186 protein-coding genes, 5 tRNA genes, 3 rRNA genes, 1 pseudogene, 1 riboswitch and 2 other annotated features (1 of these 198 running past the window's edge) are annotated in these 230,686 nt (G+C 34.2%); of the genes and pseudogenes, 27 read left to right on the top strand and 168 right to left on the bottom strand.

The window, feature by feature from the left end; translation table 11 throughout:
• The 3 genes from H1220_03570 to H1220_03560 form a co-directional block, all read right to left on the bottom strand.
• Nucleotides 1-442 carry the start of a DUF853 domain-containing protein gene (locus H1220_03570; protein QMI86437.1) on the bottom strand. It extends 1,079 nt beyond the left edge of the window, so the window shows 442 of its 1,521 coding nt (coding positions 1-442); its start codon is at nucleotides 440-442; its stop codon lies off the left edge, out of view.
• Between the two features lie 84 nt (nucleotides 443-526).
• Complete coding sequence (locus tag H1220_03565) at nucleotides 527-2,221, bottom strand: arginine--tRNA ligase (protein ID QMI86436.1); 1,695 nt, start codon at nucleotides 2,219-2,221, stop codon at nucleotides 527-529.
• A gap of 64 nt (nucleotides 2,222-2,285) precedes the next feature.
• Nucleotides 2,286-2,481, bottom strand: a binding site (T-box leader).
• Nucleotides 2,482-2,590: 109 nt separating this feature from the next.
• Complete coding sequence (locus H1220_03560) at nucleotides 2,591-7,600, bottom strand: S8 family serine peptidase (GenBank protein ID QMI86435.1); 5,010 nt, start codon at nucleotides 7,598-7,600, stop codon at nucleotides 2,591-2,593.
• Nucleotides 7,601-7,936: 336 nt separating this feature from the next.
• Here H1220_03560 and H1220_03555 point away from each other — a divergent pair, with 336 nt between their 5' ends.
• Complete coding sequence (locus H1220_03555; protein ID QMI86434.1) at nucleotides 7,937-9,241, top strand: ISL3 family transposase; 1,305 nt, start codon at nucleotides 7,937-7,939, stop codon at nucleotides 9,239-9,241.
• Between the two features lie 323 nt (nucleotides 9,242-9,564).
• Here H1220_03555 and H1220_03550 read toward each other — a convergent pair whose 3' ends face one another.
• Nucleotides 9,565-12,003: a hypothetical protein gene (locus H1220_03550; protein QMI86433.1), complete on the bottom strand. Its 2,439-nt coding sequence runs from the start codon at nucleotides 12,001-12,003 to the stop codon at nucleotides 9,565-9,567.
• 194 nt (nucleotides 12,004-12,197) lie between these two features.
• Here H1220_03550 and H1220_03545 point away from each other — a divergent pair, with 194 nt between their 5' ends.
• Nucleotides 12,198-13,238, top strand: a complete 1,041-nt coding sequence (locus H1220_03545) for an IS30 family transposase (protein ID QMI86432.1) — start codon at nucleotides 12,198-12,200, stop codon at nucleotides 13,236-13,238.
• Between the two features lie 132 nt (nucleotides 13,239-13,370).
• Here the strand turns inward: H1220_03545 and H1220_03540 are convergent, their stop codons facing one another.
• From H1220_03540 to H1220_03530, 3 genes are all read right to left on the bottom strand, one after another.
• Nucleotides 13,371-17,696: a hypothetical protein gene (locus H1220_03540; GenBank protein QMI86431.1), complete on the bottom strand. Its 4,326-nt coding sequence runs from the start codon at nucleotides 17,694-17,696 to the stop codon at nucleotides 13,371-13,373.
• The gene (locus tag H1220_03535; protein ID QMI86430.1) at nucleotides 17,666-18,910 is read right to left on the bottom strand and encodes a YSIRK-type signal peptide-containing protein; all 1,245 of its coding nucleotides are present in this window, start codon (nucleotides 18,908-18,910) and stop codon (nucleotides 17,666-17,668) included. Before H1220_03535 ends, H1220_03540 begins: the two co-directional genes overlap by 31 nt.
• A gap of 752 nt (nucleotides 18,911-19,662) precedes the next feature.
• The gene (locus H1220_03530) at nucleotides 19,663-21,495 is read right to left on the bottom strand and encodes a heavy metal translocating P-type ATPase (GenBank protein ID QMI86429.1); all 1,833 of its coding nucleotides are present in this window, start codon (nucleotides 21,493-21,495) and stop codon (nucleotides 19,663-19,665) included.
• 408 nt (nucleotides 21,496-21,903) lie between these two features.
• On the opposite strand from H1220_03530, the gene H1220_03525 reads away from it, so the two are divergent.
• The 3 genes from H1220_03525 to H1220_03515 are packed head-to-tail and all read left to right on the top strand — an operon-like array spanning nucleotide 21,904 to nucleotide 22,952.
• Nucleotides 21,904-22,110: a helix-turn-helix domain-containing protein gene (locus H1220_03525; protein QMI86428.1), complete on the top strand. Its 207-nt coding sequence runs from the start codon at nucleotides 21,904-21,906 to the stop codon at nucleotides 22,108-22,110.
• Nucleotides 22,111-22,113: 3 nt separating this feature from the next.
• On the top strand, nucleotides 22,114-22,626 hold the full coding sequence (locus H1220_03520; GenBank protein ID QMI86642.1) for an IS30 family transposase: 513 nt from the start codon (nucleotides 22,114-22,116) through the stop codon (nucleotides 22,624-22,626).
• Nucleotides 22,563-22,952 carry an IS30 family transposase gene (locus H1220_03515; GenBank protein ID QMI86427.1) on the top strand — a complete coding sequence of 130 codons (390 nt, stop codon included), beginning with the start codon at nucleotides 22,563-22,565 and terminating at the stop codon, nucleotides 22,950-22,952. The genes H1220_03520 and H1220_03515 overlap by 64 nt, the downstream gene beginning before the upstream one ends.
• A gap of 114 nt (nucleotides 22,953-23,066) precedes the next feature.
• Here H1220_03515 and H1220_03510 read toward each other — a convergent pair whose 3' ends face one another.
• The 6 genes from H1220_03510 to H1220_03485 form a co-directional block, all read right to left on the bottom strand.
• On the bottom strand, nucleotides 23,067-23,495 hold the full coding sequence (locus H1220_03510; GenBank protein ID QMI86641.1) for a transposase: 429 nt from the start codon (nucleotides 23,493-23,495) through the stop codon (nucleotides 23,067-23,069).
• A gap of 258 nt (nucleotides 23,496-23,753) precedes the next feature.
• The gene (locus tag H1220_03505; protein ID QMI86426.1) at nucleotides 23,754-24,278 is read right to left on the bottom strand and encodes a transposase; all 525 of its coding nucleotides are present in this window, start codon (nucleotides 24,276-24,278) and stop codon (nucleotides 23,754-23,756) included.
• Between the two features lie 46 nt (nucleotides 24,279-24,324).
• Entirely contained in the window at nucleotides 24,325-24,465 is a 141-nt protein-coding gene (locus H1220_03500) for a hypothetical protein (protein ID QMI86425.1), read from the bottom strand.
• A 231-nt stretch (nucleotides 24,466-24,696) separates the two neighbouring features.
• Nucleotides 24,697-25,074 (bottom strand): RidA family protein, encoded by a 378-nt coding sequence (locus H1220_03495; protein ID QMI86424.1) that lies wholly within the window; start codon nucleotides 25,072-25,074, stop codon nucleotides 24,697-24,699.
• A 72-nt stretch (nucleotides 25,075-25,146) separates the two neighbouring features.
• Nucleotides 25,147-25,566: an Rrf2 family transcriptional regulator gene (locus H1220_03490; protein ID QMI86423.1), complete on the bottom strand. Its 420-nt coding sequence runs from the start codon at nucleotides 25,564-25,566 to the stop codon at nucleotides 25,147-25,149.
• A gap of 3 nt (nucleotides 25,567-25,569) precedes the next feature.
• Nucleotides 25,570-25,911: a MoaF N-terminal domain-containing protein gene (locus tag H1220_03485; protein QMI86422.1), complete on the bottom strand. Its 342-nt coding sequence runs from the start codon at nucleotides 25,909-25,911 to the stop codon at nucleotides 25,570-25,572.
• A gap of 117 nt (nucleotides 25,912-26,028) precedes the next feature.
• Here H1220_03485 and H1220_03480 point away from each other — a divergent pair, with 117 nt between their 5' ends.
• The gene (locus H1220_03480) at nucleotides 26,029-27,432 is read left to right on the top strand and encodes an ISL3 family transposase (GenBank protein ID QMI86421.1); all 1,404 of its coding nucleotides are present in this window, start codon (nucleotides 26,029-26,031) and stop codon (nucleotides 27,430-27,432) included.
• Between the two features lie 165 nt (nucleotides 27,433-27,597).
• Here the strand turns inward: H1220_03480 and H1220_03475 are convergent, their stop codons facing one another.
• From H1220_03475 to H1220_03430, 10 genes and pseudogenes are all read right to left on the bottom strand, one after another.
• Nucleotides 27,598-32,838, bottom strand: a complete 5,241-nt coding sequence (locus H1220_03475) for a Cna B-type domain-containing protein (GenBank protein QMI86420.1) — start codon at nucleotides 32,836-32,838, stop codon at nucleotides 27,598-27,600.
• 415 nt (nucleotides 32,839-33,253) lie between these two features.
• Complete coding sequence (locus tag H1220_03470; GenBank protein QMI86419.1) at nucleotides 33,254-34,030, bottom strand: hypothetical protein; 777 nt, start codon at nucleotides 34,028-34,030, stop codon at nucleotides 33,254-33,256.
• A 453-nt stretch (nucleotides 34,031-34,483) separates the two neighbouring features.
• On the bottom strand, nucleotides 34,484-35,218 hold the full coding sequence (locus tag H1220_03465; GenBank protein QMI86418.1) for a hypothetical protein: 735 nt from the start codon (nucleotides 35,216-35,218) through the stop codon (nucleotides 34,484-34,486).
• Nucleotides 35,215-36,525: an McrC family protein gene (locus H1220_03460; protein QMI86417.1), complete on the bottom strand. Its 1,311-nt coding sequence runs from the start codon at nucleotides 36,523-36,525 to the stop codon at nucleotides 35,215-35,217. Before H1220_03460 ends, H1220_03465 begins: the two co-directional genes overlap by 4 nt.
• Nucleotides 36,526-36,540: 15 nt before the next feature.
• Nucleotides 36,541-39,162, bottom strand: coding sequence for an AAA family ATPase (locus tag H1220_03455; protein ID QMI86640.1), 2,622 nt, complete (start codon nucleotides 39,160-39,162; stop codon nucleotides 36,541-36,543).
• 783 nt (nucleotides 39,163-39,945) lie between these two features.
• Nucleotides 39,946-40,877, bottom strand: a pseudogene (locus H1220_03450) (nitronate monooxygenase).
• Between the two features lie 71 nt (nucleotides 40,878-40,948).
• On the bottom strand, nucleotides 40,949-41,296 hold the full coding sequence (locus tag H1220_03445) for a TetR/AcrR family transcriptional regulator C-terminal domain-containing protein (protein QMI86416.1): 348 nt from the start codon (nucleotides 41,294-41,296) through the stop codon (nucleotides 40,949-40,951).
• A gap of 660 nt (nucleotides 41,297-41,956) precedes the next feature.
• Complete coding sequence (locus tag H1220_03440; protein QMI86415.1) at nucleotides 41,957-42,271, bottom strand: hypothetical protein; 315 nt, start codon at nucleotides 42,269-42,271, stop codon at nucleotides 41,957-41,959.
• Nucleotides 42,272-42,791: 520 nt separating this feature from the next.
• Nucleotides 42,792-43,478 carry a hypothetical protein gene (locus H1220_03435; protein QMI86639.1) on the bottom strand — a complete coding sequence of 229 codons (687 nt, stop codon included), beginning with the start codon at nucleotides 43,476-43,478 and terminating at the stop codon, nucleotides 42,792-42,794.
• 1,015 nt (nucleotides 43,479-44,493) lie between these two features.
• Nucleotides 44,494-45,486 carry a beta-lactamase family protein gene (locus tag H1220_03430; protein ID QMI86414.1) on the bottom strand — a complete coding sequence of 331 codons (993 nt, stop codon included), beginning with the start codon at nucleotides 45,484-45,486 and terminating at the stop codon, nucleotides 44,494-44,496.
• 121 nt (nucleotides 45,487-45,607) lie between these two features.
• Here H1220_03430 and H1220_03425 point away from each other — a divergent pair, with 121 nt between their 5' ends.
• Nucleotides 45,608-46,594, top strand: coding sequence for an aspartate-semialdehyde dehydrogenase (locus tag H1220_03425; GenBank protein ID QMI86413.1), 987 nt, complete (start codon nucleotides 45,608-45,610; stop codon nucleotides 46,592-46,594).
• A 129-nt stretch (nucleotides 46,595-46,723) separates the two neighbouring features.
• On the opposite strand, the gene H1220_03420 is transcribed toward H1220_03425, so the two are convergent.
• From H1220_03420 to H1220_03410, 3 genes are read right to left on the bottom strand one after another with little or no spacing between them, the layout of a single operon-like run.
• Entirely contained in the window at nucleotides 46,724-48,475 is a 1,752-nt protein-coding gene (locus H1220_03420; GenBank protein ID QMI86412.1) for an ABC transporter ATP-binding protein, read from the bottom strand.
• The gene (locus H1220_03415) at nucleotides 48,465-50,231 is read right to left on the bottom strand and encodes an ABC transporter ATP-binding protein (GenBank protein QMI86411.1); all 1,767 of its coding nucleotides are present in this window, start codon (nucleotides 50,229-50,231) and stop codon (nucleotides 48,465-48,467) included. The genes H1220_03420 and H1220_03415 overlap by 11 nt, the downstream gene beginning before the upstream one ends.
• Before the next feature lie 29 nt (nucleotides 50,232-50,260).
• Nucleotides 50,261-50,701 carry a MarR family transcriptional regulator gene (locus H1220_03410; GenBank protein QMI86410.1) on the bottom strand — a complete coding sequence of 147 codons (441 nt, stop codon included), beginning with the start codon at nucleotides 50,699-50,701 and terminating at the stop codon, nucleotides 50,261-50,263.
• A 139-nt stretch (nucleotides 50,702-50,840) separates the two neighbouring features.
• On the opposite strand from H1220_03410, the gene H1220_03405 reads away from it, so the two are divergent.
• Together H1220_03405 and H1220_03400 are read left to right on the top strand one after the other, a co-directional pair.
• Nucleotides 50,841-51,482: a CBS domain-containing protein gene (locus H1220_03405; GenBank protein ID QMI86409.1), complete on the top strand. Its 642-nt coding sequence runs from the start codon at nucleotides 50,841-50,843 to the stop codon at nucleotides 51,480-51,482.
• A gap of 264 nt (nucleotides 51,483-51,746) precedes the next feature.
• Nucleotides 51,747-51,929 (top strand): DUF1829 domain-containing protein, encoded by a 183-nt coding sequence (locus H1220_03400; protein QMI86408.1) that lies wholly within the window; start codon nucleotides 51,747-51,749, stop codon nucleotides 51,927-51,929.
• A 212-nt stretch (nucleotides 51,930-52,141) separates the two neighbouring features.
• Here H1220_03400 and H1220_03395 read toward each other — a convergent pair whose 3' ends face one another.
• The 7 genes from H1220_03395 to H1220_03365 form a co-directional block, all read right to left on the bottom strand.
• Nucleotides 52,142-57,160, bottom strand: coding sequence for a S8 family serine peptidase (locus tag H1220_03395; protein ID QMI86407.1), 5,019 nt, complete (start codon nucleotides 57,158-57,160; stop codon nucleotides 52,142-52,144).
• A 222-nt stretch (nucleotides 57,161-57,382) separates the two neighbouring features.
• Nucleotides 57,383-58,615 (bottom strand): peptidase T, encoded by a 1,233-nt coding sequence (gene pepT, locus H1220_03390; protein QMI86406.1) that lies wholly within the window; start codon nucleotides 58,613-58,615, stop codon nucleotides 57,383-57,385.
• A 15-nt stretch (nucleotides 58,616-58,630) separates the two neighbouring features.
• Nucleotides 58,631-59,434: a Nif3-like dinuclear metal center hexameric protein gene (locus tag H1220_03385; GenBank protein ID QMI86405.1), complete on the bottom strand. Its 804-nt coding sequence runs from the start codon at nucleotides 59,432-59,434 to the stop codon at nucleotides 58,631-58,633.
• Complete coding sequence (locus H1220_03380; protein QMI86404.1) at nucleotides 59,418-60,134, bottom strand: tRNA (adenine(22)-N(1))-methyltransferase TrmK; 717 nt, start codon at nucleotides 60,132-60,134, stop codon at nucleotides 59,418-59,420. The genes H1220_03385 and H1220_03380 overlap by 17 nt, the downstream gene beginning before the upstream one ends.
• A gap of 117 nt (nucleotides 60,135-60,251) precedes the next feature.
• Nucleotides 60,252-61,178 carry a manganese-dependent inorganic pyrophosphatase gene (locus tag H1220_03375; protein QMI86403.1) on the bottom strand — a complete coding sequence of 309 codons (927 nt, stop codon included), beginning with the start codon at nucleotides 61,176-61,178 and terminating at the stop codon, nucleotides 60,252-60,254.
• 86 nt (nucleotides 61,179-61,264) lie between these two features.
• Entirely contained in the window at nucleotides 61,265-62,233 is a 969-nt protein-coding gene (locus H1220_03370; GenBank protein QMI86402.1) for a hypothetical protein, read from the bottom strand.
• A gap of 72 nt (nucleotides 62,234-62,305) precedes the next feature.
• The gene (locus H1220_03365; protein ID QMI86401.1) at nucleotides 62,306-63,394 is read right to left on the bottom strand and encodes a hypothetical protein; all 1,089 of its coding nucleotides are present in this window, start codon (nucleotides 63,392-63,394) and stop codon (nucleotides 62,306-62,308) included.
• 322 nt (nucleotides 63,395-63,716) lie between these two features.
• Here H1220_03365 and H1220_03360 point away from each other — a divergent pair, with 322 nt between their 5' ends.
• Together H1220_03360 and H1220_03355 are read left to right on the top strand one after the other, a co-directional pair.
• Nucleotides 63,717-64,193, top strand: a complete 477-nt coding sequence (locus H1220_03360; protein ID QMI86400.1) for a nucleoside 2-deoxyribosyltransferase — start codon at nucleotides 63,717-63,719, stop codon at nucleotides 64,191-64,193.
• Nucleotides 64,194-64,252: 59 nt separating this feature from the next.
• Nucleotides 64,253-65,875: an ATP-binding cassette domain-containing protein gene (locus H1220_03355; protein ID QMI86399.1), complete on the top strand. Its 1,623-nt coding sequence runs from the start codon at nucleotides 64,253-64,255 to the stop codon at nucleotides 65,873-65,875.
• Nucleotides 65,876-65,944: 69 nt separating this feature from the next.
• On the opposite strand, the gene H1220_03350 is transcribed toward H1220_03355, so the two are convergent.
• On the bottom strand, nucleotides 65,945-66,559 hold the full coding sequence (locus H1220_03350; GenBank protein ID QMI86398.1) for an NUDIX hydrolase: 615 nt from the start codon (nucleotides 66,557-66,559) through the stop codon (nucleotides 65,945-65,947).
• 107 nt (nucleotides 66,560-66,666) lie between these two features.
• On the bottom strand, nucleotides 66,667-67,521 hold the full coding sequence (locus H1220_03345; protein QMI86397.1) for a methionine ABC transporter substrate-binding protein: 855 nt from the start codon (nucleotides 67,519-67,521) through the stop codon (nucleotides 66,667-66,669).
• Nucleotides 67,522-67,626: 105 nt separating this feature from the next.
• Between H1220_03345 and clpP the strand changes: the two genes are divergently transcribed.
• Nucleotides 67,627-68,220: an ATP-dependent Clp endopeptidase proteolytic subunit ClpP gene (gene clpP, locus H1220_03340; protein ID QMI86396.1), complete on the top strand. Its 594-nt coding sequence runs from the start codon at nucleotides 67,627-67,629 to the stop codon at nucleotides 68,218-68,220.
• 143 nt (nucleotides 68,221-68,363) lie between these two features.
• Nucleotides 68,364-68,592 (bottom strand) — a binding site (T-box leader).
• A gap of 67 nt (nucleotides 68,593-68,659) precedes the next feature.
• On the opposite strand, the gene polA is transcribed toward clpP, so the two are convergent.
• The 6 genes from polA to tpx all read right to left on the bottom strand — a co-directional run bounded on the left by polA (nucleotide 68,660) and on the right by tpx (nucleotide 75,517).
• On the bottom strand, nucleotides 68,660-71,287 hold the full coding sequence (polA, locus tag H1220_03335; protein QMI86395.1) for a DNA polymerase I: 2,628 nt from the start codon (nucleotides 71,285-71,287) through the stop codon (nucleotides 68,660-68,662).
• A gap of 65 nt (nucleotides 71,288-71,352) precedes the next feature.
• On the bottom strand, nucleotides 71,353-72,684 hold the full coding sequence (locus tag H1220_03330; protein QMI86394.1) for a UDP-N-acetylmuramate--L-alanine ligase: 1,332 nt from the start codon (nucleotides 72,682-72,684) through the stop codon (nucleotides 71,353-71,355).
• On the bottom strand, nucleotides 72,677-73,183 hold the full coding sequence (locus H1220_03325; GenBank protein ID QMI86393.1) for a hypothetical protein: 507 nt from the start codon (nucleotides 73,181-73,183) through the stop codon (nucleotides 72,677-72,679). Before H1220_03325 ends, H1220_03330 begins: the two co-directional genes overlap by 8 nt.
• A gap of 9 nt (nucleotides 73,184-73,192) precedes the next feature.
• A complete protein-coding gene (locus tag H1220_03320) occupies nucleotides 73,193-73,801 on the bottom strand; it encodes a DUF4479 and tRNA-binding domain-containing protein (protein ID QMI86392.1) in 609 nt (202 codons plus the stop codon).
• A 7-nt stretch (nucleotides 73,802-73,808) separates the two neighbouring features.
• Nucleotides 73,809-74,891, bottom strand: coding sequence for a glutamyl aminopeptidase (gene pepA / locus H1220_03315; protein QMI86391.1), 1,083 nt, complete (start codon nucleotides 74,889-74,891; stop codon nucleotides 73,809-73,811).
• A 131-nt stretch (nucleotides 74,892-75,022) separates the two neighbouring features.
• Complete coding sequence (tpx, locus tag H1220_03310) at nucleotides 75,023-75,517, bottom strand: thiol peroxidase (protein QMI86390.1); 495 nt, start codon at nucleotides 75,515-75,517, stop codon at nucleotides 75,023-75,025.
• Between the two features lie 115 nt (nucleotides 75,518-75,632).
• Here tpx and H1220_03305 point away from each other — a divergent pair, with 115 nt between their 5' ends.
• Nucleotides 75,633-76,475 carry a pyridoxamine kinase gene (locus H1220_03305; protein ID QMI86389.1) on the top strand — a complete coding sequence of 281 codons (843 nt, stop codon included), beginning with the start codon at nucleotides 75,633-75,635 and terminating at the stop codon, nucleotides 76,473-76,475.
• Complete coding sequence (locus H1220_03300) at nucleotides 76,465-76,998, top strand: ECF transporter S component (protein QMI86388.1); 534 nt, start codon at nucleotides 76,465-76,467, stop codon at nucleotides 76,996-76,998. The genes H1220_03305 and H1220_03300 overlap by 11 nt, the downstream gene beginning before the upstream one ends.
• A gap of 446 nt (nucleotides 76,999-77,444) precedes the next feature.
• On the opposite strand, the gene pepF is transcribed toward H1220_03300, so the two are convergent.
• From pepF to H1220_03210, 18 genes are all read right to left on the bottom strand, one after another.
• Nucleotides 77,445-79,238 carry an oligoendopeptidase F gene (pepF, locus tag H1220_03295; GenBank protein ID QMI86387.1) on the bottom strand — a complete coding sequence of 598 codons (1,794 nt, stop codon included), beginning with the start codon at nucleotides 79,236-79,238 and terminating at the stop codon, nucleotides 77,445-77,447.
• 149 nt (nucleotides 79,239-79,387) lie between these two features.
• Nucleotides 79,388-81,133, bottom strand: coding sequence for an alpha-glycosidase (locus H1220_03290; GenBank protein ID QMI86386.1), 1,746 nt, complete (start codon nucleotides 81,131-81,133; stop codon nucleotides 79,388-79,390).
• Nucleotides 81,134-81,151: 18 nt separating this feature from the next.
• Nucleotides 81,152-81,811, bottom strand: a complete 660-nt coding sequence (pgmB, locus tag H1220_03285) for a beta-phosphoglucomutase (protein QMI86385.1) — start codon at nucleotides 81,809-81,811, stop codon at nucleotides 81,152-81,154.
• A 23-nt stretch (nucleotides 81,812-81,834) separates the two neighbouring features.
• A complete protein-coding gene (locus tag H1220_03280) occupies nucleotides 81,835-84,099 on the bottom strand; it encodes a glycoside hydrolase family 65 protein (GenBank protein QMI86384.1) in 2,265 nt (754 codons plus the stop codon).
• 428 nt (nucleotides 84,100-84,527) lie between these two features.
• The gene (locus H1220_03275) at nucleotides 84,528-85,460 is read right to left on the bottom strand and encodes an HD domain-containing protein (GenBank protein ID QMI86383.1); all 933 of its coding nucleotides are present in this window, start codon (nucleotides 85,458-85,460) and stop codon (nucleotides 84,528-84,530) included.
• Between the two features lie 16 nt (nucleotides 85,461-85,476).
• The gene (locus tag H1220_03270; protein ID QMI86382.1) at nucleotides 85,477-88,209 is read right to left on the bottom strand and encodes an AAA family ATPase; all 2,733 of its coding nucleotides are present in this window, start codon (nucleotides 88,207-88,209) and stop codon (nucleotides 85,477-85,479) included.
• Between the two features lie 18 nt (nucleotides 88,210-88,227).
• The gene (locus H1220_03265) at nucleotides 88,228-89,433 is read right to left on the bottom strand and encodes a DNA repair exonuclease (GenBank protein ID QMI86381.1); all 1,206 of its coding nucleotides are present in this window, start codon (nucleotides 89,431-89,433) and stop codon (nucleotides 88,228-88,230) included.
• Between the two features lie 39 nt (nucleotides 89,434-89,472).
• Nucleotides 89,473-89,826, bottom strand: a complete 354-nt coding sequence (locus H1220_03260; protein QMI86380.1) for a YlbF family regulator — start codon at nucleotides 89,824-89,826, stop codon at nucleotides 89,473-89,475.
• Nucleotides 89,827-89,889: 63 nt separating this feature from the next.
• Nucleotides 89,890-90,702, bottom strand: a complete 813-nt coding sequence (locus H1220_03255) for a DNA-protecting protein DprA (GenBank protein ID QMI86379.1) — start codon at nucleotides 90,700-90,702, stop codon at nucleotides 89,890-89,892.
• 57 nt (nucleotides 90,703-90,759) lie between these two features.
• A complete protein-coding gene (locus tag H1220_03250) occupies nucleotides 90,760-91,542 on the bottom strand; it encodes a ribonuclease HII (protein ID QMI86378.1) in 783 nt (260 codons plus the stop codon).
• The gene (gene ylqF, locus H1220_03245; protein QMI86377.1) at nucleotides 91,542-92,408 is read right to left on the bottom strand and encodes a ribosome biogenesis GTPase YlqF; all 867 of its coding nucleotides are present in this window, start codon (nucleotides 92,406-92,408) and stop codon (nucleotides 91,542-91,544) included. Before ylqF ends, H1220_03250 begins: the two co-directional genes overlap by 1 nt.
• A gap of 398 nt (nucleotides 92,409-92,806) precedes the next feature.
• Entirely contained in the window at nucleotides 92,807-93,547 is a 741-nt protein-coding gene (locus tag H1220_03240) for a GntR family transcriptional regulator (GenBank protein ID QMI86376.1), read from the bottom strand.
• A 20-nt stretch (nucleotides 93,548-93,567) separates the two neighbouring features.
• Nucleotides 93,568-94,341 carry a nucleoside phosphorylase gene (locus H1220_03235; GenBank protein QMI86375.1) on the bottom strand — a complete coding sequence of 258 codons (774 nt, stop codon included), beginning with the start codon at nucleotides 94,339-94,341 and terminating at the stop codon, nucleotides 93,568-93,570.
• A gap of 10 nt (nucleotides 94,342-94,351) precedes the next feature.
• Nucleotides 94,352-94,885, bottom strand: a complete 534-nt coding sequence (locus H1220_03230; protein ID QMI86374.1) for a YitT family protein — start codon at nucleotides 94,883-94,885, stop codon at nucleotides 94,352-94,354.
• A 51-nt stretch (nucleotides 94,886-94,936) separates the two neighbouring features.
• The gene (locus tag H1220_03225) at nucleotides 94,937-95,860 is read right to left on the bottom strand and encodes an ABC transporter permease (GenBank protein ID QMI86373.1); all 924 of its coding nucleotides are present in this window, start codon (nucleotides 95,858-95,860) and stop codon (nucleotides 94,937-94,939) included.
• Entirely contained in the window at nucleotides 95,857-96,912 is a 1,056-nt protein-coding gene (locus H1220_03220) for an ABC transporter permease (protein QMI86372.1), read from the bottom strand. The genes H1220_03225 and H1220_03220 overlap by 4 nt, the downstream gene beginning before the upstream one ends.
• Nucleotides 96,909-98,417 carry an ABC transporter ATP-binding protein gene (locus H1220_03215; protein QMI86371.1) on the bottom strand — a complete coding sequence of 503 codons (1,509 nt, stop codon included), beginning with the start codon at nucleotides 98,415-98,417 and terminating at the stop codon, nucleotides 96,909-96,911. Before H1220_03215 ends, H1220_03220 begins: the two co-directional genes overlap by 4 nt.
• 30 nt (nucleotides 98,418-98,447) lie before the next feature.
• Nucleotides 98,448-99,542 (bottom strand): BMP family ABC transporter substrate-binding protein, encoded by a 1,095-nt coding sequence (locus tag H1220_03210; GenBank protein QMI86370.1) that lies wholly within the window; start codon nucleotides 99,540-99,542, stop codon nucleotides 98,448-98,450.
• Nucleotides 99,543-99,934: 392 nt separating this feature from the next.
• Between H1220_03210 and H1220_03205 the strand changes: the two genes are divergently transcribed.
• Complete coding sequence (locus H1220_03205; GenBank protein QMI86369.1) at nucleotides 99,935-101,239, top strand: ISL3 family transposase; 1,305 nt, start codon at nucleotides 99,935-99,937, stop codon at nucleotides 101,237-101,239.
• Between the two features lie 266 nt (nucleotides 101,240-101,505).
• On the opposite strand, the gene pduA is transcribed toward H1220_03205, so the two are convergent.
• From pduA to H1220_03170, 7 genes are all read right to left on the bottom strand, one after another.
• Nucleotides 101,506-101,790: a propanediol utilization microcompartment protein PduA gene (gene pduA, locus H1220_03200; GenBank protein QMI86368.1), complete on the bottom strand. Its 285-nt coding sequence runs from the start codon at nucleotides 101,788-101,790 to the stop codon at nucleotides 101,506-101,508.
• Nucleotides 101,791-102,053: 263 nt separating this feature from the next.
• On the bottom strand, nucleotides 102,054-102,728 hold the full coding sequence (lepB, locus tag H1220_03195; protein QMI86367.1) for a signal peptidase I: 675 nt from the start codon (nucleotides 102,726-102,728) through the stop codon (nucleotides 102,054-102,056).
• A gap of 8 nt (nucleotides 102,729-102,736) precedes the next feature.
• Complete coding sequence (locus tag H1220_03190) at nucleotides 102,737-104,224, bottom strand: S41 family peptidase (protein ID QMI86366.1); 1,488 nt, start codon at nucleotides 104,222-104,224, stop codon at nucleotides 102,737-102,739.
• 8 nt (nucleotides 104,225-104,232) lie between these two features.
• Nucleotides 104,233-104,940: a purine-nucleoside phosphorylase gene (gene deoD, locus H1220_03185; GenBank protein ID QMI86365.1), complete on the bottom strand. Its 708-nt coding sequence runs from the start codon at nucleotides 104,938-104,940 to the stop codon at nucleotides 104,233-104,235.
• A 17-nt stretch (nucleotides 104,941-104,957) separates the two neighbouring features.
• On the bottom strand, nucleotides 104,958-105,185 hold the full coding sequence (locus H1220_03180) for a YozE family protein (protein QMI86364.1): 228 nt from the start codon (nucleotides 105,183-105,185) through the stop codon (nucleotides 104,958-104,960).
• Nucleotide 105,186: 1 nt separating this feature from the next.
• A complete protein-coding gene (locus H1220_03175) occupies nucleotides 105,187-105,816 on the bottom strand; it encodes a YpmS family protein (GenBank protein QMI86363.1) in 630 nt (209 codons plus the stop codon).
• Nucleotides 105,809-106,651, bottom strand: coding sequence for a DegV family protein (locus H1220_03170; GenBank protein QMI86362.1), 843 nt, complete (start codon nucleotides 106,649-106,651; stop codon nucleotides 105,809-105,811). Before H1220_03170 ends, H1220_03175 begins: the two co-directional genes overlap by 8 nt.
• A gap of 135 nt (nucleotides 106,652-106,786) precedes the next feature.
• Between H1220_03170 and H1220_03165 the strand changes: the two genes are divergently transcribed.
• Nucleotides 106,787-107,419 carry a hemolysin III family protein gene (locus H1220_03165; GenBank protein ID QMI86361.1) on the top strand — a complete coding sequence of 211 codons (633 nt, stop codon included), beginning with the start codon at nucleotides 106,787-106,789 and terminating at the stop codon, nucleotides 107,417-107,419.
• A gap of 51 nt (nucleotides 107,420-107,470) precedes the next feature.
• On the opposite strand, the gene H1220_03160 is transcribed toward H1220_03165, so the two are convergent.
• The 5 genes from H1220_03160 to pyrF form a co-directional block, all read right to left on the bottom strand.
• Nucleotides 107,471-108,616, bottom strand: a complete 1,146-nt coding sequence (locus tag H1220_03160) for a hypothetical protein (GenBank protein QMI86360.1) — start codon at nucleotides 108,614-108,616, stop codon at nucleotides 107,471-107,473.
• 27 nt (nucleotides 108,617-108,643) lie between these two features.
• A complete protein-coding gene (nadE, locus tag H1220_03155; protein QMI86359.1) occupies nucleotides 108,644-109,462 on the bottom strand; it encodes an ammonia-dependent NAD(+) synthetase in 819 nt (272 codons plus the stop codon).
• On the bottom strand, nucleotides 109,462-110,940 hold the full coding sequence (locus H1220_03150; protein QMI86638.1) for a nicotinate phosphoribosyltransferase: 1,479 nt from the start codon (nucleotides 110,938-110,940) through the stop codon (nucleotides 109,462-109,464). The genes nadE and H1220_03150 overlap by 1 nt, the downstream gene beginning before the upstream one ends.
• 169 nt (nucleotides 110,941-111,109) lie before the next feature.
• Entirely contained in the window at nucleotides 111,110-111,736 is a 627-nt protein-coding gene (locus H1220_03145; GenBank protein QMI86358.1) for an orotate phosphoribosyltransferase, read from the bottom strand.
• Complete coding sequence (gene pyrF / locus H1220_03140; GenBank protein QMI86357.1) at nucleotides 111,729-112,421, bottom strand: orotidine-5'-phosphate decarboxylase; 693 nt, start codon at nucleotides 112,419-112,421, stop codon at nucleotides 111,729-111,731. The genes H1220_03145 and pyrF overlap by 8 nt, the downstream gene beginning before the upstream one ends.
• A 284-nt stretch (nucleotides 112,422-112,705) precedes the next feature.
• On the opposite strand from pyrF, the gene H1220_03135 reads away from it, so the two are divergent.
• Complete coding sequence (locus H1220_03135) at nucleotides 112,706-112,894, top strand: 50S ribosomal protein L28 (GenBank protein QMI86356.1); 189 nt, start codon at nucleotides 112,706-112,708, stop codon at nucleotides 112,892-112,894.
• Nucleotides 112,895-113,032: 138 nt separating this feature from the next.
• Here the strand turns inward: H1220_03135 and H1220_03130 are convergent, their stop codons facing one another.
• Genes H1220_03130 through H1220_03120 form a run of 3 tightly spaced genes read right to left on the bottom strand, consistent with a single transcriptional unit; the run spans nucleotide 113,033 to nucleotide 117,523 of the window.
• A complete protein-coding gene (locus tag H1220_03130) occupies nucleotides 113,033-115,078 on the bottom strand; it encodes a PBP1A family penicillin-binding protein (GenBank protein ID QMI86355.1) in 2,046 nt (681 codons plus the stop codon).
• 21 nt (nucleotides 115,079-115,099) lie between these two features.
• Complete coding sequence (locus H1220_03125; protein ID QMI86354.1) at nucleotides 115,100-116,296, bottom strand: CCA tRNA nucleotidyltransferase; 1,197 nt, start codon at nucleotides 116,294-116,296, stop codon at nucleotides 115,100-115,102.
• A gap of 9 nt (nucleotides 116,297-116,305) precedes the next feature.
• Nucleotides 116,306-117,523 carry a tetratricopeptide repeat protein gene (locus H1220_03120; GenBank protein QMI86353.1) on the bottom strand — a complete coding sequence of 406 codons (1,218 nt, stop codon included), beginning with the start codon at nucleotides 117,521-117,523 and terminating at the stop codon, nucleotides 116,306-116,308.
• Nucleotides 117,524-117,670: 147 nt separating this feature from the next.
• On the opposite strand from H1220_03120, the gene H1220_03115 reads away from it, so the two are divergent.
• Nucleotides 117,671-118,195 carry an excalibur calcium-binding domain-containing protein gene (locus tag H1220_03115; protein ID QMI86352.1) on the top strand — a complete coding sequence of 175 codons (525 nt, stop codon included), beginning with the start codon at nucleotides 117,671-117,673 and terminating at the stop codon, nucleotides 118,193-118,195.
• Between the two features lie 126 nt (nucleotides 118,196-118,321).
• Complete coding sequence (locus tag H1220_03110) at nucleotides 118,322-119,017, top strand: immunity protein (protein QMI86351.1); 696 nt, start codon at nucleotides 118,322-118,324, stop codon at nucleotides 119,015-119,017.
• 120 nt (nucleotides 119,018-119,137) lie between these two features.
• Here the strand turns inward: H1220_03110 and H1220_03105 are convergent, their stop codons facing one another.
• The 5 genes from H1220_03105 to H1220_03085 form a co-directional block, all read right to left on the bottom strand.
• Nucleotides 119,138-119,413: an HU family DNA-binding protein gene (locus H1220_03105; GenBank protein ID QMI86350.1), complete on the bottom strand. Its 276-nt coding sequence runs from the start codon at nucleotides 119,411-119,413 to the stop codon at nucleotides 119,138-119,140.
• A 155-nt stretch (nucleotides 119,414-119,568) separates the two neighbouring features.
• On the bottom strand, nucleotides 119,569-120,882 hold the full coding sequence (gene der, locus H1220_03100; protein QMI86349.1) for a ribosome biogenesis GTPase Der: 1,314 nt from the start codon (nucleotides 120,880-120,882) through the stop codon (nucleotides 119,569-119,571).
• 97 nt (nucleotides 120,883-120,979) lie between these two features.
• Nucleotides 120,980-122,179 carry a 30S ribosomal protein S1 gene (rpsA, locus tag H1220_03095; protein ID QMI86348.1) on the bottom strand — a complete coding sequence of 400 codons (1,200 nt, stop codon included), beginning with the start codon at nucleotides 122,177-122,179 and terminating at the stop codon, nucleotides 120,980-120,982.
• A gap of 147 nt (nucleotides 122,180-122,326) precedes the next feature.
• Nucleotides 122,327-123,004 carry a (d)CMP kinase gene (locus tag H1220_03090; GenBank protein ID QMI86347.1) on the bottom strand — a complete coding sequence of 226 codons (678 nt, stop codon included), beginning with the start codon at nucleotides 123,002-123,004 and terminating at the stop codon, nucleotides 122,327-122,329.
• A 51-nt stretch (nucleotides 123,005-123,055) separates the two neighbouring features.
• Nucleotides 123,056-123,658 carry a LysM peptidoglycan-binding domain-containing protein gene (locus tag H1220_03085; protein QMI86346.1) on the bottom strand — a complete coding sequence of 201 codons (603 nt, stop codon included), beginning with the start codon at nucleotides 123,656-123,658 and terminating at the stop codon, nucleotides 123,056-123,058.
• Nucleotides 123,659-123,737: 79 nt separating this feature from the next.
• Here H1220_03085 and H1220_03080 point away from each other — a divergent pair, with 79 nt between their 5' ends.
• Nucleotides 123,738-123,941: a ferredoxin gene (locus tag H1220_03080; GenBank protein QMI86345.1), complete on the top strand. Its 204-nt coding sequence runs from the start codon at nucleotides 123,738-123,740 to the stop codon at nucleotides 123,939-123,941.
• 4 nt (nucleotides 123,942-123,945) lie between these two features.
• Here the strand turns inward: H1220_03080 and H1220_03075 are convergent, their stop codons facing one another.
• The 8 genes from H1220_03075 to pflB all read right to left on the bottom strand — a co-directional run bounded on the left by H1220_03075 (nucleotide 123,946) and on the right by pflB (nucleotide 133,207).
• Nucleotides 123,946-124,464 (bottom strand): ECF transporter S component, encoded by a 519-nt coding sequence (locus H1220_03075; protein ID QMI86344.1) that lies wholly within the window; start codon nucleotides 124,462-124,464, stop codon nucleotides 123,946-123,948.
• A gap of 40 nt (nucleotides 124,465-124,504) precedes the next feature.
• Nucleotides 124,505-124,617, bottom strand: a riboswitch (FMN riboswitch).
• Nucleotides 124,618-124,629: 12 nt separating this feature from the next.
• Nucleotides 124,630-125,631: a catabolite control protein A gene (ccpA, locus tag H1220_03070; GenBank protein QMI86343.1), complete on the bottom strand. Its 1,002-nt coding sequence runs from the start codon at nucleotides 125,629-125,631 to the stop codon at nucleotides 124,630-124,632.
• A 135-nt stretch (nucleotides 125,632-125,766) separates the two neighbouring features.
• Nucleotides 125,767-126,423 carry a histidine phosphatase family protein gene (locus tag H1220_03065; protein ID QMI86342.1) on the bottom strand — a complete coding sequence of 219 codons (657 nt, stop codon included), beginning with the start codon at nucleotides 126,421-126,423 and terminating at the stop codon, nucleotides 125,767-125,769.
• A gap of 3 nt (nucleotides 126,424-126,426) precedes the next feature.
• Nucleotides 126,427-126,885: an SsrA-binding protein SmpB gene (smpB, locus tag H1220_03060; protein ID QMI86341.1), complete on the bottom strand. Its 459-nt coding sequence runs from the start codon at nucleotides 126,883-126,885 to the stop codon at nucleotides 126,427-126,429.
• 8 nt (nucleotides 126,886-126,893) lie between these two features.
• On the bottom strand, nucleotides 126,894-129,089 hold the full coding sequence (gene rnr, locus H1220_03055; protein ID QMI86637.1) for a ribonuclease R: 2,196 nt from the start codon (nucleotides 129,087-129,089) through the stop codon (nucleotides 126,894-126,896).
• Between the two features lie 39 nt (nucleotides 129,090-129,128).
• The gene (locus tag H1220_03050) at nucleotides 129,129-129,869 is read right to left on the bottom strand and encodes an alpha/beta hydrolase (GenBank protein ID QMI86340.1); all 741 of its coding nucleotides are present in this window, start codon (nucleotides 129,867-129,869) and stop codon (nucleotides 129,129-129,131) included.
• 172 nt (nucleotides 129,870-130,041) lie between these two features.
• A complete protein-coding gene (gene pflA / locus H1220_03045) occupies nucleotides 130,042-130,800 on the bottom strand; it encodes a pyruvate formate lyase-activating protein (protein ID QMI86339.1) in 759 nt (252 codons plus the stop codon).
• 97 nt (nucleotides 130,801-130,897) lie between these two features.
• Entirely contained in the window at nucleotides 130,898-133,207 is a 2,310-nt protein-coding gene (pflB, locus tag H1220_03040; GenBank protein QMI86338.1) for a formate C-acetyltransferase, read from the bottom strand.
• 270 nt (nucleotides 133,208-133,477) lie between these two features.
• On the opposite strand from pflB, the gene H1220_03035 reads away from it, so the two are divergent.
• Nucleotides 133,478-133,549 (top strand) — tRNA-Arg (locus H1220_03035).
• A 192-nt stretch (nucleotides 133,550-133,741) separates the two neighbouring features.
• Here H1220_03035 and H1220_03030 read toward each other — a convergent pair.
• The gene (locus H1220_03030; protein ID QMI86337.1) at nucleotides 133,742-137,497 is read right to left on the bottom strand and encodes a G5 domain-containing protein; all 3,756 of its coding nucleotides are present in this window, start codon (nucleotides 137,495-137,497) and stop codon (nucleotides 133,742-133,744) included.
• A gap of 203 nt (nucleotides 137,498-137,700) precedes the next feature.
• On the opposite strand from H1220_03030, the gene H1220_03025 reads away from it, so the two are divergent.
• Nucleotides 137,701-139,005 carry an ISL3 family transposase gene (locus H1220_03025; protein QMI86336.1) on the top strand — a complete coding sequence of 435 codons (1,305 nt, stop codon included), beginning with the start codon at nucleotides 137,701-137,703 and terminating at the stop codon, nucleotides 139,003-139,005.
• Nucleotides 139,006-139,337: 332 nt separating this feature from the next.
• Here H1220_03025 and H1220_03020 read toward each other — a convergent pair.
• The 11 genes from H1220_03020 to trmL form a co-directional block, all read right to left on the bottom strand.
• Nucleotides 139,338-139,410: transfer RNA gene (locus H1220_03020), tRNA-Thr, on the bottom strand.
• A 4-nt stretch (nucleotides 139,411-139,414) separates the two neighbouring features.
• Nucleotides 139,415-139,487, bottom strand: a tRNA-Thr gene (locus H1220_03015).
• Nucleotides 139,488-139,548: 61 nt separating this feature from the next.
• Nucleotides 139,549-139,622: transfer RNA gene (locus H1220_03010), tRNA-Asn, on the bottom strand.
• 10 nt (nucleotides 139,623-139,632) lie between these two features.
• Nucleotides 139,633-139,748, bottom strand: a 5S ribosomal RNA gene (rrf, locus tag H1220_03005).
• A gap of 84 nt (nucleotides 139,749-139,832) precedes the next feature.
• Nucleotides 139,833-142,753 (bottom strand): 23S ribosomal RNA (locus H1220_03000).
• Nucleotides 142,754-142,874: 121 nt separating this feature from the next.
• A tRNA-Ala gene (locus tag H1220_02995) sits at nucleotides 142,875-142,947 on the bottom strand.
• Between the two features lie 68 nt (nucleotides 142,948-143,015).
• Nucleotides 143,016-144,576 (bottom strand): 16S ribosomal RNA (locus tag H1220_02990).
• Together the 16S, 23S and 5S rRNA genes with 4 tRNA genes alongside form the textbook arrangement of a ribosomal RNA operon.
• Before the next feature lie 365 nt (nucleotides 144,577-144,941).
• Nucleotides 144,942-146,042 carry a DEAD/DEAH box helicase gene (locus H1220_02985; protein ID QMI86335.1) on the bottom strand — a complete coding sequence of 367 codons (1,101 nt, stop codon included), beginning with the start codon at nucleotides 146,040-146,042 and terminating at the stop codon, nucleotides 144,942-144,944.
• A gap of 2 nt (nucleotides 146,043-146,044) precedes the next feature.
• Entirely contained in the window at nucleotides 146,045-147,043 is a 999-nt protein-coding gene (locus tag H1220_02980) for a Gfo/Idh/MocA family oxidoreductase (GenBank protein ID QMI86334.1), read from the bottom strand.
• A gap of 9 nt (nucleotides 147,044-147,052) precedes the next feature.
• A complete protein-coding gene (locus H1220_02975) occupies nucleotides 147,053-147,901 on the bottom strand; it encodes a metallophosphoesterase (GenBank protein ID QMI86333.1) in 849 nt (282 codons plus the stop codon).
• Nucleotides 147,902-147,903: 2 nt separating this feature from the next.
• The gene (gene trmL, locus H1220_02970) at nucleotides 147,904-148,422 is read right to left on the bottom strand and encodes a tRNA (uridine(34)/cytosine(34)/5-carboxymethylaminomethyluridine(34)-2'-O)-methyltransferase TrmL (protein ID QMI86332.1); all 519 of its coding nucleotides are present in this window, start codon (nucleotides 148,420-148,422) and stop codon (nucleotides 147,904-147,906) included.
• A gap of 80 nt (nucleotides 148,423-148,502) precedes the next feature.
• Here trmL and H1220_02965 point away from each other — a divergent pair, with 80 nt between their 5' ends.
• Nucleotides 148,503-149,171 (top strand): YigZ family protein, encoded by a 669-nt coding sequence (locus tag H1220_02965; GenBank protein ID QMI86331.1) that lies wholly within the window; start codon nucleotides 148,503-148,505, stop codon nucleotides 149,169-149,171.
• A gap of 104 nt (nucleotides 149,172-149,275) precedes the next feature.
• On the opposite strand, the gene H1220_02960 is transcribed toward H1220_02965, so the two are convergent.
• Together H1220_02960 and H1220_02955 are read right to left on the bottom strand one after the other, a co-directional pair.
• Nucleotides 149,276-150,607 carry an NtaA/DmoA family FMN-dependent monooxygenase gene (locus H1220_02960; GenBank protein ID QMI86330.1) on the bottom strand — a complete coding sequence of 444 codons (1,332 nt, stop codon included), beginning with the start codon at nucleotides 150,605-150,607 and terminating at the stop codon, nucleotides 149,276-149,278.
• 1 nt (nucleotide 150,608) lies between these two features.
• Nucleotides 150,609-151,589, bottom strand: a complete 981-nt coding sequence (locus H1220_02955) for a nitronate monooxygenase (protein ID QMI86329.1) — start codon at nucleotides 151,587-151,589, stop codon at nucleotides 150,609-150,611.
• A 117-nt stretch (nucleotides 151,590-151,706) separates the two neighbouring features.
• Between H1220_02955 and H1220_02950 the strand changes: the two genes are divergently transcribed.
• Complete coding sequence (locus H1220_02950) at nucleotides 151,707-152,264, top strand: TetR/AcrR family transcriptional regulator (protein QMI86328.1); 558 nt, start codon at nucleotides 151,707-151,709, stop codon at nucleotides 152,262-152,264.
• 307 nt (nucleotides 152,265-152,571) lie between these two features.
• On the opposite strand, the gene H1220_02945 is transcribed toward H1220_02950, so the two are convergent.
• The 17 genes from H1220_02945 to H1220_02865 form a co-directional block, all read right to left on the bottom strand.
• Nucleotides 152,572-154,359, bottom strand: coding sequence for an oligopeptide ABC transporter substrate-binding protein (locus H1220_02945; protein ID QMI86327.1), 1,788 nt, complete (start codon nucleotides 154,357-154,359; stop codon nucleotides 152,572-152,574).
• A gap of 144 nt (nucleotides 154,360-154,503) precedes the next feature.
• A complete protein-coding gene (locus H1220_02940) occupies nucleotides 154,504-156,078 on the bottom strand; it encodes an ABC transporter ATP-binding protein (protein ID QMI86326.1) in 1,575 nt (524 codons plus the stop codon).
• Nucleotides 156,079-156,381: 303 nt separating this feature from the next.
• On the bottom strand, nucleotides 156,382-157,677 hold the full coding sequence (locus H1220_02935; protein QMI86325.1) for a radical SAM protein: 1,296 nt from the start codon (nucleotides 157,675-157,677) through the stop codon (nucleotides 156,382-156,384).
• A 646-nt stretch (nucleotides 157,678-158,323) separates the two neighbouring features.
• Nucleotides 158,324-158,473, bottom strand: a complete 150-nt coding sequence (rpmG, locus tag H1220_02930) for a 50S ribosomal protein L33 (GenBank protein QMI86324.1) — start codon at nucleotides 158,471-158,473, stop codon at nucleotides 158,324-158,326.
• Nucleotides 158,474-158,996: 523 nt separating this feature from the next.
• Nucleotides 158,997-159,347 carry a 30S ribosome-binding factor RbfA gene (rbfA, locus tag H1220_02925; GenBank protein ID QMI86323.1) on the bottom strand — a complete coding sequence of 117 codons (351 nt, stop codon included), beginning with the start codon at nucleotides 159,345-159,347 and terminating at the stop codon, nucleotides 158,997-158,999.
• A 50-nt stretch (nucleotides 159,348-159,397) separates the two neighbouring features.
• The gene (infB, locus tag H1220_02920) at nucleotides 159,398-161,782 is read right to left on the bottom strand and encodes a translation initiation factor IF-2 (protein ID QMI86322.1); all 2,385 of its coding nucleotides are present in this window, start codon (nucleotides 161,780-161,782) and stop codon (nucleotides 159,398-159,400) included.
• 20 nt (nucleotides 161,783-161,802) lie between these two features.
• A complete protein-coding gene (locus H1220_02915; protein QMI86321.1) occupies nucleotides 161,803-162,108 on the bottom strand; it encodes a ribosomal L7Ae/L30e/S12e/Gadd45 family protein in 306 nt (101 codons plus the stop codon).
• Nucleotides 162,098-162,394, bottom strand: coding sequence for a YlxR family protein (locus H1220_02910; protein QMI86320.1), 297 nt, complete (start codon nucleotides 162,392-162,394; stop codon nucleotides 162,098-162,100). The genes H1220_02915 and H1220_02910 overlap by 11 nt, the downstream gene beginning before the upstream one ends.
• Before the next feature lie 2 nt (nucleotides 162,395-162,396).
• On the bottom strand, nucleotides 162,397-163,497 hold the full coding sequence (gene nusA / locus H1220_02905) for a transcription termination/antitermination protein NusA (protein QMI86319.1): 1,101 nt from the start codon (nucleotides 163,495-163,497) through the stop codon (nucleotides 162,397-162,399).
• 31 nt (nucleotides 163,498-163,528) lie between these two features.
• The gene (gene rimP / locus H1220_02900) at nucleotides 163,529-164,002 is read right to left on the bottom strand and encodes a ribosome maturation factor RimP (GenBank protein ID QMI86318.1); all 474 of its coding nucleotides are present in this window, start codon (nucleotides 164,000-164,002) and stop codon (nucleotides 163,529-163,531) included.
• 156 nt (nucleotides 164,003-164,158) lie between these two features.
• Nucleotides 164,159-164,716: a ribosome recycling factor gene (gene frr, locus H1220_02895; GenBank protein ID QMI86317.1), complete on the bottom strand. Its 558-nt coding sequence runs from the start codon at nucleotides 164,714-164,716 to the stop codon at nucleotides 164,159-164,161.
• A gap of 11 nt (nucleotides 164,717-164,727) precedes the next feature.
• Nucleotides 164,728-165,450 carry a UMP kinase gene (locus H1220_02890; protein QMI86316.1) on the bottom strand — a complete coding sequence of 241 codons (723 nt, stop codon included), beginning with the start codon at nucleotides 165,448-165,450 and terminating at the stop codon, nucleotides 164,728-164,730.
• A gap of 75 nt (nucleotides 165,451-165,525) precedes the next feature.
• A complete protein-coding gene (locus H1220_02885) occupies nucleotides 165,526-166,407 on the bottom strand; it encodes an elongation factor Ts (protein QMI86315.1) in 882 nt (293 codons plus the stop codon).
• A 100-nt stretch (nucleotides 166,408-166,507) separates the two neighbouring features.
• The gene (gene rpsB / locus H1220_02880) at nucleotides 166,508-167,284 is read right to left on the bottom strand and encodes a 30S ribosomal protein S2 (protein QMI86314.1); all 777 of its coding nucleotides are present in this window, start codon (nucleotides 167,282-167,284) and stop codon (nucleotides 166,508-166,510) included.
• A gap of 423 nt (nucleotides 167,285-167,707) precedes the next feature.
• The gene (locus tag H1220_02875) at nucleotides 167,708-168,460 is read right to left on the bottom strand and encodes an ATP-binding cassette domain-containing protein (protein QMI86313.1); all 753 of its coding nucleotides are present in this window, start codon (nucleotides 168,458-168,460) and stop codon (nucleotides 167,708-167,710) included.
• Nucleotides 168,461-169,336 (bottom strand): ABC transporter permease, encoded by an 876-nt coding sequence (locus tag H1220_02870; GenBank protein ID QMI86312.1) that lies wholly within the window; start codon nucleotides 169,334-169,336, stop codon nucleotides 168,461-168,463.
• A gap of 10 nt (nucleotides 169,337-169,346) precedes the next feature.
• Nucleotides 169,347-170,348, bottom strand: a complete 1,002-nt coding sequence (locus tag H1220_02865) for an ABC transporter substrate-binding protein (GenBank protein ID QMI86311.1) — start codon at nucleotides 170,346-170,348, stop codon at nucleotides 169,347-169,349.
• A gap of 441 nt (nucleotides 170,349-170,789) precedes the next feature.
• On the opposite strand from H1220_02865, the gene H1220_02860 reads away from it, so the two are divergent.
• Complete coding sequence (locus tag H1220_02860) at nucleotides 170,790-171,638, top strand: hypothetical protein (GenBank protein ID QMI86310.1); 849 nt, start codon at nucleotides 170,790-170,792, stop codon at nucleotides 171,636-171,638.
• A gap of 485 nt (nucleotides 171,639-172,123) precedes the next feature.
• Here H1220_02860 and H1220_02855 read toward each other — a convergent pair whose 3' ends face one another.
• From H1220_02855 to H1220_02645, 43 genes are all read right to left on the bottom strand, one after another.
• A complete protein-coding gene (locus H1220_02855; GenBank protein ID QMI86309.1) occupies nucleotides 172,124-173,725 on the bottom strand; it encodes a CTP synthase in 1,602 nt (533 codons plus the stop codon).
• Between the two features lie 147 nt (nucleotides 173,726-173,872).
• On the bottom strand, nucleotides 173,873-174,874 hold the full coding sequence (locus H1220_02850; protein QMI86308.1) for a hypothetical protein: 1,002 nt from the start codon (nucleotides 174,872-174,874) through the stop codon (nucleotides 173,873-173,875).
• Nucleotides 174,871-176,091, bottom strand: coding sequence for a phosphopentomutase (locus H1220_02845; GenBank protein QMI86307.1), 1,221 nt, complete (start codon nucleotides 176,089-176,091; stop codon nucleotides 174,871-174,873). The genes H1220_02850 and H1220_02845 overlap by 4 nt, the downstream gene beginning before the upstream one ends.
• A 5-nt stretch (nucleotides 176,092-176,096) precedes the next feature.
• Nucleotides 176,097-177,251, bottom strand: a complete 1,155-nt coding sequence (locus H1220_02840; GenBank protein QMI86306.1) for an alanine racemase — start codon at nucleotides 177,249-177,251, stop codon at nucleotides 176,097-176,099.
• Between the two features lies 1 nt (nucleotide 177,252).
• Complete coding sequence (locus tag H1220_02835) at nucleotides 177,253-177,600, bottom strand: PRD domain-containing protein (protein QMI86305.1); 348 nt, start codon at nucleotides 177,598-177,600, stop codon at nucleotides 177,253-177,255.
• Between the two features lie 10 nt (nucleotides 177,601-177,610).
• Entirely contained in the window at nucleotides 177,611-178,534 is a 924-nt protein-coding gene (locus H1220_02830) for a GntR family transcriptional regulator (protein QMI86304.1), read from the bottom strand.
• A gap of 14 nt (nucleotides 178,535-178,548) precedes the next feature.
• Nucleotides 178,549-179,637, bottom strand: coding sequence for an aminotransferase class V-fold PLP-dependent enzyme (locus H1220_02825; protein ID QMI86636.1), 1,089 nt, complete (start codon nucleotides 179,635-179,637; stop codon nucleotides 178,549-178,551).
• Nucleotides 179,631-180,518, bottom strand: coding sequence for a phosphotriesterase-related protein (locus H1220_02820; protein QMI86303.1), 888 nt, complete (start codon nucleotides 180,516-180,518; stop codon nucleotides 179,631-179,633). The genes H1220_02825 and H1220_02820 overlap by 7 nt, the downstream gene beginning before the upstream one ends.
• 12 nt (nucleotides 180,519-180,530) lie before the next feature.
• Complete coding sequence (locus tag H1220_02815; protein ID QMI86302.1) at nucleotides 180,531-181,847, bottom strand: YhfT family protein; 1,317 nt, start codon at nucleotides 181,845-181,847, stop codon at nucleotides 180,531-180,533.
• Between the two features lie 15 nt (nucleotides 181,848-181,862).
• Nucleotides 181,863-182,225, bottom strand: a complete 363-nt coding sequence (locus tag H1220_02810; GenBank protein ID QMI86301.1) for a DUF2620 domain-containing protein — start codon at nucleotides 182,223-182,225, stop codon at nucleotides 181,863-181,865.
• Between the two features lies 1 nt (nucleotide 182,226).
• The gene (locus H1220_02805) at nucleotides 182,227-183,477 is read right to left on the bottom strand and encodes a serine hydrolase (GenBank protein ID QMI86635.1); all 1,251 of its coding nucleotides are present in this window, start codon (nucleotides 183,475-183,477) and stop codon (nucleotides 182,227-182,229) included.
• Between the two features lie 385 nt (nucleotides 183,478-183,862).
• Complete coding sequence (gene murQ, locus H1220_02800) at nucleotides 183,863-184,747, bottom strand: N-acetylmuramic acid 6-phosphate etherase (protein QMI86300.1); 885 nt, start codon at nucleotides 184,745-184,747, stop codon at nucleotides 183,863-183,865.
• Nucleotides 184,748-185,144: 397 nt separating this feature from the next.
• A complete protein-coding gene (locus tag H1220_02795) occupies nucleotides 185,145-185,840 on the bottom strand; it encodes an L-ribulose-5-phosphate 4-epimerase (protein QMI86299.1) in 696 nt (231 codons plus the stop codon).
• On the bottom strand, nucleotides 185,840-186,703 hold the full coding sequence (locus H1220_02790; GenBank protein QMI86298.1) for an L-ribulose-5-phosphate 3-epimerase: 864 nt from the start codon (nucleotides 186,701-186,703) through the stop codon (nucleotides 185,840-185,842). The genes H1220_02795 and H1220_02790 overlap by 1 nt, the downstream gene beginning before the upstream one ends.
• 1 nt (nucleotide 186,704) lies before the next feature.
• Complete coding sequence (locus H1220_02785) at nucleotides 186,705-187,373, bottom strand: 3-keto-L-gulonate-6-phosphate decarboxylase UlaD (GenBank protein ID QMI86297.1); 669 nt, start codon at nucleotides 187,371-187,373, stop codon at nucleotides 186,705-186,707.
• Nucleotides 187,374-187,384: 11 nt separating this feature from the next.
• Complete coding sequence (locus tag H1220_02780) at nucleotides 187,385-187,870, bottom strand: PTS sugar transporter subunit IIA (protein QMI86296.1); 486 nt, start codon at nucleotides 187,868-187,870, stop codon at nucleotides 187,385-187,387.
• Nucleotides 187,871-187,951: 81 nt separating this feature from the next.
• Nucleotides 187,952-188,236 carry a PTS sugar transporter subunit IIB gene (locus H1220_02775; GenBank protein ID QMI86295.1) on the bottom strand — a complete coding sequence of 95 codons (285 nt, stop codon included), beginning with the start codon at nucleotides 188,234-188,236 and terminating at the stop codon, nucleotides 187,952-187,954.
• A 14-nt stretch (nucleotides 188,237-188,250) separates the two neighbouring features.
• On the bottom strand, nucleotides 188,251-189,690 hold the full coding sequence (locus H1220_02770; protein QMI86294.1) for a PTS ascorbate transporter subunit IIC: 1,440 nt from the start codon (nucleotides 189,688-189,690) through the stop codon (nucleotides 188,251-188,253).
• Between the two features lie 29 nt (nucleotides 189,691-189,719).
• Entirely contained in the window at nucleotides 189,720-190,811 is a 1,092-nt protein-coding gene (ulaG, locus tag H1220_02765; GenBank protein QMI86293.1) for an L-ascorbate 6-phosphate lactonase, read from the bottom strand.
• Between the two features lie 125 nt (nucleotides 190,812-190,936).
• Complete coding sequence (locus H1220_02760; GenBank protein ID QMI86292.1) at nucleotides 190,937-192,589, bottom strand: transcription antiterminator; 1,653 nt, start codon at nucleotides 192,587-192,589, stop codon at nucleotides 190,937-190,939.
• 33 nt (nucleotides 192,590-192,622) lie between these two features.
• Nucleotides 192,623-193,078: a transcriptional repressor gene (locus H1220_02755; GenBank protein ID QMI86291.1), complete on the bottom strand. Its 456-nt coding sequence runs from the start codon at nucleotides 193,076-193,078 to the stop codon at nucleotides 192,623-192,625.
• Nucleotides 193,079-193,088: 10 nt separating this feature from the next.
• The gene (locus H1220_02750) at nucleotides 193,089-193,985 is read right to left on the bottom strand and encodes a deoxyribonuclease IV (protein ID QMI86290.1); all 897 of its coding nucleotides are present in this window, start codon (nucleotides 193,983-193,985) and stop codon (nucleotides 193,089-193,091) included.
• A gap of 180 nt (nucleotides 193,986-194,165) precedes the next feature.
• A complete protein-coding gene (locus H1220_02745) occupies nucleotides 194,166-194,348 on the bottom strand; it encodes a hypothetical protein (GenBank protein ID QMI86289.1) in 183 nt (60 codons plus the stop codon).
• The gene (locus H1220_02740; GenBank protein QMI86288.1) at nucleotides 194,335-203,463 is read right to left on the bottom strand and encodes a YSIRK-type signal peptide-containing protein; all 9,129 of its coding nucleotides are present in this window, start codon (nucleotides 203,461-203,463) and stop codon (nucleotides 194,335-194,337) included. Before H1220_02740 ends, H1220_02745 begins: the two co-directional genes overlap by 14 nt.
• A gap of 353 nt (nucleotides 203,464-203,816) precedes the next feature.
• Nucleotides 203,817-205,556 (bottom strand): M3 family oligoendopeptidase, encoded by a 1,740-nt coding sequence (locus tag H1220_02735; protein ID QMI86287.1) that lies wholly within the window; start codon nucleotides 205,554-205,556, stop codon nucleotides 203,817-203,819.
• A 183-nt stretch (nucleotides 205,557-205,739) separates the two neighbouring features.
• Nucleotides 205,740-206,918, bottom strand: coding sequence for an MFS transporter (locus tag H1220_02730; protein ID QMI86286.1), 1,179 nt, complete (start codon nucleotides 206,916-206,918; stop codon nucleotides 205,740-205,742).
• A gap of 624 nt (nucleotides 206,919-207,542) precedes the next feature.
• A complete protein-coding gene (locus H1220_02725) occupies nucleotides 207,543-208,442 on the bottom strand; it encodes a glycerophosphodiester phosphodiesterase (GenBank protein QMI86285.1) in 900 nt (299 codons plus the stop codon).
• A complete protein-coding gene (gene crcB, locus H1220_02720) occupies nucleotides 208,439-208,804 on the bottom strand; it encodes a fluoride efflux transporter CrcB (GenBank protein ID QMI86634.1) in 366 nt (121 codons plus the stop codon). The genes H1220_02725 and crcB overlap by 4 nt, the downstream gene beginning before the upstream one ends.
• 1 nt (nucleotide 208,805) lies before the next feature.
• On the bottom strand, nucleotides 208,806-210,011 hold the full coding sequence (locus tag H1220_02715) for a peptidoglycan bridge formation glycyltransferase FemA/FemB family protein (GenBank protein QMI86284.1): 1,206 nt from the start codon (nucleotides 210,009-210,011) through the stop codon (nucleotides 208,806-208,808).
• Nucleotides 210,012-210,017: 6 nt separating this feature from the next.
• On the bottom strand, nucleotides 210,018-210,911 hold the full coding sequence (locus H1220_02710) for an RluA family pseudouridine synthase (GenBank protein QMI86283.1): 894 nt from the start codon (nucleotides 210,909-210,911) through the stop codon (nucleotides 210,018-210,020).
• Nucleotides 210,912-210,914: 3 nt separating this feature from the next.
• The gene (locus tag H1220_02705; protein ID QMI86282.1) at nucleotides 210,915-211,361 is read right to left on the bottom strand and encodes a signal peptidase II; all 447 of its coding nucleotides are present in this window, start codon (nucleotides 211,359-211,361) and stop codon (nucleotides 210,915-210,917) included.
• 13 nt (nucleotides 211,362-211,374) lie between these two features.
• Nucleotides 211,375-212,301, bottom strand: coding sequence for a hypothetical protein (locus tag H1220_02700; GenBank protein QMI86281.1), 927 nt, complete (start codon nucleotides 212,299-212,301; stop codon nucleotides 211,375-211,377).
• A complete protein-coding gene (locus tag H1220_02695) occupies nucleotides 212,298-212,933 on the bottom strand; it encodes an MBL fold metallo-hydrolase (GenBank protein ID QMI86280.1) in 636 nt (211 codons plus the stop codon). Before H1220_02695 ends, H1220_02700 begins: the two co-directional genes overlap by 4 nt.
• Nucleotides 212,934-212,948: 15 nt before the next feature.
• Nucleotides 212,949-213,347: a cytidine deaminase gene (locus H1220_02690; protein QMI86633.1), complete on the bottom strand. Its 399-nt coding sequence runs from the start codon at nucleotides 213,345-213,347 to the stop codon at nucleotides 212,949-212,951.
• A 196-nt stretch (nucleotides 213,348-213,543) separates the two neighbouring features.
• The gene (locus H1220_02685; GenBank protein ID QMI86279.1) at nucleotides 213,544-213,849 is read right to left on the bottom strand and encodes a hypothetical protein; all 306 of its coding nucleotides are present in this window, start codon (nucleotides 213,847-213,849) and stop codon (nucleotides 213,544-213,546) included.
• 21 nt (nucleotides 213,850-213,870) lie between these two features.
• Complete coding sequence (locus H1220_02680) at nucleotides 213,871-214,575, bottom strand: Bax inhibitor-1/YccA family protein (protein QMI86278.1); 705 nt, start codon at nucleotides 214,573-214,575, stop codon at nucleotides 213,871-213,873.
• Between the two features lie 205 nt (nucleotides 214,576-214,780).
• The gene (gene trmB, locus H1220_02675) at nucleotides 214,781-215,428 is read right to left on the bottom strand and encodes a tRNA (guanosine(46)-N7)-methyltransferase TrmB (protein QMI86277.1); all 648 of its coding nucleotides are present in this window, start codon (nucleotides 215,426-215,428) and stop codon (nucleotides 214,781-214,783) included.
• Between the two features lie 63 nt (nucleotides 215,429-215,491).
• The gene (locus H1220_02670) at nucleotides 215,492-216,283 is read right to left on the bottom strand and encodes a phosphotransferase family protein (GenBank protein ID QMI86276.1); all 792 of its coding nucleotides are present in this window, start codon (nucleotides 216,281-216,283) and stop codon (nucleotides 215,492-215,494) included.
• Between the two features lie 29 nt (nucleotides 216,284-216,312).
• Nucleotides 216,313-217,509 (bottom strand): ABC transporter permease, encoded by a 1,197-nt coding sequence (locus H1220_02665; protein QMI86275.1) that lies wholly within the window; start codon nucleotides 217,507-217,509, stop codon nucleotides 216,313-216,315.
• On the bottom strand, nucleotides 217,506-218,237 hold the full coding sequence (locus H1220_02660) for an ABC transporter ATP-binding protein (GenBank protein ID QMI86274.1): 732 nt from the start codon (nucleotides 218,235-218,237) through the stop codon (nucleotides 217,506-217,508). The genes H1220_02665 and H1220_02660 overlap by 4 nt, the downstream gene beginning before the upstream one ends.
• Nucleotides 218,238-218,321: 84 nt before the next feature.
• Nucleotides 218,322-218,495: a preprotein translocase subunit SecE gene (gene secE, locus H1220_02655; GenBank protein QMI86273.1), complete on the bottom strand. Its 174-nt coding sequence runs from the start codon at nucleotides 218,493-218,495 to the stop codon at nucleotides 218,322-218,324.
• A 38-nt stretch (nucleotides 218,496-218,533) separates the two neighbouring features.
• On the bottom strand, nucleotides 218,534-218,686 hold the full coding sequence (rpmG, locus tag H1220_02650) for a 50S ribosomal protein L33 (protein ID QMI86272.1): 153 nt from the start codon (nucleotides 218,684-218,686) through the stop codon (nucleotides 218,534-218,536).
• A 385-nt stretch (nucleotides 218,687-219,071) separates the two neighbouring features.
• Nucleotides 219,072-220,184 (bottom strand): PTS sugar transporter subunit IIC, encoded by a 1,113-nt coding sequence (locus tag H1220_02645; GenBank protein QMI86271.1) that lies wholly within the window; start codon nucleotides 220,182-220,184, stop codon nucleotides 219,072-219,074.
• Nucleotides 220,185-220,321: 137 nt separating this feature from the next.
• Between H1220_02645 and H1220_02640 the strand changes: the two genes are divergently transcribed.
• Both H1220_02640 and H1220_02635 read left to right on the top strand, forming a co-directional pair.
• The gene (locus H1220_02640) at nucleotides 220,322-221,626 is read left to right on the top strand and encodes an ISL3 family transposase (GenBank protein ID QMI86270.1); all 1,305 of its coding nucleotides are present in this window, start codon (nucleotides 220,322-220,324) and stop codon (nucleotides 221,624-221,626) included.
• Between the two features lie 603 nt (nucleotides 221,627-222,229).
• Nucleotides 222,230-223,270 carry an IS30 family transposase gene (locus tag H1220_02635; GenBank protein QMI86269.1) on the top strand — a complete coding sequence of 347 codons (1,041 nt, stop codon included), beginning with the start codon at nucleotides 222,230-222,232 and terminating at the stop codon, nucleotides 223,268-223,270.
• 249 nt (nucleotides 223,271-223,519) lie between these two features.
• Here H1220_02635 and H1220_02630 read toward each other — a convergent pair whose 3' ends face one another.
• The 7 genes from H1220_02630 to H1220_02600 form a co-directional block, all read right to left on the bottom strand.
• A complete protein-coding gene (locus tag H1220_02630) occupies nucleotides 223,520-225,952 on the bottom strand; it encodes a phenylalanine--tRNA ligase subunit beta (protein QMI86268.1) in 2,433 nt (810 codons plus the stop codon).
• The gene (pheS, locus tag H1220_02625) at nucleotides 225,952-227,007 is read right to left on the bottom strand and encodes a phenylalanine--tRNA ligase subunit alpha (GenBank protein QMI86632.1); all 1,056 of its coding nucleotides are present in this window, start codon (nucleotides 227,005-227,007) and stop codon (nucleotides 225,952-225,954) included. The genes H1220_02630 and pheS overlap by 1 nt, the downstream gene beginning before the upstream one ends.
• A 279-nt stretch (nucleotides 227,008-227,286) precedes the next feature.
• A complete protein-coding gene (locus H1220_02620; GenBank protein ID QMI86267.1) occupies nucleotides 227,287-227,667 on the bottom strand; it encodes a helix-turn-helix transcriptional regulator in 381 nt (126 codons plus the stop codon).
• 3 nt (nucleotides 227,668-227,670) lie between these two features.
• Nucleotides 227,671-228,219 carry a transcription termination/antitermination protein NusG gene (gene nusG / locus H1220_02615; protein ID QMI86266.1) on the bottom strand — a complete coding sequence of 183 codons (549 nt, stop codon included), beginning with the start codon at nucleotides 228,217-228,219 and terminating at the stop codon, nucleotides 227,671-227,673.
• Between the two features lie 82 nt (nucleotides 228,220-228,301).
• Nucleotides 228,302-228,775, bottom strand: coding sequence for a tRNA (adenosine(37)-N6)-threonylcarbamoyltransferase complex ATPase subunit type 1 TsaE (gene tsaE, locus H1220_02610; protein QMI86265.1), 474 nt, complete (start codon nucleotides 228,773-228,775; stop codon nucleotides 228,302-228,304).
• A gap of 12 nt (nucleotides 228,776-228,787) precedes the next feature.
• The gene (locus H1220_02605; GenBank protein QMI86264.1) at nucleotides 228,788-229,234 is read right to left on the bottom strand and encodes a hypothetical protein; all 447 of its coding nucleotides are present in this window, start codon (nucleotides 229,232-229,234) and stop codon (nucleotides 228,788-228,790) included.
• Nucleotides 229,235-229,294: 60 nt separating this feature from the next.
• Nucleotides 229,295-230,659, bottom strand: coding sequence for an MATE family efflux transporter (locus H1220_02600; GenBank protein QMI86263.1), 1,365 nt, complete (start codon nucleotides 230,657-230,659; stop codon nucleotides 229,295-229,297).
• Nucleotides 230,660-230,686 lie beyond the last annotated feature (27 nt).

Here is a 230,686-nt window from a genome sequence, read left to right as displayed (position 1 = left end):
CAACTAATAATAAACCATTATCATCAGCAATTTTAAAAACGATATTTAAAATACCTGTTTGTGTATCATTTAAACTTAACAAACGAGCAAGCATCAATGGTCCCATTTCAGAAATGGTAGCACGTACTGGATGTCCTTGTTCGCCAAATACATCCCATAATCGTACTGGAAATGCAGATGGTTCATAATCTGTAATGCCTAATAATTCTAATCGTTTTTGTAATTTTTCTGTGACTTCTCCTGCTTGTGCTAAGCTAGATAAATCACCTTTTATATCTGCTAAAAAGACTGGAACACCTGATAAACTAAGTTGTTCTGCCAACACTTTTAATGTAACCGTTTTCCCTGTACCTGTCGCTCCTGCAATTAGTCCATGACGATTTAACATAGATAAATTCATCAATGGCGCTTGTTTTCCATTTGCAATTTGAATTGTTGTCATTTTTTATCTCCTTTTCCGTTATATCATCAAACAAAATATCACACGCTTATCATAACGATTTGCGTGTGATATAGCAAGTAAAAATTACATTTCATCAGGAGATTCAATACCTAATAGTCTTAAACCTTCTTTTAAAACATCTGCAACAGCTTGTACTAAAACTAATCTTGAATATTTTTGTGCATCATTAGCTAATACAGTACTATTTGCATAGTATTTATTAAAGCTTTGCGCTAAATGAATGACATATTTTGAAATGACAGATGGTTCGAATACTTTTGCAGCACGCTCGATAACATTTGGAAATTCTCTTAATATTTTAATGACATCCCATGCATAATCGTCTGTTAGTGAAATATCTGTTTTATCCACAGTTTCCATTTTCGATTTTCTCAAAATACTTAATGCACGTACACGAGAATATTGTACATAAGGACCTGTTTCACCTTCAAATTGAACAATTTCATCAAGATTAAAATTAAAACTATTCATACGGTCAGCTTTCAAGTCATGGAATACAACTGCACCCACACCTACTTGAGTAGAAACTTTTTCTTTATTTTCTAAGTTTGGATTTTTTAATTTAATTTGTTCTAAAGCTAATGCTGAAGCATCTTTTAATACATCTTCTAATAAGATAATTTCACCTTTACGCGTTGACATTTTACGTCCATTTATCGTAATCAATCCAAATGCAACGTGAATCATATCATCAGACCACTCATTACCCATTTTTTTCAAAACAGCTTTTAATTGTTTGAAGTGATTTGATTGTTCATTTCCTACAACATAAATATTTTTTACAAAATCAAATGTGCGTTTACGGTAGTATGCTGTGGCAATATCACGTGTTAAGTACAATGTTGCACCGTCTGATTTTTTGATTAAAGCTGGCGGCAGCTCTTCATCATCTAAACGAACGATTGTTGCGCCATTATCTGTTTCAGAAATACCATTATTTTCTAAAAATGCAATATGTTCATCCATTTTATCATTATAAAAAGCCTCACCCATATAATGATCAAAATGAACACCTAACATATCGTATACTTTTTCAAATTCTTTAATGGACTCATCTTTGAACCATTGCCATAATGCAATCATTTCTGCATCGCCATCTTCAAGTTTTTTAAAGACCGCACGTGCTTCATCTTCTAATTCAGGATGCTCCTCTGCTTGAGTGTGAAACTCTACATATAATTTCACTAATTCATTTACAGGATCTTTTTTAACTGTTTCTTCGTTCCCCCATAATTTATAGGCTACAATCAATTTTCCAAATTGTGTTCCCCAGTCACCTAAGTGATTGATATTAATAACATTATAACCAATTTTTTTATAAATATTGGATAAAGATGCTCCAATTACCGTAGAACGTAAATGTCCCATAGACATTGGTTTTGCAATATTTGGCGAAGACATATCTACTATAACATTTTCTTTGTGTCCTAAATTCAAATCTCCAAAGTGTTCTTTCTTTTCTTGAATATCACTTAAAATTTCTTTAGACACTAAACTTTTCGATAAGAAGATATTAACATAAGGCCCCACTGCTTCACATTTTTCAATGTAATCATTTTTTACATTTCCTGCAATATCTTGTGCAATTTGTTGAGGTGCTTTTCTTAATACTTTTGCCAAAGTAAAACACGGAAAAGCAATATCTCCTAAATGTGCATATTTAGGGGTTTCTAATAATTGATAAATATCATCTTGAGATAATTGTTCATTTAATGCTGTTTGTAATACTTGTGCAATAATTAATTTATAATCTAACATATTTTTCTCCTTTACTGTTAAACTGAGTACATAAACAAAAAATCTCTATTAAACATTACTGTTTAATAGAGACGAATTAAATCCGTGGTACCACTCTAGTTGGAATATATATTCCCACTCTTTTATCATGTAACGTTTGATAAACGGACATTTACGTCTTCTCCAAAGTGCGCTTCCACATTGCGTTTACGTCGGCTTTCACCCTCCCGACTCGCTAGATTAAATCTTGCAATATGTACTCTCTTTTTCATTGAATATACATCATCATATCAAAAAAAAAAAGATACGTCTACTATTTTATAAATATTTTTAAATTCTAATTCAAAAAACAAGCACCCTTAATATCTAGAGTGCTTGTTTAAACATCATTTATTTACGTTCTCTTCTCTTGTATACAAATATTGCCATTCCGCAAAATAAAATTCCGAAATAAATAAAGAGATGTATTTCTTGTGTTCCCGTATTTGGTAATGTATTTGATACCTCAACATCTACACCTAAAACAAAATGACTAAAATGATTTGTTTCAAAAATAAGTTTACCATTTTCAACTTTCGTCTGTATTTTTTCTAATTGCCCATTCGATAGTACATGGTATAGTACAGCATTTTTTTCATGTTTATGTAAATCAATAGACACAATGCGGTTTTCTTTAATGTCAACTTTTTGTCCATTTTTTGTTAAATAAATATCGTAAACTGTTGCATGTTTTGGTTTTAATTTTTCTGCTATAACAGAATGATCTACTTTTTCAACATGGAGCATATCAGCATCAACATGCTCTTTAAACATAACACTAAACAAACGATTATCTGTATGTGCTTCAAAAATTTGTGATACCGTTGTTGTCGTATCTGTGGCACTGTGTGTCGGTGTTGGTAAGGTAGTCAATGTACTTGTTGTGACATCAGGTATCGGTGTTGGTTCTGCTGGTTTTTCATCATCTTTACCAATTCTAAAAGTTATTTTTTTCTTAGTAATATTTCCAGCAATATCCTCTACTTCAATATCTAATACGTGTCTACCTTTATCAGAAATTTCTGTATTTAGTGTATATGGTTTACCGTCCAATGTTATAGTGGTACGTGTCACTTTTATATTATCTGTTGTGTTAATCATTGGTGTGACTGAATGCTCAAAGACATCACCTGATTGGACAGTTGACTCAATCACAGGTGCTTGGTCATCTAGTTTCACTAAATAATTCAAGCCATGTTCATCGTTTGAATTATTGTTTACATCGACAGCTTTAATGTTTACAATATCTCCGTCTTGAACAGGTACTTGATAAGAGAAAGTACTTTTATTATTTCCTAATTCTCCTTCAATAGACGTTGATGCAACTGAATGTCCGTTTACATATAAACTCCACCCTGTACCATTGTCTTGTATTGTTCCTTGTAATTTTAAAATAGGTTCTTTGACGTATAACACACCTTCAATATCTTTTTCTGAATCTTTTTCTTCGACAAAATGCAAGTCTTTAAAAATAACATTTGGTGCAGCTTTATCAATGAACATTGAATAACCTCTGTCAAAAATGAGATTACCTTCTGCATCATACCCTTTGATATTAATAGTATTATATCCGTCTTTTACAATAGCTTTTGCCAAAATATCTGATCCTTTTGCATAAACACGTTCACCACCATTGATACTTGCGGAAAAACCTTCATTTGTTTTGATAGGAATTTCATATGTATATGTACCGTCTGATAAGCTGTATAATTTTGCATGGACAATAGATTCAACATTTAAAATCAAATAGTCGTGCATGGACACATAGAATAATTTTTCATCATCATCTGCATCTGTTAAAGAAGTATAGAAAAATTGCTGCGCTTTTCTTCCGGCTTTATCGACAGCTTCCACATAAATATCTTCTGGGAAATCACGTTTGTTTGCTGTAATTGTAAAATTCCCTTTTTCATCAACTTTTGCTTCTTTTTTATTTTCAGGTTTACTAAAGTTATCGCCTGTATAGTAATACACTTTAATATCTTTAGCAGCTGTTAAATTATCACTCACTTTTCCTGAAAGTGTAATGGTACCATCTTCAGCTGTTTTAATTAGTTGTTCATCTTCATCTTCCCATTCTGGTCGGATGTCTAAAGTTGGTTTTTCAAAGTCACGCAAAATTGATAATGTTGATGTACGTTGTTTACCGTCAGTCATAGTAATCGTGACTTTCAATGTATTTTCTCCGTCTTTTAACTGTTCTTTTAATTCAGCAGAAAATTGTTTGTCATTTTTTGTTAATTCTACTGCTTGTTCATTTAAAGTCATACTAATGTCTTTCACATGTTCAGAGATGCGACCCGTTAATGTTGTATTTCCTTTTTTCAATGATAAATCTTTAATATTATCTAAGTGAACGTCTTTAACGTGCAATTCTTTTTCATAATCTGCCGCATTTCCTGCTGTATCTGTGGCATGTATTTGCAATAAATTCACTGTTTCTAAATTCATGGATATATCTTTAATCATATATTCCGCTTCACTTATTTTTGTAACATCTACATCTGCATAATCAATACTTGCTTTTATTTTTCCAATAGCCACATTGTCTTTTAGACGAATCACAATATCTTTTTTATCATCTTCTTTATCAACAATATCAACGTCCATCGTTGGTTTTGTATTGTCAATTTTTACTGGTAAATATGTCGTTTGCCAATTTCCGTTTTCTTTATTTCTAGCTCTTAGGCGATAATAATATTGTCCCTCTGGAGCACGTTCAAATTCACCTGTTTTAGTATTATAAATTTTTCCGTCCCATTTAAATTGAAGCAACGGTGACTGCATTTCTTTTTTATACCAATCTTCAAATAAATAATCTGCATAAATAAGTCTTTGTAAATATTTCCCAACTTTTATTTGTCTTAAAGGCTCTGCTTGATCATCTTTACTTGTCACGATAGCTACTTCATAATCTAAAATATCACGCAAAACAGCAACACGTGGTGCGATTTGTTTCACTGTATCTGCATCTGAATTTGTTGTGAAAGCAATATTTTTAGGATTGATACCTTCTTCAAAATCAGATTTGCCAATTTCTTCATATTCTTCTGAATTCAAATTAGTATTTCCCATAACAGTGGTTAATTTTACTTTTGAATTGGCTTCCCAAGCAGGAGCATCAATTAAAGGCTCTTTCCCCCAATCACCAACAAATCCCATATAAGGAATACTTAATGATGGTTGTCCTTCAGTTTCAGAGATGAAATATAAATACCCTTCAACAAATTGATCTTTTGCATTTCCTGTATTTAATGTCGCTGTAATTTCTTTTGTTTCTCCTGGTTGTAAAGTAATGCTCTGTACACTTGTTTGAATAGATGCTCCGTCTACTTTTTTAGCATGTACTTCATTGATTTTAACTGGTGTTTCTTCTTGCATTTTATCAACTGATACAGTTCCACTTGTTAAGACATTTCCTTTTTGAACATGGAATGTTTGAGGTGTTTTCCCTATATTTTCTAGTTTAACCGTAAAAGTTGTCGTTTTTCCTATTTCTTTTAGTGCTGCTGCCCCTTTACCATTTGATGATACAATGACATTTGTTTCTAAAGCATTTTGAATTTGAATAATGCCTGCACCTTGTTGTCTAGGTGAAAACTCTAATCGTTCACCAATAGCATTATCGTCCATTAAGACACGTGCTGTATTCATGAACAATACTTTTACCAAATCCATTTTAGACCAGTTTTCTGGTAATGTTTTTTCTTTTAAGTACTGTAGTAACAATGTTGTCGCACCCGCAACATGAGGTGCTGCCATTGATGTCCCCGACATTAGCATATAGCTATTTTTATTTGCTGTGGAATAAATATCTTCTCCCGGTGCAAGTACATCTGGTTTTAATTCTAAATCAACTGTTGGTCCCCAACTTGAAAATCCTGAAGGAATTGAAACATCACGATATTTTTTATGAAAGACATCCATTGATAGTTTTAATGCCATATTAGGTGATGTTTTAATACGTTCTTGTAAATCAGCACCGTCTGAACCAGATACCCCAATCGCCCAACAGCCACTTGCTAATTCAAATGGTGCTAACTCTACTGGCACTTTATCCATATAATTATCTCGATTATGCCCAACATTATAACTAATTAAAATAATACCTGCTGGTTTTTTGCTAGATAATAAACTCATTTTTTCACGAATGGAATATTTTCCTCTTCTTACAATAACTATTTTATTCTCTAGTTCCTTTCCTCTTAATTCTTCCTCTGTCGCAAATCCAACATCAACAAAATCATAGGTATTATCAACAACTTTTGTTTTACCAATTTGTATATATGGATATGGTTTATCACCAATCGTCATTGCACTATATGTTAAATGTGTATTTTTGCTAGATCCAACACCTATCACATCTATATTAGCAGCAACTGATACAGTGGATGCTGTATCTACTGCATTTAAATCATTATTTGTTTTCTCGTCATAAGTCGTTGTTGCTGCTGAAGCACCAGAATTTCCTAATGCTGCTACAACAATGACGCCATGTTTTTTAGCATTTTCAATTGCTGTATAAAACGTATCTCCTTTTTTTCCAGTTCCTCTCAAACCAATACTTAAACTAATCACATCTGCACCTTTGTCTATGGCATCTTCCATAGCCGCATACGCAGCATCTTCACGAACAGCTCTATGTTTTCCTGTAAATACTTTATAAACAAGTAATTGAGCATTTGGTGCAATCCCGTCAATCCCTCTTTTAGCTTTCACATCTTCATCTGTTGCATTTGCCGCCAATATTCCGGCAATATGCATACCATGTGGTTCATCAACATCATCTAATAAATTATCATTTCCGTCCACATAATTATATCCATAAGGAATTTTTGCAGAATATTCATTATTATCAGATTTTTTTATATCTAAAATTTTAGGGACAACCCCCTCATCTAATCGCATATCTTTATGTTTTGTGTCGATACCCGAATCAATCGTTGCAATAACCATTCCCCTACCATCCACACGATATCGTGCATTGGCTTGTAATGCTTGTGTAAGTTGTCCTGCTGTTATCATATTTGGAATAACCGGTGCACAATCTTCGATTTTGTGAATATCAGCTATTTCTGATAATAATGTGATTTTATCTTTTGGAATATCTAATGATAAACCACTAAATATTTTTTTATATTGATACTTTATCTCAGCACCAGATATGGCATGAATCTGTTCGATAATTTTCTTTCTATTTTCTTCATCGAAAGAAACAATCACTCTAGATAAATGATTGACGGCATCACTTGATATCATTGATGTACCAAATGGCTCTTCTGCGTGTAATATATGATCACTCGAACATATACATAATATGGCACTTAATGCCATTGCTCCTAAGAAATGTTTTTTTCTCATATCTCTCTCCTTTTTAAAAAGTTATGTTTACGATTTATTGTATCAGGATATTTTCAATAAATCAAGTCAACTTACATAAAAAGTTAGGCGTGATTAACTTTGTGTTAGTTAGTAAAATCATAAGAATAAAATTTATTTTTTATTCAATCCATAAAAATAAATGTCACTTTTAAACCGACAAATAAAAAACGAAGTAACCGTATTGCGTTACTTCGTTTTTTGGCTGTATAATTTTTAGGGTTGATGGCATAAGCCAGCAACCCTAATTTTATGTAGACAAAAAGGCAATTTTCTCTTAAATTAAAAGTACGACCAAATAATAAGGAGAAATTGCCTATGTCTAATATAACAGAAATCTTACTACAATTAAAGGATAAAAACATCACATTTGATCATGAAAACATATCAGAATATGTCATTCGACATAAAAAATCATTAGTCTTATACGGTAAATTAACCTATACACCAGATTGTTGCCCAAATTGTCACGCAACCAATGGCATTGTAAAAAATGGAACACGTCAATCACGACTGTCTTTATGCCAAATTTCAGGACTAAACGCCTATTTATCACTCACTAAACAACGTTTTTATTGTAAATCCTGTCAATCATCATTTACAGCGGAAACACCTATTGTGGATAAGCATTGTTTTATCACAAACCGTTTAAAACAAAAGATAATGGATACTTTAACAGAAACCATTTCAGAAACCTACATCGCTAAACAACACAATGTATCTGTACATACGGTCAGACGTATTGTTGATAAGGTCGCCTCTACTTTAAAAGTAAATCACAACACGCAATTACCTCAACACCTATGTTTTGATGAATTCAAGTCAGTAAAATCTTCTGATAGTGCCATGAGTTTTATCTATTGTGATGCACTGACTCATCAACTGATTGACGTTGTACACGACCGTAAATCCAGCACGCTATTAGACTACTTTGCTAGATACGATACCCAGACAAGAAAAGCTGTTAAAACAATTACGATTGATATGTTTCGCCCCTATATTCAGATAGCCAAGCAAGTATTTCCTAACGCACATATCATTATCGACCCTTTTCATATTGTACAAGCATTAAATCGTGAGTTAACAAAACACAGAGTGCATGTAATGAAAGCTTTACATCAGAATAATCGCCGTTTATACAACAAAATGAAACGTTATTGGAAGTTGTTTTTAAGTAACACAGATACACTAAGTAGTTATCCTTATCACCGTTTTCCACTGTTTGATTGGATGACACATACACAAGGGATAGTCGATTATTTATTGGAACAAGTCCCCGAACTACGAGCCACATACGATGTCGTTCATCAATTAAGAGATGCTTTACATAATAGAGATTTTGACCGATTTGAAGAAATACTCATATGGGCTAAACAGGAAGCTATTTCTCCTGGTTTACGTAGAGTATTAAGAACGTTCAAAGGGTATTTACCCTATATTAAAAACACCTTTATCTACCATCATTTGACTAATGGTGCACTTGAAGGAATCAATCATAAAATTAAAGTACTTAAGAGAAATGCCTATGGTTATCGTAACTTTTCACATTTTAGAAATCGTATTTTATTCATGTGTAAGTTATATGTACCGTATACCGTACCATCTACTTCACTAGTTGCTTAATAGTTTAAGTCAAAAGTGATGTACGAATAGCTCCTTCCCCGCACAACGTAGGGGAAAAGACATGTATCGTGTACATGTCGGTGAGCCGTACATCACTTTGTGACTTAAAAAAAGATAGTGACGTAACATTTGTTACATCACTACCTTTTATGAGTCATCAACCCTATTTGACATAGAGCCGAAAAATATAAAAAGATGGTGAATGCTTTAACCATTCATCACCTTTTCATTACATCAATATCATTCGGTATAGAGTTACAGAACACCAAAAACACCCTAAGATGATGTCTTAGGGTGTTTTCCAGACAAATGATAAAACACTGTTATTCTGTTTCTTCTTCCAATCGTTTTCTCAATGCCGCAATCATCATACCTAATCCAAAGACAGTCGCTCCGTAGAACATTGTATCTTGTCCTTGTTCACCTGTATGTGGCAAGTTTTGACTTGCTGGTTTATTAGGACTTGGATTTTCTGATGTTGGTTTGTTTGGTTTTGGCATATCTGATTTTGGTTTTTCCGGAGTTGGTCTATCCGGTTTTGGCATATCTGGTTTTGGTTTTTCCGGAGCTGGTTTATCCGGTTTTGGCATATTTGGTTTTTCTTCTTCTGAATTTGGTCTATAAGGAATTTCAATATTTTCACTTGGATTCATTGGCAATTTCGGTGGAATATATCCTTTAGACGGATTTTCTGGATCTACTGGTTTCAACGGATTACCTTCTGGATCTTCAGGTGTATATCCAGGAACATATGGAATCGGTTCTTCACTATTCTCTGGAGTACCTGGAATAGTTGGATCTCCATTTGGATCATTTGGATATGGGATTGGATCTTTTGGTGTTTCTCCGTCTGGTAATTTTGGAATCCAGCTACCTAGTTTTTTGTAGGTAACAACTACTGTTTTATCAGCAGTATTTTCCGTTGGTGTTTCTTCTTCCACAACAGCTTTATCAGCAACATATCCTTTAATTAGTTTTGATGCTTCCTCATTCCATTTACCATCTTTATTCTTATCAGAATCAACTTCATGGCTAACTTTCCACTCACCGTAAACAATCTCGCCAGTTACATGATTAACAGTCGCTTCACGTGTAAAGGTTACTGTCTCTGTACGAGTAGCATCCGCTTCTCTTCCATCTTCTTCATACACATATTTAATCATACGTGTCACTTGTTTTACCAAGTCTTTTTCAGTAACACCTGCTGGCCATTTTGGTCCATTTGGCTGTTTTGGATCAATTGGTTGACCTGGTTCAATTGGTGTTGTCGGTTCATTTGGATTTGGAAGTGGATTTGTTGGATCCTCTGGTTTTGGTGTAATTGTAGAGAATTTAGGTCTAACAACTACTTCAAATGTTTGACTTGGGTCTTTTCCAACAACATCTTCGACTCCATCAAAAACTCTTCCTCCAGGTATTGTAAAGCCGTCTTTTACAATTTCATAGCCTTTATCGATAAGTTCCTGTTTCTTAGCATCTGTTGTGTACTTAATTGGTTCGTCCTCTTTACCAACAACAGTATCAACTGAATTCTTAATCTCTTTTACAAGTGTTCCTGTTTCATCCACATACTTGATAATCGCCAACTGAGATGCCTTTTCAGCTGGTGCTGTATTAGGTGTGTAGATAACAACTTCAGTAATATTCGTTGCATTCTCATCAACAACTACATCTTCTTGAGTGGATTCTGGATGAACCACTGTACTATTATGTATTGCTGTTGTTGCTTGATGACCTGCTACTACTGGTAATGTTTGACCTTCAAGAGTACTATCACTATTTTTAGCTTTCCAGTCACCATAAGTAATTTTACCATCAACTAAATTCACTTTCGCTTCACGCTCAAATGTAACCGTAGTTGAGAATGTCTTAGCTACTTCTTGTCCCTTGTTATCAATGTATGAAATCGTACGTGTCACTTCTTTAGTTAACACTAAATCTTTCACTGTATCTGGCCATTTTGGTCCGTCTGGTTTATTTGGATCAACCGGTGTATTTGGTACAGGTTTCTCACCATTTGGTGTAACTGGCTCAATACGTGGTGTTAATACAAACACAAAGTCTTGTGAATTATCCGGAATATTATCAAAAGTATCCTCTTTATCATAACTATCACGGTTCGTTACTGTGTAACCTTGTTGTTCGTATTCTTTAATTTTCTCAGTAGGATCATAGCCGAATTTTTTGCCTTCTTTACCTGTTAATGGTTCATTATGTTTTTCTTCATTTGTACCCGTAACAATAAATTTAACACTACCTTTTTGATCCACTGTTTCTTTATCTTTCACATAAGGAATATTTGTATCTTGCTTTGGATTTGCTGGTACTGGTGGAGGATTATAACCTTTCGTTGGATCCGTTGGATCTTTCGGTGTTAATGGATTTCCACTTGGATCTTGTGGTGTATAACCTGGCACATACGGAATTGTTTCGTCTGTTGGGTCACCTGGTTTTGTTGGATCTGTTGGATTATTTGGATAATCTACTGGATCTTTTGGATCTTTATCATCCGTTGGATTTGGATCAACTGGTTCTACACCCTGTGGGATTTCTGGAATCCATTTTCCAATTGGTGTATAAACAACTTTCTCAACAATATTTGATGAATCTCCTGTTACTTGTACATATTTTTCAGTTGTATTTGGTTCAACATCTTTGTCACCATTTGTAGCTGATGTAACAATATATCCATTCACAACTGGTAATTTTTGCCCATCAAGAACAGAATCATTATTTTCCGCTTTCCAGTCACCATAAGTCACATTACCCGTTACAAGATTAACTTTTATTTCACGTACAAATGTTACTCCGTCAACAAATTTTTCATGAACTTCTTCATCTTTATCATTCGCCGAGTTGTAAAATAAAGTGCAAAAGCAAAATAGTGTTATAAAAACAAAAAAAGACAGATAATTAACTTACTAAGATTCACCACAAAATTAGAAAGGTCATTATCATGTCTAAAACAAATTATAACACAAAAAAACAATATAAACAGCTATCATTGGTTGAACGTACAAAAATTGAAACGTTATTAAACGAAAAAAAGCCAATACGATATATCGCTGAACGACTCGGAAGAAATGTATCCACAATTTATAGAGAAATTAAACGAGGAAGCGTTAATCAAATTGTTAATCGAAATGGTATCCAACGTGACGAATTAAAATATTACGCTGAAACAAGCCATTACATCTATAAAGCTAAGCAACAAAATAAATATCATCATGATTTAACTGAAAAATTTAGTCAACAATTTTTCAAAGACTTACAACAGGTAGTTACTGAAAAATATAGAACCCATAGTATTGATACCTTTGTACATTGGTATCGGCAAAATCATCCTAATGAAAAAGTCCCTTGTACGAAAACGGTTTATACGTTTGTTCATCAAGGTATTATCCCTATCAAACCAATTGATTTACCCAAAATGGTAAGCATTAGAAACGACCGAAAAAAGAGAACACCAAAACATACAAAGAAAAATATGGGTACATCTATCGAAAATCGACCAGACGTAGCGAATAATCGTACAGAATTTGGACATTGGGAAATTGATTTAGTCTTATTTAAGAAGACAAAAAATGAAGCACTATTATTAACGTTAGTAGAACGACAAACACGTTATACAATTATACGTAAAATGAATGATAAAACAGCACAATGTGTCTTACGGACATTAAAGAATATTTTTAAACAATATAGGAAATCAACCTTCAAGAGTATTACATCTGATAATGGGTCAGAATTCGCCTCGTTATCTGAATTAGAATCGACATATTTAAGCATTTACTATGCACACCCTTATTCATCTTATGAGCGTGGTACTAACGAAAATCATAACGGACAGATACGGGAGTTTTTACCTAAGGGTAAATCTATCAATACCGTTAAAAAGTCAACTATTCGTAAAATAGAATCCTGCTTAAATCAGAAAATACGGCGTAAATTAGGTTATCGTACACCTGCAGAGTTATTTTTATTGCGGGTAGATTAATAGTTTAATAAAAACAGGTTTCCCGTCAAGGCACACTTTGTTTTTCGCCTTGACTAGAAAACCTTTGTTTTTATTGTTTGGTTATTAACCCCGCAAAAGAGAAAGTAATTATCTGTTTTTTTGCACTTTACTTTACAATTGGAGATCTTTATCATTCACATAACTAATTTCACGAGTAACTACTTTAATAGTTGAAAGATCTTTATCTTTTAAATCTTCTGGCCAGTTTGGTGAATTTGGATCATCCGGATTAACTGGTTGACCTGGTTTTGGTGTTTCACCTTCTGGTGTATTAGGTGTTATTGTCTTAATAATTGGTCTTACCACAACAGTAAAGACTTGGCTTGGATATTCTCTTACATTATCTTTTATACTATCGTATACTTTTTCTCCACCATTTGTGAAGTCATCAGACACAAATTCATACCCTTGTTTTTCTAACTTAGTAATTTTTTCAGCTGTACTATATTCAATTTTATCTCCTGCAAACCCTGTTTTCGTATCTGGATCTGCAACAGCTTTTTCTGTATTCTCTTCAATATAGCGAATAACTGCTACTTGTGTGTCTTTTTCTTCTGGTGCTTTTGGTGCGTATACAACAACTTCAACAATATCTTTTGTATCAATAGTTGTTTCAACTGGTTTTGTTGTTGTGTCTGATTCAACAACCGTTCCATTATTTGTTGTTACAACAATATCATGATTTTCAACCGTTGGTAACGGATTTCCTTCTAATATTGAATCTCCATTTTTGGCTGTCCAGTCACCATAAGTGACTTTACCAGTAACTAAGTTCACCATAGCTGTACGTTCATACGTCACAGTATTTGTATTTGTATCAGCAACTTTTTTACCTGTTACATCCACATAAGATACCGTACGTGTAATTGTTTTCGTTAAATCTAATTGACTAACTGTTTCAGGCCATTTTGGTCCGTCTGGTTTTTCTGGATTAACTGGTTGACCTGGTACAGGTGGATTATCATTTGGTTTAACTGGTTCTACACGTGGTTCCAATTCATAAACAAAGTCTTGTGAATTGTCTGGAATACCGTCAAATGTTCCTTCTGGAGAATATGGATTTTTATCTTTATCTCCAATATTCGTTACTGTATAACCTTGTTGCTCATATTCTTTGATTTTTCCAGCAGGATCATAGCCAAATTGGTCACCTTCTTTACCAGAAATGTTTTCTGTGTGTTTCACTTCTCCAGTATCTTTTACTTTAAAAGTTACTGTCCCTACTTGTGTTGGAGCCACTGGTGTATATAAAACTTTCTTATCTGAAAGACCAGTAATGACACCATCTTGAGAAATTGTTGCTGTTTCAGCTTCAACACTTGCTTTATCAAATGTATAACCGTCTTTTTCTTTTGAGGTAACTTCAGGAGCTTCTGATTTAACAGCAGTCCATTCACCATACGTTACTTCACCAGTCACATTATCAATCGTCATTGAACGTGTAAACACAACTTCTTGAACAACATCTTCAAATACTTTTTCTGCATTATCATCCGGTGTTGCTGCATAACGGTAGCGAATTGTACGTGTTGCTTTCTTAACAAGTTCTTTTACTTCATTTGGCCATTTTGGTCCATCTGGATTATTTGGATTTACTGGTTGACCTGGTTCAACCGGTGTATTTCCTTCTGGATCATTTGGATTTGGAATTGGACTATCCGGATTATTTGGATCAGGCATAATTGGTGTTAATTTATGTCTTAATGTTACTTCAAATTTTTGTGTTGGATTTGCATCAGACTCATCTTTCTCATTATCAAACACAAGTTTTGTTGGTACACCATCCTGAACTAATTCGTATCCTTGATTCACATATTCATCAATACGTGATTTCGTTGAGTAATCACTTGTTGCACCAGTAGCACCATTTCTTTTATCAACATCACCTAAAATAATTGGTTTATTCGGATCATTTACATCTTTATACGTAATGGTTGCATGTTGTACTACTTCATTTGGAACATAGATAACTTGAACATCTTGTGGATCAGAATCACCAGTCAAGTTTGTTAATGCATCGACACTTGGTAAATGTGGTGTATACCCTGTAATTTCAGGTGAATCAACTTTATCCATTGTATCTGTTGTTACTGGTGTCCATTCACCATAAATCACTTCACCTGTTACATGATTTACTTCTGCTGTTCTTGTGAATGTCAATGTTTGTGTTACAGTTGGTGCTTTATCTTGTTCAACTGGTTTACCATTATTGTATACATAAGTAATATTACGTGTAATAGTACGTACTAAATCTTTTTCAGCTACACCTGCTGGCCATTTTGGTCCGTCTGGTTGTGTTGGATCAATTGGTTGACCTGGTTCAACTGGTGTTGTTGGATCATTCGGATTTGGTACTTTATTTGTTGGATCTTCTGGTTTTGGTGTGATTGTGGATGTTTTCTTTTTCACAACTACTGTAAAGACTTGAGTAGGATCTTGTCCAACTGTATCTTTTTGATCATCAAATGTTTGCCCAGCATCAGTTGTAAAATCATCAGATACAAAATCATATCCTTGTTTTTTCAACTCTTTAATTTTTGATGCTGTACTATAGTCAATTTTATCTCCTGCAAACCCTGTTTTTGTATCTGGATCAGCAACTGTTTTATTGGTACCCTCTTCAATATAACGAATAACCGCTACTTGAGTTTCTTTGACTTCTGGTGTTTTTGGTGCATATACAACAACTTCAACAATATCTTTTGAATTTTCAGTTGTCTCAACAGGTTGTGTTGTTGTATTCGCGTCAACAATCGTACCATTATTTGTTGTTGTAACAATATCATGATCTTCAACTACTGGCAGCACTTGTCCCTCTAATGTTTTATCAGCATTTTTTGGCATCCAAGGTGTATACTCTATTTCGCCAGTAACAATATTTACGGTTGCACTACGTTCATACGTCACCGTATTTGTTTTTGTTTCAGCAACTGGTTTACCTGTTGTATCGACATAAGATACTGTACGTGTAATTGTTTTTGTTAAGTCTAATTGATCTACTGTTGCAGGCCATTGAGGTCCGTTTGGTTCATTTGGTTCAACTGGTGTATTTGGTTCTGGCTTAGGCTCTGCGGGTGTTACTGGTTTTTTCAATGCTTTTACAACTACTGTGAAGACTTGGCTTGGATCTTCAGCTAATTTATCTTCTGTTGTATCGTATACTTGACCATCATCTTTTGTGAAGCCATCTGAGACAAGTACATATCCTTGTTTTTTCAATTCTTCAATTTTCGGAGCTGTATCGTAATTGATTTTTTCATTTGCTTTACCTTTTACCGAATCTGAGGCAGCAACTATTTTATTTGTTGTTTCTTCAACATAATTAATTTTTGCTGCTTGATCTGGAAGCTTTTTATAAATAACCGTCACGTCTTGTGGATCTGACTCACCGTTTAAGTTTGTTTCTGCTTTTACCGTTACTTGATCTGGGGTATAACCGTCAATCGTAGGGCTTGTCACTTCCGGCATTTCGTTTGTTGTAACAGGTTGCCATTCTCCATAAGTAATCGCACCTGTCACATGATTTACTGTAGCCGTACGTTTAAACGTTAATGATTGAATTACTGTTTTTGGTTCTCCATTTTCCATAACTGGTGTACCGTCATCGTATACATAATTAATTACACGATCGACTGTACTAATTAAATCAGATTCATCTAAACCTGTTACTGGCCATATTGATTCATCCGGATTTTCTCGAGTTGGTGTAATCACAATAGATTCTCCAGGTTTAACCGGTGTATTACCCGTTGGATCATGAGGATTTGGTACTTTATTCGTTTCACTATCCGGGTTAGGTGTAATAGTCGTTTCTTTAGGTCTTACAACAACCTTAAAGACTTGTCCTTCCTCTCCTAATTTATCTGGAATTTTATCATAATTTGTGTCTTCTGTTGGACGATCTTTAAAACCATCTGTTACCAATTCATATCCTTTTTGTTTTAAAACATTAATCATTGGTGTTGTGTCATACATAATCTCAGCACCTGTATTTCCAACAACAGATGATTGTGGTGCTACAACATTATCTAATTCATCAACATATTTAATTGTTGCAATTTGTGGTGTATCAATCGTTTCATCTAGCACATATTGATATTTAATCACTTGGTCAGTTTTTGTGACATTACCAGATTCTGGTGCTGATCCATCTTTTAATTTAGGCACACCATTTTCTCTCACTAAGCGATATACTTTACCTTCTACTGAACGAATAAATTCTGGAACATCTGTTGATGTATATGGAGTATAAAGTAATTCATTTGTTACAACATCCTCTCTACCCATAGTCACTTGTGCAGGTAGAATAGCGATAAATTCATTATTAACAACCGTTCCAATATCTCCAGCTAATTTTTCTTCTGTATTAGCAATATAATATTCACGATATACATTTCCTTTTACCGTTAATATTGGAATAGACGCACCATCCCCCAATACGGATCTGTGCTATGATTATAGAAATATTCACCTGCTGCATTATCCGGATTCACAACAGCAACTTGACGTCCACTATTGGCAAAAATTTTACCATCAGATGTTAAACCAATACCTCCGATTGCCCACGTTGCATCATTTGCACCTGTACTATCACCAGATGTTGCATCTACAATACGTACTCGTTTAGATAAGTAGCTTTCTAATTTTGTGTAATTATCTTGTGTAGCTGCACCTTTTTCCACTTGATCAGCTTTTACTGTTAAAATGTAATAATCTGGTGTATTGAATTGATTCAATAATAAACTCATATTCCCTTCACTATCAAAGGAAATATCACTACCTACAGCCCAACTTCCAGCTCTGAAAAAGCGTTCAAAAGTGTCAAATAAGTTACTTTTAAAAAGCGTTGAATCAACATATCCAACTGGTTCTACTTTTTGTGTTGCTGGATCATAAGACCAGAAACGGAAATAAATATCAAATGTATGGTCTCTTGTTGCTTTTTTAAATTCATCTTCTGTTCCAGGTTGTACTTTATTAAAAGATGGATCATAATCACGTGTGTGCATCCCAAAATAATATTTACCATCTACTGGATTGACAGCACCGGCTGTCCATGAATTTGTTCGCATAATCGCTTTATCTGCCCATGTAGACGCATCGCTGACAAATTCCCAATAGTGTTTAGTAATATCATAGCGATATACCCCAACAATATTTGTTCTATTTGGATTTGCCTGCCCATTGATCATTGTATTGATATCACCCATAAATCCGATCATATAAGCATATCGTCCATCTTGAGAAATACCTAAACCATTAAAACGTAAATTATCTGTTCCAGCTGAAAAACCTTGTTTAGCAGTTTGTTCTTTTAAATGGTCGTAAACATTTTGACCATTTGACATTTTATCTTGTGAAATTTGTGTCACAGATTTATTTTTTACATCTACTTCATAGATAAGACCACTGTATTTTGGATTAGCATCTGCACGTCCCGATGCTTGTACATAGTAATAATCACCATTATTACTAAAACGTCCAATAGTTAATGCACCTCCTGTATCAAGCGTTGGCGTTTCTGCATGTGCAACAAGCACATTATTGTTGATTGAATCTCCTACTGCAAATAACGATGTCCCTAATAAAACAGAACACGTTCCAACTGTTAATTTACGAATAGAAAATCTTTGTCGCTTATTAAAAATCATATAACCTCCTAATAATTATCATATTTTATGTTTTTCTTTTTGTTATAACACTTCTTTATGAATATATTGTTTCTGTGTTTCTTTTTTGATGAGTATCTCCAATACCGTCTTGAACATTGACGACTATAAAGAATAATCCGTCTAATCAATCTATCTTTCAGTGTTACAACCAGTGTTTCTCATTTCTACAAATTAATATTCAGCCTTTATAAAAAATAAATTTTGTTATTCATTTGCACATAAAATCTTTTTTCATCATTATTCTCATACTTTTTTACAAATACTTTATATAGTGTATTTATAAGTCCAACAGTCAGTTTAAGAAACATCAAAAACTGTACACTCCTTTCTTTAGTGAATAATATGTGTTTGTCCATTTAAGTAGACTTTTACGGACAAGCAAAATGAGAAAATATGAAAAATAGATATATTATTTTCATGTGTTTATTTTCATAAAACTCTTTTTATTTTGTGAATTAGAAAGGCTAACGGTATACGTACCCACCCCCATTATTCCATTATAAACATTTGTACAAAAATGTCTAGTTTTTTAGGATTTTTTTAATATTATTTCACTTACTTTTTCAAATAAAAATAAGTTTTAAACAAAAGTATCCGACGTAAACAAATGTTTACGTCGGATACTTTCTTAGATTTATATACTTTTTTATAAGTTTATCAAAAATCAATTTAGTCTATCTTTCCATTTTATAAATATACGTTTTCATACACTTGAAAAAACCATATCTATCTTATTTTTTCTGAAAACCTAGTAGACGTAATCCATTTAAAATGACGAGTATCGTTGACATTTCATGGAAAAAAACACCTTTCGTTAAATCTAGAATACCAAGCATATTTAATAAAATAAGTACTAAAATCACACTAATTGCAAAAGCAATATTGACTCTTGTAATACGCCCATACTTTTGACTCAGTTCATACAATAAAGCAATTTTTGATAAGTGATTTTGTGTAATGATAACATCACTAACATCCATGGCAATATCGGTACCACTCCCCATTGCAATGCTAACATCTGCATGAGCTAAAATTGGAGCATCGTTGATTCCGTCTCCAATCATACCTACAACTTTCTCATCATGTTTATATTGTTGCATATATGTTACTTTATCCTCCGGCAAACACTCTGCATAAAACTTAGGTAATCCTAGTGTATTCGCAACACTTTTTGCAGCGTGCTCTCTATCTCCAGTAAGCATAACAACATCTACAAGATGTGTTTTAAATACCTCTACCATTTCTTGAGCATCTTTTCGTACTGCATCAACCAACTCAAAATAACCAATGACTTCGTTATTTTCTGAAACAAATAATAATGTTCCTTGACTTTCTTTTTCTAAATAATGATTTGTATCTGTACAATCACGCATAAAACGCTTATTACCAATAGATAGTTGATTCATTTGTAACCCACAACCTGCAATCTCTTGAATGACTATATCTTGTGGTAATGTCGGATAAGACACATCTTTAAAATAAGTCATAATAGATTTTGCCAATGGATGTGATGACTGACTTTCCATAGACAGCACAAGTGGTAAAACTTCTGGTTTATCCAAATGATACTGATGTACACGAAATTGACCTGTTGTTAACGTTCCCGTTTTATCACTAAATAAAGTCGTCATACGCATCATTTTTTCCAATGCATTCCCATTTTTGATTAAAATACCATTTTTAGCACCAAAACTCATCGCACTGAGCATAGCTGGAGTCATTGATGCAATAAGCGCACATGGACTTGCAACAGTCAATAAAATCATACCTCGATAAAAAGCGTCTGTAAAACTCAATCCTTGGATACACATTAAATAAGTAATAAAGAATACAACTGTTATCAATACACCTAGCACATACGTTTTTTGTATTTGATGAATACGTTTATCTAAATGACTTTTACTATTATTAGCTGTTTTAACTAAGGATACAATATGTGAAAATACACTATCATGACTTGTTTTTGTTGCGACGTAAACGCTCGTATCTCCAATATTGATTGTTCCAGCAAATACATCATCACCAATTTCTTTATATACAGGAATGCTCTCTCCCGTTAATACACTTTCATTCACGAGCATCACTTTAGAAGCTGTTCCATCCAAAGCAATTTGCTCTCCTTTTTTAACAATCAATGTTTGTCCAATATCAATCTGATCAATATCTACAATTTCTGTCGTATCATCTTCCTTTAAAACCATTGCTTGTTTTGGAATATGTGTCATTAACGATTCCATTGTTTTCATTGATTTTTGATACACATAATCCTCTAACATTTCTGAACCAGAAAAAATAAATAATAAAATAGCCGCTTCGCTAAAATACCCAATAGAGATGGCACCACATGCCGATAATATCATTAGAAAATCAACATTTAATCTATGCTCTTCAACAATATCAGAAATAACATCTTTGACAATTTCATACCCTAATAATACACTAGCAAGACATAACCACAACGGACTTCCTGATAGCTGTATCTGCTCACATAATAAACCGATACCTAGACTAATACTCCCTGCCACAAATAGTTTTCCTTCCTTTGTTTTTAGTAAATCAAACATATTTTTCCTCTCCTTTTTATTTGATAATACAAAAAAGAGCATACCCGTGGACAGTTCGTACTGTCTCACAGATATGCTCAGTTCATTTACTAAACATTTTTCTGCTGTCTAAACACTTATAGACCCGGCTACGTAAAGAGCCATTACTGCTCTTTACTGCTTGTTCAAAAAATAATTTATTTCTATACATATATAATAAAAGAAATGACATATTTTGTCAAGAAAAGTTTGAGAAAAAATTCACTTTTTTAGCAAGCCGAGTTGTAAAATAAAGTGCAAAAGCAAAATAGTGTTATAAAAACAAAAAAAGACAGATAATTAACTTACTAAAATCCTCTACAACATTAGAAAGGTCATTATCATGTCTGAAATAATCATAACACAAAAAAACAATATAAACAGCTATTATTGGTTGAACGTACAAAAATTGAAACGTTATTAAACGAAAAAAAGCCAATACGATATATCGCTGAACGACTCGGAAGAAATGTATCCACAATCTATAGAGAAATCAAACGCGGAAGCGTTAATCAAATGGTTCATCGAAATGGTATTCAACGTGACGAACTAAAATATTACGTTGAAACAAGCCATCATATTTATAAAGCTAAGTAACAAATTAAATATCATACTGATTTAACTGAAAAATTTAGTCAACAATTTTTCAAAGACTTACAACAAGCAGTCACTGAAACATACAGAATACACAGTATTGATACCTTTGTACATTGGTATCGCCTAAATCACCCTAATGAAAAAGTCCCTTGTACGAAAACGGTTTATACGTTTGTCCATCAAGGCATTATCCCTATCAAACCAATTGATTTACCCAAAATGGTAAGCATTAGAAAACGACCGGAAAAAGAGAACACCAAAACATACAAGAAAAACATGGGAACCTCTATCGAAAATCGACCAGATGTAGCGAATAATCGTACAGAATTTGTACATTGGGAAATTGACTTAGTCTTATTTAAGAAAACGAAAAATGAAGCTCTATTATTAACGTTAGTAGAACGACAAACACGTTATACAATTATGCGTAAAATGAATGGTAAAACAGCACAATGTGTCTTACGGACATTAAAGAATATTTTAAACAATATAGGAAATCAACCTTCAAGAGTATAACATCTGATAATGGTTCAGAATTCGCCTCATTATCTGAATTAGAATCGACATATTTAAGCATTTACTACGCACACCCTTATTCATCTTATGAGCGTGGTACTAACGAAAATCATAACGGACAGATACGGGAGTTTTTACCTAATGGTAAATCTATCAACACCGCTAAAAAATCAACTATTCGTAAAATAGAACCCTACTTAAATCATAAAATACGACGTAAATTAGGTTATCGTACACCTGCAGAGTTATTTTTATTGCGGGTAGGTTCATCGTTTAATAAAAACAGGTTTCCCGTCAAGGCACACTTTGTTTTTCGCCTTGACTAGAAACCTTGGTTTTTATTATTTGGTTATCAACCCCGCAAAAGAGAAAGTGATTATCTGTTTTTTGCACTTTACAATTGGAGTTAAATCAAGGATAAACCAACATTGGTTTATCCCTCAGACTGTTGACAATAGCGATAAAAAATCCAACGTATTTTTCCAGTTTTGAAAAATACGTTGGATTTTGCATTTAAAAATGATAAATAAAGAACTATATTGTAAAAAATGGCTATCTCTCGTGAGTAGAATTGCCATTTTTTTCATATTTTGGGCAGCACAAGATAACCAAGTGTACTGCTGCATCTTGGCTACTCCTCTATATTGTGCAAACCGATACCCATGATTTTGTTTAGAGTCTGCAAAGCTACGCTCAATCGTTTCTTTCCGTCGTTTATATAGTGCTTTCCCAAACGTAGATAATCGACGCTCACGACATCTATCGTATACATCAGCATCTATCGCTCGACGTAGTATCCGTTTATTACTGTTATCGCTTATACGATACTGTTTATATCCTTGTCTATCAATGTTTCTGTAGGTGTAAATTTCTCCCGTACGTGTATCCGTAAAACAATCTCTAGATGAATGATAGCGAAAAAATTATGGTCAGGATTGCGATGAAAACGTCTATACCCAATCACAGAAAATATCTTTTTCTCTTCTAAAAATTTTAAAATGTCTTTTTTATAATACCCGCTATCTAACGCGACACAATTGACATCAAATTTAAATTTTCCATCACATACGTTAATCGTGACATATACGGTACACTATCATGAACATTTCCTGGCGTAATAAAGCAGTCTACAATAAATTGTGTTTACCATCTACACTACGATGGTCTAAGTACATAAATCCTTTTTCTTTATTATCCCGATGGTAATAGCCACTTTCTTTATCAGTCGTACTTTCTTTAATAGTTTTAGAGATGGTTTTATCGGTGTAATGAAACGGCTTTTTTCCAATAGCTTCTCGTTCGGCGTTGATTTCGTTTTCTAAATCTCGTTTACGTTCTTGAACCACTTCAATAACAGCGTTTCTAAATTTATTTTTATTGGCGTTTGCTTTAATGTGTGTGGAATCTGTGAATAATGCTGTGCCGCTAATTAAATGATGTGAGATAGCTTGGTGTACAATAGTGTTGAATATATCTTCAAACACAGAAGTCCCTTGAAAACGGCGACTATAATTTTGAGAGAAAGTAGAATAATGTGGGGTAGGTTTAGAGAAAGGGAGGTTTAAAAACCATCTAAACGCTACATCCGTTTCGACACGTTTAATGGTTTCTCGCATGGATTTAATGCCATAAATATCTTTTAAAAAGACCAATTTAAATAAAACAACAGGGTCTAAACTATTGCGACCGTTGGTATGACTATAATAGGGAGATAATATCATAAATAAAGTTGAAATCAATTGATTTATCAATTTTACGTAGTAAATGGTCTTTTGGTACTAATTCGGACAACGTGTTTAATATGATTTCATCATTTGGGTGAGTTTCTTTATAAAACATAGATTTTTCCCTCCTTTTTCTTATCTCTATTATACCACTTTTAAGTATCATTATCGTATCAGACGTTGTGGTACGAATGGCTTCGTTCTCGCACGTAGTAGAGAACGAGAGATGTATCGTGTACATCGTGGTAAGCCGTACAACTTAACGTCTGATACGAAAAAAGACTGTTGACGCTCTTAATTTGTCAACAGTCTGAAGGATAAACCAACATTGGTTTATCCCTGATGTCTATCCCACAACAGCAATGACTTCTATTTCTATTAGAGCATCCTTTGGTAAAGCTGCCACTTGATAAGCGGCTCTTGCAGGAAACGGTGCGGAAAAATAACTTGCATATACATCATTCATTTTTGTAAAATCAGCAATATTTTTTAATAAAACAGTTGTTTTCACAACATTTTTCATCGTTAATCCTGCCTCACTTAAAATAAACTGGATATTTTCTAATGATTGTTTTGTTTGTTCCTCAATCGTACTACCTGCAAATTCACCTGTTTCAACACAAATTGGTAGTTGACCAGAAACATAGACAGTGTTTCCTACTTGTATTGCTTGAGAATAAGGACCAATAGCTGCCGGTGCTTTAGCACTTTCTATTTTTTTCATATAATACCTCCATCATCAGTTTTGTTCATTTAATATATCATCAACACATGATGATAGCAACTTTACGAATAATTATATCAATTTATCTATCGCATTTTTTAAGTCAATTAAAAAAATCTCTTTCATCTTATTGAAGGCACTATTTTCTATTTCTCTATAAGTACTCGTAAGGACTGTTTGAATTGTATTACCCAACGGACACTCTTTATTCGTATTTTTATCAATTTCAAGTAATGATTCTTCATGAATTGCTTGAAAAATATCAAATAATGTGATGTCTTTAGAAGATTTTAAAAGTCTCGGTTTAGCACTACCTTGTTTTGTTTCAATCAAATTTGCTTTTTTTAATTGAGACATAATTTGTCTTACTAATGCGGGATTTGTATTGATACTTTCAGCAATATCTGTACTTGTGATACGTTTATCTTCACAAAATACTTCTATATACAAAAGTATGTGAATAGCATCAGATAATTTATGTGAATGTTTCATATTTTAACCTACAATCGTCACATAACCTTTTTGCAGAAGTGTATCTCTACCTCCACGAACACTATTGTCTTCCCACGTTAGAAATGCAATCACTTCGTTATTATTCAAATCTAATAATTGAGATATTGTCATACCACTTTCTTCAATCCAGTTAATAAAATATTTCCCACTTTCCAATTCAATGACTTCATAAGGATCTACTTCCTCTGAAGGACCACCGTCCTCAACCTCACCCACAGATGTCCATTTTAACTTACCTTCTTCTACGTATTCCATAATGAAGTGAAACCCTGTCTCGTACTGCACATCTAATTTCTTTCCTTTTAACATTTCAAATAGTGTCATTATATTCTCCTTTTGTTATTTTATAACTTACATGTATTTTAACATGTTATTTTTAAAATAACAATAAAAAGAATTATTTTTCATAAATTTCTTTTTTATTTAGCTCTATAATAAATCGTGTTGGTGAGAATAATCCACCAACACGATTTTGTATATAAAAGTGGACAAAAAAAGAGAAATACCTGTATGATTAAATCACCACAATTAAACAAGGAGGTATTTCTCATGGATTATTATACAAAAAAATTATTGACATTAACAGATAAATCTTTCATAGCTGATGAACATTGGTTAGAAGAAAAAACAATAAATGGTATTCCACACCACTTTATTAAAGGCACTTGGACAAAGCCTTGCCACACCTGTCCACATTGTCATGCTAAAACACTCATCAAACATGGTACATATCAAACGAAAACATTATTACCAAAGTTTAGACAAATCAAAACGGTTTTACTTCTTAAAAGAACCCGTTATCGCTGTAAAACGTGTCTAAAAACCTGTTCTTCTTCGTGTTCTTTAGTCGATAAACATTGTTGTATTTCTAAAGAATTAAAACAACTTATCGCACTTGATTTAACGAAAAATATTTCAAGAAAACATATCTGCCAAGACCACTTTGTATCTGATGTGACCGTACAACGTGTCTTAGATAAATATACAAAACAAGTTAAACCGTCTTTTCATTATCTACCTAAGGTACTATGTATCGACGAATTTAAGTCTGTGACATCTCATTTAGGGAAGATGAGTTTCATCTGTGTAGACGGATTGACACACCGTATTATTGATGTGTTACCTAGTCGCCAATTAGACCATTTAATCACTTATTTTAAACAATTTTCTAAAAAAGCAAGACATAGCGTTCGCTATCTTGTTATGGATATGAATGCCAATTATGGCAAACTTATTCAGAAGGGTTTTCCTAATGCCGTTATTGTAACAGATAGATTTCATATCATACAACATATACATCGGAATTTAAATACACTACGTATAAAAGAAATGAACACCTTTAAAAAAGAAGAAGAAAAGGCTTATAAACACTTAAAGAAATACTGGAAATTATTATTAAAAGATGCCTTTGATGTAAATGATACAGACTATCACTATCACCAATCCTTTAAAACATATCTGACACACACACAAATCCTTGATAGATTATTAGACTATAGTCCTGTTTTAAAACAAGCATATGAGTTTGTACAAGAGCTGAGATATGCTTATAGACAGCGAGATTTTGATTTATTTATGGAGGTTATTCATCATATTGACCCGTCATTACCAGAGTGGTTTAGAAAGAAATTTGATATTTTTAAAACCTATCAGAATGGTATTTATCAAGCTTTTACCACACCTTATTCAAACGGTATCACAGAAGCTATCAACAATCATATTAAAGTTATCAAACGCATTGCCTATGGCTATAGACGTTTTTCCTATTTTAGATTACGTATTTTAATCATACAACACCATTCCCAATGGCAGAAAAAGAATGGGAAAAAGGTAGTGAATGGTTAATGCCATTCACTACCAACATACTCACTATTTCTCTCCACCAACACAATTTGACGAAGAGCCTTTTATTTTTGATTAAATCACACAAATAAAATTATGTTATACTAAAATTTAAAAATAAAAAACCGATAACGAAGAACATTCCTCATTATCGGCTGATAAAATCACTTATTCTTTTTTATTTCTAAATGAGTATACTACTCCAGCAATAACAAATAGAACTAATGAGTAAATAGAAGAATCTATAGTTCCTGTTTTTGGCAAAATAGAATTTTTATTTTCTTCTATCAATACTTTACTTAAATTAGAAGAATTAGTAGGTACTATTGGTTCAACATATGTATTGGTTATTGTATAACCATTTTTTTGAGTTCCTTCGACATTAACGGTATATGTGTTGGCTCCTTTTGTTACTCGATTGTTCGCTTCCCCGACTTCTTTCACGGTATAGATATTCGGTGTTGGTTGTTCTGGAGTATCTACGACTAATAAATTTGTAAAATCATGTTTCCATTGATTAGATTCGTTTAATGTAACAGGAGCACCTATTGCTTCTCCATTTTTATATAACTGTACTTGTACACTATTTTCGCTGACGTTTCCACGCCATACTTTTGTAACACTGACACTTGTTGTTCCTGGTTGTAGTGGTGTCGGTTTGATTGGCTCAACATAGGTATTTGTTATCGTATAGCCATTTGCTTGCGTTCCTTCTGTATTAACCGTATATGTGTGGTCTCCTACTGTCACTCGATTGTTCGCTTCCCCAACTTCTTTCACGGTATAGATATTCGGTATTGCTTGTTCCATAGTGTCTACAACGAACAAATCTGTAAACTCATGTTTCCATTGATTAGATTCGTTTAAGGTGACAGGAGCACCCATTACTTCTCCATTTTTATATAACTGTACTTGTACACTATTTTCGCTTACGTTTCCACGCCATACTTTTGTGACACTTACAGTTGTTTTACCTGGTTGTAGTGGTGTTGGTTTGATTGGCTCAACATAGGTATTTGTTATCGTATAGCCATTTGCTTGCGTTCCTTCAACATTAACAGTATATGTATGGTCTCCTACTGTTACTCGATTGTTCGCTTCCCCGACTTCTTTCACGGTATAGATATTCGGTGTTGGTTGTTCTGGAGTATCTACGACTAATAAATCTGTAAACTCATATTTCCATTGATTAGATTCGTTTAAGGTAACAGGAGCACCCATTACTTCTCCATTTTTATATAACTGTACTTGTACACTATTTTCGCTTACGTTTCCACGCCATACTTTTGTGACACTTACAGTTGTTTTACCTGGTTGTAGTGGTGTTGGTTTGATTGGCTCAACATAGGTATTTGTTATCGTATAGCCATTTGCTTGCGTTCCTTCAACATTAACAGTATATGTATGGTCACCTACTGTTACTCGATTGTTAGCTTCACCAATTTCTTTCGCTGTGTATACATTTGGTGTTGGTTGTTCTGGAGTATCTACGACTAATAAATCTGTAAACTCATATTTCCATTGATTAGATTCGTTTAAGGTAACAGGAGCACCCATTACTTCTCCATTTTTATATAACTGTACTTGTACACTATTTTCGCTGACGTTTCCACGCCATACTTTTGTAACACTGACTCTTGTTTTCTCTGGTACATACGTATTCGTGATGGTATTATCTACAACTGCTTTTTCATACCCTGCAGGAACGTTCACTTCATCTACTGTATATGTGTAAGCCACTCCAGTATTGTCTGTTGCTGGTAAATCACGCCATGTATGGCTTGTTGTACCTGAAGTCAATTCTACGGCTTTATCATAAACTGCTCCATTTTGATACAACTGTACTGAAATTGTTGGTTTTTCTGTTGGTCCATTCACCCAGACTTTGTTTACAGTGTACTCCGTTTTTCCTGGTACATACGTATTCGTGATAGTATTATCTACAACTGCTTTTTCATACCCTGCAGGAACGTTGACTTCATCTACTGTATAGGTGTAAGCTACTCCACTATTATCTGTTGCTGGTAAGTCTCGCCATGTATGGTTTGTTGTACCTGAAGTCAATTCTACGACTTCACCATAAACGGCTCCATTTTGATACAACTGTACTGAAATCGTTGGTTTTTCCGTTGGTCCATTCACCCAAACTTTGTTTACTGTGTACTCTGTTTTTCCTGGTACATACGTATTCGTGATGGTATTATCTACAACTGCTTTTTCATACCCTGCAGGAACGTTCACTTCATCTACTGTATAGGTGTAAGCCACTCCAGTATTGTCTGTTGCTGGTAAATCACGCCATGTATGGCTTGTTGTACCTAAAGTCAATTCTACGGCTTCGCCATAAACTGCTCCATTTTGATACAACTGTACTGAAATCGTTGGTTTTTCTGTTGGTCCATTCACCCAGACTTTGTTTACAGTGTATTCCGTTTTTCCTGGTACATACGTATTCGTGATAGTATTATCTACAACTGCTTTTTCATACCCTGCAGGAACGTTGACTTCATCTACTGTATAGGTGTAAGCCACTCCAGTATTGTCTGTTGCTGGTAAATCACGCCATGTATGGCTTATTGTACCTGAAGTCAATTCTACGGCTTCGCCATAAACTGCTTCATTTTGATACAACTGTACTGAAATCGTTGGTTTTTCTGTTGGTCCATTCACCCAGACTTTGTTTACAGTGTATTCCGTTTTTCCTGGTACATACGTATTGGTTATCGTATAGCCATTTTCTTGATTTCCTTCCACATCAACAGTATATGTATGGTCACCTACTGTTACTCGATTGTTCGCTTCACCAACTTCTTTCACTGTGTATACATTTTCTACATTTTCCGATCTATATTTTGGAAGCTTCATAAATGTATATGTCCAATTTCCATTTTCTGTTAATTGAACAGGGTTTCCTTCTGGATTACCATTTTTATACAATTGAACAGTAACACTCGTTTCTTTAACACGACTAGCCCATTGTTTTGTAACTTGAACTTGTATCTGTTTTTCCCATCCTGCATACGCATGCAATACATTTGGAGTGACAATATTGGTAATCGGTGTTGTTCCAGATGCAAATCGTAATGAAAAATCGAATGGATTGGCATCTCTATTTGCTACTATTTCTGCATCTGTTATTGGATTATTATCTTCTGTGCCATCTGCATGATGATTATACCAACCGACTAAAGCATACGTCGGACGTGTCGGTTGAGAAGCGTCATCCAATAATTTTAATTGTGGAATATCTGTCCAAGGATCAGTTGAACTATATATTGTATATAAAAACTCTTTTTCCGTTCCGGAATCAAAAGTTCCGCCATTTGCATGATAAATCATCTTAGCACGTTGTCCTAAAACAACTTGCTTAGTCATTGGATTTAATACAAAATCCCACATTCCAACACTTATATGATCTGAAAGTGGTGCAATCGGTTGAGTAGTGTCTTTACTTACATAATGTAATAACTTAGCATCTTCACTAGTCGCTTCATAAGCATTTGTCTTTAATTTTTCATTTGCAAATTCATTATTATTCGCCCCTCTAGCAACAACATAACCAACGTGACGATTGGCATTTTCAATATATCCCATAGCGATACCGGTAGCTATCAATTTAGGTGTTTCACTAATAGAAACATTAATTGGTTTCGTCAATGCTCCCGTTAAAATAATGGAAGATTGTCCTTCTAAAACACGCACATCCCCATTTTGAATGGTGGCATTTGGCGTGATAATGACATCTTTTGCGGCGTAAATATTTTCACCACTATATTCGCCTTTTTTCAACTGGTGATCATAGCCGGTAGCCCAATCCCCTTTTGAATTGTTTTGTATAGTCGCATTATCAACTTTTAAATACCCAGCATTATAGATACCACCAACCATTTGATAAGCGTTATTACCGGATATATTAGCACCGCCTGTTAATGTTAAATTACCTTGATTATAAATAGCACCCGCATTATTGGAATATGTAGGACCAGTTATAATACCTGAATCCATAAGCACGGTATTACCTGGTCCTATAAACATGCCGCCACCATACGACCAGTTTCCATATGTATATGCCGCATTATTTATTAATCTAGTATTTTTCAAAGTTAAATCAACACCAGATACTTCATCACGTTGATTTGAAATCGCAATAGCAGCACCTGATACATCTGCCATAAAATTACGAATAGTTGTATTTTCTATTTTAGCAGTAACGGTACTACCTGTATAAAATGAAATAGCTCCACCATATTTAGCAGTATATTTTCCTGCATTCCAAAATGCTCCACGACCTTCTAAAGTAGAATCGATTAAATTAAATGTTCCACTTCCAACAACTTGGATTAACCCACCTGCTTCTTTAACACGTGTGCCATCTCCTACAGACATAGTTGTATTGGAAATTGTCAAATGTGATCCTTCTGAAGTAATTGCTCCACCTGCAACACCAATTTCCCCTTTTCCCTCTAATAAAGTAAAATTAGAATGATGAACTTCAGCATGAGATACATTTTCAAATTTAATAGCTCCTCCAGTATTAAATGGACCAGCAACTTTAAATGTTGTTCCATAAATAACAACTTCACTATCAGTTGCTTCAATAGCTCCACCTTGATATCCACCTTTTGTTTGCCAATCATCATTGCTATTTTCTTCAAATACCGTAGTAGTTTTATCAGTTGAAGCTGCATCTTTATTAATATAAAGTTTAGATCCACCTTCTAGTTTGATCGCTCCACCTTCTCCATTTGAACCATTTGGTGAAGATCCTGATCTGTTATGACTAAAGCGTCCACCTACAATATTAATCGTACTCGTTCCAGCATAAATCGCTCCACCGTGAGGGGCTAAAATAGGATCACCCGGTTTTTCAACGACAGGGGTATCTTTTTTAGTTGTATTTTCTATAAATTCAACATTTTCTAAATTTAATGTTGCATGCTCCGAAAAAATAGCTCCACCACTATAACGTTGTTTATTTACAGTATCTATTATGTTCTTTTCAAATAATTGAGTCGTTCCTTTTTTTACAATGGTATTTTTTAGCGTTAATGTTGCACCATTAGTAACAAGAAATAAACGAGATTGATTATTCCCATTAAGACGAATATTTTCAAAAGTAACTTGTCCACCAGAAGCGATAAACATATTCTCTATCAAACCGTTTGTTGTTAATTCAACACCATCAGATGCTGTTATTTCAACTGTTTTTTGGGATAAATCAATAGAACGAGATATTTCGAAAGAAGAATTAATTAGAATATTATCGCTATTTGATTCCAATGCTTGAATAAGTTCATCTTGAGTATTAACAGTAACTGTTGTAGCATAAATCGTTTTCAAATTCATACAAAACAAGCAAGTGAAAAAAATCACAAATACTGAATGCCATTTTAAACTTTTTGTACTCATATTGTGCATACTCCTTTTATACTTTATTTTTTGATAAAAATTTGAATATATTATTACACATATTATACGACCAATCATCCGTAATTTGTCAAGGATTTATTCGGAAAAACTTTACAATTTATTGTCTAATTCATCATTTTGACATTTTTTTGAAATGTATCAACAATAAAAGTTATTCAGGGAATATGTTAATGTAGTAGAACGAATATTTTATTCTGTATTTTTTGTTTGTTTTAAAAATATCAGGTCTTAATAATATAAGTCTTAAAATTTATGAAAAAGGCAGCAAATACTGTATATTGTTAAAAGATTATAGAAATTTTATCTTATTGTGATTGTAGTGAGTATTCAAAAAAAGAAGTTCTATAATAAATATATGAATAAAGACTTGAAACTATAACTCAAGTATTTGATTTTAACTATTCAATTTTTCTATTTTGCTATTCCAAACTGGAATAGCAAGTAACACAATTACTAATATATAAACTATCTTATCTACTATAGTATTATTAAGTAATTGAATATGATCTGTTGCCTTAATATTCGAATTAAACATATTAATAACTGCTGTAGAAAAACTAATCGCTAATGGTATAACTACAGATAAACCAATAACAGAAATAACATAATTTAACATCTTACTTACGTGATAACCAAAATCCTGATCTGGCTCGTTTAAGAGAATTCCCATAAAGAAATGATCTCCAAGACCGATAATTCTCGTCCAGCAACCTTCTGGCTGATTGCCCTCCTTACACAGATACACAAGGATATCGTCAATATAATTCTCATGTCTACAACTATCTAGGAAAGACATTTCTCTTGTTTTTTCAACTTCTTCATCAGCATCATAATAATGAAGCATCTCGATTTTATCCTCATAACGATTCGCTAAGCTTCTATCCTCATCTGCAAAGAAAAGGAAATCATCTTCAGCGACGGCTCCTACTCTAATAAAGGATCTTGTTTCTTTAGATGTTTCCCAAAAGCTTGCATTTCCGTCCTTTATTTGTGCTGCTGCAATTACTTCTAATGTCAATTCATCTTCACTATCATAGTAGCCGTAGGTAAGTACACCATTTGCTTTCTTTGCACCAGGGAAATCAACAAGAGCAGCCTTCGTTGTCTTTGTTATTGGTAATACACAAAAGTGTTGATAAAACGGTCTAAAACCTGTCTCTTTATAATTCATCTATTAGTCCTCCTTACTTGATATGTATACGCATATTAAATAGTCATTGTAAGAAGTCTCCTACTAAACGACCTTACTTTAAACCTAACCTCATTATCTCTTCGCAAACCTGGAGGAACTTTTCATATAATTCTCCATAATCTACATAAGTTTTATGTACTGCATAGAACACCGCAGTGTTCACCTTCTTATTACCAATCAAACTATATCGTAATGGTTTGATCTGAATTTTCTTTAAATGAGCATATCTTTCTTCCTCAATACACATGATGATATTTCCATTCTCAAAAAGGCAGTATATCGATACCACCCACCAATTCATATAAGGTGTCACACTTGAAGTACCTTGGCCATACTGTCCTTTAAAATCTGCCCATCACAAATCGGTCTTTCCTTAAAAACATAAGGAATCTTTAAACCTTGTGCTTTTTTTGATTCAGCATTTCTATCTGCCTACTCAACAAAATGTGTATATGTATTTTCAAAGGTCGTAGGAGAAACCATCTGACTTACTTCACTTGTATGGTTAGCCTGTCCAGATTTCTGAATTTCAAATGATACAAGGCGTTTCACTTCACCAATACACTCATCGATTGTTTCCAGATAATAGAACCACGTGCCATCTTTAGCTTCATCGCAGTGATAAGAGGTCTTTTGTGCCCAGTCAGAAGTAACATTGAATATCTTATACACTTCTTTCTCGACACTAATTCCGTATACCAACAATTCTAGAATGCCTACTGAAACGATATTCTTTTCTGCTGATACAGTTACCGGAATTAACTTAAGTGTATTTTTAATCCCATCAAACAGGTCATTAAGGCGAAGTGCTATCGTATCTACAACGGCAGCACCTTCTTCAAATGAGCCATTAGTCCATACTCCTCGTATACTATCTTCCTTTTCACCTCTACATCTGTAATATACAGGTCCAGAATAAAGATAGTCTTCACCTAAAACAAGATAGTTTCCGTCATCAGTTCTTTCAAAAAGATGTGAGTGTTTTTCAAAATCGATACCTTCATTAGTTCTGTTATAGCAATAATCTGCCGGCAAAAAGCTGTTCCTGTTCATAGGATATGTAGCTGTCACAAGACTGTACAATTGATCCGGCGTCATCTTTGATGTAGTTCCATTTGAGCTGACATAGTCATTGATGACTTCTATTACTTTTTCCTCGATTGTCATGACTCAATCACCTCCAGCTTATCTCTTAATTCTTCCAGCGTTTCTGGCATACGTGTCAGATCAACAAAATGCAGTCTGACTGTTGTTCCATCGCCAGATTCAAATTCTATATCAGAATAATCACGCACCTCATCATTTAATGGGTAGAGAAGCCAGATTTCTGATGTTTCATATTTCTTAGAGTAAGCATACATTTGATACATATCACTTTGAGAAATACCATAATTGGCGTGTTCACTATTGATGAGGCTTTTCCATTTGGTATCCATTATGACGATTCTATCACCACGCTTACAAACGATATCTGGTCTCAGCGCAAACTGGCGTCTTGGATCCATGAACAAATAATATCCTTTGTCCTGACTTGACACTTCCCAGCCTGCCGGTCCTAGCACCTTCTTTATTTGCTGCACTACATAACTTTCGTATACACTCTCCATTGGAAATAACAATGCCCTTGATGTATTCTTACCAGAGAATGTTGTAAATGATTTATTCATAAGAAATACCTTAGACCACTGCATAAGCATTTCATAGTCTTTCGTATTTCTATCAATTTTCACCTGTGAAAAATCCTTCGTATAATTCGTTGAAGGTTCCACCATTTCAAATGTTGTCAACAACTGTTTAATCTCTTTTGAGTTTTCAGTACTCGTTGTCAACTTCTGTAATTTAAGTAATGTCGCTTTGACAAGTTTATTCTCTGATCTATTTGGATGGAATTCATCATAGGCAACATAGAATCTTTCCCTATGCGCCATGTTTGTTTTTATGTGCTGGCTTGTAAGAAGTTTCCCTTTATAGAATTTGAGATTATCTTCTTGTCCAACATATGCAGATTTAATGCCACGCTTAACCAGCTGTCGTACTTCTTGCAGATACATATTTATAAAAATCTCATAGAGATTCATGCGATCCACTTTTAAACTAGAATCATTAAATACCTTACTAGGAAAATCCTTCATGCTTTTTAGCATCTTCAGGAATATTCTTTTTGTTTCCTTATTACCAGTGTCTTCTCCAGAATCAAAGCTAATCTTAGGAAGTATCTGTATCTGATAACCGCTATTCATCTGGATCAAACCTACATAATTCTTGATAGTTACGATATCACCAACATTACGTTTATAAGAAATGTGCATAAAATCCAATGCATCAGCATTTTTTTCATCTCCTGAGAATTCATGGATAAATTCCACAAGATTATGGAAAGTCGCTGTATCAAGATATTTATATTTTTCATCATTTTCGAAATCAACATTTCCGGTAATAGTATCAAACTCTCTCACCTCTAGCAATTTATCCATTTATCTCACCACGCTTTATATAATCTGTTTGTAACTTTCAAGGTTATCAAATGCCTCACTGTTGATGGTGTATTTCTTGTCAGGAAGATCAACAACATCATCTGCATTGCCCTTGAATATACTTTTGACTTTAACCTCTTCGTCAAGAATGAACTTCGTTGAAGGATCTGTCTTTCCATTATCACCAAGGACCAACTGGATCTTCTGATAATCTTCATAGAAGTATTCCTGAAGAAGCGGAATAACAGAATTTTCGAAGATTGCCCTTAGGGTTTCTATTGTTGGATCTTTTGCAAGTTTTGTAAAGAACGCATGACCAATTGTATGTTCTCTGTCATAGAGGAAAGTAATACGTTCATTAATCTTTTCAAGCATTTCTACAACATCAAGATCATCTACCTTGTCAGCACTAATATCTCTGAGTACATTCGCATCTGGCATCATCTCAACAAACTGAAATCTTCTACGAAGGGCAGTATCCATTAAAGCAATCGAACGATCTGCAGTATTCATTGTTCCAAGAATATATACATTAGACGGAACACTAAACAGATCTCCTGAATAAGACAGAACTGCCGCAGCCTGCTCATCCATTCCTTCTCTCTTAGTGTCTTCGATCAACGTAATCAATTCACCAAAAATCTTTGAGATATTTCCTCTATTGATCTCGTCGATAATAAACACATAATTCTTATTTGATGACACCTTATTATTTTGAACTAAATCACCAGATTCAAGCACAACTTTCGACACTTTAGCATTACGATCAATTTCATTACTCTCTGGCATAGTTACACCTTTACAAAATGCTTTAAAAACTCCATCTTGAATCGTATATCCTATGTCATCTCCAAAATTCAATACTGGTTTGATGCCTTCGATAAATTCCTCATATCCATAAGACTGATGGAAAGTAGTAAACGCCACTCTACCTGTATCCAGCAGTTCACGATAACGAATCATCACTTCGTCATAATCCATAGCTTTTACACTATCCAGATCAAGCTGATCACAAATAGCCACAGCGTAAATTGCAGTGCTGTATGTTTTACCTGTTCCTGGAGGGCCATACAGGATCATATTTTTATCGTATGCAATTACTGATTCTTCCTCCGTTGTAAGATCAATATGAGATAAATCCATTCCCTTTAATGCCTCCCCCAATTCGTTTCTAAGTTTCCAAGAGTATCTACGTTTACCCTTTTCTACTACATATCTCCCAACAAACGGAACTGTGTAATAGCGCTGACGACCTCCATCAACACAAAGTGGACAATTCGTCTTTCTATGTACTCTCTCACCAAAGATACGTCCCCAGTTATTATATGAACCAGCTGAACCTCCATAGATTTCAGCAAGATTAGCACATGTAGATTTCCCACCCAGTTCAAGTATCATCTTGAACATTTTTAGGCTATCTTTATTTGTAACATCCGGATCATTAAGCAATTCGGTCCACTTCTCTTTTGTGATTCCCGGATCATATTCTTCTAAACTTGGCCAGTATGTAACGTCGTCAGCTTTCTTGCCAATTAGTTCTAACCACATCTTTTTCAATTCTGGTAAAACACTTGATTTAATCTCGATACCAGATCCCATTGGACTCCACTGCTGGTCAGGAAGTGTAGTTTTAAGGTCATCCTGCATCAACATTGATTCTGTATCATAATCTTGAATCCAGTCATATTCTGTATCTATGTGATTAGATTTAACTCCTGCTTCAGCTTTTTCAGGATCGTAGTGATCTGCTTCATAAGCGCCTTTCACTACATATCCATGAGCAAGAATTCCTCTAGGTTTAGAACCTGTCTTAATCAAGAAAATCTCATCACCAACAGTAGGTTGCTTACTTGCACAAGTCCAAGACTCAACAAATTTGTTTCCAAGCTTTGTATCTTTACACCATGTTTTGTAGTTTGTCCAATTCCAGCTTGCAGGATTCCATGTTAACAGCCATGCACGGCCAGTTGATTGTGTAGAGAATTTTCCAATGACATACTCGTAATATGGAATGATCTTCTTTACTGCGGCCATTACATCAGCGTCATATTGTTCGTTTGTTTTACCCTCTGCTGACTCAACATAAACACAAAGTTGAACCTTTCGAATTTCACCTAAATCAATCTTTGCTTTGATCTGATCTACCGAGTCTGTAATGATTGCTGGATTTCCCCACTCGTCACTTCCAGACACATAAACCATTCCATCTTCTTTCGGAATATCTAAATGAGAATGGTATAATGCCATCGTTTTCTTATCAGTGCCATCATTCTTTATTTCCAAACTAATGCGGTATCTTGTCATACCATTGTCTTTCTCAACAAACAAAGAAATACTAGTAGGATTAGCTGCGTAATCCTTATATTTTATCTGCGCCCAGAGATATTTTCTAGTCTTCGTGTTTGAGCCATCCAGCCAAGAAATAGGCAAACATTTATCCAAGCCGAACAATTGCTCGCAACTCGCTGCCATCTTTTTCATTTCAGCAACCGCTGCCTGTCCTTTTTCTTTAACCTTAAGTAGTCTATCCTTTTCTACTGGATCAACGCCGACTGCCTCTGGATTTGAATATGGAACTTCCTGGTTATTCCCCAAGTAATCCAATACTCCTTTGTAATCGATATCAATTGCTACCATTTTCTTTATCACCTCTTGGTACTGCTTCTCAACAAAGAAAAATAATTCTTCCATTGTCATTTGGAGACCGTTTATATCAAACTTATCTGACATACTTAATACCGTAGGATACATTTTATCAGGAAACTCATCCATCATTGAAAGTCGTCTTGAAGTAGAATCAACCGTTGAATCCGCTCTCAAATAATTCTGTATATGCTTTTCATTATCGGAATTAACCCACCATAGCACTCTAACAGAATCAACTTTATTTATTATCAATGATTGAGCTTTCTTTACTATATCCGACTTCTTAAAGAATATATCTTCACGTGTCGCACTCGATTTCATCGTATACTGTTCCGCTGCTAATAACGCTGCCACAATCCAGACCGCATCATTAACACTGTATTTATTCTCAGTATCATTATTAGTTACCTGAATACACACTAACACTAAATTATATTATAAACCAAATGAGTAATATTTCCAATTCGTTTTGAATATGTCCCCAAGTAGTTGATAAGATCGATAAAAACTAAGGCTTTTCCAGATTCATTTCTTTCGTTTAGCGATAGAACTCAGAAAAGCCTTTGATTTCAAAAGTTTTTCTTACTTAGATGTGCTTATTTTTGACAGTAATACGACCGCCTCCACATGTGCCTAGCAAACTCCTATACTAGAGAACGAAAGTGGCAGCTTGGCTTTGAAATTATATTATTGAATGAAATACAGTTACAAATACATCGAACACCAGTATACACTAAAAGCCTAGTCAGATTCTGAATAGGCTTAATTTTTTTATTAAAATTTAAATTGACTAGCTCTTACAAGTTCAACCTTAGCACCCTCAATCACTTCACTAAGAATAGATTCGACAGATTTAATTTCAGTGATAAGTGGTACAATTTGTCCTGCCATACTGCACCTTCCACCATATCTCCATCAATCATAGCCTTTTTAAGAGAACTTTCAGCTACTGTACGAAGAAGTTCCGCAGCAACTTCCTTAGTATTATTTGCTTCAATTTCAATCATTTCATCTGAAAGTTTATTTTTAATTTGGCGACAAGGCTCATCTGTGGAATAACCTGTAATAACCGTTGACATATCACCTGCATTAATTAAAGCTTTTTTAACATTTGGATGAACTGAAGCTTCTTCCGCAGCCATAAAGATTGTTCCCATTTCAATACCTTCTGCTCCAAGAGCAATCGCAGCCGCGAAACCACGTCCATCCGCAATACCACCTGATGCAACAACTGGCACACTCAATACATCCGTAGCTTGTGGAACAAGAATAGTGATGGCTTCAACTGTAGTATGACCTCCACCTTTTTCAGCAGCAATTGCATCAGCAATAGTTGAAGCCTTCAAAATTATTTTACATCCCGCATCATGCCAAAGTTTAAAATAATGAAGACAAATTTGTTCATCTACATTAATCAGTGTATCTGCATATATAACTGGTGGTTTTATTTCAGAAATCAACTTAGTTAAACGATCAAGGTTCTCAGGTATAAGAACTGTATTGATACCAAACGGTTTATCTGTCAATTTTCGAGTTTCCTCAACCTGTTCTTTAACAAACTCATCTGGAGCAAAACCTACGCCTAGAACTCCTAGGCCTCCAGCATTAGAAACCGCAGCAACCAATGGTGCTGTTGAAATCCAAGCCATAGGCCCTTGAATAATAGGCTTTTCAATATTAAGTACTTCACAAACACGATTAGACATATAAAGTCTCCTTTATTTTTATTTGTGATTAGTCTAACAAAATAAAAAAAGTGATTAAAGACAAAACCTCTTTATTTGTCGACCAAAATCCGCTCAAAACCATTACTCATAGATGTAGCTATCATCTCAACCACCTCTTCTGCTGTATGACTCTCATAATTTTCAATCCACCAACTGACTGTAGATAATACACTAGAAGCATAGAGTTTGCAAAAAAGTGACATTTTTTCTTTATTAACTTTAGGATATTTTTGAGAAAAAGTGAGCGCAATCTCTTCTTCAATTTGTACTTGCATCATACGATAAGGAGAATAGCCCTCTAAATTCAACTGAAAAATAACTTTAATTAATTTAGATTGCTTAGCCATTTCATCAAAATAAGTTACTGTCTTATCAATATCAAAATATTTTGGACTCACTGTTTGATGTAAGATAGCTATATACTGAAAAATAAACTCATCACAGATAGATTGAATAGGTTACACTAAACTAGACAAAAATTATAAAGTGTTCTACACTGAACTAAAGAAAAGAGGAATCCCTTATGTCTAGAAAACCATACCTTAAACTGAATAAAGAAAATGCCAAGAACAATCGGAACCACTACTATCTATTCAGCGTTGAGCCTATCGAGAACAACAAACTCATCAGAAAATATGTCTACCTAAAGACTGTTTGCTCTACAAACTAAAAAAACGATTCTTTTGGTATCAATATTGAAAAATATGAGTTTTTTAATGATTTGTCAAGATACCTTATTTTTCATTTTATTTAGTCTATAAGCATACTTTTTCAGCGAGTTCCTAAAATGCTTCTCTCCCAAACTTCTTATTACTTTTCATCTACCACTCCTAACAAATGTAAATATTTAACTTTCAGATAATGTGTTTTCATTTTGAACACTGCTTTTCTAATCATTTTCTATATTATAATGTCTTAGAAGACGAGATATTATCATTGTTTAATTGTGATTCTTATGAAAATATTTTAAAACCGCATGTAGCTAAAAATAGTTACATGCGGTTACTTCATACGTAAAGTATTTTCTAACTATCCACTATAGTTGAAAATAACCTACTTTACACTTTCTTGGCCGGAGTGGATAATTTTGAACCATTTTCATTATAGATTCTTTTTTCATTGACTACAATTTTTTCAATGATTGCAGTTTCAAGATCTACATTGAGAATTTCAGAAATACCAAGTAAAAAAATAGCTACATCTGCTAATTCCTCTGCAATATTTGAAACATCATCCTTCAAATATGCCTGAAATAATTCATTAACCTCTCCATATAAACATAGTAACTCAAATTTAATATCTGTAGTATTAAAGCCTTTCATTTTTTTATTTTCTAAAATCTTCTTTTGGCAATCTTTTAATGACGTAATCATATTATACAATCCTTTCAACTTTTATAAATTTATCATACAATATTTTGTCCTCTTTGGAAACTTTATGTGCTACCTCTATAAAACCTACGTTTCGTTGTGATAGATATCCCCTTATATCCCTAGTTGTTTGTTCGTCAATCATTGAATTAACCTCATCCACTAACAAAAATTTAGAAGACAATAGCACCCCTCGAGCAAGTGCTACTCTTTGCTTTTCTTCCCTAGATATATTGAATATATTAACATATTTAAAAATTGTATCAAAAACAGTTCTCACACTTCTCTAGACCAAACCTTTCTAGAGTTTCATTTATAAAAACAGGGGGGTACATTTATTCCCATAAGCCCCTTGTCTATGGAAACAAACCCGTACCCACTAGGGTTTATGGGAATAAATAATTCTACCATCAAGCTTTCAATCCCACCACTTCAACTTCAACTCTCACTCTGATACTTACCCACCATACGACAAAACACCTTGATGTCAAGGCGTTTTACTATCCCTTTCGTTCAAAGGATTCTAAGATTTTACGAGCAGAGCTACGCACTCCACATGACTCGTCCCAGGGAACATGTCCACCGGCTGAACATATTGCACAACATACCCGTACTCACCATACAAAGCAACATCTCGTGCCATTGTGGCTGGATTACAGCTCACATAAACAATACGGCTAAGATTTAACTTAGCAGAGGTATGAATGAAACTACTATCTAATCCTTTACGAGGGGGGTCAACAATAAGAACTGTTGGTCTTAACGCACTTTGTTTTATTTGAGTAACTTCTCCTAAGATTATCATACCTGTATTTTCTATCTCTCCCCCGTCGTTTACTCTACTCTCATTGTCTATCCCTTCTCCATCATTTACCCTACTCTCGTTGTCTATCTCTCCCCCATCGTTTAATTCACTTTTAATTTCTGAACCTCCCCCACTATTCAACTTACCTTCATTCTCCATCTCTTCCCGACCGATTAATCTACCCCTATTTTCTAAACCTCCCTCTCCATTTAACCTACTTTTATCGTCTAAACTTTCCCTATGAACTACAGTTCCTCCATTATTCGTTTCTCTCTCACCTACCATATTATCTCCACTATCTACTCTCTCCCACATTTTCACCCATTTAGATAGCACTGTTTCGGCAGAACCGACTTCAAACGTCATATTGTGCACATGATTAGCTAGAGCATTTTGTTTTGCCATAACAATAGCATCCTCAACAATTTCCATAGCATAAACGTGTTTAACTTTATCGGCTAGGCAAATGCCAATCGTTCCGATACCGCAATACGCATCAATCACACAATCTTCTTGTGTTAAATGAGCTGCTTTTATAGCTTCTTGGTATAGTTTTTCTGTTTGTTCCGGATTTACTTGATAAAAGGATTTTGAACTAATTGCAAATGTTTTATCCAGTAAAGTATCTAAAATAAAGTCTTTTCCATACCATATTTTCTGTTCGTTACCCATAATAACATTGGTACGTTTTGTATTGATATTTTGAACAATGCTCTTGACGTCTGGTGCTCTATCTACAATATCTGCAACTAATTCATTTGTCACACCTTTTTTCCCATTTGTTATCAAAACAACTTGTACCTCTCCTGTATGTATTCCACGTCTAATCATAATATGGCGTACAATACCTTTGTGTGCTTGTTCATCATAAGCTCTGATGCTGTGCTCTCTCAAACAGTTACGTACAATTAAAATAATATCGTCAATGCGTTGGTCTTGAATAACAAAATCTTCCATGGGTACAAATTCATGACTATTTTTTCTGAAAAAACCTGTTGTTAATACACCATTGATGTTTCTAACTGGAATTTGTGCTTTGTTGCGATATTTTGTCGTATGTATTGCACCAATCGTTTGACGAACATCTATATCTGACATCTTAGCAATTTTGTACATAACATTTTTCACTTGTTTTTGTTTAAATAATAATTGGTGTTCATAAGCCATATGTTGTAAGGGCATTGTTCCCGTCCATGTTCCTTTTTTGTCTAAAATAGGTACACGGTATATCGCCTCTTTTTTCAATTCGACTAATTTACCAATACCATAGGCTTTGTTTACTTTAATAACTTTAATAATCGCTTCTTCTTCTGGCAATAAATTATCAACGAAGATTGGGTATCCATCTATTTTGCATACTCCCATTCCTTCATGTGTCAAATCTTGACATATTACCGTGTAAACTTGATTTTTTTCTATTTTATTCATGATTTCCTACTTCCTCTAAATAACACTCTATCAGTAAATCTCTTAACTCATTATATAGGGGTGTATCTTGCAATGTTAAAATCCGATTGGATAAAAAAATCATAGCTTTTTGTGTTTCCAATTCAAACATGACTAATGTTCCTGTGAAACCCGTATGTTTTATCCATGTTTTTCCCTGATACACTTGTAACTGCCACCCTAAAGAGCGGGTATGACATTTTGTTTCTGTCCAATCTTTTGCTAAATGCTCTACTGAATGCTCTGATAATACTCCAACACCATTGTATGCTCCTTTATTCAAATATAACCTTACTAAAGCAATTACCGTTTCTAAACTTGCAAATAATCCAGCACTACCACATTGTCTTTTCAACTGGCGCGCTTTGGGATCATGCACAATCCCTCGCTCAGACAATACTTCAGTTGGCACACATCGGCACGCTTCAAAAGGACCGTATCCTATATTTTTTAATGCTAGTTTTTGAATACATTGCTCATCAAACACATCAGCAATGGGCTTTTTATAGACAGCCTCCACCAGTTTTCCAGCTAAGACAAAATTGGTATCCGTATAAAATACTTTTCCAAATGTATCACTTTTTTGATACCGACATAGCGCTTCAACAAGTGAATCACCTGTTAATAAATGTCGATTTTTAATATAACCTGTTAATCCTGATGTATGCGTCACTAAATGACGAATGGTCAATTCTTTTTCAACCATATTCGGTAAATACATGGATACTTTATCATCAATATCTATTTGATTTTTTTCTAATAATTGAAGTAATAAAAAACTAGTGACAAACACTTTCGTTAAAGAGGCTAAATCATACATCAAACTGTCTTTTAGGGGCTCTTTATCATGTGTATATCCCTGGACAAACGTTTGTACCTTTTCTTTATCCAAAAAAGCGACACTATATCCAGGAAAAATATCATTTTTTCTATAATTTTCTAATAATTTGATTGTTCTTGAATACATAAATGACCTCACTTACTTACCTTATCATAAACATTCGTCTTAAACAACTTGTATACCTATTTGACAGGCTTTTTTTTAATGTTATAATGCTAAAGTAAATGAAAATTTAAGGAGAGAATATATGGCAAATTTTGCAATTGTAGGTGCAACTGGCGTTGTGGGAACAAAAATGATTGAACGTCTTGCACAAAGCAACTTACAAGTGGATCATTTATATTTAATGGCATCAAAACGATCTGCTGGAAAAACATTACAATTCCGTGGGAAAGATATTGTGGTCGAAGAATTAACAGAACAATCTTTTAAAAAAGATATTGACTATGCCTTATTTTCAGCAGGTGGAGGAACTTCTCTAAAATATGCTCCTATTGCTGAAGCAGACGGTGTTATTGTCATTGATAACTCAAGTGCATGGCGCATGGATCCAAGCATTGATTTAGTTGTTCCTGAATGCAATACCCCAACATTAAACCGCAAAATCATTGCAAACCCAAACTGCTCAACAATTCAATCTGTTGTCCCATTAAAACCATTACACGACGCTTTTGGTATAAAACGTGTTGCTTACACAACTTATCAAGCTGTATCTGGTTCTGGACAAGCTGGTATTAATGATTTAGTAAATGGAGAAAAAGGCATTGCACCAACAAACTATCCACATCCTATTTATAATAATGTACTACCTCATATTGATGTATTCACAGAAAACGGCTATACAAAAGAAGAAATTAAAATGATGAATGAAACGAAAAAAATTCTAGGATTATCAGACGATGTAGCCATCACGGCAACATGCGTACGTGTTCCTGTATTAAACTCACATTCTGTTGACATCAATGTGACATTTGAAAAAGACACAACTCCAGAGGATATTCGTCGTATCTTAGAAACAGCACCTGGCGTTATCGTAATAGATAACACCACACAAAATGAATACCCAACACCTCTACAAGCTACTGGAAAAGATGACGTACTTGTTGGACGTATTCGCCGTGATATTTCTCAACCAAACAGTTTCCACATTTGGTGTGTAGCAGATAATATCCGAAAAGGTGCCGCAAGTAATGCTGTACAAATCGCAGAATTATTAGAAAGCAAAAAAGCCTAAATAAAATATATCAAGAAACAGCTTAGTATCATTATTGATACCAAGCTGTTTTAATACCATTTATTGAATTTTAAAGAATGCAAATAGGGGAGTGAACGATGAAACGTTCACTCCCCTTTCCATACTTTCTTACTCATTTTCAAACTGGCTATTGTATAGGTCAGCATAGAACCCACCTTGAGCCATTAGAACATCATGATTGCCTTGTTCAATAATATTGCCATCTTTCATAACTAAAATTAAATCTGCATTTTTAATGGTTGATAATCGATGAGCAATAACAAAGGATGTACGTCCTTCCATTAGTTTATCCATTGCTTTTTGGATAAGTTCCTCGGTACGTGTATCTACAGAACTTGTTGCTTCGTCTAGGATTAACAATGGAGCATTTTTTAGTAATGCTCTAGCAATCGTTAATAATTGTTTTTGACCGACTGACAAAGAAATGGAATCATCTAAATATGTATCATAACCTTTCGGCAATGTTTTAATAAAATGATGTACACCAACTGCTTGACAGGCTTGTTTCACTTGTTCATCTGTAATGTTTTCTTGATTGTAGATTAAATTTTCTTTAATGGTTCCTTCAAACAACCACGTATCTTGTAAAACCATACTAAATAAGTCATGAACAGCTTCTCTTGTCATATCTTTTATATCGACACCGTCAATCTGAATAGAACCACTGTCAATTTCATAAAACTTCATTAATAAATTGACAATAGTTGTTTTTCCGGCACCTGTTGGCCCAACAATTGCGACTTTTTGCCCCACTGTAGCAATAGCTGAAAAGTCATGGATTATCGTTTTTTCTTTATCGTATCCAAATGATACGTGTTCAAACACAACATGCCCTTTCACATTGTCTAATTGATTGATTTTATCTGTTTCATCCGCCATTTCTGGTTCTGATAAAAATTCAAAGACACGTGACATGGCTGCTCGCCCAGATTGTAGAACATTTAAAGATTGTGCAATTTGTGATAAAGGCTGTGAAAAAATACGAACGTACAACATAAATGCGACTACTACACCAAAGGTGATGTCACCATTTAATGTTAAAATTGCACCAACCACACAAACCATAACATATCCAAAATTTCCTAAGAAAATCATCAATGGCATCATAATTCCAGATAGAAATTGTGACTTCCAAATAGATTGATATAAAGCATCATTCAATGACTCGAATGTTTCTTTTGTTTGGGATAATCCATTATAACTTGTCACGACATGGTGCCCAGAGTACATTTCTTCAGCATAACCACTGACGGCAGCTAAGTTCTTTTGTTGTTGATAAAAGAGCCCTCTTGATTTACTCATTAAAAAGATAACACCGACAAGTCCTAATACAACAGTAAAAATAGCAGTCAACGCCATCAATACATTTGTTTTCATCATCATAAAAATACTACCAAATAGTAAGACAACAGATGATAATAATCCACCTAAACTTTGACTTAGTGATTGTCCCAAAGTATCCACATCATTTGTCACACGAGATAAAGTATCTCCTTGTACATGGCTATCAAAATATTTTAGTGGTACTTTATCCAATTTTACACTAATAGCACGTCTTAAACGATTGGTTAATTTTTGTGTCATCGTCGCCACAATAACCCCTTGCATATAAGACAATACCGCACTAATCACATATAAAATACCTAATGACATGGCAATAGAACTAACTTTATCCATATCAATCCCTGTGACAATCCCTTTAGCAATTTCATTCGTAATCTCACTTACTCTATCTGGTCCAATAACAGTAATCGTACTCGCAATGACTGCACCAATTACTGCCACAATAAAAGGAATTTTAAAACCTTTAACATAAGGTGCCATTTGTACAAATAAACGTTCTTTTTCTTTATTTTCCATGTGCTAATTCCTCCTTCGATAATTGTGAGTAAGCAATTTCTTGATACACTTCGTTTGATTGCAATAATTCTTCATGCGTTCCTTTTCCAACGACTTGTCCTTTATCCAATACAATAATTTGGTCGGCATCCATAATGGTTGAAATACGTTGTGCGACAATCAATTTGGTCATTGAAGCTGTTTGTTTTGCCAATGTTTCTCTTAACATACGATCTGTTTTGTAATCTAAAGCAGAAAATGAATCATCAAAAATTAAAATTTCAGGCTTTCTAGCCAATGCTCTGGCAATTGCTAAACGCTGACGTTGCCCACCAGAAAAATTCGTTCCTCCCTGCGAAACAGAGGCAAACAAAGCATTTTCTTTCTCTTCTACAAAATGTTTTGATTGTGTTAATTCTAAAGCTTCCCACATTGCTTCTTGACTTAATGGCGTTTCTTGACTAGACCCAAAATCTAAATTTTGGTTAATTGTACCACTAAATAAAACAGCTTTTTGTGGAATGTATCCTACTTTTTGATACAAATCATTACGAGAATACTCACGAATATCCACACCGTCAATTTCAATAGCACCACTTGTCACATCGTAAAAGCGAGGAATTAAATTGACTAGTGTACTTTTTCCACTACCCGTAGAACCAATAAACGCTACGGTTTCTCCCGCTTTAGCTGAAAACGAAATATGCTCAATAACCGGTTCAGCCTCTGGAGAATATTTAAAACTAACATCACGAAATACAATATCTCCTACTTGTCCATTTGTTTCTTTAGAGTGTGTAGGATACTGAATACTAGAGGATAACTCTAACACAGCATTGATACGTTTAGCAGAAACTAAGACACGCGGTAAAATCATAAATACGATTGTCATTAACATAAACCCAATAACAACTTGCATAGCGTATGAAGAAAATACAACCATGTCACTAAAAATAGTTACTTTATCTGGCATAGCTGCGTCATTGATTAAACGTGCACCAATAAAATAAACCGCTAATGTCAATCCACTAGAAATCAATGTCATCACGGGCTGCATCAATGACATAATAGAGCTAACAAAAATATTTGTACGTGTCACATTATCATTTGCTTTTTCAAATTTTTTATTTTCGTATGTTTGTGCATTGTACGCTCGTACAACTCTTAGTCCCATCAATTTTTCACGTGTCAATCCATTTAATTTATCGGTTAACTGTTGGATAAGCGATTGTTTTGGAAATGCCAGTGTAATCAACGCTAGCAACATTAAAATTAATACAAAGACAGCTACAACTGTAGCAAGCATCCACTCTGTACTTTTACCAATAATTTTTGTAACTGCCCAAATGGCCATGATAGGTCCCTTTGTCGTCACTTGTAATCCTAATGCAATGATGATTTGCATTTGTGTCACATCATTCGTCGTACGTGTTAATAGACTTGGAATAGAAAACTGCTGAATTTCGGCTTGTGAATAGTCCATAACACGATTAAAAATATCACGTCTTAATGATGCGGTAAAACTAGCGGCAACTCTAGCAGCTAAAAATCCTACAGTAACAGATGCAAGTAAACTAACAAGCGATAAACCTATCATTTTACTACCGGGATTGAAAATATCGGCAGTTGTTGTCCCTTTTGTTTGTAGTAATTTTGTAATATCAGACATATATTCTGGTATTTTTAATTCAAGAAATACTTGAAAAGCCACTAAACAGGTACTTAGTAATATCATAAGTATTTCTTTTTTTGTTAAACGTTTAAATAGTTTAATCATTGTAACCTCCTCATATTAGAACATCATGTTTAAAATTTATCTTTGGCACATTCTAAATTATATTCAATTTGCTTTAATGTTTCTAAAACGATATGAATATTTTCTTTAGAAATTCCTTGGAGTAAGGTACTGTGAAATTCATCAAAGAATTGTTTCACATAATCTGCTTTTTCCTCGCCAATGTCTGTTAACACAATATATTTATAGCGTTTATCTGTTTCATCTTGCTCCACACGAATAAAACCATTTTTTTCCATACGCTTAATCAAATTGCTCGCAACTGATTTTTGTATATGTAAAAGTTCTTGAATATCTTTGATATTGGTTTTTTCATCTTTTCTTTCTTTTAAAAAGAAAACAACATGTCCTTGCGGGCCACCTAAATGTTCAATATTGTGTTTTTTCGCAACAGACTGACAAAAAACATCTATTTGTTGCCCTAATTTTTTTAAATCAATCTTCTCTTTCATAATACCTCCTCCTAACTAATGTTTTTTAGTTCTCATGAGAACAAATAATACACGTGTTTGTGAAAGAAGTCAATTATTTTTTGTGGTTTCAATAGAAAAAATCTGTTATGATGAAGATACGACATTTAAGGAGATATTTATGATTATTCAATCTATTATGATACCAAAAGAAGCTGTACATACAGTGACTACAAAAGATACCATTGCCATTGCCTTAGATATTATGGAAGATCATAATCAACGGTGTATACCTATTCTTGATCCATCGAGTACCTTATATCGTGGCAACATTTATAAGTACCATATTTATAGACATCTTGTCCAAGGGGGTTCCCTTGACGAACCTGTTACAACACTCTTGAAAAACGCTACAAAATTCGTTAAAAATACAGATGCTTTTTTTAAACTTTTTTTCACATTGGGTGATTTACCCTATATTAGCGTCTTAAATGATAAACATCATTTCTTAGGTATTATTCGACATACAGATATGTACGAACTATTGTCACAATCTTGGAAAATGACGGAATCTAGCTACGCTTTAACAATTAGCGTACCAGATAATGTAACTGGACTAGATAAAATTTTAAAAATCATTTATAAATTTACAACTATTACCGGACTAATTACACTCGACCGTGAAGAATTTACACTTAGAAAACGTATTATGGTAATGTTCCCACCAAATTTTACAAAGCAACAACTTCAAAAATTAACAAACAAACTCACAGCAAAATCATTTGATGTACTTGAAGTCGAAGACTTAACACATGGTATTTAATTAAAATCAAAGTGGTGAATTGACATTTTAAACTGTCAATTCACCACTTTTAATAATTGAGTACCATATCTCTCACAACGAAATCATAAGCGTAGGAGGACTGTTCAAATTATTTATTAAGAAGTAAAATCAACATGTACTCACAAATACTCATTTACTCTTACCTATATAGACTACTCTTGTCTAACTTTTTATTCCAATAAATATATGACTATGTAAATATCATAGTTTGTTAAAATCCATAATAAACGCAACTCTCAACAAGTGACTAATATTCTTGTGAGTTGGCTAGATACAATCGAAAAGCGTCAATTAAATTATCAAGGACAAGAAAATTTATTTATTATTTTAAGTAATGATGGCTATAAAGAAGACTCTGAACAACATATTTTATCTCTAAAACAGTACAATATTGAAGTTCTTGATTTTAATAATAAACAACATTAGAAAAACTATTTTCATCGTCATGTTGATAACGTGTTTTTCTATATCTATCAACATCATCAACGATACATTTTATCCTATGATGATATATCTTATCTAATTTAATAAAAGTATCTCCAACATTAAAAGACTTAGCATCAACTGATAAAAACCCTTGATGCTAAGTCTTTTTGATTTCTTGTCAAACTGTTATGTGAATAGCTTCTTTTCTATGTCTAATCTTTTCTTACTTTCCATACAATAGGTAATAGCACAAAAATAATGATTATCATTCCGACATTTATATCAGCTTGTCCTGTTTTTGGTAAAACACGTTGTTGTTTTGCTTTATCATCTATTTGTGTTTGATTTCTATTCTCTTTTACATTTTCAATAATTGGAGCAAATTCAACACCACCAGTATGCTGTTTAAGAATTGTTACGGTAACTGTTTTAATTTCTACTTTTCCGTTTGCGTATATTACCTCAACTTCTATCACTCGTTTGTCTTTTTCTTGTTTAATAGACAGTACACGATACTGTGCTGCTGATTCTTCTCCGAAACTATCTACAACAGGAATTAAGTCATGATAATTAATAGCTGACGTATCATATACTGCAGCATTCTCTTTAACGATTGCGTGATAGTCGACTTCCACGTCTACTTTCACCGTTGTTTTCACTATTTTTCCATTTGGTAGAGTAGCTTCAATTTCTAATAGATTTTCACCAGCTTTTAGCGGTTGCGTTGATAAGACACGGATATGACTTAATAATTTTGAATTTCCTAGACTATCCGTTACGTTAATCACACTAGTTAAATCAATGTCTTTATTAAATGGTTTATAAACGGTATAACTATCGTTAAAACTGTAATGAACAATCACTTTAAATGGATATGTTTTTTCTGTTACATTCCCTGCTCTATCTGTGGCTCTCACCGTCAATGTATACTCTCCCGGAGTATTTAAAGATTCACCGTGATATGCTTGCCCATCAATACTCATTTCAATGATTGCCTCTTCATTTGCATTTGCTTGTAGAGTACCAGATACTTGTACTTCTTGGTTTTCATCTAATCCTGTTACACTGACTTCTGGTTTAATATTATCATATACAAACTGATAGCGTTTTGTGAAATGATTGCCGAAATTATCTGCCATTTCAATAAATAGTGTATTGCCATTTGTTGAATCAACAGCATATTCTTTAGACTGCTCATTATCGAGTACACCGTTACTTGCTATGTGATCATAATTTAATACCTCATTCCCATTGATAAACAAACGGTAACCATGTCCATTATCACTAGCTGTCGCCTTTAAGGGATAAGGATTTTTATTTGTATAAATTGTCTCGTTATCAATCGTTCCCGGACCGTTTAATGTGATATTTGGCATTGTTTTATCGTAATAAACGGCATAACTACCTTCATAAATCGTTTGACCATCCAATCCAATCGCTTGAATCGAAATATGATTGTTGATTTCTTTTAATGGATAGCGATGACTAAATCTCAATCCTTTATCAACCGGAACAACTTGTCCACCAATCACTAAGTGACTAATTTTTTTATTTACATGTCCCTCTAAAACGAGTAAATCATTTGGCTCCACAAGTTTACTATCAGCATTGATATAGTTAAATGCACTGACACCAGATGTCATATAAACATTGAAAGGAGCATTATCCTCATCTTCAAAAACAGTATTTAAAGAAAGAGATGTCTCATTTCCTGCACTATCTCTAGCCACAATTTTTAAAACTCTCGTCCAGTCGACCGTCGCCTCTCCTGTAAATGTTCCGTCTGGATTTACTGTAAAATTCGTAAATCCTGCTCTTACAGAAATTGGATTGTTTGTATTATCGGTAACTTTTCCTGTAATTGTTATTTTATTCGATGTTAATGTCTGTAACACATTCACATCATGGGACGTAATCGCTAAAGTTGGTGGTTCAGTATCCTTTGTTAACGTAAACTGTGTATCCTCATTTGATGAAACAATAACTTCACCTTTTGCATTTTTACCAACAAAAGTCACCATATTTTCTCCCTCATGTAAAGGCAAATCAACTGTAAAGGTATCCTCATCAATGACTGCTTTATGCCCATTGATAAATAACTCGGCAACTTGTTTACCAACATGCCCTTTCAAGCTATAGGTCGCTTTATCTTCTGATAAAAATTTATGTTTCGCACCAATTACTTCATTCGTTGCATTGTAAAAAACAACAGATGTTTCATCTAAAACAATCACTTCTGTTTTTACATTAAATACTTCATCAATCGCTCCGACTGTAATCGTATGAGGTTTTCCATCTTGTAAAGACGTACGTGGCACACGATATGTATAAACACCATCTTCTTCTCCATCATCGTCGTCATACAGTGTTGTTTTCTCTTCATTATCAACATACGCACCCACACCGTCCTCGGCAAGTCCTATACCACCGTCATTATCTACCGCTTTAAATTTAATAACAAAATCGTCTCCTTCATATTCTTTTGAAAGAATTTCTAATGTCGGTTTTGTTGTATCAATTTTAAATGGTAAATATGTATATTGCTGTTTTGTAAGATTAGATCCAACACTTGCCGCAATACGCATATAATATTGCCCGTCTTTTAAGGCTTCATACTTACCAGTTTTCTCATTGAAAACTTTGCCGTCCCAGTATCCATTCGTAAAAGCAACCAAACTTTTATCCTTATACAATGGTTTTTTTACATCTTTTGCCGTAGTCAGATGTATTAAACTCTCGGCTTTTTCACTTTGTCGATCCACAACATCCACATCCAATGTTTTTGCCGAACGAAGTAAACCCAATATTAAATTTATACTATCATAATTATCGTCATCATTTGGTGAAAAGCCAACTTTATCCCAATTTATTTTTTCTGAGAATGTCATGACATCAAATGCAGAGCCTAAATAAGAACCCCCACTAACAAGTCCTAATGTGTCATATACGCTACCCGTTTCTGATTTTGGCTTATCTAAAATCGGTTCTGCACCCCAATCACCAACAAATCCCATATATGGGAAAACTAAATCTACACCTTGTTGATCTGATTTAAAATACACATATCCTTGTGCAAACTGATTACCAGATACTTGTGACACATCTAATGTCACTTGGACTGTTGTCGCATTATTAGCAGGTACCGTCACTATTTGTTTATCCGTTGACACACTTGCTTGTGTCAGTGGTATCGCTCTAAGTTGTTTTGTATCCTCTGCTGTTGTTTCTGTCAAAACAGGACTAGCATCCAGTGTATATGTTCTATCTTGATTGCTATAGTTGGTTAATGTCAACGTAAATGATACAACACCACTAATTTCTTTTAACGATTTTGTAGCTTTTCCTGTTTCCTCTGTTATTAACACTTTATTTTTAAGAGCATTATCAACGTCAGCTAATCCAGCTCCTTGTCGTCTTGGACTTACTGGTAATCCCGTATTTCCTGCTGTATCAATTAATGGTGTTGCTGTGTTTATAAGTGATAATGTTGAAAAACGTTGCACATCATCAACAGTAATACCTTCTTGTTTTAAAGCACCTAACATCAACGCTAGTAATCCTGATATATGTGGCGCTGCCATTGATGTACCAGACATATTACCGTATGTATTATGATTTAAAGTTGAATAAATATGCCCTCCTGGTGCCATAACTTCTGGCTTAAAAGTTAATTCAGGACTTGGCCCATAAGACGTAAAACTAGATACTTCATTAGATCCTGTATAATCATTTTTATGGAAATCAATTTTAACTTTCGATGTTGTGTCATTGATTTTTTGTTTTAACAATTCTCCAGTTGCTTTATCAACAATGACAGACGGAATAGCATAATTATCTACTCCCGCCATACCAAATTCACCCTCAACATTATTCGCCATAATAATACCAATAGCACCATGGTTGATAGCTTCACTAAATTTTTCACTAAAAGTAATATCTCCTCTTGTGATAAAAGCAACTTTACCTGTTACATCTTTATCTGTATAATCATCAGCACTTCCTAATCCAACATCAACAATAGCATACTCTCTTGCTTTATCCCATGCTTTAGCATTTGTTGCCACTGTATACACAAATTCCGTATCATTTAACATACCATAATAGCCTGTTTCAGTCGCATTATTAGAGGAAGCAACACTCAATGCATGCTCTGCTGTTGACGGAGAACCTACGGCTGCATTATCTGTTAAACCTAAAGTATTTAACGGTATTCGACTATGATCGTCTTCCGTAGTACTCAATGCTGCATTCCCAGCAGAAACTACCACAAGTACACCTGATTCTCTTGCTTTTTTTATTGCAATATGCTCTGGATCATCTTCTGAAGCAAATCCATTATCTGTTCCTAAACTCATATTGATAATATCTGCACCATGCTTAACAGAATCTTCAATAGCAGATACAATCGCATCTTCATAAGCAGTACCTACATCACTATTATTTGAGAAAACTTTCATCGCTAAAAGCTGTGCTTCTGGAGCTACACCTCGTACACCATTTCCAGATGCCATATCTTCATCTGTGGCATTGGCTGCAACAATCCCTGCAACGTGCATGCCGTGCATCGATTTTCCAACCGCATCATTATCAATGACAATATCATTGCCATCAGCATAGTTATAACCATACGGTACTTTTATCGTAAAACCAGATTTTACCGTTTGGATTTTTGCACGATTAGGATCGCTTAAACGCATATCTTTATGCGTAATATCAATCCCAGAATCGATAATAGACACAACCATGCCTTCACCTTTATAATGTCTGTCTTGCCATATTTGTTGAGCATGTGTCAATCCTACAGCATTCGACATCATTTGATAATAAGTTCTAGCGATTGACACTTTTTTGACACCTTTGATTGATGATAAAGATGCTACATATTTTTCAGAAACATCTAAACTAAACCCTGATACTAAATAAGAAAAATCATTTTGAAACACAATGTCATTATTTGTTATTTTCTTAATATCTGACTTAATCGTCTCGTACCGTTCTTTTGTACCACCATCTATTTCAGCAACAGTATCTGTTTGAATGATGACACGTACACGTTTATCGCCTCCTTTTATGCTCAGTCTATTTTTTTCTTTAATGTTTCTTAAAGCAGTAATAAATTTTTCATCTTGTTGTAAAACTGGTTGTGTTTCTTGTCCATAAATTATTTTCCCAAAACAAGACAAAAAAAGAATCACTATCAAACATACACGACTCATTTTTTTGAAAATCATCATATCCCTCCCAATTTTTATTTAATATTTATAATATGTCAAAAAGATTAAGAAAATAAAATAAACATTAAAATTTGATTTCATTTCAACACATTAAATTTTCATAATCAACAATACTCTTTCCTATTCAACGATAAAATTACTTCAATAAGAAAATGCTCGACATCAACGTATAAAAAACGTTGATGCCGAGCTTTTGTGAATACTATTAAATTTACTATATTATAAATCAACACTTAAGCGTACGATTTCAACAATGACATCGACCGCTTTTTGCATAGATTCCACCGCAACAAATTCGTAGCGACCGTGGAAGTTTTCTCCACCGGCAAAAATATTTGGTGTTGGTAATCCCATAAAGGACAATTTTGAACCGTCTGTTCCACCACGAATAGCATTCATGATAACTGGAATATCTAAGTTTTCCATTGCCTTTTGAGCTAAATGAACTGGTGTCATATCTTTTTGTAAAATTTCACCCATATTATAATATTGGTCTTCTAGTAAAACAGATACATTATCTAATCCTAATTCGGCATTCATTTCTTTTGCCAATGTATCAAATAATTGTTTTTTTGCTTCAAATTTTTCTCTATCGTGGTCACGAATGATATAAAGTAATGTGGCATCTTCAATAGTACCAGACATACCCATTAAATGATGAAATCCTTCACGTTTTTCTGTTAATTCAGGTACTTCTTTATTCGGCAAACGTCTATCAAATTCTGTTGCCAATGTCATTGCGTTAATCATAACACCTTTTGCTGTACCAGGATGCACATTTTTTCCTTTAAATTTTACTGTTGCTTGTGCAGCGTTAAAACTTTCCCATTCCAATTCACCAACACGACTACCGTCCATTGTATAGGCAAAATCGGCTGCAAAGTCAGCTACATCAAACAAATCAGCACCACGACCAATTTCTTCATCTGGACCAAATGCAATTTTAATATCTCCATGCTCAATTTCAGGATGTTGTAATAAATAATCAACCGCTGTGACAATTTCAGCAATACCTGCTTTATCATCAGCACCTAATAATGTTGTACCGTCTGTTGTAATCAATGTTTGTCCTTTATAGTTTGCCAAGTTTGGAAACTCTGATACACGCAAAACAATATTTTCTTCTGCATTTAATACAATATCTTCTCCATGATAGTTTGGATGAAATTGTGGATTGATATTTTTTCCATTAAAGTCTGCTGTATCAACATGGGCTAAAAAGCCGATTGTTGACACTTTTTTAGTTGTATTGCTTGGTAATAAAGCCGTCACAAATCCATTACTTTCATGATATTTAACATCTGACAAGCCTAATGCTTCTAGTTCTGGCATTAACACTGTTTTTGAAAACTCTACTTGATTTTGTGTAGACGGAACTGTTTGACTATATGCATCTGATTGCGTATCAAACTTAATATATGTTACAAAACGTTCAACTAATTTTTCTGTCATCTTTTTTCCTTCTTTCTAAAATACAAATGGGTCTGTATTCACTTGTGAAATATATAATGGTATATCATACTCATTCATTTTAACCCATTCTTTATAGATAGCAAATAATTTATCTTTACAAATACTTTCAATATAATGCCCAGCATCAATCGCTACAAGTCCCTCTGCTAATAAATCTTGGGCTTGATGATATTTAATATCACCTGTAATATATACATCTGCTTTATGTTTAAGGGCACTTTCATAATAATCCATGGCTGAGCCTCCACATAATGCAACTTTTTGAATACGTGTTTTTTTGTCACCGACAAAACGTACACCATGTGTGATATACACATCATTTACAAGATTGCCTAATTCTTCCAATGTCATTGGATTTTCGAACATTCCGACACGACCAGTACCATACTCTTGTCCATTTTCCAATGTGCCAATGACATCCATCACACAAATATTCTGCAATCCTAATGACTGTGCTAACCAATCATTCATGCCTCCATTGGCATTATCTAAATTGGTATGTGCAACATAAACATTGATACCCTGCTCTATCAATTTTAAATAGAGCATCCCTTTATCGTTATCCGAACAAATAGATTTGACACCTTTAAAAATAATCGGATGATGTGCAATTATTAAATTGGCACCTTTACCTATGGCTTCCTCCACAACTTCAATTGTGACATCTAAAGTAAATAAAATCCCTTTTACCTTTACATCTCTTCTTCCGATTTGTAGCCCCACATTATCCCAACTCTCAGCTAAATAACGTGGTGCTAATGTTTCAATAACCTCTATCACTTCACTTACTGTGGGCATTACCTAACATCTCCTTAATGACACGTTGCTTTTCTCTAAACAATAAAATTTTCTCTGACTCATCTGTTTTTGCTTGCTTTAATTGTTTTATAACTGATTCATATTTATCCAATTCTAACATCCACTTTTGTACAAAAGCTGTTTCTTTACGATCTGGTAAAAATACCCCAAATTGTAATTGCTCTAACGAGTACTCTATATCATCTTTTGATACCGTCGCCACAATAACTTCATAAATTTTTTTGTTTTCTTCTATAATATATTCTTCAATAATTTTGTATTGATGTGCCATTAACCATTTTCTGACATGCTGTTCCCCTATATTTGGCTGTAAAATAAGAGTATTTACTGTTTTTAATTGCCCTTTTATATAACCACGTTCTAAAATTTTAGAAATCAAATCGCCACCCATACCACAAATAGTTACTGTATCAATCTTGTCGAGTTCTTCAATAGCATCTAAACCGTCTGCTAAACGAACAAATACTTTCTCTTCTAAACCTTGTTCTTTCACATGTAGACACGCTGATTGAAAAGGTCCGTCAACAACTTCTCCAGCCACAGCATACGTAATCTGCTCATTTAACGCTAAATAACAAGGTAAATAAGCATGATCGGAACCTATATCTGCTACTCTTGCATCTTTTGGCACAGCGTTGGCAACTAACTCTAATCTCTTTGATAATTTTTCAACGTTCAAACCCGTTCTCCTTTGTTATACCATTTTTATAATATGGGGAGTGAGCATTTTTTGCTCACTCCCCAACACACGATATTATCTCTATCGATAACGAGTATCAATAAAACATCAAACCTATTATCCTAAAACTTCTGTTAAAGCTGGGACAACTTGTTTTTTACGTGATACGACACCTTCTAATACAGCAGTATGGTTTGCTAATGTTACATTGAACGCTTTTTCAACAGCTTCCTGTGGTTCTCCTGAAACAACAACAACTGAATTACTTGTTAAAATATTTGTGATTACTAAAACAAATAAATCATAGTCATTTTCTTTATTTTCTTTATCCATTGCTGCTTCTAATACATCTTGTTTCACTAATAATTCATTTTCATCAACTGTGTTCACTTGTGCAATACGTACTGTTGTACTTCCCATAGGGAATGATTTTGCATCTAAGTTTAATAATTCTTCAATGGTTTTGCTTGATAAATTTGTTCCTGCTTTTAATAAATTTAAACCATATACATTAACATCTACTTTTGATAATGCCGCTAATTCATGTGCAACATCAATATCTTCTTGTGTGCATGTTGGTGATTTAAATAATAATGTATCTGAAATAATTGCCGACAACATCAATCCAGCAATGTGAGATGGAATCTCAATACCATCTTCTTTAAATAATTTATACAAAATAGTAGCTGTACAGCCTACTGGTTCAGCACGGTAATACAATGGATTTGCTGTTTCAAAATTGGCAATACGATGATGATCCACAACAGAAAATACTGTTACATCTTTTAAGTCTTTGACACTTTGTTGTGCTTCATTGTGGTCAACCAAGGCAACCGTATCCACTTCATTAGATACTGTTTCTACCACACGTGGCGCTTTCACACCAAAATATTCTAAAGCAAATTGTGTTTCTTCATTTGGGTTTCCTAAAGCAACTGGTTCTGCTTCATGATTTTTTTGTGTTAATAAATATGCATAGGCAATCGCAGATGAAATTGTATCTGTATCTGGATTTTGGTGCCCAAAAACAAGTAATTTTGTCATAAAATGACCTCCAAAATATATGATAACTCTATCATAGTAGATTTTCATCATAATGGCAATTATTAAATTTAAACAAAGAAAATTTTTCACTGTTTTTTGATAAAGACACTATCTTGCATACAAGTAATACAATTTATTTTTTCCAATACAAATAATGCATCATACATAAACTGATAAATAAATGTATGTTTATCAATTAAAGGCATTTCTTTTAAACGAATAATATCATGCTTAACAAGCCACACTAAATATTGAAAAAGAATATAAAATGTTACTTTTTTATCTTTTTGAATTTTACAAAAAACATAAATAAGAACCTCGATAAAAGAAGTAGCCAATCCTAAATAATGCTTTTTTTGTATGAATAATACCGACGGTAAATAGCATACAGCAATACGCCTCTCATATAAATAACGTAAACATGCTTTTGACAGACATCTTTTACTATACTGATTTGGTGTTTGTCGAACATTTAATTGATACCGTTTTGACTGATTACTTAATAAATCAACAAGAGTAATAGCATGTGTATAGCCTACTGTTTTTTGATATAATTTTTTTGTTTGAGTATTTAAATGAAATAAACTTAATACAGGTGTGGTTTGAGCGAAAAAAAGATTATGAGATAAAAACAATTTTCTCCCTACAATCCAAATAACATGATATCCCTCTTTAACATATCCTTCTGTTCGTTGACGTATTTTTTCACTTGAGATAAAACTACATTGAAATTCAATCACATATTGTTGATGCTTATAAAAAAATAAAATATCTGGTCTTTGTTTTAAGGTTTTGATATACGGCTCTAGTACTGGACAACAACTATGCTTAGACAACAAATCGTATAAATACTGCTTACCTTGTACATGCTCTATCGTTTCCCCTTCACTAAACAAGTTTTGTGAGCATACTTTTTTATGTGCAAAATAGGGTGTTTTTACTTTACCAATTTTTAATACTACTTCTTGTAAACAACTTGGACAATAATAGTCCTCTTCTTTAGTTGCCAGTTTTGCTTGGCAATAGTGATGTCGATGATTTTTCGCAATAAGCATTTTCCCCTCCTACTAATTATATATGCAAAAAAACCACATTTTTGACAAATGTGGTTTTCAATCATCAGTTTCTTAAGGTTTATCTTTTAAAATAGTCACAGTTATATTTTGTCTGCCAAATTTTATAGCATCCTCAACACTGACCATATGAATATCGATTTTATTTCCTTTAATTGCACTTCCAACGTCGGCTGCTAAATAAACACCAAAGTTTGGAATATAAACATAAGATCCTAATGGAATAACACTTGGATCAACAGCAATTACTTTAGGATTGATACGTAAATCAATTCCCATTTTCGTATGATGTGTTAATCCTGGTTCATTATAAGAATAAGCCGTTGCATGTACTGTCAACGTTCGACCGACAAAGGTATTTTCTGCTGTCGATACTTGTGTTGTTTGTTGCGTTTGTGTCGTTGTTTCTGCTGGTTTTTCTTTATTCTCCTGTACAGATTGTGTTGTCACTTGTGCAACAGTCACTTGTTTTTGTTCTTGCATCATTTTTTCAAACATTTCAGTTAATTCAAGTTGTTTACGATATTTTTCTTCTGCCAATTTATCTAAATAATCGCTATTACTAGCAATTTTTTCTGACAGAACTTCTTTTTGTTCGCTTAAGCGTACCGTTTCTTCTTCCAACTCTTTCTTTTGAGCATTTAATTGAATAATTTGATCTTTATGCTCCGCTTTTAAACGTTGTAAGTCTTTAAAAGATTGTTGTGCAGACGTCAAACGACTATTCGCCGCATCTTGTAACTGTGCCATTAAATGATACCGTTCAAAAAAATCAGTAATACTCTCAGAAGATAACAAAATATACAAAATATCATTGACTTCATCTCGAATTTGTATTTCTCTTAGTCTATCTTTCGCTTGTAACCTTCTTGATTCAACGATTTTTTCCTGATCAATAATTTTTCTTTCCGTTTCTCGATATAGTTTTTTACTTGTTTCAATGTCTTCAGTTAACTGAGAAACTTTATTTTGCTTTTCTTGTAGTGAAGTCACAAGCGATTCAATTTGTATTTCTATATCTTTTGATTGCTTTTCAATCTGCTCTTTTGAAGCATCTTCTTGAGCATAAGCTATATAAAGACTGCTTACAAAAAAAGAAAATCCAATGAACAAGAAAAATCGTCTTGATTTTCTTTTTAACATAGGTCACTCCTTTACTTAATCTCATTCTATCAAAGCAAGAATACATTTATGTTACTAAAAAATTACATTTAAACTCATTCTGTCTTTAAAATGTATTATTTTTATATCTTTCTGTTATTTTTGTAACAAAATCGTAATATAAAGAGCTGTTTTTTGTTCTTCTATATTGATTAACAAAAATCCAGTTATTATCTACTCTAATTAGTTGATAATAAAGACTTTTTACATTATGCTATACGTAATACATCATCAATGAGAGATGGAAATAGACTTTTTGATGACTTTAAAATATCTATAAATGATAACACTGGAGGAAACAAATATGACAAAAATTTATTTTGCTAGTCCTTTATTTTCAGAAATGGAACAACAATACAATCGCTATGTGGTAAGTTTAATTCGCCAACAATTTCCAACACTAGATATTTATTTACCACAAGAACAAGCAGACATTAACGATAAAAGTGCGTACGCCGATTCTAAGCTAATTGCTAAAGTTGATACAGAACAATTATTAAGCAGCAATATTATGGTTGCTGTTTTAGACGGTGCAAGCATTGATGTTGGTGTGGCAAGTGAAATCGGTGTTGCTTATCAAGCAGGCATTCCAATTATTGCCTTATACACAGATAGCCGTCAGCAAGGGGCAATAAATCAACAAAAATTAGATGCATTACAAGATATTGCTGAATCGCAATTTTCATACATCAATCTATATACAGTAGGTCTTGTGAAATTAAATGGAAAAGTCGTTGATACAACAGAAAAATTATTGAATACTTTAAAGGACTATATTTAACTTTTGAGTCTATATATGATAAAATAGGCAAGAATTTATAATGAAATGAGGTAAAAAATTTGCTTACAGTATCAAACGTTAGTTTACTATTTTCAGATCGCAAATTATTTGATAACGTAAATATCACTTTTACACCTGGTAACTGTTATGGGGTTATTGGTGCGAATGGTGCAGGAAAATCAACATTCTTAAAAATTTTATCAGGAGAAATTCAAGCAACAACAGGTGATGTCTTTTTAGACCCACATGAGCGACTATCAGTTTTAAGCCAAAATCACTACGGCTTTGAAGAATACGATGTTTTAGAAACCGTCATTATGGGAAATAAACGTCTATATGATATTATGAAAGAAAAAGATGCCTTATATGCAAAGGAAGATTTTTCAGAAGAAGACGGTGTTCGTGCTGGTGAATTAGAAGGCGAATTTGCTGAATTAAATGGATGGGAAGCTGAAAGTGATGCGTCTATTCTCCTACAAGGATTAGGTATTACAGAAGATTTACACAATAAAAAAATGGCTGAGTTAATTGAACCTCAGAAAGTAAAAGTCTTATTGGCACAAGCATTATTTGGTCAACCTGATGTCTTATTACTAGACGAGCCAACCAATGGTTTGGATAAAGCATCTATTGACTGGTTGTCCGACTTTTTATTAGACTTTCCCAATACTGTTATTGTCGTTTCTCATGACCGTCACTTTTTAAATGTCGTATGCACACATATGGCTGACGTTGATTTCGGCAAAATCCAACTATATGTCGGAAACTATGATTTCTGGTTAAAATCAAGTCAATTAGCCGCAAAATTAGCTGCTGATGCGAATGCGAAAAAAGAAGAAAAAATTAAAGAATTACAAGACTTTATTGCACGCTTTAGTGCAAATGCCTCTAAATCCAAGCAAGCAACTTCTCGTAAAAAAATGTTGGAAAAAATTACACTGGACGATATTCAACCGTCTTCTCGTAAGTATCCTTTTGTTGGCTTTACGATTGATCGTGAAATCGGAAATGACTTATTGATTGTTGAAAACTTATCAAAAACGATTGATGGCGAAAAAGTATTGGATAATATTTCATTCACCTTATCAAAAGACGATAAAGTTGCCTTTTTAAGTAGAAAAGATATTACGACAACAACATTATTTAAAATTTTAACGGGTGAAATGGAAGCAGATAGTGGTACATTCAAATGGGGTGTCACAACAAGCCGCGCTTACTTACCAAAAGATACAACGGAAGAATTTAGCTCAAACTTATCTATTTTAGAGTGGCTACGTCAATACGCTCCACAAGAAGAAAGCGATAATACATTCCTACGTAGTTTCTTAGGTCGCATGCTCTTCTCTGGTGAGGACGTAATGAAGGAAGTAAACGTCTTATCCGGGGGAGAAAAAGTACGTTGTATGTTATCAAAAATGATGCTATCAAAATCAAATGTATTGATTTTAGATGACCCAACAAATCACTTAGACTTAGAATCTATTACTGCTTTAAATGACGGTATGATTGCCTTTAAAGGTTCTCTTCTATTTACATCACATGACTACGAATTTATCAATACAATTGCAAATCGTATTATTGAAGTTTCTCCAAATGGTGTTGTCGATAGATTATCTACCACTTATGAAGAATATTTAAGTGATGAGGCTGTACAAGCACGTGTCAATGCACTATACGAATAAAACAAAAGGACCTCGAAGTAAATGCTTCGAGGTCCTTTATATTATACTCTTTAAATCAATATGTGATAATCAATCAACAACTACTTTCCAATCACTATTTTGATAAGCATCAAAACACATCTCAATTTCTTTAACTGTCGTCTTTGACTCAGCCAGTTCTGGTAATTCTGTTAACTTAAAATAGCGACTAGCTAATGTTTCACTGTTACTTATAAACTCCCCTCCTAATACCTCACACGTAAAAAAGAATTTATAAACACTAAAAATATTCTTCTTTTGATGATGTTTTGCCATGTCTAAAACGGCAACCAACTTATCTATCTTCACATCCAATCCTGCCTCTTCTTTTACTTCTTTTATGGCATTTTCAGTAGGCGTTAATAAAATATCGCACCACCCGCCCGGTAAAGACCACAGACCTGTTTTCTCTTGAACTAATAAAATAGTATCCTCTTGAAAAACAGCTGAACGCACATCTACTTTAGGTGTTTGATAACCTTTTTCTGTTAAAAATAAATCACTTACTCTTTCTAAAGAATAAGACGTTTTATTTGATAAAATTTCTAGAGAAATATCTTTAATACGCTCATATCTTTCTAAATCAAAAATATCTTTTCCATAAAATAAGCCTGCTTGTGCTAAACTTTGTAATTCAAGTGCTAATGAAAATAATTTTTCTGCCATAAATAATCCACCTTTCTTACACTAAGCATAGCACATTTTAAAAATAAGCACCACTTGAGTATTCAAGACACTCAAGTGGTGTTTCACATATTTTTTATACTTTAAAACTATTTATTTGTTTTCCAAACGGGATAATATTGACCTGGTGCTACTTCATTCATTTTCTCAACAACATCATCAGATTGGAATAATTCCACAATTTTTTTATAAACAGGATTATCTGCATTTTTTTCTTTTGCTGCAATAATATTGTAACGGTCTGCTGGAATTGTATCTAAATAATCTGCATCTGTGAAAATATTGTCTTTAATAGATAGACCTGCATCTGTTGCAAAAGAACCTCCAATTGTTGCTGCGTGTACATCATCTAATGTACGCACTGCTTGGGCAGATTCAACTTCTAAAAACTCAATATTTTTTGGATTACTTTCAATATCTGTTAAAGAAGATTTTGTACTACCACCATCTTTTAATTTAATAACACCTGCTGTTTGTAAGGCAACTAACGCACGACCTTGAATAGCTACTTCTTTTGGAATAGCAACTTTAGCACCCTCAGGTAAATCACTTAATGATTTTACTTTATTAGAGAAGAAATATAGTGGTGTAATAATGGTTAAACCTATTTCTTTTAAATCGTCTTTATGCTCTGTATTCCATTGTTTTAAATATGCACGATGTTGATATGCATTCAAATCAATAGACCCTTCTGATAGTGCCACATTTGGTTGAACATAATCATTCATTTCAATAACTTCTAAATCAATATTTTCTTTTTTAGCTTTTTCAGCGACAAAATTCCAAATATCGTGTGATGGACTACCGACAACTGCAATTTTTACTTTTGTCGGTTCTTTTGTTGTTGATTCTTGATTACTTTGTATTTGTGGAGCTTGTCCACAAGCTCCTAATAAACATGCTGCTAAAGCAACTGTGAAACTTTTTTTAATTTGTTTTATCATAATATATTCTCCTTTTTCTATTCTAATAATTTATAAAAGACATTTTACTTTACTAACCCGCAAGATACTTTTATACTAAGTAAAAACAATCTTTGGAGGAAAGAAATGAATTTAGTGCCTACTGTTATTGAACAATCATCACGTGGCGAGCGTGCTTACGATATTTATTCAAGACTTTTGAAAGACCGTATTATTATGTTGAGTGGCCCTATTGATGATGATGTAGCAAACTCTGTTATTGCACAATTACTATTTTTAGAAGCACAAGACCCTGAAAAAGATATTTATTTATATATCAACTCACCAGGAGGAAGCGTATCAGCCGGTTTAGCCATTTATGATACAATGAACTTTATTAAAGCAGATGTGCAAACCATTGTCATTGGTTTAGCAGCTTCTATGGGAAGTTTTTTATCTTCATCTGGTGCAAAAGGTAAACGTTATGCATTACCAAATGCAGAAATTATGATTCACCAGCCATTAGGTGGTGCTCAAGGTCAAGCAACAGAAATCGAAATTGCTGCAAAACATATTTTATTTACACGTGAACGTTTAAATAAAATTTTAGCAAAAAATACAGGTCAAAAAATAACAAAAATCGCAAAAGACACTGATCGTGATAATTGGTTAACCGCACAAGAAGCAAAAGAGTACGGTTTAATTGACGACATTATGGTTAGCTCAAAAGATATGAAATAAATACAAGAGGTCAGCTTTGGCCTCTTTTTTATAACAAGTCTTTTTCCCATGTTTCAATCTCTTCTAATGTATCAGACTATCATCACCTCTTACATACACTTATTTCATGTCAGATAAACAAAAAGCCTCTAGTATTTTAAAATACTAGAGGCGGATTATCGCGTTACCACTCTACGTTCATGTATGCTTTACAACACACACCTTTACCAGTACAATCATACTGTTGTGTTATATCGTACACATGACGGATATACCTATTAGATATATCTTACTCCAAGACCATTTTCGAAGCACTATCATTGCTTTTTTTCATCAACCAAAAGCTCTCTTTAATATGCATCATGCTTTTACTTATCTTTTCAACGTTTATCTATGAAATTAACATCACTATAACGTATACAATGAGAAATGTCAATATGTTTTATCATTTTTTTCTCATTTATTTCGCATCATACCATGTGTCCCCTATTTCACAATCCACTTTCAACGGAACAGATAATGACACAGCGTTCTCCATGACCTCTTTCACAAGTTTTTGCATGATTTCAATTTCCTCTTCAGGCACTTCAAAAATCAACTCATCATGTACTTGTAACAGCATTCTTGACTGAACATGTCGTTTCTCCATTTCATGTGCCATTCGTATCATCGCTATTTTAATAATATCGGCAGCACTTCCTTGAATAGGCGTATTCATTGCTGTACGTTCAGCAAATGAACGAATATTAAAATTACTAGACGATAAATCCGGTAAATAACGACGTCTATGATTTAATGTTTCTACATACCCTTGTTTTTTTGCCAAAGCAACAATATCATGCATATATTTTTGTATATTTGGATATTTTTCAAAATAACGATCTATAAATTCTTTAGCTGCTTTTCTTGTAATATTTAAATTTTGAGATAATCCATAATCGCTTATCCCATAAACAATACCAAAATTAACTGCTTTTGCTTGACGCCTCATGGCATCGTCAACCTCTTCTCTTGCAACCCCAAACACTCTCATCGCCGTACTTGTATGAATATCCTCATCAGATACAAAAGCCTCTTTCATATGTTCATCATCAGCAATATGTGCGAGCACACGCAATTCAATTTGTGAATAATCTGCCGATAATAATTTCCAGTTTGGATGGCTAGGTACAAAAGCTTTACGAATACGTCGTCCCTCTTCCATACGGACGGGAATATTTTGTAAATTAGGGTCGGTTGAACTTAAGCGTCCTGTTTGTGTTAAGGTTTGAACAAAACGTGTATGAACTTTTTGATCCACATCCGAAATATATTTCAATAAGCCTTCCACATACGTTGATTTCAATTTTGTAATTTGACGATAATCCAAAATTTTCTCAACAATTGGTACGTACAATAATTTTTCTAATACATCAACCGCTGTTGAATAACCAGTTTTTGTTTTTTTGCTAGCTGGTAGACCAAGTTTTTCAAAAAGGATTTCACCAAGTTTTTTAGGTGAATTAATATTAAATACTTCTCCCGCCAAGTCATAAATTTCTTGTTCTAAAGTAACGATACGTTCTTCTAATATATCTTTCATATCCAACAAAGTCGTATCATTCACTTTAATCCCTAAACATTCCATCTGAGCCAGTACATGTGCTAAAGGCATTTCCATATCATAATATAACGCATCCAATGATTGTTCTTTTAATAATGTATCAAAAATTGGATACAATGCTTGTAGTGCATCTACTTTTTGAGCCAAATGCTGTTGCCAAATTATTGGTTCTGGAATAGCTAATTTAACACCTTTTCCATAAACAACTTCATCACTTTTAACACTTGTATGGTAATATTCCGATGCAACTTGAGAAATATCCGAATTTGTTAAATTTGTATTTAATAAATAAGCTGCTAATAAAATATCAAAAGCCATACAATCAATGTTTAATCCATATCTTCTTAACATTACTTCTGTTTTTTTACGATCAAATACGATTTTTGGATGTGAACTCATTAACCAGTTTTGTAGTAAAGAGGACGCTAATAATGTTTCCCATCGCGACACATAAATACGACCTTGATTTGACCAAGCAATTCCTACTGGTGTACCGGTATGATAATTTTCCTCCAGTAGCTCAATATAAAAAACACCGTCTTGTGAAACCATATCCGATGTAACTTCTTCTACAAATTCATAAGCACTATCAACAATATCAATTTTTTCTTCTTGCACATCTAATTGACTTAAAAATTGTTTAAATTCCATTTCTTTATAAAACTTTTCTAAAGCAGGAATATTTTTCCCACGATATAAAGTGTCGTCTAACGTAACATCAATCGGTGCATCAGTTAAAATACGTGCTAAATTTTTACTTAAAAAAGCATTTTCTTTATCTGTAATCAAGTTTTCTTTTAACTTACTGGTCTTCATGTCCTGTACATGATCATATACACCTTCAACACTACCATATTCTTGAATGAGTTTTAATGCTGTTTTTTCACCAACTTTTGTAACACCCGGATAATTATCCGAAGAATCACCCATTAAGCCCTTTACATCAATCAACTGTTTCGGTGTAATTCCCATATCATTCATCACAACTTGAGGCGTATAGGCATATACTTCCGAACCTTTTTTAGTAATATCCACACGAATATGCTCACTTGTTAGTTGGATTAAATCTCTATCTCCAGAAACGACAACAACTTCAAAATTTTCCTGTTCACCCATTGACGCAAGTGTTCCAATAATATCGTCTGCTTCATAATTCAATAACTCATAATGTTTGATACCCAAGGCATCGAGCATTACACGAAAATATGGCCATTGTTCAGCCATTTCTTCAGGCATTTTATCACGCCCACCTTTATATTCTGTGAACATCTCTGTTCTAAATGTTGTTTTACCTGCATCAAATGCAACCAATATATGTGTGGCTTCTTCTCTTTTCATCATACTATCGAGCATCGTATGAAAAGCATATAGAGCATTTGTATGTAGTCCTGTTTTTGTTTTAAATTTATCTAAATAAGATAGTCCATAAAATGCACGAAAAGCTAAACTACTTCCATCAATTAACAGTAATTTATTCTTTGACATTGTTGTCTCCCTTCTATAAAGAAACAGTACCGTATACATATAACGGTACCGTATATTTTAAATGTTTAATTTTTATTTAATTGTAATTGACCTAATAAATTCGTATAATCATTCGCAATTTTGTTAATATCGCCTGCTCCCATAAAAACAATAACTGCATCTTTATAATCTAATAACAAAGATAAATTGTTTTTATGCAAAATTTGGACATCTTTTGTAATTTTATCTGCTAAATCTTGAACAGTAACATCGCCAACTGTTTCTCGTGCAGAGGCAAAAATATCACATAAATAAACTTTATCTGCTGTTGATAAAACATGAGCGAATTGTTCTAAAAGTGCAACGGTACGTGTAAACGTATGTGGCTGAAATACCGCAATCACTTCTTTATCTGGATATTTTTGATGCACAGCATCTAGTGTCGCGGCAATTTCAGATGGATGATGTGCATAGTCGTCAATAATAGTCATACTACCCACAATTTTTTCTGAAAAACGACGTTTTACACCAGAAAATGTTAATAAAGCTTTTGCCACATCTTCTGCTTTAAAACCTTCTAAATAACATAATGAAATCACACCTAATGCATTTAAAACATTGTGCAATCCATACGTTGGAATGTGGAACGTTCCATAAAATTGCTCTTTGACATACACATCAAACTTTGACCCGTCTTGTGCACGTTCAATATTTCTCGCTATAAAATCATTAGTTTCTTTAAATCCATAGTACATGACATTACCTAATGATTTTAAACGTGGTAAATAAGCATCATCGCCACATGCAACGACTATTTTTTTTACTTGCTTGGCAAATGCTTCAAATGCAGAAAATACATCATCAATATTTTTATAATAATCAGGATGATCGAAATCCACATTTGTCATAATGGCATAATCTGGATGATATGCCAAAAAATGACGACGATATTCACATGCTTCTAACACAAAATATTCTGCATCATTTGCTCCAAAACCTGTACCATCTCCAATTAAATAACTTGTTGGTTTCAATGTTTTTAAAACATGAGATAATAATCCAGTTGTAGTTGTTTTTCCATGAGAACCAGTTATCGCAACACTCGTATATTGGTTAATCAAATCTCCCAAAAATGTATGATAACGAATGACTTCCGCTCCATTTTCTCTTGCTTGTACCAATTCTTCATGATCATCCGTATACGCATTTCCAGCAATAACTATATGTTGATTGTCTAAGGTTGCCTGTAAAAAATCATATAACGGAATACGTTGGTCTTCCAATCCTTTTTGTGTGAAGAAATATTCTGTTTTATCACTACCTTGAACTTTTTTCCCTTTTCCATTTAAAACGAGTGCAAGAGCACTCATTCCAGATCCTTTTATCCCCGTGAAATGATAAATTTTCTCTTCAGTCATATATATTCTCTCTTTCTACACGGTTCGATAAATACGCTATATCACGATTTTCTTGCTCTAAAATACCATTTATAGAACGATTTAAACCACGTTTTTGTACTTTTTTTGCTTTTTTATTCACGTCTGGATGACTCTGTGTTTCTTCTTCTAATAATTGTGATAACTTCGACAAATCATGATATAACTGTCGACTATTTTCTGCAAAGAGCAACAAATCTTCCTCTGAAACAGATAAACGCCCATAAAGACTTCTATAATCAACTGGCGTTTTTTTCTCCATACCTTTTAACAAAGACGGCACTTCACTTCTCACAAATGGACGTGATTGACGTTTTTCTAATTGCTTTAATTCGTCGTCACGCTTCTTTTCATATCGTTGTTTTGCTTGTTCATCTCGCACATGCTGAAATGGTTTTGATAGAACGATTTCAGATTTCATTTGACGCTTTTCTAATCTAGGATACCCATTATGGATTAAATAATTTGGAAAATCAATCATTTTCTCCTCCTACACCAAAGGAAAAGGCTGTCCAACTATTCCCTCGTCTAACACTAAAATACCTCTTTTATCAGGTGCATTTGGTAACTGTAATTCCCTAGCAGAACATAACATACCTTGACTGGCAATACCACGTAGTTCTCCGTCCCAAATAATCATGCCACTTGGCATCACTGCTCCAACTTTTGCGACAACTACACGTTGTCCTACTTCTACATTAGGTGCTCCACATACAATTTGTAATGGTTTATCTTGCCCAACAGACACAGTTGTTACATGTAGATGATCTGAATCAGTATGATCAACACATGTATCCACATGTCCTATCACAAATTTAGGTGTATTATCTACGGTAATAGTTTCCCATTGATATTTAGATAATAGCTCATTCAACATCACAACTTGATCATCTCTTAGTAAGACTTGTCCATGCCCTTCAAGTGTCATTTTCTCAGATATATTGAAAATATTATAAGCTACTGTTTCATTTGTTTCTTTGATAAACACACGTGTCACATCGTCTACACGTTCAAAGTCTACTGGTTCATCTGTTTCCTTACGAACTAATAAAAGCGTATCTCCAACATGTTCTTTATTATAAAATGCTAAAAACATCATATTCTCCTTACCCATTCATTCGTTTAATTGTATCAAGTGTACTGCTATCAAATGTTCTCATAATGTGTACGATCATTTCTTTAGCAGCCTCATAATCTTCAATAGCGAAAATTGTTTGATGTGTATGAATATATCTTGCACAAACACCAATCACAGCGCTTGGTATCCCTGTATTCATTTGATGAGCTGCACCAGCATCTGTTCCACCTTTAGAAACAAAGTATTGATATGGAATACCATGTGTTTCAGCCGTATCCAATAAATACTCTTTCATTCCTTTTAACAAAATAAAACCGGGATCTAAAATACGTAATAACGTTCCTTTTCCAAGATGCCCAAATGTACCATTTGTTGTTTGTAAATCATCTGCTGGTGAACAATCTACCGCAAAAAAAACATCCGGTTGGCATAAAACAGTAGACCCTTTTGCACCTCTTAAGCCAACTTCTTCTTGCACATTTGCTCCAGCAATAATGGTACTTTTTAATGTATCATCTTTTACTGTTTGAAGAGCATCTAATAATACAGCACATCCATAACGATTATCCCATGCTTTTGATACAATCCGTTTTTTATTCGCCAATAATTCTGTTTCAACTTTTGGCACAATCGTATCTCCCGGTCTTACACCATAAGCAATTGCTTCATCTTTAGACTCAAATCCGGCATCAAATAAAATATTGTCAATAGAGATATCTCCAGATTGGTTTGTACCTCTTAATAAATGCGGAGGAACTGATGAAGAAACACAGGTATAATCACCTTGTTTTGTTTGCAGTGTAAAGCGTTGTGCAGAAACAACATAAGGATTCCAACCTCCCAAAGATGTCACTTTAAACAAACCTCTATCTGTAATATGTGTCACCATAAAACCTACTTCATCCATGTGCGCAGCAAACATCACTCTAGGAGCCTGTTTATCTTGATGTTCTCTCACACCAAAAACACCACCTAGACCATCTTGTTCGATTTTATCTACTAATGGTGCAAGTTGTGTTTTCATATATTCTCTAACATTATGTTCAAATCCACTTGTTGCTTGTAATTCGGTTAATTGTTTAATGCGTTTAAACGTTTCTTCATTTATCATAAACTATTATCACTTTCTTTTTTTGTATCTATAATCATACCATATTTTATGTATGAAAAAAAGTATCCTAGACGATATCCTATTGAATATGAAAAAACCATAGAATAATCTCTATGGTCTGTTCTTCATATTTATCCTACCAACTCTTTAGCAACCTCTAAAGCTTTTTCATAGTCTGGTTCTTGTGTCATTTTAGGCACAATTTCTATATATGCCAAACGTCCTTCTTTATCAATGACAAATACAGAACGTGCCAACACGTCTAATTCATCCATAACAATACCATACGCCATACCAAAGTTTTTTTCAATATCTGGTAACATAATCATATCGACACCTTTTGATGCACACCAATTATTAAATTCTTCTGGTGTATTTTTCGCAACTGTAACGAGTGTAACATCGTTTAATTCACTAACTTGTTTATTAAATGCTCTTGTTTGCATGTCACAAACCGGTGTATTGATATTTGGAATAACACTAATAATCGTCACTTTTCCTTTTAATTGTTCTAAAGAAATAGCATCACCTTTACTTGTCACGCCATTAAAATTAGGAGCCATTTCGTGAAGTATTGGTTGTTCTCCTAATAATAAATATTTTTTCAATAATCTTGTTACATACATATTTGATAACTTCCTTTCTTTGTCACCTTTTTAATTTATTATACTCCAAAACATTAGATTTTTGTGATAAACTTTGTTAAAATAAATCAACATCTTTATTAGAAAGGGGCAATTCATGAAACAATTACTCGTTGTAAATGATTTATCCTGTCTTGGAAAAGTGGCGATTTCTGTTACGCTACCTATCTTAGCAACAACGCAGATTGAAACGCATTTATTACCTACGGTTTTACTTTCTGCACATACAGGATTTCCAAATGTTTATAAACACATATTAACATCAGATTTAGAAGACATTTTACATCACTGGAAAAAAAATATCGACTTAACTTTTGATGCTATTCTAACTGGTTATTTTGGTCATAAAGAACAAGTCAAACTATTTTTAGACCATTTACCAGATACAGACTTACTAATTGTAGATCCCGTTATGGCAGATAATGGTAAATTGTACAGTGGATTTCCACATGATTATCCAATGGTATTGAAATCGTTATGCGATAAAGCAGATATTATTTTACCCAATTTAACAGAAGCTTGTCTATTATTGAATAAACCAATTCCTGACCAATATACACAAGAGGATATTTTAAATATTTTACATGCTCTATCCAATGAAAAAACACAAACTGTGATTTTAACAGGTATCTCCTTTGAACAAGGTAAAATCGGTGTTGCCTATTTACATCACGGCGTATATGGATACTGCGATACAAAGTATATCCCACATTATTTTTCAGGAACTGGAGATATTTGCTCAGCACTAATAAGCTCATTACTAATTCAACATATCCCTATTCATCAAGCTGTACAAACGACACTCGATTTCATTATTGCCTGCTTAGATGATACACTATCTTCAAAAAAAAATACACTTTATGGTATCGTCTTTGAAAAACAACTACCAAATTTATCTAAACATATACAATTACTGAAAGGATACTCGCATGAAAAATAAAGAATTTAAACAACTTATTTTAACAGCTTTATTCGCTGCTATTATTTTTATTGGTACTTATTTATTTAGAATTGAAATTGCTCCAAAAGTCATGGTGCACTTAGGAAATGCTCTTGTTGTAGTGACATTTTTTATTCTTGGAACAAAAAGTGCTATGATTGCTGCATCTGTTGGTTTTGGTATTTTCGACTTATTAAGTGGCTATGCCAACTCTGTTGTCTTTACAGTCCTAGAATCTTTAATTGTTGTTGCTGTATTGGGTATTTGTTATCGTCAACTTCACCAAAAAGACACATTAACAAATGTAACACTACTAGCTTTTATTGCAGGCTTAACTAAAATCATTGTGATTTTCACTCGAAAATATATCACAAATGCCTTTATTATCGGAAATGGAACGACGTTTATCGCCACACTTATCGGTATGACCAATACATTCATTACCTCAACCATTACAGCAATTATTGCACCTATTCTATATTTTTCTATGAAAAAATATATTGTCCCTTTAATGAAAAAATAAGAAAAAACACCAATTATTTCATAAAATAATTGGTGTTTTTTCGTATGGTTATAGGATAGGGAAAGATACGCCCTATAGATATACAGAAAACATTCCTTACTTTTTATTTTTATATCATACCCTCTATTTAACCAACTATTCGTTTAAAACTCAATAACTTATATAAAACGATATAACAACTATTTATAAAATATCCCCTTCTCAAAATAAATAAAAATACTGGAGTGTTTTCTGTATGATAATTATACAACTTAAAGAAAAATGTGTAAATGCACCCTACCCCCATTACAATCATATTTCTAACAATAAATCCACATATAATAAATGTTTTTTTATGCGTTCTAAAAACCAAAAATACTATTTATAACAATTCTTTGATAGGCTATAAATTTTATCCTAATATCACAAAACCAGAGTGAACTATCGGTTCACTCTGGTTTTCTGTTTTATTTTAATTCATCTGTTAAACGGTATAATTCATCAACTAAATGTCCAACATAAGCAATCGCTTCTTTTAATGGTTGTTCTGTTGATACATCACAACCACCTAATTGGCTTAATTCAAGTGCAGACATGCTGCTACCTTTTGTTAGTGTGTTTAACCATGCATCTACTTGACTTTGTTCATTCATTTTATTGGCAACAGCTGTTCCAATTGTTAAACCTGCTGAGTAAGTGTATGGGTATAATCCCATGTAATAATGTGGTTGACGCATCCATGTTAATTCAGCACCTTCATTAACAACAAGACTATCACCAAAAAATTCTTCTAAAACCTCTCTCTTGATTTGATTTAATACATCTGCTGTTAGCATATCGTTATTGTCAACTTTTTTGTATACACGATCTTGGTATACAGCTTCTAAGTAGTGCGTTACCATATTGTGAAAATATGTACGACTAATCATATTACTAATAACCCATCGTTTAAAGCGTGCATCTGTACTTGTACTTAATAGATAATTCGATACAATAACTTCATTACATGTTGATGGTGCCTCAACAAAATATAATGGACAATCAAAATTTAAAATAGATTGGTGTTTACCAGTGGACATGAAGTGATATGCATGTCCTAATTCATGTGCTAAGACAAATACTTCATTCATTTTACCTGTCCATGATAATAGAATGAATGCTGCCACATCTTTAACAGTTGCACAAAATCCACCCGTACTTTTTCCAATATTTTGTGGGAAATCTGTCCAACGTTTATCATAGCTCTCATCAATCATCGCCACATAGTCTTGTCCTAAAAGGCCTAATGCTTTTTTCAAATAATCACGAGATTCTTCGATTGTCATATCTACTTCAAATTCTGGGTCTAAATTGATTTTACAATCAGCAAATTGCATATCAGAAATACCATGTTCTCTTGCTAAAAGTTTAATATAACGACGAATATGTGGTGCTAATTCTTGCATAATGACACGAATTTGTCTGTCATATAAATCACGATTTCCATCTTGTTTATCTAATAAATAGTCAATCACACTTTCATAACCACGAGCTGTTGCCAACATTTTTTCACGTTTAATATGTGAAATATATTCATTGGCTGTTGTATTTTGATACGCACGCAATGTTTTATAGAAACTTTTTGCTGCTTGGCGACGCACAGATGTGTTATTATCCATTTCATGTAAGTTTTCATATAAAACATAACTATTCTCGTATGTTTTTCCGTCTACTTCAAACGAATCAAATTGCATATCTTCAAATTTTGTCACTTCGTATAAGTTATAAAAGGACGGTAGACTTTCATAACTTGCAATGATTTGTTCAACATCTTTAGACAATGTATGTTTTTTTGCACGTTTAATTTTTTCAAAGAAATACGCTAAATCTGAACGTTTTTCAGCAACAAATGTATCTAATATATCGTCATTTAATCCAGATAATTCTGTTTCAAAGAAACTTGTATAGGCTGCAAATTTAGAAGCAACTGCTTCAAATAATGTGGCATTTTCCACAACAGTATCATTGAAACGGTCTACTGTCATTGGTAATTCCGCATAGTGAGATAAGCGATAAAGTTTTTCAAGCAACACTTCGTACGCTTTCACACCTAAGTCCATTTGTTCGATTGTGTTTAATGTATTTTCAAATGTTTCTTTAAATGTTTCAATATCTTTCTCAAATGTTTTTAACTCTGTTCGAAAGGCTTCATCTGTTTGATACAACAAGCTCATATCCCATGTATGTGCTTGGTTAACATCTTTTCTATCTACTAGTTTCATACTTTTTCCTCCAAAAATTAAGATAGCTTTATTATATCATAAATCGCAAAAATACGATTGCATAGACTTTTCTTTTTTGTTTTTCATGAAAGTAATGGTTTAAATAACGGTTTTGATGTACATAAAAATGCACTTTTGACATAAATCCTTTAAAAGACAGCATATTCTATAGTACATTCATTAGGAGATAAGATACCCTTTTTTTCTTGTGTTGAAAAAACTGACGTGCATTCTAAAGCAATTTGATTTTCACTTAAATTAAAATAACCTTTTAGCATACGTTTTCCACATGTTCGTGTTATCGTCACAAGATGATGTTCACATGTAAGCTGAACATCTCCTGTTCCTAATACATCAGCGTAACTCTTTCTAAAGTGAATTAACTGTTTGGTAAAATTCAACATTTTTTTATCCTGTTTGGCTGTATCCCACCACATTGGCTTACGACAATCTGGATCTCCTTCCCCCGTCATTCCTACTTCTGTACCATAATACAAACATGGTGTCCCAAATTGCATAAACATAAATGCCAAAGCACACATCACGCGCTTTTTATCTCCTTTTGCTACAGTTAATACACGAGGTGTATCATGGGAATCTAATAAGTTGAACATCACTTCATTTGTCTGTTGGCGGTACATCATCATTTGCTCTTGAAGTTGACTTATCATCTCTTCTGGTGCTATTTTTTTAGTGAGAATACCTTCTTTAATGCTATCTGTAAAAGCATAATTCATCACAGCATGAAATTCATCACCATTTAACCACGCTTGAGCAGAGTGCCAAATTTCTCCTAAAATATAAAAATCTTCATTTAAGGCAACTGCTTCTTCATAAAATTTCTTCCAAAAATGATGATCTACTTCATTGGCAACATCTAATCGCCATGCATCAATGTGAAACTCACGAATCCAATATGTTGCGATATCTAATAAGTATTTTTGTACCTCTTCATTAGCTGTATTTAACTTTGGCATATTGGCACTAAAAGAAAAGGTATCATACTCTAAATCTTTTGTATTTTCAATATCTATAATTTCTGTTTGTCCAACTGGAAATCGTAAAATATGAAACCAATTTTTATATTTAGAGTGTTCTTGATGCGTTAAAACATCTTGCCATTGTTTTGAGTGATGACCGAGATGATTAAAAACTGCATCTAGCATAATTTTCATTCCTTTTTGATGAGCAGTATCAACCAATGTTTTAAACAAAGATTTATCACCAAAATGTCTATCAATTTGCATATAATCAATAGTGTCATATTTATGATTGGTACTCGCTTCAAAAATCGGACAAAAATATAATCCGTTGACACCAAGTTCTTCTAAATAGTCTAGGTTATCCAAAACACCTTGTAAATCCCCACCAAAAAAATCGGTACGACTAGGGTGTTCTTTACTATCCCAAGATAGCACATTTTGAGGAGATAAATCAGGATTACCATTGGCAAAACGTTCTGGAAAAATTTGATACCAAACCGTTTCCTTTACCCACTGAGGTGTTTTAACCATGTCTTTTTCATGAAAATAAGGCAATCTGAAATAATGAGAAATCGTTTGTAATCCTTTATCAGAATAAATATTCACACCTTTATCACTATAAATGTACCGTGTATCATTCACAGAAGTCACAACAAATAAATATGCTAAACGTCTATGAGGGGCACATACACTGACTTGAAAATAATCATATAACTTAGTAGAAGCTATTTTTCTCATAGATTTATTTTGTAATGCATCAATCGTTTCACTCATTAAATACGGATCTCCATAAAAAATCACGATATCTTTAACATCATCTTTTTTGGCTCTAAAACGTATGTGCATGGTATCTTTTGTATATAAATAAGCATATTCACTTTCTGGTCTATGATATAAAGATGCTAATTCCATTCTTTTTTCCTCTCTCAGTCATTTTCTAGCATTTTCTAATAATTTATCTAACTGTAATTGACTTGTATCTGATACGATATAATCTGCTTCTTTTAATACAATGAAATCCCCAATGCCAACAGCAAACATCCCTGCACGATGTATCGCTTCTATACCTGCTTGTGCATCTTCTAATCCAATACACTCACTTGGCTGCAATCCAAGCATATCTGCACCTTTCATATAAATTTCTGGATTTGGTTTACCATGTATTAAAGACGAAGGGTCAACAATGACATCAAAATAGGACTGCACACCCAAACGATTTAAAATCATCGGCCCATTTTTACTAGCAGATGCCAATGCTATTTTTAATTGTCTTTGTTTTGCCTCTTTTAATAAATCGCGAATACCTGGTAGAACATCTTTTTCTGTCATCTTCTCAACAAAAGATAAATAATGTATATTCTTTTTATCGGCTAATATTTCCTTTTGTTTTTGTGTATACTGCTCCGACTGATGACCGTGCTCTAAAATTAATTCAAGAGATTCCATACGACTAATTCCTTTTAATCGCTCATTAAATGCTCTATCAAATGGAATGCCTAAGTCTTGCCCTAATGCTTTCCACGCTTGATAATGATATTCTGCACTATCTGTAATGACACCATCTAAATCAAAAATAAGTCCTTTTATCATTGTACTTCCCTTTCTTTAACAAACTACAATAAAATACGTATAGTATCTTCTAATCGAACGATTTCATTTTTTATACAAATAGATAGCGCATCTCCTTTAACACGTTTAACAGTAATGTACTCTTTATCCACAGAAATGTGTAATAATCGTTGTCTAAAGTTAATGTTAAAACAATAGCCTTGCCAATTTTTCGGAACAAAAGGATGAAAACTTAACATGTTCTTATATACACGCATACCAGCAAAGCCTTGTACAATGGATAACCAACTACCGCTCATAGACGTAATATGTAACCCATCTTCTGTATCATGATTATAATTGTCTAAATCTAAGCGTGCTGTACGTGCATATAATTCAACAGCTTTATTCTCTTTGCCTAATTCAGCAGCTAAAATAGCATGGACACATGGAGAAAGCGATGATTCATGTACCGTTAAAGGTTCATAAAAATTAAAATGACGCTCTTTCTCCTCAAATGTATATGTATCATTAAAGAAATAAATACTTTGTAAAACATCTGCTTGTTTAATATATGGCGAACGTAAAATTTTATCCCATGACCATTTTTGATTGAGAGGTCTATCTTCTGGTTTCAATTCAGAAACTGGCGTTAAATCTTTATCTAAAAATGTATCGTGTTGGATATAAATACCCAATGTTTCGTCATAAGGTAAATACATACGATTGACAATATCCTGCCATTTATTCATTTCTTCTTTCGTCAATGCTAATGCGTTGTATTTATCTTGTGTCAACTGATTTATTGTTTCTAGTGTATACGACAAGGTCCACTTCGCTATATTATTTGTATGATAGTTATTATTCACATTATTTTCGTACTCATTTGGACCTGTCACACCATGTATCATATATTGTTCATGCCGTTTTGAATAATGTACTCTATCCGCCCAAAATCTTGAAATACCAACTAAAACATCAATTCCTTTATTCAATAAATATTGTGTGTTTCCTGTATAATTGGTGTAGTTATAAATTGCCCAAGCAATAGCTCCATTACGATGAATTTCTTCAAATGTAATTTCCCACTCGTTATGACACTCTATTCCGGTAAATGTTACCATTGGATACAACGCACCTTGTAGTCCTTGTTGTGCAGCATTATGATACGCTCCGTCTAATTGGTTGTAACGATACACTAATAATTCTTCTGTTACACGCTCATCTGCTACTGATAAATACATCGGCATAATATAGGCTTCTGTATCCCAATAAGTAGCCCCTCCATATTTTTCTCCAGTAAATCCTTTTGGACCAATATTCAATCGTGAATCTTCTCCATAATAAGTTGAAAATAGTTGAAAAATATTAAAACGAATGCCTTGTTGTGCCTCATCATCTCCAAAAATTTGCACATCTGCTTTTTCCCAACGTTTTTTCCATGCTTGTTCATGTTCTTGTTTTAATACATTGTATCCTTTTCGGCTTGCCTTTTCTAAAATAGCCTGAGATACATCTAGCTGATTTTCTTCGGCAACATCTCGACTTGTTACAACTGACACATATTTTATCAACTTTAATGTATTTCCAGTATGCAACATACCTCGCCATATCTCATGTGCAGAAAAATCAGTCGCATCATATTCTGTCGCAAAAGAGGTAGACCATTCATTTTTCATCGCTGTTAAAACTGTAAAACGAGGTACTTCAAATGGATTATGCGTTGTTTTCGTTTGAAGATATAATGGCTCGACACCATAAGAAACACTTTCCCAAAAATGTTCATCATAATTGCTGTCTTCATTACATACATCACCTACTAATTTAGATGCTATATCTATGTTTACATTATCTGATAATACCTCTATATTTAGAGAAATAAGTGCCAATTCTTGTTGCACAATACTCAAAAAACGTTCAAATGAAAACCGTACTTTTGCATCCTCTCTTATTAGCGTAAATGAACGTGTTAATACACCATTTTTCATATTTAAATCTAAACTAAAATCTTCAATAGTATCCACTGCTAAATCCAAAGGCTTACCATTAATACTAATATCTATAGCTAAAAAATTTGTTGCATTAATGACTTTCCCAAAATATTGCGGATACCCATTTTTCCACCAACCAACACGTGTTTTATCTGGATACCACACACCAGCTATATAAGTTCCTAAATGCGTATCTCCTGAATACCCCTCTTCAAAAAAACCTCGCATACCCATATAACCATTTCCAATAGACGTCAAACTTTCTTGTAGACGTTTATCTTCTTTTTCTAATTTATTTGAAATAATATGCCATTGATCAATATCAAATAATCGTTTCATGATACAATCCTCCTTACAACGCTTTCAATCTCTATTATGCCATATATCTTTGCCTATACAAGTGTTTTTATTGTATTACAGATAATATTTTTATGGATTGATAAAAAACAACTAATATAAAGGCTACCTTTTGTAACTATCAAAACATGTCTTAAACTTGAAGCGTATCATAAGAAGATTTACTATAAAATAAAAACATCAAAAAACAGTCATATCAAGGGATTAAACCTTTTAGAATAACTATCTTTTCATCGATGTTATTCCTGTATAGCTATATAGAAAAAGCAGTATTGTATCTGTTTAGTTATTTCTTTGATATACACAGTAATTTAGATTATAACAAATTTTATTTATACTTCCTTTATACTAAAAAGAGTGAACTAGTCGCTGCTAGTTCACTCTTTTTAACTCGATATATTATCAACGCATCATTTGGGTTTATAAAACATTCGATTATCTAAACCATAGATTTTATCAGAATATTGCCCTGCTTCTGTTTTCTCTAAAGCATTTGTCATCATATTTAATGTTGCATCTAACATATCCAAATGATGTAATACTTCTGCTTCTAGTATTTTAGGTACAACTGGAGAGCCGTATTCTAATTTACCATGATGCGATAATACAATATGTTTTAATAATAGAACACTTTCTTTTTTATCATCAATATTTAACTCAATACACGCTTTTGTAATTTCATCTGACATAATGACAATATGCCCAATCAAATTTCCTTCTAATGTATAGTCTGTTCCAACACTACCTGATAATTCAACAACTTTACCAATATCATGTAGGACAACACCTGCTGCTAATAATGATAAATTAATTTCTGGGTACTGTTCTGATACAGATTTTGCCAATCGAAGCATAGACAAAGTGTGGTAGCTCAATCCCCCGACTAAAGCATGATGATGTCTTTTAGCAGCCGGGTATTCATAAAATACTTGCTTATATTTTTGATAAATATAGCGTACAATACGTGCCATAATAGCGTCTTCTATCCAACACAAAGCCACATTCATTTCTTCTTCTATTTCTAACACATCCATAGGGGCTCTTTCCATAAAATGCTCCACGCGAGCATTTTCTACTAGTTTTAAACTTGTTATTTTTATTTGGGGGGTATTTTTATAGACATCACGTTGTCCTATCAATAAAACAACTTTACCCACTTGAAATGCCTCAATATCTTCTTTTGATGCTCCCCAAAATTTTGCATCCATTTGTCCACTTTTATCTTGAAAGGTAAAAGCTATGTATTCTTTATCCATTTTGGTTAAACGAACATCTGCCGCTTTAATCAAAACAGGTAAATTCATGTCTTCCCCAACAACATAATCATATAATTTTTTCGTCATCACACACTCCTCCCATCTATGCGTGTAATCTTTCTATTTGTACCTTTTCTTTTAATTGATTTTCTATATCTGTATCAAATGTGAAATACAAGACTTGATTTGTTTTTGACAAATCTTCTAATAACTCGTATACAACAGTCAATCTTGTTTTATCAAAATTCACAAAACTATCATCAATCAAAACAGGTAAGGATAAGCGGCTTGAAATATATCGAATAAAAGCAAATCGTAGAGAAACATATAATTGTTCCAAAGTTCCTTGCGATAATTCATGTAATAAATAAACATCGCTATTTGCCTTAACCACTCGAATTGTTTCTTTATCAAAGGTTAATGCAACATAACGTTGATGTGTCAGCTTTGCAAATAGTTTCGAAGCTTCAACTAATAAATCATCTAAATGTCCCGAAGTACCAACACTCAACAACATTTCAATGAATCTTGCTGACAACAAATAACTTCCAACCTCACTCATCAAGTCATACACCTCGTCTTTTAACGATGTATATTCTTGTAAAACTTGTGTGTACTCCCCATCCTTTTCTAATCGCTTCATGCTCTCCTCAACAGATGCCAACTGTTTATAAACATCAGCTTGCTGACGTATTATGTCGTTTAAATATACCTGTTTTTGTTGGAGATTTTCTTCAATAGCTTGTTTATCTGCATAGACACTTAAATCCACCGTCGAAGATTGTAATTGCTCTTGTAAAAGTACTTGTCTATCTAAAAAACGTTTTGCTTTTTCATACAACATGACTTTTTCATAAAAACTTGCTGTATCTTTTACACCTACTTCATCCAATAAATGCTGACGATTCGTTTTTAAAAGTGTGATTTCTTGATTTAAAGTTGCTATATCATAAGCTAATTGCTTTTGTTGTTCTGATTTTTGATGCTCTTTTGCAACGACAATATTCATTGTATCAACATATTTTTTAAAATTTGTTAATACTTGTCTTAAATGCGACACATCATCTAAATCTGTTTCGAGTAATGGATACTGTTGTTCATAAAATGAAAAAGAAGCTAACCATTTTTGAACTTGTTGATGATACATATCTTGTTGAGCTTGAATATTCTCAAGAGAATGTTTTAAGTCATATGCATAGTCAAGAGATTTTAACTGCTTCAAAGAAAGTACTTCAGGTATAGCATAGGCTTGTTTAAATGATATAGCTTTATTCTCAAAGATTTGTTGTTTATCTTGCAATAAACGCAATTCATTCTGTAAATCTTTTAAAGCTGTTACCTCTATATTTAGACGCTGTTCTTCTTCTTTTATTTGTTCGTTAATATAGTATTTTTTTGTATCCTGCTCTTTTTTTGCTTGATAATAATGCCGTTGCTCTACCGCAAAATATGCTATTAGTCCACTACTTAAAACGGCTACTAATATACCAATATAAACAGGCATAAAAACAAAGGCAATTATACTCAAAATATATCCAAACAAAGCACTTATCCACCATATCGCACTTGGTTTTTCTTGTTTCAGTCTAGAAATAGGTGATTTTCTAAGTTGTTCTAGTCGATCTTGTTTATCTAACAAACGTTGTTTAAGAGTTTTTATTTGTTCTTCTAAAGGGATTCTTTCTTGTGAAATAGCTTCCTCTTCTTGACACAGCATTTCAAATGTATCATCTTTTTGGTAAGCCTCATTTGGTAGTCTATCTATATCAAAACGTTGACATTCTAATAACAAAGCATCTTCTTTCACACTTTTTTCATAATCAGACTTTAATAATACTTGCATAAACTGTTCAATTTTTGGCAATAATTGAATGGTCTGTTTAATCAAATGTGCCTGTTCTTTGTACCAAGTTAAATCAACTTCTTGTGTTGCACTCACTGTACGTTGTTTTAATGTCCCAAGCTGTTTATCATAATAAGCGATTTGTTCATCAATCTTCTGCAATGTTTCTTTCGCATGCTCCGGTATCGAAACTGATTTAAACTGTCCATATTCTAATTCTATTTGTTGAGATTCTACTAATATGCCATATAGTGCAAGTCCTTTTTCAATGGATTGAATATCTTGTTTCAATGCTGTTTCTTTTTGAAATAATTCTTCTTTAGAAGATAAAACGTCTTGTCTATCCGCTAATAATTGTGCATAGGTTTCTTGTTGATTTTGTAAATATTGTAATTTTTCATCTAGTTTTTTCAATAATGTTAATTTTTGATTGAGTAATGGATTGCTTCCAGATTGTTTATACAATCCTTGTGCTTTAGATAGCCACATATCTCTTAATTGATACAATGTATCACTACCACTTGTACCAATCGTTAAAAAATAACGATTTAAATCATTGGCATCTACTTTTGTCAACTCTTGTAAATGAGATAATTGTAGTGCATAAAAACTATCATAAATATCTTGTGTGACATTCCCTAATATATCATCTAATACATTATCTGGAAGTGTATCACCTTTTTCATTTTTTATTGTTAATATGCCACTGGCTGAACCTTTTAACTGTCTAACTCGTTCAACAATAACCGTTCCATATTGGGTATCTTCTAGTACAATTTGTCCACCATATTGCGTATCTGTTTTTGGAATATATTGGTTAATATCCTTTTTACGTGCTGTTGGAAATCCAAATAAAATACTCTTAATAAACGATTGTAAAGTGGACTTACCCGCTTCATTATGACCTGTAAAAACCACCAAATCTTCCGTTAAATCAATGATTTTATTACTCCATTTCCCATATCCATATATATGTAATTTTGACAGACGCATGAATTACCTCCTTTCTCTTTAATGATTTATCTGCTGTTCAACAGTATTTATTGCTTTTGAGAAAACTTCTTCTTTAAAGACATCATCATGTAATAAATCAGGAAAGAGCGTTCTTATCGTTGTATTTTTAAACAATGATTGCAGAGCCGTCTGATACTCTTTATTTTCAACACCATATTGTTGTATGTTCCCCCATTTTTTCTCCATGGATACATTTAAATTTAATGTATGTGTATGGGATGATAAAAATGTTAAACGATATATATACATAGCGTTTTGTGATAACACTTGTAATGCCTCATCTGTTTGTAAAAATTGTCGTAATTCTTCTGGAATATGTGCATGCTCTATGAAGTCGATCGATATAATTTTTGTTTGCTGTGAAGATGTTATTTCCTCTTTTTTTAGTAAAGATTGCACATCTTCTACAGTAGAGCATTCAGATAACGAAAGTGTCACATGTTCCCATAAAATTGTTTCCGCAGGAATAAATTCAAGTACTGCCTCTTTGCCTTTGTCTAAAGTCACAAGATATGCTCCCTTTTTTCCTGTTTCTTTGCAATTTAATCCTTGAATATTACCAGCATATACAATAGGAGGCTTTTCTTGTAAAATAGATCGTTTATGAATATGTCCTAATGCCCAATAATCATAGTGTTTACTGTTTAATTCACTTAAAGAAAAAGGTGCATACAATCCCTTTTCTGTTGCGATACTTTCTAATGCACCATGTAACACACCTACGTGGTAATCAACATTTGAAAACCGTACTGGATAATGCGTTACTTTTCTATCTTGCACATGTACATGATGATAACTAAAACCACTAAAGGCTACTTTTTCTTGAGATTTTGTCGTTAAAACAAATGTTTCAACATGTTCATCAAATACATACACTTTCTCTGGCAAAGCAACAATTTTAGGCAGACGTACATAATCGTGATTTCCATGGCATAGCACAATTTGAATATGATGATCCACTAATCGCTGTAATTGTTCCTTAAAAAATAACTGTGCAGACACACTTGGATATACACTATTAAAACTATCCCCTGCAATCACCACAATATCAACCTGCTGTTCAATAGCATACGTTACCAAATATTGAAAAGATATTTTACTCGCCTCTTGGCATTTTATCATCAACTCTGGAAAAATATTACGAATATGATGAAATGGACTATCCAAATGTATATCTGAAATGTGTAAAAATTGAATACTCATACAGTACCTTTCCGTTCCATATTGTAAGAAAAAAGAGAACTATGCGTTCTCTGGATGATATAATTCTGAAAGTGGTTTTGTAATAATACGATTTAAGTCTTCCATAAGAACACTTAATGTTTGCTCAGCTTTCACCAATTCCATAATATATTCATTATCTTGTGCTTTTTTAGATACTTCCTCAGCTTCTTTTAAATCTTCTTCTGTTGGCTGTGTACCTGTCATTTGCATTGTTTGGAATTTTTCTGTCAATGCTTTAAATGCTTCAAACTGTTCTTTTGCTTGTGCATTTCCTTCAATTTTTTGAATTACTTCTCTTAATGCATTCACTGGTTCTGATACACGTAAAGCACGTTCCAATTCGTTAGCAATATCATATAAATTTTGTGTCATAATAACCTCCAAAAATGTCCTTTATAAAAAAATTATACCATAAACACAACTAAATAGGTACTCTCATTCCTCGTTTAATGTTGTTGGACTTAATAATGGAATAGCACCTTCTTTTATGAGTTGATTATCACCCTGTTTTAAAAATAATGAATGCGGTGGTACAAATAAAGATTTTCCTTGCTCGAGTGTAAACTCAACCGCAATATGATGTGAACAAGTTTGAATACCACAGATTTTATCCGACAAACTTACAACTAACTCCATTTGTCGCTTTAATACTTGTTTATTAAAAAATGTTCCTAACGGATATTCTGTAATAATCAAGCCCTTTTCTTGTAAGCGTCTTTGTAAGAAAATATATTTTAAAGGATAGGACACATCACAACCTGTTGCCAAAACAGCAATACATTTTTTATGTGCTATTAACGTTTGTTCATATAATTGACCAATATGCTTGTCGCATAAACTACTCACAAATACGTCATAATGACTTTTCATTAACACATTTGAAAGCACTTGTTCACCATAGTGATCAAAATACCTAGAACTAAAAACACCTATCTTTTTATCCTTAAGCAAATCAATCTGTCCCTTACAAAACAAAACGAGAGGCGGTCTACGTGTTCGTAATAAATCTATCGGATAAACACTATCAAAAATCGTTATAATTTTTATTTGATGTTGTTGATACATTGCCCTAATCTGTTCAATCTGCTTTAAATCAACTAAAAACTGCTGTGCTTTCTGTTTATCCAACACATGATAAATGGCTGTTTGTATATGTTGATAGTGTAATAGACACTTCACCAAATCAATACCGTCTTTCCAAGTACCGTAAGACGCATGAATAAAAAGTAAAAGTACATCTTGAAACATTTCTTTTCTCCTTTTCTTTTTTATATACTATATATGCAAAAAACAACAATTTTCACTTTATTGGTGAAAATTGTTGTTTAACATCGTTTTAATCGGTTCAAAACTTTTACGATGAATAGGCGTTATACCATATTTTTCTAAACCTAATAAATGATCTTTTGTGCCATATCCAGCATTTTTATCAAAAGCATAATGTGGATAGTGTTGAGCATACTCACACATCATTCTATCTCGTGTTACTTTAGCGATAATACTTGCACAGGCAATACTATAACTTCTTGCATCACCTTTAATCAAACTTTCTTGTGGTAAATCATTTGTTAATGTCATCGCATCAATCAATAAGAAATCTGGTTTTATTGACATTTTATCAACGGCTTGTTGCATAGCTACTTTTGTTGCTTGATAAATATTTAATGTATCAATATCATTCGGTTCAACAATGCCAATACCAACACTAATTGCATTTGCCATAATCTCTTTATATAATTTCTCTCTTTTTTTCTCAGATAATTGTTTTGAATCATTCACTGATAAAATAAAGGTATCCATTGGCATCATAACACACGCTGCAACAACTGGTCCTGCTAGTGGTCCACGTCCAACTTCATCAATTCCTGCAATAGCTTTGTATCCATTTTTTGTCAATGCTTTTTCAAAAGATAGCATACTATCTAATTTTTCTTGAAGTTTCTTGAATTTTACTAGCTTGTCTTCCCAACTTTTTAACGCCTGTTGAACACTTTTTCTCTCATCTTGATACCATTCCACAGGTATATCCTGTTTATGTTGTATACTGTTCAATGCATCCTTAATTTGCGACGTTGTCCATTTTGTCATTACATATCCTCTTCTTCCAATAACATATCCGATACATGATCCAATGTATAGCCACCTAATTTGCCACTTCTAATATCAAAAATAATTTTTTCATTTGCTTTATCGTAATCGTCTTTTAGTCCCATACGTTCCGTCATATACATCAATAATTCTGCATTTGGTAAGTCTAAGTTTTCTTGGGTTAAACCAAATGATTTTTTGAATGATTCAGGATAATAACGAGCAAAAAAGTCAATCGCAAATAAAGACACATCTTCTAGTTGAAGAATCGTATCTTTAATGGCACCTGTTAAGGCTAATTTTTTCCCAATACTTTCATCCTCAAACTTCGGCCATAAAATCCCCGGTGTATCTAACAATTCAAATTCTGTTCCTAACTTTAACCATTGTTGTCCTTTTGTTACTCCCGGTTTATTACCTGTCACAGCTTTATTTTTTTTAATAAAGCGATTGATTAACGTTGATTTTCCAACATTTGGGATACCTAAAATCATCAATCGAATCGGACGTGATTTCAAGCCTTTTGCACGTAATTTTTCAAACTTTTCAGACATCATGTCTTTCAGTTTTTCTTGAATTTGTTTTAATCCTTTTCCGTCTTTTGCAGAAATAGTTAAAATATCAATACTTCGTTCTTTAAAATAGGATACCCATTCTTTTGTGAGTTTGTCATCAGCTAAGTCAACTTTATTTAATACTACAAGACGCTTTTTTTCACCCACAATCTCATCAATCATCGGATTACGACTTGAATAAGGAATGCGGGCATCCAATAATTCAATGACAATATCCACTAATTTTAATTTCTCGATTGCTTCCCTCTTGGCTTTTGCCATATGCCCTGGAAACCATTGAATTGTGCTCATATTTGCAACTCCTTTATTTACTGTTTCATCTACGCTTGTTTATTATAGCTTATGTTATTAGGAAAGGAAAATAAAAACAAATAGGATAGTCGTATTTTTAACGTATTCTTTGAAACTATCTTCTAAACATAAAAAAGTTCTCTGTCAAATAATATGAGTTAATAAAAACAAGAAATCTTTTTGTACTTTTCTCCCACTAAGAAAAATAACGTATGATTAAAAAATCTTCTATGCCTCTATTTCAATAAAACTTTATAAACACTATAAAATAATAAAAAGGTGTTGATAGCTTCCTTTTGGAAGCCATCAACACCAAAAAGTAGGAATGAATATGATCCATTCCTACCAAAATTTTTCTCAATATAATAAAATCAAAATTCAATCTTTTTAAAAGAATATTATCTTTTAGAATGAATATAAAAATTATATTCAGACGGTACACAATATGATTTTGTATAAACAGTTGGTATGCCCATTTCTGTATACATTACTTCATAAAAACAACACAATGAACTGCCTTCTGTAATCTCTAATCGTTTTGCGATACGACTTCTAACATCAATAACACGCAAATCAACATAAGACTCATTTGTCTTTTGGGCAATATAATTAAAAATGAACGTTTGCATGTCATCATAATTATTTAATGATATATTTTCATGTTGTAAAATATCATACGGTAAAAATATATCCATGCAACTGATTTTCTTATCATCGACACAATAAATCAATTCAAAGAGAACAACCAACTTTTCATTATCAATACGCAAAGTTTCACTAATAATTTTAGTTGCAGGTTGATAAGAAATATTTGTCAGTGTCCATTTTCCTTTTTCTCTCGAAAAGCGATCACAAATAACGGTCTTTTTTTCTAAACCTTCTGATGTTTTAGCAATTTTTTCTGTGACATAATTACCCGAGCCATGTTTATTAATGATAAGTCCGTCTTCTTGAAAAAGAAGTAACGCTTGTCGTAAAGTACCTCGACTAATGTTTAACATTTTAGCCAATTCGTTTTCATTCGGGAGTTTATCTCCTGGTAAATAATGCCCATCTGCCATCAAACTATATAATGTTTCATAAGCACTGACATATAAAGGGACTTTTGATTTAGATACTTCTGTTTGTTCTTTTACCATAATATAAACTCCTGTATTTTTTATTTTTGTTGCGAATCTGCCTTAATGACTTCTTTCATTGCTTCAATAGCAGTTAAGATCGCACGCTCTTCTAAATCACCAGGATATGTTTTTGCATCTGAACTATAATTTTTATAATTAGTCGCAGAAACAAGTACTGTTGCGGAACGACAACCTTCTATTGTTCCTGTCACAGAAAATAATGTTGCACTTTCCATTTCTGTACTTGTTGCACCACTTCGCTCATAAGCATTCCACTTATTAATTAACTCATAGCTAACTGGTTTTGTTTCAGGCTCTGTTTGTGTGTAGAAAGAATCTTTTGTAATAGACGGTGCAATATTATATTCATACCCCAACTTAATTGCTGCCTTTTCAAGTTCTTTCAATAAATAATAGTCCGGAACAGCTGGAAACTCAACTGGTGTGTAATGTAGACTTGTTCCTTCCATTTTAACACATCCATTAGGAATAACAACATCCCCCCTCTTCACTTTTGGAGAAACAGAAGCACATGTTCCTATACGTATAAATGTTTTAACACCCAATTTAGCCAATTCTTCAACTGTAATGGCTGTTGATGGGCCTCCCATACCTGTTGATGTAACGGTTACTTTTACACCGTCTAAATATCCAGAATATGTTGTATGTTCTCTATTTTGTGCAACTTTTTCGCTGTTTTCAAGATATTTTGATATTTTTAATGCACGTTCTGGAGAACCAGGTAAAAAAGCGTACTCTCCTACATCTCCTTTTTTTAATGCAATATGTAACATTTTCATGTTTTCGTCCATTATCATAACCTCACTTTTTCTTTATATATTTCATTGTTTGATTCATTATTGGTCCAGTCGTTACCATACCTATAATTGTTCCGATTCCAATATTGCTTCCTAATAAAAATCCTAATCCTACTAAAATCATATCTAAAATAATTCTAGCAATTTTTATTGGAACATGGCATTTATTTTTAATAATAATCATAAAAGCATCGACTGTTCCTTCACCTAAATTAGATGATACATATAAGCCCAACCCCATTGAAAATAGCACACAAGCTATTATCAAAAGTATCCACTGTATACTCCAATGAGTTGCTTCAAGTGGTAATTTCATAAACATATCAATAAATATGCCAACACATACCCCGTTTATCACTGTCCCTATTCCTATGCGGCTTTTATCTAAAGCAAACACAACAATCAATAACGATAACATAATTAGTTGAGAAGCAGTTCCCACACTAATGTTTACTGTTAAAGAAACGCCATTAGTAAAAGTAGTTAACGGATTAGCTCCTAGCCCAGATTTTAGAAAAAGCGCTATTCCTAAACTCATCACCAATAGTCCAGTGATTAGGTATATATATTGTCTAGTTTTACTCAATCTTTAGTCCACCAACTTTCCAAGTCCCTCTGGAGCTGTTGGTGTTTTTGATTTTAATCCAACGACTAACAATACAAATAATGTCGTCATATATGGTAAAAGCGATATTAAATGCGTTGGAATACTTGCATCAACTAATTTAAAACGCACTGCTTGCGCTGTTGAGAAAATAAAACTTGCACCTAGTGAGCCTAGTGGATGCCATCCACCAAAAATATTTGCCGCTAATCCCATAAATCCTCTTCCGGCAACCATATCTGTTACAAATAAATTATTTTGTGAAATAGATAAGAAAGAACCGGCAAGACCTGCAATCATTCCACTTATCATCAACGCAATATAGCGATAACGATTTACAGAAATACCTGCAGTTTGTACTGCATAAGGATTTTCTCCCATTGCTCGTAAACGTAGACCAACTTTTGTTTTATACATGATAATATATGTCGCTGCGACAATGATAACCATAAAGTACAAATATGGACTTTGATCTAAGAACAAACGGTTTATAAACGGAATATCACTCAAAATAGGAATAGTAACTGTAGGAACAGTTTGAACAGTTGTTGATAATCCTTCTGCATCCCATATCATTTTTAATAATACAGCCGTTACACCACTTCCTAGAAAATTAAAACCAACACCTACAACTGATTGTTGGGCACGGTAACGTAAAACAAATACACCATACAATAATCCCATCAATCCACCAATTACAATAGAGGCTATGACACCTATCCAAGGATTATTTGTTAAATATACGCCTAATACACCAAAGAAAGAACCAAATAACATCAATCCTTCTACACCAAGTAAAATAACACCACTACGTTCCGCAATAGTTCCACACAAAGCACCTAATACAATGGGAATAGATAGTTGAATAGCAAGATACAAAATATCGAGTACAAATGTGACATGATTCATTTTTTAATCATCTCCTTTCTTTTCGATACAAAACTAATAATTTTAGGTGCTGAAATGAATAAAATAACCAAACCTTGAATAACCACTATAATACTACTTGAAACAGCTGTTTCACGGCTCATTCTCAAAGCACCATTATCCATAATACCAAATAAGAAAGCTGATAAAATAACACCAAGAGGATTATTTTTCCCTAAAACAGCAACTGCAATTCCTGTAAAGCCAAACGAAGGAGAAAATCCTTCAATGAAACGATACTGCTTTCCTAACACTTCGGTAATACCTGCTAAAGAAGCGATACTTCCACTAAGTGCCATAGCAAAAATCATAGTTGCTTTACTATTTATCCCCGCTGCTTGTGCAGCTGATTTATTAGAACCTACGGCACGAATTTTATAACCAATACTCGTTTTCCATAATAAAATATAAATAGCTGCTACAACAATTAAAGCAATAAATAAAGCACTTGTTAGTTGTGTTCTTGGTAACAATTTTGGTAATTGAAACGATTCAGCAATCATTTCTGTTTGTGCCACAGTACCAGGTGCTTTTAAAGGACCGTTTGCTAAAAATGACGTAAAATGTTTAACGATATAATTCAACATAATCGCAACAATTACTTCGTTTATTTGAAATACAGCTTTAAAAACACCTGAAATAGCACCGATCAATGCTCCTGCTAAAATACCAGAGATAAAAATAATTGGTAAAGCAATGAACGGGCTCATATTTGGCATGGCTAAAGCAACGATAACAGATACCATAGCAGCAAAAGTTAATTGCCCTTCTGCCCCAATATTAAAAACACCACTTCTAAAACCTACAGCAACAGCTAAACCTGTAAAAATGAGCGGAATGGTTTTACTTACTGTATTGGCAATATCACGAGGGCTACCTAATGCTCCTGCTAGCAATGATTGATAAACTTTAACAGGATTTTCTCCCATAACAGCAATAACAATAGCACCAATGACTAATGCCACAACAATCGCAAATAAAGATACTGATAAGTCATACCATATCGAATATTTCATAAATGTTTTTTTAGTCATGATGATTCACCTACTTTCTTATTTCCTGCCATAAGATTTCCAATATGCTCTTGATCAAATGCATCACGCGTTAAAATATCTTGGAATTCTCCCTCAAACATCACACCTATACGGTCACTTAAATTCATGACTTCTGTCAATTCAGCCGAAATGAGTAAAATCGCTTTTCCTTCATCACGTAGTTTTAATAATGTTTCATGAATAAACTCAATCGCACCAACATCTAATCCACGAGTTGGTTGACAAGCCACTACTAATTTAGGATGTCTACTCGTTTCTCTGGCAACAACAACTTTTTGCTGATTCCCACCAGATAATGTTTTAATTGGTACAGATGCATTTGGTAAACGAATATCAAATTTTTCGATCAATTCGTTGCTATACTTATACAATTCTTTTTCTTGAACAACTCCATTTTTCACAAACGGCTCACTATCTTGAAAACCTAATAGAATATTTTCTAAAACAGAAAAATCTGGTAAAATAGCACGTTTAAAGCGATCTGATGGAATATATCCAATCCCTAATTTTTTCCGTGAAGCCGGATTTAATTGACCAATATCTTGTTGATGAAACATCACTTGATTTTCTGATGATTTAATCAATCCGACAATTGACTCTTCTAATTGAAGTTGTCCATTTCCTTCAACACCTGCTACACCAAAAATTTCACCTGCTCGAATAGAAAATGACACTGTTTTATTCGTATGAGATAATAGTGGTAACGCATTCACTTCTAACACGACATCACCTTGTATCTCTTGTTCAACCGACTGAATAATCGTGACATCGCGTCCCACCATAGCATTCGCTAATTTTTCCGTATTTGTACTATTTTTATCAATAGACGTGATGACTTTACCACGTCTTATAACCGTAATTGTATCGGCTACTTCCATAATCTCATTAAGTTTATGTGTGATAAAAATAATTGTTTTTCCTTTTTCTTTTAATGAACGAATCATATCGAATAATTCTAATACTTCTTGTGGGGTCAATACAGCAGACGGTTCATCTAATATTACAGTATCAGCACCTCGGTATAATGTTTTTAATATTTCTACCCTTTGCTTCATACCGATAGATAAATTCGCAACTTTTTCATTCAAATCTAATTGGAAACCATATTTTTCAACTAATGCACTGACTTCCTTATAAGATTGCTCTTTATCAATAAAAAAGTTACCGACTTCTTTTCCTAAAATAATATTTTCCAAAGCAGTCATTTGTTCTACCAACATAAAATGTTGATGTACCATTCCGACACCATATCTATAGGCATCCTCTGGATTGTGAATGACAGCTTTTTGTCCATTGATATAAATCTCACCTTGATCAGCTTTATGTAATCCAAATAAAACATTCATCAATGTTGATTTCCCTGAACCATTTTCTCCTAAAATACTATGGACTGTATTTTCTTCAACTTTTAAAGTAATATTGTCATTTGCCAATACTCCGGGAAACTGTTTTGTAATGTTTCTTAATTCAATAGCATAAGCCATTTTATTTCCTCCTTTACACGAGAGGTTCTGTTATTTTCCTAATTGATGACTCTCAATAAAACTGTCTACTTTATCTAATGCAGTAGGCACTTCAATTGAACCATCAATAATTTTTTTCTTAATGTCATCAACTGTTTTCACAATATCTTCAGATACTTTGATATTACTTTTATCTAATGTAATACCAACACCTTCTTGTTTCAAACCAAGTGTATTAATACCAGGTTTATAAGCATTTTCTACAACACTTTTAATTACTTCGTAAGATGCTTGATTTGCTAATTTCAACATACTTGCCATAATATAGTCTGGTTTAATTTTATTTTGATTTGAGTTAACTCCCATGCTAAGAAATCCTTTTTCTTCAGCTGCTTGGAATAATCCCATACCTGATGCACCTGCTGCATGGAAAACAATATCTGCATTTTTACTGTGCATTGTTTCTGCGATAACTTTTGCTGTAGATGGATCATTGAAGCTACCTGCATAATCAACTAATACAGTTAAGTCTTTATCAACATATCTTGCACCTGCTGTATATCCTGCTGCAAATTTATTAATAAGAGGACTTTCAACACCACCAATAAAACCAATTACTTTTTCTTTATTCAACATATTAAGAGTGCCTTCTTTTTTTACAAGCGCTGCCAATGCACCTAATAAGAAAGTACCTTCTTCTTCACGTGATACATAACAAGAAACATTTGGTAAATCTACTTGAGCATCAATCAAAGCAAATTTTTGTTCTGGATAATTTTTAGCAACGACTTTTATAGCGTCAACTTGTTCAAATCCTACGGCAATAACAAGTTGATATTTACCAGAACTTGCCATTTCATCTAATGTAATTTCTTGGTCAGAAACAGATTTTGGTTCTACATAATCAAACTCAACGCCTAAGTCATCTTTAGCACGTTTTACACCTTCAAATACTAAATCATTGAACGACTCTCCCCCTAATCCAGCAGTCGTAAATACAACGCCTACTCGTACAGATGATTTTTCATTTTTATCAGACATCATTTTTGTATCCGTTTTCTCACTTGATTGTGAAGAACACGCTGCTAATACCACAACCAATAATGCAATTACCACTTTATAGACCATTTTTAAAGATTTTGACATAATTATTCTCCTCTAAGTTTTTTATTATCCAATGAAATCACATTGTCTAGATACATAACAATATAGTGCCTCCTCTCATTTTCTCTCAATGTCATTACTCGGATAATTTGTCTAACAAAATATAAAATTGGTTGAACAACTTTATAAAGTGATAGTACCACTAGTGACAAAGGATGTCAACACATTTCTGATAACGCATACAAAAAATATCAAAAAGAAACAATTTATATAAAATACGAGATAATATAGCACAAAAAAGTGCTAATGCTTTTTTACAGGCTGTATAATTTTTAGGGTTGATGGCATAAGCCAACAACCCTAATTTTATGTAGACAAAAAGGCAATTTTCTCTTAAATTAAAAGTACGACCAAATAATAAGGAGAAATTGCCTATGTCTAATATAACAGAAATCTTACTACAATTAAAGGATAAAAACATCACATTTGATCATGAAAACGTATCAGAGTGTGACATTCGACATAAAAAATCATTAGTCTTATACGGTAAATTAACCTATACACCAGATTGTTGCCCAAATTGTCACGCAACCAATGGCATTGTAAAAAATGGGACACGTCAATCGCGACTGTCTTTATGCCAAATTTCAGGACTAAACGCCTATTTATCACTCACTAAACAACGTTTTTATTGTAAATCCTGTCAATCATCATTTACAGCTGAAACACCTATTGTGGATAAGCATTGTTTTATCACAAACCGTTTAAAACAAAAGATAATGGATACTTTAACAGAAACCATTTCAGAAACCTACATCGCTAAACAACACAATGTATCTGTACATACGGTCAGACGTATTGTAGATAAGATCGCCTCTACTTTAAAAGTAAATCACAACACACAATTACCTCAACACCTATGTTTTGATGAATTCAAGTCAGTAAACTCTTCTGATAGTGCCATGAGTTTTATCTATTGTGATGCACTGACTCATCAACTGATTGACGTTGTACACGACCGTAAATCCAGCACGCTATTAGACTACTTTGCTAGATACGATACCCAGACAAGAAAAGCTGTTAAAACAATTACGATTGATATGTTTCGCCCCTATATTCAGATAGCCAAGCAAGTATTTCCTAACGCACATATCATTATCGACCCTTTTCATATTGTACAAGCATTAAATCGTGAGTTAACAAAACACAGAGTGCATGTAATGAAAGCTTTACATCAGAACAATCGCCGTTTATACAACAAAATGAAACGTTATTGGAAGTTGTTTTTAAGTAACACAGATACACTAAGTAGTTATCCTTATCACCGTTTTCCACTGTTTGATTGGATGACACATACACAAGGGATAGTCGATTATTTATTGGAACAAGTCCCCGAACTAAGAGCCACATACGATGTCGTTCATCAATTGAGAGATGCTTTACATAATAAAGATTTTGACCGATTTGAAGAAATACTCATATGGGCTAAACAGGAAGCTATTTCTCCTGGTTTACGTAGAGTATTAAGAACTTTCAAAGGGTATTTACCCTATATTAAAAACACCTTTATCTACCATCATTTGACTAACGGTGCACTTGAAGGAATCAATCATAAAATTAAAGTACTTAAGAGAAATGCCTATGGTTATCGTAACTTTTCACATTTTAGAAATCGTATTTTATTAATCTGTAAGTTATATGTACCATACACCGTACCATCTACTTCACTAGTTGCTTAATAGTTTAAGTCAAAAGTGACGTACGAATAGCTCCTTCCCCGCACAACGTAGGGGAAGAGAAATGTATCGTGTACATGTCGGTGAGCCGTACATCACTTTGTGACTTAAACTAAAAAGATAGTGACGTAACATTCGTGACATCACTACCTTTTTTGAGTCATCAACCCTATTTGACATAGAGCCTTTTTACATTAACACCATTCAATAAATGAAAAATCCCTCAATACCTTAACGGTATTGAGGGAAAAACCAAAGGTTAATTTAGATTAGTTTTCAGTTGATTTTTTTGGTAAAATCACTTCAACTTCTGAATGTGGACGTGGGATTACGTGAACAGATACTAATTCCCCAACGTTTTCAGCAGCTGCAGCACCTGCATCAGTTGCAGCTTTAACAGCACCTACATCACCACGAACCATAACTGTTACTAATCCAGCACCAATTTGTTCTTTGCCGACTAGTGTCACATTAGCAGCTTTAACCATAGCATCTGCTGCTTCAATTGCTCCGACTAAACCTTTTGTTTCTACCATACCTAATGCATCTTTCATTTTGATACCCTCCAATTTCTTTCTACTTATTTATTATATATAATTTTTCTTAATAAATCTAGTAGTTCCTCTTTAGAAATATTTTCCACAACACAAATATTTTGTATATTTTATTATAAATAATATGAATATATAAAAATTATTCAAAGAAAACCTTTTCAGATACACTAAAAGCTCTTGCCTTCAACATACTGCATAAGTTGATGGCAAGGGCTTTTGAACGTTTATTTAACTAAAGATTGACCTTTAATCAGTTTTTATAATTATTTTAACGGACCAATTTTATCTAGTGGCATAAATCTGAAAATCGCCGTGCCTTCTAATAAATTAGCATTGGCTAAACCAAACTCATCTCCGTCTTTAGAATTTAAACGATTATCTCCTAAAACAAAATAATGATTTTCTGGAATGACGTATTTTCCTTGTTCATTTTGTACGAGAGTCGTATTTTCTTCCGGTAAGGTCGAGTTTGTTAATTTAACACTATCTAATATTTGTTTCAAGGTTCTGTCTGGCTCTAGTGTTTGACCTTCTCCTAAAGATTGTCTTAAATTCGCTAGATATGGTTCATCATAAGGTTTTCCATTAATATATAAAGTATCGTTTTTATATTCTACTTCATCTCCGGGTAATCCAATGACACGTTTAATATAAACTTTACGTTGCCCATTTTCCATAGCACCGTCAGGAGCTTTTAATGTGACAATATCAAAACGTTTTGGTTTTCCTAATTTATATACAACAACTGTTTGACCGGTTTCTAAAGTCGGTGACATGGAATGCCCTACAATACTCATAGACGTAATCACATACGCTTTCAATACCATTGCCAGCGCCAATGCCCCTAGAATATACAACACAAATAGGATATTTTCTTTTAGTCTATTTGCTGATTTTTTCTTTTTCTTTTTATTTCTTAAAACAACTTCTTCAGACATAATTCCTCCTATTTTTCATTTAATAATTCTACAGCTTTTTGTAGTTGCGTATCGTTTTGTATAATTTTCTCGCGTAATGTTTTTAGCAACGCTCTTGTTGTATCACCAGAAACAACACCTGTTTCTTCTAGTTGAGCAGATTTTTGGAACTGTTTCACTGCTTGCACAGTTTCATCATCGTATGTACCCGTCAAATGAGCACCATAATCTAATGCACGTAATAATTTTTGTATATTTAGCACACTATCAGAAGATTCGCCCGACTGATGTACATCATCTGGATTGATAAACGACAATTTACTATATTCTGGTAAAGCAACTTCATAATCTGGTTTAATACCTGTTTTATGTACCCAAGTACCATTAGGTGTTAACCATTTTGAATACGTGATTTTAATACCTGTTTCTGCTGATAATTGTTGAACTGTTTGAGCAGTTCCTTTCCCAAAACTTGTTTCACCAACTAATTTTGCACGTCCTAAATCAGATAACGCTCCCGCAAAAATTTCTGATGCGCTAGCACTACCTTTATCAATCAAGATTGTAATAGGTTCTGTTACTTTGAAACTACCTAAAGATTCACTAGAGAATACTTTTTGAATACCTTCTGCTTTATTTTCCATTTCAAAGATAACTTTATTTGGTTCTACAAACATATTCACAATTTTTTGAACAGAGTCTAATAAACCTCCAGGATTTGAACGAACATCTATAACAAACGATGTTACACCCTTTGTTCTTAAATCTTTTACTGCTTCAACAAGTTCATCATACGTCGTTTTGGCAAAAGATGAAATGCGGACAATACCGACGTTTTGATTTGTTTTGTCTAATTCATGTTTGACTGTCGTCAATGAAATTTTATCGCGAACCACAGATACTGTATACTCACTATTACCACGTTTCATTTTTAGCGTCACAGATGTCCCTTTTTTACCACGAATTAAAGTCACAACTTCTGAAATAGATTTCCCTACAATGTTTTCTCCATTGACTTCGACAAATAAATCATTTGTTTGTAGACCTGCTTTTGCTGCTGGAGATTCTCCATAAGGACTGACCACACGAATATACTCACCTACTTGTTCTACTTCCACACCAATACCTTCTAATGTGCTGTCTGTTGCTTGCATCAATGCTGAAAATTCTTTTTCATTCAAATACGTTGTGTACGTATCTTCTGCACCTGAAACAAAACCACTTAATGCCCCATCAATCAATTTTTGGTCATCTAAATCACCCATATAGGCGTTTTTCAATAATGTATAACTTTTAGATAGTCCTTCAATCAATTTTGGCGGTAAATTTGATGTACTCGATAACATGTGTGTTTGTAATTGTGCACTAGCAATCATTGCTGCACACGTAACGCCAACAGAACCTAAAACTGTTACCAATAAAATCATAATGAATTTTGAAACAGATAAATGAATGATACCTTTTTTCTTTTCATGACCTGTTTGTATTTCTTTTTCTTCTAAAAATTCTTCTTCCATGGTTCACACTACTTTACTACTGTTTCTAATGCAATTTCCATCATTGCTGTAAATGTTTGCTCACGTTCTTGTGCTGTTGTTTCTTCTCCTGTAATTAAATGGTCACTAATTGTTACCATTGCTAATGTTTGTACATGATGTTGAGCACCTAAAGCATATAAACCTGCTGCTTCCATTTCAACAGCTAATACACCATAATCAGCTAATTTTTTTGTATTTAATTCTGCATTGTAAAAACGGTCTGAAGACAAAATATTTCCGACGTGAATATTATGATGTCCTAAACGTTCTGCTGTATGGTATGCTTTGTCTAATAAAGCAAAGTTTGATAACGCCGCAAAAGATACTTGATTTTCAAAAATATGATTTAAAATACCTGAATCTGTCGTTGCACCTTGTGCAAATACAATATCACGTACTTTTACATCAAGATTCATACCACCTGCTGAACCAATACGAATCAATGTTTTTACACCATACTGTGTAATCAACTCATTCGCATAAATCATCATAGACGGAATACCCATTCCGGTTCCTTGAACAGATACACGTGTTCCTTTATAAGTACCTGTATAGCCAAACATATTACGAATTGTATTGTATTGTACCACATCTTCTAAAAATGTTTCGGCAATAAATTTTGCACGTAACGGATCTCCTGGTAATAATACGATGTCTGCGATATCTCCTGGTTTTGCTGCAATATGTATACTCATTCTTTTTTCCTTCTTTCTTAAATCATTTGATTTCGTTGCATATAAGTTTCCCATAATTCATCAAATATAGTTAAATAGTTACTATATAAATCTGTTAATTCAACATAATTCACAATAGTGTCATAATCTTCAGCATGCTTTGGAAATCCAATATCGTTTGATACGACATTGGCAAAGGCTGTTTGTTTATCTTTTTTATATGGATCTGCGTACGTTAACATAAACTGATAAAACGAACGATACATGCTACTCTCCTTTATGCTGTTGTAATAAATGCCAAATGGTTTCATTCGGTACACTCACATCAAAGATATACTCATCTTTTTCAATATCAAAAGCTTTCACTTTCACAACGACACCATTTTTCCATTCTTTCGATGCCAATTCAATATATAACACATGATTTTTCGCATCTACTGAAAGAATATCTTTTGCCTGTTGTCCAATAATACCTAAAACAACATTTAAAGGCATATTTAATTGTCCTACTCTAATAGTATCAACTTTTACTTGTAGATTACCATTTTCTGTTGGATAAGGCATACCCACTAATTCAAAAGTAGTCTGAATACCTAAAATAGAAACTTTTCCAGTGATGTGCATTTTATCATCAAGTGTCAATACATATTCATTTTGTTGATTTCCTGATACAAATGATGAAAAAATCGTTTCTACTTCTGCTTTATTTAACGATAATGTTGTTTGAATTTTACTATTAGAAGCAGCGACTTCTGTTTTTTCTCTAACAACCATATCTGCTGGTTTAGAGATAGTATAAAACAAAAATGCAACAACTAGTAGATTGACACATGCCAGAGATAAAAAGGCATATTTCCATCCACGTTTTTGTAACTGTTTATCTATCTTTTTAGTCATGATAATACATCATGGCAAAAGCACCTTCTCCAGTATGAATACATACAGTTGGAACAGTAAATCCTATATGTAATACTTGTTCTTGGAACATAGATTTTAATTTGTCGATTTGCTCATGAAGAAATTCTGTCAAACAAACGTATGATAAAGAGCATTCCTTAACCGTTAATGTTTCCAATTTTGGATATACTTGTTCATCTAAAAATTTTTGAATAGATTTTGAACCTCGGCCTTTTTGCATTGGTGTTAATACACCGTCTTTAAATTCAAAAATCACTTTAACATTTAATAAATTAGACAACAAACCTTTGGCACGACTAACACGTCCTCCTCTGACTAAATTATCTAACGAAAACACACTAATATATAATGTTGTTTTTTCTTTAACATCTTTAATTTTTTCTAAAATCTCTTCTTTAGAAGCACCTGCTTGTGCCAATTTTGCAGCCTCAATAACTTGATAAGCTTGGCCTCTATCTGCAAATTCACTATCAATCACTGTAACATGATTTTTAGACAAGTCTCCTGCTTGTTGAGCCGCACTTGCTGTACCGCTCAACGATGACGCTACATGAATAGAGATAATTTCTGTACCGTCTTCAAAACTATCGTATACATCTAAAAATGTACCAATAGATGGTTGGCTTGTTTTAGGTAATTCTTTTGCTTCCTTTAACACTTGATAAAATGTTTCTTTAGCAATTTTTTCATCACTGTCTATATACGACACACCGTCTACTAACACATTTAGATTTACAATGTGTACATCATACACCTTTATTTCTTCATCTGTTAAATTAGCAATTGAATCTGTTACAATTTTAATTTTTGACATGAAGTCACCTCATCGATTGTATTTTGTTTCTTTATTATTGAAATTGCTTTATAATAAATGATATGTTTCATTATAACAAATTTCATTTAAAAGTTCTATGTAAAATACTTTTATCTTCATATAGGAGGAACGTTTATGCACAAAATTGAAACAAAAACACTTATTGCTGAAATTTTCAATGCTACTACTCATGGAATTGGCACACTTTTAGGTATCATAGGACTTATTTTTTTAATTGTAAAAGGGATACATATCAGTACATTAAACATTATTTCCTATACTATTTACGGTGTAACACTTATTTTACTCTTTTTATTTTCAACTTTATACCATAGCCTTTCATTTACAAAAGCAAAAAAAATCATGCGTGTTTTTGATCACTCTGCCATTTATTTACTGATTGCAGGCTCTTATACACCTTATTGTTTATTAGCTGTCAAAGGTACACAAGGATGGTTGATGTGTTTCGTCATTTGGATAATTGCTCTTATCGGTATTATTGTAAAATGCTTTAACATCGGTAAAAATGTTCTATTATCTTCTATCTTATACTTAGGTATGGGGTGGCTCTCACTTTTACTCATTGTTCCCTTATATCAAGCAATTGGATTTAATGGTATTTTACTTCTTGTATTAGGTGGCATCAGTTACTCAATCGGTACTATTTTTTACAATATGAAAAAAATCGAATTTATGCATGTTATTTGGCATCTATTTGTGATGTTAGGTGCAGGATTTATGTACTTTTCAATTTTTCTATACGTTTAATCAAAATCCCCTACGCAAACCAGCTAAGCGGTTTGCGTAGGGGATTTAACGTTATTTTTTTGTGTATTCTACAAAATCAGAAGATCTTAAACTTACTTTAGCAGACTCTAAATCTTCAAATGTATCATATAGACTGTATTTATTGTTGCTTAAATCGGCTAAGATAAGCTGATTATCAGAAACGGATACTTTAACTGTATATCCATATACTTTATAATATGTTTTTGTATCAGAACCTTTTGTTTCTGTAATTTTATAAATATTGACCACATTCATTGTATCTGTTGAATTATAGTTTGAAGTTGAGTATTTAAAGAATGTTGTTGCTCTTTCAAGTACAAATTCTTTTTTCTTTTCATAACTACTTTCAGGTACATTTTTATTTTCAGCTTTTGCGTAATCATCAATCTTATCAATAAGTGTATTTAAATTCGTAATATCGGTAACTTCTTTTAAACCTTCAACCGTTACAGTCGTTTCATCTGTACCATTTGTTACAACTTTACCTTCTTTTTTCATTCCAGTAATATAGTAATCATTTATTTTAAATGTTAATTTATCACCATTTGAGAAAGATTTATTTTTACTAGATACAAGCGTTACTTTATCTTGATTGTACTCTAAAGAACCGAAACCATTATAACCAGTTACATTTATTTTACTATCTTTGACAACATCTTCTGCACTTACTTTTTGAACATCTTTCAATCCAGACACAACAAATTCTTTTTTCTCAGGTCGAATTGGTGCATTTTTATCTGTTGCACTAATTGTAAACATGACTTTATCGCCATTTTTCAATTCTTTTGTTTTGTCAAATTTATAAGAGATACTTGATAAAACACTTTGTATCTCTAAATATTTTTTCCCATTTGAAAAAATATTAGATAATACTTTTGTAATATCCCCTTGTAATGTGTTATCAATATCTGCTTGTGAAGCACCATATTTTTTCAAAACAGCAGCTTCCACTTTTTGACGAATTTCTTTTTCATTATAGCTTAACGTTCCACTTCCATCATAACCAGAAAACTCCGGTTTGACATCATTTATCACACTAATTGGTCCAGATAATACAGTTGTCATGATAATCAAACATACAATGACAATCCCTGAAATAATGCCTACTTTTTTCTTATTTGACATCACATACGTTTTTATTTTTTCTACTATATTATTTGTATTATTATTTTCCATAATTTTTCCCACCCAATAAAATATATTTTAATTATCAAAAACCGTTAATGGCATTTGACGTTTGTGTTGACTACGTATATACCAGTATTCAATTTTTTCAGCAGCTTCTTCAGAAATGGTTTTTCCTTCTAAATAATCATCAATATCTTCGTATGTAACACCTAAAGCAACTTCATCTGGAAGTAATGGTTTATCTTCTTCTAAATCTGCTGTGGGTATTTTTAAATATAAAGCTTCATCTGCTTGTAAATATTGCAATAGTTGTCTTCCTTGGCGTTTATTTAATCGCCACAACGGCATAATATCTGCTCCACCATCTCCAAATTTTGTATAAAAACCTGTAACTGCTTCTGCTGCATGATCTGTACCAACTACAACGCCATGCGTAGCACCAGCAATTCCATATTGCACAATCATACGTTGTCTTGCTTTAATATTACCTTTATTAAAATCACTAATCACGACACCCGATATTTCTAAACTTGCTTGTGTAGCATCGACAGCATCTTTAATATTAACTGTCATCACTTTATCTGGACAAATAAATGCTAATGCTTTTTGTGCATCATCTTCATCGGCTTGTATGCCATAAGGTAATCTCACAGCAATAAACTGGTATGTATTATCTCCAGTTTCTCGTCTTAATTCCTCGACAGCCAACTGTGATAATCTTCCTGCTAGTGTGGAATCTTGCCCACCACTAATCCCTAATACTAATGTTTTTAATGAAGGATTTTTCAATAAATAACGCTTTAAAAAATCAACACTACGCCTTATCTCATCGTGAGCCTCTATTATCGGATTGACTTTTAATGTTTCAATAATATTTTGTTGTAATGGACGCATTAGTTCACCTCCTTTACTTGTTTTTTGACACGTTTTTTTATCTCTTCGATACTGGTCATCTTTTGTTCATACAATATTGTAGATAAATCGACTGGATATTTTTCTGGATTTAAAATACGACGGTATTCGTCCCATAAATGATTAAGCGATTGTTCTGCATATTGTTTAACACTTTCTAAAGTAGGTAAATCAATCACTAATTGACCATCAACGAATACATCATGAAGCAATGGACGTGCTGTAAAATCTTTAACCGTTTTATTGATATAAGTATGTACAGGATGAAACATGTACAATTCTTCTAATAAGTCTGGTCTTTCATGCCATAATGCAATATAATCTCCTTCAGATTTTCCATCGCTATTACGTGTAATTCTCCAGACTTGTTTTCTACCTGGCGTTGACACTTTTTCAGCATTACTTGAAATTTTCATTGTATCTACCATATTGCCATTCTCATCTTCGATACTAACCAATTTATACACAACACCTAAAGCTGGCTGATCATACGCTGTAATTAAACGTGTTCCAACACCCCATGAATTGATTTTTGCACCTTGCATTTTTAAGTTTAAAATCGTTCTTTCATCTAAATCATTCGATGCAATAATTTTAGCATTTGGAAATCCTGCTTCATCTAATTGTTCACGGATTTTTTTAGAGGTATACGCCATATCTCCACTGTCAATTCGAACACCTAAAAAGTTGATACGATCTCCCATTTCTTTTGCTACTTTGATAGCATTTGGTACGCCTGAACGTAATGTATCGTATGTATCTACTAAAAAAACAACATCTTTATGTGTCTGAGCATAAGCTTTAAATGCATCATAATCATTTCGATATGCTTGTACAAGTGCATGAGCATGCGTTCCCGTAATTGGAATACCAAAAATTTTACCTGCTCTAATGTTACTTGTCGAATCAAATCCACCTATATAAGCTGCTCTTGTTCCCCAAATTGCTGCATCCATTTCTTGTGCACGACGTGTTCCAAATTCTGAAATAGTATCATCTTTTCCACAAACTGTACGTATTCGAGATGCTTTTGTGGCAATGAGTGTTTGAAAATTCAAAATATTTAATAAGGCTGTTTCAATTAGCTGACACGTTGCTAAACTTCCTTCAACTTGTACCAATGGTTCATTGGCAAACATAATTTCACCCTCATGAGGTGCACGAATTGTTGCATTAAATTTAAACGCTTTTAAATAGTCTAAAAATTCTTCAGAATACTGTCCTTGCTCTCTTAAATATGCAATATCAGTATCTGAAAAATGTAACCCTTGAATATATTGAACCAATCGTTCTAACCCAGCAAATACTGCATATTCACTTGAAAAAGGTGCTTTTCTAAAATACGCTTCAAAAACTGCACGTTTATCTGCAATTCCTTCTAACCAATATGTTTGCATCATGTTAATTTGATACAAATCTGTGTGTAACGCTAAACTATCATCTTGATATATCATGAATATAACCTCTTTGCTTTCTTATTGTGCTACATAAATTGTAGAACATCTTTCATTATTATCCATTATACAAAAATAAGCTTTATAAATCAAAGGGAGGAATGTTCTAAAAACACAAAAAATAAACAGAAAAAGCAAAAGCAACATATCATCATATTGCTTTTGCTTACTAACTTTACGCTTGTATCCATTCATTATTTTGAGGATTATTTTGGAATTTCTTTAACTGTTTTTCTTGTTGAGAGGTAATCATCCCTTGTTCTAAAGCAAGTTGCATCAATGTGTTAAAATCACTTAATACACGGTATGACACACCTGATGCACTAAATTGCTCTTGTGATAAGTGCATATTATAGCTAAAAATAGCAATAACAGCAATGACTTCTATACCTGCTTCCTTTAATGCATCTACAACTTTTAGCACACTTTTCCCCGTTGAAATTAAATCTTCAACGACAATCACTTTACTGTGTTCTTTCGAAAATCCTTCAATTTGATTTTGTCTACCATGGTCTTTTTTACTACTTCTTACATAACCTAATGGTTTATTTGTTGCATCTGCTAATATACTTGCCATTGGAATACCAGCTGTCGCTGTACCAATAATTGCATCATAGTCGTATTCTTTTAAAATGTTTAAAAATGCTTGTTTAATAGTTTCTCTTTCTTTTGGAAAAGCCAATACTTTTCGATTATCACAATAAATGGGAGATTGAATACCACTTGCCCACGTAAATGGTTTTTCTACCGATAGAAAAACTGCTTGTGTATCCAATAGTATTTGTGCTATATCTTTACTCATGGTCACAATCTCCTTTAATTTGTTTATATGTTTGATAAGGATTTTCACTTGTTGTAATAGCACGACCGACAACAATGTAATCAGAGCCTTTTTCTTTGGCATATTGTGGCGTTGCGATACGTTTTTGGTCATTTTTTTGTGCTGTTAACAATGCGATACCCGGCGTGACACATAAAAAATCAGCACCACATACTTCATGAATTTTTTCCACTTCATGAACACTACATACTACCCCGTCCATACCTGCTTCTTTAGCATTTTTAGCATAGTGTAAGGCTGTTTTTTCTAGTCCTTGATTTAATAATAATTCATCTGTGACAACCTTATCATCTAAAGACGTTAAGACTGTTACAGCAATACACAATATATTCGGATTGATTTCTTTGACTGCTTGAACAGCTTTTTTCATCATGTCAATACCACCACCGGCATGTACATTGATCATATCAACAGGCAAGGCTGCTAATTGTTTCATTGCGTGATACACGGTATTTGGAATATCATGTAATTTTAAATCTAAAAAAATTTTATGCCCTCTTTCTTTAATTGGTGTTAACAAACTTGCTCCAAAGCGGTACATTGCCTCCATACCAATTTTTACATAAATAGGTTCTTGAAACATATCTAACATTGAGGCTAATTCCTCTTGTGTTGATACATCAAATGCAACAATTACTTCTGTCATTTTTTTCGGCTCCTTTTTATTATTGAAAAACCAAAATGCCTTGATACTGTTTATCAAGGCAAATGCAACAATCCATTCATTCTTTTTTGCCTTGATCGTCTCTCGGACGATATTAAAGGTTTTTCTTTTGCAAATTCTAGCATAATTAAACTATAATTACAAATAAAAAGAGCAAAAATTATTGTTTTCTATTTGCATTTTTTTTCGATATATGCTAAATTATTGGAGTATGTGAATGTAAGTTTGATACTCTTCACAGTTAAACAGACAAAGGAGGTAAGACAATGGCTAAACAATGTTTCGTTACTGGACGTAAAAGTCAAACAGGTAACTCACGTTCTCATGCGATGAACGCTTCACGTCGTACTTGGAAAGCTAACTTACAAAAAGTTCGCATTTTAGTAGATGGTAAACCTAAAAAAGTTTGGGTTTCAGCTCGTGCATTAAAATCTGGAAAAGTTGAACGTGTTTAATCACACAGCAAAACGCATTGTCCTACAATGCGTTTTTTCTTTTTAGTAGCAAAAAAAGCTCTCCACCAAGACGATTTATTATAGAGCCAAAAATAAACGTCATACCTTGACACCTTCAGATGTCGAGGTATGACGTTTTTATTTTTTCCCATTGAAAAAATCAATAACACCATTCCATAAATTTTCAGCACCTTTTTTCAATGTTTCTCCCAAATCTTTCACACCACTTAACCAATCTTGTTTTTTCTGTTCTTGTTCTGCTTGCTTTTCAGATTGGATAGATGTTGTTTCAAAAGATGTTTTTGGTGAAACAGCAATGATATTATTCACAGCAACATTAAAAAATGGGTGAATGCTATTTTGATAGTCAATACTTAAATGATGTGTATCATCTGTCTTATCAAATCCCATCCACGAAGTAAACACAAAATCAGGTGTATAAGCAACAGCCCACTGGTCTTGTACGCCTTTATCAGCAAACTCGGTTGTACCTGTTTTACCTGCTATTTGTAACCCAGCTGGTAATCGTACTTGACCTGTCCCCTCACTTGTATAAACACCTAACATCATACGTGTCATATCTGTAGCAATTTTCTCACTCATCACACGCTGACTATCGGTATGCGTTTTATTCACAATTACCGCTCCGGTCGCATCAACAATGCGTCGAATAAAATAAGCATCTTGTCGAACACCTTTATTAGCAAAAGCTGTATATGCACTTGTTAAAGCAAGAGGAGTTACTCCTTTTGTCATTCCACCTAAAGCAACACCCAGATAATGATCTGCCTTTTCTGTTTCGATACCAAATTGATGCAATTTATCAATCCCTTTTTTTAGACCAATTTTATCCAATAGCCAAACAGCACTAGTGTTTTTACTCAAGGCTAATGCTTGATACATCGGTAATGTACCTACTGTTTGATGATCCCAGTTTTTAGGCGTGTAATTATCTGTTCCATATGATAATTCTTCATCAATCATCATCGATTCTGGTGTATATCCATTTTCTAAAGCTGGTGTATACACTACTAAAGGCTTTAATGTTGAACCCGGTTGACGATACATCTGTGTCGCACGTGAAAATCCTTGATACACATAATTTCCCCGTCCCCCAATCAACGCCATAACACCGCCTGTTGTTGGGTCAGCTAAAATCGAAGCACTTTGAACAAGTGTGCCATCATCTGCATTTGGAAACAACTCTCCTCTTGCATACGCATTGTCTAATTGATTTTGATACGTCTGATCTAATGTCGTGTATATTTTATAACCTTTCGTTAAAATATCTTCCTCATCTAATCCATACTTTTCTTTTGCCTCACGAATAACCGCATCAAAAAAATAAGGATATTTATAAGATGTTGCCGTTTCATAGGCATCTTTTAATACAATCGGTTCTTGAGAAGCTGTATCTAAAATGTCCTTTGAAATCTTGTCATTATCAGCCATTAACTGCAATACTGTATTTCGTCTATTTTTTGCTTGATCTTCATGATCAATTGGATTGTAGTATCCCGGACCTTTTAACATCCCCGCAATAACTGCTGCTTCTGAAACACTAATATCTTTTGCCGACTTTCCAAAATATTTTTTCGAGGCATCTTCAACTCCCCAGACCCCATGTCCAAAATAAGCGTGGTTTAAATACATCGTTAAAATCTCATCTTTGGTATAGTGTCTTTCGATTTCCAAAGCCAAAAAAATTTCTTGAGCTTTTCTTAAAAACGTTTGTTGTTGCGTTAAATATGAATTTTTTGCTAATTGTTGTGTTAAAGTACTGCCACCACCAGTTAGCTTAAACCCATGTGTAACAAAACCTACCAAAGAACGCGCAATACCCATATAATCTATGCCTTGATGATCATAAAAACGTTTATCCTCAGTTGAAATAACGGCATTAACAATATTCTCAGAAATTTGTTCTAAAGGGACATATGTCCCTTTTTGACTAAACAATTCCCCCGCTTCTTGATCGTGTAAATCATATACTTTTGTCGTTTGTTCCAACCCAGCTTTTAACGCTTTTACATCTGTTGTACGTGCTAAAAACAAAAGATAGCTACTAAAAACAAAACTGATACAAAGCATGATAAATACTGCCCATTTTATCACATGATACTTTTTCAAAAAAGCATTGATAGATAGCACACGTTGTTTCAATACTTGACTATTTATTTTCATAAGCACCTCACACTCATGTCTTTACTCACGATTTTCTTTCACAAAACGTGTTAGTTCCTCTTTATCATTTTCCAACACACTATGCAATACATTCACACGTATTTTCTCAATCAATTCTCCTAAATATTTTCCACCCGTTTCTTTTTGTAACAATGCCATAATTTCTTTACCGTTTAACGCTAAATCTTTTACAGTTTTTATAGGTAAAGCATCATACAAGTCTGCCACCTCTGTTTTTTCTGACGTCAAACATAATAAATATGCCAATGTTTCTCCTTGAACAGACAATCTTTTCCCGATTTGGAACAAATCATCAACCGTCCAATCTCTTTCTTTTCTAAAAAACAAAATACGTAACAAAATGCTCACATCATCAATTAGTTGATTGGATAATTTCCAACTTTTTAATACTTGTTTAGCATCTATATCTTTGATACCCATATAGTATAATAAAATTGCCCAATACATAGCATCCGTCTCAAGTACGAATACATCATTTCCCAATCTTTGTAACGCATCTTTATGTTCAGCAAATTCTGGACAATATCTATATAACCCTGTTTTAAGAAATATATCAATCCCATTCTTTTTAAACGAAGACATCATCAATTTTTCCCATTCCACTTGAATACGTTCCACGGCTATTTTCTTTAATAGATGTGCATTTTTTTGAATACCCTCTTGCGTTTTATCATCAATCTCAAATCCTAGTTGCCCAGCAAAACGCACGGCTCTCATCATACGTAACGCATCTTCATGAAACCGTTCATGTGCACATCCCACGGCACGAATACACTGATGATGTAAATCAACTTGCCCGTTATGAAAATCATACAAATGACCTCGTCTATCCATTGCCAATGCATTGATTGTAAAATCACGTCGTTTTAAATCTTCCTCAAGAGAACGTACAAATTCTACCTTATCTGGTCGTCTAAAATCTTGGTACGTTGACTCCGTACGAAACGTCGTCACTTCATAAGTGTTGTCGTTAAATAACACCATTACTGTTCCGTGTTCAATACCAACATCTACTGTCTTTTTAAAAATATGTTTCACTTCTTGTGGAAAAGCACTCGTGGCAATATCCACATCAGAAATATCCTTTCCTAATAAAGCATCTCTCACACAACCGCCGACAAAATACGCTTCAAAACCCGCTTTTTCGATTTGCTCAAGAACAGGTAATGCTTGCTGAAATAAATGGTGTTTTAACATATAATCTCCTTAATATATTTCCCACAAAGGATCTAATTGCTTAATTTTAGCAATCATCTGTTTTGCCTTATCTCGCTGACCAATTTCACGTAAATATAATGCATACTCTTGTAAAAAAGTAATCTCTTCTTGATAGATTGGATAGGCGTACTCATAATATTTTTGTGCCTTATCATCATCTTCTAGCTTACCGTAAGCATAGGCTAGTAACCAATACAACTCACTATCTTCCTCATCTGTCAATAATGGTTCCACATACGCTACAAGCTCTTCATAATCTTCCAACTCTTTTAGACGATGTGCATATAATAATTGTACTTGAATATCATCCGGTACATATACAATCGCTTCTTTTAAAACGTCAATATCTTTTTCAATCTGATATAATTGTATGTATAACGCTGCTTGATAAGGATTTTCTTTCAACGCTTTTCTTAATAACGCTTTTGCTTTATCAAACTGTTTTAATTTTGTATACACATCTGCCATATAATAATGTGCTGATAAATAGTCTGGATCTCTCACTAATAAAGCATCAAACCATTTTAATGCCCGCTCATATTCTTCTAGCTGATAATACGATAATGCCAACTCAAATAACGATTCTGAATGATGATTTGTCATATCTATTTTTTCTAAATACGAAATTGCTTCTTCAAATTCTCCTAAAGCAATCAATGACTTACTTGCTTTATAATAAATATCCACCATATCATACTCATCTTCTTGTTGTAGTACCACTTCATAGTGTTGTAACGCTTTTTGGTGTTCTCCCATAAATTGATACAAGGTTGCCAATGCTAAATCAATAATTGGTTCATTTGGCATCATATCTTTTGCCAATTCTAATTTATACTGTGCAACCTCATACACACCTTGAATTTGATAAATCTCAGCAATCATTAACAAAGCATTAACATACAATGGTGACTGCTCAGGTATCATCAATAACTGCTCCAGTGCTTCATCTAAAGCATCTATCTCCACTTTTAATTCGGCTAACAATAATAACCAATCTTCGCTTTCCCAAAGTTGATAGGCATGCTCACAATTTTCGATTGCATGTTCCACAAACCCTAGTTGTGCAAAAGAAACAATAACATCATACGCATCACTTTCTTCATTATCACTCATAGCTTGTAATACTGATTTTTCAAATAATTGTACTGTTAGTTCCATTTGGTTATCTTGTATAGAGTTTAATGCTTTATATCCTAATTCATTCATGTCATCTACCTCATTTTATATAGATATCATGTTTATTCTATCATATTCAACATGAAAAATCGTCTATTTTACATTTGCAAGTAATGTTTAAAAGTTGTATCATAAAAAACAAGTAAGCGGTATCTTTATCATATTAGGAGAGATTTTATGGGACGAAAAATGATCTTTGCAGCTATTCTTTCATACTGTTTAGTATGTTCAGGTTGCGATAACACAACAAAAACAGAAAAGACAATAGAAAAGACATCTGAAATAAATACGACAATATCAACATCAACAACACATCGTACAACCACGACTACTTCCAAAACAACAACACAAATGACAACGACTACACAAAGTACTACGCATCATGCGAGCGATACAGAAAATACTGAATCAAATACACCACATCATACAAAAGAAAACAAAACGAAACAAAACATATCAAATAATAATATACAACCCTCTCAAAATACGAACAGTGGACAAACAAATATCGTGCCTCCTCAAACCGAAGAAACTCAAGAAGTTCAAGAAGAAACACAACCTAATATCTATTATCGTAATTGCAAAGATGTATGTGAAGCAGGAAAAGCTCCCATTTACGCAGGACAACCCGGATATGCTAAACATTTAGATAGAGATGGCGACGGCATCGGCTGTGAAATCTGTCCCAAAAAACGCCGTTAATCATTTATCTTTCTCCTAACCGAGCAAGACTGAGCATAACATAAAGAACCGACACAAATACATGTATCGGTTTTTTATTATTGTTACTCATCAAATAAACTAGTAGATGAAACATATTAGTCTATCTTGTTGAATGAAACATTGACTAAGTATCCCAAACTCAATATAATATACATACAACATAATATTATAATAATACAAAAAGAAGATAGGATTATGACTACATCAAGAAAAGCGTTATACAGTAAAAGAAAGAAACAGAAACCTTTTTATAAAAGTAAATGGTTTATTATTGTTTGCGCACTTGTTATTATTGGAGGAATTGGTTCACAATTAGCAAAAGATAAGCAAAAAGATACTTCTAGCAAAACAGAAACAGTACAAAAAGATAATCAAAAAGACACCACAAAAGTAGAAAATACAACGACAACAACTATGGCTGCTAAAAAATCATATAAAATAGGTGATACCATTACATTTGAAGGTGTTGCTGAAATCACCATAAAAAGTGCAGAATTTACGGATCAACGTAATCAATTTGATAAATCAAATCCTGAACGTGTTTTAAAAGTAATATATGACGTCAAAAACCTATCAGATAAAGATTATTTAGTAAGTAGTGAACTATCTCTATATGTAGGTAGTAAAAAAATGGAGTCTTATCCAAATGAAAATACTATTCAAAATATATCTTCAGGTAGAATTTTTGAAAATGCAATTTCCCATTTTGGTGTAAACGGTTCTGGAAGTTTTGAATTAGAAGTTGTTCCTTCTTTCTCTTTTAACGCCAAAAAACAAATTGTTCTTTTAGATTTAAACTAATGATATAAAACCCGTCAAAGTTTTAATTACTTCAACGGGTTTTCTTATCTTAGACCTGATATTATAAAAAACGAATCCCCTTAAAACTTAGTAAACAAGTTTTAAGGGGAATATTATTCATTATTTAACAGCATCTTTTAATGCTTTACCAGCTTTAAATCCTGGTACTTTGCTTGCTTTAATTTCGATTTCTTCACCTGTTTGTGGGTTACGTCCTTTACGAGCAGCACGTTCACGAACTTCAAAGTTACCAAAGCCGATGATTTGTACTTTTTGACCAGCAGCTAAAATTTCTTGGATTGATTCGAATAATGCATCAACTGTAATAGCTACATCTTTTTTTGTAAAACCAGTTTCATTTGCAACGCGTTCTACTAATTCTGCTTTATTTGCCATGTTTTCACCTCCGTATATGATTTCTAACGAAATCAACTAGATACATTTTGAATACAAATTATTCAAAATACTCTTTAAAAAGAATAACACACCGCTATGATTTATGCAAATATTTTTATAATTTTTTATATATATTTTTGTAAAAATATGGCGTTTTATGTACGTTCTCGTGTAATTAAACGAATAGGTGTTCCTTCAAACTCAAATGTTTGTCTTAATTGATTTTCTAAGAAACGTTCGTAAGAAAAATGCATCAATTCTTTGTCATTTACAAAAACAACAAAAGTTGGTGGTTTTACTGCTACTTGTGTTAAATAATAAATTTTTAATCGTTTACCTTTATCTGTTGGTGTTGGATTTGTTGCCACTGCATCTAATAAAACATCATTCAATAATGATGAAGAAATGCGTAATGATTGATTTTCATTAACGTGTTTTATCAATGCTGGTAAAGTATGCAAACGTTGTTTGGTTTTTGCAGACACAAATACAATAGGTGCATAAGACAAGTATAAAAAATGTCCTCTGATTTCTTCTTCAAATTTTTTCATTGTATGATTATCTTTTTCAATGGCATCCCACTTGTTCACAACAATAATAACACCTTTTCCTGCTTCATGGGCATAACCGGCAACCTTTTTATCTTGTTCTTGAATACCTTCTTCTGCATTTAAAACCATTAGCACGACATCAGAACGATCAATAGCACGCATCGCACGTAAAACACTATATTTTTCTGTTGTTTCATAGATTTTACCACGTTTTCGTATACCGGCAGTATCAATCATTTGGAATATATCACCATCTTCATCTGTAAACTCTGTATCAATCGCATCTCTTGTTGTTCCAGCAACATTCGATACAATTACTCGTTCTTCTCCTAAAATAGCATTTACTAATGATGATTTACCAACATTTGGTCGTCCAATAAAACTAAAACGAATTTTGTTCTCTTCGTCCTTATCTGTATCGTCAACTGGAACTTTTTTAAAGACTTCCTCTAATAAATCTCCCAATCCTAATCCATGACTTCCAGAAATTGGAAATGGATCGCCTAATCCTAGACTATAAAATTCATATACTTCATTTCTTTGTTCTGGATTATCTGCTTTATTAACCGCCAAAATAATCGGTTTATGAGAGCGATGTAAAATACGTGCAACATATTCATCTGCTTCAGTCACACCTTCACGTACACTCGTTAAACAAATAATCACATCTGCTTCATCAATCGCAATTTCTGCTTGATGTTTAATTTGTGACATAAATGGCTCTTCACTCAATTCAATACCACCCGTATCAATGACATTAAATGGCTTATCTAGCCATGTTCCTCTTGCATAAATTCTATCTCTTGTCACACCAGAAATATCTTCAACAATTGAAATTCTTTCTCCCACTAAGCGATTAAAAATGGTTGACTTCCCAACATTTGGTCTACCTACTATCGCAATCGTCGGTATTTTCATTCTCTCACCTCTTTTGTTTTTCTTTGTTATTATAATGGTATATTTTCACTCATTCAAACAAAAAGATGAGAGATGTTCTCCCATCTTTTCGCTCATATTATTCGTTTTCTAAAGACGCTAATTGTTCTCCTAATACATCACCTAATGTTACTGTTGTGTTATCTGCAGTCACATCATATGGTACTTCTTCTTCAACAACTTCTTCTACGACTTCTTTTTCTTTTACTGGTTTTTCAATTAAATCTTTAATGTTTAATGAAATACGTTTTTCATCTTCTTGAATTTCTCTAATTTTCACATCGATTTCTTGGCCAACTTGTAACACTTCATGCGGTACAGCAATATGTTCATGTGAAATTTGTGAGATATGAACTAATCCTTCAATACCAGGAAGTAACTCTACAAACGCACCGAAGTCAACTAAGCGTTTCACAATTCCTTTTACAACATCGCCTTGTTTAAATGTTTCTAAAGCAATATCCCATGGACTAGGTACTGTTTCTTTAATAGATAATGAAACACGTCCTTCTTCAGTAATATCTAAAATTTTTACTTTTACTGTTTCACCGACTGTTAATGCATCAGACGGTTTTCTAATATGACCGTGTGCTATTTCAGAAATATGTACTAAACCATCTACGCCACCCAAATCAATAAACGCACCAAATTTGGCTAAACGAGATACTGTCCCTTCTACAACACTTCCAACTTCTAATGTTTCTAAAGCTTTAGCCATTTTTTCTGCTTTTTCTGCTAAAACAACCTCTTTACGAGATAAAATCAATTTATTCTCGCTTGGTTCACATTCAACAATTTTAAATGTTAATGTTTGCCCTTTAAATTGAGATAAGTCTTTCATAAAGAATTCAGACACTAAAGAAGCTGGTACGAAGCCACGAACACCTAAATCTACCGTTAAACCACCTTTTACAGTGTTTTTAACAGTCCCTTCAACTAATTCATTATTTTCAAATTTTTCTTGAATTTCTGACCAAATTTTTCTAGCATCAACACGACGTTTTGATAGTAAATAGCTACCGTTTTCTTTATCTTTAATTGTTGAAATAACAACTAAATCTAATACGTCTCCAACTTTTACAATTTCTTCCAATCTATCAATTGGTTCAGTTGATAATTCTTTCGCAGGAATAACACCTTCAACCCCTGCACCTAAAATACCAACAATCACTTGTTTGTTGTCTTGAAGTGTCAACACTTCACCTTGTACTAAATCGCCAACCTTAACATCTAAAACATTATTTAATGCTTCTTCCATGGCATTTAAAAATTCTGACATGAATATAAACCTCCTATAATCGAGCACTGCTCAAACGTTCTTAAAAAAGAACAATATTTACGAACATTATACCACTTTTTATTAAGACAGTCTATATTTTAAAAGGTTTTTCTTGAATTTAAGGGGTAATATACGTTTATGGGGGACTCAATTTAGTATCATTTCAATATATTCAGAAATTTGTTGAATAACTTCATCAATCGTTAATGATGTCGTATCAATCTCAATCGCATCCTCTGCTTTTTTCAATGGACCAATGACTCTTGATTCATCAAGTTTATCTCTTTTTTCAATTTGTTGACATAATTCCCCCAAAGAAGAATGGATACCGCGTTGCTTATTTTCTTCATGACGACGACGTGCACGCTCTTCTACACTAGCAACCATAAAAATTTTCAACTCTGCTTCAGGCATAACAACAGTTCCAACATCTCTACCGTCCATAACAATGCCGCCTTGTGCAATATACGATTTTTGTCTAGCAACCAAATCCGTACGTACACCTTCATAAGAAGCAACTAAAGACACATTTTCCGCCACATTTGGCTGACGGATAGCCGATGTAACGTCTTTTCCATTTAATAAAACAATTTGTTGATTATCTATATTTTTACTAAACCGGATATCTTGTTGTTGACAATGTGCCGATACCGCTTGTTCATCTTGCATATCAATATCATTAGACAATACAGATAAAGTAATACAGCGATACATTGCTCCTGTATCTAAATAAATATAATTAAATTTTTCTGCAATTCTTTTAGCTACCGTACTCTTTCCAGAAGATGCTGGACCATCAATAGCCACACATATTTTTTTTGACATGTTCATTCTCCATAAAAATGCGATAGTTACTAAGTAACTATCGCTTTATCATTAGTTTTCGTAAACAGATAATTTTTGTCCAATACTCAATCTATCAGATGATAAACCGTTTAAAGACATGATTTCATCAACTGTCATACCAAATCTTCTTGCCAAGCTATACAATGTATCGCCTGATTTTACAGAATATGTCGTTGTACTTCTGTTTCCTCTATTATTTGCTTTAGTTGTTTCTTTACGTTCTGTTGCAGTCGTTGTAGTCGTTGTTGTTTTATTATCAGCTGTTGTGGTCGTTGTTGCCGATTCATCAGATTTTTTAGTTGTTTCTGTCGTTGTTGTTTGAATTGTTAATTTAGATACACGTGTTGGAGATGTTGTCACTTCTCCAGCAGGTTTTCCAATACCTAATGTTTTTAAACCAATCCAACCAAGAACAACAACAATTAAAATAGCTAAAACAACAAAAATAATTTTTGTGTATAAAGAAGCTTCTGGGTCAGCATGATTTTTTGCACTTCGTGTTGTAGGTCTTTCTTTTTTCTCAAAGCGATGTGACCAAGGTTCATCTACTCTAGTTGCTGTATCATCTTCTAATTGTTCTAACGCTTCTTGTTCTACTGTTTCTAACGGTTCAAATTCTTCATTATGTTCCACTGTCTATTCCTCCAAATTATATACATATCTTTATTTTTATAGTATGATAAATCCATGATAAAGTAAAGGAGTTTACCTTATGTTTTACGATGTTTGTCAAGAAGACTGTATCGCATGCGGCTTATGCCAACTAAAAGCACCAAAACTTTTTTATTATGATGACGAAGGAATTGCGCATAGTCTGTACGATAGACAGACTCACATACCCGAATCACTCATGTTTTCGTTTAAAGACGCTTATATCAACTGTCCTACTGGTGCTATTAAACGTTTTGATAAATAATATACTACATCATAAATCGTTTACTGTTTTTTACCAGTATACTATTCACGATTGATAAAGCAATTCCTTTAATCAAATTAAAAGGAAGTACTGCTGTTAATACTAACATCAATGTATTACCCAATTCCATGTGAAATACAGTTTCATATAAAGGGATAAACACCACATAATTTAACGCTGATAAACATATCGCTAATGTCAATGTACTACATATACTTGGCAATAAAATATGTTTATTTTTTTTGTAAAGAATATAGAATATTCCTACATATATGATTGTGGCACAAATACTGGCAACAGCACCAATCATATCTGAGCCTGTTAATAACAATAATAAGCCCTTTCCAATAGCTACTGTTAATAATCCAGAATACCCATACAATAATCCCGCAATAAAGACAACAGTATCACTAAAATCTAGTTTCAAAAATGTTGCATACGGTATAATAGGTATCTCAATTTTTGATAAAATAATTGTCACAGCAATCAAAACTGCCAACGTTGTTAATTTTCTTACTTTCATTGTAATCCTCCTAGAAGGATCCATCTTCATAAAAATAATATTTTTTCTTCTCCCATCCAGACTTTAACTGTCGGTACTAGAATTTCACTAGTTCTGCTTGCGCTCGCGGACTTTACCGCCGGTTAGGAATTACACCTTACCCCGAAGATAGATCTTTTTTATTTCTTATTTTGTTGTGCCTCTATATCTCATTTTGTATGGTAAAACAATCGCATTATCTTCTACGGTTTCTTTACTCATAATTTTTGTTAATAGACGCATAGATACAGCACCAATATCATATAATGGTGGCATAATTGTACTTAATTCAGGACGTACAATTCGTACCAATTTAGAATTATTACTTGTAATAATTTCTAATTCTTCTGGTACTTTAATACCTCTTGCTAAAGCAGCATTTAAAATACCTACCGCAATTTCATCATCCCCAACGATAGCAGCAGTTGCACCACTTGCTTGTAAATGAGAAATGATTTTTTCACCCTCTTTGTAAGAGTATTCTGATTCCACAACTAATGTATCATCGTAAGGTAATCCCTTTTCTTCTAAAGCTTGTTTATACCCTCTTAGACGATACACACCATTAATTGGTTCAATATGTGGGCCACTCACAAATGCCACACGTTTATTTCCATTATCAATCAATTTCAACACAGCTTCTTTAACTGCTTCAACTGTATCAATATTAACACTACTAATTTGATTTAGTGGATCTACTGAACCGGCAATCACAACAGGGGTTTTTGAACGCATGATTTCTGAACGTAAATCATCATTTAAATCATAGCCCATGTAAATAATACCATCAACTTGTTTCGCTAATAACGCATTTAATACTTGCATTTCTTTTACATGACTTTGATCTGAGTTAGCTAAAATAATATTATATTTATACATTGCAGCAATATCATCAATTCCTCTTGCTAAAGCAGAAAAATATAAATTTGTTATGTCTGGAATAATAACCCCTACTGTTGTCGTACGTTTACTTGCTAAACCTCGAGCAACAGCATTTGGTCTATAATCTAATCTGTCAATAACTTCCAATACTTTTTTTCTAGTCGCTGCTTTTACATTTGGATTACCATTGACAACACGAGAGACCGTAGCCATTGAAACATCTGCTTCTCTTGCTACATCATAAATTGTTACTGTTTCTTTATCCATAGTTATCCCTGCCTTTCGTTATTTACTTTTATAGTATAGCATTCGCTTCTTTTTTGTGCAAGCGTTTCATAGCTGTTAAATCAACTTTTTTCTGAAAATAATTATCATTTTCATTTTTTTATCTTCTCTAATTATTTAATAAACGAAATGGTCAATACTATTCACATACTCTAAATGAAATTGTCCATTTTCATAAATAATTTTGCTTACACTCGCATTCAGTAGCGGACTTGAATAGGTATAGTCTGGAATAATACCTTGCATCATCACATTCAATGCAAAACCATGGCTAACAACTAAAATAGTATCATTTGTTTCTTTATGTTTTTCTAATAAATCATACAGCCCCTTTTCAATTCTCAACCAAAATGTCATATAATCTTCCGCATCTTTTGTACTATCCATTTCGTGCAAAAAATTAAGTTGATTTTCTCTTGTTAAAACGTCAATATCGTATTCTTTTTTTGCATAATGACGTAATGACTGCCACACTTCTGGTGCATATAGTCCTTCAAAACTACCAAAAAATACTTCTCTAAATTCTGATTTTTCAATAAAAGGCATAGACTTAGACACCTTATTTTGAGCCATTATCAATTTTGCTGTATCCTTTGTTCGTTGCAAATCACTCGTATACACTGCATCAAATGATGTCATTGCCAATCCTTTTCCACTCGCTATACAATCTAAAATCCCTTTTTCTGTTAATGGAGCATTTGCCCACCCTTGCATTCGTTCATATTTGTTTAAATACGTTTCTGCATGACGCATAAAATAAAATGTTACTGACATCTACTACCTCACTTTCATCATTCGATCTGTTTCACGTTTTATATCTTTTTGTTTTAACGATTCACGCTTATCATAATTTTTCTTCCCTTTTGCTAATCCGATTAAACATTTGGCATAACCATCTTTTAAATAAACTTTTAATGGGACCAATGTATACCCGATTGTTTTGACATCTTTTTCCAATCGTTTAATTTGTTGCTTATGCAACAATAATTTTCTTGTTCGTAATGGCTCATGATTAAAAATATTCCCCTGTTCAAATGGGCTAATGTGTACATTATGTAAGAATACCTCTCCTTTTTGCACTCTTGCAAAACCGTCTTTTAAATTGATACGTCCATTACGAATAGATTTTATTTCCGTTCCAGTTAGAACCATTCCTGCTTCTAATGTATCTTCAATATGATAATCATGCGTTGCTTTACGATTTGTTGCAACTACTTTTCCTTCACCTTTTGGCACACACTCACCTACTTACGTTTTTTCTTTACAAATTTTTTTGTTTGTTGCTTTCCTTTTTGTTTTTTAGCTTTTGTCATTCTTTTCGCTGTTTTTTTCTCTTTTTCCGATAAAACGACTTCAAAATCAATATCATGTGTATCTATATCAACTTTTGTTACTTTTACCGTTACTTGCTGTCCTATTTGGTACGTTTTACCCGTTCTTGTGCCAACCAACAACAAATGATTTTCAATAAATTCATAATGGTCATCACTCATTTTAGACACATGAATAAGTCCTTCAACCGTATTTTCCAATTCAACAAACATACCAAATCGTGTTACCGAACTAACAACGCCACCAAATTCCTGTCCTATTTTATCGAGCATATATTCTGCTTTTTTCAATGCATTCGTATCTCGCTCTGCTTCAACAGCTCTTCTTTCCATTAAAGAACTTTGATGTGCTATATCTTCTAATCGTTGCTCTAGCATATCATAATCACTTTTTAGCGGTTTTTCTTTTTCATATTTTTTTATAAAACGATGCACAATTAAATCTGGATAACGTCTAATTGGAGAAGTAAAATGTGTATATTCATCTGTGGATAAACCAAAATGCCCTAATGGTGCTGCATCATATTTTGCTTGCTTCATACTACGTAATAATACCGTAGATACAACAGCTTCATAAGGTTCATCTTCAATATCCGATAATACTTTTTGCAACGCTTTAGCATCCACGGTTTCACTTGTACCTTTTATCGTCACACCAAAAGCAGATAAAAATTCCATGAATCGTTGCATTTTTTCCTCTGCTGGCTGCTCATGGACACGATAAATAAACGGATATTTTTTATCCATATAGTGCTTCGCAACCGTTTCATTTGCTACAAGCATAAACGATTCTATCATTCGCTCGGCTAACCCTCTCGTTCTAAGTACAATATCGGTTGGTGCTCCATTGTCATCAACATAAATTTTTGCTTCTTTCGTATCAAAGTCTATCGCACCTCTACGTCTACGTAAATGGTACAAGGCATAATGTAACTCACGCATTTGCTCTAACATCGGTAAAAAAGGAGCATATTCTTCTCTTGCTTTTTTGTTCCCTTCGACAATCGCTGCATTTACTGTATCATAAACCATTCGCTTTTTAGAACAAATGACACTAGGAAAAATCTCGTAATGATGCATGCAACCAGACATATCTATTTCCATCACGCAAGACATTGTTAAGCGGTCTTCATCAGGATGTAATGAACAAATACCATTTGATAAACGTTGTGGTAACATCGGCACCACTCTATCGGTCAAATACACACTCGTTCCTCTGTCATAAGCTTCCAAATCAAGAGGACTATTTTCTGTAACATAGTGCGATACATCTGCAATATGCACACCTAATTGAAAATGCCCATTTTCTAATATTTTTAAAGAAATAGCATCGTCTAAATCTTTTGCGTCTGCTCCATCAATCGTAATAATCGTTTCTTGTCTTAAATCTCTTCTTCCTTTTAAATCATCTTCACTCAATGTTAATGCAATACGCTCTGCTTGTTCTAGCACATCCTCTGGAAATGTTGTAGGAATACCATGTTGATGCAAAATCGTTAAAATATCAACACCCGGAGCATCTTTAAATCCAATTTCTTTTATGATAACTCCCTCTAAACTTTTAGGATTGTCCAATGTTGGATATTGTGTAATGTCAACTACACAAATTGTTCCATCAACCGCATCTAACCCTATCGGTAAAATAAAGCATGTCATATCTGATAAAGTTTTTTCAGTTGGTAAAACATATCCCGTATAGCCATATTTTTCTGCTAAGTGGTTTGAGTAACGTACATATTCTCCCACAACTCTTGTCAACTGACGTTGCTCAATAGAAAGAACTTTCCCCTCCATACCTTTTTTCTCCAACATATCGGCTTCTTTAATAATCTCAATAACAACCCTATCTCCAGAAAGTGCAGTCTGTTGGTATCCTTTTGGAATATAAATATCTTCCATCATCCCCTCAACACTCACAAACCCATAGCCTCTTTCATTTGCACGATAAACACCCGTTAATGTTTTATGCTTAAAAGGTAAACTCAATTTACCGCTATCTAAAAATATTAAATGACCTTTTCTCTCTAATTCAGATAATTGCTTTACCAATGCTTTAAAATCTAAAGCACTTGTTTGGTGCAATACTTCTGATATTTCTTTAACAGTCATTGCTTTTTCTTCTAAAAGAGATAAAATTTTTTCTTTCACCTATATCACCTCCCAATCTAATTTCTCAATAAAATCAATCACACTATTTTGAAATGCCACACGACTTTCACCAATGGTTATAACATGTTTTGCTTTTTCAAACCATACAAATTCAACAGGTGCAAAACTTATTTGACGAACCATATGTTCACTAATACGAGCATCAATCAATTCATCTGCTCCACTTTGAGCAATATACACCGGTACATCAATACGATTTAAATACTGTGCTATCTCTTCAGATAATATCTTAATTTGCTCCAACTGCACCGGTATTTTTTCAACTAAATCAGACAAATATTCCTCCTTATCGGAAATAACTGTTTCATCATAAAATTGATTTGCATAAACCATAAACTGTTCTTCGACTTTCGAGCTGTCATCCAACGGAACAGGAGAATTAAAAGACCCTCCTCCTATAATAAACGGATGACTTTGCGTTAACATATCTAAAGCCAGCATTCCTCCAAGAGATAATCCAAAAATAGCAATTTGTGCGCACCCTTTATCCAAAACAAATTGAACAGCTTTTTTCGTATCTTCTCTCCACATTTTAGGATTTTTGTTTAAAATAGCCCGCATATCTTTTGTACCATGTCCAGATAATAAAGGCATATAGACTGTATATCCTAATTTATGAAGTGCCGTGCCCAAAAGCCTTACATCATTTGGTGTACCCGTATAAGCATGTTGCAAAATAATCGCACGTTTTGAACCTTGTAAAAAAATACCATTTGTCATCACTGAAACCTCTATCTACTATCTTTCTTTTTACTATCTCATGAGGAGCTTTTATCCTATTCTATACATTATACTGTATCTTGTCATCTAATGCCAAAATACCGTTACATTTCCAAAAAAAGATATGTTGATATACCTCAACATATCTTTTTATCATCTATACACTTATTTTTCACATAGATAAATAAGCTGTATAATCTTTACAATGTAATAAGCGATTAGCATTTTCTACACGATCTGGTGTAGGTGGCTCCACATCTTTTAAAGGATACGGAATACCTAGCACCTCATATTTATAGACACCTAACTTGTGATAAGGTAACACTTCTACCCTTTTCACATTTTTCAATGTTTTCACAAATTTATCTAATCGTACTAACAATTCATCTTTATCCGAACCACCTGGTACTAAGACATGGCGAATCCAAACAGGTTGATTTACCTCAGACAAATATGTTGCCGCATCTAAAATATTTTGATTACTTCGTCCTGTTAATATTTTATGCTCTTCATCATCAATTTGCTTAATATCCAATAGAATCAAATCTGTATATTTTAATAATTCATTAAATTTTGAAAAAAATGGCTCATCAAATGTAAATGGAGCTGCACAAGAATCTAATGTCGTATGGACACCTTTTTCTTTTGCCAATTTAAAAAATTCAATTAAAAAATCAATTTGAATTAAAGGTTCTCCGCCACTAACCGTGATACCCCCTCGTTCTCCCCAAAACTCTTTATACTTTAATGCTTCATTCAATAAATCTTCTGCCGTCCACTCACGTCCTCCTTGACCTAGTCGCCAAGTATCTGGATTATGACAAAATTGACATCTCAAATGACACCCTTGCATAAAAACTACAAAACGAATACCCGGACCATCAACAGAACCAAAACTCTCTGTTGAATGAACCCTTCCTAAAACAGTCATGCGCTTACCTCCTTTTTCTTTGATTTCTTTACAATTAGTTTATCATAATAAACAGAAAAGCTGCAAGAAAGACTTACAGCTTTTCATCACACACAGATTAGAATTGATTGTGAATAACACGATTTAAAATATCTGCAATTTGTGCTTTTGTTGCTTTATTTAAGTACAATGCATATCCAGATACACGTAATACAGCATGTGGATTTTCTTCTGGATGTTCTAAAATTTCAATTAGTTTTTCACGATTTAATACGTTAACGTTTAAGTGATGTCCACCTTTCACAAAGTATCCATCTAACATTGTTGCTAAATTCGCACGACGATCACTATCATCACGTCCTAACGCTTTTGGATGAATAGCAAATGTATATGAACTACCGTCTTTTGCATCATCAAATGGAATTTTCGCAACTGATGATAGTGCAGCTAAAGCACCTGATTTAACAGAATTATATTGAGGGTTAGCTCCTGGTGCGATTGGTGTCCATGGTTCACGGTATCCTACGATTTCTGGGTTAGAACCTGTGAATACATTTCCTAAAGATTTTCCATAAACAATATTTGATGTAATTGTTAAAATAGATGTTGTTACCTCTGCATTACGGTATGTTGGTAATTTACGTAAACGTTCCATGAAATCATGTAAGAAGTTTGTTACTAATGAGTCAACACGGTCATCATTATTACCAAATGTTGGGAATTGTTCTCCTTCTACAACATAATCTACTGGGAAACCTGTTTCATCACGAATAATACGGATTTTTGAGTATTTAACAGCTGATAACATATCTCCTACTAACGCTAATCCTGCAATACCTGTTGCAAAGTAACGATGTGGATGTGTATCTAATAAAGCCATTTGACTTGATTCATACGCATAACGGTCATGAGAACGATGAATAATGTTCAATGCACGCATATACGTTTTAGCTGTCCAATCCAATACTTTATCTAATTTTTCCATCAATTCATCATAATCTAAGTAATCTGAGGTAATTGGTTCTAAACCTTCGATAACTTGATCGCGTGTTTTTTCATCAATACCACCTGATACAGCATATAATAATGCTTTTGGTCCAGAGAAACGTGCTCCAAAGTATTGATGCTCTAACCCCATAACAGATGGAGATACACAACATGCAATCGCAGCATCAGTTGAACCTAATCTCATACTCATAACAGCATCATTTTCATATTGAATAGCAGATGTATCAATAGATACTTGTGCACAATATTGACGATAAGCCAATGGTAATTTTTCGTTATAGAAAATTGTTAAATTTGGTTCTGGTGACTCACCCATTGTATACAATGTATGTAAGCAACGGAATGCTGTTTTTGTTACTAATGAACGTCCATCATTATTCATACCTGCAATAGATAATGTTACCCATGTTGGCATACCAGAGAACACATCATTAAAATCAGGCGTACGTGCAAAACGAATCATACGTAATTTCATTACAAAATGATCAATAAATTCTTGTGCTTCTTGCTCTGTAATTAAACCAGCTTGTAAATCACGTTCAATATAAATATCAAAGAATGCATCCATACGTCCTAGTGATGTTGCCGCACCATTTGTTTGTTTTGCTGCTGCTAAGAATGCTAAATAAGTCCATTGAATAGCTTCTTGTGCTGTTTGAGCAGGACGACGTAAATCAAATCCGTGTAAATCCCCTAATTTGATTAAGTCATTTAAAGCACGATATTGTTTTGAAACTTCTTCACGTAATTGCATTTCTTCATCAGTGTAAGTTTCTTTTTCAAGATTTTTCCAATCTTGATATTTTTGTTTCATTAAGAAATCTACACCATACAACGCAACACGACGATAGTCACCAATAATACGTCCACGACCATAAGCATCTGGCAGACCTGTAATGATTTTGTTACGACGTGCTCTACGAATAGAATCATCATAAACATCAAATACACCTTGGTTATGTGTTTGTACCCAATCTGTAAAGATTGATTCTACTTCTTTATCTAAACTATAACCGTACGCTTCTAAGGCTTGTTTTGCCATACGCACACCACCAAAAGGATTTAAACCTTGTTTTAATGGTTTGTCTGTTTGTAAACCAATAATTTTTTCGTAATCTTTTAATTCATCACTAATGTAGGCTTTATCGTAAGCTAAAATCGTTGATACGACTTTTTCTTCCATATCTGCAACGCCATTTTCAACTTCTTTAGCAAGTAAATCTTGGAATACTTTATTTAATTTTTTTGTACCCTCTGTTGCTTCTGCTAAGAAAGACTCGTCCCCTTTATATTCTGTATAGTTATCACGAATAAATTGTGCAACATCAATATTTTCTTTCCAAGCTGTTCCTTTAAAACCAGCCCATTGTTTATCTTCAAATCCAGCTAACAATTCTTTTGTTGTTTGTGCCATTTTCATTCTCCTTCTTGTGATGTTTTTAACAAAAGTATATTACTTATTGATACAGTTATTGTATCACAATTAGTACAGCTATGTAAAATAAAATCAAGTCTTTTATCTGTTAAAAACATATATTTTTTTAGCTTTTTATAAAAAATATAAAAAGTATGATAAATCTGTCACAATTTTTTGTAACAGTTCTATAAACAAAAAACAACCTGTTATATAACGCTTAAATATTTTTAACTTGAATTTACTATAAAAATTCAGTAAACTGATACTAGTCTAGCACCATTAGTGTAATGGATATCACGTAAGATTCCGGTTCTTAAAATGGGGGTTCGATTCCCTCATGGTGCGTAAAAACATTGATAAATCGATGTTTTATCCAATTAAAATCTTCTTTTAAAAATAGGTACCTTTATTCTTTTAAGTTTAATACATATTATATATCTCTACTTTGTACCAACATAACTTTTAACTTTACTCTAAAAGAAAAGAAATGTACCAAATGGTTACTCCACTTGATACACATCATTTTCATCATCTAAACTAATCTTCTTTTTTCACTCTAATTATATACAATAGCCAACTAGTAAATAAAGACAACCAACCTATCTCTATTGGGATATTTTCAGTATTTGTTTTTGGTAATAATTTATCTTTAGATACTTCTTGTTCAACATTTTTTATTATTTTTTTGTTTAAATAAATTTCCTTTTTATCAGACAATACAACTGAAGCGATACTCTCCATAGATACTACTTTTTTTGTTCCAATTCGTACTTTTTCAATTACAGGTTGAATGATAACCTCTTCTTTTTCTACACCATTAACAATATAAGTACGTTTTTTACCAACTTTCCCTACTTGTTCTACAATTCTTGTTCCAATAGTCAAAGTATTATCTTCAATCGTTTCAACCGTAAATGGCATATTTTCAATTATTTCCGATTGGTCTTTAAGTTTTGTCCCCCTATATATAACAGTCGGTACCATTGCTTTTATCACTTCTTCGGTTACAACAGGTTCTCCAAAAGCAACGCTTTTTTTAAAATGTTGTACTTTTCTTACCCGTTTTAATCCTACTTGCCCTTGTTCCGTACGTACTTCATCTGTATACATTGTCGCATCTGCTTCTTCTTTTATCGTAACTGGAATGTCCTCATCTGTTTCTGTAACAGTTTCACTGTCAATTGGTTTTGTTCCTCTATACACAACAGTAGGTACCATTGCTTTTATCACTTCTTCGGTTACAACAGGTTTTCCAAAAGCAACGCCTTTTTTAAAATGTTGTACTTTTCTCACACGTTTTAGTCCGGCTCGCCCTTCTTCCGTTCGTACTTCATCTGTATACATTGTCGCATCTGTTTCTTCTTTTATCGTAACTGGAATGTCCTCTTCTGTTTCTGTAACAGTTTCACTGTCAATTGGTTTTGTTCCTCTATATATAACAGTAGGTACCATTGCTTTTTCAACTTTAGAAACGATGATTGGCTCTCCTAATCGCACTCCGTTTTCGGTTATCCATATTTTTGTAATAAGCTTTACACCTAATTCCCCAACCTCTGTTCTTGTTTCATCTTCCCAAAGGTTTGCGTCTTCACGGTGAGTAATCGTAATCGGAATATCTTCACGAGTTTCTTCAATGTCTTTGCCGTAAACGGTTTCTTTGTAGATAGTATTTCTAAAATCACTCGTGTCGTTTAAATAAAATTCAAATATTTTTTGTTTTAAATCATGAACAGCAGTAACCCCAATCAAAATATTTTGTCCATATTGTTTATTTCTCTTCATCTGCTCTAAATCTTTAACAATTGCTTCATCCATTAATGTCTGTAATTCACTATATTTTTTAAAATATGGCGTTTCTTTTAATTGATCTACTTTTTCAATACGGCGTTTAAACATATCTTTTTTAAATATAGCTAAATTTCCCTGATAAGCATTATCTAAAATAGCTGCCAAAGCTTCTTTATCATTGGCATACTGATTAGATAGATATGGAATCATCCCGTTTTTATACCCATATTCAGCCAACAATTCGTAGGCATAACGTCTAAACGTAACATCACCTACTGAACCGACATCATTTTGAACACCTGCATATATTGGCTCAAAAAGTGGAACAACATGATATCCATTTGGTGTTGCTTCTCCAACAGTTTGATGCCCTTTAAAAGCTAATCGACCGGATACAATACCTTTATCAATAAAATCATTGATAGATGTCAAACTTCCTGCTGTTGTTTCATCAATATTTGAAAAGCTGTCTTTTACTTGGTTTGTTCTCTTTGCATCTGGTATAAGTGTTACTTTATTTAATAAAATTGCTCTATTATCGTTAGATTGTTTGAGTATAGATTCAGACTCTGCATAGTCTAATGTATACAAAACATCCATTATCCCTTGCATATACTCTTTTAAATCAGATTCTTTTTGAAAACGATTAGGCGACTCATTTTGTGTTCGTCCCTCTCCACGTAATTCATACGTGGTATTTAAATTAAAAATTGATTCATAACCAGAAGCACCTTTTGTATTATTTAATGACTCAAATAGACCTCTAGCATAGACTTCAACACCCTGACCTTCACGTCTGGCATATCCATTAAACCAAACTTTTTGATCTAGCATGTGCGTGATTTCATGAGTATAAACAGATTGTCCTCTATCGGTTAATGTTTTTGCTAAAAAATGATTCACTATATCCCCAGTAGCTTGTCCATCTGCTTGTAAAAAATCTAAATGATACCTAAATGGAGCCATAAACTGACGAATACCATCTACACTATTTTCACCATACGACGGCAACCATGATTGTTTCCCTGATTCAGTTGGATTATCACTATATCTTCTCATCGTATCAATAACTAAAATATCATTTCCTTCAAATAATCTATCTTTTTTTTCACTAATACGATACCAAAAATCGACAAAGGCTTCTTGTTTAACAGCTGTTTCTTTCATCATTTCTTTGAAAGACTCAAATGCCACCTCATCTGTTTTATCTTTTAAATATGAATCCAATAAACCGTAAGTAACCGTACTCATAGTACTAATTGCATATAAACTTTTTTCATTAACCGTTAATAACGGAATTAAATGTGAGCGTAACCGTGTATCATGTGACATCTTCTTGAATAAATTAGAATCTGCATAAGGACTCTCAGATTCAACAATTATCACATTTGTATTTTGTTTAAACCAATCGCTCGGTGTCAAGTTTGGTTCAAACATTTTAACATGATTTACAATAAAGTCATAAATTGTATTTTGCTTTGTAATAGATTTGATTCTTTTCTCATATGTTTTATCTGTATTTGATAATTCAACATCAGCATAGGTTAGACGTCCAATATCAATCAATCTATCCAATGGATCGGTTTTTGTACCATATATTTCTGGATGATACAAAATTAAATCTTTTGCTTTTATAGTATCAAATTTAAAAGGATATTGTCTTTCTAAATAAGATAAACCTAATAAAATCTGAGATTTATTCTCTATAATTTTATTCATATCTGTTTGAACAGAACGCTCGACAAGTCCTTTTATCGTATTTTCGATATTATCTTTTACATGTTCAAATTGGTGTCTCATATCCAACTTATCCATATATACTTGTTTAATACGAGCATTCAATTCATTTCCTGTAGGCTCTCGTCCGATTTCTTTTTTTAAATCATTTTGAATTTGAAGTTGTTCTAAAAAACGAACTCTTGGTTGCAATATAGTATATAAATCATCATATTCAACTTCTTTAAACGCTTCAATAGCTGGAACTAATTGGTTATCATCTACAACTTGTTTTGGTTCGTACGCATAAGAACCATTTGCTTCTTCTTTTGTAATTGTTCCATCATTTTTTATCACTAAAACTTTATCCACTGTACCATTACTAATAGTTTCATTAATATTTCCTTCATTATCTAATGGAATAATGGCTTTTACATCATTCACATCCACATTTGCCATTCTAAAAGAAGAATGGTTTTCTAAAGAGGTTTCTAATGCAGTTTCTTTTTCTCTATTCTCTACATCATTTACATTATTATCAATATTTGCAGGAATTTTATCATCATTATTGTGTAAACTTTTTTTGTCTAACAACTCTTTTTCTAAAGTTTTTTTATTTTCAGTATTTTCAGTCACATCAACCATATTTTTTTCAACTGCGTAAACGCATTCATTACACCCTATAAATAAAACCCCAAAAGCTACACAAACCGAAACAACACCAATAGAATATTTTTTTATAGCATACTTACGTACTCTTTCACCCAATACATTCCTCTTTCCGTACATTTTACATACCTCCCACAATATTTATCCATAAATTTATTTACATTATAGCACAACAAATCGTAATTGTTAGAGTTAACTATATAATTTAGGCTGTATAATTTTTAGGGTTGATGGCATAAGCCAGCAACCCTAATTTTATGTAGACAAAAAGGCAATTTTCTCTTAAATTAAAAGTACCACCAAATAATAAGGAGAAATTGCCTATGTCTAATATAACAGAAATCTTACTACAATTAAAGGATAAAAACATCACATTTGATCATGAAAACGTATCAGAGTGTGACATTCGACATAAAAAATCATTAGTCTTATACGGTAAATTAACCTATACACCAGATTGTTGCCCAAATTGTCACACAACCAATGGCATTGTAAAAAATGGGACACGTCAATCACGACTGTCTTTATGCCAAATTTCAGGACTAAACGCCTATTTATCACTCACTAAACAACGTTTTTATTGTAAATCCTGTCAATCATCATTTACAGCTGAAACACCTATTGTGGATAAGCATTGTTTTATCACGAACCGTTTAAAACAAAAGATAATGGACACTTTAACAGAAACCATTTCAGAAACCTACATCGCTAAACAACACAATGTATCTGTACATACGGTCAGACGTATTGTGGATAAGGTCGCCTCTACTTTAAAAGTAAATCACAACACGCAATTACCTCATCATCTATGTTTTGATGAATTCAAGTCAGTAAAATCTTCTGATAGTGCCATGAGTTTTATCTATTGTGATGCACTGACTCATCAACTGATTGACGTTGTACACGACCGTAAATCCAGCACGCTATTAGACTACTTTGCTAGATACGATACCCAGACAAGAAAAGCTGTTAAAACAATTACGATTGATATGTTTCGCCCCTATATTCAGATATCCAAGCAAGTATTTCCTAATGCACATGTCATTATCGACCCTTTTCATATTGTACAAGCATTAAATCGTGAATTAACGAAACATAGAGTGCATGTAATGAAAGCTTTACATCAGAATAATCGCCGTTTATACAACAAAATGAAACGTTATTGGAAGTTGTTTTTAAGTAACACAGATACACTAAGTAGTTATCCTTATCACCGTTTTCCACTGTTTGATTGGATGACGCATACACAAGGGATAGTCGATTATTTATTGGAACAAGTCCCAGAACTAAGAGCCACATACGATGTCGTTCATCAATTAAGAGATGCTTTACATAATAGAGATTTTGACCGATTTGAAGAAATACTCATATGGGCTAAACAGGAAGCTATTTCTCCTGGTTTACGTAGAGTATTAAGAACTTTCAAAGGGTATTTACCCTATATTAAAAACACCTTTATCTACCATCATTTGACTAACGGTGCACTTGAAGGTATCAATCATAAAATTAAAGTACTTAAGAGAAATGCCTATGGTTATCGTAACTTTTCACATTTTAGAAATCGTATTTTATTAATGTGTAAGTTATATGTACCATATACCGTACCATCTACTTCACTAGTTGCTTAATAGTTTAAGTCAAAAGTGATGTACGAATAGCTCCTTCCCCGCACAACGTAGGGGAAGAGACATGTATCGTGTACATTTTGGTGAGCCGTACATCACTTTGTGACTTAAAATAAAAAGATAGTGACGTAACATTTGTGACATCACTACCTTTTATGAGTCATCAACCCTATTTGACATAGAGCCATAATTTATAAGATATTTTGGATTCTATTGAGGACTTTTTGATTAACATTTTTTATTTATTAACATAAAACGATTAAATAATCAAAATAACGTGTGTCAACATACTGTTAACACACGTTAAAAACATTTTTAAATTAGATTTTTAAATAAGCTGCTTATCGGGATTGAACCGACGACCTCAACCTTACCATGGTTGCGCTCTGCCAACTGAGCTAAAGCAGCAAAATGCCGGCTAAAGGACTTGAACCCTCGACCCTCTGATTACGATTCAGACGCTCTACCAACTGAGCTAAGCCGGCATTATATTTTATATACATCACACTTAAATGATTGTAAAAAAAAACGCATAAATGCGCTATACTCCGCAAGTAGGACTCGAACCTACGACATCATGATTAACAGTCATGCGCTACTACCAACTGAGCTATTGCGGATAAACCAAAAGCGTGGCAACGTCCTACTCTCACAGGGGCAATGCCCCAACTACCCTCGGCGCTAAGAAGCTTAACTTCTGTGTTCGACATGGTGACAGGTGTGTCCTTCTTGCCATCATTACCACACTTTCTCGCTTTTAGAAAAGTTCTTTCAAACCTCTCACAACTGAATACATAGTCACTTACCCTTCCTTCTTACCACATCTGCTCTTTTGGTTAAGTCCTCGACCGATTAGTACTAGTCCGCTCCATGCCTCACAGCACTTCCACTCCTAGCCTATCTACCTGTTCGTCTCTCAGGGGTCTTACTCTTCTCAGATGGGAAATCTCATCTCGAGGGGGGCTTCACGCTTAGATGCTTTCAGCGTTTATCCCGTCCACACATAGCTACCCAGCGATGCCCTTGGCAGAACAACTGGTACACCAGCGGTGTGTCCATCCCGGTCCTCTCGTACTAAGGACAGCTCCTCTCAAATTTCCTACGCCCGCGACGGATAGGGACCGAACTGTCTCACGACGTTCTGAACCCAGCTCGCGTGCCGCTTTAATGGGCGAACAGCCCAACCCTTGGGACCGACTTCAGCCCCAGGATGCGACGAGCCGACATCGAGGTGCCAAACCTCCCCGTCGATGTGAACTCTTGGGGGAGATAAGCCTGTTATCCCCAGGGTAGCTTTTATCCGTTGAGCGATGGCCCTTCCATACGGTACCACCGGATCACTAAGCCCGACTTTCGTCCCTGCTCGACCTGTCCGTCTCGCAGTCAAGCTCCCTTCTGCCTTTACACTCTTCGAATGATTTCCAACCATTCTGAGGGAACCTTTGGGCGCCTCCGTTACTCTTTAGGAGGCGACCGCCCCAGTCAAACTGCCCATCTGACACTGTCTCCAGTCACGTCTTCATGACTCGGGTTAGAGGGTTCATGTCACAAGGGTAGTATCCCACCAGCGCCTCCTTGGAAACTGACGTCCCCACCTCTTAGGCTCCTACCTATCCTGTACATGTCACACAAACACTCAATATCAAACTGCAGTAAAGCTCCATGGGGTCTTTCCGTCCTGTCGCGGGTAACCTGCATCTTCACAGGTACTATAATTTCACCGAGCCTCTCGTTGAGACAGTGCCCAAATCGTTACGCCTTTCGTGCGGGTCGGAACTTACCCGACAAGGAATTTCGCTACCTTAGGACCGTTATAGTTACGGCCGCCGTTTACTGGGGCTTCAATTCATACCTTCGCTTGCGCTAAGCACTCCTCTTAACCTTCCAGCACCGGGCAGGCGTCAGCCCCTATACGTCATCTTTCGATTTTGCAGAGACCTGTGTTTTTGATAAACAGTCGCTTGGGCCTATTCACTGCGGCTGATGCTTCCATCAGCACCCCTTCTCCCGAAGTTACGGGGTCATTTTGCCGAGTTCCTTAACGAGAGTTCGCTCGCTCACCTTAGGATTCTCTCCTCAACTACCTGTGTCGGTTTGCGGTACGGGTTGTCACAGCCTCGCTAGAAGCTTTTCTTGGCAGTGTGATTGATAAGATAGACTCTACTCGTTTCCTTTCAAGCCCCCATCACAACTCATTCTTATAAAGACAAGCATTTTACTCATCTTCAAACTCGTTGCTTAGATCTCACTATTCCATCAGTGGACTCTTTCAACCTCCTGCGTCCCTCCATCACTCAATCAGTTGTGACAAGTACAGGAATATCAACCTGTTATCCATCGACTACGCCTATCGGCCTCGCCTTAGGTCCCGACTAACCCTGGGAGGACGAGCCTTCCCCAGGAAACCTTAGTTATTCGGTGGACGGGATTCTCACCCGTCTTTCGCTACTCATACCGGCATTCTCACTTCTAAACGCTCCACCACTCCTTACGGTATGGCTTCTTCGCCCTTAGAACGCTCTCCTACCACTGACGCTCTTCACGTCAATCCACAGCTTCGGTGGTCTGTTTAGCCCCGGTACATTTTCGGCGCAGGATCACTCGACTAGTGAGCTATTACGCACTCTTTAAATGGTGGCTGCTTCTAAGCCAACATCCTAGTTGTTTAAGCAATCCCACATCCTTTTCCACTTAACAGACACTTTGGGACCTTAGCTGGTGGTCTGGGCTGTTTCCCTTTCGACTACGGATCTTATCACTCGCAGTCTGACTCCCGTTTATAAATCTCTGGCATTCGGAGTTTATCTGAATTCGGTAACCCGAGATGGGCCCCTAGTCCAAACAGTGCTCTACCTCCAGGATTCTCACAACGAGGCTAGCCCTAAAGCTATTTCGGAGAGAACCAGCTATCTCCAAGTTCGATTGGAATTTCTCCGCTACCCACACCTCATCCAAGCACTTTTCAACGTGCCCTGGTTCGGTCCTCCAGTGTGTCTTACCACACCTTCAACCTGGACATGGGTAGGTCACTTGGTTTCGGGTCTACGACAACGTACTATCTCGCCCTATTCAGACTCGCTTTCGCTTCGGCTCCGTCTCTTCAACTTAACCTCGCACGCTATCGTAACTCGCCGGTCCATTCTACAAAAGGTACGCTATCACCCATAAACGGGCTCTAACTACTTGTAAGCACACGGTTTCAGGTTCTCTTTCACTCCCCTCCCGGGGTGCTTTTCACCTTTCCCTCACGGTACTTGTTCACTATCGGTCACTAGGGAGTATTTAGCCTTGCCAGATGGTCCTGGCGGATTCCAACGGGATTCCTCGTGTCCCGCCGTACTCAGGATGCTACTAGAGGCTCATTCCATTTCGACTACGAGGCTTTCACTCTCTTTGGCTGACGTTCCCACGCCATTCGTCTATAAAACTCACTCTCACATCGTAGTCCTACAACCCCAATCAGCATGCTGACTGGTTTGGGCTCCTTCCGTTTCGCTCGCCGCTACTCAGGAAATCGATTTTTCTTTCTCTTCCTGCAGGTAATGAGATGTTTCAGTTCCCTGCGTCTACCTTCTCATTAGCTATGTATTCACTAATGGATACTATCCCATTACGGATAGTGGGTTCCCCCATTCGGATATCTCTGGATCATTGCTTACTTACAGCTCCCCAAAGCATTTCGGTGTTCGTCCCGTCCTTCTTCGGCTCCTAGTGCCAAGGCATTCACCGTGCGCCCTTATTTACTTAACCTACCATACATTTCCCTGTATGTTGCGATTCTCTTTTAAAAAACTCTTCTCGGTAAAATTTTCTTGGTTTGTTTTCTATGTATTCAGTTGTCAAAGGTCTTCTTCGAGTACCATCGTACTCTATGGAGAATAGCGGGATCGAACCGCTGACCTCCTGCGTGCAAAGCAGGCGCTCTCCCAGCTGAGCTAATCCCCCAACCTCTTGATTAGGTCTTTCAACCCTCTCAAAACTAAACAAGACGCCCCTGTTGTGCTTTCCTTCTTTTCCTTAGAAAGGAGGTGATCCAGCCGCACCTTCCGATACGGCTACCTTGTTACGACTTCACCCCAATCATCTATCCCACCTTAGACGGCTAGCTCCTTACGGTTACCCCACCGGCTTCGGGTGTTACAAACTCTCGTGGTGTGACGGGCGGTGTGTACAAGACCCGGGAACGTATTCACCGCAACGTGCTGATTTGCGATTACTAGCGATTCCGGCTTCATGTAGGCGAGTTGCAGCCTACAATCCGAACTGAGAACGGCTTTAAGAGATTCGCTTACCCTCGCGAGTTCGCTGCTCGTTGTACCGTCCATTGTAGCACGTGTGTAGCCCAAGTCATAAGGGGCATGATGATTTGACGTCATCCCCACCTTCCTCCGGTTTGTCACCGGCAGTCTGATTAGAGTGCCCAACTGAATGCTGGCAACTAATCATAAGGGTTGCGCTCGTTGCGGGACTTAACCCAACATCTCACGACACGAGCTGACGACAACCATGCACCACCTGTCACTTTGTCCCCAAAGGGAATTCTCTATCTCTAGAGTGGTCAAAGGATGTCAAGACTTGGTAAGGTTCTTCGCGTTGCTTCGAATTAAAACCACATGCTCCACCGCTTGTGCGGGTCCCCGTCAATTCCTTTGAGTTTCAACCTTGCGGTCGTACTCCCCAGGCGGAGTGCTTAATGCGTTAACTACAGCACTGAAAGGTGGAAACCTCCCAACACTTAGCACTCATCGTTTACGGCGTGGACTACCAGGGTATCTAATCCTGTTTGCTCCCCACGCTTTCGAGACTCAGCGTCAGTTACAGACCAGAGAGTCGCCTTCGCCACTGGTGTTCCTCCATATATCTACGCATTCCACCGCTACACATGGAATTCCACTCTCCTCTTCTGCACTCAAGTCCCCCAGTTTCCAATGACCCTCCACGGTTGAGCCGTGGGCTTTCACATCAGACTTAAGGAACCGCCTGCTCTCGCTTTACGCCCAATAAATCCGGACAACGCTTGCCACCTACGTATTACCGCGGCTGCTGGCACGTAGTTAGCCGTGGCTTTCTGGTTAGATACCGTCAATCTCTTAGCAGTTACTCTAAAAGGTGTTCTTTTCTAACAACAGAGTTTTACGATCCGAAAACCTTCTTCACTCACGCGGCGTTGCTCGGTCAGACTTTCGTCCATTGCCGAAGATTCCCTACTGCTGCCTCCCGTAGGAGTTTGGGCCGTGTCTCAGTCCCAATGTGGCCGATCACCCTCTCAGGTCGGCTACGTATCATGGCCTTGGTGAGCCGTTACCTCACCAACTAGCTAATACGCCGCGGGTCCATCCATCAGCGACAGCTTACACCGTCTTTCCCTTGTGTATCATGCGATACACAAGCCTATTGGGTATTAGCAGTCGTTTCCGACTGTTATCCCTATCTGATGGGCAGGTTACCCACGTGTTACTCACCCGTCCGCCGCTAAACTTAGAAAATGCAAGCATCTTCTAAGCTCCGCTCGACTTGCATGTATTAGGCACGCCGCCAGCGTTTGTCCTGAGCCAGGATCAAACTCTCATTAAATATAAAAGTTTTTAAGCTCTTTTTTGCTGACTTATCTTTGGATGTTTCCATCCAGATTTATTGTTTTTGTTTTGACACATCCATTGGATGTTGTCCCTACACATTTGGTTTGTCTTTGTTTAGTTTTCAAAGGGCTGTGTTGACTGTTTCCAGTCATTTTGTCGTCCCTTGCGACGACTTATACATCATACCAACACACCTTTTTTTTGTCAACACCTTTTTCAAACTTTTTTTCTTTTTTTTCAAACTTTTTTATTTCCCCCGTCAGATCAACGTTTTTGGCGTGTCATGACTTTTATGGCTTTCATAAAAACTTATTTTTTTTCAGTTTATTTTCTTTATAAGAGAAAACACAAACGAAAAAATCATTTGTGTTTTTCTTGTAAAATACTGTCTTTGACAATATATTCTTTAATATCTGTATTTTTAGGTACTATTTTTTTATACTCTATTTCTTGTTTCGTAGATACAAAACTGATGACACAGCCGGATTTTCCCATGCGTCCTGTTCTACCGGCACGATGTAAGTAAATATCCTTTTCTCTTGGCAGGTCGTATTGAATGACATAAGGTAAATCGGTAATATCCAATCCACGAGAGGCAACATCTGTTGTTAATAAAAATGTTACGTTTCCTTCTTTAAATGCATCTAACATTTTTTTACGTTCTATGTGATGTGTGTCACTGTGTAATACACCAACTTTTATATTTTCAAACATCATTTTTTCGTAAAGTAAAGCTAAACTTCCAACATTTTGTACGAAAACCAATCCTCGCATCTTATTTACATAGGCTAATTTACGTAATATATCACTTCTTTTTCTTTCTTCAACACGTATGAACCCATGCGTTACATTTGATGTTTGATGTGCAACATTGATAAAGTTGGCTTGTGTATTAAACCATTTTGAGATATGTTCTAACGTGTCGTTTGATGTTGCTGAAAAAAACAGTAACTGTCTTTGTGACGGTGCACGTTTAACAATATCTCTGACTGTATGTAAATGTTCCTCTTTTAAGAGATAGTCTGCTTCATCTAAGACAATACTTTTAAGTTGGTGGCATTTTATTTTTTTTGTTTGGCTCATCAATTCATGCAATCGACCTGGCGTCCCGACAATTACTTCTGGCTTTTTTTTCAACTGTTCTATCTGTCTTTTTACATTTGCGCCACCTGTAATAACTTGTACCGTAACATCTAGCCACTCACGGCACACAGAGCCTATTTGTTGCGCTAGTTCTTGTGACGGTGCCAGCACAAGAAGTTGTAATGTTTCATTTTTTTCTAGTTTATCTAAAAACGGCAAAATATAAGCCAATGTTTTCCCTGTTCCAGTAGGTGAAACCGCTACAATATCTTCTCCGTTTTTGATTGTTTCAAAACATTTTTCTTGAATAGGTGTCAATCGTTCAAAATGATGCTGTTCCATTTTATTTTGTACAATCATTGGTAATTGAGTTGTCATGTTTATCCTCTTTCTTCGTCATCTTCTTTAAACAGAATACCTACTTGTCTTCTTAGTTGCTCTGTTATTTCTGTTACTTTTCTACCTATTTGCAGACGCTCTTGATAAAATTCTTGATCTTTACCTTGTAATATATCAAAAAACGCTTGCCATTCAGCTATCATTCTATCTGGATGTGCTGGTACAGAAAGAATTTGTTTTTCGTTTGTTTTTTTGTTAATCAGCGTAATATCGGTTATTCTGTCAATGGATTGTATGGATAATGTCATTTCTTTTGTATATATTTCACTTGCTACATAGGACTGTACTTGTTTGCTGATATGTCCATAAACAGAAAATGTTGGATATGTTAAACGAATAACACCTTGACCGTCTACACCTGTCCAAAGAAGTTGTGCATCGTAATCAATATCTGTTGGTTCACCAAACCAGCTAAGCGCAGCGTGTAAAAGGTACACACCTAAATCCATGATAGCACCACCGGCATGTTCTTTAGAAAAAATATTATGTTCAATGCCATGATAGACATCTTCAATACGTGATGAAAATTGACAAAAATTCAAGATTGCTCCGTCAATTTTTTCAAAATTTTTAATTGTTTTTGTCACAATGTTAAAATTAGGTTCATAAGCTGTACGTATCGCTTCAAATAAATAGGTATTATTTTCTTTTGCTAATTGTAAGGCAGTATCCCACTGTTTTGCTGTTACAAATGCTGGTTTTTCAACAACAACGTGCTTTCTTGCTTTTAAAGCTGTACACACTTGAGAAAAATGGCTGGCATTTGGTGAGGCAATATATACTAAATCTATATCTTCTCGATTAACAAAGCATTCTAAGTCCGTTTCATACTCTGTCACACCAAACTGTTCTCCAAAACGTTGAGCACTTTCTAGTTTTCGGCTATATACAACTTGGAGCTTGTACAATTTTGTGCTTAACGCAGAAAGCATACTCTCTTTTGTGATAGCACTGGTTCCTATAACACCAATTTTAATCATTGTTTCCTCCTAATTTTTAGCTATCAATTTTGCAACAACCATTTCTGGTTTATTATTTACTCTAAGTGGTATTTTTTTAGAGGTGCCAATCCCTCGACTAATAACTAGTAATTTATCTGGTAAAATCGGGTGGGCATATACACCCTCTGTATAGTTTGGTAATACACCTTGATTATTTGAAAATAAGCCTCCAATTACTGGAAGTCGAACGTGTCCACCTTTTGCATACCCCGAAAATGTAACGTCAGGCAATTTTTCTTCTTCGGTATGGTAAAATAAAAACCATTCTGGATGATGTGCCAATAAAATTTTCACATCATAACTATGTTCTTCAGGAACATGGATACGTCTTAAATACAAACTGTCCTTTGTTTGTTGTGCTGTTTTTTCGTCTAGTCCCATAATAAGTACACCGGATTTTTTATGACGGTGCCAAATGGTGTCATTTTCCAAATAAATCCCGCCTGCTTCAGCAATGTCCTCTCTTAATTTGTCAAGATGTTTCATCTTGTATTCATGATAACCCGACACCACATACGTCGGTGCAATATTGACAAGACCTTGTATGAAATAAGTCATTTCTTTTCTATCATAATTGCCTTTAGCTGTTACCAAGTTACCTGTTATAATAATTATGTCTGGTTTTTGTTGAGCAATTTGTTTTGTTAAATGATTTGTATCTAACAATTCATTTGGAAAATGAATATCAGATAATTGGATAATTGTAAACTCTTCTAATTCTTTAGGCAAGTCAAATATAGGTAATTCATAAGTTGTTTTTACAACTTTTCTATTTTGCCAGTAAACAACAGCGCTGCCCATTAGTACGGAAGCAATACCTACCCATTTTTTCTTCATTTTTACCACCCCAAGTGTTCTGCTTTTTCTGTGTCGTATGTATGTGTTAATTCTAAATGCGGAAAGCCTTGTTGACGTAAGACTTCATAAATGACTAAAGCTGCCGTATTGGATAAATTTAGGGAGCGTACATGCTCATCATTCATTGGGACACGAATACATTGTTCTTTAAAGGATTGCATAAAACTTTCTGGTAGCCCCGTTGTTTCTTTTCCGAAAACAAAGAAATAATCTTGTTCTGCTTGATAAGTAATGTCGCTATAAATGTGTTTGGCAAACTTCGTCACTAAATATAGAGGCTTGTTTCCAACAAAATCCAAAAATTCATCTAAATTTTTATAGTAAGAAATAGTCACATCATGCCAGTAATCTAATCCTGCTCGTTTTAACTGTTTGTCGTCCGTTGAAAATCCTAAAGGTTCGATTAAATGTAAATGCGTGTTTGTTGCAGCACATGTACGTGCAATATTTCCTGTATTTGCTGGGATTTGGGGTTCAAAAAGAACAATGTGATTCGTCATAATATTCTCCTATTGCGTAACTTTATTATTTTCATTATACTTAATTTTAAAGAAAGTATCAAAAATTACATGGAGAAACTATGGAAGAATATAAACAAATTGCAAAAGATGGGGAAGCAGAACTTATTATTAGGGCATCACGTTTTATTTGTGCATTAAAAAAAATAGATACCGAGGAAGAAGCACTTGCTTTTATTCAAGAAAAGAAAAAAGAACATAAAAAAGCAACGCATAACTGTTCAGCTTTTTTAATTGGTGAGCATGACCATATTCAAAGAGCACATGATGACGGAGAACCTAGTGGTACAGCAGGTGTACCAATGCTAGAGGTACTCAAAAAAAATGATTTGCATAATGTCGTAGCTGTCGTAACTAGATATTTCGGTGGTGTCAAACTAGGTGCAGGAGGCTTGATTCGTGCGTATAGTTCAGCTGTTTCAAATGCTTTGAATCACGTAGGTATTATGATGCATACAAAACAATTTATTGTTACGATTCGTGTTCCTTACACACTCAGTGGTAAGTTTGATTATTTTTTAAGTCATTCTCCATATCGTTTGCTACATACGGATTATGCTAGCGATATTACGTATACATGTGGCATTCTATCTCGTCTGCTATCAGATTTTGAGCAAGATATTACGCAACAATTTAATGGTAGTTTAGCATTTGTTATCGAAGAAGAAGCGTATATTGATTTACCTTTAGAAAAAGAAACATTGCATTTATCTGACGAGCACTTTGAATAATGGCAAAAACACTTGACCTCAACATTTTTAAGTTGTTGAGGTCAAGCATTTTACGATTCAAGAACTTTTAATACAATTCCTGTTTTTAAATCACTTATTTTATATTACATTTTCTCTGTTAATATACCATATTGATAAGGAACACCTAAATTTTCACGCAAGGTTGTTCCTTCGTAATCTTCGTGGAAAATACCACGTTCTTGTAAAATGGGTACTACTTGCTCTACAAAAGCTCGCACACCGTCATGTGCTAAGTCGGGAACAATTGAAAATCCGTCTGTCGCACCTGATTCAAACCACTCTTGAAGAAAATCGGCAACATCTTTTGCTGTTCCAACAACAACTGGATGATAGTTAATTACACCCATAGCTAAAGTATCTAAAGGCGAGTAACCTTCTTGCAGCAATGTCACAGCTCTAGGAGAACGTGGATCTTGCCAATGTGGTTGTAACATTTGTTGAACATTTTCTGGTAATGGTTTTTCAACATCAAAACTTTTTAAGTTAATACCTACCATAGCTGATAAATAATCTAAACGTTGTGATGTTTCTTGTGGATCAAATGCCATTACTTTTCTACGACGTGCCAATGCTTCTTCTTTACTATCTGCAATAGTAAACATAAACCCTGTAAAGACATTTATATCATCTGCAGATCGTCCATGATTTACAGCACTTTGGCGAAGCATATTGCGGTATTCACGTGCTTCTTCTATTGTAAAAGGATTGGCGTAAACACCAGAAGCAAATCGTCCTGCTAAGCGAACACCTTCTGGACTAGATCCCGCTTGAAAAATTGGAGGTTGCCCTTGTTCTGACGGAGGAATTGGTAGAGGTCCTCTCGTTTGAACGTAATTTCCAGTATACTCAATTGGATTTATTTTTGACATATCTGCAAATTGACCTGTTTCTTTATTGTGTAGATAGGCTTTTTCTCCCCAAGATCCCCATAGACTTTGAATCGCTTCAATCATCTCATGAGCACGTTCATAACGTTCTTGACTTACTTTGACATGCGTACCAAAATTAGCTGCTGTCGCTTGAGTTGTAGTCGTGACAGCATTCCAGCCAACACGACCGTGGCTGATGACATCAAGTGCTTTTAAATGACGCGCTAAATTATACGGTTCATTAAAAGTTGTTGAAAATGTACCAACTAAACCAATATGATTTGTTGCACGTGCAACAGAAGTCATTGCAATCAATGGATCCATAGAATGCATAGGTGTATCTTCTGTTAAATCATTGACTAAAGCAGGAGTATCTGCCATAAATAAAGCATGAATTTTTCCTTTTTCAGCTAACTGTGCCATTTCAACATAGAAATCCATATCTGTATAAGCATCTGCTTTTGCTTCGGGTAATCGCCATGTTTTAAATTCTCCGCCATAACCTGATGCCATTTGAAGCACAATTTTCATTTGTTTTTTCTTCATATTATAATAACTCCTCAATCCCAGACATCAGTTTATCCATAATGACCGCTACGGGTTCAATCTTATCAATCATGGAAATACCTAAACCAAATGATGCAAATCCTTTGCTAAGATCACCAAAGAGCATGCCATCTCTCATACCATTATAGCCTCTTTGCACTTCAAAAATATCTTCTTCACTGGCACCTGCTTGGCTCATTTCCAACAGTTTATTTGGAATATCTCCTGGTAGGGAACGATAATAAGCAGGTACTGTTCTATATAATAACAAATCAGAAGCATTTGATTTTAAAGCTAATTCTTTTATATTTGATGCTAAAATTGACTCTTCAGACATCATGAAAGCTGTTCCGACAAATAAACCTTCTGCTCCTAAAGCAAAGGCTGCTCGTGCTGTACGAGCGTCTGCAATACCACCCGCAGCCATAACAGGTACACGCCCTTTTGCTGCATCCACAATCATCGGGACAATAGAGAAAGTACCAATCACTTTCTCGGGAACTGTTCCACCTTCATCAAATCCAGTTGCTACAATTATATCTGCTCCACCTTGAATAGCTTCTTCCGTGTTTTCAACGGTTGGTGTGGCAGCACGAAACACAACTTTAATACCTTTATCATGAAATCTCTTCGTCCATTCAGCTGAGAAATCTCCAACCATAACAGCAACACTCACACCTTCTTCAACCATTAAATCTAACATAGGTTGTGTAAAAATATCTGTCATTGGATGGCCTGGTGCGACATTTAACCCTAAAGGTTTATTTGTTATTTGACGAGCAATTCGTATTTCACGACGCATATTTTCAACTGTTTCTTCTACGGTTGTCGCTGCGACTGTTTGTCCAGCACTAATTCCTAGAACGCCTAATCCTCCTGCTGCACTAACAGCACCTGCATATCGACCATTTGTTAACCAAGCTAATGGCCCTTGAATAATTGGTTTTTCAATTCCTAAAATTTCTGTAATACGATTTGTCATTTGTCTTTACCCTTTCTTTATGTTATAGTCACTATATTACAGATGTCATTTAAATTGGTCAATTTACATATTTAGTGAAATTGTCACTTATGTGACAAATAGAAAGGAAGTGTCATTTTGAAACAAGATTTACGATTTGAAAAAACAGAAAAAGCCATTCAAAAAGCTTTTTTTGAATTACTACAACAAAAAGATATGGCTAAAATTTCTGTTAAAGAAATATGTGAATTAGCACAAATCTCTCGAAACGCTTTTTATCAACACTATGAAACGAAAGAACATCTTTACGATAGTTTATTACAACACATTCTTATTTCTATCGAAAAAGCATGTAGACCTCTTGTCAAAGATATGACGTCAATAACGGACGTTGAACGTCGTTTATTTCTTGATAATATTCTCTTTGCTGTTCATCAGAATCGTTTTATTATTTATCAATTATTATCTAATCAGCCAGCTGTTTTTTCAGCTGCTTTTAAAGAAATGCTTATCTCTGCTATGTGTCTAAGTACAATTCAACTCAATGGTTTACCCAATTTATATTACATTCATGTTTTTGCAGGTGGTATAGTCGCTTTTGTGAATTATTGGTTACTCGAAACAAGTGATACACTTGAAGAAGCACAAGACCAATTATTTTTACTATTGGGACAATTAAATCTACCTAATAGATAGGCTAAAATTTCTATCAAAATATCATTTATCTTCGTCTACCGTTGGATTATCAAAAATAGTATTAGCCCCTTTCAATTAATAATCGTTTCTCATCCTAATAATAGGTAGTTTATTTGTTTTGCACCTAACGGAGTGTCACTGGACTTAAAGAAGCATAACAAAAAAGAGCGATTTGTCATCGCTCTATAAATGTTTATTTGATAAATTCATGCAGGTTGGCTAAACCTAAAATTAAGGGAGTTATCAAATGACACATTTTGGTTTCTCATATTATTTTTAGTTTATCATAATATGTCTAAACCCATTATTATTTTTTAGAAGCAACTGGTGCACTATTTAACAATTCAACTTTGTGTAAGTTTGTCACTGTATTGAGTGAAGTATCTATCGTAATATCCCAGTTTTTAACGCGTTTGTTAACAGCAAGTAATCCTGTTCTATATAAGAATGGAATAGCGTATGCTTGATCATTTGAATATTTTTGCCATTCTTCAAAAATTTCTTTTTGTTTTTCTGGATCAAACGCTTCATTTGAACTCATTCTTTTTAAAATTTTATTTTGTTCTTCTGATACAAAACGTGCATAGTTTGTTGAGCTATCTCCCCATAGTCCATTTTGGTTTGGATCTCCACCTAAGCCCCAAGCACCTGAGAAGATGTCGACTTCTGGATCGTCCTCTTGAATTTTTTTGTAGAATGTATTAAATTCAATGGTTCTACCGCCTACCAAGCTAACTTTTACACCGATTGTTTCCCAATCTTTAATCATTGCTTGTGCGATCGCTTCACCGTCGCCACCTGACATAGATGCAAATTTAAGTTCTAATTTTTCACCTTTTGGTGTTTCACGGAATCCGTCACCGTCTTTATCTTTATAGCCAGCATCGTCTAATAATTTTTTCGCTTTTTCAACATCATACGGATATCCTTTTTGAATGTTTGAGTGTAAATTACTAAATGTTGGTGTAATCAACGTATTCGCTCTGGCACGTAAATCACCATAGAATTGTGACGCAATTGCATCGCTGTTCAATGCATAACCCATTGCTTGACGTAATACTTTGTCTTTTGCTTTTGCTTCTGGGTTTGTCACAATTTTCTCAGCTTCTTTATCCCATTTACCTAATTTAAACGCAACATAATTGACAGTATTTTCCCATTTACCAATAATCGTTGCATTGTCTAATTCTTTGAATGAGTCATAGATAGATGTACTTGTTGGGACACTCATGATGTCATAATTTCCTTTAGCAAACTCATCTGAAGCATTTGTTGTGTTAACAACTTCCATAACAACACCTTCAATTTTTGGTTTGCCTTGCCAGTAGTACGGATTAGCTTCTAGTGTAACAGATTCTCCAGAAACGACTTTTGTAACACGAAATGCTCCTAAACCAACTGGATTTACACGAACGGCATCAGATGCAGCTTGGTCTTTTATAGGAATATTACTGAAAATATGTTTCGGCATTGCACTAGACCAAAAGCCTCCTGATTGAATGATAGACGGTGAAAGTTCTTTTACTTTAAATGTCACAGTATAGTCATCAACTTTTTTAATACCTGAAATTTTATCAGTTTCACCTTTGTGGTACTCTTCCATACCGATAATATTTGAAAAATCGTCGCCGTAACGAGCACCTGTGTAATCTTTATGCCCAATGACTTCAAAAGAATAAATATAATCATCAATCGTTAATGGATGTCCATCAGACCATTTAACATCTTTTTTAATGGTTACTGTCACTTCTTTTTTCTCTTTATCTAATGTTAATTTACCAATTCTTTCTGTGAAATGTAAATCTGAATCACTACCGAATAAAGATTCATCAAAGAAATCTACAACTTCTCCATCTGGAGCCCCTAACCAATAGTTTGCATTTAAAACACCTTCAATAGGACTATCCGAAACAATGGCATATTTTAAAATACCTCCGCTAATAGCTGTTCCTTCATGATCAATTTTAATAGGGAATTTACTTTGTGTAATATCTCCTTTTTTGACTTCCTCTTCTTGTTTAGCCGTATTGTTACCACAAGCTGCCAGTAATAATACTGATGAAGCTCCTAAAAACCATTTTACTTTTTTGTTCATATTATTTTCTCCCTTACTCAAAATTAAAGATAACCGAATAGTTATTTTAAGTGTATTCTAATTTTTATTTAACTTAAAAACAACTTCCATCTGACAATCCTTGTGATAAAATCTCACAAACTCCATTTTAATAAATATTTAATATCATTTGTTTCCCTTATCTAAATCTAATATTTCTTTATATACAGTATCATCTTCAATATGGTGTGCTACCTCAATTAAAATAATCGGTAATTTATATAAAATATGACGTACTTTTTTTGCATTTTTTCTATCTAGTGCTGCTGTTATTTCATCAGCCAATACGATATCTTTATCTCTAATCAAAAAACGAACTAATTCTAAACGAAGTTTCTGCCCTCCTGAAAGATTATTTCCATTATCCCTTAGTTGATACTCTAAAATATCAGGAATCTCTTCAGTTAATCCGACTATTTTTAAGAAATAGAGCATTTTTTCTTTAGATATATGTTGTCCGAGTGTTAAATTATCCTCAATAGAAGCGTTCATAAAAAATGGCTGTTGTGATAAATAGGCCACATTTCCAAGATAATCAGTATAAACATTTCCCTTGGTATCACGAACAAATACTTGTGCATTTTCGACAGATTCTTTAGAAGCTATCATATTTAACAAAGTTGTTTTACCAGACCCACTCGATCCTTTAATAAGCATTTTCTCTGTTTTTTTGAGTGTGAATGAAACATCTTTAAATAAGACACGATTGTCTTGTTGCTTTTCTAAATCTACTACACATAATTCCTGAAGATTCTTCACTACCGAATATGTATATTCTTTATTTTCTGTTTCCAAAAGAGAAAATATTTTATCACGGACAACTTTTGAACGTTGAATATCAGAGATACCGTACAGCATTGTCTGAATTGGACCATTCAAGCTCATTGTAGCAATATACATCGAAACCAGGCTTGCTGATGTAATATTTACACCTTTTGTTTGAAGAAATAATCCTAACGCAAGCGGCAATACTTGACCAATAAATTCAATCGGGCCAGTAAAAAAAAACGTCAGATTTGTTGTACAATCAGCTTTTAATCTAGCATTCTCATACATTTCATTACTTTTCAAAATACTATCTAGCTGTTCTTTTTGTGCACCATTATAAAATATGGTATTAACACCTTTAAAATAATCGCCAACTTTTAAGTGAAAATTTTTTTGTTTTTCTGCATACTGTGCACCACTACTTTGTATTTTTTTATTCATTAACCAATGTGGTACTGGACGTAAAATTGAAAAACTAATAAACATAAGTCCTACTCGAATATCTTGGCATAAAATAAATAGAACCGTTACGATTAAAGAAAAAATTCTTGCGATGAGCATATCAAGTTTTAAAAAATAATGTTCGTAAAGGTTTTCCATATCTTGTGTCAAAATGGATACTTTCTCATCATACATATACTCATCTCGTAAAAATAAAGATTTAAGTAATTTTGTTTTCATCACAATTTGTATACGTCGTTGTAGATGATTACTAACAAAATTAGCCAAAAGCGTAGAACTATAAAATATTGTGTATAGAATAAGTCCATAAACTAAAAACTCTAAAACTGTATTCATTGTCAATGTTGTCGTTTTAATATTTAACAAACGTTCCATCAATAAGGGTCTCATCAGAATCATGCCACTGTTTACACTCACTGCCACAAGAAAGACAACGATAATCTGCCAACCTATGTATTTACATATTTTCATTTTAACCTCCATTATGGTTTAAAAATAGTCACAAAACACTTAAAATTTTTCCAAAATAACAAATATAACAAAATGTCTCAATCCTTATGTGTGACTTCTAGGATTGAGACATACGTTAATTGACCTTATAAAATTTTAAACGGATGTTATTTATTTTATAATGACTATCTCTTACAAAAAAATTCATTGTTCAATTAACTTAATTTATTTTATTTACTATTCTACCCTCCTACTTGACATTCATGATGGTCACGTAATACTATCTCTTCTTCAGTAGATAAATTATTTTCAATAATAATCATTTTATTTTACTCCTTTCCTTTCAACATCAAGATAATCATTATATTCTTTATTTAATACAAACAATTCTAGATTTTTATCAATTTTTCTTTTAATTTGTTCACATAATCTAGTATTCTTATTTACTCTATGTGCAGGAGGACAATATCCTGATTTACAAATTAAAACAACAGGACACTTTTGACACTCATCATCTATAGTTAATCGCCATTCGTTAAATTTTTGAACATTAAATTTACCATGAACCGTTCCAAAAATATTTTGTCTTGAATATAAAGCAACTGTACACGATTGAATAATTCCTTTTACATTAAATGAATAATGATTAGGTCTATTAGCATAACAATTAAATAAATTAGTTATCACCGACCTTGATATTGGAACATTATATCCTTTACTAATTGCTAATTTCGACAATTCAAAACTTGCATCTTTATGAGCTAGTGTTACTTTATAGTTTTTAGGTCTATCTCCACACCCCCAATTCCCTACATTATAAAAATAGAATTTAAAGCGTTTATCATTTTTAAAAATTTTTCCATCACCATCTAAAAATCTTTTAATAGAATGAATATTTTCTTGAGAAATATTAAATCTACAAGCACAAGAAAAAGATAATGGACTATCAACCATTTTTCTTAGATGTTTCATAATTTTTTGATATGAACCTGAACCATTTTTTAAAGCTCTCTGAAAATTATGATTTTCTTCTTCGCCATCAATGGTAATTTGAAAACTACGCACATCGTACTCTTTAACTAATTGATTAAAAATACGTTCATTTAATAAGTATCCATTTGTTGTTATACTTGCAGAATATTTTACATTCATTTCATTACTTAAGGATTTAAAGGCAACAGATAATCTTTTTATTGTTTTAAATCCTAATAATGGTTCCCCTCCAAACCATGCTACATGAAAATTTTCTATTCTTTTTTCTAGTAATCTTTCTTTAGCAAATTCCAAAATTCTTTTTTCAGTTTCTTTGCTCATACTGATGTTTTCAAACTTTTCATAACAATACTTACATCTAAAATTACAATCTCCATGTACTAAAATTGTAAATTCAAGTGTTTTATCTTCATATTGTCGAATTTTTAATATACTATTTTCAAACTCATCTGAATCTTTAAAATAATTATGTATTTTTAAATATTGATTAAATTGTTGTTTTATCTTATTTTCATCTATTCTTTTTAATAAATCATTTGTCATAAAAAAAGAATGATTATTTTTAGAATTAAAGTACAATTCACCATTTTCTACTTTTTTTCTCAAAATATAAGGTGATAATTCCATACTAACTCCTTTCTAAAGACTATTTTGTTTATTATCAATACACAAAAATATGCTATATTCACGTATTTTATACAATTTTTACATAACTTATTAAGTATTTCACAATATAAATTGACGTTTTTCAGTTATCCTTTATTTTTCATAGAATTTTACTCCATTTTTAATTCCTTGTCAATTCTTTTTTAATTCCTAATAAATCAAAATACGTTTTTTATACCTCTAAATAAATAAAAAATACGGGTTTATATATCAGAATTTTTATATACAAACACGAAAAATACTGATGTTTGATATTAGGAAAAATAGTAAAAAGCTAGAAATACAACGATTAAAAACGTTGATTTCTAGCTTTTTATTTCAGAATATTTTTATTCACAATATCATGTAAGAGTTGGAAAAATTTGTACTCACTTGAAAAATAAAATCTAACATCATCAAAAAGATGTTAATTCGCCACTTCATTTATGTGTAACTTTATCTTTTAGTTTATATAGTGCTGTAGCTCTATAAAAGTTTATTTAACAATAAAAAGGGATATTTTATCACTAAAAATTCTAAGATTTTATCTATTTTAGCTTAGTTTTTTATACAATAAAAAAAGCTGTTTAAACAGCCTTTTTAAAATATCTATTATACATAAATAGCTCTATTTGACCTCACGGTGCAAAGTTCTTTTACGTAATTTTGGACAATATTTCATCACTTCGATACGCTCTGGGTTATTACGTTTGTTTTTAGTTGTGATGTAATTACGTTCTCCTGATTCTGTACATTCTAATGTAATGTTTACGCGCATGTTTTTCCCTCCAAACGTTCAAAAATAGTGAAGTTTCCACTTCATACCTAAAGTATTATAGCATCTTTCAAGCATTATGACTAGTGATAACTTAAAAATTTAAAAGAAAAATCATTATTTTTTACAATTTATTTTTTCAAATACACACTATATTTATCTCTTATCAATTTATTTTCAAAGAAAATAATTTACAATATTTATGTTTAGTAATATAACGGGCATATCCTCAACATATATTTAAATTAAGTAAGTTGATTCTATAAAAATCAATGATAGACTAGAGCAGATAAATGAAAAATTTAAGATTAAAATAACTATTTATTTTTGTGATTGCCTTTTTCTTATACATAGATTTTTTCGTAAAAATTTTTAATATTTAAACTTTCGTGATTGTTCTTTTCTTGTTTTTTTATTTGATAACTTATTGATAGAAAATAGAACAGCAAATTCAACAATATAAAAAGGTTCTATAATAAATCGTGTTGGTGGATTATTCCCACCAACACGATTTATTATCATTAAACTATTGTTTTTCGTTGACTTGACGGATTAGTGCATCAATGCGATTACCGTAATCGACAGATTCGTCACGTTTAAATTGTAATTCTGGAGTTTTGTATAAACTTAAACGTTGCCCTAATTCACGGCGTATTAAGCCAGTCGCTTTGTCTAAACCTGTTTGTTCTGCTTGTCTGTCACTTGCTAATGTAGATAAAGTACTGTAATAAATTGTTGCTTGTTGTAAGTCACCTGTGACATGCACATCTGTTATGGTAATGCCGTCTACACGAGGGTCTTTTACTTTAAAGCGTAAAATATCTGCTACTTCTCTAAAAATTTCTTGACTAACACGTCCTACACGATGATTTGCCATAAATACCTCCTCATCTTTTCACCAAACTCATGCAAGTGAGTTTGTGTTTATTAGCGTTTAATTTCAACCATGATATATGGTTCAATAACATCGTCTACTTGAATATCATTGAAGTTAGTTAACATCAATCCACACTCGTATCCAAGTTTCACTTCTTTTACATCGTCTTTAAATCGTTTTAAACTTGCCAATTCGCCGTCATGGATAACAATATTATCACGAATAACACGTACTTTACAGTTACGTTCGATGCGTCCTTCTAATACATAAGCTCCAGCGATTGTTCCGACTTTAGATACTTTATATGTTTCACGAACAACAACTTGACCAATAATTTGTTCTTCATATTCTGGGTCAAGCATACCTTTCATCGCTGTTTCAATTTCTTCAATAACACGATAAATGATTTGGTGTAAACGAATGTCTACTTGTTCGTCTTCTGCTTGTATTTTTGCTTGTGGTGTAGGGCGAACGTTAAATCCAATGATAATTGCATTACTTGCTGCTGCTAATGTAATATCACTTTCGTTGATTGCCCCTACTGCTGAATGGACAATACGTACACGAACACCTTCAACATCAATTTTTTGTAAACTTGATACTAACGCTTCTGCTGAACCTTGTACGTCTGCTTTGATAATGACGTTAACTTCTTTTAACTCGCCCTCTTTTAGACTTGCAAATAAGTTATCCAATGTTACATGTTGACGAGCATTTCTTTGTTCAACCAATGCATTTTTAGCACGTTGTTCACCTGCTGCACGAGCTGTTTTTTCATCTTGGAAAACAACAAATCTATCGCCGGCTTGTGGTGCACCATTTAATCCAGTAATTTCAACTGGTGTTGATGGAATAGCTTGTTTCACACGTCTACCATGATCATTTACCATTGTACGCACACGCCCGAATGTATTCCCAACAACAATAGGATCTCCAATATTTAAAGTACCATGTTGTACCAATAATGTTGCTACAGCACCTCGACTTGGATCTAAACGCGCTTCAATAACCGAACCTAAAGCTAAACGGTCTGGACTAGCTTTCAATTCTTGCATTTCAGCAACTAACAAAATCATTTCCAATAATTCGTCTACATTTTGACCGAATTTTGCAGAAATTTCAATAAACGGCACATCTCCACCCCATGCTTCTGCAATAACACCTTGCTCACTTAATTCTTGCATCACACGACCTGGGTTAGCATCTGGTTTATCTATTTTATTTACAGCAACAATAATTGGTAAATCAGCAGCTTTCGCATGGTTGATTGCCTCTATTGTTTGTGGCATCACACCGTCATCTGCTGCAACAACGATAATGGTAATATCCGTTACATCTGCTCCACGAGCACGCATTGCTGAGAACGCAGCATGTCCTGGTGTATCTAAGAATGTTACTGTTTTTCCTTGAACATCTACTTGATACGCTCCAATATGTTGCGTAATACCACCGGCTTCAGATAATGATACTTTTGTATTTCTTAAATAGTCTAATAATGTTGTTTTACCATGGTCAACGTGTCCCATAATTGTTACAACAGGTGCACGTTCTGTTAATGTAGCAGCATCAATCTCTGCATCGAAGAAACTATCTAAGTCTGTATTATCAACAATAACTTTTGCTTGCGCTTCGATACCATAATCTGCCGCTAATAATTCAATGGCATCAGCACTTAAACCTTGATTTAACGTTGCCATAACACCCATCATAAATAGTTTTTTGATAATTTCAGCAGGTTCACGATAGATTTTTTTAGAAATTTCAGCAACGGTCATACCGTCTGTGTAAACCAATACTTCAGGTAATTCTTTAAATTTACGTTGTGGCATAGCAGGTTTTTTCACTTCTGCTTTTTTATGACGTTGTTTTTTTCCACCTCTTGAAAAGGCATTGTCATCAAAATGATTATTTTGACGTTTGTCTTGTTTTTTGTTTTTCTTTCCAAAGCTTCCATCGTTTTCATCACGAGTATCTTTAGCGAAACGTTGTGGTTTATTCTTTTTAAAGTCATCTTTGACAAAAGTTGTTTGTTTGTTTTCTTGTTTTGGAGTGTTTGATACCATAGTTTTTTTATTTTCTTCTCTATCTTTTTTTACAAATGGCTTTTGTTGTTTATGTTGCCCATTTGGTTTTTGATTTGTTTGTTGCGTCGAATTTGTCACCGATTTGTGTTCTCCCGCATGATTTTTCTTAAAGTGCTTTTGCTGTCCTTGAGGTCCTTTTTGCTCTTTCTTTTTATCTGCTACAAATAGTGGATTTTTATCTTTAGATACAGCTTTTGGTTTTTGACTTTGTGATAATTTCGCAATATCTTCATCACTCATCGTTGACATGTGACTTTGATAGCTAATCCCTAATTTAGCAGCTTTTTCAATAATTTCTTTACTTGATAAGCCTTGTTCTTTGGCATATTCATATACGCGTTTTTTTCCCATTATGAACCTCCTCTATTTTTTCATGACATGTCTAGTTTTTGATAACTATTCGCAAAGCCATCATCAATAAATGCACAAATAGAGCGTTTCTTTCCAATAGCATGACTAATATACGCCGTTGTGAATTGTTCTTTGTAAGGAACTTTATAATAATGACATTTATCTATGATTTTTTTCTTCGTGTTATCACTGACATCTGTTGCGATAATAACTAATGTTGCACGCTTTTTTTTCACTTCTGCTAATACGATTTCTTCACCACTTACCAATAATCTAGCTCTTGTGGCTAACCCTAGCAAATTTAATTGCTTTTGATCATTTAACATTGCCTAGTAAGCTCCTTGCTAATTTATGGTCTAAATAAGCGTAAAGTTCATCATAAAATGCATCTTCTATTTTGACTTCTAATTGCTTTTCAAAAATTTTTGTTTGTTTTGCTTTTTCAACTAATGTTGGATTTAAAGAAATATACGCACCACGCCCATTTAAACGACCAGTTGGATCAATCGCAACTGTTCCATCTGGTTGTCGTACAATGCGTGTTAATTCTTTTTTTGGAAATAACTCTTGTGAAACCACACATTTACGCATTGGTATTTTTCTTTTTTTCATGATTATTCCTCTTCATTTTCTAATGCTAAATTTTCTAGTGAATACACATCTGATTGTTGAGTTGTTAATTCTTGATAAGCTGATTCTGATTTAATATCAATTTTTTTATTCGTTAAACGTGCTGCCAAACGTGCATTTTGTCCACGTTTTCCGATAGCTAATGATAGTTGTGAATCAGGAACAACAACTGTACAAGCTGTTTGTTCATCATTGAAAATGACTTGTGAAACCTGTGCTGGATTTAATGCATTCGCAATAAATTTAGCTGGATCTTCATTCCACTCAACAATATCCATATTTTCTCCGCCCAATTCATCCACAATCGTTTGTACACGTTGTCCTTTTGGACCTACACAAGTACCAACTGGGTCGATATGTTTATCACGAGAGCGTACAGCGACTTTTGAGCGATCTCCCGCTTCACGAGCTACAGAAACAATTTCAACAACGCCATCGTAAATTTCTGGTACTTCTTGTTCAAATAAACGTTTTACTAAATCAGCATGTGAGCGACTTACAAAAATTTGTGGTCCTTTTGTTGTGTTTTCAACTTTTACAACATACACTTTAATACGATCATGTGAATGATACGTTTCATTTGGTACTTGGTCTTGTTTTGAAAGAACTGCTTCAATTTTACCTAAATTAACATAGATATAGCGTGCATCTTGTCTTTCAACAATCCCCGTCATAATATCCGATTCATATTGAATAAATTCATTATAAATAATGTCACGTTCTGCTTCACGAATACGTTGCATAATCACTTGTTTTGCTGTTTGAGCAGCAATACGTCCAAAATCTTTTGGTGTAACTTCAAAACGAATTTTGTCACCTAATTCATACGCTTTATTGATTGTCAATGCTTCTTCTAAACTGACTTCTAATGTTGAATCAAATACATAATCAACAACTTCTTTCACGGCATACACATGAATATTACCTTTTTTTTGGTCAAACACAACTTCAACATTTTGTGCTTGTCCATAATGTCTTTTATAAGCAGATACTAATGCTAATTCTAATGCTTCAATGACAATTTCTTTTGAAATTCCTTTTTCTTCTTCTAACATTGTTAGAGCACGTAACATCTCTTTGCTCATTTTATAATCCTTCCTCTATTTAGACTATCCATTAAAATTGAATTGCTAATCGTAATTTAGCAATATTTTTACGTTCGATATTAGCTGTATTTAACCTTGTTTTATCTTTTACCTCTAAGGTTAAAACATCAGTAGATACTTCTTTCAAAGTACCTTCTATAAATTTTTGCCCATTTATCGCTTGATAAAAAGATGCATGAATATATTTTCCTATTGCATTTTGAATATCTTCTTCTGTTTTTAGTGGACGCTCTGCACCAGGAGAAGACACTTCTAAAAAGTATGCTTGAGGAATTGGATCTGGTGTAATAGCATCCAATTTATCGCTTAGTTGCTCGCTAATCCACGCACATTCATCAATGTCAATACCATTTTGTTTATCGGCAAATACTCTTAAAAACCAAGATTTTCCTTCTTTGACAAATTCAACGTCTACTAATTCAAAATCTGTATCAGTAAATATATCGTGGACAAGAGAACTTACTAAATCAACTACTTTACTCATTCATTCCTCCTTAATACATGTTGCCGTGTATGTTACAAAAAGAAGTGAACGTTTCCGTTCACTCCTTTCACCACGACTTATTTTCTATATTATAACACTTTAAAGAATTTATTTCAAGAGAAATACAAGGAAATAGCCGTTTTATCAGAGATTTTATTAAACATCTAATAATTCTTTTTCTTTTTCAGAAGCTAAACGATCCAATTCTTTGGTTGCTTGATCTGTTAAATCTTGTATTTTTTTCTCATTTTGACGTAATTCGTCTTCTGTAATTTCTTTTGCTTTCTCTGCTTTTTTCAATTCATCAATCGCATCACGACGAATATTACGGATAGCCACTTTACTATTTTCTGCTTCTTTTTTCACTTGTTTAGCCAATTCTTTACGACGTTCTTCTGTTAGCGGTGGAATCACTAAACGAATGACATTTCCGTCATTACTAGGTGTAATACCGATGTCACTTTGTAAAATTGCACGTTCCATTTCTTTTAATACTGATTTATCGTAAGGTGTAATCAATAGCATACGTGCTTCTGGTACAGAAATTTGTGCCATTTGGTTTAATGGTGTTAATGCACCGTAATATTCAATAGAAACACGTTCTAGTAAACTTGCATTTGCACGCCCTGCACGAATGGAACCTAATTCACGTTGTAATGCAGCTTCTGCTTTTTCCATTCTTTCTTTTGTTTTTTGTAAAATTTCTTGTATCATACAATTTCCTCCTAGGCATTTTTGACGATAGTACCGATACTTTCTCCTAATACAACACGACGAATATTTCCTGGTTCATTTAAATTAAACACAATCAATGGAATATTATTATCCATACTTAAAGAACTTGCTGTTGAATCCATGACTTGCAATCCTTTATTGATAACATCTAAATGTGTTAATTCATTAAATTTCGTTGCATCTGCATGTGTACGTGGGTCAGCATTATACACACCATCGACATTATTTTTTGCCATTAAAATAACATCTGCATTAATTTCAGCTGCTCTTAATGCTGAGGTTGTGTCTGTTGAAAAATACGGATTTCCTGTACCCCCTGCAAAAATTACAACACGTTTTTTCTCTAAGTGACGTACTGCTCTTCGTCTAATATAAGGTTCAGCAATTTGTCTCATGTCAATAGATGATTGTACTCTTGTTGGTACACCAATATTTTCTAATGTATCTTGTAATGCTAAAGCATTCATAACGGTAGCAAGCATGCCCATATAGTCTGCTTGTGCACGTTCCATACCCATTTCAGAACCGATATTTCCTCTCCAAATATTACCGCCACCAACAACAATACAAACCTCAACACCTAATTCGTATATTTCTTTTACTTCTTTAACGATTTCTTTAATTGTTGCTGGATTGATACCAAATCCGGTATTTCCTGCTAATGCTTCTCCACTTAATTTTAAAACAACACGTTTATACACTGGCTGTACCACTATACCTATCCTCCATTATAATCTTTCTTAGAAAAAAGCTCCCAAAGTTGGGAGCTATTCTCGATGTCAAATTGATTATTTTTTCACTTGGCTCATAACTTCTTCTACAAAGTTGTCAACACGTTTTTCAATACCTTCGCCGACTTCAAAACGTACGAATGATTTTACTGTTGCGCCTTTTGTTGCAACGTATGCAGAAACTGTTTCGTCTGGATTTTTAACGAATGGTTGGTCATTCAAGCTGATTTCAGCTAAGAATTTGTTTAAACGACCTTGAATCATTTTTTCAACGATATTAGCTGGTTTGCCTTCGTTTAATGCTTGTTCTGTTAATACTTTTTTCTCATGTTCAATTTCTTCAGCAGATACTTGGTCACGAGATACATATTTAGGGTTAATTGCTGCAACGTGCATTGATACGTCTTTTGCTACATCTGAGTCAGTTGTTCCTGATAAAACAGTTAATGCAGCAATACGTCCACCCATGTGTAAGTAAGCACCAAATGCTTCGTTATCGCCTTTTTCAACAATTTCAAAACGACGTAATTCAATTTTTTCTCCGATTGTTGTTGTTGCTTCCGCAATCATTTCACCAACAGTTGCACCATCAACATTAATCAATAATGCTTCTTCTACATTAGCTGGTTTTTCTTTTGCTAATACTTCACCTAATTTAGCAACTAATGCTTGGAATTTATCGTTTTTCGCAACAAAGTCTGTTTCTGCGTTAATTTCTGCGATTGCAGCTGTGTTACCATCAACAAAAATTGTTGTGCTACCTTCAGCAGCGATACGGTCTGCTTTTTTAGCAGCTTTTGCTAAACCATTTTCACGTAAATAGTCTACCGCTTTTTCAATATCTCCTTCTACTGCTACTAATGCTTTTTTAGCATCCATCATACCTACGCCAGTCATGTCACGTAATTCTTTTACTAATTTTGCTGTAATTTCTGCCACTTTCTGTTCCTCCAATAATGTTTTTCTTTAAAAAAGACTGTCTTAATACGACGAAAAGCTATTTTCTTTCCTTCTAAGACAGTCATTCGTTTTTCTATAATTAAGCGTTGTCGCCTTCTACAACTTCAACGATTTCTTCTAATGAAGTTACTTCTACTTCATCACTTGAAAAATCTTCAGCTGTCACTTGATCTTCACCTTGGTTGCCTTCGATGAACGCATCAGCCATTTTAGCAACAATCAATTTAACCGCACGAATTGCATCGTCATTTGATGGGATAACAACATCAATTTCATCTGGATCACAGTTTGTATCAACCATCGCTACGATTGGGATATTCAATTTTTTAGCCTCTTGAACAGCAATTCTTTCTTTACGTGGGTCTACGATGAACAATACATCAGGAATTCTTGGCATATCTTCAATACCACCTAAGAATTTTTCTAATCTTTCTTGTTCTTTTAATAATGCAGCAACTTCTTTTTTAGGTAATACATCAAAAGTTCCGTCTTCTGCCATTGCTTTAATACGTTTTAAGCGTGCAATACGTTTTTGGATTGTATCCCAGTTTGTTAATGTTCCACCTAACCAACGATGGTTAATGTAGTATTGACCTGAGCGTAATGCTTCATCTTTAACAGCATCTTGTGCTTGTTTTTTAGTTCCAACGAATAAGCAAATGCCACCGTCTTGTGCTACTTGGTGCATATAGTCGTATGCATCATCTACTAATTTTACAGTTTTTTGTAAGTCAATGATATAAATACCATTTCTTTCTGTAAAAATATAACGTTTCATTTTTGGGTTCCAACGACGTGTTTGGTGTCCGAAGTGTACCCCTGCTTCTAGCAATTGTTTCATTGCAATAACTGCCATGTTAAAATTCCTCCATTTTGGTTTCTCTTCCTTCGCCCTCATCTATACGATAAACTTTTTCAAGCACCCTATCGCATATCGGAACAAAGTGTAATATAATACCGTACTATTATATACAAAAAGAATGGACTTTTCAAGGTTTTTTTTAAATTTATTTTATGCAGTAAATTATATACTTTTTGGTGCAGAAAGTCTGTTTATAATATTCAATCTATACAATTACATTTAGGTATTCTCTCCAAATTATCAACCGTTGTAACTATTATAATGCCGTTTCTTTTCTTTGTAGTATATCATCCACTTTTCATAAACAAGCATTCAAATATAATGAAACTATTTTTTAATACTAAAAAACATAAATTTAACAAACAACATAAAAACCGAAGTAACATCATGTGTAGTTACTTCGGTTTTTTATTTATTCTAATCATACAACGCGTAAATATCTGTTACAGTGAGTTTATTTTTTTCTTCTTGTTTAACGTCTTTGATGATTTGCCCATTTTTTAGCACAATTAAACGATTTCCATAAGTTAAGGCATCGTTTATGTTGTGCGTAATCATGAGAGCTGTCATGTGATTTTCTTTGATTTTTTGTTGTGTGAGTTTCATCACCATTTGTTGCATTTTTGGGTCTAATGCAGATGTATGTTCATCTAGTAATAATAAAGATGGTTTTTTTAATGTTGCCATGAGTAAGGCTATGGCTTGGCGTTGTCCTCCCGACAGTAGTCCCATTTCGGTGTTTAGGCGTGTTTCTAGCCCTAATTCTAAAGATGCTAATTGTTCAATAAATAAAGATTTTTCTTCGGGTGTGATCCCTTTTTTCAAGCGTCTTTTTTGATCTTTTCGATATGCCAATGCCATATTTTCGCAAACCGTCATACGTGGTGCTGTTCCGTGTAACGCATTTTGAAATACACGACTGATATATTTTGCACGTTCATATTCAGATAAGGTTGTAATGGACGTATCGTTAATTTTTATGTCACCTTTGTCAATGTCAAAACTACCTGCAAGAGCGTTTAAAAAAGTTGATTTACCTGCTCCATTTCCTCCAACAACGGTGATAAAGTCGCCCTCTTCTATATGCAATGTAATGTCTTGCAACGCTTTATAATCGCCAGCATTAGAGTAAAATGTTTTTTCGATATGATTGATTTCAATAAATGACATCTATACTCCTCCTTTTTGTCCTTTTTTTCGTAAATGTGGCATTGTTAAAAATAAGGCAATGAGTATCGCTGAAACAAGTTTAAAGTCGTTGGCTTCAATGACTTGTAATTTTAAAACACCAACCAATAAGACACGATAAATAATAGAACCATAAACTGTACAAATTAAACGTTCTAAAAAGGAAACTTTAGAAAAAAGAACTTCTCCAATAATAATTGCTGCTAAAGCAATGACAATAACACCTAGTCCACTGTTCACATCGGCGTATCCGTTGTGTTGTGAAATAATTGCACCTGCTAGTGCCACAATTCCGTTGGATAGCATTAGACCAAGTAGTGTCATCTTTTTCGTTGAAATACCAAATGATGTTGCCATTTTAGGATTATCTCCCGTGGCAATTAAACCTTGTCCTAATTCTGTTTTAAAAAATACAAACATCAGATATATCAATAATGATACGCCAAATACGCCGACAAGAATTGTGTCGTAATGATGTGGCAAGGTTAGTTGTGTTGCAGGTGTAAAAATGGTGTCTTTGTCTAAAAGAGTTAAATTTGGGCGTCCCATCACACGTAAGTTAATGGATAGTAATCCTGTCATTGTTAAAATACCTGCTAATAAACTTGGAATACGGCATGTTGTGATTAAAAATCCGGTAACAAGGCCTGCCAAAACGCCACCACAAACAGCCAATATTGTCGCTAATAGAGGGGAAACACCTCGAGAAATAGCCGTCATGCAAATCGCTGCTCCTAGAGGAAAGGTTCCCTCTGTAGTCATATCGGCAATATTTAAAATTCTAAAACTAATAAATACGCCTAGTGACAGTAGTCCCCATAAAATCCCTTGGGAAATGGCTGAAATAAAAATATCCATAGAAAACTCCTTATTCTTTATCTACAATTATTGCTTTTGCTTTAATCTCTTCTGGAATATCAATACCTAATGCTTTTGCTTTTGTTTCATTGATGTATACAACACCTTCATTTGCCAATACGATTGCTTTTTCTTTCGGCTCTACACCATTTAACACCGCAACAACAACTTTAGCTGTTTCAACGCCGATTTTGTATTGGTCAACACCGATTCCTAAAACACCACCATCTTTAACCATTGTATCAGCTGACGGGAAGACAGGTACTTTGTATTTATCTGTTACTTTAACGACTGTTGCCATTGCACTGGCTACTGTGTTATCAATCGGAACAAAAATAGCTTGTACATCACTTGCCAATCCTTCTGTCACTTGCTCAATGTCATTTGTATTTGAAATAGATTTAACCACTACTTCTAAATCTAATGCTTTTGCCAATTCTTTTGCTTCTTCAACTTGACGTGTTGAGTTATCTTCACTTGCTGTATATAAAATACCGATTTTTTTCAAGTTTGGCACCACTTTTTTCATCAACTCTAATTGTTGTTTAATTGGTGTTCTATCACTTACACCTGTAATATTGTTTCCTGGTTTTTCTTCACTTGCGATTAAACCGGCTTGAACAGGATATGTAATCCCCCCCATAATAATTGGAATCTCTTTTGTTGCGTTAGCCAATGATGCAGTAGCGGGAGTTGTAATACCAATTAAAATATCCGGTTTTTCTGACACTAATTTTTGACTCATAGACACTAAATTACTTTGATCTGCTTGTGCATTTTGAAAATCAATTTGCATTGTTTTCCCATCAACATAACCTAAATTACCTAGTTCATCTGTAATACCTTTATAAATAGCATCTAATGCTGGGTGACTTAATAATTGTAAAACACCAACTTTGACAATCTTTTTCGTTTCTTGTACTGGCTGTTGTGCTGGTTTTTGTTGAGTCACATACCCAATACCTAATACTGCTAAAATGAATAATCCAAATGCTAATACTGTTTTTTTCATCATCATAACCTCGTTTTTCATTTATTGAATGAACTATATAAAAAGACCACTTATAATAAGTGGCCTTTTTACAAACAAAAACCACGTCGATTTTTTATCCACGTGGTATAGTTCATTCTAAGAATTTGTCTGCCACATAGATACACATTTTCAACACGAAAAGGTTGTATCTATGCACAAAAAGTACATTAAGAAACAACCGTATCTATTGGCTTTGCCAACTATTTACAGATAAATACACACATTGTTTTGTTTGTGTCATGTTCTTAACGTCCTTTCTCTTGTTTTTCTGAATTATATCATCATTAAAAGAAAATGGCAATACTTTTTTAAAAATACTTGATAAACGAAATGCATCTTCATTATAATAAGAATATCAAACACTTTTCACATTAAAATTATTTTAAAGGTTATATTTAAAGGTTATATAGGAGGGGTAATATGCAAACAGGGGAACTTATACAATATTTACGAAAAAGTAAAAACTTTTCTATTAAAGATATTTGTCAAGACAAACTATCATCATCGTCATATCATCGTTTTATCAAAGGAGAACATGAGATTTCTTTTGATACTGTTTTGTATCTTTTAGAACATTTACACGTTGATTTAGATGAATTTCTATTTTTAAAACGTGATTATCAACACTTTCCTTTAAAAAATATATTGACAAACTCCCTTGGTTCTTATCATCAAGAAGAAATACAACACATTCGTTCACAAGCCTATCATTTTTCTGCATATGACAATGATACCTACCACCATCTTGGATTATTATGTGATGTTATCTTAACACGATATGAATCTGCCCTCTATCAATTAAAACAATATTTAGTCAAAGTCGAAACATGGACAACTTATGAAATGTTATTATTCGATTGTCTTATTCCTTATTTAGATACCCCATTTATTAACATTGTTTATAAAAATTGTATCAATGGTTTAAAACGCTATGAACATCTAGACCAATATAGCCATGAATATATTCAAACAGCATTTCATTTAGTCATCTTCTTTTTACATCATCAAGATATACGACATGCTAGAAATATTTTTCAGTCGATGCTATCCCAAAGATTACATGAACCATTTATTTTTGAGCGTCTACATCTTAAATTCCTTAAAAGTATTTTTCTATGTTTAGAAAAAGATGTTACTGCACAAGAGATGATGAAACACGTTTTTTTTGTTTGTGATTTTTTAGATATACCCTACTATCAAAAACGATATATCACCATTTTAAACCAATTACAAACAGTCTATCCGGAATTAAGTATTTTTTTAATTTAAAAACACCCATAAAAGTAGCAAATGTGCGACACTTCTGTCACATTTGCTACTTTTTCACACAATATACTTTTGATGATTTACAATAATCGTGTAAACACAATTATTCTCATTCAGAAAGGTTAGGTGAACATTATAAAAAGAATGGTGTTGATGCAATATAGATATAGAAGGAGATGATTACCATACAGAATATAAAAAATATACTCAAAAAGAATATACCACTATTGTTATTAGTCTGTATTTTAGTGATTGCCTATGCAACGGGGAAATTATCTATTCGGCATAGTTGTCTTGCAATTCTAGGATTTGGATTGGCTCAGCAAAAAGATATGAAGAATATTATAATCATTTTTATTACATTATTATCCACAATATTTATTTAAAAAGGAGAGATACTATGAACAAATATACGTTTTTTGTTCCCGCATTTTATAAACAATAATCCGTCCAAAGAGCATGATGCTCTTTGGGCGGATTTCTCGATATTATTTTTGTTCCAAAGCAGCTTTTACAAAACCGTTAAAAATACGTTGTGGTCTTGTTGGGCGTGATACAAATTCTGGGTGGAATTGTGCAGCGATAAAGAATGGGTGATTTGCCAATTCGATAATTTCAACTAAACGTCCGTCTGGAGATACACCTGAGAATATCAATCCTTTTTCGCTTAATTGTTCACGATACGCATTGTTAAATTCATAACGATGACGATGACGTTCGTGTACTAATTCTTCGCCGTATAATGAGCGAGCTAATGTACCTTCTTGTAATACACACGGATACAAACCTAAGCGCAATGTACCTCCCATTGTGTCTTGGTCTACTTGATCAGACATTAAGTCAATAATATTATGTGTTACATTTGGGTTTTCTTCAGCTGTATCAGCTCCCTCTAGACCAACGACATTTCTAGCAAACTCAATACATGCTAATTGCATACCTAAGCAAATACCAAAGAACGGGATATTATTTTCACGTGCATATTTAATAGTGGCGATTTTACCCTCGATACCACGTTTTCCAAAACCACCTGGTACTAAAATACCTTTGGCATCTTTTAATCTTTGGGAAACATTTTCATCTGTTATGTCTTCTGCTGGTACCCAGTCAATTTCTACATCTGCATTGTGTGCATAGCCAGCATGTTTTAAGGCTTCTGCAACAGATAAATAGGCATCTGGTAAAGATACATATTTCCCAACAATTGCGATTTTTACTTTCTCTTTTAAGTTTAGAACTGTTTGTTCTAATTGTTTCCATTCGGACATTTCTGCTTTAGGAGCACTTTTTAGACCGAATAGGTCGCATACGAGTTGATCCATGCCTTGTTCTTGTAGTAATAACGGGATAGTATACAATGTATCCACGTCACGAGATTCAATAACGGCACGTTCGTCAACATCACAAAATGATGCTAATTTTTCACGAATACCATTTGGTAATGGTTTTTCTGTACGTACAACTAAAATATTTGGTTGAATACCTAAACTGCGTAATTCTTTAACACTGTGTTGTGTTGGTTTTGTTTTCATTTCGCCAGCAGCTTTTAAGTATGGAATAAGTGTTGTGTGCACGTAAACAACATTTTGTGACCCAACATCAGATTTCATTTGTCGTAGTGCTTCTAAGAATGGTAAAGACTCGATATCCCCCACTGTTCCACCAACTTCTGTAATGACGATATCTGAATCTGTTGTTTCACCGGCGCGCATGATTTTTTCTTTAATTTCATTTGTAATATGTGGAATGACTTGAACTGTTGCTCCTAAATAGTCACCACGGCGTTCTTTACGTAACACTTCTGAGTAAACTTTACCTGTGGTCACATTTGAATATTGATTTAAGTTAATATCAATAAAACGTTCATAGTGACCTAAGTCTAAGTCCGTTTCTGTACCGTCATCTGTTACAAACACTTCTCCGTGTTGTAGCGGACTCATCGTACCTGGGTCAACGTTAATATATGGGTCAAATTTTTGAATGGTGACTTTAAATCCTCTATTTTTTAATAATCTTCCTAATGATGCTGCAACAATACCCTTTCCAATAGATGACACTACGCCACCTGTTACAAAAATGTATTTTGTCATATTTGACTTCCTCCTTATCTCTTTATGGGTTGTTAACATAATAAAGCCCCCACTCCAAAAGGAATGGGGGAAATCAACTGTCCCTACAAAAAGGGAGCCCAAATAGAATAATACGCTGATAGAAGAAAAAGGTCAAGTAAAAAATACTTAAACTGATTTTCCACCAGTAAAATATTGATCTAAACGTCCAAAATATTGTTCGACTAATGTATCTTTAGAAGCTTTTAATTGGTCGGCTAGTTTAAATAATGTATCAACCACTGTTTTATTAGTTGTTCGACATATCAAAACATATCCTGTCGATAATTCTGTAGATGGTACAGTTACTGCCATAGCATGACACATATTGGCGACACGTATAAAGCCTTTATTTGCTTTTTGTTGAATCGTTTGCGTTCCTTGGTCAAAATGTCCAAAAATACTTTCGCCAAAACCGTGATAATCAACAGGTCCTTCTTTAGAAATAATGATGTCATATGACTGTAATAAACATTCTAAGCGTTCAATCAGCGCTTGGCGAGATAGTGTATACTTGTCAGCTATATCTATTTTGGGATAAGGTAAATCTATAGCACTATCTATTGCGATGTTCACGTGTGAATGTGATTCAGCCGTGAGTGGAATTTGATGATAGATAATGCGTTGAATATGTGATAACTCTTTGGACAAAATGCCTAAAGAGGCGGTGAACGGTATACCGTCTGTTGAGCGTTTGACCGTTCCCTCATTCACATCATCTTTTCCCAATAATCCATGTATACAACTACATACATTCAAAGCCAGTGCTGGCGCTAAAACGGAGCCTCCTCCGTCTGTTCCAATACCTATATCATTGATATTAAGAAAAACATTCATTGCCGTTCCACTTGATGAACCGGTCATTGCTTGTCCTGTTAATGGATTTTTCAAATCAATGTCGATACCCCTACCACCAAGACTTGCTTTATCCACAGTATGTAAAATGTATCCTAACGATTCTAACGATTGAATAAAAGAATTTTTAATATCTGGAACATTTTTGATACCCATATAATATCCAGAATGCTCTGTTATGTTTATAAGAGCATTAGGAAAAACACGGCAAACAGATTTATGTACATTAGACAAAGCTAGAAATGTTTTAAAAGCATAGTGCTTTATTCTGTTCATGCTTTTTCCTCAAAAATATTTGCTAAGAAAGATTGTCCATGTTGTGGCATGTTTACATCAAAGTAATCGGCCACTGTCGCTGCCACGTCAGCTAATGTTTGTCTATGTCCAATATATTTCCCTTCAATAGTTGGTGAATATACAAGCAAAGGCACTTTTTCTCGTGTATGATTGCTATGTCCAATCGTTGGGTCATTTCCATGGTCTGCCATGACAATAAGTACATCGCCTTTGACAAGCAATGGTAACAATTCTTCGATACGTTTATCACTTAACTCAAGTCGATCGGCATAGCGTTGTACATCTTGTGCATGCCCTGCTAAATCTGTTTCTTGAATGTTCAAGGCAATAAAACCATGCGAGATTTCTTTTACTTCTTTTATGAGTGAATCAAATAATGTATTTGAATCCACTCCAGGAAATAAACGTGTGCTTTCTGTTTGAACAATATCTGCTACTTTTCCTAAAAAAGAAACAGTTATATTTTTTTTATCGAGAATTGTTGCGATTTGTGTGTTTTTATCAATGCCGTATCCTAGATGCACCACTTGATAACCACACTCATAAACATGGGATTTTGGAGCATCTACACCTGCAATATGTGTGCCTCTTACTTCAAAAGCATGTAATAAATCATCAATCGTTATTTTTTGACCACCAAAAGCAATCACACGTGATACGTGTACCACTTCTCTTACTCTTTGTCCTAATTGTTTCAAGTCCTCAAAAGAGATGCTATCTAAACAAGCGGATACATTATAGACTTGACCCGCGTCTGTTTCTAAATTATCGCCAACAGTTGCGACATTATTGACAATTAAAATTTGTGCACCTTTTTCTCCAAGACGTCTGACATTATATCCGTGTTGTAATAAATGACATTCGACATCATCTATTTTTTCATTAAAAGGCTCGATTAAAGGAACTTTAGGTGTTGTCCCCATAATCTCTTGATGCCCTAAAAATGAATCTGCTCCATAATGAGCTAAATCACTCGTCCCATAATTTGCTGTTTTAGAAAAAGAATGAGATGGTAGTTCTTCACCAATGGCGTTCATCAATCCTAATTTTTCTAATGTTGGTAACTGAATAGTTGGAGATGCTTGTATAATATGTTTTGCTGTATTACTTCCGACATCAATCGGTCTGACTTGAGAAACATCGTCCATGGCACCAACGCCAAAGCTATCCAGTACGATCACAATAAATCGTCCCACTTTTTTCACCTTCTTATTTGATTACCCAAACTATCAAATATCCCTTCTAGTTTAGGATTATCTGTTTGTATTCCTGATACAACAGCAACGTCACTTCTTGTGACAAAAATTTGTGTTCTAAAGGCCGCTAAAACCGTGCTGCCTACTGCATGTTCTTTTTCTGTTTTTAAATAATAATCAATACTTTCACAATCAAATGGCATCAATGTATCTCTTACAACTCTGAAAGGTTCATAGACAATAACATGTTCAAAATGTCCTCGACGATAGTACCCTCCACCATAGAAATAGGCATGATTGTCTAAACAATGTGAAATCTCACTCACATAGACCATAGCCGGTCTTTCAATCAAAGATGTCACTTGATGTAATGGTGTTGTTCCTGTTAAGGCATGCCCTGGTTCACCTTGTGTCCCATTCAGTGCTTTAATTTTAGGAATTGTATATGTCGATGTAGCAGATGGCATATTGATTGCAAGATTTGTGATACCTTTTTCTTCTAAAAACCCTTTAGCTTTTTGCAATGTTTGTATATTTTTAGTTGGTACAATATCATCAACTTGATTAAATAAAAAGCAAGGAAATGATGTCAATCCTCCTAATTCTACATAAGACTGTTGACTTAAATACGTCACGACTTCTTCTAGTTGTGATAGATGAAAACCACCATACTGTCCTTCATAAATTGTATCTGTTGGCTCAATGATTTTTAATAATACACGCTGCTTTTTTTGTAAACGTTTTGCCACATCTACAATTTGTTGTAATTTTTCCATTGAAAAAACAGTGATATAGTCTGTCCCATAAGCAATGATTTTCTCAAGTAGAGTATTAGGAATTTGAACCAAATGTCCTACATTCCCTAAAGGTAATTGATGTTTCATCAACAACAAAGCTTCTTTATAATCGACAACAACGGCTTTTGAAATAGCTGTTTCACTAATTTTTTTGGCAATAAGTGGATTACGTCCAAATTGTTTTGGCATATAAAACAATTCCACTTGTTCCTGTTTTGCCACATCTGCCATTGCTTTTGCATTTTGTAAAATTGTATCCAAATCTAATACATACGTGTCTGGCAAAATATCACCGGATTGGTGTAAGTTTTTAGCAACTTCGAGTAGTTTAGGATTTCTTGTTAATGTGATATCTAAAAACACATCAATTCCCTCCTAACATATTGACAAGATGCAAATAAATATAGGTCATTTCTGGCTCAGAAAAATGTTTGTCTGATAATAACTCTGTATAAATTTGTTGACTTAGAGCATATTTTTCATGTTCTTGAACTTCTTTAAAAAATGCGTCATCCATAGCTTGAACAGATGTATCATTTTGTTTCCGACGAGCATCTGCCATTGCTAAATGAATTAAAAATACTTCCATTTCTGTGTCACCCAAACACTCGTCATACATTTTTAATGCTTCACGGATTCTGATTACCCATTCTTTTGTTTCACTATCAATAATTGTACCTTGTTCTAATATGTTTAATTTTTCTATTATCATAATCTGTCTCCTAATATTGAGGGATAATCGTCCCTGTATAAACAGCACGTTGAATTGTCAAGACATTCTCTGTTTGAAAACTTTGTTTAAAGAATGCTTGCAAGGATTTATTTTGTGTGTGCACCACAATGACCGATGTACTCATTTGTTCATCTAATATATCGCTAGAAAGTTTGATATAATGGATGTCTTGGTAGTTTTTATCAACAATTTCATCATAATTCCATACACCCACATCAACAATTCCTTGACGTACAGCAGATACTATTTGATGCCCCGGGACTTCTACCAACTCAACATTTTTTTCGTAAATGAGTTTTTCTGTTAATAATTGTTGGTCAATTGAATTATAATCGATTGCCACTTTCATACCATTGATAATTTTAGATGCCTTTTTATCTGCAAAAATCAAGATATGTTCACTTAAATACGTATGTTTACCAAAATCAACAACAATGTCAATAGGTGTATTTTCCTCTATAGCTTTTAACGCTGCGAATTTTGATAAAACAGCAAAATGATAATTTTCTCTAGCAACAGCCTTTAATCTTTCTTTTGATCCTCGAATATAAGCTAAATTTAATTTCACACGATTTTCTCTAAATTCATCATAAATCCCCGTTGCTAACCCCTCATATAATTTAGAGTATGGTAGAGTCATCGTACCCATAATCGTATCCGACAAAGCAAAAGTTTGTAAAATACTATAATCAACGCTTTCAATATAAGAACCTAAATGTCCTTTAGATTTACTTTGAAATGCTCCTGCTTCTTTCAAATACGCCATAGCATTTTGGACAGTCCCTCTTGATACCTGGAATAATTCTTGATATTCAGATACACTAGGTAAACGATCTCCTTTTTTTAATTGTAGTAAGTTTGACGCCAAACGATAAATAACGTCGCCTTTTTTCTTCAAAAATAACTCTACCATACAGGTCCACCTTTTTATTGATTCATTGCTTGAGATAATATGCGAATAATTGTATCTACTCCCGCTCGATTTGGATTGATACGTAACATTGTACTTTCAGCTTGTGGATTTTCTTGTCTAAATGTGCTAGATACACGATAAATCAATGGACAAAATTCATATTTTGATTCTGCTCCTACCGGATGTCCTAGAGCACCTAACTGACAAGCTGTTTCAATCACGTCTTTGGCAATCGGTTCTTCCAATGTCACAATAACAACTCTTGATTGTGCATTAGCAATATAAGCTCCTTTAACACCTTTTACTTCACCCTCATTTAATCGACGACACAGCTCTGTTCCCACATTCGCAGAAATCGCCAAAGAAACAGGTGCATACACCATACCTCTTAATACTTCTAACGATTCATACCCTTGTACTTGCCCTCCACCAGAATAATTTTCTGCTTTTAGTTTTTCAATATACTCACGCTTTCCTGCAATGCAGCCAATGCCTTCAGGTCCTAATAATTTAAAGGTTGAAAAACAAGAAAGTGTTGCTCCTAATTCTGCACCAATACCTTTTGTTTTTAAAGCAGCATAATTATCATCTGTAATGATGTTTATTGTTGGTGCTAATTCTTTTATCCATGTAATAAGTGTTTCTAAATCGTATGAATCATTTAACTTCTGACGAGTTACTTGAATTAAAACAGCATCAATCTGATGTTTTTTCAAGCATTCTTGAACAATTTTTTTGTCATTAAAATCCGCTTTTATTGTCTGTAATCCTAGCATATCGATAGACACTTTTGTTGTTGGATAAATGGGTGCATCATGCACGAGTACCGTTTGGCCACTATTTAATAAAGCATGTAATCCTAATCGAATAGCATTCGTTCCTGCTCCTCGTACAAGTAAAGTAGCTTCAACATTGAAAAAATCTGCTAATACAGTTTCCACTTTTTTCGTGACACTCGGTTGATTCAATCCTTTCACAACACCTAAATCACCATAACTTAAAATGTCTGTTCCAGAAAAATATTTGGTAATCGCATCGACCAATTTAAATTGTAATTGTTGTGCTTCTTCAAGCGTTAAACTCGTTAAAGGATATGTCATGATTTACTTCCTTTCATAAAGGTTTTAGGATTATCCACTAGCATTTTACGAATAAATGTTTCACTCACACCATTTTCTAGTGCCATTGGAACAAAAGTATCCAATAAATACGCATACCCCATGCCACCTTGATACGTTAAATGTGATTTTCTTGTAATATCCATTGATAAGAATACTTTATCTATATATCCTCTTTTTTCAATTTCTTTTAACATGTTTATTCTCGTCAAATCAGGTTGATAATTTTCTTTTCCAACTGTATCAAACTCGACGTAAACACCTTGATCTAACATATATAAAACATACTCCGCATTACCTGTTAAGTCAACATGTCCAATAACAATTTTTTCTAAATCTGTTTTTTGTTTTTTGAAAAAGGCAATTTGTTCATGTCCGTATGTCCCTAATGTTGTATGTGTAGTAATAGGAACTCCTGTTTCTTTATGTGCAATAACAGAGGCTTCGAACACTTTTCTTTCTCTGTCTGTCATTAGATTTTTACTCGTACCAATTTCACCAATAATTTGTGCTTTGATTGTTGTATCCGCAATGCCTTGTGTGATTTCTTTTATCATAAAATCAGCTAATTGTTTCACACTTGCATCTGTTACAAAGTCGGGTAAAAATTTGTCTTGGTAAAAACCTGTTGCTTGTATCACATTTATTTGTGTTAATTCAGCAACTTTTTGGACATATACAGGATTACGTTTCATATCTAAATTCGTCACATCGACAATATTACGAACGCCTCTTTCGTATAATCCCTTAAACTCTTGAACTGTTTCATCAAAACAGTTTAAATTTGTGTCATCAATGCCTTTTAAACGAGATAAGTCAATGGTTGTATGTTCGTGCATATACGTAATGCCGTCTATCCAAGTCATAGAAACACCTCATTACTTAGCAACGACTGGGATAAATAAACCAATCAAATATAAAATATTTACGATAATACCTAAACTAATCGTTGCCATTGGTCCTACTGCCAATTCAACAACTGGTTTTTTCGCTTTTCTGTTTAACAATAGTAACCCGATTACCCAGAAATAACCAATTCCAGGAGCAATTTGTTCACACGCCATAGCACCTCCGACTAATAAAGCTATTTCTAACACTTTATTCATCGCTGTACGAATATGTTCACCCATGTCACGAATACCTGGGAATTTATCTAATGCTTTTGCTACTAAAGATAATAATTGAACTTCAACAAACATTAACAAAGCACCTAAAACAAAGGCAACAGCTGGATTACCATGTAAAGCAATACCTGCAACAAACGCAAATGTTGTTCCCGCTGGACTGTACACACCTGTCACAATTGCTGTTGAGAAAACAAGTGGAATAAAACCAATACCACGCGCAAATGCTGCTAATGCTGCTTCATTAAATTTCGCATCTTTTAATAAGTTTAATGAAATTGGATCTCCTGCAATAATCAATAAACTTGTTGCTGCAGCAACTAATCCGCCTGTTAATGCTAACCATAACCAATTTTTCTTAATGCGATTCACACGTTCTAAAAAGACACTAACTAATGCTTGGTTTGATTCTGTACCATCGCTTTTTACCATCATGGCAAAAATAATCATAAAAATCATACCAACTAATAATGACATACCTTCTGCACTTAATTTAATAGCTGTTCCATTGTCTAATGTGATTGTTCCAAAACGTTTTACAAAAACAAGTGTTAATAATGTTGCACCTAATGCCACTGCACCTTTTTTCATACCATGTTGGCTTGCAATAGCAATCGCTGGGAAAATACTGAATGCAACAATAATTGGTGCTCCAACAACTGATAATGACGGCATGAAATTCACAGGTAACATAGCGAATAAATCAACGACTTTTTGCAATCCTAAAACAAGACCAATACCATAGATTGCTCCAACACCACCAGATAAGGCTAAACCAAGTTTTCCTTCTGGTGCCCATGAACCGATAATGTCTGTCATCAATAAAATACTATGTACTAAAATAATAGATGCCCCGATAGATACTGGAATACCAAATCCAATAACTAAACCAAAACTTAATGCAAAACTTGTTGCCGCAAGTTCTTTCTTCCCAATTTTACCTTCTAAAAATTCTGGTAAAATAGGTCTTAATCCGTCATTAAAAACGGCAATACCTTTATTTGATAAAATGGCACATAATCCACCTAATAAGGCAATTACGACTAATTCTAAAATTTTTGATGTTTCCATATTTATTCTCCCTTATTATTGTTCATTTAATGCTTTCATAATGATTGGAATAACGATTTCTTTATGTTGTGCTGTAAAGCCAAATGCTTTTTTACCACTTTTAACATTTTCTATAATCTCTTCATCACTCATAACGTGACCGGGCATAGAGATAGTGACACATTCTTGTCTACCTAATAAAGCTAAAGCCATTGCTAAGGCACCGCCACCACCTGTATTACATGCTCCAATGTAGTAATCTGCTGCTCCTGTTTTTACTGCCATTGCAGCATCTAAATCATTTTTAATTGAAATATCGTATCGATTTTCTCCATACGCTTCAACTAGTTGCTTCACTTCTTCTTTATCAATTTGCCCACCAATAACAATTTTTTTCATTTTATTTCTCCATTTTTTCTAGATAAATATTTTTTACAGTATAGTTTACAGATGCAGCAAAATCATTGATGACATTATAGGCTCCGTTTTCTTTTTGTCCATTATTCATTTTATTTGTCAATAAAATAATAACAATATTTTCTTTTGGAGAAATTGTCACGTATGTACCTGTAAATCCATTATGTCCTAAAGCGTCATCAGATAATTCTTTTAACCATGCATTATGTTTGATAAAACCATATGCTTGAACTGTACCACTTTTTTCTGTATGAACATCTTCTAAAAAGGCATTTAACACTGTTTCATCATATAAAACTGTTTGTCCACTTTTTCCTTTATCTAATAAAACTTGATATAATTTAGCTAAATCTGAAGCTGTTGAAAATAGCCCTGCATGTCCTGCGATTCCTTCATTTGCCATACCAGCATTTCCGTCATTTACTTCACCTTGTAATTCCACTTGACGCCAATTCATAAACTTATCAAATGCATCTTTATCTTCACTCATATCATATCCAAAATTAGGATAGTTCACTTCATCTATCATTCTTAATTCATAAGGATTTCCGTATGATGTTACAGCAATTTGATTTTTATCAATATTTTTTGACAACGGATTAAACATTGTATGTTTTAAACCAAGTGGCTCATAAATTGTTTTTTCAACATAAGTATCAAAAGGTTGATTTGTTATTTTTTCAATAACAAATGCCAATGTCATAAAACCTAAGTCACTATATTTATATGTGCCTGTTTCAAACATCAATGGTTGATTTTCAATATATTCTAACGCTTTTTCACGTGTATTGGCATATAAATAAATGGCTTTCCATTGTGGTAGCCCAGATGTATGACTTAATAATTGTCCTATTGTCACATTTTCTTTACCGTTTTTAGCAAAGTCTGGTAAATAAGTCGCTACTTTATCATCTAATTTTATTTTCCCTTCATAAACAAGATGCATCATAGCTTGGGTTGTTGCACTTATTTTTGTCACGGATGCTAAGTCAAATAATGTATCATTCGTCACAGCTATTGGCTTTTCTACCTTAGTAGGTGGATTATTCGCAAAATCAAATGCTTGTATCACACCGTAGGATTTATTAAACACTAATTGTCCGTCCTTCATAATGGCAATTTGAGCACCTGGAACAGCTTTTGGATTATCTTTTGCTAACTGACTACGAACATAAGTATAAGCAATTCCATCTATAGATTTTTCCAATGCTAAATTCTCATTTGGTTTAGCCATTGTAACTGTTGTTGATGTATCTGGCTTAGTCATTGTGTCCTTTGTTGGTGTTTGGGTACAAGCACTCAATCCAAAACTCAATAATGCAACGCTACAAAATAATGTGAGTGTTTTTCTCATAAGTATCTCCCTTTCATTATTGTCCTAATCATTGTGATTTGTTCCATTGTTACCAGCTAATTGATATAGGTATTTGATATTCTCTATACCCTTTCCAAATACGAGCCTCTCTTTCGTTTATTTTATTTTTTCAATATACATTTTTTTGTACATTGAAAAATCATAAAGATACAAAGATGAAAACGTTACCTATCTTCAATTACCAACATTATAATATATACTCTCTAAAATGTAAACCTTTTCTTCTCGTGAGTGTGCACTGTTGTCAATCAACAATTTCACGAATAAATCCTTTATATTGAGAGAGTAATTCTTCTGCTTTTTGACTTGATACACTAAATAAAATCATGACAACTGCTACTTTTGTTCGCTTATTAGCCAATAAAAATGTTTTTTCCGCCATTATTTTTGTACAACCTGTTGCTTCTTGAATAATTGAAATAGCTCTTTTGTACAATTTTTCATTACTTGCCACAACGTCTATCATCAGATTTTGATACACTTTTCCTAATTTTATCATCGCTGTTGTTGAAATCATATTTAAAATCATTTTCTGTGCAGTTCCTGCTTTCATTCTTGTTGAACCAGTCAACACTTCTGAGCCAACAAAAACTTCAACTGGATAATCTGCTAGAGCAGACATTTTTGAATGTTTATTACATACAATCGCACCTGTTTTAGCACCTATTGAATGCGCATATTCTAATGCACTCACAACATAGGGTGTATTACCACTAGCTGCTACGCCAATCAATATATCTTTTTCACAAAAAGAAATAGCTTTTAAATCAAGAACGGCTTGTTCGGTATCATCTTCTGCACCTTCTACTGCTTGTGTTATTGCACTTGATCCTCCAGCAATAATTCCTTGAATCATTTCACAAGGTGCATTAAAGGTCGGAACACATTCACTTGCATCTAATATACTTAATCTACCACTTGTTCCTGCACCAATATAAATAAGTCTTCCTTGATTGCTTAATATAGTAACGACCATTTCAATCAACTGATTGATACTTGGTAACGCCTCTTTCACACATCGAGCAACTTTATCATCTTCTTGATTGATAAGTGTGGTAATTTCGGAAATAGACATTGTATCCAATGCCATACTTTCTTGTAATCTTGTTTCTGTTATATGTTCTTGCATATTATCACCTCTTATATTAAATATTATAATGCTTTCAGAATGTTTTATCTATAATAAAAGCAATTCTTCGTTACATCCCACTAAACAAATAATAGATAAGGCAATCTATCTATAACGAACTACAAAAATAGAACTGTCCTAAATGCCAATATCTTTTTAAATGACTATTCGACAAATTATCACTCTATACTATTTGGTGTTGATGGCTCTATAACAAATCGTGTTGGTGGATTATTTCCACCAACACGATTTATTATAAAGTCACCTAAAAACGACTTGAAATCAACAAGTTCAACGAGTTGATTTCAAGTCGTTTTCTATTTAGGAATATTTATTTACATTTATACGAACGGTTAGTTTCCCATATTTTCATTTTGATGGTAGCTCTATCTTTTCTTTACTTTTGTCCATAATAAGCATTTTTACCGTGTTTACGCAAATAGTGTTTATCCATTAGCACTTGTGGTGCTTGTTCAACATTAGGGCAAAGTAATTCTGTGTTTTTTGCCATGTCGGCCACTTCTTCTAAAACAACGCTGTGATAAACAGCCTCTTCTGGTGTTTTACCCCATGTAAAAGGACCATGATTTCTAACAATTACTCCGGGAACCGCCATTGGATTTATGTGTCTATGATGAAATGTTTCAATAATGACATCTCCTGTTGACTTTTCATAATCCCCATTGATTTCTTCTGCTGTGAGTGATCTTGCACAAGGAATTGAACCGTAAAAGTAATCAGCATGTGTTGTTCCGTAGAAAGGAATATCTCGTCCTGCTTGAGCCCACGCAACTGCTTGGCTAGAATGTGTATGTACGATACCGCCCACTTCATGAAATGCTTTATATATCTCAAGATGTGTTTTTAAATCGGATGATGGACGTAATGTACCCTCAACAATATTACCATTTAAATCGGTAATCACCATATTTTCAGGAGATAGTTTTTCATAGTCAACACCACTTGGTTTAATAACGACTAAACCCGTTTCTCTATCAATGGCACTCACATTTCCCCATGTAAATTTCACTAATTTATGCTTAGGCAAATCACAATTAGCTTGATAGACACGTTCTCTTAGATTTTCTAGCATTATCGTAACCCCGCTTTCTCTAATAATGGATATAAAAAGGCTTGAGCTTCTTGAATGGCAGCTTTTGTTTCTTCGACTGTCTTACAATTTTCAGACCACATTTCAATTAAAAACGCACCTTGATAATTAGTTTCTTTCAACACACGGAAGCATTCTTCCCAATCAACACATCCTTTGCCAAATGGTACATCTCGAAATTGTCCTTTTTGTGTTTCTGTAACGGCGTATGTATCTTTTAAATGCATTGCGGCAATTGATTTATGCCCTAAATAAAATTCACTATACAAATCATTATGCCATGCAGAAACATTGCCTGTATCAGGATACACAAATAGATAAGGAGAGTTGATTTCTTTTTCAATCGCTAAATATTTTTCAATACTATTGATGAACATATCATCCATAATTTCGATAGCTAAAATCACTTGACATTGCTCTGCCCAATCACACGCTTTTCTTAAATTTTTCATAAACCGACGTCGTGTTTCAGGAGATTTTTCTTCATAATACACATCATATCCGGCTAATTGAATGACACGAACACCTAAATCTTGTGCCAACTCAATACATTTTTGCATTAACACTAATGATTTTTCTTCTATTGAAGCATCACTAGAACCCAATGGATAACGACGATGTCCACTAAAACAAATACTTGGAATGCGTACTCCTGTTTCATAAATGGCTTTAACAATATCTAACCGTTCCTCTTTTGTCCAATCTAAACGTGATAAACGTGCATCTGTTTCATCAATAGACATTTCGACAAAATCAAAACCTAATTCTTTGGCAAATAATAATCTTTCTGGCCAGGTCATCTGCTTAGGTGTTGCTTTTTCATAAAGACCGATTGGACGTTTCATACTACTCACCCCAAATACGTCTAATTTCATCTTTAAATGCTCGTGCTGCTTGAGCAGGATTTTCAGCTTCTGTAATCCCTCGACCTGCAATAAATGTATACACATCAACACCTTTGAATAAAGCTAATGTATCAATGTTTAGTCCACCTGTAACAGATACTCTAAATCCCATATCAATCAATTTTTTCACTTTAGATAAATCTTTTTCTCCCCATGTTTCTCCGGCTAAAAGAGCATCTCTACTTTGATGATAAATAGCTTGACTAATTCCTGCGTCTAACCACATTTGTGCTTGCTCATAAGTCCAATCACCATATAGCTCAACTTGAATTTCTCCTCTATCACCACGTTCTTTTTTGATTGCTTTGTCTGCTGCTTGCATCGTTGGAATGGTTGCTGAACAAATACATGTCATCCAATCTGCTCCACGAACTGCATTATTTTTTGCAACAGTTCCTCCTGCATCTGCACATTTTGTATCGGCTACAATAATTTTATCTGGAAATAAGTTTCGTAAAACTTGAACCAATTCACTACCGACTTGTAATAAGCACACTGTTCCTGCTTCAATAATATCTACCTCTTGTCCAACTGATACGGCAGCAGTAATTGCTCCTGTTAAATCAGAATGATCTAAGGCAACTTGTAAATTTGGTATATGTTTTGTCATCGTGTACGCTCCTATTCTTCTAAGTTTAACCCCTCTAAATACGGACTATCTTTTGACTCATCAATCAAATCATAGACATCTTGAGCAGATTGACACGCCAATAAACGTGCAATCGAATTTTCTAGCTCTAATAATGCAATAATCTGTGGAATGGCAACACTTGTATGTATTTTTGAACTGGTTGCTGCTAAAGCAATTAAAACACTCACTTCTTTTCCGTCAGAGAAAGTCACGGGTTCTTTTAAAGTTATCAATGAAAAAGCATCCTTATTCACACCTGCTTCTGGTCTTGCATGAGGCATTGCCATACCGGGCATTAAAATATAATATGGTCCATATTCATTTGTTGATTCAATAATGGCATCATAATATTGTTCTTCAACAGCTTGACTAGCAATGAGCGGTAAAACAGCTAATTTGACTGCTTCCTCCCATGTTGTTGCACTTAAACCTAAACAAACTGACTGATTATCAAGTAATGCTTGTTTTAAATTCATTGTTGTCCTCCTTATCATTCAACATAAAAGGATTGAACAGGTTCAAATCCCTTTTATGTTGATTGTTCAATCCTTTATATTTTATACATGTAATACTTCTGATAATTTTTCAGAAATTTCTTTATCGTCCATTAAATTATCCAAACCAACAAGATGACCTTGTGTACGTCCTTGTAATTCAGAAATCAAATGTTTTGATGCAATGACAACATCATATTGACTTGCCATTCCTTTTGCTTCAGCAATAGAACAAGAGTCTGTTTTAAAATCAGACACACCCATTTTACGAAGTGCCATTTCTACTTTCATTTTGACAACCATTGAACTGCCCATTCCGTTACCACAGGCTGCTAATACTTTTAACATATATAATTCCTCCACTATTGAACTTGTGATTCATAATATTTTTGTTTGTCTTTTGCTTTCAAGTACTGTAATTGTGGGATTGCTAAAAATCCTAATACGATTAAGACAATACCGATAATACCAGATACACTAAATAATCCACTTGCACCGACCCATGCTGTTGTGAAGTCGATATTTCCATGATATCCACCTTTTAAATGTAATAGCATAACCGCTAATGCACCACCGACAACTTGTAGTATCCCTGAAAGAAACGGGAATAAAATAGCTGCTTTAGCACCACCACGTTTATTGGCAAACACGGCAATCGTTGCATTATCAAAGAATACAGGTACAAAACCAGTAATAATTAAGACTGGACTTTGGAATAAAATCATCAAACCAATTGTGATAAATTGTCCAATAGCACCGGATACGAATCCGAATAACACGGCATTAGGTGAACCAAATCCATATGTTGCTGCACAGTCCACAGCAGGTACTGAACCAGATAATAATTTATTTGAAATACCTTGGAATGATTGTGTCAATTCAGAAACAAACATACGTACCCCTGTCATTAAAATCACTAAATAAACAGAGAATGTTAATGCTGTTGAAATAATGTACATAAAGAATTCTTGTTTTTTAGGATCAAACACCGCATTCCCAACAATATCTTTATTTGTTAAAATATCTGGACCTAAAATCGTTAAAATAGAACCGAAGAATAATAACATCAATGTTGCAGATGCAACAACGTTGTCATGGAAAATAGATAAGAAATTAGGTAATTTCAAATCATCTAATCCTTTTTTAGGATCCCCTACTTTTGCCGCCAATTTATCTGTTACCCAAACAGCTAATTGTTGTTGGTGCCCAACGGCAAATCCTGCACCACCTGTTAAATGTTGTGTTGCTTCAACTGTTAAGTTAGATGTTACAGACCAATACAAACCACATAATAATCCGATAACTAATACACCCATTTGATTACGTAATTCAGGTACTAAGAATAAAATAATCCATGAGATTGTTGTTGCTTGTTGCAACATAATATGACCTGTAATAAACAGTGTACGTACTTTTGTAATTTTTCTAAATAGTACTAAAACAATATTCACTAAAAAACCAATCAATAGCGCTGTTGTCGCAACACTAACAAAATCAGGTAATGTTTCTTTTAAAGAACTATTGACAGAAGCCAATCCAAAATACGGATCAATAACGGCCGCATTTAATTGGAATTTTTGATTGAGTGCTGCCAAAATCGGTCTAAACGTCACAACCAATCCTGCGGCACCAACATTTAATAACATATATCCTACTGTTGCTTTTACAAATCCTGCAAAAACTTCATGTAATGGTTTCCTTAATAATAAATAACCAATAATAACGAGTAACCCTACAAAAAACTCAGGTTTTTGTAATATGTTTTTAGAGAAGAACTCTATCAATCCTTTAACGATATCCACTGTATTTCCCTCTTTCTTTTTATTTATTTTTATAACATTGATTTAAATTGAATATTTGGCTCTTGTTCAAAGCAATCATCAAATCCTCTTGGGTGATGATATTCGATTAAATCTTTATCTCGTGGATAAACATATTTTCCACCAACCTCCCAAATGAATGGATGGAAAGTATATTGTAATCTATCTTTACGCATGCGCCATAAATCAATAATTTCTTGTGTACTTGCCATAAAGTTTGTCCAAATATCATGATGTACTGGAATGATAACATTTGTACGTAAGCACTCAGCCATACGTAATAAATCAATAGATGTCATCTTATCCGCAATTCCTACTGGATTTTCACCATAATTATTTAATGCCACGTCAATATCGAATTGTTTACCATGTTTGGCAAATTGAATGGAATAATGTGAATCTGCACCATGATAAATCGTACCTCCTGGCGTTTCAAAAACATAGTTCACCGCTTTACGCCCCATTTCTTCATCAGACGGACAAAGACCTGCAAGCTCTCCGTTTTGTTCCTCAGCTCCTTCCACTGGTAGTGTGACTAAGCATGTACGGTCAAATGAATCCAGTGCATGAATTTTTATATCTTTCAATTCAACCGTATCACCCGGTTTCACTGTAATCAATCTATCTTCTGGCACACCCCACTCTTTCCAAAGGCGTGTACAATGCCACGGCCCTACAAACTTCACATGGTCTAATTTTGGATTATTGATAATAGCTGCTGCAACATTCACATCAATATGATCGCTATGATAATGTGATGCCAAAATAAAGTCCACTTCATTTATAGCGAATGGATCTAATACCATTGGCTGTGCTCTTAAATTCGGTTGTAATTTACGAACCCCTGCCATATTAGCCATTTGATGCCCACGTACCATATCTTTTACTTTCTTTGTATTTTTTCCACGACTACACCATAAATCCATACAGATATTTGCTCCTGCTGGTGTTTTAATCCAAATACCAACGCAGCCTAACCACCACATTGCTACTTGATTTTCAGGCACAACCTCATTTTCTATTTCTTCATTTAACCATGTCCCCCATTCAGGAAAGGTGCTTAAAATCCAACTTTCACGAGTTATTTCATGTGCTTTTCCCATTTTTATACCTCCAAAATGTTTTACTATAAGTTTAGTATATTCCCTTTTACATAATAAAAAAGTCCAAATAAAGCACACAGTAGTGTACATATTTGGACTGATTAGGAAATGATGAACAAAGAGCACTAATCAAGTGTTTCTTTATCAATCATTAACTCTTTATCTAATACATTTTGAATATCTATAACAGCATTTTCTCGTTGCTGTTGATTTGGAATATAGTTTGCTAATACTTGATGAAGTTGTGTAGCAACACACTCATTCATGTTTGATAATCTATATCCTGAACTCACTTGCAACAAGTGAATAATATCTTGTACTTGAAAAATAGGATTTACTAACACACATGGTTTATCGACGACGACATCATGAATCGTTGTTACAATAAAATCAATGGATACATCTTGAGGAATATCCTCTATTTTTGAAACAGTGGCAACATGTTCTAGTTGAGAAATATATGTTTTACACTGACGGATTAGTAAATCTTGTATTCCTACCCCTTCATCTGTCAATAATACCATTCGGTATAAATGTACTTTTTTTCTTTCCTTTTGTAAAGCCCCACCAAAATGAACAGTCAAATATGAAATATCATCATCGTTTAAATGAATGTTCATTTTTTCTTCTAATAACGGTACACATGTTTTGACAATAATAAATAAATCTTTATATTTCTTTTTAATATCATCTTTTAATGGATTTTTTGTAAAAACATTGTATTTTTTACGGTATATTAGCACTTTAAAATGTACCAATAATCGTTCGCATAATGCCTCTTTATATGTCAATTCAATACGTGCTTGTTTTTCAAAAGCTTCCACAAATAATACTAAATATTGCGATAATTGTTGATAATCTTTACTTAATAAATGCTTGTCATAGTCCTTTCTACTTGATAAAAGCATCAATGCTGCAACATAAATATCGGCAATAGAAAAATTGATATGAAATATTTTTTCCATTTCCAACATGACTTTCATAGCAAAACGATACTCTAATCTCACAAAAACTTCTTTTAGGTTTTCTTCTATATGATGATTTGACACATTTTTTAAACCCAATATCAAATAGGGATATACATCCACCATATGTCTTAAGTCTTTATCAATAAAGTTTTTACCGATTTCTTTTTCTATTTTCTTGATAGCCTGATACAACTGTATTCTAAACGCATCTGACAACAAACACTCCGACATATCATTACCGTGTAACATCTCTTTTATCATGCTAATAAATATCTCATTTTTCGATTGGAAAATTTGAATAAATAAGGCATACATAAATTCAATGGCAACATTTCCTTTTGCAATAAAATGGTACCCATCTTTTTTATTGACCGACATCGAAATGTCATGAATACTGTTTTGTAAGTATTCTCGAATAGATGTTAAATCATTTAAAATTGTATTGCGTGATGACTGAGAAATCGACATCAGTTGCTGAATGGTAATTTTTGACGGTGTTGTTGCAATATAAAACATCAATAATAACTGACGTTCTTCTGTACTTAAAATATAGCTAACATCTTTTGTTTTCAATACTGTTTGTATATATTGTTTTTGTTTAACAGTTAATAAAATGCCAATTTTTTGTTTATTGACTATTTTTGGCAAATGTTGTTCATCTAAAACGTCGTTTATTTTCTCTAAATGATAATAAACGACTCGCCTAGACAATCCTAATTGTCTCGCCAATTCTGTTACAGAAATCGGATTTTTTTGTTTCAGTAACTCATTGATCAACAAACATGTTTTGTCATCTAAATAAGATACCATGTGTACACCCTTTTCTTTTGTTCGACCTCACCATTACACTTCGTTTAAAACAAATTTTAATTTAGGCAATTTATTTTTTGCACATTCTGGACATAATCCTGTTATTTCAAAGCGATGTCCTGAAATTTCATATCCCGGTAATTGATTCATAAAATAATCCATTGGACACATTTCAATTTCTGTGATTTTTTCACAGCGATCACAAATGAAATGGTGATGATGCTTATGTGTCGAACAATGCATCAAGAACACCTTTTCTCCATTTCTTTCACTCGATTCAAGAATACCTTGCTCCACAAAGGTATATAAATTACGATAAATCGTATCATAACTCAACCCTTTGTAAGTATCTTTTAATGCTTCTTGAACATCTTTAGCAGTAATAAATCTCTCTGCTTTGGCAATTACTTCTAACATTGCTTGACGCTTTGGCGTGTTTTTATAGCCTTTTGCTTTCATCAGTGCTATGGCACGTTGTACTTCTTCCATGCGTTACCTCCTATTGCACAATTTCCTCTAATAAATGTGGATTAAATTGTCCACTTCGTAACATGGCAATTTCGTGTTTATAAGGTGGACGTGTATTTTTTTTATCCTCTCCAACTTGAACATACGGTGTTTCTAAAATTTTAGGTAAAGCGACTAATTGTGGATGATGCACCACATAATGTAACGCATCAAATCCAATTTCTCCAAACCCTATATTAGCATGTCTATCTTTTTTAGCACCTCGTACATTTTTAGAATCATTCACATGAATGACTTTTAGTTTATCTAAACCTATAACTTTATCAAACTCGTTTAAAACACCGTCAAAATCATCTTTAATATTATAGCCTGCATCATGTGTATGACATGTATCTAATGTCACCGACAATTTATGATTATGTGTCACACCTGCAATAATATCTGCTAGCTCCTCAAAACTTCTACCGATTTCAGTACCTTTACCCGCCATTGTTTCTAAAGCAATTTGTGGCACTTGATCACTATCTAAGGCTAAATTTAAACCTTCAATCAAACGCCTAATAGCTACTTGTGAACCGGCACCTACATGTGCTCCTGGATGCATCGTGATTTGCGTTGCACCTAGAGCTGTCGCACGCTTGATTTCTTCTCTTAAAAATTCAACAGCAAATTCAAAATGATCGTTTTTAATTGTATTTCCTAAGTTAATAATATATGGTGCATGTACCACAATATTTGAAATACCAAATTGTTCTAACGCTGCTTTACCTTTATCTATATTTAATTCTTCAATAGGTTTTCTACGTGTATTTTGGGGTGCACCTGTATAAATCATCATTGTTGTTGCCGCATACATGTGCGCTTCTTTTGCAGATCCCAATAACATATCTTTTCCATTCATTGATACATGAGAACCTAATAAAAGCATACTCTGCCTCCATAAATCAGTTTTAAGTAAAGTATAACATAAATTACTTCAAAAACAATCCAGATTGTTTATATAATAACGATTTCCGAACATAATAAGTCGGGCTAATCCTCTCAAAACGATTAGCCCGACTTTCTAGTATTTATTTGCTAGTCATCATAAATACATTCTTTATGTCAATTATTTTTTATGTCGCCAATATCTTCTACGACATAGTGCACTACAAAATTTAACACGTTTATCAACAACACCTTCTCGTGTTGTCACTTTATCTCCACATCTAGCACATATAAAGGTACGGCTACATGTATAATCAATCCATTTCGTATTTTCTAAAGAATTATTTTTATTATTTTTTGTCATAACGTCTCCGTTTCAACCCTACTCCAAATACAGTAAGAGCAACACCTAATAAGGATAAATCTGAATATTTCTCCCCTGTATGCGGTAATATTTTTTCCTCATTTTGAGATTGTGTTTGATCTTTTGATTCGAATTGGCTATATTTTGATGCATCATATCCTTTAGTATTTGTAACAGTGATTGTTATTGATACACCATCTGATGAACCATCTGGATAAGTAATTGTTACTGGTATCTTGATGATTGTACCTACTGGTGTTTCATCTGGTACTTTGACTGTAATACGCCCATTTTTATCAACATGAACTATTTTGCCCTCTAAACTTGGTTCCCCTATTTCTACAGTCATACCTTTAGGTAATGACGATCCCTCATTTATTACCGTTATTTCTTCACCTGGTTTTGCTACTTTCGGAACATATACAGGTGTTGTTTGATCTGATATTGTCGGAACACTTGGAGATGGTTTTATTACCGGTATAGATGCCGCATCATTTGGATTACTTCCTTTTTCTTTTTCCTCTTTATCAGATACGCCATCTCCGTCACTATCCGGAACTAGCGGATTGGTACCATCGTGTTTCTCGTCACCATCGTTGACGCCATCTCCGTCACTGTCTGGAACCAACGGATTCGTACCATCATGTTTTTCATCTCCATCGTTTACGCCATCGCCGTCACTGTCTGGAACTAGCGGATTGGTACCATCGTGTTTTTCATCTCCGTCGGTCACACCGTCATTGTCACTATCCGGAACTAACGGATTCGTGCCGTCGTGTTTCTCATCGCCATCGTTGACGCCATCGCCGTCACTGTCTGGAACTAGCGGATTGGTACCATCGTGTTTTTCATCTCCGTCGTTCACGCCGTCACCATCACTATCTGGAGCCAATGGGTTTGTACCATCATGTTTTTCATCTCCATCGTTCACTCCGTCGCCATCACTGTCTGGAACTAACGGATTGGTACCGTCGTGTTTTTCATCTCCATCGTTCACGCCATCGCCGTCACTATCTGGAACTAACGGATTGGTACCATCATGTTTTTCTTCTCCATCATTTACACCATCGCCGTCACTATCTGGAGCCATTGGGTTTGTGCCGTCGTGTTTCTCGTCACCGTCGGTTACACCATCGCCGTCACTGTCTGGAACTAACGGATTCGTGCCGTCGTGTTTCTCATCTCCATCGGTCACGCCGTCACCGTCACTGTCTGGTTCCAATGGGTTTGTACCATCATGTTTTTCATCTCCATCGTTTACACCGTCATTGTCACTGTCTGGAGCCATTGGGTTTGTGCCGTCGTGTTTTTCATCGCCGTCAGTTACTCCGTCGCCGTCACTATCTGGAGCCATTGGGTTTGTGCCATCATGTTTTTCTTCTCCATCGTTGACGCCATCGCTGTCACTGTCTGGAACTAACGGATTGGTACCGTCGTGTTTCTCATCGCCATCGTCTACTCCGTCACCGTCACTATCTGGAACCATTGGGTTTGTGCCGTCGTGTTTTTCTTCTCCATCGTTTACACCGTCATTGTCACTATCTGGAGCCATTGGATTCGTGCCATCATGTTTTTCGTCACCATCGTTGACACCATCATTATCACTGTCTGAAACCAACGGATTCGTGCCATCGTGTTTCTCGTCGCCGTCGTTTACACCATCACCGTCACTATCTGGTTCCAATGGGTTTGTACCGTCATGTTTCTCGTCACCATCGTTGACGCCATCGCCGTCACTATCTGGAACTAACGGATTCGTACTGTCGTGTTTCTCGTCGCTGTCGTTCACGCCATCGCCATCACTATCTGGAGCCATTGGGTTTGTACCATCATGTTTCTCATCGCCATCGTTCACGCCGTCGCCGTCACTGTCTGGAGCCATTGGGTTTGTGCCATCGTGTTTTTCATCACCATCGTTGACACCATCGCCGTCACTATCTGGAACTAGCGGATTGGTACCATCGTGTTTCTCGTCACCATCATTGACACCATCGCCGTCACTATCTGGAACTAGCGGATTGGTGCCGTCGTGCTTTTCGTCATCGTCGGTTACACCGTCATTGTCACTGTCTGGAGCCATTGGGTTCGTGCCGTCGTGTTTCTCGTCGCCGTCATTGACGCCATCACCGTCACTATCCGGAACCATTGGGTTTGTACCGTCATGTTTTTCATCACCATCGTTGACGCCATCTCCGTCACTGTCTGGAACTAACGGATTGGTGCCGTCGTGCTTTTCATCTCCATCATTGACGCCATCGCTGTCACTGTCTGGAGCCATTGGGTTTGTGCCATCGTGTTTCTCATCTCCATCATTGACACCATCGCCATCACTATCTTTAACTAACGGATTGGTACCATCGTGTTTTTCGTCACCATCGTTCACTCCGTCACCGTCACTGTCTGGTTCCAATGGGTTTGTACCGTCATGTTTTTCGTCACTATCATTGACACCATCTCCGTCACTGTCTGGAACCAACGGATTGGTGCCGTCGTGTTTCTCATCTCCATCGTTCACGCCATCTCCGTCACTGTCTGGAACCATTGGGTTTGTACCGTCATGTTTTTCATCTCCGTCGGTTACACCGTCATTGTCACTGTCTGGAGCCATTGGGTTCGTGCCGTCGTGTTTCTCATCTCCATCATTGACACCATCGCCATCACTGTCCGGAACTAACGGATTGGTAACATCGTGTTTTTCTTCTCCGTCGGTTACACCGTCACCGTCACTATCTGGAACCATTGGGTTTGTGCCATCGTGTTTCTCATCTCCATCGTTGATGCCATCACCGTCACTGTCTGGAACTAACGGATTGGTGCCGTCGTGCTTTTCATCTCCATCATTGACGCCATCGCTGTCACTGTCTGGAGCCATTGGGTTTGTGCCATCGTGTTTCTCATCTCCATCATTGACACCATCGCCATCACTATCTTTAACTAACGGATTGGTACCATCGTGTTTTTCGTCACCATCGTTCACTCCGTCACCGTCACTGTCTGGTTCCAATGGGTTTGTACCGTCATGTTTTTCGTCACTATCATTGACACCATCTCCGTCACTGTCTGGAACCAACGGATTGGTGCCGTCGTGTTTCTCATCTCCATCGTTCACTCCGTCACCGTCACTGTCTGGTTCCAATGGGTTTGTACCGTCATGTTTTTCGTCACTATCATTGACACCATCTCCGTCACTGTCTGGAACCAACGGATTGGTGCCGTCGTGTTTCTCATCTCCATCGTTCACGCCATCTCCGTCACTGTCTGGAACCATTGGGTTTGTACCGTCATGTTTTTCATCTCCGTCGGTTACACCGTCATTGTCACTGTCTGGAGCCATTGGGTTTGTGCCATCGTGTTTCTCATCTCCATCGTTGATGCCATCACCGTCACTGTCTGGAGCCATTGGGTTTGTGCCATCGTGTTTTTCATCACTATCATTGACACCATCTCCGTCACTGTCTGGAACCAACGGATTGGTGCCGTCGTGTTTCTCATCTCCATCGTTCACGCCATCTCCGTCACTGTCTGGAACCATTGGGTTTGTACCGTCATGTTTTTCGTCACTGTCATTGACACCATCTCCGTCACTGTCTGGAACCAACGGATTGGTGCCGTCGTGTTTCTCATCTCCATCGTTCACGCCATCTCCGTCACTGTCTGGAACCATTGGGTTTGTACCGTCATGTTTTTCATCTCCGTCGGTTACACCGTCATTGTCACTGTCTGGAGCCATTGGGTTCGTGCCGTCGTGTTTCTCATCTCCGTCGTTCACGCCATCACCGTCACTATCTGGTTCCAATGGGTTTGTACCGTCATGTTTCTCGTCACCATCGTTGACGCCATCTCCGTCACTATCCGGAACTAGCGGATTGGTACCATCGTGTTTCTCGTCGCCATCGCTCACGCCATCACCGTCACTATCCGGAACCATTGGGTTTGTACCGTCATGTTTTTCATCACCATCGTTGACGCCATCTCCGTCACTGTCTGGAACTAACGGATTGGTGCCGTCGTGCTTTTCATCTCCATCATTGACGCCATCGCTGTCACTGTCTGGAGCCATTGGGTTTGTGCCATCGTGTTTCTCATCTCCATCATTGACACCATCGCCATCACTATCTGGAACCAATGGATTCGTGCCATCGTGTTTCTCGTCACCATCATTGACACCGTCACCGTCACTATCTGGAACCAATGGATTCGTGCCATCATGTTTTTCATCACTATCATTGACACCATCGCCGTCACTATCCGGAACTAGCGGATTGGTACCATCGTGTTTCTCATCTCCATCGCTCACGCCATCGCCGTCACTGTCTGGAACCAATGGATTCGTACCATCATGTTTTTCATCTCCGTCAGTTACACCGTCATTATCACTGTCTGGAACTAACGGATTGGTACCATCGTGTTTCTCGTCGCTGTCGGTTACACCATCGCCGTCACTATCTGGAACTAACGGATTCGTACCGTCATGTTTTTCGTCACCATCGTTGACGCCATCGCCGTCACTATCTGGAACTAACGGATTGGTGCCATCATGTTTCTCGTCACCATCATTGACACCATCGCCGTCACTATCTGGAACCATTGGATTCGTGCCATCGTGTTTTTCATCGCCATCGTTGACGCCATCGCCATCACTGTCTAGAACTAACGGATTGGTACCATCATGTTTTTCATCACCATCGTTGACGCCATCACCGTCACTGTCTGGAACTAACGGATTGGTACCATCGTGTTTTTCATCTCCATCGGTCACGCCGTCGCCATCACTGTCCGGAACCATTGGGTTCGTGCCATCGTGTTTTTCATCTCCATCGGTCACGCCATCGCCATCACTGTCCAGAACCATTGGGTTCGTGCCGTCTTGTTTCTCATCTCCGTCGTTGACACCATCATTATCACTGTCTGAAACCAATGGATTCGTGCCGTCTTGTTTTTCGTCACCATCGTTGACGTCATCGCCATCACTATCTGATTCCAATGGATTCGTACCGTCATGTTTTTCGTCACCATCGTTGACGCCATCTCCGTCACTATCTGGTTCCAATGGGTTCGTGCCGTCTTGTTTTTCATCTCCATCGTTTACGCCATCGCCATCACTATCTGGAACCAATGGATTCGTACCATCGTGTTTTTCATCGCCATCGTTGACGCCATCGCCATCACTATCTGGAACCAATGGATTCGTACCATCATGTTTTTCATCGCCGTCGTTTACACCGTCGCCGTCACTATCTGGAACCATTGGGTTTGTGCCGTCGTGTTTCTCATCGCCGTCGTTTACACCGTCGTCGTCACTATCTGGTTCCAATGGATTTGTACCGTCATGTTTTTCATCTCCATCGTTCACTCCATCGCCATCACTGTCTGGCACTAACGGATTGGTGCCGTCGTATTTTTCTTCTCCATCGTTTACACCGTCACCGTCACTATCTGGAACCATTGGATTCGTGCCGTCGTGTTTCTCATCTCCATCAGTCACGCCGTCACCGTCACTGTCTGGATCATTTTTCGCTATACCGCTTGCGGTATCTGATACATTACCAGTATTGTCTGTTGCCGTGGCACTCACAGTACTACCGTCTTTTACTTTCTCTGCTGGAATAGTTACCACACCTGTTGTTGCATCAACTGGCACATTTGGATCACTGCTTGTCCATTGTCCGTTCTCATCTTTAGTGATAGTCACGGTTACTGGGGTGTCACTACCTTGGGGTGTATACGTAATCTCGACTGTCTTTGTATCGACATCATTTGGTGGTGTTGCCGTGACGCTGCCATCGTCGTTCGGTGTCACTATTGGGGTATTTGGGGCTGTGGTATCTGGATCATTTTTCGCTGTTCCACTTGTGGTATCTGATACATTACCAGCATTGTCTGTTGCCGTGGCACTCACGGTACTACCGTCTTTTACTTTCTCCGCTGGAATAGTCACCACACCTGTTGTTGCATCAACTGACACATCTGGATTACTGCTTGTCCATTGTCCGTCCTCACCTTTAGTGATAGTCACGGTTACTGGGGTGTCACTGCCTTGTGGGGTATATGTAATCTCAACTGTCTTCGTATCGACATCATTTGGTGGTGTTACTGTCACACTACCGTCGTCGTTCGGTGTCACTACCGGAGCACTTGGAGCTGTCGTATCTGGATCATTTCCCGCTATACCGCTTACAGTATTTGATACATTACCTGCATAGTCTGTTACCTTGGCACTTACGGTACTACCGTCTTTTACGTTCTCTGCTGGAATGATCATCACACCTGTCGTCGCATCAATTAGCACTTCTGGGTTACTACCTATCCATCGTCTGTTACGATCTCTAGTAATAATCATTGTCACTGGGTCATCACTGCCTTGTGACGTATAGGCAACCTCGATTATCTCCGTATCGGAATCACTTGGTGGTGCTACTGTCACACTACCGTCATCATTTGGTATCACCATTGGATCACTTGGAGCTATCGTATCCGGATCATGTCCCGCTGTACTACTTGTGATATTTGACACATTACCTGCATTGTCTGTTGCCGTAGCACTCACGGTACTATCGTCTTTTACGTTCTCCGCTCGAATAGTGACCTCACCTGTTGTCGTATCAACGTTCACATTTAGATCACTACTTATCCATTGTCCGTTCTCATCTTTAGTGATCGTCACGGTTACTGTGTCATCGCTATCTTGTGGTGTATACGTAATCTCAACTGTCTTCGTATCAACATCATTTGGTGGCGTTACCGTGACGCTTCCGTCGTCGTTTGGGGTTACTCTCGGAGCATTTGGGGATACTCTATCCGGAAAAGATGTTCTATCATTTGGATTCGTTCCCTCTTGTATCTCAACGCCGTCATCAAATCCATCATGATCTGTATCTTTAATTCTAGGATCTGTATGATACGTTCTTAACTCATCACGGTCAGTTAAGCCATCACCGTCTGTATCAACCTTTAACGGACTTGTATTGATAGATATTTCATAACCGTCCTCTAATCCGTCACCGTCACTATCTTTAAGCAATGGATTTGTACCTTCACCTATTTCATCACTATCAACCACGCCATCGCCATCACTATCTGGATTATTAGGGTCTGTACCATAACGGGTTTCATCTTTATCTGATATACCGTCACCGTCACTATCTATAACCCGATTATTTTTTGCTGTACCACTCGATGTAGTCGACACATTCCCTGATGTATCTGTTACTGTAGCACTCACTTGACTACCGTCTTTTACATTCTCTGCTGGAATAGTCACCACACCTGTCGTCGCATCAACTGGCACATTCGGGTTATTGCTCGTCCATTGTCCGTCCTCACCTTTTGTCACAGTGACTGTCACCGGTGTATCACTATCTTCTGGTATATAGGAAATGTCTACTTTCTTCGTATCTAAATCACTCGGTGGGGTTACTGTCACACTACCGTCATTATTGGGTGTTACTGTCGGAGCACTTGGTGCTTGTGTATCTCGCACATTCACATGTACAGGGACATCTTCACTTGAACCGTCTGGATACGTTATTGTCACAGCACCCTCTTTTAAGCCTATTTCAGATGTATTTGGCTCTATTTTCCAAGCATAACGTAAACCAGTAGTATCCACACCTAAATCTTCTGAACGACTCCACTGCTTATTAAAACGTTCAATCATTTCTTTAGGTGTTACCGCTGTATCTTTATCAACATAAACTGTTGGTTTCACTTGCGGAATATATTGCTCGGCTTGTGACGGTAAGACACCTACCGTAAATAAATTATTCACATTTGACGTTGTATCTGTATTTAAATCTGTATAATTGCTAATACTTCTATTTTTAGCATAAATTTGATATTTTTTTAACGAATCAGTCACCAATTTATCATGATTTCCCACACTAATATCAAATGCTTCATGATTATTATTTGTTGCACTGTCTATTGATAATGTATCACTCTGATTGTCATTGGTTATTGGGACATTGGGTATTGTAATATTTTGACTACCACGCTTACTTACTGGATCAACCACATCTAAAACTTTAATCGTAGAGTTGTCTTTTTTATAAACGATATTGTTTTCAAGAGAATAACCGTCTTGATTTTCTTCTGCTTTTCGTTTTTCAACCCCCTCTAACGTTCGTTGGTTTGGCTCTTTCGGTGTCGCAATCAACTCTTTCAATAAATCATCCGTATTCAACGGTATATCGTCTAACACATTGTATTTATACACAAATGTATTCGCATTCGTTTTTTCAAATCCGTATTTAGCATCAGACTGCGTGCGATTTTCAACCGTTTGATGCTCATTCGTGATAACATAAGTGTCTGTGACAGTTTGTTCAGAAATAGCTCTGGTACTCCCTGTAACATAATTATGTTTTCGACTATTAAGAACTGCAAAACTTGACATCATACCAGTAACAAATGGTAAGTCATTGTCTTCTTCCGATACAATATCACCTTCAACAATCATTCGATAGGCATCATCATGATCGTTTTTTTCCCAATTTATATATATGTTATCTAATAAAGGGTTTCCTGAACTATCGTTTAAATTAACTTCATTATTTAAAAATCTTGCTAAATCACCACCTCCATACGTAACCCTGCTGTTCCATTCTTTGTCAAATGTATCCTCTTCTCTAGACCCTAAAAATCTTGTGTTTGTTTTCCAATCTTTAGGTGATACTTCCCATTGTTTTTCCCACGGTCTATCTTCTCTTAGTCTTTCAAATTTAGAAACACTTGTCACGTTGACACCTGCTGGTACGACAAAATATAGCATCGGTCTATTCATATGTTCATGCCCTGTATTAAAAAGAATATCCCATTTAACATGTCTTTTTCCATTTTCATCTGTCGAAATATATTGTGTATATCGCACATGTGTATCAACATCGGCTAAGGTTCTGTTATCTCTAACTAATTTAAACGACCCATCCGGATAGTGCTCGGCAAATCTCCCGTATGGATTATCCACTTCTTCCCCATAAACAATACTTATTTGGTTTGTAACATCTAATCCTGGAGTTAGAATAAAAGATGCTCCAATCATGACTGAGAATGTGCCGATAGTAAATTTACGAATGCTAAATTTACTAACTTTTTTAAATATATCTGGTTTTTTCAATAGTATATCCTCCCTTTTATAAACCATAAACGGAAAACGCTACACCCCTTTAGTTAACGCTTTTTTATATACCCCATTTCTTTTGTACGAGAAAGTAGGATTTTTTAGGACATTGTGCTATAATCCCTATACGGAACTCAAAACCCTTATTTATAAACGTTTTTTCACTGATTTCTCTTATGTTTTTTATTAAGAGCATAACATTTTCTTTGTCCTAAAAAGTCTAGTTTTTTGCATAATTTTTTTGTTTATTATGCAAAATATATTAAAAACTACTCCTCTCTTTTTCAAAGAGCACAAAAAAGCAACTAGAGAGCACTTCCGTGCTCTCTAGTTGCTTTTCTCGAACTTTATTATTTGCTTGTTAAACGAATAAATTCATCAATTTTTTCTTCAACTTGTCCAAGTGCTTTTGCCCAAAATTCTTTTTTCGTTAAATCAACGCCCATTGTTTTTGCTGTGTCTTCGGCTGTTGTTACTGTTGTTGCATAAAGCATCGCTTGGTATTTTTCAACAAATCCCTCTGGTTGTTCTAAATACATCGCATATAAACCTTTAGAGAATAGTCCTCCAAATGCATAAGGGAAGTTGTAAAAACTTAAACCAGCTGAATAGTAATGTCCTTTACATAACCACATATATGGGTGCATTGCATTTTCATCTAATCCGTCACCATACGCTTCTTTTTGTGCGTTTAACATGATGTCTTCTAAATCTTTAGAGAACATAAATTTTTCTTTACGTTGTTCAAATACAGCACTTTCGAACAAGTAACGTGAGTAAATATCGACAATAATTTGTGTTGTATCTTGTAATTCTGATTCAATAAGACTTGCTTTTTCTTCGTCACTTGCTTCAGCAATCACACTTCTCATAATCAATGCTTCATTAAATGTAGAGGCTGTTTCGGCAACCGGCATTGAGTATTCCCAACTCAATGGTAGATGCTCTTGCATGTGTAAACCGTGATAAGCATGTCCTAATTCATGTGCCATTGTTACAACATTGTTTAAAGAACCGTCAAAATTCATCATTACACGAGATTGTTTGATAAATGGTAAATTGTAACAGAACGCTCCACCGACTTTTCCTTTTCTAGGGAACATGTCAATATAGTGATTATCATAAAATTCCTCTACCATATCTGCCAAGTCTTTAGAGAATTTAGAAAAATGTTTCATTAAATACTCTTTTGATTCTTCTACTGTAAATGTACGGCTTGCACCTTTTCCGATTGGTGCAAATAAATCATAAAACGGTAAACCATTCGTATGACCTAGTAATGTTGCTTTATGTTTTAAGTAGCGACGGAATGCAGGTAGAGAATCTTTAATTGCTTCTAGTAATGCATCTAATGTTTCTTTACTCATCCATGATGCTTGTAAAGTAGCATCTAAAGGACTGTCGTATCCTCTTAATTTTGTAATGTCATTCACTTGCGATTTAATATTGTTTAAGGCAAATGCTACTGGTTCTTTAATGGTACGATACATTTCTAATTCAGCTTCGTATGCACGTTTTCTCACGTCTTGGCTTTCATCATAGGCAAGGTTACGAATTTCACTTAATGTAACTGATTTACCGTCAAATTCTGTTTCAACTGTTGATGTTAAAAATTCTTGTAATTGACTCCATGAATTACCAGCACTTAAATTCATTGTCGAGATAACTTCTTCTACATCATCTGATAATAAATGTTTGTACTCTTTTTTAGCTTGTTCAAACAAGAATGCATATTGACTTAAATGTGCATCTGCTGATATATCTGTTTCTATGCTACCTAAAAATTTATTGATTTTAGCATGTACTTTAGCATATTTTGAAAATAATTTTTGTACTTTACTATTAGCTTGTAAACTCACTGTATCTGTTGTATTCACAGCTAATTGTAAAGAAGAGTAAGCATACAATTTTGAGCCTAGTATATTTGTTTCTTCTAAGTATGAGATAACTTGTTTGATTGTTTCTAAATTATCCACTAGTGTTAAATCGCCTAATGATTGATATAGACTTTCTAATTTTTCTAAATCTTGTTTATATTCTGGTGAGTCGTAGCTTTCATATAATTCTTTTAAAGACCATTCTCCGCTCATATAATCCCTCCAATTTCTTTTTTGTTAGTATATCATAAATTGTCTAAACTCGATAGTTCAACGATTGCCAATCTCTAAAATAGCATCGTAGTGAGTGACATCTTCTATGTGGTGTGCGATTTATAATAAATTCTTTTATAAAAGAAAAAACCCTCCTAAAAGGAGGTTATCACATTCTTATTGTTATGAAACAACTTTATTTCGTTGATAGAAAAATATTGCTGAACAACTTACATAGATGATACCGAATATCACAAAAAATATATCAACAGAAATATAATTAGCTAGAACCCCCCATATCAATGATGATACTGGCATAATCCCCACAGATATTGTTCCTTGTGTGGCAAATACTTTCCCTAATTGCTCGTTTGGAATAGAAGATTGGATAATAGGTGTCGTAACAGTTTGAACAATTCCCAGAAAAAAGCCCGATACTAACATACCTGCTAGTACTGTCCAATATCCACTAACAAAAAAGGACATTATTGCCATACAAAATCCAAAAAAACAGTACCCGATTATCATTTTTTGATAAGTCGCCATCCCTTTCAATACTTTATGAACAATAAATGTACTGCCAAAAAGACAGCCTACAGATAACATCGCACTAATTAAGCCTAATAAAGTAGGGTCATTTAAACTTTTAGAAATTTGTGCAGTATACACATTAAATCCTGAAAATCCAAAATTACAAATCGCAGAAGATATCGTCAACATTCTTAATAGTGGATTTGAAAAAATAATTTTAAATCCTTCAAAAACGGATTCTGACTTTTCATGATGTAACTCTTTTATTTCTTCTTTGCAATCAATCTTTTGAAATAAAGTTGCAGATAATAAAAAACTTCCTATTGAAGACAACAACAATACTATAGGACTAATCATTTTTAATACAAATCCAATCGTCCCATTAAATAAATAATCTGCTATTTTATAACCAATAGACATATAGGATTGTGCCGCTTCTAATTTTTCTTCTTTCACTAAAAGTGGAACAAACGCATCTTGCACAGGATACGTATTCATACTAAACATACAAGAAAAAAAGACGATAGCACATAAAAGAAGTGGCATAATAGGTAAACAAAACATCGCAAATAAAATCATGAGATTTCCTAACGCTTGTCCCAATTCTAGTATGACAAGTATTTTACCCTTTTTATGTCTATCAATTAAATTACCAAATAAAAAAGAGAGCATTGTCGGAGCAAAAGCAGCTGCATTAAGGGCTCCTACCCAAAACATATCTTGTGTATTTTGCATGATATACCATATCAATACAATATACACAACACTATCTCCATAATTGCTCATCAATCTCCCAAACCATAGTTTTGTAAAATTTTTATTAATTAACATTTCCATTTCCTCCTAATCATTTATTTTACAAAGATAATTTTCATTCTTCCTTTTCTTTGACATCAAAATGATGGTGATGATTATGCTACAATCCGACCTCTACATATCATCATACTGTTTCATCATAGCCATACAATATTTTCTTCCAAAAATAATTTATATCATATCGTTTTTTCGATGTATCATACGTTTTGATGTACCCCACGCTGTTCTTTTTTAAAGATTTTTCAAATAGACTAGCTCTTTAAATATCCCCATTTATATGAGCCAATTCACTCCGTTATCTCTATCAAAAAGCTGTTATATCTACAAAAATAATATCATTCTACTTTTATAAGTCAACATTTTTTCACTAAAACGATAAAATAACCTTAATTTAAATAAAAATAATGCATTTTAAGGTACCCCTTACTAAATTTTTATCATAATACGCCATAAAAACCACACTATTTCTTTCATAATATCGGTTTCTTCTTGTCAAACGCTAAAAACGTTATTGATTTAATCTTTTCAGCATATCCAATGCTACATTTGTCGGTTTATATATGACACATAGAAAAAAGAGTTAACGAAACCGTGGTAATGGTTTCGTTAACTCTTTTTTTGACTTCACTATAAGCCAATTTATTTTTTCATTTGTTGTATGACTTTTTTTAAAATATCGGGTCTGTCGGACATGATACCATCCACGCCTTTTTGAATAAGGGTGGTCATTGTTTCTTCATCGTCAATCGTCCAATATTGGACAAACATATTATGTTTTTTCAGTTTCCAAATCAAATAGTCCGTATCAAGAGGGACTGTTTCAAATGTTGGAAATTGTGCTCCCTCTACTCCGTAGTGCATAAAGAAGTCGTAACCTCCATACATAGAATAGACACTTGTTTTTGCATCTTCTTCACTCATACTTGTGTGACTTTTTGGGTCTTTGATTGAGCGATAGTAAGCTAAATTACTCTGAATAAAACTTGCGACACTAACATCTTCTACAATATCATATTTCTCAATCAGTTTCTTAATTTGACGTGCAACCTCTTTGCCTGCTTCGCCCTCATCTTTTATTTCAATAATAAATAATGTTTTCTTGGCGTATGTCGCAAATAAGTCGTCTAAAGTCATTGGAATAACTTTTTCGTGTTTTTGTTGAAAGGGCATTTTCCCTTCGGGATCAACAAATTTTGCACCAAAGTTAAAATTTTTTAACTCGTCATACGTATAGTCGATAACACGTCCAGTGCCATCACTTGTTTCATCAATCGTTTCGTTATGATGTGTTACGACAATATTATCCTTGGTTAGTCTTAAATCTAATTCCAAGGCATCTACGCCTAGTGCCATAGCTTGTTCAAAAGCATATATTGTATTTTCTGGAAATAGTTTTTTAGCTCCTCCATGTGCAATGACGAGCGGTATTCCATTTTTTGCTTTAAATTTATAAGCCAGTGGCTTCTCGGGAGATATGGCAATAAATTGTAGCACTGTATACACAATCACAAAACCTAAAAAGATATATCGTTTTTTCATTGTACTCCTTTTGCGCCTAACATATATCCTACTCCGACAGCTAGCAATGATAGTGTGATACTGCATAAAAGATACAGTGCAATCATCATGTACTTACCTAGAGTGTATAATTGAAATGTTTCAAAGGCGAATGTTGAAAATGTTGTAAATCCTCCGCATAATCCGGTGGTTAAAAAGAGTAGCCATTTTTTATTGAGTTGTTTTGAGTACCCCATACAAACACCTAAAATAAAGCTACCGATAATATTGATACAAAGTGTTTTAAGTGGGAATGTTGTTGTAAAAGGCAACCATACGCTAAGACCATAGCGACAAATCGCTCCAATACCACCGCCTAAACCAATCAATAAAATATCCATAATACTACCCTTTCTTTTTCAGACGTTTTCGCATGTTTAAAGCAAATTGAACCGCATAATAAAGTGGCGATACGACTAAATCAAACTCCCCAACATATTCTTCAATAATGGGATTAAATTTTGCTTTAAATCGAATAAGTCCACCTTCAAGATTATTTTCAATACCACCCAAATTAACACGTGTGTATCCCTGTTTTTTGGCGTATTCAACAAAGGATACATACAATAAATATTGTGGGTAAAATTGTTTATACTGTTCATCGAACCCCGCGTAAATTTGTTCTAATACATGTCCACATCCAACAGATAAACCACCTGACATAATGGCTTTATCCTCAACAGGCATGGCGTTTAAATCAGACAGACGTTTTTCTAATAAAGTTAATTCTTCCTGTAACAATTTAACTTTGCGTTCACGATAATTTCCAGACGTCATTTGAGTCGTCAATGCATTGATTTTATCCTTTAATTGTGATGTAGCTGTTGCGACGTCCATTTCAGCAATGGAAAAATCAGCTTTATCTTGGTATAACTGTTTAATTAAACGGAAATAATCTGCACCTCTTAACTGAATATGTTTACGTGCCATTGTCTTTTGAATGACGTGATTTAACAAATCCGCACCCTCCTCATCATAAGACGTGATGACAACATCTCTTTTACGAGATGCTTTGATACAATTTCGGACTTTTGATGAGAGTGCTTTTTCATCAAACTGCTCGACATCGAGAATGGCTTCAAATCTTGGTTGCACGGTGTCATATAAAGACGTTGTTAACCCTAAATAGCGAATACCTTTTTGTGTGAGTGTATTTACTTTTTCTAAACTATCAGATAAGACGGGGGAGCTTGGAAACACTTTAAATGGTGCCGATTTACGTACAATTCTTGGGTCAAATTTAATAAATAACCATTTATTCTTTTTAGCAAATTGATTTAATTCATTCATATAAAAAGAAACTAATGCTTGATTATCGTAGTCGATAATTGGTCCTCTTGGTATGTACCCAAATTTAAAACCTTTAATGGTACGAATTAAAATCAAAGCTGCTCCGACCATTTGGTTATCTTGATAAACAGCTGTACGTACAGACTGCCATTCTGATTTTACACTTGCCCACTTAGCTGTTTGTAATAAATTTCCCATTGGGTGTTGTTCAACAAATATATCGTACGATTGTTCATCAATATCTGTTTTAAATGTATACATATAAACCTACTTTCTTAATGTTTCTAAATACGCTTGAAACTGTTCTGGTAATTCAGTTGTAAACGACAATACTTCTTTACTTTTTGGATGTATAAATCCTAATGTTTTCGCATGCAAATATTGTCCTTGCGTTTTATCTTCCTCATACGGACTATATAGAGGATCCCCCACAAGTGAGTGCCCTATAAAATTCATGTGTACACGAATTTGATGTGTTCGTCCAGTTTCTAAATGTAACAAAACCAATGTTTTATCATCAAACCTTTCGAGTACTTTAAAGTGGGTAACGGCATGCTTACCGTCTTTTTGAACAGAAAATTTCAATCTATCTTGTTTATCACGTGCAATAGGCGCATCAATCGTTCCTGTTTCATGTTCAATCACTCCATGCACTAAAGCAACATATTGTCTTTCCATGGTGTGCTTTCTTAATTGATTGGCTAAAAATTGGTGTGCATCATTATGTTTAGCCACCACCAATAAACCTGTCGTGTCTTTATCAATACGGTGTACAATACCCGGTCGTACATGACCCGTTCCAGTGGATAGCGAACTTATATGATACAACAAAGCATTGACTAAAGTACCTGTTTCATGCCCTCGTGACGGATGCACAACCATTCCTTTTGCCTTGTTAATGACAACAACATCGGTATCTTGATACACAATTTCAATCGGAATATTTTCAGGTATAACGTCAATCGGTTCCTCTTCAAAAATAGATACCTCAATCACGTCATTTTCTTTAACTTTATAATTGGCTTTTTCTAGTTTTCCATTCACCATTACTTGTTCTAATTTAATAAGTTGTTGAATTTGTGAACGGCTTATCGTTAACCATTCTTGTATCACTTTATCCAAACGTTCTGTTTGATTGGTGACAATCTTTGTTTCTTTCATAATTTATCCTTTTCTTGAATCTAAAATCATGTATAAAATGAGTAGCACTGCGCCAAATGTCAAACAAATATCGGCAACATTGAATATAGGAAAATCAATAAAATCCACTTTAATCATATCAACGACATAACCTAATCGTAATCTATCAATGAAATTCCCAATAGCACCGGCAAAAATGAACATGTAAATCATTTTTTCAAGACGTCCACGTTTTTGACGGTGTATCCAATACATTAAACCGACAAGAACAACAATCGTCATAATGGTAAAAAATAACATATTACCAGATAATATTCCCCATGCTGCTCCTTTGTTTTGGATATGGTATAAAGACACAACACCATCTATAAGCGTTTGCCCTGTATGTAATGGGAAAGTTTGTACAATCCAATATTTCACAACTTGATCCAAACCAATGAGTAACAAAATCCCAATATAATAACCTATCATTTTTTCACCTCTTTTACATCGTCATTTTTTGAATTTCTTTTTCTAAACGGTCAATCCATACATGTTGTTTTTCTGCTACATGTTTTTCTTGTAAAGCATGAACAAATGCCACTTCATCGTCAATGACACGCTCTATAAAAGGATATAACATCGACACGTACAACAATATATTTTGTTGTAACACTTGTTTATTTTGTTCATCAATCGCCATATTGTCGACATATTTATCCATGCATTGATATATAGGATGCTCCAAAACCGGCACAAGTTGCGTTAACGACACACTCTGTTTTTCGCCAAACCACACCATGTCTATGTCTTGTGTGTATTGGCGTTCACATAACATTTCCAGCAAATAAGATTTCAAGAGTGGATGAAACTGTTTTGTACACAATAAATACATGGCTTGTTCTATATACGCATCAGCAGATAGTATATTGAGCATTGGCAATAAAGAACGTTGCTCTAAAAAAGATAATGCTTCAACTTTTTCGAGTTGCATCATCAACTGTTGTTGCATTTCTTCCTCTTCATTTTTTAATGCGATATGTTGTTGATTTAAACGTTGTGACAGAACCTCTAATTGATATGTGGATAATCCATATTGTTCATAATAAGCTGTCTTTTTTTCTAATGTAGACGCAGCTGTTTCTAAGTCCCACAACTCTAATAATAAACGAATGTACAAGCTGTCCCACTCTATATCCTGTGTTTCTTGTTGTATATTAGGTAAGTATGTCTTAAAAAATGCTAAAGCCTTATCCAATTCATGACTTTCCAATAATGTCGCAATATAGATCGTATATAAAGATGTATCTTTTGTTTCTTGAATGGCTTTTTCCATATAGAGAATGGCTTCAGTCATATTTGCTTCTTCAAAAGATTGCGTTGCTTTTTGTAAGAAAACATCTTTATTTTTCGGAAAGCGAATAATGTTCATCGTGTCACTCCGTTTAAGTAAGGGTTCGTAACACGTTCTTGTTGAATGGTTGTTTGGTCACCATGTCCAGATAAAATAACAGTGTTATCTGGCAGTGTCATTAAATGCTTATTTATACCTTCCATAAGTTCTGCATGAGAACTACTTGACGGTAAATCTGTTCTGCCACAACCACCTTTAAATAGTGTGTCACCGACAATGGCAAAACCGTCTTTTTCAAATAGATAAACCGTACTACCCGGAGAGTGCCCCGGTACATGTTCAATACGACAATCAAATCCCTCGATAGAAACTTCTCCCATTTCTTTGAATAAAACGTCTGCTTCTCTCACAGAAAGTGGTTCATGTCTACTTGATAAATTTAAAACAGGATTGCTTAAAAAGTCTTTTTCAATATGATGCATGTATACAGGCACTGGGTAAACATTGCGTACCTCATCTAATGCTCCTATGTGATCATAATGTGCATGTGTTAAAGCAATCGCAACGGGATTTAAATCATGTTCTTGGATAAATGCTAATAAATCTTCTGGTTGAGCACCAGGATCAAAAATCAATGTGTCTTTATTGTCTTTAACAACAAAATAAACATTTTCAGATAATAAACCTGTCGGTATTTTATAAACAATCATATATAAAATCCTTTCTTACATATCTAATTTAGTAAATGAATACGGTACTAAATCATTTAATGTTAAACTTAAAATATCATTATCTCCATTCACTAAATAAACAGGTGTTTCTGGAGAACAAAATTCAACTAAGGCTTGTCGACAAATATTACATGGTGGTAAGTAATCCTCTGTTTTCCCTGCCACAGCAATCGCCACAATATCGCCTTTACGATATCCTTGTGACGCTCCAGCAAATAAAGCACTACGCTCTGCACAACTTGTGGCACCAAAGGATACATTTTCAATATTCGCACCTTTAATCACTGTTCCGTCTTTATACAAAATCGCTGCACCTACTGGAAAATTTGAATATGGGCAATACGCATGTTGTAATGCTTCTTGTGCGTATGTCATCAATTCTTCTTTTGTCATCACAATATCCCTACCTTTAACTGTTTTGTTGTTATAGTATACCATAAATCATACGTGAAAACTAAAAAATCACTCTAATATGCAAAAGTGGTAAACTGACGTTTTTAATGTCAGTTTACCACTTTTATGGTGTGCATATCCCTTATCATAAATGGATAACACGTATTCGATTTGCCTGTTTCATCAGCCCTAAACATTACAGGCGAATTTGTTGATGTAATGCTAGTAAAGCACCAGTTTGTGCATCGGCAACAAAATCGTATGTGTATTGTGTCGTTGTCACACCACCCACAAAAACATTCATATCAAAAACATCTGAATACTCTTTTGTCATGTTGATAAACGAACCGACAATATGACCTTGTAATCGACTATCTGTTTTGGCATTTGATAAAATCGTATCACATAAATGTTGTTTGTCCAGTTGTTTTTTATATTGATACGCCGTTCCGGCTAACACAATCGTACTCAAAGCTGTTGCATATTTTATAATTTTTTTCATATATATCCTTTCCGATATAATCTAATCTTTTAATTTACCAAAAATATTTAAAACAGATATAAACATATTGATGAAATCTAAATATAATTCCAATGCACAAGATACAATAAGTGAGTTGTGTACGTGTGGTTGGTTTTCAAAATAAAGATACACTGCTTTAATTTTTTGCATATCATACGCTGTTAAACCTGAAAATATTAATAATACAACAATAGAAATCATCAACTCAATAAAATTACTTTTGAAAAGTAAGCCATTCATCAGAATAGAAATGATTAACCCAATCATAATAGGTCTTGCAATTGTTCCTATTTTTGTTAAATCTCGGTTTGTTGTATAACCATAAATGGCTAACATAGCAAACAAAGGAATAGTTGACACGAGCGCATAGACAATGCTCATCGGTTCATATAAAGCACCCACCACAGCAAATGTCACACCAGTCAGTATCGAATACACGATAAATTTCACAATATAAGACATTTTATTTTCGATTTTTTCTAAATTGATGCGTAGCGAATAAGCTAACATAATTTCAATCATAAAAATACCATAATAAAAAAATGAATTGGAAACGATGTGATAAAATAAAACCTTTGTTTTGAGTAGCATATACGCTGAAAGCGTACTAATGGCTAACCCAATCATCATCCATAAAAACGTCCTTGCAACAAATCGGTTTAGTCCTCTTTCTTGTTCCACAGAATAAATTGTTTGGTGTTCCATACCTTACCTCTCTTTCGCTTTCAATCAGTATAACAAAGATACATCTTTTTATCAATTTCATTTCTTCTTTATCCATCGACACGGTATGATAGAATCGAAAAACCCTTGACATCAACGTTTTGAAGAAGTTGATGTCAAGGGTTTTTAGTATTTAAAAATATTTATGGATATACTCTCTTATTTTCACTTTAGGGTCAATTTATTTTTATTTTTTCTCCACAAAAGCTGCTTCGACACGGTAAATACGTTGTCCTTTTGCCGAAAATTTTTGTTCATACTCTGTCATAATATTGCCTTCAAAATCACTCGTATGCAAATCTAACCACACTTGTTTTAAGTGCATGCCATATTGAGAAAAACTTGCCAATGAATACTCAAACAAACCTTGATTATCCGTTTTGAAATGAATTTCACCATTCGGAACCAAAATTTGTTCATCACTTTCTAAAAAGGTTTTGTAAGTTAAACGTCGTTTTTCGTGTTTTTTCTTTGGCCACGGATCACTAAAGTTTAAATAAATACGATCCACTTCCCCATTATCAAAAAACTCTGTCACATCTCCTCCGTTAATGTGCAATAATTGTAAGTTTGGTAAATCTTCTTCAATCAATTTATCTAAAGCTACGACTACAACACTCGTTTGTAATTCAATACCAATATAGTTAATTGTCGGATTAGCTTTTGCCATACCCACAATAAATTGACCTTTTCCTGTTCCAATTTCGATGTGAATAGGATTGTTATTATTAAAACGTTCGTGCCAACGACCTTTCCATTCTTTTGGATGTTGAACAACGTATTGTGGATGTTGTTCAATCTTTTCTTTTGCCCACGGCTTATGTCTTAATCGCATATTATACTCCTTACTCTTTTCTCCCATATAAAATGGGGCTAACATATTTGCTAGTCCCTCATTTTAACGATTTCTTATTTGTTTTAATACATCTTTTATCAGTAAAATACTATTATTCATTTGTCTGTATCGACCTTGGAAATGATTTTTCTTAATACTTATCAAGCAATCGTATAGCACGTACCATTCTAACCGCTCAATAAGGTCTTGATTTATCTCTAGCCCATAAACATCAATCCATGTTAACCAATCTTTTCTATCTACATATTGACACAAAATATTGGCAATATCTAACATTGGGTCACAAAGTTTGACCATTTCCCAATCAACCAAATACAAACGTCCTGTTTTTTCTAATAGAAAATTACGATGATTTAAATCGCCGTGACACACCGTTTTTGGTGTATCTATCAACATCACTGCTCGTTGTTGTAAATAATTGTAAACATCATTTAAAAAGTGATTTGTTCTTAAATCTGTTTGCAAATCTTCTGCATAGAGTGACAAACAATCCATTGGCGAGCAAACTTTACCGTCAATTTGTTTGAGCATTTTCAATAAAGGTTCTGATTGATGAATATCTCTTACTAAATTCAAAACGTCCATTTGAACCATTTCTTCTTCGTCTAATTGTCTAGCATCAATCCATTCCTGAGCCGTTAACACTTCGCCGTGAACCGTTCTTTTTGTCCATAATAATTTAGGTGTCATACCCTCCGTAGAAACGGCCGCTAAAAATGGTGTTGTGTTTCGTTTTAAAAATATATTTTGTTTTCCTTTAACACCCATATAGGACTGACCCGTTTCGCCACCTAATGGATATAAATCCCACTCTGAATCCATTCTATAATCCATGTTATACCCTTATTTCTTCAATTTTGCTTCTATATTTTATCAAGTTTTCTTTGAACATACAACGGAAAAATGATATAAATGAACACAATACCTATCAAAATACCTATCATTAAGCGAATATCGAACGCTATGAGCATACTCAACACACTCGCTACCAATAACTGCACTACCAATATTTTCTTTAAAAACGCTTGAAAATCACGTTTTTTTTCGTCTTTTGTATAAGGTGCAATCTCTAATAAAATATGACCTGAAAAATGTTGATACATCGGCAATAATTGATAGCCCGTCAAAAATAGCATACATACGAGTATACCACTATACAAATATACATTAGAAAATAAATATCTCAATAAAATTGTCATCCCCATTAATTGCATCGACATACTCAACTCTGCTTTTCCACGTAAAAAAGCACGTTCATACAAATAATAATAAAGACGTGTTGTTTTTGTAAAACATTTATCTAAATATGGTCGTCTTTTTACTGTTTCTTCAAAAATCGGGACATCAATAAATAATTGTAATAAACGGTATATTTGATTCATTCGCTTGATTTCTGTATCGACAATATACTCCCAATAATACAATGCTGTATCCTTTTGTAGACTATACTGCATGATACCAATAAATAAACCAACACATATCACACTCGCCCAAATATTAACAAAAAAATACAGACTAAAGACAATACCACTACTTAACATCATCGCTACAACACTTTGCCATTGCTTTAATGGTCTATTTTGTTTTAATAACCACACTTGTCTAAGTAAATCAACATACTTTAACAATATCATGACAATACACAAAACAAAAGAAACAACTACGTTCATTTTTAAAAACAATGGATACAATATGCCTACCGTACAAATAGCAATAAAACTAGGTAAACACAAACTATACACTAAACTTTTATGAATATATGGTTTCCAATCATTTTCTAGCGTACTTAAAAAGTGTTTGTCTGCTGGTTGAATAAGCAATGCTAATTTGCCGAATAAAGTCAAGCAAGACAAAATAGCGATAATGCCTATTAAAACAAGGGTTGTTTGGTCATGCGTAAATGATAATGTTTGAATAAATTGTGCATAAGATAACCCAATACCTCCCAAGGCAATCATAAGTACCAATACAAAATGATCATTAAAAACATACCTTAAATACTTGGCTAAACGCTTTTGATGATTGGCTAATCTCGTTTTAAATAATCCTTCTAAATTCATTTTGTCGCCTCATTTACCATTTGAATATACAAGTCATCTAAAGAAGCATTTGGCACTTGATATTGTTCTTGTAATGCTTGTAAATTTCCAACTGCTTGAATAATCCCGTCATGAATAAAGACAAATGTATCGCATTGTTTTTCTGCGGTCGATAAGACATGTGTAGACATTAAAACAGCTGCTCCTTTTTTCTTTTTATCTTCAATCATCGTTAATAAATGACGAATAGCTAGAGGATCTAATCCTAAAAAAGGTTCATCAATGATATAAACAGATGCATCAATCATGAAAGCACATGTAATCATAACTTTTTGTTTCATACCTTTAGAAAAATAGGCAGGAAACCAATCAAGTTTTTCCATTAAACCAAATGCTTCTAAATAGGGTTTTGCTTTGTCTAGCGCTTCCTCTTGTGATAAGCCGTAGGCAAAACCTGTGACAAAAAGATGCTCTTTTAATGTTAATTCTTGGTATAAAATAGGTGTTTCTGGAATATACGTTACTTGCTGTCTATAGGCTTTTGCGTCCATTTCCACAGTTTTTCCATTAATCGTCACTTCTCCAGAAAAAGGTTTCATCAGTCCGATAATATGCTTAATTGTTGTACTTTTCCCTGCACCATTTAGCCCAATCAAAGCAACCAATTCTCCTGAATTAACAGAAAATGTGACATTTTTTAAAACCGCATAATTTGTATAACCACCTGTTAATGCTTTTATTTCTAACATACAAACTCCTTTTCAAATAAAAAAACCAGATAATAGACAAAGCATTGTCTATTATCTGGAGAGAACTTTGCCTAACTCTCTTAATTAAAATGATAATAATAAATGTACAAGTGCTGTAATGCCTGCATCCACTACTGCAAAAAATAATGCGAATGCAATCACATTAGAAACAACTGTTCCTGTCAATCTTGCTAATTCTTTTCCTGTTGGCCAAGTGACTAGTTTCATTTCTTGAAACACACTTTTTAAAAATTTCATAATAAACTCCTTTTGTGACAAACTTATTTGTGTCTTTCCTATTTTGTTTCTTTGTGTAATGTATGTTTTGCACAATAACGGCAAAATTTCTTCACTTCTAAACGAACTGTTTTTCCTTTTTCAGTTGGTGTAACGGTATAATTACGCTGTCCGCACACTGTACACGCTAAACCTGTTTTACGTTGAACCACACATCTCACTCATCTCTATATAATCTCCTACCTATCATACCTATTTATACAACATAAGTCAACTTCTATATCATGAATATGCAGAAAAATCGTCATAAAATAAGAAGAGATTACTTTATATGATGTCTTTACCTCAATAGTATAAATATCCAACAATTATCATCAACAAACTAGCAATAATTAGATACATAAGAGTAATGACTTCTATAAAAAAACTAATATGACACATTGCATTATTATCTAGTGATAAACCTGTTTATTTCAATACATAAAAAGAGATTGCTGTTAATTCAGCGATAAACACACCTAAACAATTTACAACGAAACAAAAATATCACTATCCCATAATAGAAAAAACACCATTGTCAATGTAGATAAATACCACTTATGCATCAAATTTAAATACCTCTGGTGTATATAGACGCCATACTTTTGTGTAAAGATAACGTGTTAAAATAGCAATACCTAATGGTAAAAAAATCCAAGACACCACTGCCAAAATAGGCGATAAACCTCCATCAATAGAAGCAAATAAACCTGTTAGCCCAACTAAACCAAAACCTGCACTTGCTGGTGTTCCGACAATATGAAATGTTGGCACTAATAACGCACATAAAACAGCTGTTGTGACAATATTAATATAAACGATTGGGTGTCTAAAAACATTTGGCATCATCATTTTCATTGAAGCCAATGCTACGGCAATCGTCACACCTGGCTTATTGACTGTAAACGAATGAACAATCAATACCATAGTGGTAGAAGCTACTCCCATTGCAGATGCTCCTGCCGATAATCCTGTCAAACCAATTGCCAAACCAATCGCAACTGTTGAAATTGGAGATACAATCAAAATAGCAAAAGACACACAAATCAATATACTCATCAAATACGGTTGTAATTCGGTAAAGTTTTTAATGAGAACACCTATTTCTGTCGTAATACTTTTTACATACGGAAGTGTATATAATCCAATAACAGAAACCAACACACTTAATATCGGTATTAAAATAATATTTAATGACCCTAGTCTATCTTGTAAAACAAGAAGCAATAAAACACCTAGACTCGCAACCAACATGGCATTAATAATGTCACCTGTCCCAGCTGTTAAAAAACCATTTGCGACCGTTTTAGCATTTTTAATCAATTCTTCATTACCTAGTTCTTGTGATTGTTTCAATAAATTAGACACAACAACTGCTTTTGTTGTCACTCCAGAACCAACATACGTTGCTGCTGCAACAGAGGCAGCTTTTAATCCTTTAAATCCAAATTCAAAAGCAATTAACGCCCCCATTAAAGCAGGAATAACCGCTTGAAAAAGCACATTTGCTGTATGCCACATGAGAATAAACTCATTACCTTTAAAAAGTTGGTTTGTTAATAAAACCGATAAAATCGCATTTGGAATTAAGCCAACTAATACAGCGATCGCTGTCCCATTCAATACCTTTGTCAAAAATTGTCCTACTGTTAATTTCTTTGATTGTGTCATATACACTGTCCTTTCTTTTTTCGGCTGTATAATTTTTAGGGTTGATGGCATAAGCCAGCAACCCTAATTTTATGTAGACAAAAAGGCAATTTTCTCTTAAATTAAAAGTACGACCAAATAATAAGGAGAAATTGCCTATGTCTAATATAACAGAAATCTTACTACAATTAAAGGATAAAAACATCACATTTGATCATGAAAACATATCAGAGTGTGACATTCGACATAAAAAATCATTGGTCTTATACGGTAAATTAACCTATACACCAGATTGTTGCCCAAATTGTCACGCAACCAATGGCATTGTAAAAAATGGGACACGTCAATCGCAACTGTCTTTATGCCAAATTTCAGGACTAAACGCCTATTTATCACTCACTAAACAACGTTTTTATTGTAAATCCTGTCAATCATCATTTACAGCGGAAACACCTATTGTGGATAAGCATTGTTTTATCACAAACCGTTTAAAACAAAAGATAATGGACACTTTAACAGAAACCATTTCAGAAACGTACATCGCTAAACAACACAATGTATCTGTACATACGGTCAGACGTATTGTTGATAAGGTCGCCTCTACTTTAAAAGTAAATCACAACACACAATTACCTCATCATCTGTGCTTTGATGAATTCAAGTCAGTAAAATCTTCTGATAGTGCCATGAGTTTTATCTATTGTGATGCACTGACTCATCAACTGATTGACGTTGTACACGACCGTAAATCCAGCACGCTATTAGACTACTTTGCTAGATACGATACCCAGACAAGAAAAGCTGTTAAAACAATTACGATTGATATGTTTCGCCCCTATATTCAGATATCCAAGCAAGTATTTCCTAACGCACATATCATTATCGACCCTTTTCATATTGTACAAGCATTAAATCGTGAGTTAACAAAACACAGAGTGCATGTAATGAAAGCTTTACATCAGAACAATCGCCGTTTATACAACAAAATGAAACGTTATTGGAAGTTGTTTTTAAGTAACACAGATACACTAAGTAGTTATCCTTATCACCGTTTTCCACTGTTTGATTGGATGACGCATACACAAGGGATAGTCGATTATTTATTGGAACAAGTCCCCGAACTAAGAGCCACATACGATGTCGTTCATCAATTAAGAGATGCTTTACATAATAGAGATTTTGACCGATTTGAAGAAATACTCATATGGGCTAAACAGGAAGCTATTTCTCCTGGTTTACGTAGAGTATTAAGAACTTTCAAAGGGTATTTACCCTATATTAAAAACACCTTTATCTACCATCATTTGACTAACGGTGCACTTGAAGGAATCAATCATAAAATTAAAGTACTTAAGAGAAATGCCTATGGTTATCGTAACTTTTCACATTTTAGAAATCGTATTTTATTAATCTGTAAGTTATATGTACCATATACCGTACCATCTACTTCACTAGTTGCTTAATAGTTTAAGTCAAAAGTGATGTACGAATAGCTCCTTCCCCGCACAACGTAGGGGAAGAGAAAAATGTATCGTGTACATTTCGGTGAGCCGTACATCACTTTGTGACTTAAAATAAAAAGATAGTGACGTAACATTTGTGACATCACTACTTTTTATGAGTCATCAACCCTATTTGACATAGAGCCCTTTTTTCTTACATTATAAAATAAAATACACTGCTAAATTTTGTTAAAAATTTGACACTATACTAAACAAAAAACTAGTACCTACGATGATGTAGATACTAGCCTTTTATCAATACAAAAAAGAGTACAAAACGTCGCTATCTACTATCATCATAAGCTAAATTTAAAATAATGACTAAAATAACGACAATAATAAAGCTCATGTGATAAACGCTCCTTTCTCTTTCATGTTTTTTTCATTTTTTAATGTTTTGTTAATATACTACCATAAAATTCAAAAAAGAAAAGTATTTTTTGAGAAAAAATAATTTTGCCGAGTTGTAAAATAAAGTGCAAAAGCAAAATAGTGTTATAAAAACAAAAAAAGACAGATAATTAACTTACTAAGATTCACCACAAAATTAGAAAGGTCATTATCATGTCTAAAACAAATTATAACACAAAAAAACAATATAAACAGCTATCATTGGTTGAACGTACAAAAATTGAAACGTTATTAAACGAAAAAAAGCCAATACGATATATCGCTGAACGACTCGGAAGAAATGTATCCACAATTTATAGAGAAATTAAACGAGGAAGCGTTAATCAAATTGTTAATCGAAATGGTATCCAACGTGACGAATTAAAATATTACGCTGAAACAAGCCATTACATCTATAAAGCTAAGCAACAAAATAAATATCATCATGATTTAACTGAAAAATTTAGTCAACAATTTTTCAAAGACTTACAACAGGTAGTTACTGAAAAATATAGAACCCATAGTATTGATACCTTTGTACATTGGTATCGGCAAAATCATCCTAATGAAAAAGTCCCTTGTACGAAAACGGTTTATACGTTTGTTCATCAAGGTATTATCCCTATCAAACCAATTGATTTACCCAAAATGGTAAGCATTAGAAAACGACCGAAAAAAGAGAACACCAAAACATACAAGAAAAATATGGGTACATCTATCGAAAATCGACCAGACGTAGCGAATAATCGTACAGAATTTGGACATTGGGAAATTGATTTAGTCTTATTTAAGAAGACAAAAAATGAAGCACTATTATTAACGTTAGTAGAACGACAAACACGTTATACAATTATACGTAAAATGAATGATAAAACAGCACAATGTGTCTTACGGACATTAAAGAATATTTTTAAACAATATAGGAAATCAACCTTCAAGAGTATTACATCTGATAATGGGTCAGAATTCGCCTCGTTATCTGAATTAGAATCGACATATTTAAGCATTTACTATGCACACCCTTATTCATCTTATGAGCGTGGTACTAACGAAAATCATAACGGACAGATACGGGAGTTTTTACCTAAGGGTAAATCTATCAATACCGTTAAAAAGTCAACTATTCGTAAAATAGAATCCTGCTTAAATCAGAAAATACGGCGTAAATTAGGTTATCGTACACCTGCAGAGTTATTTTTATTGCGGGTAGATTAATAGTTTAATAAAAACAGGTTTCCCGTCAAGGCACACTTTGTTTTTCGCCTTGACTAGAAAACCTTTGTTTTTATTGTTTGGTTATTAACCCCGCAAAAGAGAAAGTAATTATCTGTTTTTTTGCACTTTACTTTACAATTGGAGGAAAAAATAATTTTTTACGTAATATACACCCAGTACACCAAATCTAACAACACTCAAAAAGCTAGACATCAACTATTCTAAATGTTGGTGTCTAGCTTTTCTATTTTATCGAATAACAATGTTAAATGTTTCTGTTAATGCTGTTGTAACTTGTTGCATTGCCTTATTGACGTCCTCTTCTACTAATGTCGCTTTTAAATTCATAAACGTTAAGCGGTACGCCAATGATTTTTTGTTCAAGCCAATATTATCACCCATGTAGTAGTCAAATAAGTGCACATTGACTAGATATGCTCCAGCATTTTCTTTTAGAACGGTTAAAATATCAGCATGTGATAAGTCTTTGTCCACAAGTAAGGCAATATCACGTGTCATACTTGGATATTTTGGTACTTCTGTTTGTACCAATGCTTGTCTTTGATATGTAATCAATGGTAACACCAAACATTCACAAACATACGTTTCTGGTAAATCGTATGCTTTTTCTAAACTTGGGTGTAGTTGTCCAATAAATCCAATTTCTTGTCCATTTAACACAATGCTTGCGGTACGCCCTGGATGCATATTCTCTTTTTTGACTGGTTTATACACAATGTCTTGTGATACGCCCATTTTCTCAAAATATGTTTCTAAAGTACCTTTTAAGTCGTAGAAAGTGATTTTTTCTGATTTACTATTCCATGTTTTTTCTGTTTTATTGCCTGTTAATAATAACGCAATATGTTCTTCCTCACGTGGTTGTACTTGGTCTGGTACGGCATAGAACACACGCCCTGTTTCATAAAGTGATAAGTTTGTGTTTCCTCTTGCAATATTATAACTTGCAATGTCTAATAAACCACTGAGTAAACTACGACGTAGAACACTTCTTTCTTCACTCATTGGTAAAGCTAATGAAATAGCATCATCTGCTGCCATTGCTAATAAACCCGATTTTTCAGGAGATGTTAAAGAATACCCAATCACTTGTGTATAACCTAATCCCTCAAATAAACTTCTTGTTTTTCTTACATACGACTGCATGGTGCTTAATCGACCACTAACGGCTGGCGTCACTGGTAAGGTTGACGGTAATTTGTCGTAGCCATAAATACGTGCGACTTCTTCAATAATATCTGATTCAATCGCAATATCCCAACGTCTTGGTGGCACAATGACATCTATGTCTGTACCATTTACATTGTATTCAAATGCAAGACGATCAAATATAGATAAGACTTCTTGCTGTGTTAAAGTTGCTCCTAAAGCGTGATTGATTTTATCAGTCGTAATCATCACACGAGATGGTTGAACATCTAATGTATCAATAGCTTCATAACCACTTACAACTGTTCCTCCTGATAGTTCAGCAATAAGTGCTGCTGCTTGATGTGCCACTTCTTTCACAATCGCTAAGTTAATGCCTTTTTCATATCTTGCACTAGATTCACTACGTAAATTCAAACGTTTAGATGTCAAGCGGATATTTTTTGGATTGAAAACAGCTGTTTCTAAGGCAACCGTTGTTGTTTTAGATGTAATTTCTGTGTCTAAACCACCCATCACACCTCCTAAAGCTACCGGTGTATCACCAGAAGTAATCACAATATCATCGACCGTCAATGTACGTGTCGTATCATCTAAAGTCACCAATGTTTCATGCTCATTTGCTTTTCTAACATGAATGTGTTTTTGAGGTAGTGTATCGTAGTCAAAAGCATGTAAAGGTTGTCCGTATGCCATGAGCATGTAGTTTGTTGCATCTACGACATTATTGATAGGACGTACACCAATTTTCATTAAACGCATTTGTAGCCAAAGTGGGCTTGGCTGAATCGTAACATCTTTAATGATTGTCATGTAATAAGCTGGACAATCTACTGGATTGTCAACAGACACTTGAACATAATCTTTTACTTGTTTTGTTGTATCTGTTGGAACATTGTATGTGTGTATGTGTGGTGTTTCATCATAAATCGCACCTACTTCATAAGCCGTTCCGTACATACTTAGAGCATCTGCTCTATTTGGTGTAATGGATAACTCTAGTACAGAATCATTCAAACCTAAATAATCCACTATATCTGAACCTATTGGAGCATCTTCTGGAAGAATGAAGATGCCATTTGCTACTTCTTTAGGAATGACATTCGACGGAAAACCTAATTCTTCAAGAGAACATAACATGCCATTTGAGGCAACCCCACGAATTTTTCCTTTTTTAATTTTAATATTATTTACGATACGTGCACCAGATAAGGCTACAATCACTTTTTGATTTTTGTCTACATTTGGCGCTCCACATACAATTTGCAGTACCCCTTGTTCTTCAGGTGCATGGTCTAGACCAACCTCAACTTGACAAATGTGTAAATGGTCAGAATCTGGATGATCTACAACGTCGATTGTTTTTCCGATAACGATTTTTGTCAATGTTTCTCCTATTGAGGAAACACCTTCAATTTCAATCCCAGTTGTTGACATTTTATCCGCCAATTCTTGTGGAGATACGGATAAATTTGGTAAATATTCTTTTAGCCATTCATAAGATATTAACATCATTCTTCTCCTTCCATTATGACTGAAAATTGATTTAAGAAACGCACATCATTTTGATAAAAATGACGAATATCGTCAACACCATATTTCAACATGGCAAAACGTTCTAATCCCATTCCAAAGGCAAAACCACCATAAACAGTAGAATCTACACCCGACATTTCAAGAACATTTGGGTGTACCATGCCGGCACCTAATACTTCAATCCAACCAGTTCGTTTACATACCGCACAACCTTGTCCACCACATTTAAAACAACTAACATCGACTTCGACAGACGGCTCTGTAAAGGGAAAATAACTTGGTCTTAAACGAATTTGTCTATCTTCACCAAACATTTCTTTTGCCACCACTTGTAATGTTCCTTTTAAATCTGCCATTGTAATATGTTTATCAATGACTAAACCTTCAATTTGTTGGAATTGATGAGAATGTGTCGCGTCGTCATCATCACGACGGTACACTTTTCCCGGACTAATCATTTTTAATGGGCCTTTAGAAAAATCATGTTTTTCCATTGTTCTTGCCTGTACAGGCGATGTTTGTGTACGTAGTAAAATATCCTCGTTAATATAAAATGTATCTTGCATATCTCTTGCTGGATGATTTTTTGGTAAGTTCATTTTTCCAAAATTATACAAATCTGTTTCAACTTCTGGGCCTTCAACTACATCATATCCCATACTCATGAATAAATCTTCTAATTGTGTTAGGACTCTTGTTAATAAATGTGTTGTCCCAACAGATTGTTTATTTCCAGGTAAGGTCACATCAATCGTTTGGCTGGCTAAAGCCTGTTCTAATTGATATGCTTCAAATGTTTCTCTAGCATTCTCAACAGCTTGTGTCACTGTTTGGCGAATGTCATTTGCCAATGCACCAATTATTTTTCTTTCTTCTTCACTTGCATCTTTGAGTTGTTTCATGACTTGTGTTAAGTCACTCTTTTTGCCTAAAACAGCAATGCGTAAGTCGTTTAATAAATTAACTTGCTCTTGAATACTTGCTGTTTTAATGTCCTTTAATTGACTTAGCGTTTGTTCGCGTAATTGCATCAATTTTTCTTGTAACATATAATCCTCCTTAACAAAAAAGTCCTTTACAAGTGTTAACTTGTAAAGGACGACTATATCGTGGTACCACCTTTTTGCCATTCATCTTTTGGATAAATGCTCTATTTGATAACGGTCATTGACCGGAAACTGTTTCCAGTTCAGCTCTAAAAGCGAAAGGCATTGTTTTTCTTTGGATTTACTTTCAGTCTACGATAAATCTCCCTGAACAAATTATGGACAATGTTTCTTTTATCATTGCTGTTATATATGATATATGTGTTATTCTATACTATTCTTTTCTTCTTGACAATCCTCAGTTATCCACTTTTGTGCCCACTCTTTTAGCGATTGGGTTGCTTGTGCAAGTTCTAAACCTTTTTGCGTTAAGCGATATGTAAATTTGACATGTTCTGGACACTCTGTATTTTTCTCAATAAGATCTTCTTGTTCCATTTCACGTAAGCGTTCTGTTAAAACGCGATCACTCAATCCTTCAATCGCACGTGATAATTGTGAAAATCTGCATTCCCCTTGACGTAACACCTCAATAATCATGGCATTCCATCGTTTCCCCAAAATGCGAAAGGTTTGTTCATATTTGGGGCAAATGACAACAGAAGGTTTTACTTGCGCTAATTCAAATTCAAACAAATCTTTCATATTCTACACCTTATCTACATGATCAAAATCGACTTCAGCGATTGTTTGTCTACCAAACATTTCAACAATAACTTTTAATTTTGCCTTTTCAGTATCTACTTCATCTACTTTTCCAGTCATACCATTAAAAGCACCGTCTAAAATTGTTACAATTTCTCCAACAACAAAGTCGCCATTATGTTGACGTAAACTAATACCCATGCGATGTAAAATAGATTCTACTTCATCAGGTAAAAGTGGTGTTGGTTTACTACCTGCTCCGTGAGAACCGATGAATCCTGTCACACCAGGCGTATTACGAACAACGTACCACGCTTGATCAGACATAATCATTTCTAACAAAACATACCCGGGGAATGTTTTGTCCATTTTAACATTTTCTTTGCCGTTTTTTACTTCAACAACTTCTTCCTCTGGTACAACAACACGGAAAATGTAGTCTTCCATGCCCATACTTTGAATACGAGATTCTAAGTTGGCTTTGACTTTATTTTCATATCCAGAATATGTATGCAACACATACCACAATTTTTCTTGCTCTAATGTTTCCATTTATTCTCCCTCACATCTTCATAATAAAAAACCTCTTAGAGAGGTTTTCCTTCGTATGCCTTATTATAACAGTTTTAATGAGCTAATTCAACGACAAACTATTTTCCCATTTTTGTATGAGCGCATCATATTTTGGTCCGTGTGCCACGCTTTTTAAGACACGTGCGTCTTCTTGGTTAGGTACACGATCTAAATAGATATGTAGCACTTGTTTGGGTAATGTTTCTTGTATAAATTGACTCCATTCAACAATACAAACACCTTCCCCATCGAAATATTCTTCAAAACCTAGTTCATCTCCACCAATATCTTCTAAACGATACACGTCCATGTGATACAGTGGTAGACGTCCATCTAAGTATTCTCGAATGAGTGTATACGTTGGGCTTTTAATAATTTTTGTAATACCCAGCCCTTTTGCCAATCCTTTGGTAAAAGTCGTCTTTCCTGCCCCTAATTCCCCATGAAGTAAAATCGTCATACCACTTTCTAAATATGGTGCTAGTTGACTTGCAACGTCTTGCATCTGTTGTTCTGAACGAATATTTAGTTGCATGATAATCCTCTTTTACTCGAATAGTGCATCATCAAATGCTCCTGTTATTGCTTCTAAATCTTCTAGAAGTGCTCTAACAATCGCAGGGCCTTGAATAAGCATGTCATAAACGGGTTTGACCTGGTAATTACTTCTGACTAATTTACGTAAATACAATTCGCCATCTCCAGCTAAAAACAGAGTATAATAACCTGTTTTCATTTCATTTAACTGATTGATAAGTGAAATGACTTCGTCTTTTTGATTATAATTTTTTAAAAAACCAACATGGCGATAAACAATTTGTATATCTGTTTCTTCTTTGTTGTTTTCTAAAATCATTTCTAGTCGAAGGGTATGTGTTGCTTTTAATCGAAAATCTACATTATATAAAACTAGTCCGTCCCCAATATCTGTTTTAGTAACGGGTACTTTTCTTTCTGCAAATAGTGCATCAAAACTTTCAACTACTGTTGTCATCTTATTTCTCCTTTTTCCATGTACAGCTTTATTTTATCATAAAATCTACTCATTGTCGTTTTAAATTTGAATAGCTTTCCATTTTCCTGTTCTATATCTTAACAAGACAACAAGCCATGTCACAATTTGGTTGATGGCTAGTGCCCACCAAGCACCAACAATACCATAATGTAAAATACTCACAAATAAATGTCCAAGTGCCACACGAATGATAAAGACACCAATTAAAGTTGCAATCATTGGCCATATTGTGTCGCCTGCTCCTCTTAATGCACCTGTCATTGCTAAATTATCTGCTAAAAATGGTTGCACAAAAGCTAATAATGGCATAATCAATAACATATTTGCCATAATTGTATCAGAAGAGGTATACCCTAAAACAATCCATTTACCAAATAAGAAGAAAATACCTCCCATAATACATGCCACAATAAAGGCTAATTTTCTAACAATTATCGCACATCTTTGGGCAATTTCAGGAGCTTTTGCACCAAGTTCTTTTCCAACTAAAACAGATGCAGAAATACCAAATGCCTGACTTGGTGCAATGGATAAAGTCCAAATATTTAAACCTATTTGATGCGCAGCATAAACACCTGTTCCTAAACCGGCAACAATCATTGTAAAAATCATTGCACCACTTCTAAAAATAAGTTGCTCCATTGCACTCGGTAATCCGATTTTTATCAGTTGTTGTACCGTTAAATAATCGAAATGGAATTTTTCTTTTAAAGAAAACTTAATACGTCCTTTTCCACTAATCAAATAACGAAACATTAAGCATGCTGCAATCATATTCGCCAATATCGTAGCGATACCTGTTCCCATTAAATGCAATGCTGGCAAACCAAATAAACCGTAAATCAAGATACTATTAAAGAATACATTACATAGATTGGCAATAATATTGTTTCTCATCGGAATTTTTGTTTCTCCCACACCTCGTAATGCGGCTGAAATTGTCATTGTAAATCCTTGAAAAATAAAAGCAATCATCAATAGTCGGAAATAATCTGTTGCAATATTGATGGCATCAGGTTGTGCACCTAAAAACAATAAGACAGGATGTGCAAAAATCCAACCTAAAACGGATAACGGCAAAATAAAACACACAATGCTAATAAGCATAATATGTTTCAAGACAGACGGTATACGATGTAATTTTTTAGCCCCATAATAACGTGAAATTACCGCTGTTCCCCCAACATTCAACGCTTGAACAAATGCTAAGCATAAAAATAAGGGCTGATTTGTTAATCCAATAGACGCCATTGCTGCTGTTGCATACGCACTATCGGGAATTTGCCCAACCATCATCATATTTATCACGCCAAAAAGTGACCCTAATAATAATTCAATAAAAACGGGCCACGCTATTTTAACGACTTCTTTCGTTAAGTCATTGATTTGTATTTTATTACTCATGATTCTATTCCACCTCTTTAATATCAT

The organism is Carnobacteriaceae bacterium zg-84 (assembly GCA_013874835.1).
Classification (GTDB): domain Bacteria; phylum Bacillota; class Bacilli; order Lactobacillales; family Aerococcaceae; genus WM01.
This window is presented reverse-complemented; position numbering and strand designations above follow the sequence as displayed.

Coding starts and splice junctions, on each gene's coding strand:
- H1220_03565 (QMI86436.1), bottom strand. CDS start 2,221: ATGTTAGATTATAAATTAATTATTGCACAAGTATTACAAACAGCATTA.
- H1220_03560 (QMI86435.1), bottom strand. CDS start 7,600: ATGAGAAAAAAACATTTCTTAGGAGCAATGGCATTAAGTGCCATATTA.
- H1220_03555 (QMI86434.1), top strand. CDS start 7,937: ATGTCTAATATAACAGAAATCTTACTACAATTAAAGGATAAAAACATC.
- H1220_03545 (QMI86432.1), top strand. CDS start 12,198: ATGTCTAAAACAAATTATAACACAAAAAAACAATATAAACAGCTATCA.
- H1220_03535 (QMI86430.1), bottom strand. CDS start 18,910: ATGATTTTTAATAAGCGACAAAGATTTTCTATTCGTAAATTAACAGTT.
- H1220_03530 (QMI86429.1), bottom strand. CDS start 21,495: ATGTTTGATTTACTAAAAACAAAGGAAGGAAAACTATTTGTGGCAGGG.
- H1220_03515 (QMI86427.1), top strand. CDS start 22,563: ATGTGTCTTACGGACATTAAAGAATATTTTAAACAATATAGGAAATCA.
- H1220_03500 (QMI86425.1), bottom strand. CDS start 24,465: ATGTTTTATAAAGAAACTCACCCAAATGATGAAATCATATTAAACACG.
- H1220_03495 (QMI86424.1), bottom strand. CDS start 25,074: ATGAAAAAAATAGAAAGTGCTAAAGCACCGGCAGCTATTGGTCCTTAT.
- H1220_03490 (QMI86423.1), bottom strand. CDS start 25,566: ATGAAACATTCACATAAATTATCTGATGCTATTCACATACTTTTGTAT.
- H1220_03485 (QMI86422.1), bottom strand. CDS start 25,911: ATGACACTATTTGAAATGTTAAAAGGAAAGAAATTAGATGTGCAGTAC.
- H1220_03475 (QMI86420.1), bottom strand. CDS start 32,838: ATGAGTACAAAAAGTTTAAAATGGCATTCAGTATTTGTGATTTTTTTC.
- H1220_03470 (QMI86419.1), bottom strand. CDS start 34,030: ATGAATTATAAAGAGACAGGTTTTAGACCGTTTTATCAACACTTTTGT.
- H1220_03465 (QMI86418.1), bottom strand. CDS start 35,218: ATGACAATCGAGGAAAAAGTAATAGAAGTCATCAATGACTATGTCAGC.
- H1220_03460 (QMI86417.1), bottom strand. CDS start 36,525: ATGGATAAATTGCTAGAGGTGAGAGAGTTTGATACTATTACCGGAAAT.
- H1220_03455 (QMI86640.1), bottom strand. CDS start 39,162: ATGGTAGCAATTGATATCGATTACAAAGGAGTATTGGATTACTTGGGG.
- H1220_03440 (QMI86415.1), bottom strand. CDS start 42,271: ATGATTACGTCATTAAAAGATTGCCAAAAGAAGATTTTAGAAAATAAA.
- H1220_03435 (QMI86639.1), bottom strand. CDS start 43,478: ATGGCAAAACAAAATGCTCTAGCTAATCATGTGCACAATATGACGTTT.
- H1220_03430 (QMI86414.1), bottom strand. CDS start 45,486: ATGTATTCAAGAACAATCAAATTATTAGAAAATTATAGAAAAAATGAT.
- H1220_03425 (QMI86413.1), top strand. CDS start 45,608: ATGGCAAATTTTGCAATTGTAGGTGCAACTGGCGTTGTGGGAACAAAA.
- H1220_03420 (QMI86412.1), bottom strand. CDS start 48,475: ATGGAAAATAAAGAAAAAGAACGTTTATTTGTACAAATGGCACCTTAT.
- H1220_03415 (QMI86411.1), bottom strand. CDS start 50,231: ATGATTAAACTATTTAAACGTTTAACAAAAAAAGAAATACTTATGATA.
- H1220_03410 (QMI86410.1), bottom strand. CDS start 50,701: ATGAAAGAGAAGATTGATTTAAAAAAATTAGGGCAACAAATAGATGTT.
- H1220_03405 (QMI86409.1), top strand. CDS start 50,841: ATGATTATTCAATCTATTATGATACCAAAAGAAGCTGTACATACAGTG.
- H1220_03395 (QMI86407.1), bottom strand. CDS start 57,160: ATGATTTTCAAAAAAATGAGTCGTGTATGTTTGATAGTGATTCTTTTT.
- pepT (QMI86406.1), bottom strand. CDS start 58,615: ATGACAGAAAAATTAGTTGAACGTTTTGTAACATATATTAAGTTTGAT.
- H1220_03385 (QMI86405.1), bottom strand. CDS start 59,434: ATGCCCACAGTAAGTGAAGTGATAGAGGTTATTGAAACATTAGCACCA.
- H1220_03375 (QMI86403.1), bottom strand. CDS start 61,178: ATGACAAAATTACTTGTTTTTGGGCACCAAAATCCAGATACAGATACA.
- H1220_03370 (QMI86402.1), bottom strand. CDS start 62,233: ATGCTTATTGCGAAAAATCATCGACATCACTATTGCCAAGCAAAACTG.
- H1220_03365 (QMI86401.1), bottom strand. CDS start 63,394: ATGTTAAAAAGAAAATCAAGACGATTTTTCTTGTTCATTGGATTTTCT.
- H1220_03360 (QMI86400.1), top strand. CDS start 63,717: ATGACAAAAATTTATTTTGCTAGTCCTTTATTTTCAGAAATGGAACAA.
- H1220_03350 (QMI86398.1), bottom strand. CDS start 66,559: ATGGCAGAAAAATTATTTTCATTAGCACTTGAATTACAAAGTTTAGCA.
- H1220_03345 (QMI86397.1), bottom strand. CDS start 67,521: ATGATAAAACAAATTAAAAAAAGTTTCACAGTTGCTTTAGCAGCATGT.
- clpP (QMI86396.1), top strand. CDS start 67,627: ATGAATTTAGTGCCTACTGTTATTGAACAATCATCACGTGGCGAGCGT.
- polA (QMI86395.1), bottom strand. CDS start 71,287: ATGTCAAAGAATAAATTACTGTTAATTGATGGAAGTAGTTTAGCTTTT.
- H1220_03330 (QMI86394.1), bottom strand. CDS start 72,684: ATGACTGAAGAGAAAATTTATCATTTCACGGGGATAAAAGGATCTGGA.
- H1220_03325 (QMI86393.1), bottom strand. CDS start 73,183: ATGATTGATTTTCCAAATTATTTAATCCATAATGGGTATCCTAGATTA.
- H1220_03320 (QMI86392.1), bottom strand. CDS start 73,801: ATGATGTTTTTAGCATTTTATAATAAAGAACATGTTGGAGATACGCTT.
- pepA (QMI86391.1), bottom strand. CDS start 74,891: ATGATAAATGAAGAAACGTTTAAACGCATTAAACAATTAACCGAATTA.
- tpx (QMI86390.1), bottom strand. CDS start 75,517: ATGTATGTAACAAGATTATTGAAAAAATATTTATTATTAGGAGAACAA.
- H1220_03305 (QMI86389.1), top strand. CDS start 75,633: ATGAAACAATTACTCGTTGTAAATGATTTATCCTGTCTTGGAAAAGTG.
- H1220_03300 (QMI86388.1), top strand. CDS start 76,465: ATGAAAAATAAAGAATTTAAACAACTTATTTTAACAGCTTTATTCGCT.
- pepF (QMI86387.1), bottom strand. CDS start 79,238: ATGAAACTAGTAGATAGAAAAGATGTTAACCAAGCACATACATGGGAT.
- H1220_03290 (QMI86386.1), bottom strand. CDS start 81,133: ATGGAATTAGCATCTTTATATCATAGACCAGAAAGTGAATATGCTTAT.
- pgmB (QMI86385.1), bottom strand. CDS start 81,811: ATGATAAAAGGACTTATTTTTGATTTAGATGGTGTCATTACAGATAGT.
- H1220_03280 (QMI86384.1), bottom strand. CDS start 84,099: ATGAAACGATTATTTGATATTGATCAATGGCATATTATTTCAAATAAA.
- H1220_03275 (QMI86383.1), bottom strand. CDS start 85,460: ATGACGAAAAAATTATATGATTATGTTGTTGGGGAAGACATGAATTTA.
- H1220_03270 (QMI86382.1), bottom strand. CDS start 88,209: ATGCGTCTGTCAAAATTACATATATATGGATATGGGAAATGGAGTAAT.
- H1220_03265 (QMI86381.1), bottom strand. CDS start 89,433: ATGAGTATTCAATTTTTACACATTTCAGATATACATTTGGATAGTCCA.
- H1220_03260 (QMI86380.1), bottom strand. CDS start 89,826: ATGACACAAAATTTATATGATATTGCTAACGAATTGGAACGTGCTTTA.
- H1220_03255 (QMI86379.1), bottom strand. CDS start 90,702: ATGTTTCAAGATGTACTTTTACTTTTTATTCATGCGTCTTACGGTACT.
- H1220_03250 (QMI86378.1), bottom strand. CDS start 91,542: ATGACAAAATGGACAACGTCGCAAATTAAGGATGCATTGAACAGTATA.
- ylqF (QMI86377.1), bottom strand. CDS start 92,408: ATGAGCACAATTCAATGGTTTCCAGGGCATATGGCAAAAGCCAAGAGG.
- H1220_03240 (QMI86376.1), bottom strand. CDS start 93,547: ATGGTAAAAGAACAAACAGAAGTATCTAAATCAAAAGTCCCTTTATAT.
- H1220_03235 (QMI86375.1), bottom strand. CDS start 94,341: ATGGACGAAAACATGAAAATGTTACATATTGCATTAAAAAAAGGAGAT.
- H1220_03230 (QMI86374.1), bottom strand. CDS start 94,885: ATGAGTTTAGGAATAGCGCTTTTTCTAAAATCTGGGCTAGGAGCTAAT.
- H1220_03225 (QMI86373.1), bottom strand. CDS start 95,860: ATGAATCATGTCACATTTGTACTCGATATTTTGTATCTTGCTATTCAA.
- H1220_03220 (QMI86372.1), bottom strand. CDS start 96,912: ATGACTAAAAAAACATTTATGAAATATTCGATATGGTATGACTTATCA.
- H1220_03215 (QMI86371.1), bottom strand. CDS start 98,417: ATGGCTTATGCTATTGAATTAAGAAACATTACAAAACAGTTTCCCGGA.
- H1220_03210 (QMI86370.1), bottom strand. CDS start 99,542: ATGTCAAAATCTTTAAAAATGGTCTATAAAGTGGTAATTGCATTATTG.
- H1220_03205 (QMI86369.1), top strand. CDS start 99,935: ATGTCTAATATAACAGAAATCTTACTACAATTAAAGGATAAAAACATC.
- pduA (QMI86368.1), bottom strand. CDS start 101,790: ATGAAAGATGCATTAGGTATGGTAGAAACAAAAGGTTTAGTCGGAGCA.
- lepB (QMI86367.1), bottom strand. CDS start 102,728: ATGTCTGAAGAAGTTGTTTTAAGAAATAAAAAGAAAAAGAAAAAATCA.
- H1220_03190 (QMI86366.1), bottom strand. CDS start 104,224: ATGGAAGAAGAATTTTTAGAAGAAAAAGAAATACAAACAGGTCATGAA.
- deoD (QMI86365.1), bottom strand. CDS start 104,940: ATGAGTATACATATTGCAGCAAAACCAGGAGATATCGCAGACATCGTA.
- H1220_03180 (QMI86364.1), bottom strand. CDS start 105,185: ATGTATCGTTCGTTTTATCAGTTTATGTTAACGTACGCAGATCCATAT.
- H1220_03175 (QMI86363.1), bottom strand. CDS start 105,816: ATGACTAAAAAGATAGATAAACAGTTACAAAAACGTGGATGGAAATAT.
- H1220_03170 (QMI86362.1), bottom strand. CDS start 106,651: ATGTCAAAAATTAAAATTGTAACAGATTCAATTGCTAATTTAACAGAT.
- H1220_03165 (QMI86361.1), top strand. CDS start 106,787: ATGCACAAAATTGAAACAAAAACACTTATTGCTGAAATTTTCAATGCT.
- H1220_03160 (QMI86360.1), bottom strand. CDS start 108,616: ATGGAAAATAATAATACAAATAATATAGTAGAAAAAATAAAAACGTAT.
- nadE (QMI86359.1), bottom strand. CDS start 109,462: ATGCGTCCATTACAACAAAATATTATTGAAACATTAAAAGTCAATCCG.
- H1220_03145 (QMI86358.1), bottom strand. CDS start 111,736: ATGAGTAAAGATATAGCACAAATACTATTGGATACACAAGCAGTTTTT.
- pyrF (QMI86357.1), bottom strand. CDS start 112,421: ATGACAGAAGTAATTGTTGCATTTGATGTATCAACACAAGAGGAATTA.
- H1220_03135 (QMI86356.1), top strand. CDS start 112,706: ATGGCTAAACAATGTTTCGTTACTGGACGTAAAAGTCAAACAGGTAAC.
- H1220_03130 (QMI86355.1), bottom strand. CDS start 115,078: ATGAAAATAAATAGTCAAGTATTGAAACAACGTGTGCTATCTATCAAT.
- H1220_03125 (QMI86354.1), bottom strand. CDS start 116,296: ATGTTAAAACACCATTTATTTCAGCAAGCATTACCTGTTCTTGAGCAA.
- H1220_03120 (QMI86353.1), bottom strand. CDS start 117,523: ATGAATGAATTAGGATATAAAGCATTAAACTCTATACAAGATAACCAA.
- H1220_03115 (QMI86352.1), top strand. CDS start 117,671: ATGGGACGAAAAATGATCTTTGCAGCTATTCTTTCATACTGTTTAGTA.
- H1220_03105 (QMI86350.1), bottom strand. CDS start 119,413: ATGGCAAATAAAGCAGAATTAGTAGAACGCGTTGCAAATGAAACTGGT.
- der (QMI86349.1), bottom strand. CDS start 120,882: ATGAAAATACCGACGATTGCGATAGTAGGTAGACCAAATGTTGGGAAG.
- rpsA (QMI86348.1), bottom strand. CDS start 122,179: ATGTCAGAATTTTTAAATGCCATGGAAGAAGCATTAAATAATGTTTTA.
- H1220_03090 (QMI86347.1), bottom strand. CDS start 123,004: ATGTCAAAAAAAATATGTGTGGCTATTGATGGTCCAGCATCTTCTGGA.
- H1220_03080 (QMI86345.1), top strand. CDS start 123,738: ATGTTTTACGATGTTTGTCAAGAAGACTGTATCGCATGCGGCTTATGC.
- H1220_03075 (QMI86344.1), bottom strand. CDS start 124,464: ATGAAAGTAAGAAAATTAACAACGTTGGCAGTTTTGATTGCTGTGACA.
- ccpA (QMI86343.1), bottom strand. CDS start 125,631: ATGGATAAAGAAACAGTAACAATTTATGATGTAGCAAGAGAAGCAGAT.
- H1220_03065 (QMI86342.1), bottom strand. CDS start 126,423: ATGTCAGTAACATTTTATTTTATGCGTCATGCAGAAACGTATTTAAAC.
- rnr (QMI86637.1), bottom strand. CDS start 129,089: ATGACTGTTAAAGAAATATCAGAAGTATTGCACCAAACAAGTGCTTTA.
- H1220_03050 (QMI86340.1), bottom strand. CDS start 129,869: ATGACAAATGGTATTTTTTTACAAGGTTCAAAACGTGCGATTATTTTG.
- pflA (QMI86339.1), bottom strand. CDS start 130,800: ATGACTGTTTTAGGAAGGGTTCATTCAACAGAGAGTTTTGGTTCTGTT.
- pflB (QMI86338.1), bottom strand. CDS start 133,207: ATGAAAATGGCACAAACAACAAAAGAATTGTTAGCTGGATTTGAAGAT.
- H1220_03030 (QMI86337.1), bottom strand. CDS start 137,497: ATGTACGGAAAGAGGAATGTATTGGGTGAAAGAGTACGTAAGTATGCT.
- H1220_03025 (QMI86336.1), top strand. CDS start 137,701: ATGTCTAATATAACAGAAATCTTACTACAATTAAAGGATAAAAACATC.
- H1220_02985 (QMI86335.1), bottom strand. CDS start 146,042: ATGACAACTCAATTACCAATGATTGTACAAAATAAAATGGAACAGCAT.
- H1220_02980 (QMI86334.1), bottom strand. CDS start 147,043: ATGATTAAAATTGGTGTTATAGGAACCAGTGCTATCACAAAAGAGAGT.
- H1220_02975 (QMI86333.1), bottom strand. CDS start 147,901: ATGAAGAAAAAATGGGTAGGTATTGCTTCCGTACTAATGGGCAGCGCT.
- trmL (QMI86332.1), bottom strand. CDS start 148,422: ATGACGAATCACATTGTTCTTTTTGAACCCCAAATCCCAGCAAATACA.
- H1220_02965 (QMI86331.1), top strand. CDS start 148,503: ATGGAAGAATATAAACAAATTGCAAAAGATGGGGAAGCAGAACTTATT.
- H1220_02960 (QMI86330.1), bottom strand. CDS start 150,607: ATGAAGAAAAAACAAATGAAAATTGTGCTTCAAATGGCATCAGGTTAT.
- H1220_02955 (QMI86329.1), bottom strand. CDS start 151,589: ATGACAAATCGTATTACAGAAATTTTAGGAATTGAAAAACCAATTATT.
- H1220_02945 (QMI86327.1), bottom strand. CDS start 154,359: ATGAACAAAAAAGTAAAATGGTTTTTAGGAGCTTCATCAGTATTATTA.
- H1220_02940 (QMI86326.1), bottom strand. CDS start 156,078: ATGAAAATATGTAAATACATAGGTTGGCAGATTATCGTTGTCTTTCTT.
- H1220_02935 (QMI86325.1), bottom strand. CDS start 157,677: ATGGAATTATCACCTTATATTTTGAGAAAAAAAGTAGAAAATGGTGAA.
- rpmG (QMI86324.1), bottom strand. CDS start 158,473: ATGCGCGTAAACATTACATTAGAATGTACAGAATCAGGAGAACGTAAT.
- rbfA (QMI86323.1), bottom strand. CDS start 159,347: ATGGCAAATCATCGTGTAGGACGTGTTAGTCAAGAAATTTTTAGAGAA.
- infB (QMI86322.1), bottom strand. CDS start 161,782: ATGGGAAAAAAACGCGTATATGAATATGCCAAAGAACAAGGCTTATCA.
- H1220_02915 (QMI86321.1), bottom strand. CDS start 162,108: ATGTTAAATGATCAAAAGCAATTAAATTTGCTAGGGTTAGCCACAAGA.
- H1220_02910 (QMI86320.1), bottom strand. CDS start 162,394: ATGAAAAAAAGAAAAATACCAATGCGTAAATGTGTGGTTTCACAAGAG.
- nusA (QMI86319.1), bottom strand. CDS start 163,497: ATGAGCAAAGAGATGTTACGTGCTCTAACAATGTTAGAAGAAGAAAAA.
- rimP (QMI86318.1), bottom strand. CDS start 164,002: ATGAGTAAAGTAGTTGATTTAGTAAGTTCTCTTGTCCACGATATATTT.
- frr (QMI86317.1), bottom strand. CDS start 164,716: ATGATACAAGAAATTTTACAAAAAACAAAAGAAAGAATGGAAAAAGCA.
- rpsB (QMI86314.1), bottom strand. CDS start 167,284: ATGGCAGTTATTGCAATGAAACAATTGCTAGAAGCAGGGGTACACTTC.
- H1220_02875 (QMI86313.1), bottom strand. CDS start 168,460: ATGTCATTTATTGAAATCAATCATATCGAAAAAACATTTTACTCTAAT.
- H1220_02870 (QMI86312.1), bottom strand. CDS start 169,336: ATGGATATTTTTATTTCAGCCATTTCCCAAGGGATTTTATGGGGACTA.
- H1220_02865 (QMI86311.1), bottom strand. CDS start 170,348: ATGAAAAAAACAGTATTAGCATTTGGATTATTCATTTTAGCAGTATTA.
- H1220_02860 (QMI86310.1), top strand. CDS start 170,790: ATGCAAACAGGGGAACTTATACAATATTTACGAAAAAGTAAAAACTTT.
- H1220_02855 (QMI86309.1), bottom strand. CDS start 173,725: ATGACAAAATACATTTTTGTAACAGGTGGCGTAGTGTCATCTATTGGA.
- H1220_02850 (QMI86308.1), bottom strand. CDS start 174,874: ATGAACAGAATAAAGCACTATGCTTTTAAAACATTTCTAGCTTTGTCT.
- H1220_02835 (QMI86305.1), bottom strand. CDS start 177,600: ATGATAATAGAAAAATTAAACATATTAGAACAAGGTACAATTATTGAT.
- H1220_02830 (QMI86304.1), bottom strand. CDS start 178,534: ATGGTAGAGTTATTTTTGAAGAAAAAAGGCGACGTTATTTATCGTTTG.
- H1220_02820 (QMI86303.1), bottom strand. CDS start 180,518: ATGACTTGGATAGACGGCATTACGTATATGCACGAACATACAACCATT.
- H1220_02815 (QMI86302.1), bottom strand. CDS start 181,847: ATGGAAACATCAAAAATTTTAGAATTAGTCGTAATTGCCTTATTAGGT.
- H1220_02810 (QMI86301.1), bottom strand. CDS start 182,225: ATGAAAAAAATTGTTATTGGTGGGCAAATTGATAAAGAAGAAGTGAAG.
- H1220_02805 (QMI86635.1), bottom strand. CDS start 183,477: ATGGCTAAACCAAATGAGAATTTAGCATTGGAAAAATCTATAGATGGA.
- murQ (QMI86300.1), bottom strand. CDS start 184,747: ATGCAAGAACATATAACAGAAACAAGATTACAAGAAAGTATGGCATTG.
- H1220_02795 (QMI86299.1), bottom strand. CDS start 185,840: ATGCTAGAAAATCTAAGAGAACGTGTCTATCAAGCTAATTGTGATTTG.
- H1220_02790 (QMI86298.1), bottom strand. CDS start 186,703: ATGAAACGTCCAATCGGTCTTTATGAAAAAGCAACACCTAAGCAGATG.
- H1220_02785 (QMI86297.1), bottom strand. CDS start 187,373: ATGACAAAACATATACCAAATTTACAAGTTGCCTTAGATCATTCTGAT.
- H1220_02780 (QMI86296.1), bottom strand. CDS start 187,870: ATGAATTTAAAACAAGCATTACTTGATAATCAGTCAGTTTGTTTAGGT.
- H1220_02775 (QMI86295.1), bottom strand. CDS start 188,236: ATGTTAAAAGTATTAGCAGCCTGTGGTAACGGAATGGGCAGTTCAATG.
- ulaG (QMI86293.1), bottom strand. CDS start 190,811: ATGGGAAAAGCACATGAAATAACTCGTGAAAGTTGGATTTTAAGCACC.
- H1220_02760 (QMI86292.1), bottom strand. CDS start 192,589: ATGGTATCTTATTTAGATGACAAAACATGTTTGTTGATCAATGAGTTA.
- H1220_02755 (QMI86291.1), bottom strand. CDS start 193,078: ATGGAAGAAGTACAACGTGCCATAGCACTGATGAAAGCAAAAGGCTAT.
- H1220_02750 (QMI86290.1), bottom strand. CDS start 193,985: ATGCTTTTATTAGGTTCTCATGTATCAATGAATGGAAAAGATATGTTA.
- H1220_02745 (QMI86289.1), bottom strand. CDS start 194,348: ATGACAAAAAATAATAAAAATAATTCTTTAGAAAATACGAAATGGATT.
- H1220_02735 (QMI86287.1), bottom strand. CDS start 205,556: ATGAGCGGAGAATGGTCTTTAAAAGAATTATATGAAAGCTACGACTCA.
- H1220_02730 (QMI86286.1), bottom strand. CDS start 206,918: ATGTTAATTAATAAAAATTTTACAAAACTATGGTTTGGGAGATTGATG.
- H1220_02725 (QMI86285.1), bottom strand. CDS start 208,442: ATGAAAAAACGATATATCTTTTTAGGTTTTGTGATTGTGTATACAGTG.
- H1220_02715 (QMI86284.1), bottom strand. CDS start 210,011: ATGTATACATTTAAAACAGATATTGATGAACAATCGTACGATATATTT.
- H1220_02710 (QMI86283.1), bottom strand. CDS start 210,911: ATGAAAGAAACAAAGATTGTCACCAATCAAACAGAACGTTTGGATAAA.
- H1220_02705 (QMI86282.1), bottom strand. CDS start 211,361: ATGATAGGTTATTATATTGGGATTTTGTTACTCATTGGTTTGGATCAA.
- H1220_02700 (QMI86281.1), bottom strand. CDS start 212,301: ATGAACATTATTCGCTTTCCGAAAAATAAAGATGTTTTCTTACAAAAA.
- H1220_02695 (QMI86280.1), bottom strand. CDS start 212,933: ATGATTGTTTATAAAATACCGACAGGTTTATTATCTGAAAATGTTTAT.
- H1220_02690 (QMI86633.1), bottom strand. CDS start 213,347: ATGACAAAAGAAGAATTGATGACATACGCACAAGAAGCATTACAACAT.
- H1220_02685 (QMI86279.1), bottom strand. CDS start 213,849: ATGAAAAAAATTATAAAATATGCAACAGCTTTGAGTACGATTGTGTTA.
- H1220_02680 (QMI86278.1), bottom strand. CDS start 214,575: ATGGAACACCAAACAATTTATTCTGTGGAACAAGAAAGAGGACTAAAC.
- trmB (QMI86277.1), bottom strand. CDS start 215,428: ATGCGATTAAGACATAAGCCGTGGGCAAAAGAAAAGATTGAACAACAT.
- H1220_02670 (QMI86276.1), bottom strand. CDS start 216,283: ATGGATTATAGAATGGATTCAGAGTGGGATTTATATCCATTAGGTGGC.
- H1220_02665 (QMI86275.1), bottom strand. CDS start 217,509: ATGAATTTAGAAGGATTATTTAAAACGAGATTAGCCAATCATCAAAAG.
- H1220_02660 (QMI86274.1), bottom strand. CDS start 218,237: ATGTTAGAAATAAAAGCATTAACAGGTGGTTATACAAATTATGCGGTT.
- secE (QMI86273.1), bottom strand. CDS start 218,495: ATGAAATTTTTAAAAAGTGTGTTTCAAGAAATGAAACTAGTCACTTGG.
- H1220_02645 (QMI86271.1), bottom strand. CDS start 220,184: ATGACACAATCAAAGAAATTAACAGTAGGACAATTTTTGACAAAGGTA.
- H1220_02640 (QMI86270.1), top strand. CDS start 220,322: ATGTCTAATATAACAGAAATCTTACTACAATTAAAGGATAAAAACATC.
- H1220_02635 (QMI86269.1), top strand. CDS start 222,230: ATGTCTAAAACAAATTATAACACAAAAAAACAATATAAACAGCTATCA.
- H1220_02630 (QMI86268.1), bottom strand. CDS start 225,952: ATGTTAATATCTTATGAATGGCTAAAAGAATATTTACCAAATTTATCC.
- pheS (QMI86632.1), bottom strand. CDS start 227,007: ATGCAATTACGCGAACAAACGCTAAGTCAATTAAAGGACATTAAAACA.
- H1220_02620 (QMI86267.1), bottom strand. CDS start 227,667: ATGAAAGATTTGTTTGAATTTGAATTAGCGCAAGTAAAACCTTCTGTT.
- nusG (QMI86266.1), bottom strand. CDS start 228,219: ATGGAAACATTAGAGCAAGAAAAATTGTGGTATGTGTTGCATACATAT.
- tsaE (QMI86265.1), bottom strand. CDS start 228,775: ATGCAACTAAATATTCGTTCAGAACAACAGATGCAAGACGTTGCAAGT.
- H1220_02605 (QMI86264.1), bottom strand. CDS start 229,234: ATGACAACAGTAGTTGAAAGTTTTGATGCACTATTTGCAGAAAGAAAA.
- H1220_02600 (QMI86263.1), bottom strand. CDS start 230,659: ATGAGTAATAAAATACAAATCAATGACTTAACGAAAGAAGTCGTTAAA.